This is a genomic window from Salmonella sp. SAL00672 (genome assembly GCF_046552175.1).
GTDB classification, from domain to species: domain Bacteria; phylum Pseudomonadota; class Gammaproteobacteria; order Enterobacterales; family Enterobacteriaceae; genus Salmonella; species Salmonella enterica.
The window spans coordinates 172,835-397,749 of the sequence record NZ_JBGDUQ010000003.1 but is presented as its reverse complement, the minus strand read 5'-3'; the positions used below and the strand labels follow the sequence as shown (position 1 = coordinate 397,749).

Annotated in this window: 233 protein-coding genes, 3 tRNA genes, 1 other RNA gene, 11 pseudogenes and 1 other annotated feature (2 of these 249 running past the window's edge); of the genes and pseudogenes, 139 read left to right on the top strand and 109 right to left on the bottom strand. The window is 51.7% G+C overall.

Features of this window, described 5'->3' with window-relative positions; translation table 11 throughout:
* Positions 1–301, bottom strand: partial view of a recombination-associated protein RdgC gene (gene rdgC, locus ACLJTG_RS11825; protein WP_000964301.1) — the 5' end (the start) only. The gene continues 611 nt to the left of window position 1, outside the view; the window shows 301 of its 912 coding nt (coding positions 1–301); its start codon is at positions 299–301; its stop codon lies off the left edge, out of view.
* Between the two features lie 125 nt (positions 302–426).
* Here rdgC and mak point away from each other — a divergent pair, with 125 nt between their 5' ends.
* A complete protein-coding gene (mak, locus tag ACLJTG_RS11820; protein WP_001219276.1) occupies positions 427–1,335 on the top strand; it encodes a fructokinase in 909 nt (302 codons plus the stop codon).
* A 19-nt stretch (positions 1,336–1,354) separates the two neighbouring features.
* On the opposite strand, the gene araJ is transcribed toward mak, so the two are convergent.
* The 3 genes from araJ to sbcD all read right to left on the bottom strand — a co-directional run bounded on the left by araJ (position 1,355) and on the right by sbcD (position 7,039).
* A complete protein-coding gene (araJ, locus tag ACLJTG_RS11815) occupies positions 1,355–2,527 on the bottom strand; it encodes an MFS transporter AraJ (protein ID WP_410958982.1) in 1,173 nt (390 codons plus the stop codon).
* Between the two features lie 172 nt (positions 2,528–2,699).
* On the bottom strand, positions 2,700–5,840 hold the full coding sequence (gene sbcC / locus ACLJTG_RS11810) for an exonuclease subunit SbcC (protein ID WP_001575692.1): 3,141 nt from the start codon (positions 5,838–5,840) through the stop codon (positions 2,700–2,702).
* Complete coding sequence (gene sbcD, locus ACLJTG_RS11805) at positions 5,837–7,039, bottom strand: exonuclease subunit SbcD (RefSeq protein WP_001221265.1); 1,203 nt, start codon at positions 7,037–7,039, stop codon at positions 5,837–5,839. The genes sbcC and sbcD overlap by 4 nt, the downstream gene beginning before the upstream one ends.
* 213 nt (positions 7,040–7,252) lie before the next feature.
* On the opposite strand from sbcD, the gene phoB reads away from it, so the two are divergent.
* From phoB to malZ, 5 genes are all read left to right on the top strand, one after another.
* Positions 7,253–7,942, top strand: a complete 690-nt coding sequence (phoB, locus tag ACLJTG_RS11800; RefSeq protein WP_000113921.1) for a phosphate response regulator transcription factor PhoB — start codon at positions 7,253–7,255, stop codon at positions 7,940–7,942.
* Between the two features lie 69 nt (positions 7,943–8,011).
* Positions 8,012–9,307, top strand: a complete 1,296-nt coding sequence (gene phoR / locus ACLJTG_RS11795; RefSeq protein WP_079899097.1) for a phosphate regulon sensor histidine kinase PhoR — start codon at positions 8,012–8,014, stop codon at positions 9,305–9,307.
* 408 nt (positions 9,308–9,715) lie between these two features.
* Positions 9,716–11,035 (top strand): branched-chain amino acid transporter carrier protein BrnQ, encoded by a 1,320-nt coding sequence (brnQ, locus tag ACLJTG_RS11790; RefSeq protein ID WP_000149625.1) that lies wholly within the window; start codon positions 9,716–9,718, stop codon positions 11,033–11,035.
* Between the two features lie 74 nt (positions 11,036–11,109).
* Positions 11,110–12,480, top strand: coding sequence for a proline-specific permease ProY (proY, locus tag ACLJTG_RS11785; protein WP_000445556.1), 1,371 nt, complete (start codon positions 11,110–11,112; stop codon positions 12,478–12,480).
* A 161-nt stretch (positions 12,481–12,641) separates the two neighbouring features.
* Positions 12,642–14,459, top strand: a complete 1,818-nt coding sequence (gene malZ, locus ACLJTG_RS11780; RefSeq protein ID WP_198898208.1) for a maltodextrin glucosidase — start codon at positions 12,642–12,644, stop codon at positions 14,457–14,459.
* A gap of 71 nt (positions 14,460–14,530) precedes the next feature.
* On the opposite strand, the gene ACLJTG_RS11775 is transcribed toward malZ, so the two are convergent.
* Positions 14,531–15,133 (bottom strand): peroxiredoxin, encoded by a 603-nt coding sequence (locus tag ACLJTG_RS11775; RefSeq protein WP_000244731.1) that lies wholly within the window; start codon positions 15,131–15,133, stop codon positions 14,531–14,533.
* 209 nt (positions 15,134–15,342) lie between these two features.
* Complete coding sequence (gene acpH, locus ACLJTG_RS11770) at positions 15,343–15,924, bottom strand: ACP phosphodiesterase (RefSeq protein WP_001009858.1); 582 nt, start codon at positions 15,922–15,924, stop codon at positions 15,343–15,345.
* A gap of 93 nt (positions 15,925–16,017) precedes the next feature.
* Here acpH and queA point away from each other — a divergent pair, with 93 nt between their 5' ends.
* The 9 genes from queA to ACLJTG_RS11725 all read left to right on the top strand — a co-directional run bounded on the left by queA (position 16,018) and on the right by ACLJTG_RS11725 (position 23,908).
* Positions 16,018–17,082 carry a tRNA preQ1(34) S-adenosylmethionine ribosyltransferase-isomerase QueA gene (queA, locus tag ACLJTG_RS11765; protein WP_001266522.1) on the top strand — a complete coding sequence of 355 codons (1,065 nt, stop codon included), beginning with the start codon at positions 16,018–16,020 and terminating at the stop codon, positions 17,080–17,082.
* Positions 17,083–17,278: 196 nt separating this feature from the next.
* Positions 17,279–18,406, top strand: coding sequence for a tRNA guanosine(34) transglycosylase Tgt (gene tgt, locus ACLJTG_RS11760; RefSeq protein ID WP_000667305.1), 1,128 nt, complete (start codon positions 17,279–17,281; stop codon positions 18,404–18,406).
* Between the two features lie 22 nt (positions 18,407–18,428).
* Positions 18,429–18,761 carry a preprotein translocase subunit YajC gene (gene yajC, locus ACLJTG_RS11755; protein WP_000007628.1) on the top strand — a complete coding sequence of 111 codons (333 nt, stop codon included), beginning with the start codon at positions 18,429–18,431 and terminating at the stop codon, positions 18,759–18,761.
* A gap of 27 nt (positions 18,762–18,788) precedes the next feature.
* Complete coding sequence (gene secD, locus ACLJTG_RS11750) at positions 18,789–20,636, top strand: protein translocase subunit SecD (RefSeq protein WP_000934811.1); 1,848 nt, start codon at positions 18,789–18,791, stop codon at positions 20,634–20,636.
* Between the two features lie 10 nt (positions 20,637–20,646).
* Complete coding sequence (gene secF / locus ACLJTG_RS11745) at positions 20,647–21,618, top strand: protein translocase subunit SecF (protein ID WP_000046629.1); 972 nt, start codon at positions 20,647–20,649, stop codon at positions 21,616–21,618.
* A gap of 144 nt (positions 21,619–21,762) precedes the next feature.
* Positions 21,763–22,128: a VOC family protein gene (locus ACLJTG_RS11740; protein WP_000793035.1), complete on the top strand. Its 366-nt coding sequence runs from the start codon at positions 21,763–21,765 to the stop codon at positions 22,126–22,128.
* A 25-nt stretch (positions 22,129–22,153) separates the two neighbouring features.
* On the top strand, positions 22,154–22,846 hold the full coding sequence (locus ACLJTG_RS11735; RefSeq protein WP_000198318.1) for a helix-turn-helix transcriptional regulator: 693 nt from the start codon (positions 22,154–22,156) through the stop codon (positions 22,844–22,846).
* A gap of 169 nt (positions 22,847–23,015) precedes the next feature.
* The gene (gene yajD / locus ACLJTG_RS11730) at positions 23,016–23,363 is read left to right on the top strand and encodes an HNH nuclease YajD (protein ID WP_000974818.1); all 348 of its coding nucleotides are present in this window, start codon (positions 23,016–23,018) and stop codon (positions 23,361–23,363) included.
* A gap of 437 nt (positions 23,364–23,800) precedes the next feature.
* Positions 23,801–23,908, top strand: coding sequence for a type I toxin-antitoxin system toxin Ldr family protein (locus tag ACLJTG_RS11725; RefSeq protein WP_000176312.1), 108 nt, complete (start codon positions 23,801–23,803; stop codon positions 23,906–23,908).
* Between the two features lie 83 nt (positions 23,909–23,991).
* On the opposite strand, the gene ACLJTG_RS11720 is transcribed toward ACLJTG_RS11725, so the two are convergent.
* On the bottom strand, positions 23,992–24,855 hold the full coding sequence (locus ACLJTG_RS11720; RefSeq protein WP_000752021.1) for a nucleoside-specific channel-forming protein Tsx: 864 nt from the start codon (positions 24,853–24,855) through the stop codon (positions 23,992–23,994).
* 299 nt (positions 24,856–25,154) lie between these two features.
* Positions 25,155–25,694, bottom strand: a complete 540-nt coding sequence (locus ACLJTG_RS11715) for a DUF3251 domain-containing protein (RefSeq protein ID WP_000198484.1) — start codon at positions 25,692–25,694, stop codon at positions 25,155–25,157.
* Between the two features lie 151 nt (positions 25,695–25,845).
* Between ACLJTG_RS11715 and nrdR the strand changes: the two genes are divergently transcribed.
* From nrdR to pgpA, 6 genes are all read left to right on the top strand, one after another.
* The gene (gene nrdR, locus ACLJTG_RS11710) at positions 25,846–26,295 is read left to right on the top strand and encodes a transcriptional regulator NrdR (protein WP_000543533.1); all 450 of its coding nucleotides are present in this window, start codon (positions 25,846–25,848) and stop codon (positions 26,293–26,295) included.
* A gap of 3 nt (positions 26,296–26,298) precedes the next feature.
* The gene (gene ribD / locus ACLJTG_RS11705; protein ID WP_001150216.1) at positions 26,299–27,402 is read left to right on the top strand and encodes a bifunctional diaminohydroxyphosphoribosylaminopyrimidine deaminase/5-amino-6-(5-phosphoribosylamino)uracil reductase RibD; all 1,104 of its coding nucleotides are present in this window, start codon (positions 26,299–26,301) and stop codon (positions 27,400–27,402) included.
* Positions 27,403–27,490: 88 nt separating this feature from the next.
* A complete protein-coding gene (ribE, locus tag ACLJTG_RS11700; protein WP_001021372.1) occupies positions 27,491–27,961 on the top strand; it encodes a 6,7-dimethyl-8-ribityllumazine synthase in 471 nt (156 codons plus the stop codon).
* Between the two features lie 20 nt (positions 27,962–27,981).
* Positions 27,982–28,401, top strand: coding sequence for a transcription antitermination factor NusB (gene nusB / locus ACLJTG_RS11695; RefSeq protein ID WP_000801129.1), 420 nt, complete (start codon positions 27,982–27,984; stop codon positions 28,399–28,401).
* A 78-nt stretch (positions 28,402–28,479) separates the two neighbouring features.
* The gene (thiL, locus tag ACLJTG_RS11690; RefSeq protein WP_000752133.1) at positions 28,480–29,460 is read left to right on the top strand and encodes a thiamine-phosphate kinase; all 981 of its coding nucleotides are present in this window, start codon (positions 28,480–28,482) and stop codon (positions 29,458–29,460) included.
* Positions 29,438–29,953, top strand: coding sequence for a phosphatidylglycerophosphatase A (gene pgpA / locus ACLJTG_RS11685; RefSeq protein WP_000154063.1), 516 nt, complete (start codon positions 29,438–29,440; stop codon positions 29,951–29,953). Before thiL ends, pgpA begins: the two co-directional genes overlap by 23 nt.
* A 4-nt stretch (positions 29,954–29,957) precedes the next feature.
* On the opposite strand, the pseudogene ACLJTG_RS11680 reads toward pgpA, so the two are convergent.
* From ACLJTG_RS11680 to xseB, 5 genes and pseudogenes are all read right to left on the bottom strand, one after another.
* Positions 29,958–30,049, bottom strand: a pseudogene (locus ACLJTG_RS11680) (hypothetical protein); the annotation flags it as partial.
* A gap of 7 nt (positions 30,050–30,056) precedes the next feature.
* Positions 30,057–31,031: an aldo/keto reductase gene (locus ACLJTG_RS11675; RefSeq protein WP_021000004.1), complete on the bottom strand. Its 975-nt coding sequence runs from the start codon at positions 31,029–31,031 to the stop codon at positions 30,057–30,059.
* Positions 31,032–31,087: 56 nt separating this feature from the next.
* Positions 31,088–32,950, bottom strand: coding sequence for a 1-deoxy-D-xylulose-5-phosphate synthase (dxs, locus tag ACLJTG_RS11670; RefSeq protein WP_000006777.1), 1,863 nt, complete (start codon positions 32,948–32,950; stop codon positions 31,088–31,090).
* Between the two features lie 23 nt (positions 32,951–32,973).
* Positions 32,974–33,873 carry a (2E,6E)-farnesyl diphosphate synthase gene (ispA, locus tag ACLJTG_RS11665; RefSeq protein ID WP_000348076.1) on the bottom strand — a complete coding sequence of 300 codons (900 nt, stop codon included), beginning with the start codon at positions 33,871–33,873 and terminating at the stop codon, positions 32,974–32,976.
* On the bottom strand, positions 33,874–34,116 hold the full coding sequence (gene xseB / locus ACLJTG_RS11660; RefSeq protein ID WP_001124944.1) for an exodeoxyribonuclease VII small subunit: 243 nt from the start codon (positions 34,114–34,116) through the stop codon (positions 33,874–33,876).
* A gap of 209 nt (positions 34,117–34,325) precedes the next feature.
* On the opposite strand from xseB, the gene thiI reads away from it, so the two are divergent.
* Positions 34,326–35,774, top strand: coding sequence for a tRNA uracil 4-sulfurtransferase ThiI (gene thiI / locus ACLJTG_RS11655; RefSeq protein WP_000668648.1), 1,449 nt, complete (start codon positions 34,326–34,328; stop codon positions 35,772–35,774).
* 43 nt (positions 35,775–35,817) lie between these two features.
* Here thiI and phnV read toward each other — a convergent pair whose 3' ends face one another.
* From phnV to phnR, 5 genes are all read right to left on the bottom strand, one after another.
* Entirely contained in the window at positions 35,818–36,615 is a 798-nt protein-coding gene (phnV, locus tag ACLJTG_RS11650) for a 2-aminoethylphosphonate ABC transport system, membrane component PhnV (protein WP_000909793.1), read from the bottom strand.
* Between the two features lie 2 nt (positions 36,616–36,617).
* Positions 36,618–37,478 carry a 2-aminoethylphosphonate ABC transporter permease subunit gene (phnU, locus tag ACLJTG_RS11645; protein WP_000052713.1) on the bottom strand — a complete coding sequence of 287 codons (861 nt, stop codon included), beginning with the start codon at positions 37,476–37,478 and terminating at the stop codon, positions 36,618–36,620.
* Positions 37,479–37,480: 2 nt separating this feature from the next.
* Positions 37,481–38,590: a 2-aminoethylphosphonate ABC transport system ATP-binding subunit PhnT gene (gene phnT / locus ACLJTG_RS11640; protein WP_000928801.1), complete on the bottom strand. Its 1,110-nt coding sequence runs from the start codon at positions 38,588–38,590 to the stop codon at positions 37,481–37,483.
* Positions 38,591–38,595: 5 nt separating this feature from the next.
* Positions 38,596–39,609: a 2-aminoethylphosphonate ABC transporter substrate-binding protein gene (gene phnS, locus ACLJTG_RS11635; RefSeq protein ID WP_000778008.1), complete on the bottom strand. Its 1,014-nt coding sequence runs from the start codon at positions 39,607–39,609 to the stop codon at positions 38,596–38,598.
* Between the two features lie 197 nt (positions 39,610–39,806).
* The gene (gene phnR, locus ACLJTG_RS11630; RefSeq protein WP_000836268.1) at positions 39,807–40,526 is read right to left on the bottom strand and encodes a phosphonate utilization transcriptional regulator PhnR; all 720 of its coding nucleotides are present in this window, start codon (positions 40,524–40,526) and stop codon (positions 39,807–39,809) included.
* Between the two features lie 139 nt (positions 40,527–40,665).
* Here phnR and phnW point away from each other — a divergent pair, with 139 nt between their 5' ends.
* Positions 40,666–41,769 (top strand): 2-aminoethylphosphonate--pyruvate transaminase, encoded by a 1,104-nt coding sequence (gene phnW, locus ACLJTG_RS11625; protein WP_000203969.1) that lies wholly within the window; start codon positions 40,666–40,668, stop codon positions 41,767–41,769.
* A gap of 9 nt (positions 41,770–41,778) precedes the next feature.
* A complete protein-coding gene (gene phnX, locus ACLJTG_RS11620) occupies positions 41,779–42,588 on the top strand; it encodes a phosphonoacetaldehyde hydrolase (protein WP_021000005.1) in 810 nt (269 codons plus the stop codon).
* A gap of 96 nt (positions 42,589–42,684) precedes the next feature.
* Here phnX and yajL read toward each other — a convergent pair whose 3' ends face one another.
* Both yajL and panE read right to left on the bottom strand, forming a co-directional pair.
* Entirely contained in the window at positions 42,685–43,275 is a 591-nt protein-coding gene (gene yajL / locus ACLJTG_RS11615; RefSeq protein ID WP_001275806.1) for a protein deglycase YajL, read from the bottom strand.
* Positions 43,238–44,149: a 2-dehydropantoate 2-reductase gene (gene panE / locus ACLJTG_RS11610; RefSeq protein ID WP_000705814.1), complete on the bottom strand. Its 912-nt coding sequence runs from the start codon at positions 44,147–44,149 to the stop codon at positions 43,238–43,240. Before panE ends, yajL begins: the two co-directional genes overlap by 38 nt.
* Positions 44,150–44,274: 125 nt before the next feature.
* Between panE and ACLJTG_RS11605 the strand changes: the two genes are divergently transcribed.
* A complete protein-coding gene (locus tag ACLJTG_RS11605; RefSeq protein WP_001138913.1) occupies positions 44,275–44,766 on the top strand; it encodes a YajQ family cyclic di-GMP-binding protein in 492 nt (163 codons plus the stop codon).
* A 46-nt stretch (positions 44,767–44,812) separates the two neighbouring features.
* Here ACLJTG_RS11605 and ACLJTG_RS11600 read toward each other — a convergent pair whose 3' ends face one another.
* On the bottom strand, positions 44,813–46,177 hold the full coding sequence (locus ACLJTG_RS11600; RefSeq protein WP_001000938.1) for an MFS transporter: 1,365 nt from the start codon (positions 46,175–46,177) through the stop codon (positions 44,813–44,815).
* A gap of 524 nt (positions 46,178–46,701) precedes the next feature.
* Here ACLJTG_RS11600 and ACLJTG_RS11595 point away from each other — a divergent pair.
* Positions 46,702–48,213, top strand: coding sequence for a tetratricopeptide repeat protein (locus ACLJTG_RS11595; RefSeq protein WP_020437365.1), 1,512 nt, complete (start codon positions 46,702–46,704; stop codon positions 48,211–48,213).
* Between the two features lie 11 nt (positions 48,214–48,224).
* The gene (locus ACLJTG_RS11590) at positions 48,225–49,718 is read left to right on the top strand and encodes a tetratricopeptide repeat protein (protein ID WP_410958981.1); all 1,494 of its coding nucleotides are present in this window, start codon (positions 48,225–48,227) and stop codon (positions 49,716–49,718) included.
* A gap of 81 nt (positions 49,719–49,799) precedes the next feature.
* Here the strand turns inward: ACLJTG_RS11590 and cyoE are convergent, their stop codons facing one another.
* From cyoE to ACLJTG_RS11555, 7 genes are all read right to left on the bottom strand, one after another.
* A complete protein-coding gene (cyoE, locus tag ACLJTG_RS11585; protein WP_000971352.1) occupies positions 49,800–50,690 on the bottom strand; it encodes a heme o synthase in 891 nt (296 codons plus the stop codon).
* An 11-nt stretch (positions 50,691–50,701) separates the two neighbouring features.
* Positions 50,702–51,031 carry a cytochrome o ubiquinol oxidase subunit IV gene (locus ACLJTG_RS11580; protein WP_000019878.1) on the bottom strand — a complete coding sequence of 110 codons (330 nt, stop codon included), beginning with the start codon at positions 51,029–51,031 and terminating at the stop codon, positions 50,702–50,704.
* Positions 51,031–51,645, bottom strand: a complete 615-nt coding sequence (locus ACLJTG_RS11575) for a cytochrome o ubiquinol oxidase subunit III (RefSeq protein ID WP_000179833.1) — start codon at positions 51,643–51,645, stop codon at positions 51,031–51,033. The genes ACLJTG_RS11580 and ACLJTG_RS11575 overlap by 1 nt, the downstream gene beginning before the upstream one ends.
* A complete protein-coding gene (gene cyoB, locus ACLJTG_RS11570; RefSeq protein WP_000467158.1) occupies positions 51,635–53,626 on the bottom strand; it encodes a cytochrome o ubiquinol oxidase subunit I in 1,992 nt (663 codons plus the stop codon). Before cyoB ends, ACLJTG_RS11575 begins: the two co-directional genes overlap by 11 nt.
* A 10-nt stretch (positions 53,627–53,636) precedes the next feature.
* On the bottom strand, positions 53,637–54,593 hold the full coding sequence (gene cyoA, locus ACLJTG_RS11565) for a cytochrome o ubiquinol oxidase subunit II (protein WP_001239448.1): 957 nt from the start codon (positions 54,591–54,593) through the stop codon (positions 53,637–53,639).
* Between the two features lie 452 nt (positions 54,594–55,045).
* Positions 55,046–56,521, bottom strand: coding sequence for a muropeptide MFS transporter AmpG (ampG, locus tag ACLJTG_RS11560; protein ID WP_000098473.1), 1,476 nt, complete (start codon positions 56,519–56,521; stop codon positions 55,046–55,048).
* Positions 56,522–56,564: 43 nt separating this feature from the next.
* The gene (locus ACLJTG_RS11555; RefSeq protein WP_001537832.1) at positions 56,565–57,143 is read right to left on the bottom strand and encodes a lipoprotein; all 579 of its coding nucleotides are present in this window, start codon (positions 57,141–57,143) and stop codon (positions 56,565–56,567) included.
* Between the two features lie 303 nt (positions 57,144–57,446).
* Between ACLJTG_RS11555 and bolA the strand changes: the two genes are divergently transcribed.
* The 9 genes from bolA to fadM all read left to right on the top strand — a co-directional run bounded on the left by bolA (position 57,447) and on the right by fadM (position 68,011).
* Positions 57,447–57,764 carry a transcriptional regulator BolA gene (gene bolA / locus ACLJTG_RS11550; RefSeq protein ID WP_000973433.1) on the top strand — a complete coding sequence of 106 codons (318 nt, stop codon included), beginning with the start codon at positions 57,447–57,449 and terminating at the stop codon, positions 57,762–57,764.
* 346 nt (positions 57,765–58,110) lie between these two features.
* Positions 58,111–59,409 carry a trigger factor gene (tig, locus tag ACLJTG_RS11545; protein ID WP_001198403.1) on the top strand — a complete coding sequence of 433 codons (1,299 nt, stop codon included), beginning with the start codon at positions 58,111–58,113 and terminating at the stop codon, positions 59,407–59,409.
* 246 nt (positions 59,410–59,655) lie between these two features.
* Positions 59,656–60,279: an ATP-dependent Clp endopeptidase proteolytic subunit ClpP gene (clpP, locus tag ACLJTG_RS11540; protein WP_000122257.1), complete on the top strand. Its 624-nt coding sequence runs from the start codon at positions 59,656–59,658 to the stop codon at positions 60,277–60,279.
* A gap of 251 nt (positions 60,280–60,530) precedes the next feature.
* Positions 60,531–61,802 (top strand): ATP-dependent protease ATP-binding subunit ClpX, encoded by a 1,272-nt coding sequence (gene clpX, locus ACLJTG_RS11535; protein ID WP_000130314.1) that lies wholly within the window; start codon positions 60,531–60,533, stop codon positions 61,800–61,802.
* Between the two features lie 185 nt (positions 61,803–61,987).
* Positions 61,988–64,342 carry an endopeptidase La gene (gene lon / locus ACLJTG_RS11530; RefSeq protein WP_001067723.1) on the top strand — a complete coding sequence of 785 codons (2,355 nt, stop codon included), beginning with the start codon at positions 61,988–61,990 and terminating at the stop codon, positions 64,340–64,342.
* Between the two features lie 190 nt (positions 64,343–64,532).
* Positions 64,533–64,823, top strand: a complete 291-nt coding sequence (gene hupB / locus ACLJTG_RS11525; protein ID WP_254888479.1) for a nucleoid-associated protein HU-beta — start codon at positions 64,533–64,535, stop codon at positions 64,821–64,823.
* A gap of 290 nt (positions 64,824–65,113) precedes the next feature.
* Positions 65,114–66,985: a peptidylprolyl isomerase gene (ppiD, locus tag ACLJTG_RS11520; RefSeq protein WP_000969434.1), complete on the top strand. Its 1,872-nt coding sequence runs from the start codon at positions 65,114–65,116 to the stop codon at positions 66,983–66,985.
* A gap of 149 nt (positions 66,986–67,134) precedes the next feature.
* Positions 67,135–67,509, top strand: coding sequence for a helix-hairpin-helix domain-containing protein (locus ACLJTG_RS11515; RefSeq protein ID WP_000680322.1), 375 nt, complete (start codon positions 67,135–67,137; stop codon positions 67,507–67,509).
* A 103-nt stretch (positions 67,510–67,612) separates the two neighbouring features.
* Positions 67,613–68,011: a long-chain acyl-CoA thioesterase FadM gene (gene fadM / locus ACLJTG_RS11510; protein ID WP_001194543.1), complete on the top strand. Its 399-nt coding sequence runs from the start codon at positions 67,613–67,615 to the stop codon at positions 68,009–68,011.
* A 105-nt stretch (positions 68,012–68,116) separates the two neighbouring features.
* On the opposite strand, the gene queC is transcribed toward fadM, so the two are convergent.
* Together queC and ACLJTG_RS11500 are read right to left on the bottom strand one after the other, a co-directional pair.
* A complete protein-coding gene (gene queC / locus ACLJTG_RS11505; RefSeq protein WP_000817201.1) occupies positions 68,117–68,812 on the bottom strand; it encodes a 7-cyano-7-deazaguanine synthase QueC in 696 nt (231 codons plus the stop codon).
* Between the two features lie 64 nt (positions 68,813–68,876).
* Positions 68,877–70,577 carry an SgrR family transcriptional regulator gene (locus ACLJTG_RS11500; protein WP_001238163.1) on the bottom strand — a complete coding sequence of 567 codons (1,701 nt, stop codon included), beginning with the start codon at positions 70,575–70,577 and terminating at the stop codon, positions 68,877–68,879.
* Positions 70,578–70,677: 100 nt separating this feature from the next.
* On the opposite strand from ACLJTG_RS11500, the gene cof reads away from it, so the two are divergent.
* Positions 70,678–71,496, top strand: coding sequence for an HMP-PP phosphatase (cof, locus tag ACLJTG_RS11495; protein ID WP_000113030.1), 819 nt, complete (start codon positions 70,678–70,680; stop codon positions 71,494–71,496).
* 49 nt (positions 71,497–71,545) lie between these two features.
* Here the strand turns inward: cof and cdsH are convergent, their stop codons facing one another.
* On the bottom strand, positions 71,546–72,601 hold the full coding sequence (gene cdsH / locus ACLJTG_RS11490; protein WP_000987849.1) for a cysteine desulfhydrase: 1,056 nt from the start codon (positions 72,599–72,601) through the stop codon (positions 71,546–71,548).
* Between the two features lie 112 nt (positions 72,602–72,713).
* Between cdsH and decR the strand changes: the two genes are divergently transcribed.
* The 5 genes from decR to amtB all read left to right on the top strand — a co-directional run bounded on the left by decR (position 72,714) and on the right by amtB (position 78,628).
* The gene (decR, locus tag ACLJTG_RS11485; protein WP_000884593.1) at positions 72,714–73,172 is read left to right on the top strand and encodes a DNA-binding transcriptional regulator DecR; all 459 of its coding nucleotides are present in this window, start codon (positions 72,714–72,716) and stop codon (positions 73,170–73,172) included.
* 40 nt (positions 73,173–73,212) lie between these two features.
* Positions 73,213–74,985, top strand: coding sequence for a SmdA family multidrug ABC transporter permease/ATP-binding protein (locus ACLJTG_RS11480; protein WP_001235572.1), 1,773 nt, complete (start codon positions 73,213–73,215; stop codon positions 74,983–74,985).
* Positions 74,978–76,759, top strand: a complete 1,782-nt coding sequence (locus ACLJTG_RS11475) for a SmdB family multidrug efflux ABC transporter permease/ATP-binding protein (RefSeq protein ID WP_001256078.1) — start codon at positions 74,978–74,980, stop codon at positions 76,757–76,759. The genes ACLJTG_RS11480 and ACLJTG_RS11475 overlap by 8 nt, the downstream gene beginning before the upstream one ends.
* 212 nt (positions 76,760–76,971) lie before the next feature.
* Positions 76,972–77,310: a P-II family nitrogen regulator gene (gene glnK, locus ACLJTG_RS11470; protein ID WP_000780345.1), complete on the top strand. Its 339-nt coding sequence runs from the start codon at positions 76,972–76,974 to the stop codon at positions 77,308–77,310.
* Positions 77,311–77,341: 31 nt separating this feature from the next.
* Positions 77,342–78,628 (top strand): ammonium transporter AmtB, encoded by a 1,287-nt coding sequence (gene amtB, locus ACLJTG_RS11465; RefSeq protein WP_000684917.1) that lies wholly within the window; start codon positions 77,342–77,344, stop codon positions 78,626–78,628.
* A gap of 99 nt (positions 78,629–78,727) precedes the next feature.
* Here the strand turns inward: amtB and tesB are convergent, their stop codons facing one another.
* Positions 78,728–79,588, bottom strand: coding sequence for an acyl-CoA thioesterase II (gene tesB / locus ACLJTG_RS11460; protein WP_000084180.1), 861 nt, complete (start codon positions 79,586–79,588; stop codon positions 78,728–78,730).
* Positions 79,589–79,802: 214 nt separating this feature from the next.
* On the opposite strand from tesB, the gene ACLJTG_RS11455 reads away from it, so the two are divergent.
* Positions 79,803–80,372: a YbaY family lipoprotein gene (locus tag ACLJTG_RS11455; protein ID WP_000779802.1), complete on the top strand. Its 570-nt coding sequence runs from the start codon at positions 79,803–79,805 to the stop codon at positions 80,370–80,372.
* 32 nt (positions 80,373–80,404) lie between these two features.
* Here the strand turns inward: ACLJTG_RS11455 and ACLJTG_RS11450 are convergent, their stop codons facing one another.
* Positions 80,405–80,794, bottom strand: coding sequence for an MGMT family protein (locus ACLJTG_RS11450; RefSeq protein WP_000961285.1), 390 nt, complete (start codon positions 80,792–80,794; stop codon positions 80,405–80,407).
* Between the two features lie 84 nt (positions 80,795–80,878).
* Here ACLJTG_RS11450 and ffs point away from each other — a divergent pair.
* Positions 80,879–80,975, top strand: an RNA gene (ffs, locus tag ACLJTG_RS11445) — signal recognition particle sRNA small type.
* Between the two features lie 49 nt (positions 80,976–81,024).
* On the opposite strand, the gene ACLJTG_RS11440 is transcribed toward ffs, so the two are convergent.
* Positions 81,025–82,575, bottom strand: coding sequence for an EAL domain-containing protein (locus ACLJTG_RS11440; RefSeq protein ID WP_198898210.1), 1,551 nt, complete (start codon positions 82,573–82,575; stop codon positions 81,025–81,027).
* Between the two features lie 224 nt (positions 82,576–82,799).
* Between ACLJTG_RS11440 and ACLJTG_RS11435 the strand changes: the two genes are divergently transcribed.
* Both ACLJTG_RS11435 and ykgO read left to right on the top strand, forming a co-directional pair.
* Positions 82,800–83,060, top strand: a complete 261-nt coding sequence (locus ACLJTG_RS11435) for a type B 50S ribosomal protein L31 (protein WP_000801415.1) — start codon at positions 82,800–82,802, stop codon at positions 83,058–83,060.
* A gap of 5 nt (positions 83,061–83,065) precedes the next feature.
* On the top strand, positions 83,066–83,206 hold the full coding sequence (gene ykgO, locus ACLJTG_RS11430; protein WP_001197749.1) for a type B 50S ribosomal protein L36: 141 nt from the start codon (positions 83,066–83,068) through the stop codon (positions 83,204–83,206).
* A 55-nt stretch (positions 83,207–83,261) separates the two neighbouring features.
* Here ykgO and ACLJTG_RS11425 read toward each other — a convergent pair whose 3' ends face one another.
* The 6 genes from ACLJTG_RS11425 to acrA all read right to left on the bottom strand — a co-directional run bounded on the left by ACLJTG_RS11425 (position 83,262) and on the right by acrA (position 90,061).
* Positions 83,262–83,732, bottom strand: coding sequence for a YlaC family protein (locus tag ACLJTG_RS11425; RefSeq protein ID WP_000136183.1), 471 nt, complete (start codon positions 83,730–83,732; stop codon positions 83,262–83,264).
* 117 nt (positions 83,733–83,849) lie between these two features.
* Positions 83,850–84,401, bottom strand: a complete 552-nt coding sequence (gene maa, locus ACLJTG_RS11420; RefSeq protein ID WP_001278792.1) for a maltose O-acetyltransferase — start codon at positions 84,399–84,401, stop codon at positions 83,850–83,852.
* Positions 84,402–84,579: 178 nt separating this feature from the next.
* On the bottom strand, positions 84,580–84,798 hold the full coding sequence (locus tag ACLJTG_RS11415; protein ID WP_001280991.1) for an HHA domain-containing protein: 219 nt from the start codon (positions 84,796–84,798) through the stop codon (positions 84,580–84,582).
* A 27-nt stretch (positions 84,799–84,825) separates the two neighbouring features.
* A complete protein-coding gene (gene tomB, locus ACLJTG_RS11410) occupies positions 84,826–85,200 on the bottom strand; it encodes an Hha toxicity modulator TomB (RefSeq protein ID WP_000344807.1) in 375 nt (124 codons plus the stop codon).
* A gap of 495 nt (positions 85,201–85,695) precedes the next feature.
* On the bottom strand, positions 85,696–88,845 hold the full coding sequence (acrB, locus tag ACLJTG_RS11405; protein WP_001132508.1) for an efflux RND transporter permease AcrB: 3,150 nt from the start codon (positions 88,843–88,845) through the stop codon (positions 85,696–85,698).
* A 22-nt stretch (positions 88,846–88,867) separates the two neighbouring features.
* Positions 88,868–90,061, bottom strand: coding sequence for a multidrug efflux RND transporter periplasmic adaptor subunit AcrA (acrA, locus tag ACLJTG_RS11400; RefSeq protein ID WP_001039202.1), 1,194 nt, complete (start codon positions 90,059–90,061; stop codon positions 88,868–88,870).
* Positions 90,062–90,202: 141 nt separating this feature from the next.
* Here acrA and acrR point away from each other — a divergent pair, with 141 nt between their 5' ends.
* On the top strand, positions 90,203–90,856 hold the full coding sequence (acrR, locus tag ACLJTG_RS11395) for a multidrug efflux transporter transcriptional repressor AcrR (protein ID WP_000101755.1): 654 nt from the start codon (positions 90,203–90,205) through the stop codon (positions 90,854–90,856).
* Positions 90,857–90,974: 118 nt separating this feature from the next.
* Positions 90,975–94,337 (top strand): mechanosensitive channel MscK, encoded by a 3,363-nt coding sequence (gene mscK / locus ACLJTG_RS11390; protein ID WP_000178249.1) that lies wholly within the window; start codon positions 90,975–90,977, stop codon positions 94,335–94,337.
* A 41-nt stretch (positions 94,338–94,378) separates the two neighbouring features.
* On the opposite strand, the pseudogene ACLJTG_RS11385 reads toward mscK, so the two are convergent.
* From ACLJTG_RS11385 to priC, 4 genes and pseudogenes are all read right to left on the bottom strand, one after another.
* A pseudogene (locus ACLJTG_RS11385) lies at positions 94,379–94,858 on the bottom strand (Rpn family recombination-promoting nuclease/putative transposase); the annotation flags it as partial.
* A gap of 125 nt (positions 94,859–94,983) precedes the next feature.
* Positions 94,984–95,427 (bottom strand): annotated as a pseudogene (locus ACLJTG_RS11380) (Rpn family recombination-promoting nuclease/putative transposase); the annotation flags it as partial.
* Between the two features lie 69 nt (positions 95,428–95,496).
* Complete coding sequence (gene rsmS, locus ACLJTG_RS11375) at positions 95,497–95,664, bottom strand: pleiotropic regulatory protein RsmS (RefSeq protein WP_000051158.1); 168 nt, start codon at positions 95,662–95,664, stop codon at positions 95,497–95,499.
* A gap of 13 nt (positions 95,665–95,677) precedes the next feature.
* Positions 95,678–96,205, bottom strand: coding sequence for a primosomal replication protein N'' (priC, locus tag ACLJTG_RS11370; RefSeq protein ID WP_170914551.1), 528 nt, complete (start codon positions 96,203–96,205; stop codon positions 95,678–95,680).
* Positions 96,206–96,273: 68 nt separating this feature from the next.
* On the opposite strand from priC, the gene ACLJTG_RS11365 reads away from it, so the two are divergent.
* From ACLJTG_RS11365 to hemH, 10 genes are all read left to right on the top strand, one after another.
* Positions 96,274–96,651 carry a DUF454 family protein gene (locus ACLJTG_RS11365; protein WP_001189860.1) on the top strand — a complete coding sequence of 126 codons (378 nt, stop codon included), beginning with the start codon at positions 96,274–96,276 and terminating at the stop codon, positions 96,649–96,651.
* A 152-nt stretch (positions 96,652–96,803) separates the two neighbouring features.
* Entirely contained in the window at positions 96,804–97,355 is a 552-nt protein-coding gene (gene apt / locus ACLJTG_RS11360) for an adenine phosphoribosyltransferase (RefSeq protein WP_000127350.1), read from the top strand.
* Positions 97,356–97,468: 113 nt separating this feature from the next.
* A complete protein-coding gene (gene dnaX / locus ACLJTG_RS11355; RefSeq protein WP_198898211.1) occupies positions 97,469–99,397 on the top strand; it encodes a DNA polymerase III subunit gamma/tau in 1,929 nt (642 codons plus the stop codon).
* Positions 98,730–98,794: a sequence feature (DnaX frameshifting element), on the top strand. (Overlaps the previous gene by 65 nt.)
* A 45-nt stretch (positions 99,398–99,442) precedes the next feature.
* Positions 99,443–99,772, top strand: a complete 330-nt coding sequence (locus ACLJTG_RS11350) for a YbaB/EbfC family nucleoid-associated protein (protein ID WP_000467098.1) — start codon at positions 99,443–99,445, stop codon at positions 99,770–99,772.
* Complete coding sequence (gene recR, locus ACLJTG_RS11345; protein WP_001195023.1) at positions 99,772–100,377, top strand: recombination mediator RecR; 606 nt, start codon at positions 99,772–99,774, stop codon at positions 100,375–100,377. The genes ACLJTG_RS11350 and recR overlap by 1 nt, the downstream gene beginning before the upstream one ends.
* Before the next feature lie 110 nt (positions 100,378–100,487).
* The gene (htpG, locus tag ACLJTG_RS11340) at positions 100,488–102,362 is read left to right on the top strand and encodes a molecular chaperone HtpG (protein WP_001523272.1); all 1,875 of its coding nucleotides are present in this window, start codon (positions 100,488–100,490) and stop codon (positions 102,360–102,362) included.
* A gap of 242 nt (positions 102,363–102,604) precedes the next feature.
* Complete coding sequence (locus ACLJTG_RS11335; protein WP_162803764.1) at positions 102,605–102,742, top strand: hypothetical protein; 138 nt, start codon at positions 102,605–102,607, stop codon at positions 102,740–102,742.
* Positions 102,739–102,894 (top strand): hypothetical protein, encoded by a 156-nt coding sequence (locus ACLJTG_RS11330; RefSeq protein ID WP_179110468.1) that lies wholly within the window; start codon positions 102,739–102,741, stop codon positions 102,892–102,894. Before ACLJTG_RS11335 ends, ACLJTG_RS11330 begins: the two co-directional genes overlap by 4 nt.
* Before the next feature lie 170 nt (positions 102,895–103,064).
* Entirely contained in the window at positions 103,065–103,709 is a 645-nt protein-coding gene (adk, locus tag ACLJTG_RS11325) for an adenylate kinase (RefSeq protein ID WP_001220237.1), read from the top strand.
* A 228-nt stretch (positions 103,710–103,937) separates the two neighbouring features.
* Positions 103,938–104,900 carry a ferrochelatase gene (gene hemH, locus ACLJTG_RS11320; RefSeq protein ID WP_001250074.1) on the top strand — a complete coding sequence of 321 codons (963 nt, stop codon included), beginning with the start codon at positions 103,938–103,940 and terminating at the stop codon, positions 104,898–104,900.
* On the opposite strand, the gene aes is transcribed toward hemH, so the two are convergent.
* Positions 104,897–105,868, bottom strand: a complete 972-nt coding sequence (gene aes / locus ACLJTG_RS11315; RefSeq protein WP_000801778.1) for an acetyl esterase — start codon at positions 105,866–105,868, stop codon at positions 104,897–104,899. The genes hemH and aes overlap by 4 nt on opposite strands.
* A gap of 152 nt (positions 105,869–106,020) precedes the next feature.
* Here aes and gsk point away from each other — a divergent pair, with 152 nt between their 5' ends.
* Positions 106,021–107,325: an inosine/guanosine kinase gene (gsk, locus tag ACLJTG_RS11310; protein ID WP_000671592.1), complete on the top strand. Its 1,305-nt coding sequence runs from the start codon at positions 106,021–106,023 to the stop codon at positions 107,323–107,325.
* A 48-nt stretch (positions 107,326–107,373) separates the two neighbouring features.
* Here the strand turns inward: gsk and ybaL are convergent, their stop codons facing one another.
* Positions 107,374–109,050, bottom strand: coding sequence for a YbaL family putative K(+) efflux transporter (ybaL, locus tag ACLJTG_RS11305; protein WP_000546202.1), 1,677 nt, complete (start codon positions 109,048–109,050; stop codon positions 107,374–107,376).
* A gap of 214 nt (positions 109,051–109,264) precedes the next feature.
* Entirely contained in the window at positions 109,265–110,485 is a 1,221-nt protein-coding gene (locus ACLJTG_RS11300; RefSeq protein WP_001251593.1) for an MFS transporter, read from the bottom strand.
* Between the two features lie 172 nt (positions 110,486–110,657).
* On the opposite strand from ACLJTG_RS11300, the gene ushA reads away from it, so the two are divergent.
* Positions 110,658–112,310, top strand: a complete 1,653-nt coding sequence (gene ushA, locus ACLJTG_RS11295; protein WP_000670398.1) for a bifunctional UDP-sugar hydrolase/5'-nucleotidase UshA — start codon at positions 110,658–110,660, stop codon at positions 112,308–112,310.
* Between the two features lie 116 nt (positions 112,311–112,426).
* On the opposite strand, the gene ybaK is transcribed toward ushA, so the two are convergent.
* From ybaK to copA, 4 genes are all read right to left on the bottom strand, one after another.
* The gene (gene ybaK / locus ACLJTG_RS11290; protein ID WP_000186618.1) at positions 112,427–112,906 is read right to left on the bottom strand and encodes a Cys-tRNA(Pro)/Cys-tRNA(Cys) deacylase YbaK; all 480 of its coding nucleotides are present in this window, start codon (positions 112,904–112,906) and stop codon (positions 112,427–112,429) included.
* A gap of 201 nt (positions 112,907–113,107) precedes the next feature.
* Complete coding sequence (locus ACLJTG_RS11285) at positions 113,108–113,902, bottom strand: TraB/GumN family protein (RefSeq protein WP_000421861.1); 795 nt, start codon at positions 113,900–113,902, stop codon at positions 113,108–113,110.
* An 85-nt stretch (positions 113,903–113,987) separates the two neighbouring features.
* Positions 113,988–114,815: a lysozyme inhibitor LprI family protein gene (locus ACLJTG_RS11280; RefSeq protein ID WP_023210788.1), complete on the bottom strand. Its 828-nt coding sequence runs from the start codon at positions 114,813–114,815 to the stop codon at positions 113,988–113,990.
* A gap of 153 nt (positions 114,816–114,968) precedes the next feature.
* Positions 114,969–117,470 (bottom strand): copper-exporting P-type ATPase CopA, encoded by a 2,502-nt coding sequence (gene copA / locus ACLJTG_RS11275; protein ID WP_021000016.1) that lies wholly within the window; start codon positions 117,468–117,470, stop codon positions 114,969–114,971.
* 109 nt (positions 117,471–117,579) lie between these two features.
* On the opposite strand from copA, the gene cueR reads away from it, so the two are divergent.
* Positions 117,580–117,996: a Cu(I)-responsive transcriptional regulator gene (cueR, locus tag ACLJTG_RS11270; protein ID WP_001026760.1), complete on the top strand. Its 417-nt coding sequence runs from the start codon at positions 117,580–117,582 to the stop codon at positions 117,994–117,996.
* Here cueR and ACLJTG_RS11265 read toward each other — a convergent pair whose 3' ends face one another.
* The gene (locus ACLJTG_RS11265) at positions 117,997–118,449 is read right to left on the bottom strand and encodes an NfeD family protein (protein WP_000561177.1); all 453 of its coding nucleotides are present in this window, start codon (positions 118,447–118,449) and stop codon (positions 117,997–117,999) included.
* Positions 118,446–119,363: an SPFH domain-containing protein gene (locus ACLJTG_RS11260; protein WP_000906146.1), complete on the bottom strand. Its 918-nt coding sequence runs from the start codon at positions 119,361–119,363 to the stop codon at positions 118,446–118,448. The genes ACLJTG_RS11265 and ACLJTG_RS11260 overlap by 4 nt, the downstream gene beginning before the upstream one ends.
* Before the next feature lie 146 nt (positions 119,364–119,509).
* On the opposite strand from ACLJTG_RS11260, the gene fetA reads away from it, so the two are divergent.
* Positions 119,510–120,187: an iron efflux ABC transporter ATP-binding subunit FetA gene (fetA, locus tag ACLJTG_RS11255; RefSeq protein WP_000140197.1), complete on the top strand. Its 678-nt coding sequence runs from the start codon at positions 119,510–119,512 to the stop codon at positions 120,185–120,187.
* Positions 120,174–120,953, top strand: coding sequence for an iron efflux ABC transporter permease subunit FetB (gene fetB, locus ACLJTG_RS11250; protein ID WP_001002130.1), 780 nt, complete (start codon positions 120,174–120,176; stop codon positions 120,951–120,953). Before fetA ends, fetB begins: the two co-directional genes overlap by 14 nt.
* A gap of 80 nt (positions 120,954–121,033) precedes the next feature.
* On the opposite strand, the gene cnoX is transcribed toward fetB, so the two are convergent.
* The 3 genes from cnoX to tesA form a co-directional block, all read right to left on the bottom strand.
* A complete protein-coding gene (gene cnoX / locus ACLJTG_RS11245) occupies positions 121,034–121,888 on the bottom strand; it encodes a chaperedoxin (RefSeq protein WP_000116060.1) in 855 nt (284 codons plus the stop codon).
* Positions 121,889–121,947: 59 nt separating this feature from the next.
* Positions 121,948–122,718, bottom strand: a complete 771-nt coding sequence (locus ACLJTG_RS11240; protein ID WP_001172802.1) for an SDR family oxidoreductase — start codon at positions 122,716–122,718, stop codon at positions 121,948–121,950.
* 154 nt (positions 122,719–122,872) lie between these two features.
* On the bottom strand, positions 122,873–123,487 hold the full coding sequence (gene tesA / locus ACLJTG_RS11235) for a multifunctional acyl-CoA thioesterase I/protease I/lysophospholipase L1 (RefSeq protein WP_001010574.1): 615 nt from the start codon (positions 123,485–123,487) through the stop codon (positions 122,873–122,875).
* Here tesA and ybbA point away from each other — a divergent pair.
* From ybbA to ACLJTG_RS11205, 6 genes are all read left to right on the top strand, one after another.
* A complete protein-coding gene (gene ybbA, locus ACLJTG_RS11230; protein ID WP_001110589.1) occupies positions 123,458–124,144 on the top strand; it encodes a putative ABC transporter ATP-binding protein YbbA in 687 nt (228 codons plus the stop codon). The genes tesA and ybbA overlap by 30 nt on opposite strands.
* The gene (ybbP, locus tag ACLJTG_RS11225) at positions 124,141–126,555 is read left to right on the top strand and encodes a putative ABC transporter permease subunit YbbP (protein WP_021000017.1); all 2,415 of its coding nucleotides are present in this window, start codon (positions 124,141–124,143) and stop codon (positions 126,553–126,555) included. The genes ybbA and ybbP overlap by 4 nt, the downstream gene beginning before the upstream one ends.
* A gap of 186 nt (positions 126,556–126,741) precedes the next feature.
* On the top strand, positions 126,742–127,875 hold the full coding sequence (locus tag ACLJTG_RS11220) for a porin (RefSeq protein ID WP_000152869.1): 1,134 nt from the start codon (positions 126,742–126,744) through the stop codon (positions 127,873–127,875).
* Positions 127,876–128,131: 256 nt separating this feature from the next.
* Positions 128,132–128,962, top strand: a complete 831-nt coding sequence (locus tag ACLJTG_RS11215) for a MetQ/NlpA family ABC transporter substrate-binding protein (protein ID WP_000524311.1) — start codon at positions 128,132–128,134, stop codon at positions 128,960–128,962.
* A gap of 36 nt (positions 128,963–128,998) precedes the next feature.
* Positions 128,999–130,015 carry a virulence-associated ABC transporter ATP-binding protein SfbB gene (gene sfbB, locus ACLJTG_RS11210; protein WP_000569660.1) on the top strand — a complete coding sequence of 339 codons (1,017 nt, stop codon included), beginning with the start codon at positions 128,999–129,001 and terminating at the stop codon, positions 130,013–130,015.
* Entirely contained in the window at positions 130,008–130,667 is a 660-nt protein-coding gene (locus ACLJTG_RS11205; protein ID WP_000342247.1) for a methionine ABC transporter permease, read from the top strand. Before sfbB ends, ACLJTG_RS11205 begins: the two co-directional genes overlap by 8 nt.
* 28 nt (positions 130,668–130,695) lie before the next feature.
* Here ACLJTG_RS11205 and mnmH read toward each other — a convergent pair whose 3' ends face one another.
* Both mnmH and allS read right to left on the bottom strand, forming a co-directional pair.
* Positions 130,696–131,790 (bottom strand): tRNA 2-selenouridine(34) synthase MnmH, encoded by a 1,095-nt coding sequence (gene mnmH / locus ACLJTG_RS11200; RefSeq protein ID WP_410958979.1) that lies wholly within the window; start codon positions 131,788–131,790, stop codon positions 130,696–130,698.
* Between the two features lie 69 nt (positions 131,791–131,859).
* Positions 131,860–132,786: an HTH-type transcriptional activator AllS gene (gene allS / locus ACLJTG_RS11195; RefSeq protein WP_000460169.1), complete on the bottom strand. Its 927-nt coding sequence runs from the start codon at positions 132,784–132,786 to the stop codon at positions 131,860–131,862.
* Between the two features lie 226 nt (positions 132,787–133,012).
* Between allS and allA the strand changes: the two genes are divergently transcribed.
* The 10 genes from allA (at position 133,013) to glxK (ending at position 144,857) form a co-directional block, all read left to right on the top strand.
* On the top strand, positions 133,013–133,495 hold the full coding sequence (gene allA, locus ACLJTG_RS11190; RefSeq protein WP_079951154.1) for an ureidoglycolate lyase: 483 nt from the start codon (positions 133,013–133,015) through the stop codon (positions 133,493–133,495).
* Positions 133,496–133,573: 78 nt separating this feature from the next.
* Positions 133,574–134,392 carry an HTH-type transcriptional repressor AllR gene (gene allR, locus ACLJTG_RS11185; RefSeq protein ID WP_000141265.1) on the top strand — a complete coding sequence of 273 codons (819 nt, stop codon included), beginning with the start codon at positions 133,574–133,576 and terminating at the stop codon, positions 134,390–134,392.
* A gap of 84 nt (positions 134,393–134,476) precedes the next feature.
* The gene (gcl, locus tag ACLJTG_RS11180; protein ID WP_410958978.1) at positions 134,477–136,258 is read left to right on the top strand and encodes a glyoxylate carboligase; all 1,782 of its coding nucleotides are present in this window, start codon (positions 134,477–134,479) and stop codon (positions 136,256–136,258) included.
* Between the two features lie 12 nt (positions 136,259–136,270).
* Entirely contained in the window at positions 136,271–137,047 is a 777-nt protein-coding gene (gene gip, locus ACLJTG_RS11175) for a hydroxypyruvate isomerase Gip (protein WP_000943591.1), read from the top strand.
* Positions 137,048–137,147: 100 nt separating this feature from the next.
* Entirely contained in the window at positions 137,148–138,026 is an 879-nt protein-coding gene (gene glxR / locus ACLJTG_RS11170; RefSeq protein WP_000765810.1) for a 2-hydroxy-3-oxopropionate reductase, read from the top strand.
* 65 nt (positions 138,027–138,091) lie between these two features.
* Positions 138,092–139,339 carry an MFS transporter gene (locus ACLJTG_RS11165; RefSeq protein ID WP_410958977.1) on the top strand — a complete coding sequence of 416 codons (1,248 nt, stop codon included), beginning with the start codon at positions 138,092–138,094 and terminating at the stop codon, positions 139,337–139,339.
* 95 nt (positions 139,340–139,434) lie between these two features.
* Entirely contained in the window at positions 139,435–140,889 is a 1,455-nt protein-coding gene (locus tag ACLJTG_RS11160) for an allantoin transporter (RefSeq protein WP_000401059.1), read from the top strand.
* A 78-nt stretch (positions 140,890–140,967) separates the two neighbouring features.
* Entirely contained in the window at positions 140,968–142,329 is a 1,362-nt protein-coding gene (allB, locus tag ACLJTG_RS11155; protein WP_000006865.1) for an allantoinase AllB, read from the top strand.
* Between the two features lie 58 nt (positions 142,330–142,387).
* Entirely contained in the window at positions 142,388–143,686 is a 1,299-nt protein-coding gene (locus ACLJTG_RS11150; protein ID WP_000484506.1) for a uracil/xanthine transporter, read from the top strand.
* A gap of 22 nt (positions 143,687–143,708) precedes the next feature.
* The gene (glxK, locus tag ACLJTG_RS11145; RefSeq protein ID WP_000706326.1) at positions 143,709–144,857 is read left to right on the top strand and encodes a glycerate 3-kinase; all 1,149 of its coding nucleotides are present in this window, start codon (positions 143,709–143,711) and stop codon (positions 144,855–144,857) included.
* Between the two features lie 79 nt (positions 144,858–144,936).
* Here glxK and allE read toward each other — a convergent pair whose 3' ends face one another.
* The 3 genes and pseudogenes from allE to allD form a co-directional block, all read right to left on the bottom strand.
* Positions 144,937–145,722, bottom strand: coding sequence for a (S)-ureidoglycine aminohydrolase (allE, locus tag ACLJTG_RS11140; RefSeq protein WP_000540985.1), 786 nt, complete (start codon positions 145,720–145,722; stop codon positions 144,937–144,939).
* Between the two features lie 10 nt (positions 145,723–145,732).
* A pseudogene (allC, locus tag ACLJTG_RS11135) lies at positions 145,733–146,967 on the bottom strand (allantoate deiminase).
* Between the two features lie 21 nt (positions 146,968–146,988).
* Complete coding sequence (gene allD / locus ACLJTG_RS11130; RefSeq protein WP_000703936.1) at positions 146,989–148,038, bottom strand: ureidoglycolate dehydrogenase AllD; 1,050 nt, start codon at positions 148,036–148,038, stop codon at positions 146,989–146,991.
* Positions 148,039–148,353: 315 nt separating this feature from the next.
* Here allD and ACLJTG_RS11125 point away from each other — a divergent pair, with 315 nt between their 5' ends.
* The 4 genes from ACLJTG_RS11125 to ACLJTG_RS11110 are packed head-to-tail and all read left to right on the top strand — an operon-like array spanning position 148,354 to position 153,005.
* On the top strand, positions 148,354–150,018 hold the full coding sequence (locus ACLJTG_RS11125; protein WP_021000025.1) for an acyl-CoA synthetase FdrA: 1,665 nt from the start codon (positions 148,354–148,356) through the stop codon (positions 150,016–150,018).
* Positions 150,019–150,027: 9 nt separating this feature from the next.
* Complete coding sequence (locus ACLJTG_RS11120) at positions 150,028–151,287, top strand: DUF1116 domain-containing protein (RefSeq protein ID WP_000495333.1); 1,260 nt, start codon at positions 150,028–150,030, stop codon at positions 151,285–151,287.
* 11 nt (positions 151,288–151,298) lie between these two features.
* Positions 151,299–152,108 (top strand): DUF2877 domain-containing protein, encoded by an 810-nt coding sequence (locus ACLJTG_RS11115; RefSeq protein WP_000821192.1) that lies wholly within the window; start codon positions 151,299–151,301, stop codon positions 152,106–152,108.
* A gap of 3 nt (positions 152,109–152,111) precedes the next feature.
* The gene (locus tag ACLJTG_RS11110) at positions 152,112–153,005 is read left to right on the top strand and encodes a carbamate kinase (protein WP_021000026.1); all 894 of its coding nucleotides are present in this window, start codon (positions 152,112–152,114) and stop codon (positions 153,003–153,005) included.
* A 40-nt stretch (positions 153,006–153,045) separates the two neighbouring features.
* Here the strand turns inward: ACLJTG_RS11110 and purK are convergent, their stop codons facing one another.
* The 4 genes from purK to ppiB all read right to left on the bottom strand — a co-directional run bounded on the left by purK (position 153,046) and on the right by ppiB (position 155,956).
* Positions 153,046–154,113 carry a 5-(carboxyamino)imidazole ribonucleotide synthase gene (gene purK / locus ACLJTG_RS11105; protein WP_023227359.1) on the bottom strand — a complete coding sequence of 356 codons (1,068 nt, stop codon included), beginning with the start codon at positions 154,111–154,113 and terminating at the stop codon, positions 153,046–153,048.
* Positions 154,110–154,619, bottom strand: a complete 510-nt coding sequence (gene purE, locus ACLJTG_RS11100; RefSeq protein ID WP_000098736.1) for a 5-(carboxyamino)imidazole ribonucleotide mutase — start codon at positions 154,617–154,619, stop codon at positions 154,110–154,112. The genes purK and purE overlap by 4 nt, the downstream gene beginning before the upstream one ends.
* Positions 154,620–154,736: 117 nt before the next feature.
* Entirely contained in the window at positions 154,737–155,459 is a 723-nt protein-coding gene (gene lpxH, locus ACLJTG_RS11095; protein ID WP_000212287.1) for a UDP-2,3-diacylglucosamine diphosphatase, read from the bottom strand.
* A 2-nt stretch (positions 155,460–155,461) separates the two neighbouring features.
* Positions 155,462–155,956, bottom strand: a complete 495-nt coding sequence (gene ppiB / locus ACLJTG_RS11090) for a peptidylprolyl isomerase B (protein WP_000255991.1) — start codon at positions 155,954–155,956, stop codon at positions 155,462–155,464.
* A 172-nt stretch (positions 155,957–156,128) separates the two neighbouring features.
* Between ppiB and cysS the strand changes: the two genes are divergently transcribed.
* Positions 156,129–157,514: a cysteine--tRNA ligase gene (gene cysS / locus ACLJTG_RS11085; protein WP_000912376.1), complete on the top strand. Its 1,386-nt coding sequence runs from the start codon at positions 156,129–156,131 to the stop codon at positions 157,512–157,514.
* Between the two features lie 43 nt (positions 157,515–157,557).
* Here the strand turns inward: cysS and ACLJTG_RS11080 are convergent, their stop codons facing one another.
* The 5 genes from ACLJTG_RS11080 to folD form a co-directional block, all read right to left on the bottom strand.
* Positions 157,558–158,382: a DUF2145 domain-containing protein gene (locus ACLJTG_RS11080; RefSeq protein ID WP_023193462.1), complete on the bottom strand. Its 825-nt coding sequence runs from the start codon at positions 158,380–158,382 to the stop codon at positions 157,558–157,560.
* Entirely contained in the window at positions 158,379–158,816 is a 438-nt protein-coding gene (locus ACLJTG_RS11075; protein WP_001038574.1) for an STM0539 family protein, read from the bottom strand. Before ACLJTG_RS11075 ends, ACLJTG_RS11080 begins: the two co-directional genes overlap by 4 nt.
* Positions 158,809–159,354, bottom strand: a complete 546-nt coding sequence (locus ACLJTG_RS11070; RefSeq protein ID WP_001143571.1) for a metal-dependent hydrolase — start codon at positions 159,352–159,354, stop codon at positions 158,809–158,811. Before ACLJTG_RS11070 ends, ACLJTG_RS11075 begins: the two co-directional genes overlap by 8 nt.
* 126 nt (positions 159,355–159,480) lie before the next feature.
* Positions 159,481–159,693, bottom strand: a complete 213-nt coding sequence (gene ybcJ, locus ACLJTG_RS11065) for a ribosome-associated protein YbcJ (protein ID WP_000190281.1) — start codon at positions 159,691–159,693, stop codon at positions 159,481–159,483.
* 1 nt (position 159,694) lies between these two features.
* On the bottom strand, positions 159,695–160,561 hold the full coding sequence (gene folD, locus ACLJTG_RS11060; protein ID WP_000729165.1) for a bifunctional methylenetetrahydrofolate dehydrogenase/methenyltetrahydrofolate cyclohydrolase FolD: 867 nt from the start codon (positions 160,559–160,561) through the stop codon (positions 159,695–159,697).
* A gap of 546 nt (positions 160,562–161,107) precedes the next feature.
* Between folD and fimA the strand changes: the two genes are divergently transcribed.
* The 6 genes from fimA (at position 161,108) to sfmF (ending at position 167,202) form a co-directional block, all read left to right on the top strand.
* Positions 161,108–161,665 carry a type 1 fimbrial protein subunit FimA gene (gene fimA / locus ACLJTG_RS11055; protein WP_000681026.1) on the top strand — a complete coding sequence of 186 codons (558 nt, stop codon included), beginning with the start codon at positions 161,108–161,110 and terminating at the stop codon, positions 161,663–161,665.
* 74 nt (positions 161,666–161,739) lie between these two features.
* Positions 161,740–162,273: a type 1 fimbrial protein subunit FimI gene (fimI, locus tag ACLJTG_RS11050; RefSeq protein ID WP_000619612.1), complete on the top strand. Its 534-nt coding sequence runs from the start codon at positions 161,740–161,742 to the stop codon at positions 162,271–162,273.
* Between the two features lie 43 nt (positions 162,274–162,316).
* The gene (fimC, locus tag ACLJTG_RS11045) at positions 162,317–163,009 is read left to right on the top strand and encodes a type 1 fimbria chaperone FimC (RefSeq protein ID WP_001675699.1); all 693 of its coding nucleotides are present in this window, start codon (positions 162,317–162,319) and stop codon (positions 163,007–163,009) included.
* 30 nt (positions 163,010–163,039) lie between these two features.
* The gene (locus tag ACLJTG_RS11040; protein WP_023193461.1) at positions 163,040–165,652 is read left to right on the top strand and encodes a fimbrial biogenesis usher protein; all 2,613 of its coding nucleotides are present in this window, start codon (positions 163,040–163,042) and stop codon (positions 165,650–165,652) included.
* 14 nt (positions 165,653–165,666) lie between these two features.
* Complete coding sequence (fimH, locus tag ACLJTG_RS11035) at positions 165,667–166,674, top strand: type 1 fimbria D-mannose specific adhesin FimH (protein WP_023193460.1); 1,008 nt, start codon at positions 165,667–165,669, stop codon at positions 166,672–166,674.
* 9 nt (positions 166,675–166,683) lie between these two features.
* The gene (sfmF, locus tag ACLJTG_RS11030) at positions 166,684–167,202 is read left to right on the top strand and encodes a fimbria assembly protein (protein WP_001585397.1); all 519 of its coding nucleotides are present in this window, start codon (positions 166,684–166,686) and stop codon (positions 167,200–167,202) included.
* A gap of 45 nt (positions 167,203–167,247) precedes the next feature.
* Here the strand turns inward: sfmF and fimZ are convergent, their stop codons facing one another.
* The 4 genes from fimZ to fimW form a co-directional block, all read right to left on the bottom strand.
* A complete protein-coding gene (gene fimZ / locus ACLJTG_RS11025) occupies positions 167,248–167,880 on the bottom strand; it encodes a fimbria biosynthesis transcriptional regulator FimZ (protein WP_000801272.1) in 633 nt (210 codons plus the stop codon).
* Between the two features lie 603 nt (positions 167,881–168,483).
* Positions 168,484–169,206, bottom strand: coding sequence for a fimbria biosynthesis regulator FimY (fimY, locus tag ACLJTG_RS11020; protein WP_001258125.1), 723 nt, complete (start codon positions 169,204–169,206; stop codon positions 168,484–168,486).
* An 18-nt stretch (positions 169,207–169,224) separates the two neighbouring features.
* Complete coding sequence (locus ACLJTG_RS11015; protein ID WP_000226492.1) at positions 169,225–169,536, bottom strand: hypothetical protein; 312 nt, start codon at positions 169,534–169,536, stop codon at positions 169,225–169,227.
* Between the two features lie 161 nt (positions 169,537–169,697).
* Positions 169,698–170,294 (bottom strand): fimbria biosynthesis transcriptional regulator FimW, encoded by a 597-nt coding sequence (fimW, locus tag ACLJTG_RS11010; RefSeq protein ID WP_001523348.1) that lies wholly within the window; start codon positions 170,292–170,294, stop codon positions 169,698–169,700.
* Between the two features lie 254 nt (positions 170,295–170,548).
* On the opposite strand from fimW, the gene ACLJTG_RS11005 reads away from it, so the two are divergent.
* Positions 170,549–170,625 (top strand) — tRNA-Arg (locus tag ACLJTG_RS11005).
* Between the two features lie 15 nt (positions 170,626–170,640).
* Here ACLJTG_RS11005 and ACLJTG_RS11000 read toward each other — a convergent pair.
* From ACLJTG_RS11000 to ACLJTG_RS10915, 18 genes and pseudogenes are all read right to left on the bottom strand, one after another.
* Positions 170,641–171,804 carry an integrase gene (locus tag ACLJTG_RS11000; protein WP_025711799.1) on the bottom strand — a complete coding sequence of 388 codons (1,164 nt, stop codon included), beginning with the start codon at positions 171,802–171,804 and terminating at the stop codon, positions 170,641–170,643.
* 131 nt (positions 171,805–171,935) lie between these two features.
* Positions 171,936–172,031: pseudogene (locus ACLJTG_RS10995) on the bottom strand (helix-turn-helix domain-containing protein); the annotation flags it as partial.
* Between the two features lie 2 nt (positions 172,032–172,033).
* Complete coding sequence (locus ACLJTG_RS10990; RefSeq protein WP_016049827.1) at positions 172,034–172,384, bottom strand: hypothetical protein; 351 nt, start codon at positions 172,382–172,384, stop codon at positions 172,034–172,036.
* A gap of 244 nt (positions 172,385–172,628) precedes the next feature.
* Entirely contained in the window at positions 172,629–172,895 is a 267-nt protein-coding gene (locus tag ACLJTG_RS10985) for a hypothetical protein (protein WP_046594002.1), read from the bottom strand.
* 76 nt (positions 172,896–172,971) lie between these two features.
* Complete coding sequence (locus tag ACLJTG_RS10980) at positions 172,972–173,709, bottom strand: hypothetical protein (RefSeq protein ID WP_079975549.1); 738 nt, start codon at positions 173,707–173,709, stop codon at positions 172,972–172,974.
* 3 nt (positions 173,710–173,712) lie between these two features.
* On the bottom strand, positions 173,713–174,186 hold the full coding sequence (locus ACLJTG_RS10975) for a class I SAM-dependent methyltransferase (protein ID WP_410958976.1): 474 nt from the start codon (positions 174,184–174,186) through the stop codon (positions 173,713–173,715).
* Entirely contained in the window at positions 174,186–174,800 is a 615-nt protein-coding gene (locus ACLJTG_RS10970) for an ead/Ea22-like family protein (RefSeq protein ID WP_410958993.1), read from the bottom strand. The genes ACLJTG_RS10975 and ACLJTG_RS10970 overlap by 1 nt, the downstream gene beginning before the upstream one ends.
* Positions 174,801–174,856: 56 nt before the next feature.
* Positions 174,857–175,441, bottom strand: coding sequence for a hypothetical protein (locus ACLJTG_RS10965; RefSeq protein WP_222985065.1), 585 nt, complete (start codon positions 175,439–175,441; stop codon positions 174,857–174,859).
* The gene (locus ACLJTG_RS10960; protein WP_010835871.1) at positions 175,442–175,729 is read right to left on the bottom strand and encodes a hypothetical protein; all 288 of its coding nucleotides are present in this window, start codon (positions 175,727–175,729) and stop codon (positions 175,442–175,444) included.
* Positions 175,730–175,739: 10 nt separating this feature from the next.
* The gene (locus ACLJTG_RS10955) at positions 175,740–176,033 is read right to left on the bottom strand and encodes a phage anti-RecBCD protein (RefSeq protein ID WP_368664157.1); all 294 of its coding nucleotides are present in this window, start codon (positions 176,031–176,033) and stop codon (positions 175,740–175,742) included.
* Positions 176,034–176,056: 23 nt separating this feature from the next.
* The gene (locus ACLJTG_RS10950; RefSeq protein ID WP_065348433.1) at positions 176,057–176,440 is read right to left on the bottom strand and encodes a hypothetical protein; all 384 of its coding nucleotides are present in this window, start codon (positions 176,438–176,440) and stop codon (positions 176,057–176,059) included.
* Positions 176,440–177,057, bottom strand: a complete 618-nt coding sequence (locus ACLJTG_RS10945; RefSeq protein ID WP_000031376.1) for an ERF family protein — start codon at positions 177,055–177,057, stop codon at positions 176,440–176,442. The genes ACLJTG_RS10950 and ACLJTG_RS10945 overlap by 1 nt, the downstream gene beginning before the upstream one ends.
* The gene (locus tag ACLJTG_RS10940) at positions 177,054–177,197 is read right to left on the bottom strand and encodes a hypothetical protein (RefSeq protein ID WP_016050294.1); all 144 of its coding nucleotides are present in this window, start codon (positions 177,195–177,197) and stop codon (positions 177,054–177,056) included. Before ACLJTG_RS10940 ends, ACLJTG_RS10945 begins: the two co-directional genes overlap by 4 nt.
* Complete coding sequence (locus ACLJTG_RS10935; protein WP_368664155.1) at positions 177,187–177,375, bottom strand: DUF5444 family protein; 189 nt, start codon at positions 177,373–177,375, stop codon at positions 177,187–177,189. The genes ACLJTG_RS10940 and ACLJTG_RS10935 overlap by 11 nt, the downstream gene beginning before the upstream one ends.
* The gene (locus tag ACLJTG_RS10930) at positions 177,356–177,514 is read right to left on the bottom strand and encodes a protease FtsH-inhibitory lysogeny factor CIII (RefSeq protein WP_409135704.1); all 159 of its coding nucleotides are present in this window, start codon (positions 177,512–177,514) and stop codon (positions 177,356–177,358) included. The genes ACLJTG_RS10935 and ACLJTG_RS10930 overlap by 20 nt, the downstream gene beginning before the upstream one ends.
* A 209-nt stretch (positions 177,515–177,723) precedes the next feature.
* Complete coding sequence (locus ACLJTG_RS10925) at positions 177,724–177,849, bottom strand: hypothetical protein (RefSeq protein ID WP_000405108.1); 126 nt, start codon at positions 177,847–177,849, stop codon at positions 177,724–177,726.
* On the bottom strand, positions 177,849–178,148 hold the full coding sequence (locus tag ACLJTG_RS10920) for a hypothetical protein (protein ID WP_001750236.1): 300 nt from the start codon (positions 178,146–178,148) through the stop codon (positions 177,849–177,851). The genes ACLJTG_RS10925 and ACLJTG_RS10920 overlap by 1 nt, the downstream gene beginning before the upstream one ends.
* A gap of 52 nt (positions 178,149–178,200) precedes the next feature.
* Complete coding sequence (locus ACLJTG_RS10915; protein ID WP_001750237.1) at positions 178,201–178,650, bottom strand: hypothetical protein; 450 nt, start codon at positions 178,648–178,650, stop codon at positions 178,201–178,203.
* A 139-nt stretch (positions 178,651–178,789) separates the two neighbouring features.
* On the opposite strand from ACLJTG_RS10915, the gene ACLJTG_RS10910 reads away from it, so the two are divergent.
* The gene (locus tag ACLJTG_RS10910) at positions 178,790–179,284 is read left to right on the top strand and encodes a hypothetical protein (RefSeq protein ID WP_031607268.1); all 495 of its coding nucleotides are present in this window, start codon (positions 178,790–178,792) and stop codon (positions 179,282–179,284) included.
* Here ACLJTG_RS10910 and ACLJTG_RS10905 read toward each other — a convergent pair.
* On the bottom strand, positions 179,277–179,606 hold the full coding sequence (locus tag ACLJTG_RS10905) for a hypothetical protein (protein ID WP_001750239.1): 330 nt from the start codon (positions 179,604–179,606) through the stop codon (positions 179,277–179,279). The genes ACLJTG_RS10910 and ACLJTG_RS10905 overlap by 8 nt on opposite strands.
* Positions 179,607–179,969: 363 nt before the next feature.
* On the opposite strand from ACLJTG_RS10905, the gene ACLJTG_RS10900 reads away from it, so the two are divergent.
* Positions 179,970–180,173: a hypothetical protein gene (locus tag ACLJTG_RS10900; RefSeq protein ID WP_000834175.1), complete on the top strand. Its 204-nt coding sequence runs from the start codon at positions 179,970–179,972 to the stop codon at positions 180,171–180,173.
* Between the two features lie 38 nt (positions 180,174–180,211).
* Here the strand turns inward: ACLJTG_RS10900 and ACLJTG_RS10895 are convergent, their stop codons facing one another.
* Both ACLJTG_RS10895 and ACLJTG_RS10890 read right to left on the bottom strand, forming a co-directional pair.
* Complete coding sequence (locus ACLJTG_RS10895; RefSeq protein WP_001280609.1) at positions 180,212–181,255, bottom strand: P63C domain-containing protein; 1,044 nt, start codon at positions 181,253–181,255, stop codon at positions 180,212–180,214.
* 200 nt (positions 181,256–181,455) lie between these two features.
* On the bottom strand, positions 181,456–182,145 hold the full coding sequence (locus tag ACLJTG_RS10890) for an XRE family transcriptional regulator (RefSeq protein WP_000712403.1): 690 nt from the start codon (positions 182,143–182,145) through the stop codon (positions 181,456–181,458).
* A 110-nt stretch (positions 182,146–182,255) separates the two neighbouring features.
* Here ACLJTG_RS10890 and ACLJTG_RS10885 point away from each other — a divergent pair, with 110 nt between their 5' ends.
* The 35 genes from ACLJTG_RS10885 (at position 182,256) to ACLJTG_RS10715 (ending at position 205,146) form a co-directional block, all read left to right on the top strand.
* The gene (locus ACLJTG_RS10885; protein ID WP_000182204.1) at positions 182,256–182,471 is read left to right on the top strand and encodes a transcriptional regulator; all 216 of its coding nucleotides are present in this window, start codon (positions 182,256–182,258) and stop codon (positions 182,469–182,471) included.
* A gap of 110 nt (positions 182,472–182,581) precedes the next feature.
* Positions 182,582–182,863: a CII family transcriptional regulator gene (locus ACLJTG_RS10880; protein WP_001103492.1), complete on the top strand. Its 282-nt coding sequence runs from the start codon at positions 182,582–182,584 to the stop codon at positions 182,861–182,863.
* Positions 182,864–182,897: 34 nt separating this feature from the next.
* Complete coding sequence (locus ACLJTG_RS10875) at positions 182,898–183,059, top strand: hypothetical protein (RefSeq protein ID WP_000166961.1); 162 nt, start codon at positions 182,898–182,900, stop codon at positions 183,057–183,059.
* Positions 183,046–183,867, top strand: coding sequence for a replication protein (locus tag ACLJTG_RS10870; protein ID WP_010835877.1), 822 nt, complete (start codon positions 183,046–183,048; stop codon positions 183,865–183,867). The genes ACLJTG_RS10875 and ACLJTG_RS10870 overlap by 14 nt, the downstream gene beginning before the upstream one ends.
* Entirely contained in the window at positions 183,864–185,240 is a 1,377-nt protein-coding gene (locus ACLJTG_RS10865) for a replicative DNA helicase (RefSeq protein ID WP_085429853.1), read from the top strand. The genes ACLJTG_RS10870 and ACLJTG_RS10865 overlap by 4 nt, the downstream gene beginning before the upstream one ends.
* Before the next feature lie 73 nt (positions 185,241–185,313).
* A complete protein-coding gene (locus ACLJTG_RS10860; protein WP_000736922.1) occupies positions 185,314–185,751 on the top strand; it encodes a recombination protein NinB in 438 nt (145 codons plus the stop codon).
* Entirely contained in the window at positions 185,721–185,921 is a 201-nt protein-coding gene (gene ninD / locus ACLJTG_RS10855; RefSeq protein WP_043957873.1) for a protein NinD, read from the top strand. Before ACLJTG_RS10860 ends, ninD begins: the two co-directional genes overlap by 31 nt.
* Positions 185,888–186,064: a NinE family protein gene (locus ACLJTG_RS10850; protein ID WP_000113770.1), complete on the top strand. Its 177-nt coding sequence runs from the start codon at positions 185,888–185,890 to the stop codon at positions 186,062–186,064. Before ninD ends, ACLJTG_RS10850 begins: the two co-directional genes overlap by 34 nt.
* Before the next feature lies 1 nt (position 186,065).
* Positions 186,066–186,242 (top strand): protein NinF, encoded by a 177-nt coding sequence (locus ACLJTG_RS10845; protein WP_071992662.1) that lies wholly within the window; start codon positions 186,066–186,068, stop codon positions 186,240–186,242.
* Positions 186,220–186,501 (top strand): hypothetical protein, encoded by a 282-nt coding sequence (locus ACLJTG_RS10840; protein WP_001218098.1) that lies wholly within the window; start codon positions 186,220–186,222, stop codon positions 186,499–186,501. The genes ACLJTG_RS10845 and ACLJTG_RS10840 overlap by 23 nt, the downstream gene beginning before the upstream one ends.
* Positions 186,498–186,893: a crossover junction endodeoxyribonuclease RusA gene (gene rusA, locus ACLJTG_RS10835; RefSeq protein ID WP_085425920.1), complete on the top strand. Its 396-nt coding sequence runs from the start codon at positions 186,498–186,500 to the stop codon at positions 186,891–186,893. The genes ACLJTG_RS10840 and rusA overlap by 4 nt, the downstream gene beginning before the upstream one ends.
* Positions 186,890–187,093: a phage NinH family protein gene (locus tag ACLJTG_RS10830; RefSeq protein ID WP_001749914.1), complete on the top strand. Its 204-nt coding sequence runs from the start codon at positions 186,890–186,892 to the stop codon at positions 187,091–187,093. Before rusA ends, ACLJTG_RS10830 begins: the two co-directional genes overlap by 4 nt.
* The gene (locus ACLJTG_RS10825; protein WP_001749915.1) at positions 187,074–187,253 is read left to right on the top strand and encodes a hypothetical protein; all 180 of its coding nucleotides are present in this window, start codon (positions 187,074–187,076) and stop codon (positions 187,251–187,253) included. The genes ACLJTG_RS10830 and ACLJTG_RS10825 overlap by 20 nt, the downstream gene beginning before the upstream one ends.
* Positions 187,250–187,738: an antiterminator Q family protein gene (locus ACLJTG_RS10820; protein WP_410958975.1), complete on the top strand. Its 489-nt coding sequence runs from the start codon at positions 187,250–187,252 to the stop codon at positions 187,736–187,738. The genes ACLJTG_RS10825 and ACLJTG_RS10820 overlap by 4 nt, the downstream gene beginning before the upstream one ends.
* Positions 187,739–187,829: 91 nt before the next feature.
* Positions 187,830–187,904: transfer RNA gene (locus ACLJTG_RS10815), tRNA-Asn, on the top strand.
* A 5-nt stretch (positions 187,905–187,909) separates the two neighbouring features.
* A tRNA-Thr gene (locus ACLJTG_RS10810) sits at positions 187,910–187,985 on the top strand.
* A gap of 117 nt (positions 187,986–188,102) precedes the next feature.
* Positions 188,103–188,318 carry a class II holin family protein gene (locus ACLJTG_RS10805; protein ID WP_000839574.1) on the top strand — a complete coding sequence of 72 codons (216 nt, stop codon included), beginning with the start codon at positions 188,103–188,105 and terminating at the stop codon, positions 188,316–188,318.
* Positions 188,318–188,815, top strand: coding sequence for a lysozyme RrrD (gene rrrD / locus ACLJTG_RS10800; protein WP_001135251.1), 498 nt, complete (start codon positions 188,318–188,320; stop codon positions 188,813–188,815). Before ACLJTG_RS10805 ends, rrrD begins: the two co-directional genes overlap by 1 nt.
* Positions 188,816–188,903: 88 nt before the next feature.
* Positions 188,904–189,341 (top strand): lysis protein, encoded by a 438-nt coding sequence (locus ACLJTG_RS10795; RefSeq protein ID WP_080102112.1) that lies wholly within the window; start codon positions 188,904–188,906, stop codon positions 189,339–189,341.
* A 211-nt stretch (positions 189,342–189,552) separates the two neighbouring features.
* The gene (locus tag ACLJTG_RS10790) at positions 189,553–190,074 is read left to right on the top strand and encodes a KilA-N domain-containing protein (RefSeq protein WP_410958974.1); all 522 of its coding nucleotides are present in this window, start codon (positions 189,553–189,555) and stop codon (positions 190,072–190,074) included.
* A gap of 332 nt (positions 190,075–190,406) precedes the next feature.
* On the top strand, positions 190,407–190,649 hold the full coding sequence (locus ACLJTG_RS10785) for a DUF2560 family protein (protein ID WP_374814122.1): 243 nt from the start codon (positions 190,407–190,409) through the stop codon (positions 190,647–190,649).
* 2 nt (positions 190,650–190,651) lie between these two features.
* Positions 190,652–191,056, top strand: coding sequence for a hypothetical protein (locus tag ACLJTG_RS10780; protein WP_024139164.1), 405 nt, complete (start codon positions 190,652–190,654; stop codon positions 191,054–191,056).
* A 12-nt stretch (positions 191,057–191,068) separates the two neighbouring features.
* Positions 191,069–191,527 (top strand): terminase, encoded by a 459-nt coding sequence (locus tag ACLJTG_RS10775; RefSeq protein WP_410958973.1) that lies wholly within the window; start codon positions 191,069–191,071, stop codon positions 191,525–191,527.
* Entirely contained in the window at positions 191,527–192,987 is a 1,461-nt protein-coding gene (locus ACLJTG_RS10770; protein WP_410958972.1) for a terminase, read from the top strand. Before ACLJTG_RS10775 ends, ACLJTG_RS10770 begins: the two co-directional genes overlap by 1 nt.
* Positions 192,987–195,164: a portal protein gene (locus ACLJTG_RS10765; protein WP_410958971.1), complete on the top strand. Its 2,178-nt coding sequence runs from the start codon at positions 192,987–192,989 to the stop codon at positions 195,162–195,164. Before ACLJTG_RS10770 ends, ACLJTG_RS10765 begins: the two co-directional genes overlap by 1 nt.
* A 13-nt stretch (positions 195,165–195,177) precedes the next feature.
* Positions 195,178–196,089, top strand: coding sequence for a scaffolding protein (locus ACLJTG_RS10760; RefSeq protein ID WP_058107444.1), 912 nt, complete (start codon positions 195,178–195,180; stop codon positions 196,087–196,089).
* The gene (locus ACLJTG_RS10755; protein WP_001196936.1) at positions 196,089–197,381 is read left to right on the top strand and encodes a P22 phage major capsid protein family protein; all 1,293 of its coding nucleotides are present in this window, start codon (positions 196,089–196,091) and stop codon (positions 197,379–197,381) included. Before ACLJTG_RS10760 ends, ACLJTG_RS10755 begins: the two co-directional genes overlap by 1 nt.
* 40 nt (positions 197,382–197,421) lie before the next feature.
* Entirely contained in the window at positions 197,422–197,982 is a 561-nt protein-coding gene (locus ACLJTG_RS10750) for a hypothetical protein (protein ID WP_410958969.1), read from the top strand.
* Positions 197,966–198,466, top strand: a complete 501-nt coding sequence (locus ACLJTG_RS10745) for a packaged DNA stabilization gp4 family protein (RefSeq protein WP_410958968.1) — start codon at positions 197,966–197,968, stop codon at positions 198,464–198,466. Before ACLJTG_RS10750 ends, ACLJTG_RS10745 begins: the two co-directional genes overlap by 17 nt.
* The gene (locus tag ACLJTG_RS10740; RefSeq protein ID WP_410958967.1) at positions 198,426–199,844 is read left to right on the top strand and encodes a packaged DNA stabilization protein gp10; all 1,419 of its coding nucleotides are present in this window, start codon (positions 198,426–198,428) and stop codon (positions 199,842–199,844) included. The genes ACLJTG_RS10745 and ACLJTG_RS10740 overlap by 41 nt, the downstream gene beginning before the upstream one ends.
* Before the next feature lie 3 nt (positions 199,845–199,847).
* The gene (locus ACLJTG_RS10735) at positions 199,848–200,549 is read left to right on the top strand and encodes a hypothetical protein (RefSeq protein WP_024792775.1); all 702 of its coding nucleotides are present in this window, start codon (positions 199,848–199,850) and stop codon (positions 200,547–200,549) included.
* Positions 200,549–201,004, top strand: a complete 456-nt coding sequence (locus ACLJTG_RS10730) for a DUF2824 family protein (RefSeq protein ID WP_000627703.1) — start codon at positions 200,549–200,551, stop codon at positions 201,002–201,004. Before ACLJTG_RS10735 ends, ACLJTG_RS10730 begins: the two co-directional genes overlap by 1 nt.
* A gap of 2 nt (positions 201,005–201,006) precedes the next feature.
* Positions 201,007–201,696: a DNA transfer protein gene (locus tag ACLJTG_RS10725; protein ID WP_410958966.1), complete on the top strand. Its 690-nt coding sequence runs from the start codon at positions 201,007–201,009 to the stop codon at positions 201,694–201,696.
* Between the two features lie 10 nt (positions 201,697–201,706).
* Complete coding sequence (locus tag ACLJTG_RS10720; RefSeq protein ID WP_410958965.1) at positions 201,707–202,975, top strand: DNA transfer protein; 1,269 nt, start codon at positions 201,707–201,709, stop codon at positions 202,973–202,975.
* 65 nt (positions 202,976–203,040) lie between these two features.
* Positions 203,041–205,146, top strand: a complete 2,106-nt coding sequence (locus ACLJTG_RS10715) for a hypothetical protein (protein ID WP_410958992.1) — start codon at positions 203,041–203,043, stop codon at positions 205,144–205,146.
* Positions 205,147–205,218: 72 nt separating this feature from the next.
* Here the strand turns inward: ACLJTG_RS10715 and ACLJTG_RS10710 are convergent, their stop codons facing one another.
* The 4 genes from ACLJTG_RS10710 to ACLJTG_RS10695 all read right to left on the bottom strand — a co-directional run bounded on the left by ACLJTG_RS10710 (position 205,219) and on the right by ACLJTG_RS10695 (position 206,687).
* Positions 205,219–205,641, bottom strand: coding sequence for a hypothetical protein (locus ACLJTG_RS10710; RefSeq protein WP_085438688.1), 423 nt, complete (start codon positions 205,639–205,641; stop codon positions 205,219–205,221).
* A 70-nt stretch (positions 205,642–205,711) separates the two neighbouring features.
* The gene (locus ACLJTG_RS10705; RefSeq protein ID WP_225911973.1) at positions 205,712–206,161 is read right to left on the bottom strand and encodes a hypothetical protein; all 450 of its coding nucleotides are present in this window, start codon (positions 206,159–206,161) and stop codon (positions 205,712–205,714) included.
* Between the two features lie 6 nt (positions 206,162–206,167).
* Entirely contained in the window at positions 206,168–206,437 is a 270-nt protein-coding gene (locus ACLJTG_RS10700; RefSeq protein WP_001716763.1) for a hypothetical protein, read from the bottom strand.
* Positions 206,430–206,687 carry an Arc family DNA-binding protein gene (locus ACLJTG_RS10695; RefSeq protein ID WP_369557198.1) on the bottom strand — a complete coding sequence of 86 codons (258 nt, stop codon included), beginning with the start codon at positions 206,685–206,687 and terminating at the stop codon, positions 206,430–206,432. Before ACLJTG_RS10695 ends, ACLJTG_RS10700 begins: the two co-directional genes overlap by 8 nt.
* An 88-nt stretch (positions 206,688–206,775) precedes the next feature.
* On the opposite strand from ACLJTG_RS10695, the gene ACLJTG_RS10690 reads away from it, so the two are divergent.
* From ACLJTG_RS10690 to ACLJTG_RS10675, 4 genes are all read left to right on the top strand, one after another.
* Complete coding sequence (locus ACLJTG_RS10690) at positions 206,776–206,934, top strand: Arc family DNA-binding protein (protein ID WP_079796489.1); 159 nt, start codon at positions 206,776–206,778, stop codon at positions 206,932–206,934.
* On the top strand, positions 206,931–207,122 hold the full coding sequence (locus ACLJTG_RS10685) for a hypothetical protein (protein ID WP_369557197.1): 192 nt from the start codon (positions 206,931–206,933) through the stop codon (positions 207,120–207,122). Before ACLJTG_RS10690 ends, ACLJTG_RS10685 begins: the two co-directional genes overlap by 4 nt.
* 62 nt (positions 207,123–207,184) lie before the next feature.
* Complete coding sequence (locus ACLJTG_RS10680) at positions 207,185–208,105, top strand: phage antirepressor N-terminal domain-containing protein (protein ID WP_410958963.1); 921 nt, start codon at positions 207,185–207,187, stop codon at positions 208,103–208,105.
* A gap of 178 nt (positions 208,106–208,283) precedes the next feature.
* Positions 208,284–210,140 (top strand): phage tailspike protein, encoded by a 1,857-nt coding sequence (locus tag ACLJTG_RS10675; RefSeq protein WP_252310765.1) that lies wholly within the window; start codon positions 208,284–208,286, stop codon positions 210,138–210,140.
* A gap of 62 nt (positions 210,141–210,202) precedes the next feature.
* On the opposite strand, the pseudogene ACLJTG_RS10670 reads toward ACLJTG_RS10675, so the two are convergent.
* Positions 210,203–210,316, bottom strand: a pseudogene (locus tag ACLJTG_RS10670) (hypothetical protein); the annotation flags it as partial.
* A 102-nt stretch (positions 210,317–210,418) separates the two neighbouring features.
* On the opposite strand from ACLJTG_RS10670, the pseudogene ACLJTG_RS10665 reads away from it, so the two are divergent.
* Positions 210,419–210,514 (top strand): annotated as a pseudogene (locus ACLJTG_RS10665) (tail fiber assembly protein); the annotation flags it as partial.
* Positions 210,515–210,615: 101 nt separating this feature from the next.
* Positions 210,616–212,154 carry a phage tail protein gene (locus tag ACLJTG_RS10660; protein WP_232621309.1) on the top strand — a complete coding sequence of 513 codons (1,539 nt, stop codon included), beginning with the start codon at positions 210,616–210,618 and terminating at the stop codon, positions 212,152–212,154.
* An 803-nt stretch (positions 212,155–212,957) separates the two neighbouring features.
* On the opposite strand, the pseudogene ACLJTG_RS10655 reads toward ACLJTG_RS10660, so the two are convergent.
* The 6 genes and pseudogenes from ACLJTG_RS10655 to ACLJTG_RS10630 all read right to left on the bottom strand — a co-directional run.
* Positions 212,958–213,056, bottom strand: a pseudogene (locus tag ACLJTG_RS10655) (DNA-binding protein); the annotation flags it as partial.
* 21 nt (positions 213,057–213,077) lie between these two features.
* A pseudogene (locus ACLJTG_RS10650) lies at positions 213,078–213,392 on the bottom strand (hypothetical protein).
* Positions 213,393–213,827: 435 nt separating this feature from the next.
* Positions 213,828–215,639 (bottom strand): hypothetical protein, encoded by a 1,812-nt coding sequence (locus ACLJTG_RS10645; RefSeq protein WP_000162128.1) that lies wholly within the window; start codon positions 215,637–215,639, stop codon positions 213,828–213,830.
* A complete protein-coding gene (locus ACLJTG_RS10640) occupies positions 215,636–216,556 on the bottom strand; it encodes a glycosyltransferase family 2 protein (RefSeq protein WP_000703643.1) in 921 nt (306 codons plus the stop codon). Before ACLJTG_RS10640 ends, ACLJTG_RS10645 begins: the two co-directional genes overlap by 4 nt.
* On the bottom strand, positions 216,553–216,915 hold the full coding sequence (locus tag ACLJTG_RS10635) for a GtrA family protein (protein WP_000915520.1): 363 nt from the start codon (positions 216,913–216,915) through the stop codon (positions 216,553–216,555). Before ACLJTG_RS10635 ends, ACLJTG_RS10640 begins: the two co-directional genes overlap by 4 nt.
* 869 nt (positions 216,916–217,784) lie before the next feature.
* A pseudogene (locus ACLJTG_RS10630) lies at positions 217,785–218,159 on the bottom strand (ATP-binding protein); the annotation flags it as partial.
* Positions 218,160–218,162: 3 nt separating this feature from the next.
* Here ACLJTG_RS10630 and ACLJTG_RS10625 point away from each other — a divergent pair.
* Positions 218,163–218,387 (top strand): annotated as a pseudogene (locus tag ACLJTG_RS10625) (hypothetical protein); the annotation flags it as partial.
* A 17-nt stretch (positions 218,388–218,404) separates the two neighbouring features.
* Here the strand turns inward: ACLJTG_RS10625 and rclR are convergent.
* A complete protein-coding gene (rclR, locus tag ACLJTG_RS10620) occupies positions 218,405–219,259 on the bottom strand; it encodes a reactive chlorine-specific transcriptional regulator RclR (RefSeq protein ID WP_000339621.1) in 855 nt (284 codons plus the stop codon).
* A gap of 215 nt (positions 219,260–219,474) precedes the next feature.
* Between rclR and rclA the strand changes: the two genes are divergently transcribed.
* The 3 genes from rclA to rclC all read left to right on the top strand — a co-directional run bounded on the left by rclA (position 219,475) and on the right by rclC (position 221,766).
* Positions 219,475–220,800, top strand: coding sequence for a reactive chlorine resistance oxidoreductase RclA (gene rclA, locus ACLJTG_RS10615; protein WP_000195929.1), 1,326 nt, complete (start codon positions 219,475–219,477; stop codon positions 220,798–220,800).
* A gap of 156 nt (positions 220,801–220,956) precedes the next feature.
* Complete coding sequence (gene rclB / locus ACLJTG_RS10610; RefSeq protein WP_000922170.1) at positions 220,957–221,193, top strand: reactive chlorine resistance periplasmic protein RclB; 237 nt, start codon at positions 220,957–220,959, stop codon at positions 221,191–221,193.
* Positions 221,194–221,205: 12 nt separating this feature from the next.
* Positions 221,206–221,766 carry a reactive chlorine resistance membrane protein RclC gene (rclC, locus tag ACLJTG_RS10605; RefSeq protein WP_000362181.1) on the top strand — a complete coding sequence of 187 codons (561 nt, stop codon included), beginning with the start codon at positions 221,206–221,208 and terminating at the stop codon, positions 221,764–221,766.
* Positions 221,767–221,844: 78 nt separating this feature from the next.
* On the opposite strand, the gene ACLJTG_RS10600 is transcribed toward rclC, so the two are convergent.
* Positions 221,845–223,020, bottom strand: a complete 1,176-nt coding sequence (locus ACLJTG_RS10600) for a DnaJ family molecular chaperone (protein WP_001033456.1) — start codon at positions 223,018–223,020, stop codon at positions 221,845–221,847.
* Between the two features lie 325 nt (positions 223,021–223,345).
* On the opposite strand from ACLJTG_RS10600, the gene pheP reads away from it, so the two are divergent.
* The gene (pheP, locus tag ACLJTG_RS10595; RefSeq protein WP_000786288.1) at positions 223,346–224,740 is read left to right on the top strand and encodes a phenylalanine transporter; all 1,395 of its coding nucleotides are present in this window, start codon (positions 223,346–223,348) and stop codon (positions 224,738–224,740) included.
* A gap of 41 nt (positions 224,741–224,781) precedes the next feature.
* Here the strand turns inward: pheP and ACLJTG_RS10590 are convergent, their stop codons facing one another.
* Positions 224,782–224,915, bottom strand: the 3' portion of a protein-coding gene (locus ACLJTG_RS10590; RefSeq protein WP_079951149.1) for a mechanosensitive ion channel family protein. Its footprint extends 1,114 nt past the window's final position; 134 of the gene's 1,248 nt are visible here — the last part of the coding sequence; its start codon lies off the right edge, out of view — the gene reads right to left on this strand; its stop codon occupies positions 224,782–224,784.

Below are 224,915 nucleotides of genomic sequence, written 5' to 3'. Positions count from 1 at the left end.
TCTTCAGCTTGCGTCCCTGATCGGCTTCCAGTTTCTGGATTTTCGCCTCCAGTGCCTGTTTGATCACTGGCGATGGCAGGATTTTCTCTTCTTTGCGCGCGCAAATAATAATTTGGCCATTGGCGGTGTGCGTTAACGCATCGCTGTGAGAGCCCATCGGCGGAACCCAGCCCATTTTGGCCATATCCTGGCTACCGCATGGGGTAAACGTCATTGAGGCGAGCTGTTTCTCCATCTCTTCGGCGCGTAATGTGATATCGCGGCTAAGACGGTAAACCATTAAATTTTTGAACCACAGCATGATAATTTCCACGGCCTTGTCGTTAAATCCAGGCGGTATAGTAACGAATTGTCGGCAGGCTTGCATTGCCAATCAGAACAGTGAATTCTACCCTGTTGATATTCCCAAAAAATGAGGAGCGGTATGTGCGTATTGGTATCGATTTAGGCGGCACAAAAACGGAAGTCATTGCGCTTGATGATGCAGGAGAGCAGCGGTTTCGCCATCGTCTGCCTACGCCGCGGGAGGATTATCAGCAAACGATAGAAACCATCGCTACGCTGGTCGACATGGCGGAACAGGCGACCGGCCAGACCGGTAGCGTTGGCATTGGCATTCCCGGTTCTCTCTCGCCTTACACCGGCGTGGTAAAAAACGCTAACTCTACGTGGCTTAACGGCCAGCCGTTCGATAGCGATGTGAGCCGTCGTCTGAAGCGTGAAGTGCGGTTAGCCAACGATGCCAATTGCCTGGCGGTATCAGAGGCGGTAGATGGCGCGGCGGCGGGGGCGCAAACGGTATTTGCGGTGATTATCGGTACCGGGTGCGGCGCGGGCGTAGCGCTAAATGGCCGGGCGCACATCGGCGGCAACGGTACGGCAGGCGAATGGGGCCACAATCCGTTGCCGTGGATGGATGACGATGAGTTGCGTTACCGCGAAGAAATTCCCTGTTATTGCGGTAAACAAGGCTGTATCGAAACCTTTATTTCCGGTACGGGATTTGCCACGGATTACCAGCGTTTGAGCGGTAAAACGCTAAAAGGCGATGAGATTATTCGTCTGGTCGACGCGCAGGACGCCGTGGCGGAACTGGCGTTAAGCCGTTATGAGCTACGGCTGGCGAAAGCATTATCTCATGTCGTGAATATTCTGGATCCGGATGTCATTGTGCTGGGCGGCGGTATGAGCAATGTTGAGCGCCTGTACAAGACGGTTCCGTCGCTGATGAAATCGTTTGTTTTTGGCGGCGAGTGCGAGACGCCGGTACGTAAGGCGCGGCATGGCGATTCAAGCGGCGTGCGCGGCGCGGCCTGGCTGTGGCCGCTGGCGTAACGTTTCTAGCCGGATGACGTCATCCGGCAACCGGCGTGACCGATGGCTGCTTGTGTTTTAGACGTCCGTATACCAGCAACGACGACATGGCGGAAAACGAGAGCAGGGCGGCGGGAAGCGCCACGTAGTGGTACGCAAAACCTAGCGTCAGCATCAGCCCGCCGCACCAGGCGCCAATCGCGCTACCGAGATTAAACGCGATTTGTCCTCCCGCCGCGCCCAGCAGTTCGCCGCCTTTGGCGTTTTGCAGCAGCAGGATTTGCAGCGGCGCAGAGAGCGCAAACAGACCAGCACAGCAGATAAACGCGAAAGTCAGCGATGCCGTTTTGTATCCGCTGAAGAAAAAGAGCGCCATGAGAGAGAGCACGATAACGAGGTCAGTCACTACCGCGATGCGCAGCGGCGTATATCTGCCGGAGAGTTTGCCGCTTAACAGATTGCCTAACACCATCCCCAGCCCGACCAGCATCATAATAAACGTCATGCTCGTCTCCGAAAAACCGGAGATGTACATCATAAATGGCTTGATATAGCTGAACCAGGCAAAAACGCCCGCATTGCCGAACATCGTGGCGGCGAAAATGAGCCACGGCGCGGGGCTACGCAAGAAGTGGAACTGCTCGCGCAGGCTGCCTTGGGCTTTGTCACGAATATCCGGCACCCAGAAGAAAATCGCGGTGAGCACGGCGATGTTGAAAACCGCGATCAATAAAAAGGTGTAGCGCCAGCTAAATTCCTGGCTCAGGTAAGTGCCGACCGGAATGCCCACCAGATTCGCCACCGTCATTCCTGAAACCATACCCGCGACGGCGGCGGTGACTTTCCCGGGGCGGATAATCTTTGACAGGACAATGGCGCCGACGCCAAAAAAGGCGCCGTGCGGAAAGCCGGAAACCAGTCTGCCGACGGCGAGCATCAGATATGACGAGGAAAAGGTAAATATGGCATTGCCCATCACGCACAGCGTGACCAGAAACAGCAGTATATGTTTAAGCGAAAAGCGGCTGGAAAAGAGCGCCATAACAGGCGCGTCCAGCACGACGCCGAAGGCGTAAAACGAGATCATATGCCCGGCGGCGGGAATCGTTATCCCGACATCGCGTGCCAGCTCCGTCAGCACGCCCATAATGCCAAACTCGGCCATCCCCAGTCCGAACGTACCCAGCGCCAAAGAAAAAATAACTTTTTTCATACCACCTGCCGAAAATGAAGACGCATGTCGCGCGCTGCGGCTATGAATTGTCACAGCCAATCAACGTATAGCTTGCGGATAAGCGCGAGGTAATACCATTCCTTATTCGTCTTTGTGTATTCATTATTATGCTATGTCATGACGGTATGCTGTGTGCAGGATGACATTCGCGTTACTCCACGGCAAACGCTTTGTCCAGTTTGCTATAACCAAGCCCATTGATTTTTTTCACTTTTATCTGCACAGGGATACGTTCTTTCATGGCTTCCACGTGGCTAATCACACCGATGGTCTTCCCGCTGGCATTCAGCGCGTCGAGCGCATCCAGCGCGGCGTCCAGCGTTTCGCTATCAAGCGTGCCGAAGCCTTCGTCGAGGAACAAAGAATCAATGCGCGTTTTATGGCTGACCAAATCTGATAACGCCAGCGCCAGCGCCAGGCTGACCAGGAAACTTTCGCCGCCTGATAACGTTCGCGTATCGCGCACGGCGTCGGCCTGCCAGGTATCGACAACCTCCAGTTCCAGCGCGTCGCTGGCTTTGCGCTGCAATAAATAGCGGCCATGCAGGCGGGTGAGCTGATGATTCGCCAGCCAGACCAGATTATCCAGCGTCAGTCCCTGGGCGAATTTGCGGAACTTATCACCTTCTTTAGAGCCGATCAGCGCATTGAGATAGCCCCAGTCTTCCACTTGCTGAGAGGCTTGCTTCATTTCCGCCATCAGCGCGCGTTGGCGCTGCCGATTATCTGCATCCTGTTTAATTTGCTGGCGGATTTCCCCCTGGCGTGTCGTGTTTTCGCGCAGTTGTTGCGCCAACTGCGTCAGCCGCTGCGCGAGCTGCTCCGCCGTACACGTTGGGTCCAGACCAGCGGGCGGCTGTTGCTGATGGTCAGCCAGCGCCTGCGCGGACTGCGCGCTTAACGCCTTCGCTTGTTGTAGCTGACTTTCCAGCGTTTGTTGTTGTTTTTCCAGACGGGTCACGGTCTCTTCATCCAGCAACGCCGCCAGGAACGTTGCCTGGCTGTCAAACGGGCTATTTTTTAACGCCGCATCAAAGTGCGCTATCGCCTCGGCGGCGCGCTGCTGCTCCTGCGTCGTCTGTTCCTGCAGGGTTTGCAACTGGCTTTGTAATGACACGCACTCATCATGCGCCTGCCGCCAGTTATCCAGCGGCACGTCGTCGTCGGAATCCGCGGTATCCGTTTGCGGTAGCGTCTCCAGCAACGGGGCAAGCCTGTCGATCTGCATTTGCAAATCCGCGAACTCGGTCTGACGCTGTTGCCATATTTTCGCTTCGTCGGCGCGCTCATTCAGCCACGAAGCCTCGTCTTCTGGCGCTGGAAGGGAAAGCGTATACTGCGCCAAATCAGCCGTCAGCGACGCCTGACGCTGCGCAATCTGCGCGGTAAAGCGCGCTACCTGTTCAGTATGCGCCGCGATTTGCGTTTGTAGAGCATGACGCTGGCTGAGCTGATCCAACTGTTGCTCATGCTCTTCCGCGGCGGTCAGCCAGCCCGCGAGGTCTTCTTGCGGCTGGAGCTGAACGCCCAGCGTAGCGCACAGCGTTTGCCATTCCTCAGTAAGCGCTTGCTCCTCCTGCAACAACGACTGCGCCTCGCTTTCATCCCGCTGTAATTGTTGCGTTAAGGCATCTAACTGTCCTCGCAGCGCAGCGCCTTCTTCCGCCAGCGTTTTGACCTCTTTTTCCAGCGCGTCGCGGCGGGTTTGATTCGCGCTCAGCTCCAGCGCCTGATAGGCGGCGATGGCGGGGTGTGTCGTCGAGCCGCAAAGCGGGCACGGCTGGCCGGACTGTAAGTGCGCCCGCTGGCTTTCCAGATCTTTGATGCGCGCCTCCTGCTCGCAAATAGTGCGAACGTCCGCAAGCTCCTGCGCTTTAGTCTTATAACTCAGGCGCTTATCCGCCAGACGTTGGGTGTATTGCGCCTGTTCCTGATGATGACGCGCGATAGCTGCCTGTAGCTGCGCCTGACGCTTTTGTTTCGGGAGAATTTGCCCCTGAAGCGCGGCGAGACGATGGCGTAGCGGACGCTGCCGAGTATGCAATGCCCTGGCTTCCGCCAGCGCCTGTGGCGTGAGGTCGAGCGTGAGCGGCGGTAGCGCATCACGCTGACGCGTATCGCTCAGCAACTGCTGTTGCCATTGGCTCAGTTGCGCCCGATCGTGGGATTGTTGTGTTAATAATGCTCGCCACCCCGCCAGTTCGCTGCGCCAGATGCGGATGCCGTCGTGTTCCGCCAGCCATGTCTTCAACCGCTGCCCTGTGGCGTTCAGTTGCGTGAATTGTCGATGCGCGCAGGCGCGGATACGCCGGCGCAGGCGATACGCGCTTTGTAAGCGAGCATTCACTTCATCACTGTGCTGGCGAACACGCTCAACGGCGCGGGTTTGTTCCTGAATGCGCTCCCAATGCGGGCGCAACTGGCGAGCAGGTTGCGCCAGAGTCAACGCCGCGAGCTGCGGCTGCGCTTTTTCTCGCGCCTCTTGCGCCGCGTACAGCGCCTGCTGTCGGGCGTGTAATTCAGTATGGAGCTCGTTTTTTCGGGTCAGCCAGTGAAGGTGCTGCTGCTGTACCTGCTGGTCGGCCAGCAGGCGTTTCTCTTCGTCAGTAAGCGCCTGCAAACTGGCTTCCAGTTGCTGTAACTGTTCGTCCGCCAATAGGGCGACGCCGCTGGCCTGCGCTTGTAACTTTTCCAGTTCGAGACGGGCTGATTTATGTTTTTCAAATACCTGTGCGGAGATCTGCCCGTAAATCTCAGTGCCGGTGAGCTCCTCCAGAAGCTCTGCGCGCTCTTTCGCTTTGGCGTTAAGAAAGGCGGCGAACTGCCCCTGTGATAACAACATCGAACGGGTGAAGCGCCCGTAGTCCAGCCCGGTCAACGTGGCGATCATCTCCAGTTTATCCTTTACCTTATCGGCAAAGATCTTTCCGTCTGAACACCGCGCCAGCTCCACGCGTGGGGCCTGGAGATTGCCGTCAGGCTGATTTCGGGCTCGGTTCTGGCTCCAGAACGCGCGCCAGGCTTCGCCTTTTACCTCAAACTCCACTTCGGCCAGACATTCCGCCGTATCGCGCGTCATCAAATCGTTTTGCGATTGCGATACCGTATTCAGGCGCGGCGTTTCGTGGTACAACGCCAGGCAGATGGCGTCAAGCAAGGTGGTTTTTCCCGCGCCGGTCGGGCCGGTAATGGCGAATAACCCGTTACTGGCAAACGGTTCGGCGGTAAAGTCGACCTTCCATTCTCCTTTCAGCGAGTTCAGGTTTTTCAGACGCAAACTGAGAATTTTCATGCCTCGTGCTCCTCATTCAACGCGTAGAGCGTGCTGGAAAAGAGCTGATTCAGGCGCTCGCGCTGCGGGGTATCTAACGCTTCCAGCGCCAGACGCCGCGCAAAAACCTCTTCCACGCTAAGCTCGCTTAATGTTTCCCGCCGCTCGTTCGCCAGCGAGCGCTCACGCTGTTCGCGGCTACGGCGCACCAGTAATACCTCTACGGGGAGTGACTCCGTTAATGTCTGTATTCTGCGTTGGATATCGTGCAGATAGTCATCGGTTGTGATTTCAATATCCAGCCAGACGGGGGGCGATTGCTCAACGCCGCGCCACTGCTCAAGCTGTTCGGTAATTGATGCCAGGTCGCCTTTTAAAACCGCCAACGGTTGAGTCACGGGGACAGCCAGACTTTCGGTGCTTTGCCATTTCCCCTGGTCGAAGGTCACCAGATGCACGCATTTGCTTTTGCCGCACTCATCAAAGCTGAGGGCGATGGGCGAGCCGCAATAGCGGATATGCTCCGTGCCGCCGACACATTGCGCGCGGTGAATGTGTCCTAATGCGATATAATCCGCTGGGGGGAAATGCTGCGCCGGAAAGGCATCCAGCGTACCGATATAAATGTCGCGAACCGCATCGCTTTTGCTGGCGCCGACGGTGGTTAAATGCCCCGTCGCGATAACCGGCAGCTTTCGTTCGCCGCGTAGCAGGCACGCTTCCCGATACTGCTGTTGATAATAATCGGCAATTGCATGAAGAAGTTGCTGCTGTTTCTCGCTGCCGGATAATCCCGCCTGACTGGTAAGAATGTCGCGCGGGCGCAAAAAGGGAATGGGGCACAGTACGGCGCCCGGAGAACCGTCGCGACGATGAAGTAGCCGCGGCGCATAGCCCGCGCTGGCGATCACGGTTGTATTGAGAAACGCCAGAATGTCGCGCGATTCGTTTAGCGTGGCGACGGAATCATGATTACCGGCCAGCACCACCAGATGACAGCCCGTTTGCTGTAAATTAACGACGAAACGGTTATAAAGTTCTCGGGCATAGCTTGGAGGCGAACCGGTATCAAAAATATCGCCAGCGACAATAATGGCATCCACCTGATGGGCCTGCGCGGTCTCCAGCAGCCAGTCCAGAAAAGCCTGATGCTCCGCGGCGCGGCTTTTACTGTAGAAATTTTGTCCCAGATGCCAGTCAGAGGTGTGGAGGATGCGCATAATTGTTCCATGCAAAAAAAGCGTGAACGGGATTATACACGTCATCCCTTCCATTTTTGGGCGCAATTTACCGCCGGTACACGGTAATGCACGGTTTCACCGGTGTCATAAATCATCAACATGCTGTCAATGCCGCCTTTTTTTTCATAAATCTGTCATAAATCTGACGCATAATGGCGCGGCATTGATAACTAACGACTAACAGGGCAAATTATGGCGAGACGTATTCTGGTCGTAGAAGATGAGGCGCCGATCCGTGAAATGGTGTGCTTCGTGCTCGAACAAAATGGCTTTCAGCCCGTAGAAGCCGAAGATTATGACAGTGCGGTGAATAAACTTAATGAACCCTGGCCGGATCTCATCCTTCTTGACTGGATGTTGCCCGGCGGGTCAGGGTTACAGTTTATTAAACATCTCAAACGTGAGGCCATGACCCGGGATATTCCTGTGGTTATGCTGACCGCGAGAGGTGAGGAAGAAGATCGTGTGCGCGGGCTGGAAACCGGCGCTGACGATTACATTACCAAGCCGTTTTCCCCCAAGGAGTTGGTGGCGCGCATTAAAGCCGTTATGCGGCGTATCTCGCCGATGGCGGTCGAAGAGGTGATCGAGATGCAGGGACTGAGCCTTGATCCTGGCTCTCACCGCGTGATGACCGGCGACAGCCCGCTGGATATGGGGCCGACCGAATTTAAATTACTCCATTTCTTTATGACGCACCCGGAACGGGTTTACAGCCGCGAACAGCTGCTCAATCATGTCTGGGGCACCAATGTGTACGTTGAAGACCGGACGGTCGACGTGCATATTCGCCGTTTGCGTAAGGCGCTGGAGCACAGCGGCCACGACCGGATGGTGCAAACGGTACGCGGGACAGGGTATCGTTTTTCGACCCGCTTTTAATGCCTTTTCCGCCAGTTGATCACAGGTTTCTGGCGGAGAAGGCTTTCCATTCTTGAGGGAGTATGACGCGTGCTGGAACGGCTGTCATGGAAAAGGCTGGTGCTGGAGCTGGTGCTCTGTTGCATCCCCGCGCTTATCCTTAGCGCTTTTTTTGGTTATCTGCCGTGGTTTTTACTGGCGGCGGTGACGGGACTGCTTGTCTGGCATTTCTGGAATTTGTTACGCCTCTCCTGGTGGCTTTGGGTCGACAGAAGTATGACGCCGCCGCCGGGACGGGGAAGTTGGGAACCGCTGTTATACGGTTTACACCAGATGCAGTTGCGAAATAAGAAGCGTCGCCGCGAGCTGGGGAACCTGATTAAACGTTTTCGCAGTGGCGCGGAGTCGCTGCCTGATGCCGTGGTACTGACCACAGAAGAAGGCGGCATTTTTTGGTGTAACGGTTTGGCGCAACAGATACTGGGGCTACGCTGGCCGGATGACAACGGGCAGAATATTCTCAATCTACTGCGTTATCCGGAGTTTACCCAGTATTTAAAAACGCGTGATTTCACCCGTCCGCTTCATTTGGTGCTCAATACCGGGCGGCATCTGGAGATCCGCGTCATGCCTTATACCGATAAACAACTCCTGATGGTGGCGCGCGATGTGACGCAAATGCATCAGCTTGAAGGCGCCAGACGTAACTTTTTCGCCAACGTTAGCCATGAGTTGCGTACGCCATTGACGGTATTGCAAGGCTATCTGGAAATGATGCAGGAACAGGCGCTGGAGGGGGCGACGCGAGAGAAAGCGCTGCATACGATGCGCGAGCAAACGTATCGTATGGAAGGGCTGGTAAAACAACTGCTTACGCTGTCTAAAATTGAGGCGGCCCCGGCGCTGTTATTAAATGAAAAAGTGGATGTACCAATGATGCTGCGGGTCGTGGAGCGTGAAGTGCAGACGCTCAGCCAGCAGAAACACACCTTTACGTTTGAGGTCGACGATAGTCTTAGCGTTCTGGGCAATGAAGAGCAGCTACGTAGCGCGATCTCAAACCTGGTGTATAACGCGGTAAACCATACGCCGGCGGGAACGCATATTACGGTGAGCTGGCGACGTGCCGCGCATGGCGCTGAATTTTGCATTCAAGATAACGGTCCGGGGATTGCTGCCGAGCATATTCCTCGTCTGACCGAACGCTTCTACCGCGTCGATAAAGCGCGTTCGCGGCAAACGGGCGGCAGCGGCCTGGGATTGGCGATTGTGAAACATGCGTTGAATCACCATGAAAGCCGCCTTGAAATCGACAGTTCGCCTGGCAAAGGAACGCGATTTAGCTTTGTGCTGCCGGAACGTTTAATTGCCAAAAATAGCGATTAATTGCCTTTCGTAAGTATAACTTTCCATAAGCCAGCGGATGCTGGCTTATTTTCTTTGCAGTTAAGACGGGCTCGTTGAAACATTCAACGTTTGGTGATTTTTTGTTCGCATGATTAGCCATAACTTTTTCATGAGAATGGTGTTTTATTCTGGTTGTAAATTTCATATCGCTATATTCATCTGGTTTTTAGATCCCACCTTGCTTTAAAACGTTATAAGCGTTTAAATTGCGCTTCAGGTGCTGTCATTACGACTGCATTTGCGCGGTAAATCGAAAAACAATTCTTCGCCGCATCGGTCCGGGAGCTTTTCCCGCTGAAATTGATAAAAAACGCCGCTTTATAATCCTCCGGGAAAGGCAAAAATTTTAATGTTTACAACATCACCATCCACAGGCAGTAAGACTTTATGACCCATCAGTTAAAATCGCGCGATATCATCGCCCTGGGCTTTATGACATTTGCGCTGTTCGTTGGCGCAGGCAATATTATCTTTCCTCCTATGGTCGGTTTGCAGGCGGGTGAACACGTCTGGACAGCCGCTATTGGCTTTCTGATTACCGCCGTAGGGCTACCGGTTCTTACTGTTGTGGCGCTGGCGAAAGTCGGCGGCGGCGTAGACAGCCTCAGTACGCCGATTGGTAAAGTGGCGGGACTCCTGCTGGCGACCGTTTGCTATCTGGCCGTCGGGCCGTTATTTGCGACGCCGCGTACCGCGACGGTGTCGTTTGAGGTCGGTATCGCTCCGTTGACTGGCGATTCTGCAATGCCGTTGCTGATTTACAGCGTGGTCTATTTCGCTATCGTTATTCTGGTTTCCCTCTATCCGGGTAAGCTGCTGGATACGGTAGGGAATTTCCTGGCGCCGTTGAAAATTATTGCGCTGGTCATCCTGTCCGTCGCGGCTATCGTTTGGCCTGCCGGTCCAATCAGCAACGCCCTGGACGCTTATCAGAATGCGGCCTTTTCTAACGGATTTGTGAACGGCTATCTGACGATGGATACGCTGGGCGCGATGGTGTTTGGTATCGTTATTGTGAACGCGGCGCGTTCTCGCGGCGTGACCGAAGCGCGCCTGTTGACGCGTTACACGGTCTGGGCCGGCCTGATGGCGGGCGTGGGGCTGACGCTGCTTTACCTTGCCTTGTTCCGCTTAGGTTCTGACAGCGCGACGCTGGTCGATCAGTCAGCGAACGGCGCGGCGATTCTTCATGCCTACGTTCAGCATACCTTTGGCGGCGCGGGAAGCTTCCTGCTGGCGGCGCTGATCTTTATCGCGTGTCTGGTGACGGCGGTGGGGCTGACCTGCGCCTGCGCTGAGTTTTTCGCGCAGTATATTCCGCTGTCTTACCGCACGCTGGTCTTTATTCTCGGCGGCTTCTCTATGGTGGTGTCAAACCTCGGACTGAGCCATCTGATTCAAATCTCCATTCCGGTGCTGACGGCTATCTATCCGCCGTGTATCGCACTGGTTGTATTAAGTTTTACCCGCTCATGGTGGCATAATTCCACCCGTATCATCGCGCCGGCCATGTTTATCAGTCTGCTTTTTGGTATCCTTGACGGCATCAAAGCATCTGCCTTCGGCGATATGCTGCCAGCCTGGAGTCAGCGTTTGCCGCTGGCGGAACAGGGACTGGCGTGGTTGATGCCAACGGTGGTGATGGTGATCCTGGCGATTATCTGGGATCGCGCGGCGGGTCGGCAGGTGACCTCCAGCGCTCACTAAAATCGCTGACATATGTGTACACCACGGGGCTTAACGCCCCGTGGTTTTTTATTGTGTTGATAGGTCAGAAATTGATGGAAAGCAATAATAAGCTAAAGCGTGGGCTGAGCACCCGGCACATTCGCTTTATGGCATTAGGTTCGGCAATCGGCACCGGCCTGTTTTACGGCTCGGCGGACGCCATCAAAATGGCGGGGCCGAGCGTGCTGTTGGCCTATATTATTGGCGGGGTCGCGGCATATATCATTATGCGCGCATTGGGGGAAATGTCCGTTCACAACCCTGCCGCCAGCTCATTTTCGCGCTATGCGCAGGAAAACCTCGGCCCGCTTGCGGGCTACATTACCGGCTGGACCTACTGTTTTGAGATCCTGATCGTCGCCATTGCCGACGTGACCGCGTTCGGCATTTACATGGGAGTCTGGTTCCCCGCCGTGCCGCACTGGATTTGGGTACTTAGCGTGGTGCTGATCATTTGCGCCATCAACCTGATGAGCGTCAAGGTGTTCGGCGAGCTGGAGTTTTGGTTCTCCTTCTTCAAAGTCGCCACCATTATTATCATGATTGTCGCGGGTATCGGCATCATTGTGTGGGGAATTGGCAACGGCGGGCAGCCGACCGGCATTCATAACCTGTGGAGCAACGGCGGCTTCTTCAGCAATGGCTGGCTGGGAATGATCATGTCGCTGCAAATGGTGATGTTCGCTTACGGCGGGATTGAGATTATCGGTATCACCGCCGGGGAAGCGAAAGACCCGGAGAAATCCATTCCGCGCGCCATTAACTCAGTACCAATGCGTATCCTGGTATTTTATGTCGGCACGCTGTTCGTCATTATGTCTATCTATCCGTGGAATCAGGTCGGCACAAACGGCAGCCCATTTGTGCTGACGTTCCAGCATATGGGGATTACCTTTGCCGCCAGCATTCTGAACTTTGTGGTATTGACCGCCTCGCTTTCCGCTATCAACTCCGATGTGTTTGGCGTAGGCCGTATGCTGCATGGTATGGCGGAGCAGGGGAGCGCGCCGAAAATTTTTGCCAAAACGTCACGCCGTGGTATTCCGTGGGTTACTGTGCTGGTGATGACGATTGCGCTGCTGTTTGCGGTTTACCTGAACTACATCATGCCGGAAAACGTCTTCCTGGTGATTGCTTCGCTGGCGACGTTTGCGACGGTATGGGTATGGATTATGATCCTGCTGTCGCAAATCGCCTTCCGTCGTCGTTTACCGCCGGAAGAGGTAAAAGCGCTGAAATTTAAGGTGCCGGGCGGTGTCGTAACGACGATAGCGGGTCTGATTTTCCTGGTCTTCATTATTGCGCTTATCGGCTACCATCCGGATACCCGCATCTCACTGTATGTGGGCTTCGCCTGGATAGTTCTGCTGTTGATTGGCTGGATATTTAAACGCCGTCGCGACCGTCAATTGGCGCAGGCGTAGTCGTTTTTCTCTGCCTTATCCGGTCTGCAGGCAACGGTAGACCGGATAAGCGGAGCCGCTTCTCCTCCTGGAGCCTCCTCCCCTAATAAACCCCTGGATGATGAGTTATCCTTTAAATCTCTGTGGCAAGGTGGCCCCATTTTCAGTAGAGGGGATACGAGATGTTGAATGCCTGGCACTTACCGGTTGCCCCATTTGTGAAGCAACATAACGATAAATTAACCATTACGCTGTGGCTGAGCGGAGAAAATCCGCCGTCTCGCGTGACGTTGCGCTCAGAATTCGATAATGAAGAAATCTCACTGGCGATGCGCAAACAGCGCCGCCAGCCGCAGCCGGGCGTGACGGCGTGGCGAGCGACGCTCAATATCGCGTTAGGGCAACCCCGTCGCCGTTACAGCTTTAAATTGCTTTGGCACGACCGCCAGCTTTGGTTTACGCCGCAGGGACTTAACCGCTTCCCACCGGCGCGTCTGGAACAATTTGCCGTTGATGTTCCGGACAGCGGCCCGCAGTGGGTCGCCGATCAAATTTTTTATCAGATCTTCCCGGATCGTTTTGCCCGCAGCCAGTCTCGTGAAGCCGGGCAGGATAAGGTGTATTACCACCATGCTGCCGGTCACGACATCGTGCGTAAAGAGTGGGATGAACCGCTCACCCCCCAGGCGGGCGGTTCCACCTTTTACGGCGGCTGTCTGAATGGCATTTGTGAGAAGCTGCCGTATCTGAAAAAACTGGGCGTCACAGCGCTATATCTGAATCCGGTATTTACCGCGCCGAGCGTCCATAAGTACGATACGGAAGATTATCGCCATGTCGATCCGCAATTTGGCGGCGATCGGGCGCTGCTACGCCTGCGGCGTAAAACCCAGGCGCAGGGCATGAGGCTGGTGCTGGATGGCGTGTTTAATCATAGCGGCGACTCGCATGTGTGGTTTGACAGGCATAACCGCAGCACTGGCGGCGCGTGCCATCACCCGGACTCGCCGTGGCGCGACTGGTACTCCTTTTCACCACAAGGCGTGGCGCTGGACTGGCTGGGTTATCCGAGCCTGCCGAAACTCGATTATCAATCAGAAACGCTGGTCGATGAGATCTATCGCGGTGAGGACAGTATCGTTCGTCACTGGCTAAAGGCTCCGTGGAATATGGACGGCTGGCGGCTGGATGTCGTACATATGCTGGGCGAGGCGGGCGGGGCGCGTCATAATTTGCAGCACGTCGCCGGCATTACCCGGGCGGCAAAAGAGGCGCAGCCCGAAGCCTATATTGTGGGGGAACATTTCGGCGATGCGCGGCAGTGGCTACAGGCCGATGCGGAAGATGCCGCCATGAATTATCGCGGCTTCACCTTCCCGCTGTGGGGATTTCTCGCCAATACTGATATCGCTTACGAACCACAGCATATTGATGCCCGGACCTGTATCGCGTGGATGGATAACTACCGCGCCGGATTATCGCACCAGCAGCAACTGCGCATGTTTAATCAACTCGACAGCCATGATACTGCGCGCTTTAAAACCCTGCTGGGTAAAGACGCGGCGCGCCTGCCGCTGGCGGTGGTCTGGCTGTTTACCTGGCCCGGCGTGCCATGTATTTATTACGGCGATGAAGTCGGCGTGGACGGCGCAAATGACCCCATGTGCCGCAAACCGTTCCCATGGGATGAACGCAAGCAGGACGGCAACTTGCTGGCGCTGTACCAGCGTATGGCGAAACTGCGCCAGAGCAGTCTGGCGCTGCGTCGTGGCGGATGCCAGGCGCTGTATGCCGAAGGTGACGTAGTGGTATTCGTGCGAGTTTATCAGCAGCAGCGGGCTCTGGTGGCGATTAACCGGGGCGAGGCCTGTGAAGTGGCGCTGGAAGCGTTGCCGTTGCTGAACGTGGCCGGATGGCAATGTAAAACGGGAAGCGGTGACATCCGCGAGGGAAGACTTAGTTTACCCGCGATTTCCGCGACGGTATGGATGAATCGTTGAGGCGAGGTGGTTCATAATACCTCACGCATAAAAAAGGCTCGCATTCGCGAGCCTTTTATCAATGCACTGACTTACAGGCTGGAAATATTCTCAGCCAGGTATTTAGCCACGCCGTCCGGAGAGGCGTTCATGCCTTCTTTGCCTTTTTCCCACTGCGCCGGGCAGACATCGCCGTGCTCTTCGTGGAACTGCAGCGCGTCGACCATACGCAGCATTTCGTCGATGTTACGACCCAGCGGCAGATCGTTTACGACCTGGTGGCGAACAATACCGTTTGCGTCAATCAGGAAAGAGCCGCGCAGCGCAACGCCTTCGTCCGGGTGTTCGATACCGTAAGCTTTCTGAATTTCACGCTTCACGTCGGCGACCATTGCGTATTTCACCGGGCCAATGCCGCCTTTATCGACAGGGGTGTTACGCCATGCGTTGTGAACGAACTCAGAGTCGAAAGAAACGCCGACCACTTCAACGCCGCGCTTCTGGAATTCTTCATAACGTTTATCAAAGGCGATCAGCTCAGACGGGCAAACAAAAGTGAAGTCCATCGGCCAGAAGAACAGAACGGTCGTTTTACCATTGGTGTGCTGTTTGAAGTTGAATTTATCAACAATCTCACCGCTACCCAGTACCGCCGCAGCGGTGAAATCCGGGGCCTGACGAGTAACCAGTACCATAATAATTCTCCTGCAATATTAAGGGTTTTAGAACGCAACGCGGGCAGTATAGGGAGGGCGAAGCGACAAAACAATGCGGTCTTGACAATCAATGAGACAGCTTTTGCCTATCGATCGGGTCATTATAAATCGTAATGATGACCCCTTTATGACAGCGAACGATCTTTCTGCCAACGGCGGATCTGACGCACGCCCTCGCTATCAGGCCGTCACAGCGCTTTGCGGGCGGCCTGTGCCATCATACGCGGATAAAAATGCCAGAAGCGCTCTTCTAACGCGTCGTAGTGCGCGTCCAGATCGTACCAGGAATCACGCAAGGCATCCAGCCGGGGACGGCGATTCGCCATGCCATTCAGCACGTTTTGAATGAAATCCATATCGCGATACCGCTCTAACCATTTTTCTGACCAAAGATAATCATTCAGGTTGACAAAGCGCGGCGGGGAGTCGGGCAGAATCGTCGCGACCTGCGCATGGGCGTAGCCGACAAACGCCTGAAGTGGAAAATCGGGAGAGATTTGCGTCCAGTGACGCGATAAAAAATGATCCCACATGACGTCCAGCGTAATGGGCGCCACGCGCCGCGTTTCATGGCGGAACCACTCTCGCGCCTCACGAACTTCCGGCAGGTTGTCGGTCATGACGTCAATACGCCGATGCATATAAATACCCTCTACCACGTCAGGAGGATAATGCGTTGCCGGGTTACCGCGGACAAAATCGGCCAGAAGATTACCGGAAAGCGAGCTGTCGGCAAGGTGCGCCAGATGCAGGTGAGCAAGAAAATTCATTATTGATTCTCTGTCCAAAAAGCGGGTAACGGTTGCAGCGGGAACGCCTCGGCACTAGACTACCCGCCTCTTATTTTAGTCTGAGTCAGAGTCATGCGCGTTACCGATTTTTCCTTTGAACTACCCGAATCCCTGATTGCCCACTACCCACAGCCGGAACGCAGTCGCTGCCGTTTGCTGTCATTAGAGGGGCCGACGGGCGCGCTGACGCACGGTACTTTCACCGATCTGCTCGATAAGCTCAACCCTGGCGATTTGCTGGTCTTCAATAATACCCGCGTGATCCCGGCGCGGCTCTTTGGCCGTAAAGCCAGCGGCGGCAAGATAGAAGTGCTGGTCGAACGTATGCTCGATGATAAACGCATCCTGGCGCATATTCGCGCTTCTAAAGCGCCAAAACCGGGCACGGAACTGCTACTGGGCGACGACGAAAGTATCCACGCGACCATGACCGCGCGTCACGGCGCTCTGTTTGAAGTTGAGTTTAATGACCCGCGTCCGGTGCTGGATATTCTTAACGCCATCGGCCATATGCCGTTGCCGCCGTACATCGACCGCCCGGACGAGGACGCCGACCGCGAACTGTACCAGACGGTCTACAGTGAAAAACCGGGCGCCGTCGCCGCGCCGACCGCGGGGCTGCACTTTGATGAGCCGCTGCTGGCGGCGCTTCGTGAGAAAGGTATCGAAATGGCGTTTGTTACGCTACACGTAGGCGCGGGCACTTTCCAGCCAGTGCGTGTCGATACCATTGAAGATCACATCATGCACTCCGAATATGCTGAGGTGCCGCAGGAGGTGGTCGACGCGGTGCTGGCGGCGAAAGCGCGTGGCAACCGGGTTATCGCTGTCGGCACCACCTCGGTACGCTCACTGGAGAGCGCGGCACAGGCGGCAAAAAACGATTTGATAGAGCCGTTCTTCGGCGATACGCAAATCTTTATTTATCCAGGTTATCAATACAAAGTGATTGATGCGCTGATCACCAACTTTCATCTGCCGGAATCGACGTTGATTATGCTGGTTTCCGCATTTGCCGGTTATCAACACACCATGAATGCCTATAAGACTGCGGTAGAACAAAAATATCGCTTTTTTAGCTACGGGGACGCGATGTTTATCACGTACAATCCGCAGGCTATTTCTGAGCGTCCGTAAGAAGGCTATCTCACTTGCCATTTTGACGCCGGGCAGTGCTCGCCATCCTCACGTACTGCGTGTACGCTCCGGTGGCTGTGCGCTGGCCGACCCCAAACTGGCTGCGCCGATGACGCCTTCGGGAATTTATTAGCTATGGAATCATTCCGTAGCGAGTCGTTAAACGTCGGACTGTTTTTCTGACGCAGGAGTGATAATGAAATTTGAGTTAGATACCACCGATGGTCGCGCGCGTCGCGGTCGTCTGGTGTTTGATCGTGGCGTAGTGGAAACGCCTGCTTTTATGCCTGTGGGTACTTACGGTACCGTGAAAGGCATGACGCCGGAAGAAGTGGAAGCGACCGGCGCGCAGATTATTCTCGGCAACACTTTCCACCTGTGGCTGCGCCCGGGTCAGGAAATCATGAAGCTGCATGGCGATCTGCACGATTTTATGCAGTGGAAAGGGCCGATTCTCACCGATTCCGGCGGCTTCCAGGTCTTCAGCCTCGGCGATATTCGTAAGATTACCGAGCAAGGCGTGCACTTCCGTAACCCGATCAACGGCGATCCGATTTTCCTCGATCCGGAAAAGTCGATGGAGATCCAGTACGATCTCGGTTCCGATATCGTGATGATCTTTGATGAATGTACGCCGTACCCGGCAGACTGGGACTATGCTAAACGCTCAATGGAGATGTCGTTGCGTTGGGCGAAGCGTAGCCGCGACCGTTTTGATAGCCTTGGCAATAAGAATGCGCTTTTTGGCATCATTCAGGGCAGCGTTTACGAAGATTTACGCGATATCTCGGTGAAAGGTCTGGTAGAGATTGGCTTTGATGGCTACGCTGTCGGCGGTTTGGCTGTCGGTGAGCCGAAAGCAGATATGCACCGCATTCTGGAGCACGTTTGCCCGCAGATCCCGGCTGACAAACCGCGTTACCTGATGGGCGTGGGTAAACCGGAAGATCTGGTGGAAGGGGTGCGTCGCGGTATTGATATGTTTGACTGTGTCATGCCAACGCGAAATGCCCGTAATGGTCATTTGTTTGTGACCGACGGCGTGGTGAAGATTCGTAATGCAAAGCATAAAAGCGACACCAGCCCGCTTGACGCCGAGTGCGATTGCTACACCTGTCGCAATTATTCACGCGCTTACTTGCATCATCTCGACCGTTGCAACGAAATATTAGGTGCGCGTCTCAATACCATTCATAACTTGCGTTACTACCAGCGTTTGATGGCGGGTTTACGCAAGGCTATTGAAGAGGGTAAATTAGAGAGCTTCGTAACCGAGTTTTACCAACGTCAGGGGCGACCCGTTCCACCTTTGAACGTTGATTAATTTTAATAATGAGGGAATTTGAATGAGCTTTTTTATTTCTGATGCGGTAGCGGCAACAGGTGCTCCAGCGCAGGGCAGCCCGATGTCTCTGATTTTAATGCTGGTGGTGTTTGGTCTGATTTTCTATTTCATGATCCTGCGCCCGCAGCAGAAGCGCACCAAAGAGCACAAAAAGCTGATGGACTCCATTGCGAAAGGTGATGAAGTTCTGACGAATGGCGGTCTGGTCGGTCGAGTGACCAAAGTAGCGGAAGCCGGCTACATTGCCATCGCGCTGAATGACACCACGGAAGTGGTTATCAAACGTGACTTCGTAGCTGCCGTTCTGCCGAAAGGCACCATGAAGGCGCTGTAATATTTCGTTTTCCCAAAGGGAACTGCCGTGTTAAACCGTTATCCTTTGTGGAAGTACATCATGCTGGTCGTCGTGATTATCGTCGGCCTGCTTTACGCACTTCCCAACCTGTATGGTGAGGATCCGGCTGTTCAAATCACTGGCGTGCGCGGCGTCGCCGCCAGTGAGCAAACGCTGATCCAGGTCCAGAAAACGTTACAAGAAGAAAAAATTCCCGCTAAGTCTGTGGCACTGGAAGAGGGCGCTATTCTTGCGCGCTTCGACACCACCGATACCCAGCTACGCGCCCGTGAAGCGCTGATGAGCGTGCTGGGGGATAAATATGTCGTGGCGCTTAACCTTGCGCCGGCTACGCCGCGCTGGTTGGCGGCTATTCACGCCGATCCGATGAAGCTCGGTCTTGATCTGCGCGGCGGCGTTCACTTCCTGATGGAAGTGGATATGGATACCGCGTTAGGTAAACTCCAGGAACAAAATATCGATAGCCTGCGCAGCGATCTGCGTGAAAAAGGCATTCCTTATACCACCGTTCGTAAAGAAAATAATTATGGGTTGAGCATCACGTTCCGTGACAGCAAAGCGCGTGATGAGGCGATCGCCTATCTGACGCCGCGTCATCGTGACCTGGTGATTTCCAGCCAGAGCGGCAATCAACTTCGCGCGGTAATGACCGATGCGCGCCTGAGCGAAGCGCGTGAATACGCCGTTCAGCAGAACATTAATATTCTGCGTAACCGTGTTAACCAACTGGGCGTCGCGGAGCCTGTCGTACAACGCCAGGGCGCAGACCGTATTGTGGTTGAGCTGCCGGGTATCCAGGATACCGCTCGCGCGAAAGAAATTCTCGGCGCGACCGCGACGCTGGAATTCCGTCTGGTGAATACCAACGTTGACCAAGCCGCCGCTGCTGCCGGGCGCGTACCGGGCGATTCCGAAGTGAAACAGACCCGCGAAGGTCAGCCGGTGGTATTGTACAAACGCGTGATCCTCACCGGCGACCATATCACCGACTCGACGTCCAGCCAGGATGAATATAACCAACCGCAGGTTAACATCTCGCTGGATAGCGCAGGCGGCAATATCATGTCTAACTTCACTAAGGACAATATCGGCAAACCGATGGCGACCCTGTTTGTGGAGTATAAAGACAGTGGTAAGAAAGACGCTAACGGTCGCGCCGTACTGGTGAAACAGGAAGAGGTGATTAACATTGCCAACATCCAGTCTCGGCTGGGTAACAGCTTCCGTATTACCGGTATCAGCAACCCGAACGAAGCGCGTCAGCTCTCGTTGTTGCTGCGTGCGGGTGCCCTGATTGCGCCGATTCAGATCGTTGAAGAGCGCACCATTGGCCCGACTTTGGGTATGCAAAATATTAAGCAGGGCCTGGAAGCCTGTCTGGCCGGTCTGGTGGTCTCCATCCTGTTCATGATCTTCTTCTATAAGAAGTTTGGTCTGATTGCGACCAGCGCGTTAGTGGCTAACCTGGTGTTGATTGTCGGTATCATGTCGCTGTTGCCGGGGGCAACGCTCAGTATGCCGGGGATTGCGGGTATCGTGTTAACCCTTGCGGTGGCGGTCGACGCCAACGTTCTGATTAACGAACGTATCAAAGAAGAGTTGAGTAATGGCCGCACGGTACAGCAGGCGATAAACGAAGGCTATGCCGGCGCGTTCAGTTCCATCTTCGATGCGAACATCACGACGCTGATTAAAGTCATCATTCTGTATGCCGTTGGTACCGGGGCAATTAAAGGGTTCGCGATTACGACCGGTATCGGTGTGGCGACGTCGATGTTTACCGCAATTATCGGTACGCGTGCTATCGTAAACCTGCTATATGGCGGCAAGCGCGTCACTAAGCTGTCAATCTGAGGAGTGCGATGTGGCACAGGAATACACTGTTGAACAACTAAACCACGGCCGTAAAGTCTATGACTTTATGCGCTGGGACTTCTGGGCATTCGGCATCTCCGGGCTGTTGCTGATCGCGGCCATTGTCATTATGGGTGTACGCGGGTTTAACTGGGGGCTGGATTTCACCGGTGGTACGGTAATTGAAATCACACTGGAAAAACCGGCTGAAATGGACGTGATGCGCGAAGCGCTGCAAAAAGCGGGCTATGAAGAGCCGCAGTTGCAGAACTTTGGCAGCAGTCACGACATTATGGTGCGTATGCCGCCAACCGAAGGTGAAACCGGCGGTCAGGTACTGGGTAGCAAAGTGGTGACGATCATTAATGAAGCCACCAACCAGAACGCGGCCGTGAAGCGTATTGAATTCGTGGGGCCAAGCGTGGGCGCCGATCTGGCGCAAACCGGCGCCATGGCGCTGCTGGTGGCGTTGATCTCTATCCTCGTTTATGTCGGTTTCCGCTTTGAGTGGCGACTGGCGGCAGGGGTGGTCATCGCGCTGGCGCACGACGTGATCATTACGCTGGGGATACTGTCGCTTTTCCATATCGAGATTGACCTGACCATTGTGGCATCGTTGATGTCGGTGATCGGTTACTCGCTGAACGACAGTATCGTGGTCTCCGACCGTATTCGTGAAAACTTCCGCAAAATCCGTCGCGGGACGCCTTACGAAATCTTTAACGTGTCGCTGACCCAGACGCTACACCGTACGTTGATTACCTCCGGTACGACGTTAGTGGTAATTTTGATGCTGTACCTCTTCGGCGGTCCGGTACTGGAAGGCTTCTCGCTGACGATGCTGATCGGTGTCTCTATTGGTACGGCATCTTCTATCTATGTCGCATCGGCGCTGGCGCTGAAACTCGGTATGAAGCGCGAGCATATGCTGCAGCAGAAAGTCGAAAAAGAAGGGGCGGATCAGCCGTCCATTCTGCCGTAAACACGTATTTAAGTGTTATCTGAATCCCGGTCATGCGATCGGGATTTTTTTTATGTACCATGACGATAAACATTACTGACAGTATGCTGTCAGGAGCCCTGCCATACACTCCTCATGAATTTACCCACACTCGCAGGAGGATGTATGAAAAACTTGATTAACTGGTTTGAAATTCCAGTTACTGATATGGCGCGTGCAATCGCCTTTTATGAGCAAGTGATGCAGATATCGTTACGTCGGGAAACCATGGATGGGGCGGACCTGGCCGTATTTCCGTATGCTGAACCCGGACCCGGCGGAGCGCTGATAAAGCAGGATGATGTCGCTCCAGTTGCGCAGGGAGTCGTTATTTATCTGCATACCGCCGATTTGTTAGCCTCGATTGAACGTGTCGTCCTTGCCGGTGGCAAGTGTGTTCTGGAACCCATGGTTCCCGGAGATGACATTGGAACCATCGCGTTGTTTATTGACAGCGAAGGTAACCGAATAGGTTTACATCAACCTGCGTGATATTTGCTAAATGTAGAGAGTCAATATGACCAGACGCGCTGACCGTTTGTTTCAGATCGTGCAAATTTTGCGGGGTAGACGACTGACGACGGCAGCGCTGTTGGCACAGCGGCTTGCGGTTTCTGAACGGACAATTTATCGCGATATTCGCGATCTGTCGTTATCCGGTGTGCCTGTCGAAGGTGAAGCGGGGAGCGGATACCGTTTAATGGCGGGTTTTGATCTGCCGCCCTTGATGCTTACCCATCGTGAATCGGAAGCACTGATGGTGGCTATACGGTTATTGAAAACCTGGGGCGGCGATTCGCTATCGCGCGAGCTTGAATCCGCCCAGGAAAAAGTGTTGGCTATTTTACCGGAAGAGAGCCGTCGTAAAGCGGAGCAGACACGGATTTACGCTCCGGATTTGGGTACATCTCCACATTCGCGCAGCGCGTTTGATCTTATCCATCAGGCCGTTTCGGCGCAGCAGGTGTTGGCGCTACATTATCGTGATGAAGCGGGGCATCTCTCTTCGCGGGATATACAACCGCTGGGATTGTTTTTCTGGGGAGAGCACTGGCTGCTGGTTGCCTGGTGTGAGAGACGGGAAGACTATCGGTGTTTTCGCCTCGATCGCTGTTTACAAATTACTCCGCTTAACCGGCGATTTCGTGAAACAATCGACCGTTCTTTGCGTGATTTTTTGCGTAAAGTCGAGCACGAAAAAATGCCGTAAGATGTGATAGCGATACCTCTAACGCTTGTAAAACGGGTTGATTGGTCATCAGTTTGCCTGAAATAGCCTTGCTTACCTGGATATATAAGTTGCACAGAATCATTGCTAAAAGCCCGGCTTCGCGGGAAACTGCGCATAACCCTTTGTATTATTCAGGTACCTGTTAATTATGGCTATCATCCCAAAAAACTACGCGCGCCTGGAAAGCGGCTATCGTGAAAAAGCGCTGAAGCTGTTTCCGTGGGTGTGCGGACGTTGTTCCCGTGAGTTTGTGTATTCAAATCTGCGTGAGCTGACGGTGCATCATATCGATCATGACCACACCAATAACCCGGAAGACGGCAGCAACTGGGAGCTATTGTGCCTCTACTGCCACGATCACGAGCATTCCAAATATACCGAAGCCGATCAGTACGGTTCGACGGTCATTGCCGGGGAAGATGCGCAAAAAGATGTCGGCGAGGCGACTTATAACCCGTTTGCCGATCTGAAAGCGATGATGAACAAAAAGAAATAAGCAGACTGCTGACAAAGCTGTTGGTGTTGTTGAATGTTAGGTTACGCTTCGCTCCACCCAACGGAATCCGCAATATAAATGAATTATTGGTTTTCGTAGGTCGGATGCAATCTGACATTTTTTCAGCCCCGGAGTTTGTCGCCAGCCCCAAACGTCCTGTAACGCATACATTGTCACTGGAGTCCCGATCGCAAGGTTGGGATTTTTTTGTTTTTAATTCATGCCGATACTGGCGAGCAGAGTAGAATCAGCGGTAAGCCGGGGCAACCCGGTGAGGCGCAATGTTGCGGGGGCTTGATCCCCGGTGGCCTTGTCGCTGGAAAGAGAAAACCCCCGCACATTGTTCGGTATTCACCGGCAACATTACGGGGGCTAACTTGACTCCAGACAAGTTGAGGATAGCCGCGAACCGTTGCCATTGCAACAAAGGCGGCAATATGACGCTCACAGAGTTGAGCATTACTATCTGGCACGATCTGGCGGCACCAACGCTGGTCGGGATTGCGACAGGTCTGTTTTTAGGCTGGTGGCATCGCCGGAAGTAATGTGAAGTGGGCGCGACTCGCCGCCGCATGGCAGCATGCGCCCGAAACGGGCCAGAGGACGACCTCTGGCCTTTTTTGCAGGTTTAGAAGTTGTAACCCACGACCAGGTAGCCGCCCCAGCCGGTAGATTTCGCGCTGAAATCGCCGTCGCCCCAGTTCAGTTTTGCGCCATTCTGCCACTGTCCGCCGTTATGGAAGTAACGCGCAACGACCGAGTAGTGCCAGTGATCGTAGTTCAGCGCCAGGATATGGCTGGAAGCGATGGAGTTGCTGGTACGGTTCGGATCGTCGCCTAAATCAGATCCCCAGTCAAAGTTGGTAAAGCCGATATAGCTCAGTTTACCGCCCCACAGATCGGTGATGGGGACGAAGTATTTCACTTTGAAACGGTAGCCGTCCCATTCGTTTTCATTGGACGCGCCGTAGTTTTGCCACTGATATTTCGCATACACGTTCAGCGACAGGCCCATCGGCAGGCCGGTGTCGATATCGGTCCCCAGACCCATATACCACGTGCTCTGGCGGCTGGCTTTGTTATCGCCCATATCGTAGATGTAGTTGTTGGCGAAATACCACTCTTTAAACGGGCCGAAGCTCAGGTCTGCGCCGGTCAGCTTATCAATTGAGAAACGCGGTTCGATTTCCATGAACAGCGGAGAACCGTCGGACCAGATACCTTTATCGTTGCCGTTACCCCAATCAAAGGTTTTGGGAATATCGATATAGCCGTAGAAATCAAACCAGTCTTTTTTGGCAAATGCTTCATATTCCAGATAGACGTCGTTGTTCAATTTCGGCGAGAAACGGGTATGGTAGCTGCCTACCACGTTTACGCTCTGGTGCCACCAGTCGGACAAATACTGCGGCTGATCATTTTCTGCTGCGTTAGCAGTAAAAGATGAGGTGAGCGCCAGCGCTGCGCTGACTGCGAGTAAAGTTTTTTTCATATGTATGCCACTGTTTGAAATCCCTTGCGGGAGTGAAAAGAACGCAATTTGCGTTTCTAAATATTTCGTGTTTCTGCGGAGCCTATTATAAAAATCATTGCTCACAAAAATATGTCTTGTTTCACATATCTATCATTTACGTAATCGATTGCGTTCACGTTTGCGCATTTTAGACGCGGCGACAGTACTATCTTTCATGAATATTACCAATCCATGTCATAAATGACGGAAATGTCAGTAGGGCAACAAAAGTCGCGCGGGGGATGTTGCGGAACGCACAAAACGCTCCGCCAGAACGTTTATTGATTAACAGGCTGAATATCATGGATGCGAATGAAGCCTAACTGCGCCGGTGTGATCCCCTTCAACGGTAACGAAATATTGACATCACTGGGCGCCAGCAAGCTGGCAGGGGCATTTACCAGAAGGCTCTGTGCATTCACCTCCTGATAGTTCTCCGTAGTGCCCTGAAGTTGCCCGTACTCTACGGTAGCGCTGAATGCCGGCAGCGGATCGCGGGACTCGCCCTGAATGTGTAACGTTGCGTGAGCGCCGTCTGCGACAGGCGTAATTTCCAGCAATGTCATACGTAGCGTACCGATCTGGCTCTCCAGCCGGGCAGGCGTATTGGCGCCAGGCAACAAATAGACGCCGCGGGTTGACTCCGCATTCAGCTTATTTTGTTGGGTAATTTTTACCGTTTCCTGATTCAGTTGGGTCATCTCTTTATTCAGGGTGCTAATGCTTTGATGCATCTGGCGAACTTCGCTCTGCGGCGCGCAGGCGGTCAGGCTCAAGAGACTTCCCACCAGGAGAATTCTTAGGTAACGTCTTGTCATGTCGATCATTTCCTTCATGGTTCGATAGCGTAATGGTAGTGCGCTATACGCACAAAGGCACCGATCCTTTATCTCAAAAGCGCTCCGCCTTTGTTGTCGCGCCAGTTCAGGGTAAAATAGCATTTCCTAAATCATCTGGTCAGGACGCCGTATGCATTGCCCATTTTGTTTCGCCGTAGATACCAAAGTCATTGACTCTCGTCTTGTAGGCGAGGGCTCGTCCGTGCGCCGCCGTCGGCAGTGCCTGGTGTGTAATGAACGCTTTACGACCTTCGAAGTGGCTGAACTGGTCATGCCGCGCGTGATAAAAAGCAACGATGTGCGCGAACCCTTTAATGAGGATAAGCTGCGTAGCGGCATGTTGAGAGCGCTGGAAAAAAGACCCGTCAGCGCAGATGATGTTGAAATGGCATTGAACCATATTAAGTCACAATTACGTGCCACTGGGGAGCGTGAAGTTCCCAGCAAGATGATTGGCAACCTGGTCATGGAGCAGCTGAAAAAACTCGATAAAGTCGCGTATATTCGCTTTGCCTCCGTCTATCGCAGTTTCGAAGATATCAAAGACTTTGGCGAAGAAATCGCTCGCCTACAGGACTAAGCCATGCAGGATGAGTTTTACATGGCGCGAGCGCTCAAACTGGCGCAGCGTGGACGTTTCACCACTCACCCGAACCCTAATGTCGGCTGTGTCATTGTTAACAATGGCGACATCGTCGGCGAAGGTTATCACCATCGCGCCGGAGAGCCGCACGCCGAGGTCCATGCGCTGCGGATGGCGGGCGCAAAAGCCAAAGGCGCAACCGCCTATGTCACGCTTGAACCCTGTAGCCATCATGGGCGAACGCCGCCATGTTGCGATGCGCTGATTGCGGCCGGCGTCGCGCGCGTGGTCGCCGCGATGCAGGACCCGAACCCACAGGTCGCCGGGCGCGGACTGTATCGTCTGCAACAGGCGGGTATTGCGGTCAGCCACGGGTTAATGATGAGTGAAGCGGAGGCGCTCAATAAAGGCTTCCTCAAGCGGATGCGTACCGGATTCCCTTATCTTCAGCTTAAACTGGGCGCCTCCGTCGACGGACGGACGGCGATGGCCAGCGGCGAAAGCCAGTGGATCACCTCGCCGCAGGCCCGGCGTGACGTTCAGCGCTTGCGTGCGCAAAGCCACGCTATCTTAACCAGTAGCGCGACGGTATTGGCTGACGATCCGGCCTTGACGGTGCGTTGGGCGGAGTTAGACGCCTCTACGCAGGCGTCTTACCCGCAGGAAAATCTGCGCCAGCCGGTGCGAATTGTTATCGACAGCCAAAACCGGGTAACGCCTGCGCATCGTATTGTGCAGCAGCCTGGCGAAACGTGGATCGCGCGTACCCAGGAAGATAGCCGCGCGTGGCCCGATGCGGTTCGTACTATCAGCGTGCCGGCGCACAACGGACATTTGGATCTGGTTGTGCTGATGATGCAGTTAGGCAGGCAGCAGATTAATAGCATATGGGTTGAAGCCGGACCGGGACTGGCGGGCGCGTTGCTGCAAGCCGGGCTGGTGGATGAACTGATTGTCTATGTCGCGCCTAAATTGTTGGGAACCCAAGCGCGGGGATTATGCGAATTGCCGGGGCTTGAGAAGCTCGCCGACGCGCCGCAATTTACCTTCAGCGAAATACGTCATGTCGGCCCGGATGTTTGCCTGCATATGGTGAGCGCATGAGTTCTCCCGTCGAAAGGGGAGCAGCGCTCAAATTATTATGATAAAATCCGCCCCCCTGCGGGGCCAAATGAACCCTGGAAGAGAGAATATGAACATTATTAAAGCTAACGTTGCAGCCCCTGACGCTCGTGTCGCCATCACTATTGCGCGTTTCAATCAGTTTATCAACGACAGCCTGCTGGATGGCGCGGTTGATGCCCTGACGCGTATTGGTCAGGTAAAAGATGATAATATTACCGTAGTGTGGGTGCCTGGCGCCTATGAACTGCCGCTGGCGACCGAAGCGCTGGCGAAAAGCGGTAAATACGACGCCGTGGTTGCGCTGGGAACCGTGATTCGCGGGGGGACTGCGCACTTTGAATATGTGGCAGGCGGCGCCAGCAATGGCCTGGCAAGCGTTGCCCAGGACAGCGGCGTGCCGGTAGCCTTTGGTGTTCTGACCACCGAGAGTATTGAACAAGCCATCGAACGTGCTGGTACAAAAGCCGGTAATAAAGGCGCAGAAGCTGCGCTGACCGCGCTTGAAATGATTAATGTATTGAAAGCCATTAAGGCCTGATTTTTTGTAAGGGGAATTCCGTGAAACCTGCTGCTCGTCGCCGCGCCCGTGAGTGTGCCGTTCAGGCGCTTTACTCTTGGCAGTTGTCCCAGAACGACATCGCTGATGTTGAATACCAGTTCCTGGCGGAACAGGACGTAAAAGACGTCGACGTTCTCTATTTCCGTGAACTGCTATCCGGGGTGGCGACTAACAGCGCGTACCTGGATGGTTTAATGAAACCGTATCTGTCCCGCCTGCTTGAAGAGCTGGGACAGGTTGAAAAAGCCGTGCTGCGTATTGCGTTGTTTGAGCTGTCAAAACGCAGCGATGTGCCTTATAAAGTGGCCATCAACGAAGCGATTGAACTGGCGAAAACCTTTGGCGCTGAAGACAGCCACAAATTCGTCAACGGCGTACTGGATAAAGCAGCTCCGGTGATTCGCCCCAACAAAAAGTGATTCACAGGCCGGAAAGATAGCGGGCGATCGATACCCGCCGTCTCCGGCCTTTTCTTTTTTTCTGCTGAGGCATAACGTATGGCATGTGGCGAGTTTTCCCTGATTGCCCGTTATTTTGACCGTGTAAGAAGCTCTCGTCTTGATGTTGAAACCGGTATTGGCGACGATTGCGCGCTCCTGAATATTCCTGAAAAGCAGACCCTGGCGATCAGTACCGATACGCTGGTGGCGGGCATCCATTTCTTACCCGATATCGATCCTGCCGATCTGGCGTATAAAGCGCTGGCGGTGAATTTAAGCGATCTGGCGGCGATGGGCGCCGATCCGGCATGGTTAACGCTGGCGCTCACGCTTCCTGACGTCGATGAGGCGTGGCTTGCCGCGTTCAGTGACAGCCTGTTTGAACAACTGGATTACTACGACATGCAGCTCATTGGCGGCGATACCACGCGCGGCCCGCTGTCGATGACGCTCGGTATTCATGGCCTTGTGCCAGCCGGTCGGGCGCTGAAACGTTCTGGCGCAAAACCGGGCGACTGGATTTATGTTACTGGCACGTTGGGCGATAGCGCTGCCGGGCTGGCGATTCTACGGGGTGATTTTCGCGTGGGAAGCTGGGGGGATGCCGACTATCTGGTCAAACGCCATCTGCGCCCGACGCCGCGTATTTTACAAGGGCAGGCGCTACGCGATCTCGCCAGTTCAGCGATCGATCTTTCCGACGGTTTGATTTCCGATCTTGGTCACATTCTGCAAGCCAGCAACTGTGGCGCGCGAATCGATTTGGAGGCGCTGCCTGACTCCGAAGAACTGTGGGGACATGCCAATGATCCCGAACAAAAGCTGCGCTGGATGTTATCCGGCGGCGAAGATTATGAACTGTGCTTTACCGTCCCGGAGCTGAACCGTGGCGCGCTGGATGTCGCGCTTGGTCATCTGGGCGTGCCGTTTACCTGTATCGGGCAAATGACGGCGGATATCGAAGGGATCGCCTTTGTGCGTGACGGAGAACCTGTCACTTTTGACTGGAAAGGATATGACCATTTTGCCACGCCATAAAGATGTTGCGAAAAGCCGCCTGAATTTGCGCAATCCGTGGCATCTGCTCGCTACCGGCTTTGGCAGCGGGCTGAGCCCCGTGGTGCCGGGCACGATGGGCTCGCTGGCGGCGATCCCCTTCTGGTATCTGATGACGTTTCTGCCGTGGCAGCTTTATTCGCTGGTCGTGATGTTTGGGATCTGCATTGGCGTTTATCTTTGCCATCAGACGGCGAAAGATATGGGCGTACACGACCACGGCAGTATTGTCTGGGATGAATTTATCGGTATGTGGATAACGCTAATGGCGTTGCCGACGACGGACTGGCAGTGGGTGGCTGCCGGGTTCGTTATTTTCCGCATTCTGGATATGTGGAAACCCTGGCCGATCCGTTGGTTTGATCGCAACGTGCACGGCGGCATGGGAATTATGATCGATGATATCGTCGCCGGCGTGATATCCGCTGGCATACTGTATTTTATCGGTCATCACTGGCCGCTCGGTATTATTTAAAGGGTTTGCCGGATGGCGGCGTAAACGCCTTATCCGGCCTATCCCCGAACAATATGTCGATTTCGCAGGCCCGATAAGCGCCGCGCCATCGGGCAATGGCAGATTATTTAAATCCCACCACCGGATGCTGTTTGTACGGCGTTTCGAGTTCAGCAATCTGCTCCGGTTTGAGCGTTAAATCAACGGCATTCAGCAACTCATCTAACTGCTCTTCACGCGAAGCGCCGATAATCGGCGCGGCGACGCCTCGTTTACTGAGTAGCCAGGCCAGCGCGACCTGCGCTCGCGTTGCGCCAAGCGCCTCGCTGACGCCAGCCAGCCGTTCCGCTATTTGCGCATCATTTTTATCGCTTTCAGCGTATAAATTTTTACCCACGTCATCCGAGACCAGGCGGGCCGTGGTTTCTCCCCAGGGGCGAGTTAAGCGCCCGCGCGCCAGCGGACTCCACGGAATCACGGCGACGCCTTCCTGCCAGCACAGCGGTAGCATCTCACGCTCTTCCTCGCGGTAGATCAGGTTATAGTGATCCTGCATGGTGACAAACGGCGCCCAGCCGTGTTGTTTTTGTAGCGCCAGCGCCTGGGCAAATTGTGAGGCGTGCATTGAGGAAGCGCCGATATAGCGGGCTTTACCCGCCTTTACCACGTCGTTTAGCGCTTCCAGAGTCTCTTCTATCGGCGTGGTGTAATCCCAGCGGTGGATTTGCAGGATATCGACATACTCCATTCCCAGACGGGTGAGGCTATCGTCAATAGAGCGCAGGATTTGCGCGCGGGACAATCCTTCCGGCAGATCGCCGACGCGATGGAAGACTTTCGTCGCTACCACCACCTCGTCGCGCCGGGTGAAATCACGCAGCGCGCGACCGACAATCTCTTCGCTGCTGCCGTCGGAGTAGCTGTTGGCGGTATCAAAAAAGTTAATGCCGCCCTCCAGGGCGCGCTTGATGATGGGACGGCTGCTCTCTTCGGGAAGCGTCCAGGCGTGATTGCCGCGACTCGGCTCGCCGAATGTCATACAGCCCAGACAAAGGCGGGATACCCGAAGATCTGTATTTCCTAACGTGTTGTATTGCATGACTCCGCTCCTGTTATACCCGTCACTCTTCAAGCATAGCAGGAGCAAAGAGGGGATTATGCCAGCCAGGCCTTGATTTTGGCTTCAATGCCTGCGGCGTCAAGCCCCAGTTCCGCGCGGGCTTCTTCCTGCGTTCCTTGCGGGATAAAGAAATCCGGAAGACCGATATTCAGCACAGGTACAGGTTTACGATGGGCCATTAGCACTTCGTTTACGCCGCTGCCAGCGCCGCCCATAATGGCGTTTTCTTCCAGCGTCACCAGCGCGTCATGCTGCGCGGCCATCTCCAGAATTAACGTGTCGTCCAGCGGCTTAACAAAGCGCATGTCGACCAGCGTGGCGTTCAGCGCTTCGGCGACTTTCGCCGCCTCAGGCATTAAGGTGCCAAAGTTCAGAATCGCCAGTTTTTCGCCATGACGCTTCACAAGGCCTTTACCAATAGGCAGTTTTTCCAGCGGGGTTAGCGCCACGCCCTGCGCATTACCGCGTGGATAACGTACTGCCGTCGGGCCGTCGTTATAGTGATACCCGGTAAATAACATCTGGCGACATTCGTTTTCGTCGCTTGGCGTCATGATCACCATATCCGGGATGCAGCGCAGATAGGAGAGATCGAACGCGCCCTGGTGTGTTTGCCCATCCGCGCCAACGATACCGGCGCGATCGATGGCGAACATGACCGGCAGTTTCTGGATAGCGACGTCATGGATGACCTGATCGTAGGCGCGTTGCAGGAAAGTAGAGTAGATCGCCACGACGGGCTTATAGCCGCCAATCGCCAGACCTGCGGCGAAGGTGACGGCATGCTGCTCGGCGATGGCGACGTCAAAATAGCGATCCGGGAATTTACGTGAAAATTCCACCATGCCGGAACCTTCGCGCATTGCCGGGGTGATCGCCATCAGCTTGCTGTCTTTGGCGGCAGTTTCACACAGCCAGTCACCGAAGATTTTTGAATAGCCTGGCAGACCGCCGCTGCTTTTCGGCAAACATCCGCTGGAAGGATCAAATTTAGGCACCGCATGGAAAGTGATCGGATCTTTTTCCGCGGGCTCATAGCCGCGGCCTTTCTTGGTCATGATATGCAGGAACTGCGGGCCTTTCAGGTCGCGCATGTTCTTCAATGTGCTGATAAGCCCCATGACATCGTGACCATCGACCGGCCCGATGTAGTTAAAGCCCAGCTCTTCGAACAGTGTGCCCGGCACAACCATGCCTTTAATATGTTCTTCGGTACGCTTGAGCAGTTCTTTAATTGGCGGTACGCCGGAGAAGACCTTTTTTCCGCCTTCGCGCAGAGAAGAGTAAAGTTTACCGGAAAGTAGCTGCGCCAGATGGTTGTTGAGCGCGCCGACGTTTTCCGAAATCGACATTTCATTGTCGTTCAGAATGACCAGCATGTCGGGTCGGATATCGCCTGCGTGATTCATTGCTTCAAACGCCATACCGGCGGTGATGGCGCCGTCGCCAATCACACAGACGGTGCGGCGATCTTTGCCTTCTTTCTCCGCCGCCACGGCAATACCGATACCGGCGCTGATGGAGGTGGAGGAATGCCCAACGCTCAGCACATCGTATTCGCTTTCTCCGCGCCACGGGAACGGGTGCAGACCGCCTTTCTGGCGAATGGTGCCGATTTTGTCGCGACGACCGGTAAGGATTTTATGTGGATAAGCCTGGTGTCCAACATCCCAGATTAGCTGGTCAAACGGGGTGTTGTAGACATAATGCAGCGCCACGGTAAGTTCTACCGTGCCCAGCCCGGAAGCGAAGTGCCCGCTGGAACGGCTTACGCTGTCGAGTAAGTAGCGGCGTAGCTCGTCGCAGAGTTTCGGCAGACTCTCTTTCGGTAACAGTCGTAACTCCTGGGTGGAGTCGACCAATGCCAGGGTAGGGTATTTGGCTATATCAAAACTCATCGCAAGCTCATTGGATATGGGGTTTATTTATCACGCTGGATTATGTAGTTCGCTAGCGCTTCCAGTGCCGAGGTGTCCAGTGATTGCGCGGCCAGCTGATGTAACGACTGACGGGCGTCCTCTATCAGGTCCCGGGCTTTATTCCGGGCTTGCTCAAGACCCAGAAGTGCAGGATAGGTACTTTTGCCAAGCTGCTGGTCTGCGCCCTGACGTTTACCTAACGTTGCAGTATCGCCCACCACATCCAGAATGTCATCCTGAACCTGGAAGGCAAGGCCGATACTCTCTGCATAGCGGTCAAGTATCGGCAGAGTATTCCGTCCTTTATCGCCCGCGCTCAACGCGCCAAGTCTAACGGCGGCGCGAATGAGCGCGCCGGTCTTATGGCGATGAATGCGTTCCAGCGCGTCCAGAGTGATCCGCTGGCCTTCTGCCGCCAGATCCAATGCCTGACCGCCGCACATACCGGCGATACCGCTGGCGTTTGCCAGTTCGGCGATCATCGCGATACGATCGCGATCGGTGACTTCCGGCATCGGCGCATCGCTGATAATGGCAAACGCCAGCGTCTGCAACGCGTCTCCCGCCAGGATTGCGTTGGCTTCGCCAAATTTAATATGGCAAGTCGGCAGGCCGCGACGCAAATCGTCATCGTCCATTGCTGGCAGGTCGTCATGGATCAGCGAATAGGCATGAATGCATTCGACCGCCGCAGCTGGCGCATCCAGCGTTGCCGTACTGACGCCAAACATTTGACCGGTGGCGTAAACCAGAAATGGCCGCAGGCGTTTACCGCCTAATAATGCGCCATACTGCATGGCTTCGACCACGGGAGTGTTCTGAAAGGGCAGTGGCGCGATAAAACGGCTCAGCGCCTGATTCGCTTGCGTTACGCAAGCCTGTAGCTGCTGCGTAAAGTCCATTTACTCATTATCCGCGATAAAAGGCTCAGGTGAAGCCTCTTCATTATCAGACAGCAAAATTTGCACGCGCTGTTCCGCCTGCTGCAGTTTTGCCTGCCCCTGACGCGCCAGCTGTACGCCGCGCTCGAATTCATTCAGCGCGTCTTCCAGCGGCAAATCGCCGCTTTCCAGGCGGGTAACAATATGTTCCAGCTCGCTCAGCGCAGTTTCAAAGCTGGCGGGCGCCTCATTTTTCTTCGGCATGATGACTGTTTGACTCTCTGTAATGGCAGCACAAGTCTATGGTAACGGACTCACACTGATAAGCAAATAACGCGCAATGGTAAGGGGAAATGCGCAAGATGTCCGTGATAGTGATATACTTCCGCGCCTGGATGCAGCCGTAGGTATGGGCTGCTGTACTATTTCTCCACGACAAGCCTTAGATAGCTTGCTAAAGAACCATTGCCGCCATGAAGTTTATCATTAAATTGTTCCCGGAAATCACTATCAAAAGCCAATCTGTGCGTTTGCGCTTTATAAAAATTTTAACCGGGAACATCCGTAACGTTTTAAAGCACTACGATGAGACCCTCGCGGTTGTCCGTCACTGGGATAACATTGAAGTTCGCGCCAAAGATGAAAACCAGCGTCTGGCGATTCGCGACGCGCTGACCCGCATTCCGGGGATCCACCATATTCTTGAAGTCGAAGATGTGCCGTTCACCGATATGCACGACATTTTCGAGAAAGCGTTGGCGCAGTATCGCGAGCAGCTTGAAGGCAAAACCTTCTGCGTGCGCGTAAAACGTCGCGGTAAGCATGAGTTTAGCTCCATTGAGGTGGAGCGCTATGTCGGCGGCGGATTAAATCAGCATATTGAATCGGCGCGCGTGAAGCTCACTAACCCGGATGTGACGGTGCATCTGGAAGTGGAAGATGATCGCCTGCTGTTGATCAAAGGGCGTTATGAAGGCATTGGCGGTTTCCCGATTGGCACCCAGGAAGATGTGCTGTCGCTGATCTCCGGCGGTTTTGACTCCGGCGTCTCCAGCTATATGCTGATGCGTCGCGGCTGCCGCGTACACTACTGCTTCTTTAACCTTGGCGGCGCGGCGCATGAAATTGGCGTTCGCCAGGTGGCGCATTACCTGTGGAACCGCTTTGGCAGCTCCCATCGCGTGCGTTTTGTGGCGATTAACTTCGAACCGGTGGTCGGCGAGATTCTGGAGAAAGTTGACGACGGCCAGATGGGCGTGGTGCTCAAACGTATGATGGTACGCGCGGCGTCGAAAGTGGCGGAACGTTACGGCGTACAGGCGCTGGTGACCGGCGAAGCGCTGGGCCAGGTATCCAGCCAGACGCTAACCAATTTGCGCTTGATCGATAACGTGTCTGACACGCTGATCTTGCGCCCGCTGATCTCTTACGATAAAGAGCACATTATCAACCTGGCGCGCCAGATTGGTACGGAAGATTTTGCCCGTACGATGCCGGAATACTGTGGCGTGATTTCAAAAAGTCCGACGGTGAAAGCCATTAAAGCGAAAATTGAAGCCGAAGAAGAAAATTTCGACTTCAGTATTCTCGATAAGGTGGTAGAAGAAGCGAACAACGTCGATATTCGTGAAATCGCCCAGCAGACCCAGCAGGAGGTGGTGGAAGTTGAAACCGTGAGCGGTTTTGGCGCCAACGATGTGATTCTGGATATCCGTTCTGTCGATGAGCAGGATGACAAGCCGCTGAAAGTGGAAGGCGTCGACGTCGTTTCGCTGCCTTTCTACAAGCTGAGCACTAAATTTGGCGACCTCGATCAGAGCAAAACCTGGCTGCTGTGGTGCGAACGCGGCGTAATGAGTCGCCTGCAGGCGCTCTATCTGCGCGAGCAGGGGTTTGCCAATGTGAAGGTGTATCGTCCGTAATTCCTTTGCCGGGTGGCGGCTATGTCCTACCCGGCCTACCGTTTTATTTCTGCCCCAACCGTTTTGCAATGCGCTCCAGCTTCATCATCAGCAGCAGCGTAATGGCCACCAGCACAATGGTCAGCGCCGCGCCGTCGGCGATATTTCCACGGTCGGTCAGGCTAAAGATAGCTACCGGCAGCGTCGTCCAGCCCGGTGGATAAATCATCATCGTCGCGCCCAACTCCCCCATGGAGAGCGATAAACTCAGCGCCAGCGCTGACACCATCCACGGCATCAATAACGGCAACGTCACGTGACGCAGACGATACCAGGGCGATGCCCCCAGACTCGACGCGACGTTTTCAATATCGGCGGAAATGCGCGCCAGTCCGGTCGACACGTTACTGAAGGTAAAGGCGGAAATCAGCACAAAGTGCGCTGTCAGCACAATCCATAGGGTGCCGTTCATTTGCAATGGCCCCTGGCTGAAAGCAACCAGAATGCCCAGACCCACGGACACTGACGGAATCGCACTCGGCAGATAGAACACCATACTTAACCACTTCTGCGTTTTCACCCCATATTGACGCAGCGCCAGCGCCGCCCAAACGCCGCAAAGCAGCGCAAACAGGCTGGCGCAAAAGCCAATCGTGAGGCTGGCAAGTAGGGCATCCCATGCCGCACCGTGCAGAGCGTTAACAAAGTGGTTCAGCGTGAAGCCACTCGGCAGAATACCGTTCCACTGCTGGCTAAGGCTGGACATCAGAATCACCGCCAGCGGCAGGAAAAAGAACACGATAAACAGTACGCTAGCCACAACGCCCGCCGCTGCGCGTCCTTTAGGTGACCAAATTAGCATGGCTAGCTCCTTACGCCGGTACGCGATGCCGCCAGGCGATAGAGGGAGAACAGCCCCAGCGACAAGACAATGTTAATCAACGCAATCATGCAGGCGACCGTATAGTCGGACTCCAGAATCGCTTTGCTGTAAACCATCATCGGCAGGGTGTTAACCCCTTTCGCGCCAATAAACAGTACGATGCCGAACTCGTTAGTGGTCAACAGTAGGCACAGGCTGCCACCAGCCATCAGCGCCGGTAGCGCCGCCGGGAAAATCACCTGCCCAATCACCCGTAACGGGTGCGCCCCCAGAATACTGGCTGCCTCTAGCTGGCTTTTATCAATTTGCCGCAGCGCGGCCATCAGTGGCCGCATCACCAGCGGAGTGAACACCGTGATCTCCGCCAGAATGACGCCCTGCATCGAGTAGAGAAAATCCACCGGCGGTAGCTCAAAGGCAAACAGGCTCATCAGCGCACCGTTGAGCAGACCCGCTGACCCATAAATAAAGGTGAACGCCAGCGTAATCAGGAAGGTCGGCAGCGCAATAAAAGTATCGACGACCCGACCAATCAACTCGCTGCCGGGGAAAGGAATAAACACCAGAATCAGCGACATCACGCTGCCCAGCAGCAGGCAACCGGCGGTGGCGAAAAAGGCGATTTGCAACGTGTTCAGCAACGCGCCGACAAAGCGTTTCGAGTCGACCACCTGCCGGAAGGTCTCGAGCCCGATCTCGCCATTGGCACCGCGTAGCGCCTGTTCAACGATGAGCGACAGAGGCCAGAAAAACAGCGTCGCCAGCACCAGCAACGGGAGCAGCAGCCACAGCAGTGGGCGTAGGTTAAGCGCCGGTTTTTCCAGAGGTAAAATGAGTGACATGGTTATACCTCAATCAGGACCGCATCATCCGGTTCGAACCACAGCGCCAGCTTGTCGCCCACGCGCGGCAGCGGATTGACATGCGTCAACACCATCCGCACCGTTTCGCCAGCAACGTCACACAGCAGATGGGTTAAATCGCCCTGCCAGTGCACCGATTGCAGTGTGGCGTTGAAGCGGTTGCTGTAGGCCGAACGCGGCGTCAGGCTGAGGTGCTGAGGACGAATGCACAGCAGTTTGTTGTAACCGTGGTGGCTGCCCCGGCTGAACGCGCGAATCACCGCACCGCCGCAGCTGACGTCCACCAGCCCCGGAGCCTCCGTTATCCCCAGCGCGATGGCGGAGAGAATATTGGCGCGACCTAAGAATTCGGCGGCAAAACGATTGGGCGGATGCTGATATAGCGCGCGGGTTTCGCCGTGAGCAATCAGCGAGCCATCCTTCATAATGCCGATTTTATCGGCCAGAGTGAGCGCTTCCGTTTGATCGTGGGTGACGTAGAGAATAGTGAGTTCCGGCAGCTCACGGTGAAGACGGGCGATTTCTTCCACCATATTATGACGAATCTGTGCGTCCAGCGCTGACAGTGGTTCATCCAGCAACAGCACGCGCGGGCGCACGGCAATCGCGCGGGCGATGGCCACGCGTTGCTGCTGGCCGCCGGAAAGTTGATGCGGATAACGGGCGGCGTAATCACTCATGCCAACCGTTTTCAGCGCCTGCGTTACACGCTCATTAATTAGCGCCTTTGGCTGCTTCTGCGCACGCAGGCCAAAAGCGACGTTGTCTTCCACTTTCAGATGCGGGAACAAGGCGTAGTTCTGCACCACCATCGCCAACCCGCGTTTATAGGGTGGCAGATGGGTGACGTCCGTATCGCCAATCAGAATACGACCGCCTGCAGGTTGCACAAAGCCCGCAACCGCACGCAGCACCGTCGTTTTTCCAGATCCTGATGGGCCAATCAGCGCCAGCACTTCGCCAGGTTCAATCGTCAAAGAGAGCGGTTTAAGCACCACGTTGCCGTGATACGCAACGCGCAGCGAGTCGAGGACTATCCCCGATGTCCCCTGCGATGCAGGGGCGTGAACGGTGGTCGTTTTCATCAGCATCAGGCTTACTCGCTTTCGGTCACTTTGTGCCAACGGCTAATATCTGCCGACAGCGAAACGGCTACGTCATCCCAATTTGGCTGCCAGCTCTGCACGCCTTCTAACGCGGCAGTGGCGGCCTTATAATGTTCGTCGCTCGGCGTCACGTCGCTGCGTACCGGCATTCCCCAGGAGAGTTCGCTGACGCGAGTCTGCGCTTCTTTACTCAGCAGGAAGTTAATCAGCTTTTTACCATTTTCACTCTGCGGCGCCCCCTGGACCAGGCCAATGACATAAGGGATGGCCAGCGCGCTGCGCTCGCCTTTGTCGTTGGCCGGCCAGAAGATTTTCACGTTCGGGTTACGTTCCATCTGCGCGAGGTTCATTTGCAGGTCGCCGTTAGCGACGTAGATTTCACCTTTATTAACCAGCGCGGTTAGCTTGCCGGTAGAGGCAGATGGCCCGACGTTATTGGCCTGCAGCTTGCCGAGATACGCAAAACCGGCATCTTTACTGCCGAAGCTGTGGAAAGCCTGCAGCATCACCGCCGTGCCGTCAGCGGCCTGACCTGGCGTGGAATACTGGAGTTTATTTTTGAATTTACCGTCAAGCAGATCCTGCCAGCTCGCCGGGGCAGTTTTCAGCAGCTTGCTGTTGTAGATAAAGCTCAGATAGTTCTTTACCAGCGGCGAATAAAGGTTGTTGGCATCGGGGATAGCCGATGCGGCGTCGGTGTTAAAGTTCGCCAGCAGTTTTTCGGCGGCGGCGCGCTGAATGAATGGCGGCGCGGTTACCAGCACGTCGGCCTGTGGATTCGTGCGCTCTTTTGCCAGACGTTCCACTACCACGCCACCACCGCCTTCAACATAGCGTACGGTAATGCCGGTCGCTTTGGTGAATGCGTCAAACTGTACCTGGTACCAGCTGTTATCGCCATCATGCAGCCCGTCGATGGAGTACACCGTGACCACCGATTCCGCCCATGACGGGGCGCTGGCGAGAGCGAAGACAGACAGCAGAGCAAGTCGGGAAAGTTTCATCGTAATAGCCTCATAGCGTACGTTGCATTTTCTGGCCTATACCAGGTTTGCTTTTTACGCTAAACGGCTTATATGACAAAACGATGAAAGAGAAATAAATCAGTCCACGCCGGATGATGCTGCGCTTATCCGGATAGCCGTGAGACGATACGATTGACAGGCCGGATAAGTCCCGCAGCCAACATCCGGCGCATCCGCTAGTGGGTATCTACCTCAATACGCAGGCTGTCGTGACGCCAGTATTCGATATCCAGATCCAGCACTCGCCCGTGTTGATCGTAGTTCAGACGGCGCAGCAACAGCGCCGGGCGTCCTTCCATAACTCCCAGCGCCTGTGCGGCCTGCGCAGGCATGGCGGTGGGGTAGAACGACAGATGCATGCTGGTATAGACGAGGTTGTAGTGCGACTCGTATACCTCGGTCAGGCTGCCGTTGAGATCGTACTGCAGCAGCTCAGGCACGCGGGCGGGCAAACAATGGTTTTCGCAGTAGCACACGGCGCGGCCATCGGCGTAACGCAGACGGGTCAGCAGATAGATTTGATCAAACGGCTGGAGCTGGAGGGGCTCCATGACCTCGACAGGCACGGTGGTTAACACGCCGCTCAGTAGCGCGGTTTTTGGCTCCCGCCCCTGCTCGCGGCAAAGCTTATGGAAGTTGGTGTTCTGGGTCGGATCCAGCCACAGGCGTTCCGGCGTAACGAACCAACCGCGACGATCGGCGCGCCAGATAAGCCCACTGGACTCCAGCTGCGCCAGGCTTTCGCGAATAGTAATGCGCGTGGTGTTGAAGATCGCGCACAGTTCGCGTTCAGATGGCAGTTTATCACCGCTTTTCAACGCACCGCTCTGAATACGCGCCTGAAGCTGCGCCTTGATCAACAGGTACTGCGGGATATCGCCCGGGATAGATTTCATGCTTACTCGCTTCCGTTTTGCCTGCCGCCATTATACAAGCAGAGATGAATTTTTTGTTGCAGCGCGATTTTCTCTTTGACCCGTCGTGGCAAAGATCGTCATGATAAATGCAATCTGGTATAGACCAAAGGTAAATAACATGACTTCGCGTAACTATCTGTTGCTGACTCCTGGCCCGCTCACCACCTCTCGTACCGTGAAAGAAGCGATGTTGTTCGATAGCTGTACCTGGGATGATGATTATAATATCGGCGTGGTGGAACAGATCCGCCAGCAGCTGACCGAACTGGCAACGGCCTCCGAAGGCTACACCTCCGTACTACTGCAAGGCAGCGGTAGCTATGCTGTGGAAGCCGTACTGGGCAGCGCATTGGGGCCGCAGGATAAGGTGCTGATCGTCAGCAACGGTGCATACGGCGCACGAATGGTCGAGATGGCCGGCCTTATGGGTATCGCCCATCACGCTTACGACTGCGGCGAAGTTGCGCGCCCGGACGTGCAGGCGATCGACGCGATCCTCAACGCCGACCCGACGATCAGCCATATCGCCATGGTGCATAGCGAAACGACCACCGGGATGCTCAACCCCATTGATGAGGTGGGCGCTCTGGCGCATCGCTATGGCAAAACCTACATCGTTGACGCCATGAGCAGCTTCGGCGGCATCCCCATGGATATTGCAGCATTACACATCGACTATCTGATCAGCTCCGCCAATAAATGCATTCAGGGCGTGCCGGGTTTTGCCTTCGTGATTGCCCGCGAGCAAAAACTGGCCGCGTGCAAAGGGCGTTCCCGCTCGCTGTCGTTAGATCTCTACGCCCAGTGGCGTTGCATGGAGGATAACCACGGCAAATGGCGTTTTACTTCGCCCACACATACCGTCCTGGCGTTTGCCCAGGCGCTGAAAGAGCTGGCGAAAGAAGGTGGCGTGGCGGCACGTCATCAACGCTATCAGCAAAATCAGCGCAGCCTGGTGGCCGGAATGCGGGCGCTGGGCTTTAACACGCTGCTGGATGACGAGCTTCATTCGCCCATTATCACCGCCTTTTATTCACCGGAAGACCCGCAGTATCGCTTTAGCGAATTTTATCGCCGCCTCAAAGAGCAGGGCTTTGTGATCTATCCTGGCAAAGTGTCGCAAAGCGACTGCTTTCGCATCGGCAACATTGGCGAAGTATATGCCGCCGATATCACTGCCCTGCTGACCGCCATTCGTACCGCCATGTACTGGACGAAATAAGGAACCATGATGAACCGTATTCACGCTGTTATTCTCGACTGGGCGGGCACCACCGTCGATTTTGGCTCCTTCGCGCCGACGCAAATTTTCGTCGAGGCGTTCCGTCAGGCATTTGATGTGGAGATCACCCTCGCCGAAGCACGCGTGCCAATGGGGCTGGGTAAATGGCAACACATTGAAGCGCTGGGAAAATTACCTGCTGTTGACGCGCGCTGGCAGGCAAAGTTTGGCCGCTCCATGAGCGCAGCAGATATTGATGCCATCTACGCCGCTTTCATGCCGTTACAGATTGCTAAAGTTATCGATTTTTCTTCTCCTATTGCCGGAGTTATCGACACGATCGCGGCGCTACGAGCCGAGGGTATCAAGATAGGCTCCTGCTCCGGTTACCCACGAGCGGTGATGGAGCGCCTGGTTCCCGCCGCTGCCGAGCATGGCTATCGTCCGGATCATTGGGTGGCAACGGACGACCTGGCCGCGGGTGGTCGCCCGGGGCCGTGGATGGCGCTGCAAAACGTGATTGCGCTGGGCATTGATGCGGTCGCGCACTGTGTGAAGGTAGATGATGCCGCGCCGGGCATTAGCGAGGGGCTTAACGCGGGGATGTGGACGGTGGGGCTGGCGGTATCGGGTAACGAATTCGGCGCAACATGGGACGCCTATCAGACAATGTCGAAAGAGGACGTTGCGGTCCGCCGCGAGCACGCGGCCAGCAAGCTGTACGCCGCCGGGGCGCATTACGTGGTGGATTCACTGGCGGATTTACCTGGGGTGATTGCGCATATTAATGCGCGTCTGGCGCAGGGCGAACGCCCGTAAAATAACTGCCGGATGGCGCTGTCGCTTATTCGGCCTACAGACTGTACCGTTTTGTAGGCCGGATAAGGTGTTTACGCCGCCATCCGGCAATCATTCTTATTCGTAGTAGTTATAAATCCCCGCCGCCATCACCAGTTGCGAAGCCACTTCATGCGCTTTTTCACGACCAGCCAACAGGTCGATGATTTTCAAACCAAAATCGATAGCGGTACCCGGTCCCTGGCTGGTTAATAATTTTACCCGCGCATCCCACACCACACGCTTATCCAGCCACTGTTCGGCGGGGATCTTATCTTTCAGCGCCGGAAAACCGGTCATATTGCCGATAGGGAAGATATCGTGCGGCACGAGCACTGTGGCGGCTGCGGCGCAAATGGCTGCGACAATGCGCCCGGAGCGGTGAAACTGTTTTACGGTTTCGACCAGCAGCGGGCTGTCGCGAAAGCACTCGGCGCCTTTAATTCCGCCGGGCAACACGATGATGTCATAATCGCCGTCGGCAACTTCAACCAGCGGCGCATCCGCCAGTAGCTTTACACCGCGCGAGCAGACAATCGTCAGGTTGCCATCGCTGGCGACGCTGGCGGTAGTGACGTGGATTCCGCCGCGAACCAGCAGATCGATAGTGGTGACCGCTTCGGTCTCTTCACTACCAGGGGCGAGGCATACCAGTGCCTGAGCGCTCATACTCACTCTCCTTTCGCTTTACCATTTCAAACAGGCGGCTATTTTCCGGAACGGCGAGACCGTGCACACGGGCGCGCTTGAGTAAATAACCGGTGATGTAGTCAATTTCGGTATGGCGCATGGCACGCACGTCCTGCAACATGGATGAGATGTTTTCTGCCGTACTGTCAATCACTTGCTCAACATAATAGCGTAAATCGTCTGCCGATGTGTGGTAGCCTTCACGTTCAATCACGGCGGCGACCTCTTCGCAAATTGCGTTGATTTCATCAGGATGATGGCGCAGCTCGCCGTTCGGGCAGTTCCAAAGCGCGGTGAGCGGGTTGATAACACAGTTGACCGCCAGTTTGCGCCACATCTCTGCGCGGATATTGTTATGCCAGGCGACATCGGGCAGTACCCCCTGCAGGATATCGGCGAGATAACTGTAATCGCCGTCTTGCTCGCGTGCCGGGCCAATATGCGTAGTACCGTTAGCGACATGAATAATGATATTACCGTCGCGGCGCGCAGCATGGGTGATAGTCCCCATCAACATCGGCTGTTGGATATTTTGCAGTTCTTCTATGGTTCCCATTCCATTATGAATGAGCAGGATAGGCGACGTCACCGGTAGGGTTGACGCCAGGGTTCGTACTGCGTCGGAAACCTGCCACGCTTTCAGCGTGACTAACAACAGTTCGCTCTTCGCCAAAAAATCCGGATCGTTTGCCGTCAGTGATTCGTTGAAAAAGGAACCATCGGTATCGATCAGATTTACGCTGCAATAAGGTTGTGGCACCCGTAGCCAGCCCTGTACGTCATGTCCATGTTTGCACAGTGCCGAAAGCCAAAGTTGTCCTAAGGCTCCGCATCCCAGTACAGTAATTTTCATTGTTCCTCCTCACCTGCAACAGCGCCAGGTGTTATGGCGCTAATTATAGCGTCATCAGCTAAGCTTCTCGTTAAGCCTCGTTGCAGGTATTATGCAACGCAACGAAAATGAAGGGAGAAGAAAAGATGCCATCTTTCGATATTGTTTCTGAAGTTGATCTGCAGGAAGCGCGTAACGGCGTGGATAACGCGGTTCGCGAGGTTGAGTCTCGTTTTGACTTTCGTGGCGTAGAGGCGACTATTGAACTGAACGATGCCAATAAAACCATCAAGGTGCTGAGCGAGTCCGATTTCCAGGTCAATCAGTTGCTCGATATTCTGCGCGCCAAGCTGCTTAAACGCGGTATTGAAGGCGCTTCGCTGGATGTACCGGACGAGTTCGTGCATAGCGGTAAAACCTGGTATGTGGAAGCGAAGCTGAAGCAGGGCATTGAAAGCGCCGTGCAGAAGAAAATCGTCAAGCTGATTAAAGACAGCAAACTGAAGGTGCAGGCGCAAATTCAGGGGGAAGAGATTCGCGTGACGGGCAAATCACGTGACGATCTGCAATCGGTAATGGCGCTGGTTCGCGGCGGCGATTTGGGCCAGCCGTTCCAGTTCAAAAACTTCCGCGATTAAGTTGTTATGCCGGATAGAGCCTCGCCGCCATCCGGCAATGCAGCATTCATCCTTTGCTGATAAGCTGTTCAACTTCAAAGCGATTGGTCACTTTGCTGTCGATTTTGACGTAAGCGGAATGCTCTTCCGCCACGATCAGCGCTTCGCTTACGCCTTTCATTGCCAACAGTCGCTGTTTTAGCCTGTCGTCAGCAACAATATCCGCTGGAATTTCCACGCGCAGGCTGCTGACATAGGGCGGCTCTTTCATGGTACTTGCCACTGCCAGCCATACCATCGCCAGTACGGCCCCGGCAAGGAAAACGGTTTGCCCATCAAACGTGCCGTCTATCCAGCCGCCCAGCGAGCCGCCAAGCGCCACGCCAAGAAACTGACTGGTAGAATAGACGCCCATCGCCGTTCCTTTATACCCCGCGGGCGACTCTTTGCTAATAAGCGAAGGCAGCAGCGCCTCCATCAGATTAAAGGCGAGGAAAAAGAGTTGTACGCCAATCACCAGCTCCCAGAAATGTTGGCCCGCTCCCCACAACACGATTTCTGCGACGACAATGAGCCCCACGCAGAACAGGAATACCTGCTTCATCCGCCGTTTGACTTCAGCATAGATAATAAAAGGCACGACGGCGGCAAAGGCGATCACCATGGTTGCCAGATACACCTTCCAGTGTTCGGCGGCAGGGAAACCGGCATCGGCAAGCTGGCCGGGCAGGGCGACAAAGGTGGACATCAATAAAATATGCAGACACATAATGCCGAAATTGAGCTTGAGCAGCCTCGGCTCCGCTAGCACTTTACTGAAGCTGCCTTTGACCATCCCGGATTCGCGATTCAGCACATGGTTAGTACTGTTGGGAACCACCCAGATCGTCAGAAGAATGCCCAGAGTGGCGAGGGCGGCGATCATCCAGAACAACGCGTTCAATCCCAGACTATGGGTAACGATCGGCCCTAATACCATCGCAATCGCGAAGGTGATACCAAAGCTGACGCCGATAAACGCCATCGCTTTGGTACGGTTTTGCTCGCGGGTGAGGTCAGACAGGAGCGCCATGACGGCGGCGGCAATAGCGCCGGACCCCTGTAGCGCTCGCCCCAGAATAATGCCCCAGATAGAGTGGGAGAGCGCGGCAATGACGCTGCCCGCGACAAATACCGCCAGTCCGCCGACAATCAGCGGTTTACGGCCAATGCGGTCGGACAGCAGCCCAAAGGGAATTTGAAAGATAGCCTGCGCCAGCCCGTAAATACCGATCGCAATGCCGATTAATGCTTCGCTGGCGCCCTGTAGCGCCATACCGTATGTGGTCAGTACTGGTAGAACCATAAACATGCCCAGCATACGCAACGAAAAGACGGTCCCTAAACCCCATGTGGCGCGCAGCTCCCCTGGCGTCATTTTATAATCGTTCATTGCCACCTCTGTATAAAAGCTGGGAGTAGTGTAGTGCGGGGAGTGTGCCGGGTAAATAGAGGGTTAATTAGCAAATATTATGTTTTTGAAACAGTTGAGCTAAAAAAGAGATAAATTGTTAACACGATAGGGGCGATCGGGAGAGTCAGCATAGCCTTGTGCTCATTCATATTCCGATCTCCTTGAGCTGTAGTGGCTATCTGAGCCGTATCAGTATAGTGTAGCGGTTAGCCACGGCCTTCAGGCTGTGTACGCTGTTGCTCCATGTAGCAATAGCAGACTCGTCAAGTCAGACTGTCAGCGAACCGCGCTGCTGGCCGGTGGGTGACTTTAAACTTTTGCTTTGCCATAGGAACCCGATTCTGAAACGATGGCAATGATCAGAACCGTCCATCTCCTGAAAATTTGATTTATTCAACAACGCCGAGACTGATAGCAAACTTTCTGCGTGATGGCGCGCGTTTATCAGGCAGAAGGTTCGTCATCAGTCTTATTTATTATATTATTCAAGGAGTGAATTCGTTGTGAAAATTAAATTCTTATCATTATGTATTTTAGCGGGTGTTTTATTTGTTAGCCAGGTGAATGCTTCAGCGAACAACGGTAAAGATGATGTAAAATATGCTGCGCTTACCCAGAAGGATCTTGATGCTTTGCCTGTGGAAAAAAGAGCTTCGGTTCTGGATGAACTGGGGTTTATCCATGAATACGGTATTGGTGTACCGATGAATCGCGAACGGGCGTTGCAGTATTACAAGCAGGCCTGTGAACTTGGCGGTAACTATGGTTGCTATAATGTGAAGTATGCTTATCAGTATGGCGACGGAGTGGCGAAAGATAGCGCTCAGGCCAATAAGTATGCTAAGAAAATGAATCTGGATAATTTATTGATTGAGCAAGAATATATTGATAAGTTTTCGCAAGAAATTTACATGGCAAAAGCATTGGCCGATACGGATAAATCGCAGCGGGCGGCATTTATTAGTATACTAATTCATGCTCTAAATAATAGACCCGAGAGCGATGCGCTTTTTTTTAGCCGTATTGGATTTAACCAGGAAAAAACATTTCGGCTGGCTACGTTATGGTCGCAGGATGGCGACCCGCAAATGGATTATCAGATGGGGCGACTCACCCTTAATGACTTTTCCGGTCGCTATGCGGACGAGCCTTATCAAGCCAGACCTGCGTCATTGAAGTGGTTTCGCGCCGCCGCGGAAAAAGGCGTCGTTGAGGCCCAATCTCTCTTGGGGGGTATTTATTCGGGGGGAGAGGGCGATGAGTGGGGGATTAAGCCAGACATTCAGGAAGCACAAAAATGGTATGGACAGGCGGCTAAGCAGGGGGACAGCGATGCACAGATTGCGTTAGGTAAAATCTATTATTCTGGCGCAACAGGGCGCACTGATTACGCTAAAGCGCTGGCATTATTTACGCAGGTTGAAAATGATGGTACTAATTCGCGCTCAACGATGCCGTTGAGTTGGATGTATTATAACGGTTTAGGTACTGCACCTGATTGTGATAAAGCCTGGTCGTATTACAAGAAAGCATCTCGATATGTAGGTAAGATGGTTGAGGAAAAAATATTTTTAAGTAAGTGCGCAGCGGATATTCAGAGTCGAAAAAACAACGCGGATGCTTTACCTAAAGTAACGCTAAAAAAAGAGAGTGTTTTCTCTCGCGGGATAACGGCTAAACCGAAAGAATGCGCACTAATTTTTCAGATTGGCACAGATAAAATCCGTAACATGGCGAATTTGCATATTACGCTTGAGCTGAAAAATGATGATGGAATGGCAACTGAGGAAACGTTGATGATTCCGCCATTCGGTTTGAATACTCTGGGGATAGATATGCAAAATCATGATGTTGATCCTCTCATTACCACATACGATCTCCCGCTGTATACGCAAGATTTTTGTCACGGGATCGGCGATATCCATTTTACGCTGAAATCCGCTACGGCAACGATTAACGGTAAGAATGTCGATTTACTGAAAGCTGATAGTGTGCGCTTTTTAGATAAAGAATAAGGGAATGAAAAATGATAAAACGGAAATGGAGTATTTTGTTTCTGCTTGGGCTTTCTTTCGCATCGGTATGTCAGGCAGGTGATGATATTGACGCGTTGTATAGCCGTATTGCGCAGAAAGATATTCAGGCGCTAAATGAGCTAAAAGCGTTAGCCAAAGATAATAATGCTCAAGCGCTGGCGGAGTTGGGGTTTATTTATGAGTACGGTGTTTCAGTATCTGTGGATATTCCGCAAGCAATAAAGTACTACGAGCAGGCTTGTGATTTGGACGGTGATTATGCTTGCTTTAATGCAGCTTATTTCTATGAATATGGCATCGGTACCCAAAAGGACATTACGCAAGCGAAAACATTAGCAAAACAGCTTAGAGAAAAAATTAATCTATCCAATATCAATCTCGATAAAAAGGTGAGTGAACGTATAATTGGGAGTGTTTATAGTAATAAACTTGAGGCATATAGAGACCTTTCATTTCGTCCTCATTTTATTCAAGGCTTAAGTTTCTATTTTTATGCCCCGCAATCAGATGAGCGAAAACTGCTGAGTCGAATAGGTTTTGACTCATCACATCTTGCGCGGATAGCGATACTCTGGGTGAGAGAGGGTGATCCTGAGGTCGCGTATCAGACGGCAAAACTGGTCTCTACTTTGTATTTTAATAATGAAACGAAAACGATAGATATTGCTGAAGCGCTGAAATGGCTCCGAATTTCGGCCGAGAAGGGGGATGCCGACTCACAGACGCTGTTAGGTTTTCTTTATGAACACGCTGGATTGGGATTACAACCAGATGGAGAGAAAGCCAGGAAATGGTATGAAATGGCGGCGCAGCAAGGTAATGGAGAAGCATTGTATACGTTAGGTCGTATGTACTATTCTGGCGTAATGGTTAACGTTGATTACGATAAAGCGCTGTATTTTTTTAAAAAAGCTTATGAGAAAGAATTACAGGCGGCCGCTGATTATTTAGCACAGATGTATTTTAATGGCCAGAGTGTAGATGTCGATTGCCAACAATCCTGGCACTATTACGATAACAGCTATATAAAAAAGATGACACAACGCGATTATCTTGATTATTGTGAAAAAGATCGAAAGCGCCGTAATGATTTTAGTCAGCAACTTCCTGAGCTGACATTAGAAAAATATGCGGGATTATTTGGCAGGATTGATAATATTCCTCTGTGTCAGATTGGATTTGTTGTCAATACGAATAAGTTAATTCATGTTGCGAACTTACGTGTGGAATTGATATTAAAAAATGATGCTGGAGTTAGTGACGAAAGAATGGTCGCTTTTCCTCCTTTGGGTCTCAATACTCTGGGTGCTGAACAGGGTATGGGGGATTCTTTTAAGTCGATGGGATATCTCTTGATGAAAAACGGTGACTTGTGTGATTACCATAAACTTACTTTCACCGTGAAGTCAGCGACGGCAACAATCAATGGTAAAAAAGTTGATTTACTGAAAACGGATAATTTACATATTATTCAGAATCGATAACTCGTGGGGCGTTACTGCCTGATGAAATGGATAAAAAAACCGCCGTTTGTGACACGGCGGTTTTTTCAATAGCAACGCTTGTTACCAGACGTAAGTCAGCAGATTCTGCGAATTCGGCACCATAAAATCAACGGACATCATGATACTCAGCGCGGTAATCGCAATGATAGAGAAGCCGAACAGCTTGCGCGCCCAGACCTTATCATCTTCCACTTTGTAACCGCGTAGCGCCATGCCGAGCCACCAAACGCTGACCGCCGCGGCGACCACCAGGTATTTGTAACCGGCATAACCGCCCAACGTGAGCATTAGCGTTGCAACGGCAAACGCAATGATATACAGCGTGATGTGGTTTTTAGCGACTGAGATTCCTTTTACCACCGGCAGAACCGGGATATTGGCCGCCTGATAGTCCTTAAAGCGGAAAATGGCGATGGCGTAAGAGTGCGGCATCTGCCAGAGGCTGAAAATAGCCAACAGAATCGCCGCGCCGCTGTCAAAGTCGCCCGTTACGGCGCAGTAGCCAATCACCGGCGGCGCTGCGCCGGAGAGAGAACCAATCAGCGTTCCGTAGACGGAGTGACGCTTCATGTACAAGCTGTACACGCCAACGTAGACCACGAAGCCCATCACCCCCAGCCAGCAGGCCAGAGGATTGGCGCCAAACCACAACAGCATAAAGCCAGCAATACCCAGCAGGGTGGCGTATACCAGCGAGACGCCAGGAGAAATCAGGCCTTTGACCAGCACCCGATTCTTGGTCCTTTCCATCTTCCTGTCGATATCCCTGTCGATGTAGTTGTTAAATACACAACCCGACGCCACAACCAGTGACACCCCGACCAGCGTATAGATGAACAGGGGATAGTCAATGCTGCCCTTTGAAGCCAGCAGAAATCCCCCGATCACCGAGATCAGGTTGCCAAAGATGATGCCTGGTTTCGTTACTTGCAGGTATTGCTTAAACATCATACTCGCCGCTCTTAGTGCATCATCATGTTGTAGTTGAGGTTCCACATAATCCAGATGGAGCCCACAACCAGGATGGCGATGATCAGCACGGTAAAGATGAAGGCCGTCATGTTCCAGCCTTCATCAGATTTGGTGTTCATGTGCAGGAAACACACCAGATGCACCAAAATCTGCACCACTGCCATTGCCAGGATAGATCCCAGAATAACGGCCGGAGAGGCAGCGCCGGTCATCACCATCCAGAATGGAATAACCGTCAGGATGACCGACAGGATAAAGCCGGTCATGTACGTTTTTACGCTGCCGTGGGATGCGCCGCCGCTCTCGGTAGAATGACTCATTACATCGCCCCCATCAGATAAACAACAGTGAATACGCAAATCCAAATCACATCCAGGAAGTGCCAGAACAGGCTCAGACACATGATGCGGGTACGGTTAGTGCTGGTCAGACCGCGACGGGCAACTTGCACCATCAGCACCGCCATCCAGATCAAACCGGAAGTGACGTGCAGACCGTGCGTGCCGACCAGCGCGAAGAACGCAGACAGGAAGCCGCTGCGATCCGGGCCCATACCGTTAACAATCAGGTGATGGAATTCATAGAGTTCCATCCCGATAAATCCGGCGCCAAACAAGAAGGTCAACGCCAGCCAGGAGATAACCTGGCTCTTGTTGTTCTTGTGCATGGCGATCGCCGCCATGCCGTAGGTAATGGAGCTAAATAACAGCAGGAAGGTTTCAACCAGAACGAACGGCAGTTCGAAAATGTCCTTACCTGTCGGGCCGCCAGCGGTGCCGTTCACCAGAACGGCATAGGTAGCAAACAGAATAGAGAACAGAATGCAGTCGCTCATCAGGTAGACCCAAAATCCGAAGATTTTGTTCTGGCCTGCGTCATGGTGCCCGTGTTCGTGCGCGTGGGCAGTCGCGTGCGTTAAAGTATCAGTTGCCATTTTTCAGCCCTGCCTTAGTAATCTCATCGAAATGCTGGTTTTCCAGTTTTTCGACTTCCGGGACCGGCACGTAGTAATCCACATCTTCATCAAAGCTTTTTACAATCCAGCTGATGATCATGCCTGCGAAACCCACTATCGCCAGCCACCAGATATGCCAGATCATGGCGAAGCCAAATACCGTCGCGAAGGCGGCGATAACAATACCGGCACCGCTATTTTTCGGCATATGAATCTCTTCATACTGTCCAGGCTGTTGGTACGCTTCGCCTTTTTCTTTCATTTCCCAGAAGGCGTCACGTTCGTGAACGTGCGGCACAACGGCAAAGTTATAGAACGGCGGCGGAGACGAGGTTGACCACTCCAGCGTACGGCCACCCCATGGGTCGCCGGTCAGATCGCGGTTCTGATCGCGGTCGCGAATAGAAACGAAGATCTGAATCAGTTGGCACAGGATACCCAGCGCAATCAGCGCGGCGCCGGCGGCGGCAACCATCAGCATCGTATGGAACTGCGGATCAATTTGCTGGCTGAGGCGACGGGTCATGCCCATGAAGCCCAGTACATACAGCGGCATAAAGGCTACAAAGAAACCGATAATCCAGAACCAGAAGGCGCGTTTACCCCAGGTTTCGTTCAGCTTGAAGCCAAACGCCTTCGGCCACCAGTAGGTCATACCCGCGAAGCAGCCAAACACTACGCCGCCGATGATCACGTTATGGAAGTGCGCAATCAGGAACAGACTGTTGTGCAGGACGAAGTCCGCGCCCGGTACCGCCAGCAGCACGCCGGTCATACCGCCGACCGAGAAGGTCACGATAAAGCCGATGGTCCACATCATTGCGGAATGGAAGACGATACGGCCCTGATACATGGTGAACAACCAGTTGAAGATCTTCACCCCGGTCGGGATGGCGATAATCATGGTGGTGATACCGAAGAAGGCGTTAACGTTCGCGCCTGCGCCCATCGTGAAGAAGTGGTGCAGCCAAACGATAAACGACAGTACGGTAATACAGACGGTCGCCCAAACCAGCGAGGTATAGCCGAACAGACGTTTACGCGAGAAGGTTGCTGCGATTTCGGAGAATACCCCGAAGACCGGCAGAATCAGAATGTACACCTCCGGATGGCCCCAGGCCCAAATCAGGTTGATGTACATCATCATGTTGCCGCCCATATCGTTGGTAAAGAAATGGGTGCCCAGATAGCGATCCAGGGTCAGCAACGCGACGGTAACCGTCAGAATCGGGAAAGAGGCGATGATCAGTACGTTGGCGCACAAAGAGGCCCAGGTAAAGACCGGCATCTTGAACATCGTCATACCCGGCGCACGCATCTTCAGGATCGTCACGAAGAAGTTGATACCGGTTAACGTCGTACCAATACCCGAGAGTTGCAACGCCCATATCCAGTAATCGACCCCGACGCTGGGACTGTACTCTATTCCCGATAGCGGCGGATAAGCCAGCCACCCTGTCTGCGCGAATTCACCCACGCCCAGCGAGAGGTTAACCAGAATAACGCCGACAACGGTGAACCAGAAGCTCAGGTTGTTCAGGAAAGGGAAAGCAACGTCGCGCGCGCCGATCTGCAGCGGAACCACCAGGTTCATCAGACCGATAACGAAGGGCATCGCCACGAAGAAGATCATGATTACGCCGTGAGCGGTAAAGATCTGATCGTAGTGGTGCGGCGGTAGAAAACCCGCTTCGCCTGCGGAGGCAAGCGCCTGCTGGCTACGCATCATGATGGCATCGGCGAAACCACGTAACAGCATCACAATCGCGACGATGATATACATGATGCCGAGGCGTTTATGGTCAACTGACGTTAACCACTCTTTCCATAGGTAGGTCCACTTACCGAAGTAAGTAATCGCTGCCAGTATCGCCAGTCCCCCGACGATAATTGCAGCGATCGTTACCATGACGATAGGTTCATGGAACGGTACTGCATCCAATGATAATTTTCCGAACATCTTATCTTCCTCAACCCTTGGAGTTGGCGGATTCCGCGTGGCTCATGTCCATACCTTCCATTCCTTCATGCGAGCTGTGCTCACCTTCAGGTTGGGTCATGTCCATGCTCTTACCGTGGTCCATGAATTTGTTAATAACGTCCTTGAACAAATCTGGTTTCACGCTGGAGAAATATTCCACCTTGTTGTACTCGCTTGGCATAGCCACTTTCTCGAACGCCGCCATATCATTCATGGTGTTCGGAGACTGCTTCGCTTTTGCGACCCATTGGTCGAATTCTGCGCGGTCTTTGGTGGCGATAGCTTTAAACTTCATACCAGAGAAGCCCGGGCCGCTATAGCTGGCGGAGATGCCATCGTAGGTTCCGGGTTCGTTGGCGATCAGATGCAAACGTGTTTGCATACCGGCCATGGCATAAATCTGGCTACCCAGACGCGGGATAAAGAAGGAGTTCATCACGGAGTTGGAGGTCACTTTGAAATAAACCGGCGTGTTCGCCGGGAAGGCGATCTCGTTGACGGTGGCGATACCCTGCTCCGGATAGATGAAGAACCATTTCCAGTCCATGGAAACCACTTCGATGGTGATCGGTTTTTCGTCATGCGCCAGCGGCTTGCTTGGTTCAAGCGCGTGCGTGGTTTTCCAGGTCAGTACGGCAAGGAAAATGATGATTAAGATAGGCACCGTCCAGACCACGGCTTCCACTTTATTGGAGTGTGACCAGTTCGGGCTATACTTCGCATCCTTATTACTCGCACGATACTTCCAGGCGAAACCAACAGCCATCAAGATGGCGGGAATAACGACGATCAACATCAGGCCAAATGCCGTCAGTATCAGCGAACGTTGCTCCAGTCCAATCTGTCCTTTGGGATCCAGCAGCGCAGAATTACAGCCACTGAGTAATGCAGTGCCTGCAATTAATGACAACCATCCCAAACTTTTATTGTATTTCCTGAGTCTCATTTAACGACCTCAATTCCACGGGACCTGGTGGCGTTTAAAGTGTAGGGGCATTTTACGGTAAGGTTACATTACTGTAAACATGATTGGTTCTGTGTTACCAAGTTCTGCCGCGCATGTCACATATGTTGCCAAGTATGTCGAAATAACTTTAAGACACTGTTGAAACTTTGCGTTATAACGGATGAGGTCTGTAAGTGGGATGTTGAGGGATAATTGGTATAACCAATGTAAAAATAAAACAATTACTTAACAATTTATTATCAATAAAAGGACAATCAACGGCAGAAATTTAAATTTAATCGGCTGAATCGTGTAAAGAAAATAGGTAGCGTAGAAATTACCAATAATTTCCAAAATTCTGTTGCGCACAAAAAGACAAATATATTTTTTATCAATTGATGGTTATTTAGCCGTTATAATTCCGGGTCGTTATTACAACGGCAAATAATGTTTTAGAGCAGGCGTGTTTTTCGTAGTGCCAGGTAGTCCAGCAACCCGCCAAAGACAATGCCGCACACGGCAACCGCTACCGCAGTCTCAAGCAATCCGGACAGGAATGAGAAGTTAGTGTAATCCAACGCGTTCATGGTCAGCAGGAGTACCCATACCGCCAGCAAAGCGACGCCCGCGAGCAGGATTGAAAGCGCGAAATTGTAGGCGCCACGGTATTGCGTGCGGGGAATGAAACGCTCGTTCTGCCAGCTATATTCCAGCGTTTGCCGACAGACCAGCAACAGTAACAGCCCGGGAACGGCGGCAACAACCGAGAAGAGGTAGAATGTCGGCCAGCCGTGCGCTTCAACGAACCAGCCCGCTACGGGACCAACATAAACGCGGCCTACTGCGGAGAGGGCCGACAGTAGGGCAAACTGTGTTGCGGAAAACGACTTATTACATAGCGTCATTAATAAGGCGACAAAGGCGGCAGTACCCATCCCGCCGCACAGATTTTCGAAAAAGACCGCCGCGCCCATGCTGAACATGTTTTTATCGGTAATGGAGAGCAACCAGTAACCGGCGTTGGACGCGCCTTGCAAAATGCCGAAAATCAGCAGCGCGCGAAACAGCGAAAGACGCTGCATTAATATGCCGCCGTATAACGCGCCGACGATCGTCGCCAGCAGGCCCAGCGTTTTATTGACCACACCGACTTCGCCGGCGTCAAAGCCGACGCCGCGAATCAAAAAGGTGGTGGTCAGGCTCATGGCGAAGGCGTCACCCAGTTTATAAAGCACAATGAGCAGTAAAATCAGCCAGGCGTTATTACGGCCAAAGAAATCGCGTAGCGGCGCGACGACGGCCTGTTCCAGCGATTTCGGGGACGGGATAGTATCGGTCGGTTCCGGCGCCAGTAAGGTGGCGATAATGCAGGGGATCAACAATGCCGCCATCAGCCAGTACATGCCCTGCCAGCCGAGCCAGCGATCGGCCAGCCATAGCGCCAGTCCGCCGGAAACCAGCATCCCCAACCGGTAGCCAAGCACGCTGATTGCCGCGCCAGCGCCGCGTTCTTCTGCGGGTAAAACATCGGTTTTCCAGGCGTCGAACACGATATCCTGCGAGGCGGAGCAAAAAGCAATCACCACCGCCAGCGCCGCCATCCAGCGTAGCTGCGTGCCGGGTTCAAGAAAGCCCATCGCCGCAATCGCCGCCAGTAACAACAGTTGGGTGGCGAGTAACCAACCGCGACGACGACCTAAAAAAGGCGGCGTGTAGCGGTCCATCAGCGGGGACCAGAGAAACTTAAACACATAGGCCTGACCAACCAGCGAGAAGAAGCCAATCGTTTTAAGATCGATATTCTCGACGGTCATCCACGCCTGTAGCGTACCGGAGGTGAGCGCCAGCGGGAGACCGGAGGCAAAACCCAATATCAGCAGAATGGCTGAGCGCGGTTGCTGGAAAATACGTAAATATTGACTTGACATAGGCATCTACAGACCCGGCTTCTGCCGGGTCTTGTTGTTGCTATTAACGGGCGTTTTGCTTGATAAAATCGTGAATACTGGTGTCCTGAGACATATCAGCAATGGTATCGGTCAGAACGCTGTTCACCGCGTCGGCAATATTCTGGTTAGAGGCCTGGAACGCCCCTTCAATAGAGTAGTTGGCGCGATAGTTTTTGGTCATCTTGCTGCCATTTGCCGCGGTCGCAATAATCGCGATATCCGCTTTGGTCGCGATGTTGTAGCGCACGCTGCCCTGGGAAACATCAGCATACAGTTGGTTAACAATAATCTGCAGATTAACCGCGCCGTTAGGCCCGATCATATAGCCCCGCGCCGTCATCTGTTTTTCCAGGACTTCTTGTAACAGGAAGCGTAAATCGCGGGAGGCGGTTAACGTTACCAGCTGGTTGTTACGCGTGACTTTCGCTAACGCTTGATCCTGGCGCTGGTCCGCGCCGGTAATGCTAACGGTGACGCCCATCAGGCTCGGGTCCTGCTGTGGCAAGGTGATCTTCGGCGCGACGTCAATGGTCGTCGGCGGTGTGGCGCATCCTGCCAGCATAAACAGAGCGACTAACGGAAAGAGAAGTTTTTTTAACATATTCAGGCTCTCAATGACGCTTAAAACGTGATAGGTAAAAATTCCCGCCATCATAACACCGCTAACGGCGAGGGGAAGTGGTCAACGCAGGTAAATTCGTCGTAATGTCCGATTTGGTATTGATAACGGCGCGAGCGGGGATTTTGAGCGCTAAAAGAATGATTAAGGCAGTAAACTTCATACGTTTGGCTGAAATAATCAGACGAAAGCTAAATTTTTGTTGTCATGCTGTAATGGAAACGGTAAAAGCGGCTAGTATTTAAAGGGATGGGTGACATCACAGCGTTGTCGGAGGAGATTTTCATGATGATACGTGAGCAAATAGAAGAAAAATTAAGGACAGCGTTCGACCCCGTGTTTCTCGAAGTTGTGGATGAAAGCTATCGTCACAATGTTCCAGCAGGATCGGAAAGCCATTTTAAGGTCGTGCTGGTGAGCGATCGCTTTACAGGCGAACGTTTTCTTAATCGTCATCGGATGATTTACGGTACGTTAACGGCGGAACTTTCCACAACCGTACATGCGCTGGCACTGCATACTTATACCCTCAAAGAGTGGGAAGGGTTGCAGGATACTATCTTCGCGTCGCCTCCTTGTCGCGGCGCGGGAAGCATCGCGTAGCAAAACGGATTTGCAACTACCTCCGCTTTTCCAGTATGTTGCTACAGAATTATGTGAAAACGGCCTGCGGGCCGTTTTGTTTTGTCTGAATTTTGAGCGTGTCGTACAGTATTCAGACAAAAATTAGCCGAGAATTGTGAAAACCGCCGCAGCATCGCACAATCACCGTTCTCGACTCACAAAAGTGATGCCGCTATAATGCGCCGTCTTATATATGAACGTCTTCGGGATGATTCTGACGACAGGGAATGTGATTGATTATGAGAACATCCCGGTTCCGCGAAGCAAATAGCACGTGCTTGCGGAGTAGAGTTGACCGAGCACTGTGATTTTTTGAGGTAACAAGATGCAAGTTTCAGTTGAAACCACTCAGGGCCTTGGCCGCCGTGTAACGATTACAATCGCTGCTGACAGCATCGAGACCGCTGTAAAAAGCGAGCTGGTCAACGTAGCGAAAAAAGTACGTATTGACGGCTTCCGTAAAGGCAAAGTACCGATGAATATCGTCGCTCAGCGTTATGGCGCTTCTGTTCGCCAGGACGTGCTGGGCGATCTGATGAGCCGCAACTTCGTTGACGCGATCATCAAAGAAAAAATTAACCCGGCAGGCGCGCCGAACTATGTTCCGGGCGAATACAAAGTGGGTGAAGACTTCACTTACTCCGTCGAGTTTGAAGTCTATCCGGAAGTTGAGCTGACCGGCCTCGAGTCCATCGAAGTTGAAAAACCGGTTGTTGAAGTCACCGACGCTGACGTTGATGTGATGCTGGACACCCTGCGTAAGCAGCAGGCGACCTGGAAAGAAAAAGACGGCGCTGCGGATGCGGAAGACCGCGTGACCATCGACTTCACCGGCTCTGTAGACGGCGAAGAGTTCGAAGGCGGCAAAGCGACCGATTTCGTTCTGGCGATGGGCCAGGGTCGTATGATTCCGGGCTTTGAAGACGGCGTTAAAGGCCACAAAGCTGGCGAAGAGTTCACTATCGACGTGACCTTCCCGGAAGAGTACCACGCTGAAAACCTGAAAGGTAAAGCGGCTAAGTTCGTTATCAACCTGAAGAAAGTTGAAGAACGCGAACTGCCGGAACTGACCGAAGAATTCATCAAACGTTTCGGCGTTGAAGATGGTTCCGTAGCCGGTCTGCGCGCTGAAGTACGTAAAAACATGGAACGCGAGCTGAAAGGCGCGGTGCGTAACCGCGTTAAGTCTCAGGCGATCGAAGGTCTGGTAAAAGCTAACGACATCGACGTACCGGCTGCGCTGATCGACAGCGAAATCGACGTTCTGCGTCGTCAGGCTGCGCAGCGTTTTGGTGGTAACGAGAAACAGGCTCTGGAGCTGCCGCGCGAACTGTTCGAAGAACAGGCTAAGCGTCGTGTAGTTGTCGGTCTGCTGCTCGGCGAAGTCATTCGTACCAACGAGCTGAAAGCGGACGAAGAACGCGTTAAAGGCCTGATCGAAGAGATGGCGTCTGCTTACGAAGATCCGAAAGAAGTGATTGAGTTCTACAGCAAAAATAAAGAGCTGATGGACAATATGCGTAACGTCGCTCTGGAAGAACAGGCTGTTGAAGCGGTTCTGGCAAAAGCGAAAGTGTCTGAAAAAGCCACTTCCTTCAATGAGCTGATGAACCAGCAGGCGTAATTTTTCGCGTTAAAAGCACGAAATTTGCACAAAAACCCGTCACCTTTCAGTGACGGGTTTTTTTTGTCACGCATTTTGCATGGTAAGGGTGCGAAAACCGCGTTTCAGTGTTAGCGTTAGAGCAAAAGATTGTTATGCTTGAATTATGGCGATGCCGTACCCATTACAGAGGGACTGGCTGATAATCCGTCCATCAGGTTACAATCAGTACAGCAGATTTTTTCAATTTTTATCCAGGAGACGGAAATGTCATACAGCGGAGAACGAGATAATTTGGCCCCTCATATGGCGCTGGTGCCGATGGTCATTGAACAGACCTCACGCGGTGAGCGCTCTTTTGATATCTATTCTCGTCTACTTAAGGAACGCGTCATATTTCTGACCGGCCAGGTCGAAGACCATATGGCTAACCTGATCGTGGCGCAGATGCTGTTCCTGGAAGCGGAAAACCCGGAAAAAGATATCTATCTGTACATTAATTCTCCTGGCGGCGTAATTACTGCGGGGATGTCCATCTATGACACCATGCAGTTTATTAAGCCAGACGTCAGCACCATTTGTATGGGACAGGCGGCCTCTATGGGGGCGTTTCTGCTGACTGCCGGGGCGAAAGGCAAACGTTTCTGCTTGCCGAACTCTCGCGTCATGATCCACCAGCCGCTGGGCGGCTACCAGGGCCAGGCGACGGATATTGAAATTCACGCCCGCGAAATTTTGAAAGTAAAAGGGCGCATGAATGAACTTATGGCGCATCATACGGGTCAATCTCTTGAGCAGATTGAACGTGATACTGAGCGCGATCGCTTCCTCTCCGCGCCTGAAGCGGTAGAGTACGGTTTGGTTGACTCAATTTTGACCCATCGTAATTGATGCCCTGGACGCAAGTGTGCCGCTATACACTTCATCCTTCACGCTACCTCGGTGTTGGCTGTTAGCGCGCCTCCCGGTGACTTACTTATGTAAGCGCCTGCGGAGTCGCCGAGTTGCCGCCTTGATGTAGCTCGAATGATTTTGTGTATATACTAATGAAGGGCGGCACAACGCTGATTAGCGGCTTGCGCCTGAGAATGGCATTTGCGTCGTCGTGTGCGGCACAAAGAACAAAGAAGAGGTTTTGACTCATGACAGATAAACGCAAAGATGGCTCGGGCAAATTGTTGTACTGCTCTTTTTGCGGCAAAAGCCAGCATGAAGTGCGCAAGCTGATTGCCGGTCCATCCGTGTATATCTGCGACGAATGCGTCGATTTATGTAACGACATTATTCGCGAAGAAATTAAAGAAGTTGCTCCGCACCGTGAACGTAGTGCGCTGCCGACGCCGCATGAAATTCGTACCCACCTGGACGATTACGTTATCGGCCAGGAGCAGGCGAAAAAAGTGCTGGCGGTGGCGGTCTATAACCACTACAAGCGTCTGCGTAACGGCGATACCAGCAATGGCGTCGAGTTAGGTAAAAGCAACATTCTGCTGATTGGACCGACCGGTTCCGGTAAAACGCTGCTGGCGGAAACGCTGGCGCGCTTGCTGGATGTGCCGTTCACTATGGCGGATGCGACCACGCTAACCGAAGCGGGTTACGTTGGTGAAGACGTCGAGAATATCATTCAGAAACTGTTGCAGAAATGCGACTACGACGTGCAAAAAGCGCAGCGTGGGATTGTCTACATTGATGAAATCGATAAGATTTCGCGTAAATCAGACAATCCGTCCATTACCCGCGATGTTTCCGGCGAAGGCGTACAGCAGGCGTTGCTGAAACTGATCGAAGGCACCGTCGCCGCGGTTCCACCGCAGGGCGGTCGCAAACATCCGCAGCAGGAGTTCTTACAGGTAGATACCTCTAAGATTCTGTTTATCTGCGGCGGCGCGTTTGCCGGTCTGGATAAAGTGATCGCTAACCGTGTTGAAACCGGCTCCGGCATTGGTTTTGGCGCGACGGTGAAAGCGAAGTCCGACAAAGCCAGCGAAGGCGAGCTGTTGTCGCAGGTTGAACCGGAAGATTTGATCAAATTTGGTCTGATTCCTGAGTTTATCGGTCGTCTGCCAGTGGTAGCGACGCTGAATGAACTCAGCGAAGAAGCGCTGATTCAAATCCTGAAAGAGCCGAAAAATGCGCTGACCAAGCAGTATCAGGCGCTGTTTAACCTGGAAGGCGTCGATCTGGAATTCCGTGACGAAGCGCTGGACGCTATCGCCAGGAAAGCAATGGCGCGTAAAACCGGCGCCCGTGGCCTGCGTTCTATCGTCGAAGCGGCGCTGCTGGATACCATGTACGATTTGCCATCTATGGAAGACGTCGAAAAAGTGGTGATCGACGAGTCCGTTATTGCCGGTCAGAGTAAGCCGTTGCTGATTTACGGCAAACCGGAAGCGCAGGCTTCTGGCGAATAATTAAACATTCATACAATCAGTTAGCCAAAAAAGGGGGGATTTTATCTCCCCTTTCGTTTTTCCTGTAAACACGCCGTTGAATGTGTGGGAAACATCCCCATATACTGACGTACATGTTATAGGTGGTATGGAGCACAGCTATACTATCTGATTACCTGGCGGACACTAAACTAAGAGAGAGCTCTATGAATCCTGAGCGTTCTGAACGCATTGAAATCCCCGTATTGCCCTTGCGCGATGTGGTGGTTTATCCGCACATGGTCATACCCTTATTTGTAGGGCGGGAAAAATCTATCCGTTGTCTGGAAGCGGCTATGGACCATGATAAAAAAATCATGCTGGTCGCCCAGAAGGAAGCATCGACGGATGAGCCGGGTGTAAACGATCTTTTCACCGTCGGGACCGTGGCCTCTATTTTGCAGATGCTGAAACTGCCTGACGGCACCGTAAAAGTGCTGGTCGAGGGGTTACAGCGCGCGCGTATTTCCGCGCTGTCTGACAACGGCGAACATTTCTCCGCGAAGGCGGAGTACCTTGATTCGCCAGCCATTGATGAGCGTGAACAAGAAGTGCTGGTGCGTACCGCTATCAGCCAGTTCGAAGGCTACATCAAGCTGAACAAAAAAATTCCGCCGGAAGTGCTGACGTCACTCAATAGCATTGACGACCCTGCACGTCTGGCTGACACCATCGCCGCGCATATGCCGCTGAAACTGGCGGATAAACAGTCCGTACTGGAGATGTCCGACGTTAACGAACGTCTGGAATATCTGATGGCGATGATGGAATCTGAAATCGATCTGCTGCAGGTTGAGAAACGCATTCGCAACCGCGTGAAAAAGCAGATGGAGAAATCCCAGCGCGAGTACTATCTGAACGAGCAAATGAAAGCGATTCAGAAAGAACTTGGCGAGATGGACGACGCGCCGGACGAAAACGAAGCGCTGAAGCGTAAGATCGACGCGGCGAAAATGCCGAAAGAGGCGAAAGAGAAAGCGGAAGCGGAACTGCAGAAGCTGAAAATGATGTCTCCGATGTCGGCGGAAGCGACCGTGGTGCGCGGCTACATCGACTGGATGGTGCAGGTGCCGTGGAATGCGCGTAGCAAGGTCAAAAAAGACCTGCGTCAGGCGCAGGAAATCCTCGATACTGACCATTATGGTCTGGAGCGCGTGAAAGACCGCATCCTTGAGTATCTCGCGGTTCAAAGCCGTGTAAATAAAATCAAGGGGCCGATCCTGTGTCTGGTGGGGCCGCCGGGGGTAGGTAAAACCTCGTTGGGCCAGTCCATCGCTAAAGCAACAGGGCGTAAATACATCCGTATGGCGCTGGGCGGCGTGCGTGATGAAGCGGAAATCCGCGGTCATCGCCGGACTTACATTGGCTCTATGCCGGGTAAACTGATCCAAAAAATGGCCAAAGTGGGGGTTAAAAACCCACTGTTCCTGCTCGATGAGATCGACAAAATGTCTTCTGACATGCGCGGCGATCCGGCTTCCGCACTGCTGGAAGTGCTGGATCCGGAGCAGAACGTGGCGTTCAGCGATCATTACCTGGAAGTGGATTACGATCTCAGCGATGTGATGTTCGTCGCCACTTCCAACTCCATGAACATTCCGGCGCCGCTGCTGGATCGTATGGAAGTGATCCGTCTGTCCGGTTATACCGAAGACGAGAAGCTGAATATTGCTAAACGTCACCTGCTGCCGAAGCAGATCGAGCGTAACGCGCTGAAGAAAGGCGAACTGACGGTCGACGATAGCGCGATTATCGGTATTATCCGCTATTACACGCGTGAAGCGGGCGTGCGTAGTCTGGAGCGTGAAATCTCCAAACTGTGCCGCAAAGCGGTTAAACAACTGTTGCTCGATAAGTCGTTAAAACATATCGAAATTAACGGCGATAATCTGCACGACTACCTCGGTGTGCAGCGCTTTGATTATGGCCGCGCGGATAGCGAAAACCGCGTAGGTCAGGTGACGGGGCTGGCGTGGACGGAAGTGGGCGGCGATCTGTTGACCATCGAAACCGCCTGCGTCCCGGGCAAAGGCAAGTTGACCTACACCGGCTCGCTCGGTGAAGTGATGCAGGAATCCATTCAGGCGGCGCTGACCGTGGTGCGTGCGCGCGCGGAAAAACTGGGTATTAATCCGGACTTTTACGAAAAACGCGATATCCACGTTCACGTGCCGGAAGGCGCAACGCCGAAAGACGGTCCAAGCGCCGGTATCGCGATGTGTACCGCGCTGGTTTCCTGCCTGACCGGTAATCCGGTGCGCGCAGATGTGGCAATGACCGGTGAGATCACGCTGCGTGGTCAGGTGTTGCCGATCGGCGGCCTGAAAGAAAAACTGTTGGCGGCGCATCGCGGCGGGATTAAAACGGTCTTAATTCCGTTCGAAAATAAACGTGACCTGGAGGAAATTCCGGACAACGTGATTGCCGATCTGGATATTCATCCTGTGAAGCGCATTGAGGAAGTTCTGACGCTTGCTCTGCAAAACGAACCGTCTGGAATGCAGGTTGTAACCGCAAAATAGTGACCTCGCGCAAATAGCGCTAATAAAAACAGGGCTGGCAGGCTATTTCGGACTTGCCAGCCTTTTTTTGTATAGCTAATTTAGATGGTTGATTGGGTCTGCCACCATTAACGGGTGTTGTAAGGGCGTGGCAGGCCTGATATAACTGCTGCGCGGTCGTACTTCGAAGGATTCAGGTGCGATATAAATTATAAAGAGGAAGAGAAGAGTGAATAAATCTCAACTGATCGAAAAAATTGCTGCAGGGGCTGATATCTCTAAGGCTGCGGCTGGACGTGCGTTAGATGCGATTATTGCTTCTGTTACCGAATCTCTGAAAGAAGGGGATGACGTTGCACTGGTAGGCTTTGGTACTTTTGCTGTTAAAGAGCGTGCTGCCCGTACTGGTCGCAACCCGCAAACAGGTAAAGAGATCACCATCGCCGCTGCCAAAGTGCCGAGTTTCCGTGCAGGTAAAGCGCTGAAAGACGCGGTAAACTAAGCGTGATCCCCTCGGGGGATGTGACAAAGTACAAGGGCGCATCAACTGATGTGCCTTTTTTATTGGCGATTCGGGACTTTCTGTGCGTTGCGGGCTGACAATTGCCCTCGTTTCTTGTCACAATAGGCTTTTGTGCGCCGCGTTCAGAAAATGCGATGCGCGTGAAGTCTCTATACGCAAATCATTCAGGTTGCGTCGACGCGGCGACTGAGCGAATCACTCGGTAGCCAGCGGAGAAGCCGCCTGAAAGATAAAGTGTAAAGTCACCTACAGCGGAGTGTGGTTACACCATGATGGACAGCTTACGCACGGCTGCAAACAGTCTCGTGCTCAAGATTATTTTCGTTATCATTATCGTGTCGTTCATTTTGACCGGCGTTAGTGGTTACCTGATTGGCGGAAGCAATAACTACGCCGCAAAAGTGAATGGCCAGGAAATCAGCCGGGCACAGTTTGAGAATGCGTTTAACAACGAACGTAACCGTATGCAGCAGCAGTTGGGCGACAGGTATTCTGAACTGGCGGCCAACGAAGGTTATATGAAAAGCCTGCGCCAGCAGGTGCTGAATCGTCTGATAGATGAAGCGCTGTTGGATCAATATTCCCGCGAACTGAAACTGGGCATCAGCGATGAGCAGGTAAAGCAGGCGATTTTCGCCACTCCCGCTTTTCAGGTGGACGGTAAGTTTGACAACAACCGCTATAACGCGATTGTGAATCAGATGGGAATGACCGCCGATCAGTACGCTCAGGCGCTGCGTAACCAGCTTACCACTCAGCAACTGATCAACGGCGTGGCCGGTACTGATTTTATGCTGAAAGGGGAAACCGACGAACTGGCGGCATTAGTCTCTCAACAGCGCGTGGTGCGTGAAGCCGTTATTGATGTCAACGCGCTGGCGGCGAAGCAGCAGGTGACCGATCAGGAAGTGTCCAGCTACTACGATCAGAATAAAGTCCGCTTTATGACGCCGGAACAGTTCCGCGTAAGCTATATCAAGCTGGATGCCGCGACGATGCAGGCACCGGTCAGCGATGCGGATATTCAGGCCTATTATGACCAGCATGTAGATCAGTTTACTCAGCCGGAGCGTATTCGTTACAGCATTATTCAGACCAAAACGGAAGATGATGCGAAAGCGGTACTGGATGCGCTGAACAAGGGCGAAGATTTCGCCACGCTGGCGAAAGAGAAATCTACCGATATCATCTCTGCGCGTAATGGCGGCGATATGGGCTGGCTGGAAGAGTCTGCCACGGTGCCGGAACTGAAAAACGCCGGATTAAAAGAAAAAGGCCAGATATCTGGCGTGATTAAGTCGTCTGTCGGTTTTCTGGTGGCGCGTCTGGATGATATTCAGCCTGCCAAAGTGAAACCGTTAAGCGAGGTTCGCGACGACATTGCCGCGAAAGTGAAACAAGAAAAAGCGCTGGATGCTTACTATGCGTTGCAGCAGAAAGTGAGCGATGCGGCAAGCAACGACAATGAGTCGTTAGCAGGCGCTGAACAGGTCGCTGGCGTAAAAGCCGTTGAAACCGGCTGGTTTAGCCGTGACACCTTACCGGAAGAGCTGAACTTCAAACCGGTAGCCGATGCTATCTTTAATGGCGGTCTGGTGGGCGAAAACGGTACGCCGGGGCCGAATTCAGACATTATCACCGTGGATGGTGACCGGGCTTTTGTCGTACGCGTGAGCGAACATAAACCTGAAGCCGTGAAGCCGTTGGCAGAAGTGAAAGAACAGGTCACTGCCCTGGTGAAGCATAATAAAGCGGAACAACAGGCGAAGCTGGATGCGGAAAAACTGCTGGTCGAGCTGAAAGCGGGCAAAGGCGCGGAAGCGATGAAAGCGGCGGGGCTGAGTTTTGGCGAGCCTAAAACGTTAAGTCGTACCAGTCAGGATCCGGTGAGTCAGGCGGCCTTTGCGTTAAGCCTTCCGACGAAAGATAAGCCAGTTTATGGCGTGGCGAACGATATGCAGGGTAACGTCGTTCTGCTGGCGTTTGACGAGGTGAAAGCGGGCGCCATGCCGGAAGCGCAGAAAAAAGCGATGGTGCAGGGCATCACGCAGAACAATGCGCAAATTGTCTTTGAGGCGCTGATGAGCAATCTGCGTAAAGAGGCGAAAATCAAAATCGGCGACGCTCTGGAACAGCAGTAATCGTCGAGGCGCTTCGCAAAAAATTGCAAAACGTTGTATCCCACAAAGGCCGCTTTCGCGGCCTTTTCCATTTCTGAGAATTGCCGTTTGTTCGTTTTTCTCCGCCCCGCTATCGTGGCTGCACTGTTAACAAACAAGGAGAAAACAGTATGAAACACGGAATTAAAGCACTGCTTATTACGCTTTCTTTAACCTGCGCGGGCATGGCCCATAGCGCGCTGGCGGCGACGCCTGTCGCAAAAAATGCAGCGGTGGAAACAAAAGCGGATACGCCTTCTTCATCCTCCGCCAAAGCGGCATTACCTGCTAAAGCCAGCGATGATGAAGGTACCAGGGTGAGCATTAATACCGCGTCTGCGGAGGATCTGGCGCGGGTGATGAACGGCGTTGGGCTGAAAAAAGCGCAGGCTATTGTGAGCTATCGGGAGGAGTATGGTCCTTTTAAAACGGTGGATGATTTAAAGCAGGTGCCGGGAATGGGAAGCGCGCTGGTGGAGCGTAATCTGGCAGTTTTAACATTGTAATCACTTGCACAGTGGCCAAAATTTGCCAGACTGTAGAGGTCATACCAGTTATGACCTCTGTACTTGTCGTTTACTTATAACAACAACGTAAGGTTATTGCGCTATGCAAACACAAATCAAAGTTCGTGGATATCATCTTGATGTTTATCAACATGTTAATAATGCCCGCTATCTGGAGTTTCTGGAAGAAGCCCGTTGGGATGGTCTGGAAAACAGCGACAGCTTTCAGTGGATGACGGCCCGCAATATTGCCTTTGTGGTGGTAAACATCAATATAAATTACCGTCGCCCGGCGGTATTGAGCGATCTATTGACCGTGACCAGCCAGGTACAACAGCTTAACGGTAAAAGCGGCGTATTAAGCCAGACGATTACGCTGGAGCCAGAAGGGCAGGTGGTGGCCGATGCGCTCATCACGTTTGTTTGTATTGATTTAAAAACGCAAAAAGCGCTGCCGCTGGAAGGCGAATTGCGTGAAAAGCTGGAACAGATGGTGCAATAACGCTTCGCAGTCTGATGGCGTTGAACTTGTCCGGCCTGGAGATATTGACCATGGTGAATATCGCCAGGCCGGATAAGGTGCGTGCGCCGCCATCCGGCAAAACAATCACCTTAACCCGGTTTTTTGCTTCATTGCCGCCATCACCGCCGCTTTATTCGACAGATAATGATTCAGGCCGTTAGCGCGCAGATTACAGGCTGCGCAATGACCACAGCCATCGCCTTTAATGCCGTTATAGCAGGTCAGCGTCTCTTCGCGAACCAAATCCAGTTGGCCCCAATAATCGGCCAGCGCCCAGGTTTCAGCTTTATCAATCCACATTAAGGGCGTTTCGAAACGGATATCTTTCGCCATGCCCAGATTCACCGCGTGATTCAGCGCTTTGACGAACTCATCGCGACAGTCTGGATAGCCGGAAAAATCGGTCTCGCAAACGCCAGTGATCACCGCTTCGGCTTTAACCTGATAAGCGTAAATCGCCGCCAGCGTCAGAAAGAGAATATTGCGTCCCGGTACGAAAGTATTGGGGATACCGTCAGCGTTCGGTTCATAGTCCGGCACCGGAATGCTATCCCGCGTCAGGCTGCTGACCGCCAGTTCGTTCAGCAAAGTGACATCCAGCACTTTATGCGCGCGTGCGCCAAGTTTTAACGCCAGCGCCCGCGCGACATCAATCTCTGCGCGGTGGCGCTGACCATAATCAAACGTGACACAATGCACTTCATCATACTGATGCCGCGCTTGCGCCAGACAAGTGGTGGAGTCCTGACCTCCACTAAATACAACAACGGCGCGTTTCATAGTTATCCTGATCAATGACGAAAGCCAATATGGTAACGCGTACGGATAATCCCGACCAGCTTCTTCACGGCGAAGGCGGCGGAAGCCAGGCTTCGCTAAATTCAAACCAGCCGCGAGGGGTGAGTCGAACGCCGTTAACGCCCGGTGGGGCGCTGATGCGATAGTGATAATTAAATAGTGGCGTAAGTGTGGCGTCATCCATCAGGTTAGCAAAAACTTGTTGTAGCGCGGCGCGGCGATCTTTTTCATTGGGCTGAATTTGCAGAGCGTCAAGCGTAGCCTGCAGATGGGAAAACGCAGGCGCGTCCAGGACATGTGACCAGATCTGATCGCAACGTAGCCACTGCTCCAGCGTATATTCCGGCGCTTCGCCGATCAGCCTGTCGCCCATCATCAGATCCGCTTGCGCCAACGCAGGGCAGTTATCCCAGTTTTTGGCATTATGAAAAATCAACGTTAACTCACAGCCGAGCGTCGCCAGGTAATGTCGAAGCTGTTCCGCCATCGTATGCAGCTCTACGGGAAGGTGATACGCCAGGGTAAGTTTTTTCGGCAATGGCGTTTCATCAACGTCCTGCCATTGCGGGATTGTCCAGCCGGGTAGCAGCCCCTGACTTGGCATAATCAAGTTCTCATCTACCGGCAAGGTTTTCAGCAGCGAAGTATGATGGATAATATGTATCAGACGCCGCGCCTGCTGTACGTTGAGCCGTGAGCCCTTTTTGAGGGTTAAATAACAAAAGCCCAGGCTGATACCACTACTTACCTGACTCAGCGTCGCCAGCTCTTCCGGTTTGCCGATGGCAATCTGCACCGGATGGCGGCAACTGGTGCCCAGATCCTGGGCAAACAGTTGCGGGGTGATCCAGAATTCAATCGCTTTCAGCAGCGGATGGCTGAGGTGATAATGGTCATGACTTTCCAGACGCACCAGTTCCGGCGTGAACAACGCCAGGCGAAAAGGACCGGTGCCGATAAGCGGCAGGTCAGGATGCGCCAGACCGCTACAATAGCTCGCCAGACGATGCGCCAGCCAGTAATCAGGTCGGTGAAGGAGAAAGGTCAGGCACTGAGGATGCGTTACTTCGATCCGTGCGACGCTAATAAACAATTTGCTTAGCGCCGGTAGGGTAAGCAGCCTTTCCAGGCGTTCGTGTAGCTGCGCGGTATCCACCGCATCGCCATTATGCCAGTGCAGCGTGGAGCGAATATAAAAATCCCAGCGTAAACCGTCGGCGGAAACCTCCCAGTGATGCGCCAAATCCCCGCAAGGATATTGACTGTCGCGGTCGAAGCGCGTTAACCCGGAAAAAACTTGCCCTGCGAGATGCTGTTCCGCGCGGCCTGGCAGGAAACCCGGCTGCAGCGGATCAAGCGGACGATAGTAGGGAATACGCAATGTCGGCGTATCGTTTTGCCATTGGCCGCCCATAAAAGGCTGGAGCATCGCCCGTAACTCGCCCGGCGCCAGCTGCGCCAGTTCCAGTACGTTGAGCTGCTGCCCTTTTTCCAGCGCCTGTTCCATCATGGCGGTGCGGAGCGATTCCGGCGTGACCAGAAACTGGAGCCGTCCACGTTTCCCGCGCCCGGACTGCGCCTCCCATCTTAGCCAACCCGCCTGCTGGGCCTGACGCAGCAGCGTTCGCAGATGGCGCTCGCTACAAAAACAGCGTTCGGCCAGTTCGCTAACGGTGACATGTTGCGTTTCCCCGGCGGAAGGCTGCCAGAGGCGTTGATATTGATTAAGCCGATTCAGTAGCCTCATAGAAACCCGGAACACTTCCTTTTATCTGTTCACTATTACTTCCGTATATCTCAGGTAATACTGAACAACAAGTTAACCGCGTCACAGTGTGGAGAAAGAGATGGCCCGTCTGGCAGCATTTGATATGGATGGCACGTTATTAATGCCCGATCACCATTTGGGTAGAGAAACGATCGCCACGCTGGCGCGTCTGCGCGAACGCGATATCACCCTGACATTCGCTACGGGTCGTCATGTGCTGGAAATGCGGCATATTCTGGGGACGCTTTCACTGGATGCTTATCTTATTACCGGTAACGGGACGCGAATTCACTCGCTGGAAGGCGACGTGCTGCATCGTCAGGATCTCGATCCTCAGGTTGCCGATACGGTGATGCACCATGCCTGGGATACCCGAGCCAGTATGCATGTGTTTAATGACAACGGCTGGTTTACAGGCCAGGAGATCCCCGCGCTACTCCAGGCGCACGTCTACAGCGGCTTTCGTTATCAGGTTATCGATATAAAAAGTATTCCGGCCCATCAGGTGACGAAGATCTGTTTTTGCGGCGATCATGACGATCTGATCCGTTTGCGCATTCAGCTCAATGAGGCGCTGGAAGAACGCGCGCACCTCTGTTTCTCTGCCGTCGACTGCCTGGAAGTGCTACCGCTGGGGTGCAATAAAGGATCGGCGCTGGCGGTATTGAGCAACCATTTAGGGCTTTCACTGGCAGATTGCATGGCGTTTGGCGACGCGATGAACGATCGGGAAATGCTGGGCAGCGTCGGGCGGGGGCTCATTATGGGCAATGCCATGCCGCAGCTTATCGCCGCGCTGCCACACCTTTCGGTTATCGGACATTGTGGTAATCAAGCGGTATCACACTTTTTGACGCATTGGCTGGACAATCCGCATCTACCTTATTCCCCCGAATGAGAGATCTCTTCCAGCAAGCCAGACATTCAGTCTGGCTTTTTTTTGGTTTCTAGTCGCCGGTAAGTAATTTTGCGATGGCCGCTGACCACGGCGTCAAATCGCCGATATGGTCGCTAACCCAGGCCGGATGGTAATAGGTATCCAGATAGCGATCGCCGCTATCGCACAATAACGTCACGATAGCGCCGGTTTCTCCAGCCTCGCGCATCCGGGCCGCTAGCTGCAGCGCTCCCCACATATTCGTGCCGGTAGAGGCGCCGACTTTACGGCCTAGCTGCGTTTCCAGCCAGTGTGCGGTGGCAACGCTGGCGGCGTCCGGCACGCGCAGCATCTCATCCACGACATCCGGAATAAAAGAAGGCTCTACTCGCGGACGACCAATTCCTTCAATTTTACTGCCTACCGGGCTGCGTAATGAAGCGTCGCGATCCTGCCAGTAAGGTAAAAAGACGGAATTTTCCGGATCCACCACCATGAGCTGAGTATCATAGCCCTGGCAGCGAATATAGCGCCCAATCGTCGCAGAGGTTCCGCCCGTTCCGGCGCTCATGACGATAAATCGCGGTACTGGATGGGGTTCGTTGCGCATCTGGCGGAAAATACTGTCGGCAATATTATTGTTGCCCCGCCAGTCGGTAGCTCGTTCTGCGTAGGTAAACTGGTCCATATAGTGACCGTTCAGTTCATGCGCCAGCCGCTCGGAGGCGGCATAAATTTCGCAGGCGCTCTCCACAAAATGACAGTGGCCGCCGTAAAATTGAATCTGTTCGATTTTACGTTTTGCGGTACAGGCGGGCATGACGGCGATGAACGGCAGTCCCAGTAAACGCGCGAACCAGGCTTCGGAAATCGCCGTTGAGCCTGATGACGCTTCAATAATCGGAGTGCCTTCTTTAATCCAGCCATTGCACAGCCCATAAAGGAACAGCGAGCGCGCCAGACGATGCTTGAGGCTACCGGTGGGATGCGTGCTTTCGTCTTTCAGGTAAAGCTGGATACCTGGAAATGCCGACAGGGGCAAACGAATAAGATGCGTATCCGCCGAGCGCTGGTGGTCAGCGTTAATTTCATTAATGGCATTTTTAACCCAATTGCTACTCATCATTAATATCCATTTATCATTTTGTGCCAAGAGTAGCGAAAAGTACGGAAAAAATTGTTGCTATTTGACCTTTAAATTACAATGTAAGGAGAAAAATATTCTCTATGGAGTGGGTATGTTAGATAAAATTGACCGTAAACTGCTTTGCTTATTGCAGCAGGACTGTACCCTCTCTTTGCAGGCGCTGGCGGATGCCGTTAATCTGACGACAACGCCTTGCTGGAAGCGGCTTAAACGCCTGGAAGATGACGGTATCCTGCTTGGCAGGGTCGCGCTGCTGGACCCGGAAAAACTGGGCCTGGGATTAACCGCTTTTGTGTTGATAAAAACGCAGCACCACAGCAGTGAATGGTACTGTCGGTTCGTGACCGTCGTCTCTGAGATGCCGGAAGTGCTTGGCTTCTGGCGGATGGCGGGGGAATACGACTATCTGATGCGAGTTCAGGTGGCCGACATGAAGCGGTATGACGACTTCTATAAACGTCTGGTCAATAGCGTCCCAGGACTGTCAGACGTCACCTCCAGTTTTGCGATGGAACAGATTAAGTACACCACCTCTCTGCCCATTGAATAATTCTCCCGGTATTGCCGGAAATCATATCAGGAAATAACGCGTGCGATTATTTGCTCAATTAAGCTGGTACTTTCGCCGGGAATGGCGTCGCTATCTTGGCGCGGTAGCTCTGCTTATGCTTATTGCGATGCTTCAGCTGATCCCGCCCAAAGTGGTGGGGATTGTCGTGGATGGCGTAACCGCACAGCAGTTTACTCCAGGCCGAATAGCGATGTGGATTGGCACCATTGCCCTGATCGCCGTAGTGGTCTATTTGTTGCGCTATGTCTGGCGCGTGCTGCTATTTGGCGCCTCTTATCAATTAGCCGTTGAACTGCGTGAAGATTATTATCGCCAGCTGAGTCGTCAGCATCCTGAATTTTATCAGCGCCATCGGACGGGCGATCTTATCGCGCGCGCGACGAATGATGTGGATCGCGTCGTATTTGCGGCGGGCGAGGGCGTTCTGACGCTGGTTGACTCGCTGGTAATGGGCTGCGCGGTACTGATTGTCATGTCGACGCAAATTAGCTGGCAGCTAACGCTATTAGCGCTGTTGCCAATGCCGATTATGGCGCTGATGATCAAACGTTACGGCGATCGGCTGCATGATTATTTCAAACTGGCGCAGGCCGCCTTCTCCAGCCTGAACGATCGCACGCAGGAGAGTCTGACCAGCATCCGCATGATCAAAGCGTTTGGTCTGGAGGATCGCCAGTCTTCGCTGTTTGCGGCGGATGCCGAAGATACCGGCAAGAAAAATATGCGCGTGGCGCGTATTGACGCGCGTTTTGATCCAACCATTTACATCGCCATTGGCATGGCGAACCTGCTTGCGATTAGCGGCGGAAGCTGGATGGTGGTTAACGGCAGCCTGACGCTGGGCGAACTCACCAGCTTTATGATGTATCTGGGGTTGATGATTTGGCCGATGCTGGCGCTGGCCTGGATGTTTAATATCGTGGAGCGGGGTAGCGCCGCATACAGCCGCATCCGCGCCATGCTGGCGGAAGCGCCGGTAGTTAAGGATGGCGAAGAGCCGGTCCCGGCGGGGCGCGGCGAACTGACGGCGGCCATTCGTGAGTTTTGCTATCCGCAAACGACGCATCCGGCGCTGGAGAATGTGAACTTTCGTCTTAAACCGGGTCAGATGCTGGGGATATGCGGTCCGACCGGCGCGGGGAAAAGCACAATATTGTCGCTTATCCAGCGCCATTTTGATGTGACGCAGGGAGAGATCCGATTCCATGACATGCCGTTGACGCATCTGCAACTGGATAGCTGGCGTAGCCGACTGGCGGTCGTCAGCCAGACGCCGTTTTTGTTCTCGGACTCTATTGCCAATAATATTGCGCTCGGACGCCCGGAGGCGACTCAGGAGGAGATTGAACAGGTGGCGCGTTTAGCCAGCGTACATGAGGATATTCTCCGCTTGCCTCAGGGCTACGACACGCAGGTAGGTGAACGTGGCGTCATGTTATCGGGAGGGCAAAAACAGCGTATCTCGATTGCCAGAGCGCTACTGTTGAATGCGGAAATTCTGCTTCTTGATGATGCGCTCTCAGCAGTAGATGGCCGCACGGAGCATCAGATTTTGCATAATTTGCGCCAGTGGGGCGAAGGGCGTACGGTCATCATCAGCGCGCATCGTTTATCCGCGCTGACCGACGCCAATGAAATTATCGTTATGCAACATGGTCATGTTGTTCAGCGCGGCGATCACGATCAACTGGCGCAGCAGATTGGCTGGTATCGCGATATGTATCGCTATCAGCAACTGGAGGCCGCTCTGGATGACGCGCCGGAACGCGGCGAGGAGGCGGTGAATGCGTAGTTTTGGACAGCTATGGCCGACGCTGAAACGGTTGCTGGCGTATGGCTCGCCATGGCGAAAACCGCTCTCTGTCGCGGTGATGATGCTGTGGATTGCGGCGGCGGCGGAGGTTAGCGGTCCGCTGCTGATCAGCTATTTCATTGATAACATGGTGGCCCGCCACCATTTACCGTTGGGCAAGGTCGCGGGGCTGGCGGCCGCCTATGTGGGGCTACAATTTCTGGCGGCGGGTCTGCATTACGCCCAGTCTTTATTATTTAACCGGGCGGCCGTTGGCGTGGTTCAGTCCTTGCGCACGGACGTCATGGATGCCGCCTTGCGCCAGCCGCTAAGCGCCTTCGACACACAGCCTGTCGGACAATTAATTTCACGCGTGACCAACGATACGGAAGTCATCCGCGATCTGTACGTCACGGTCGTCGCAACGGTATTACGTAGCGCGGCGTTGATCGGCGCCATGCTGGTCGCCATGTTCAGCCTTGACTGGCGGATGGCGCTGGTGGCGATTTTGATTTTTCCGGCGGTATTGACCGTGATGGTCATTTATCAGCGCTACAGCACGCCGATTGTACGCCGCGTGCGGGCATACCTGGCGGATATTAACGACGGCTTTAACGAAATCATCAACGGGATGAGCGTAATTCAGCAGTTTCGCCAGCAGGCGCGCTTCGGCGAACGCATGGGCGAGGCCAGCCGCTCGCACTACATGGCGCGGATGCAGACGCTACGCTTAGACGGCTTTTTATTGCGTCCGCTGCTTAGCCTCTTTTCCGCGCTCATTTTATGCGGTTTGTTGATGCTTTTCAGCTTTACGTCTGCCGGCACGATTGAGGTCGGGGTGCTGTATGCGTTCATTAGCTATTTGTCACGTCTGAACGAGCCGCTCATTGAACTGACCACCCAGCAATCCATGCTACAGCAGGCGGTTGTGGCGGGAGAGCGTGTTTTTGAACTGATGGATCGCCCGCGCCAGCGCTATGGCAGCGACGACAGGCCGTTACAAAGCGGGGCGATTGATATTGATCATCTGTCGTTTGCTTACCGCGACGATAATCTTGTTTTACAGGACATTACGCTATCAGTACCGTCCCGTAGCTTTGTGGCGCTGGTGGGGCACACCGGCAGCGGGAAGAGTACGCTCGCCAGCTTATTAATGGGGTATTACCCCCTGACACAAGGCGAAATTCGGCTGGATGGGCGAGAAATCGCCTCTCTTAATCATCGCGTTTTACGCCAGGGCGTGGCGATGGTTCAACAGGACCCGGTAGTGATGGCGGATACTTTTCTGGCTAATGTGACGCTGGGGCGCGATGTCTCCGAGGCGCAGGTGTGGCAGGCGCTGGAAACGGTACAACTGGCAGACCTGGCGCGCGGCCTGAGCGACGGGCTGCATACGCATCTCGGCGAGCAGGGAAATACGCTGTCCGTCGGGCAAAAACAGCTATTGGCGCTGGCGCGCGTGCTGGTTGACGCCCCGCAAATATTAATTCTTGATGAAGCGACGGCCAGCATCGATTCCGGCACTGAGCAGGCGATACAGCAGGCGCTGGCGGCGATTCGCGAGCGCACCACGCTGGTGGTTATTGCCCATCGGCTATCGACAATCGTGGAGGCGGATACCATTCTGGTTCTCCATCGCGGCCAGGCGGTGGAGCGCGGGACGCATCAACAATTGCTGGCGGCGCAAGGGCGCTACTGGCAAATGTATCAATTACAGTTAGTTGGCGAGGAGTTAGCCGCCAGCGTACACGAAGAACCCGGCCCTGCAGCGTAAGGTTTGGCGCCACAGGGCAAAGCCTCGCCCATTATGCACCGTCGTGGTGCGTTTTTCTTTCCCTGCTTCGATTTTGGGGCGCGTCAATATAAAGACGCGCCGCTAACCGCGCTTTTCCTCGCTCGCCAGCTTCTGGCACATCCTTTGCAATATCCATTCTGAAGAGTCCATGCGCGGCGGCAGCCGTTACCTAATTCTGACTGGAGGGTTCTATGAAGCTGGTTACCGTGATTATCAAACCGTTCAAGCTGGAGGACGTGCGGGAGGCGCTTTCTTCCATGGGCATTCAGGGACTGACCGTCACCGAAGTGAAAGGGTTTGGCCGTCAGAAAGGACACGCCGAACTGTATCGCGGCGCGGAGTACAGCGTGAATTTCCTGCCGAAGGTCAAAATTGATGTGGCTATCGCCGACGACCAACTGGAAGAGGTGATCGATATCATCAGTAAAGCGGCTTACACCGGAAAAATTGGCGACGGCAAAATTTTCGTCGCGGAGCTCATGCGCGTTATTCGGATTCGTACCGGCGAAGCTGACGAAGCAGCGCTGTAAGACCCGCCACACAGCAACAGGAAATGAAAAAATGAAGATAGCGATGATAAAAACCACACTGGCTTCACTGGCGCTGCTGCCTGGGCTAACGATAGCCGCGCCGGCGGTTGCCGATAAAGCGGATAGTGCTTTTATGATGATTTGCACCGCGCTGGTGCTGTTCATGACGATACCGGGTATCGCGCTGTTTTACGGCGGATTAATTCGCGCTAAGAACGTGCTGTCAATGTTAACGCAAGTGACCGTCACCTTTGCGCTGGTCTGTATTTTATGGGTGGTGTACGGCTATTCGCTGGCTTTTGGCGAAGGGAATCATTTCTTCGGTAATACCGATGGGGCGATGTTGAAGAATATTGCGTTGACGGCGGTAACGGGGACGATTTATCAGTATATTCATGTCGCGTTTCAGGGATCTTTCGCCTGTATTACCGTCGGGCTGATTGTCGGTGCGCTGGCGGAGCGTATTCGTTTTTCGGCGGTACTGATTTTTGTCGTGGTGTGGTTCACGCTCTCTTATATTCCGATTGCGCACATGGTGTGGGGCGGCGGCCTGCTGGCTGCTCACGGCGCGCTGGATTTTGCTGGTGGTACAGTGGTGCATATTAACGCCGCTATCGCTGGGCTGGTGGGGGCTTATTTAATTGGCAAACGCGTCGGCTTTGGGAAGGAAGCATTTAAACCCCATAACCTGCCGATGGTCTTTACCGGTACTGCGATTCTGTATATCGGCTGGTTTGGATTTAACGCGGGTTCTGCCGGTAGCGCAAACGAGATAGCAGCGCTGGCCTTTGTGAACACCGTGGTGGCGACCGCCGCCGCGATTCTGGGGTGGATTATCGGCGAGTGGACGCTACGCGGTAAGCCTTCCCTGCTGGGAGCGTGTTCCGGCGCGATTGCCGGTCTGGTCGGCGTGACGCCAGCCTGTGGCTATGTTGGCGTTGGCGGCGCGCTGGTTATCGGCGTTATTGCGGGTCTGGCGGGATTGTGGGGAGTCACCATGCTTAAACGTCTGTTACGGGTAGATGATCCGTGCGACGTATTTGGCGTTCACGGCGTTTGCGGAATAGTCGGCTGTATCCTGACCGGCGTTTTTGCCGCCAGTTCGCTGGGCGGCGTTGGCTTTGTCGACGGCGTTACGATGGGACATCAGGTGATGGTACAGCTGGAAAGTATTGCTATTACGGTCGTCTGGTCCGGCGTTGTCGCGTTTGTTGGTTACAAACTGGCGGATATCCTTGTTGGACTGCGTGTACCGGAAGAGCAGGAGCGCGAGGGGCTGGATGTGAACAGTCACGGCGAGAATGCGTATAACGCGTGATTGCGCAACATGCCTGATGGCGCTGCGCTTATCCAGTTTACCGTAGGCCGGATAAGCGCAGCGTCATCAGGCCATTAACGCCGCATAGCGGCATGTTTTTTAATTGTGATTACGCATTACCCCTTCCTGCACGGTTGAAGCGACCAACGCGCCATCCTGAGTATAAAACTCGCCGCGAACAAAGCCCCGGGCGCTGGAGGCGGAAGTGCTCTCCACGCTATAAAGTAGCCATTCATTAAAATTGAACGGGCGATGGAACCACATAGAGTGATCGATAGTGGCGATCTGAATGCCCTTTTCCAGAAAACCGATGCCGTGAGGCTGAAGCGCGACGGGAAGGAAATTCAGATCCGAGGCGTATCCCAGTAAATATTGATGGACGCGAATGTCATCCGGAACGGTGCCGTTGGCGCGAATCCATACCTGACGCACAGGCGCGGCGACGTGACCTTTCAACGGATTGTGAAATTCGACGGGACGAATTTCCAGCGGGCGATCGCAGAGAAACTTTTCTTTCAGAATCGGCGGCAGTAAATGCGCCAGCGATTGCGCGATTTCCGTTTCTGACGGTAGTCCTTCCGGCCCGACTACCGTCGGCATGGTTTTTTGATGTTCAAAACCCGGTTCCGGCGCCTGGAATGAGGCGGTCATGTAAAAGATGGGTTTCCCGTTCTGAATAGCGGCAACGCGGCGGGCGCTGAAGCTGTTCCCATCGCGCAGCACTTCTACGTCATAGATAATGGGTTTTTGGCTGTCGCCTGGCCGCAGAAAATAACTGTGGAATGAATGCACCAGTCGCGCTTCCGGCACCGTTTCTTTGGCGGCATAGAGCGCCTGGCCCACCACCTGACCGCCAAATACCTGGCGCAGCCCTAAGTCTTCACTTTGGCCCCGAAAGAGTCCTTCTTCAATTTTTTCCAGATTCAATAATGTCAGCAAATTATTCAGTGTCTGACTCATACATACTCTCCAGGTGACAACGATGCCGAAGCGAGGTAGGGCAGAGTATAACGCAATTTTGCAAGTGGTCCGATGGGTACAAAAGTCTGAATAACAGACCAATTCCAGGCAAAAATGAGTGACATGTGCCACACTTAATCACGTTATGTTTCTGTTAACCACTCTTCCGGCGGGGGGAAAGGCCTGCTGGTGCATTGATGATAAGGAGAATTGAATGAAACTCGTGCACATCGTAAGTGGTTTAGCGGTTGCGATATCTCTGGCGGCCTGCGCTGATAAAAGCGCTGATATCCAGACGCCTGCGCCAAACCCTAACATGTCGATTACAGCTAACCAGTCTACTATTCAGCAACCCAATGTTTCCGGTACCGTCTGGATCCGCCAGAAGGTCGCTCTGCCGCCAGATGCGGTGCTGACCGTGACGCTTTCAGATGCTTCGCTGGCTGATGCGCCTTCTAAGGTGCTGTCGCAAAAAGCGGTACGTACCGAAGGTAAACAGGCGCCTTTCAGTTTTGTGTTGCCGTTTAACCCATCAGATATTCAACCTAACGCGCGTATTCTCCTGAGCGCGGCCATCACCGTTGATAATAAGCTGGTATTTATTACCGATAGCGTGAAACCGGTGATTAATAATGGCGGCACTAAAGCGGATCTGACGCTGGTACCGGTACAGCAAACGGCGGTGCCTGTGCAGGCCAGCGGTGGTGCGACGACGACGGTTCCATCGACTTCGCCGACCCAGGTCAATCCGTCTTCTGCCGTTCCTGCGCCTACCCAGTATTAATCCTGCGCCAACCCTCTCCGTTACGGAGAGGGTTAATACACCCAGCGATAGCGTTGTAAATCGATTTGTCCGCTTCCCGACACCACCACGCCTTCCGCCAGTAATGCCTGACGTTGCCGCTGTAGATCCGGCCCGGTAAGTGATATTGCGCCGTGGCGGTTCACCACCCGATGCCATGGTAAAGTGCTGCCTTCCGGCAGACGTTTTAAAACTCCGCCGACCTGACGCGCCGCCCGAGGCGAACCGGCAAGCCGGGCGACATCGCCGTAGGTCGTGACAAACCCTTCCGGGATCGAAGCGACGATTTGCCAGACGCGTTGAGGAAAAGTGTCCTGAATATCCATAATAGAATCCTGCGTTAATGCTTCAGGATAATCTGGAATAAGGGGGGAGGAAAGCCCGGATGCGCAAGAAACCAGCATCCGATGCCTGATGGGTTGCAATTGCACGATATAGCAGTGATAATGCGCCTGCGCGTTGGTTCACAACGCTCTCAATGGGGGCTCTGTTGGTTCTCCCGCAACGCTACTCTGTTTACCAGGTCAGGTCCGGAAGGAAGCAGCCAAGGCAGATGACGTGTGTGCCGGGATGTAGCTGGCAGGGCCCCCACCCATTTGTGCCTCTCCACACTGTTCTTTTCTGCTGTGCGACGTTATAGCCGCTGTTCCGCCCAAAGAATAAATGCCGTAGCGGGTAGGGGCTTACTGTATAACCAGCCCTGACCATAATGTACGCCATGCTGGCGTAGCCACTGTTCTTGCCTGATCGTTTCGATGCCTTCTGCGACCATCTTGAGTTTGAGCGTTTTCGCCATTTCAATAATATGCGGCGTGACGTTTTTATATTCCAGCGCATCGACAAAAGATTTATCAATTTTAAGGACATCCACATCCAGATTTTGTAAGTAGCTGAGGCTGGAATAGCCGGTGCCAAAGTCATCAATATAAATGGAATGACCCGCGTTACGGTATCTGGCGACAATGGGCGCGCTGGTTTTCGGATCGGCGAACTCGCGTTCCGTTAATTCAAGCGCGATTTGCGACGGAGAAATTTGGCTACGGTTCAGCAGCGTGCTTAACAGCGTCGGCAACGTTTCCGACGCCAGATCGGATGCCTCAAGATTGATTGAAATATGTTGTTTGGGATGGGACTTTAACCAACTCCCCATGTCTTCAAAAACGGTTTCGATGATTAGCCGGGTTAGCGGCTCCGTGAGCCCGGTTTGTTCAGCCAGCGCGATAAAAATTTCCGGCGAAAGGAAGGTGCCGTCCGCCTGTTGCCAGCGAGCTAAGGCTTCGGCACCGACAATTTTTCCGCTGCTCAGGGAGACAATAGGCTGATAGTGTACGTTAATTTCGCGATTGTCTATCGCATCCTGGAGACGGTGGCGGGGCGACTGTAGTCGACGCAAAATACGCAGAATAAAGGCCGCGGCCAGCAGACCCGTTACGATGCCCGCCGGTAGCCAGATAAACGCCTGTCGATACCAGCTCCTTTCCAGCGGAGCGGTCGGTGCCCAGCTTACGATAGTAATGCCCATTTCCGGAAAGGGGTGGATAGCATACTGAATGCCTCGGTTTTCCAGCCGCAGGGGCGTCTCATGGTGAATGAGCGGAAGAATAGCGGGGTCAAGGTTACCGCTGCTGGCAACCACAGTATTGCGTTCCCGGCCAATAATAGCGACGTCAATCGGCCATGCGCCAAACGGAATCACATCGATAAAGGACGCCGGGTCGATCATCACGATATAGCTGTCGCTCCCGAGTGCCGCCATATAGCGTTTTATACCCAGATCGTTTTGCGCCGTAAACCAGGCGCGATAACCGTCGCGAGTGATTTTCATGGGCGGAGGGAACGCGGGAATATGGCTCTCTTTTTCAAGTGAGGAACAAACGGGAATCGAATTTTTAAGATACAGAACTTCCTGGACATACCGAAAGCTATAAGACACGCGGCGCATGGCGAGTAAATGGGCGCTGCTGCAGGGCTCGCCTTTAAAGGAGGCAATATGCGTTAACGCGGCTTTTGCCTGGTCACTGACCCTTTCTGTACGTAGCGCCACCCGGGACGAGAAGATATCCAGCTCTTCATTAAACCTTTTTTCAACTTGACGGTGCGCCAGCCACAGACTCAATCCTATCGGGAAAAGGACAGACAGGATAAGCACTCCCGTTACCAGGCTGACCAGATGTCGTGTTGTCACAGTGATGTCCTTATAAACACAGCGTAGAGAAAGTATATCCGATCGTAAATCGCGCCCTCGAATGATAAAGCTATTTTATCGATTTTACAGATACAGGGGCCAGACTAACGCGTTACGCCACGTTGCTTTTGCTGCCAGGAAGAGATCGTGAATGTTTACCGGTTGAAAAAGGATCGTTGATAGCGTATTTTGTTGTTATGTTATAACATAATTGAGAGGGCGCAATGAAACCTGATATTCATCCTGTATACCGCACCGTCGTATTTCACGACACCAGCGCAAATGAATATGTGAAAGTGGGATCAACTATCAAAACTGAACGTGAAATCGAACTGGACGGCGTGACATATCCGTATGTCACTATTGATGTGTCATCAAAATCGCATCCTTTTTATACCGGTAGACAGAAAACGTTTGATAGCGAAAGTAGCGCCGCACGCTTCCAGAAACGTTTTGGTCATTTTATCGGCGCTAAAAGGGGGTAAATGAAATGCAGGTGTTAAACTCACTTCGCAATGCAAAACAACGGCATCCGGATTGCCAGATAGTCAAACGCAAAGGACGCTTATACGTGATTTGTAAAACAAATCCGCGTTTTAAGGCGGTTCAGGGGCGTAAAAAAAGACGTTAAAAAACCAACAGTTCAGGGAAAGCAGTGCGTACCAGGGAGGGTGCGCACTTTTTTATTACCGGCTGGCTTCTGCGCGGGCCAACGTAAAAATATCGTAGAAGGAAAGTTCGCCCTTACGGGCAACCATTTTTTGCAGCTGGACTTTATGTTCATTATCCACCTGTGGAGACTGAAGAATCGTCTCAATGAGCGTGGGGGGAACAAAGCGGGTGTTGTACCATTCGCCGTTGTAACAGACCCGGAGGTCCAGCACATCGATGTCGTTATAGTGATAACGCGGGGCGATGTCGAAAAAGAAGAAGCCATTAAATGCGATAAATAACACCACTAACAGCCACACTGACCCCACCAGCGTTTCTGATTGCAGCATGACCGCCAGCGTCGCAAACCAGGCCGCATACATCGCGATAAATAACCCAGGATGCTTGCGGATAAAACTGATACTAAAACGCGGCCTGTTATCGCGTTTTTCACGGACGTTTAAGTCATCAATAGTTTCGCTAAGCAGGCGCTGTATCTCTGTCATCTTTTGCCTTCATGATTTCTGCGACATAGGGGGTAATAACAGCTCATTTTAAAGGGAGGTGTAACGTGAAAAAAGTAACAGATTAACCACGAATTAGCATAACAGTTATCATTTTGACTACAATTTTTTAATGATTCGCGCCGGATTTCCGCCTACCACAACGTCTGGCGGTACGTTTTTTATCACCACAGCGCCTGAAGCGACGACGACGTTATCGCCGATGGTTACGCCCGGATTAACGACGGCTCGTCCGCCTATCCAGACATTATTTCCGATAGTGACGGGTTTACCTAATTCTCTGCCGCTGTTGCGTTCGACGGCGTCCAGTGGGTGCGTGGCGGTATAGATATGTACCCCTGGCGCGAGCATACAATTATCGCCAATATGAATTGGGCAAACATCAAGCATGACGCAGTCGAAGTTAGCGTAAAAGGAGTGACCAAGAAAAATATTATAGCCGTAGTCGCAACGAAAGGAAGGTTCAATATAGGCGTCTTCGCATCGACCCAACAGGTCGCGTAAAATCGCCTGACGCTTATTTATTTCATCAGGCGTAGTATAATTGTATTGATGGATGAGTTGACGCGCCCGCAGTCGATCCTGGCATAAAGTTTCATCGGTCGGGCAATACAGTGCCCCAGCGATCATTTTTTGTTTTTCGTCACTCATCGCGCGCTCCCCTTGGTGGATATTATCGCAATAGAAGCAATAATAAAGTATTAGAGGGAACGTTCCCTGCTATTGGTATGTGATCTATATCACTGTTCTATAATAGCCCTTTGTGTTATTAGCCTGAACGAGGAGGCAGATAACACCTGTGTGTTCTCTAAAAAGTAATGTTGCGTGATTAACGAATGAATTTCCATACTGAAGAGGGGATCTTGTCGTAGAGTTTGTTCATCGTCAATTCTGCAAGACGGTGATCCGCAGCTGAGTAAAATACAGCCAGCTCATTGTCGGATAATTCATATTTATTTTTCTCAATGACGCGCTCCAGAGTGTCAATTGTCTGACAGCGCCGTAAACGCATCAAATAATCAGTTTTAGTTAATGGTTTATCAGACATAAATTCTACCTATGATTGTAATAATTTTTAACAAGACAAACTAACAGGATTAGCCCTGGTGGCGTTGACGAAACAACGGAACAGGCGGTTGCCCGATTTACGCCATTTTTGCAAATCCTGCGTATTAATACCATAGCTGCTGAACAACATAAAGGTGTCGTCCAGGTATTCATCTATCTGCGCAATCAATTTATTGTCTTCATTGTACTTAATTTTATAATTAAGCGCGAAAGTTGCAATATGCTCTATCAGCTCATTGAGCTGCAGGTTGACTGCTGAGGTCGGGTCATTAACCCAGCCATGGTTGCTTTCTTCAAGGTTTGCAAGACAGTCATGATACAGGGTTTCGCAAAGAAATTTAAGCTGTGCTATATCATGTCTTTTGGGTGAGTATTCGTCCATAATGCATCCCCTTTTTAGTGGCTTAAACTAACCGAACACCTTCGGGATGGATACAACTAACTAACCTGGTACTTCCCACGTCACCTTATGATTTAACTATAATCTACTCTAAAAAACTTTTCATCGTCATATTACGAAAAATTACAATTGCGTGAAAGCCGCGTGTTGCCATACTTTTTCGAATTTTAACAGTGATCGTCGGTCGCCTAAAAAGGAACCAGTTTTATTGTTTGTGTAATCATTGGGTTAACGTTTTTTAGCTTTTCAGGCTAAAACAATAGACTCTGACAGGAGAAAATAGCCAGGAATATTCTTAATATTTCTTAATTAATGGCTGAATTAAGAAATGGCCAACTTTCCTAAGAAAAGCCTTTAACGCAGTAAGGATTATACCTTTTATTAATATGGCAAAAAATAATCAATCTAACAATAAGCGTATTTTATGATTTTTGCGTAAAAAAGGCCGCTTGCGCGGCCTTATCAACAGTGAGCAAATCAGCGATGTTCTGTCGAATGACTATGCTCAATATCTTCGCTTTTACGGCTAAAGCGGCGGCGTACCACCACGAAGAAGACCGGTACGAAGAAAATAGCCAGTACGGTTGCCGTTACCATCCCGCCCAGTACGCCAGTACCTACCGCATTCTGTGCGCCGGAACCCGCGCCGGAACTGATAACCAGCGGCATAACCCCCAGCATGAACGCTAACGAGGTCATCAGAATCGGGCGCAAACGCATCCGGACGGCCTCCAGCGTCGCTTCTACCAGACCTTTCCCTTCTTTATCCATTAAGTCTTTGGCGAATTCGACGATAAGTATCGCGTTCTTCGCCGACAACCCAATGGTTGTGAGCAGGCCCACCTGGAAGTAAACGTCGTTAGTCAGTCCGCGGAAGGTGGCAGCCAGCAGCGCGCCGATAACCCCAAGCGGAACAACCAGCATTACGGAGAACGGGATAGACCAGCTCTCATACAATGCCGCCAGACACAGGAAGACGACGATCAGCGAGATAGCATACAGAGCAGGGGCCTGGTTGCCGGACAACCGCTCCTGGTAGGACATCCCGGTCCAGTCATATCCAATGCCTGACGGCAGCTTGCTGGCCAGTTCTTCCATCATCGCCATCGCTTCACCAGTACTCTTGCCTGGCGCCGCCTGACCCAGAATTTCCATCGAAGGCAGACCGTTATAGCGTTCCAGACGCGGCGAACCATATTCCCAGCGGGAAGAGGAGAATGCGGAGAACGGCACCATCTGACCATCGCTACCACGAACGTACCAGTCGTTAATATCATCCGGCAACATGCGGTATTTCGCTTCGGACATCACGTAAACTTTCTTCACACGACCGCGATCGATAAAGTCGTTTACATAGCTGCCGCCCCATGCTGCGCCCAGCGTGGTATTAATGTCGCTAATAGACACGCCCAGCGCCTGAGCTTTTTCCTGGTCGATATCGATTTTAAACTGCGGCGTATCTTCCAGACCGTTAGGTCGAACGCCGACCAGCAGATCAGGATATTTCGCCACCTCGCCGAACAACTGATTACGTGCCTGGGTGAGTTTTTCGTGACCAAGTCCCGCCTGGTCAATCAACTCGAAGTCAAACCCGGTTGCGGTGCCCAGTTCAACAATCGCCGGCAGGTTAAAGGCGAAGACCATCGCATCTTTAATTTGTGAAAACGCTGCGGTTGCCCGCTGGGTAATCGCTTCAACCTTGTTTTTTTCGCCTGGACGATCGGCCCAGTCTTTCAACGACACGAATGCAATACCGGTATTCTGACCGCGCCCTGCAAAACCGAAGCCGTTGACGGCGAATACCGATTCAACGTTGGCTTTCTCTTTGTTCAGATAGTAATCCGTGACCTCATCCAGCACTTTTTGCGTGCGCTCTTGCGTCGCGCCGGCGGGGAGCTGGACCATTGTCAGGAATACGCCCTGGTCTTCATCCGGCAAGAAAGAGCTTGGCAGACGAACGAACAGATAAGCCATACCGACGACGATAATGAGATAGAGCAGCAGATAACGCCCGGTGCTGCGCAGAATATTGCCTACGCTATCGGTGTAGTGATGCGTGCTCTTATCGAACAGGCGGTTAAACCAGCCGAAAAAGCCTTTTTTCCCTTCGCCATGATCGCCTTTGGCGACGGGTTTGAGCATCGTCGCGCACAGCGCAGGCGTCAGGATCAGCGCGACCAGCACCGACAGCGCCATCGCCGATACGATGGTGATAGAGAACTGACGATAAATTGCCCCAGTTGAGCCGCCAAAGAAGGCCATCGGAATAAATACCGCCGACAGTACCATCGCGATACCCACCAATGCGCCCTGAATCTGGCCCATGGATTTGCGCGTCGCTTCCTTCGGCGGAAGGCCTTCTTCCGTCATAACACGTTCGACGTTCTCGACCACCACGATGGCGTCATCCACCAGCAAGCCGATGGCGAGCACCATCCCGAACATCGTCAGCGTGTTTATCGAGAAACCGAATGCCGCAAGCACGGCAAAGGTTCCCAACAACACCACCGGAACCGCAATAGTCGGAATCAACGTCGCGCGGAAGTTCTGCAGGAACAGGTACATCACCAGGAACACGAGGATAATCGCTTCGACCAGAGTTTTTACCACTTCATGAATAGAGATCTTCACGAACGGCGTGGTGTCATACGGGTAGACGATTTTCATCCCTGGCGGGAAGAACGGTTCCATTTTTTTCAGTTCGGCGCGAATAGCGGTAGCGGTATCCAGCGCGTTGGCGCCGGTAGCCAGTTTGATGCCAAGACCTGACGCTGGCTGACCGTTAAATTTCGCGATGACGTCGTAGTTCTCGCCGCCAAGCTCAATTTTCGCTACATCCCGCAGACGAACCTGGGAGCCATCCTGATTCACTTTCAGCAGGATTTTGCCAAACTCATCCGTTGAGGTCAGACGCGTTTGGGCAATAATCGATGCGTTAAGCTGCTGGCCTTTTACCGGCGGCGTACCACCGAGCTGACCTGCCGCGACCTGGGCGTTCTGCGCTTTGATCGCGTTAATCACGTCGACCGGCGTCAGTTGGTATTTGGTCAGCTCTGTCGGATTCATCCAGATACGCATCGCATACTGCGAACCAAACAGCTGGACGTCGCCCACCCCAGAGGTACGGCTGATCGGATCTTTCATATTGGCGGCAACGTAATCCGAAATATCCTCCTGGGTCATGGTGCCGTCGGTGTTAATGACGCCCACTACCATCAGGAAGCTACTTGAGGACTTCTCAACGCTCACGCCCTGTTGCTGTACTTCCTGGGGAAGTAACGGCATTGCCAGTTGCAACTTGTTCTGAACCTGAACCTGCGCGATATCCGCATCGGTGCCGGATTCAAAGGTCAGCGTGATCTGCACGGTCCCCGTGGAGTCACTGTTGGAGGACATATACATCAGGTTATCGATACCGTTCATATTCTGTTCGATAACCTGCGTGACGGTATCCTGTACCGTTTTCGCATCAGCGCCAGGGTAGGTTGCGGAGATCGTCACTGCTGGTGGCGCAATCGTCGGATATTGCGCTACCGGCAATTTGAGGATCGCGAGCCCCCCTGCCAACATGATGATGATGGCGATCACCCACGCAAATATAGGGCGATCGATAAAGAAATTAGGCATGTCTTAACGGCTCCTGTTTAAGTTAAGACCTGGGCTGAGCAGGTTGATCACCGCTTGCGGCTTGCTGTTTGTTATCCGCGGTAATTTCCTGCACTTTAACCTGTGCGCCAGGACGTACTTTTTGCAGCCCGCTGACGACTACGCGGTCGCCCGCTTTCAACCCGTCAGTCACCAGCCACTTATCGCCGATCGCCTGGCTTGCGACGATTTGGCGGGTTTCCACTTTGTTATCAGCGCCAACCACCAGCACCGTGGCATCGCCGCGTGGAGTACGGGTAACGCCCTGTTGTGGAACCAGTAATGCCGTCGGTTTTGTCCCTTCCTGCAGACGTGCGCGAACGAACATTCCTGGCAATAAGGTGTGATCCGGGTTAGGGAAGATGGCGCGCAAAGTAATAGACCCGGTGGTTTGGTCAACGGTCACGTCGGAGAACTCAAGCGTACCGGACTGCGGGAATTTGATACCGTCGCTGGTCACCAGGTCGACCTTCGCTTTGCCGTTTTCCTGTTTCAGCGAACCATTTGCCAGCTCCTGCTTCAGGCGCAGGAAGTCATTGCTGGACTGGGTCACATCGACATAAATAGGGTCTAGCTGCTGCACTGTCGCCAGCGCCGACGCCTGACCGTTCTGTACCAGCGCGCCTTCCGTTACGGACGACTTACCAATACGACCGCTAATCGGTGAGGTGACTTTGGTATACGCCAGGTTGATACGTGCGGTTTCAACGGCGGCTTTTGCTGCGACAACGGCGGCAGTCGCTTGTTGCGCATCAGCCAGCGCCTGATCGTATTCCTGCTTACTGATGTACTGCGTACCCAGCAGCTTTTGATAACGCTTCACCGTCAGTTCAGCGATATTCGCGGCGGCCTGCGCTTTTGCCAGATCGCCCTTAGCGCTGTCGTAAGTCGCCTGGTAGGTCGCAGGATCAATCTGATAGAGAGAGACTCCCGCTTCGATATCACTTCCCTCAACGAAATTACGCTTCAGGATAATGCCGCTTACCTGTGGGCGAACTTCGGCGATACGGTAAGCAACGGTACGACCCGGAAGTTCAGTTGTGATTTGCAGTGGTTCCGTTTTTAGTGTGACAACTCCAACTTCTGGCATCTGCTGGCCGCCTTGCTGGTCCTGTTTGTCGTCACATCCTGTTAGCGCTAAGCTGCCTGAGAGCATCAGAACGACCGCCAGAGGCGTTAACCCTCTGTTTTTGTTCATATGTAAACCTCGAGTGTCCGATTTCAAATTGGTCAATGGTCAAAGGTCCTTAAACCCATTGCTGCGTTTATATTATCGTCGTGCTATGGTACATACATCCATAAATGTATGTAAATCTAACGCCTGTAAATTCACCGACATATGGCACGAAAAACCAAACAACAAGCGCTGGAGACACGACAACACATCCTGGATGTGGCCCTGCGTTTGTTCTCGCAGCAAGGCGTATCGGCAACCTCGCTGGCGGAGATTGCGAACGCTGCTGGCGTGACGCGCGGCGCAATCTATTGGCATTTCAAAAATAAGTCGGATTTATTCAGTGAGATCTGGGAGCTATCAGAATCCAATATTGGTGAGCTTGAGATTGAGTATCAGGCAAAATTCCCCGACGATCCACTATCTGTATTAAGAGAAATTTTAGTTCATATTCTTGAAGCTACTGTAACAGAAGAACGACGCCGCTTATTGATGGAGATTATATTCCATAAATGTGAGTTTGTCGGAGAAATGGTTGTGGTTCAACAGGCGCAACGTAGCCTTTGTCTGGAAAGTTACGATCGGATTGAACAAACGTTAAAACATTGTATTAATGCTAAAATGCTGCCTGAAAATCTGCTGACCCGTCGTGCGGCGATACTGATGCGCAGCTTTATTTCAGGGCTCATGGAAAACTGGTTATTTGCTCCGCAATCGTTTGATTTAAAAAAAGAAGCTCGCGCCTACGTCACGATCCTGCTGGAGATGTATCAATTGTGTCCGACGCTGCGCGCGTCGACGGTCAACGGCTCCCCCTGATAATATTCCAGGAAAACTCCTGGACATTTTCTGTGTCGCTATTCTGTTTGTTACAGGCGTGATATTCTTGCGACTCAATTATTTCCGGTCTGCTTGCCGGTTCAGACACTTCATTCTCATGACTATGTTGCAGCTTTATAAACGTTCACAGCATTTTGTTTTTATTACAATTAGCGTCCTTATTATCCTGCTGTCCTGTCAGTCTCTGGCGTTTGCCCGGGGGCAAACGAATGGCGACCTGCCGTCAAAAGCGGATGTGCAAAACCAGCTGGATACGCTGAATAAGCAAAAAGATCTCTCCGCCCAGGATAAGCTCGTCCAGCAAGACCTTATTGATACGTTAGCTACGCTGGAGAAAATCGAGCGGGTGAAAGAGGAGACCGTACAGCTACGGCAGAAGGTGGCGCAGGCGCCTGAAAAAATGCGTCAGGCGACGGCAGCGTTGAATGCGCTGAGCGATGTCGATAATGATGATGAAATGCGAAAAACGCTGAGTGCGCTTTCGCTACGTCAGCTTGAGCTGCGCGTGGCGCAGGTACTGGATGATTTGCAAAATTCGCAAAACGATCTTGCCGCTTATAACAGCCAGCTTGTTTCGCTACAGACCCAGCCTGAGCGCGTGCAAAACGCCATGTATACCGCCTCACAGCAAATACAGCAAATCCGTAACCGTCTGGACGGCAATAACGTCGGCGAAGCCGCGCTTCGCCCCAGCCAACAGGTGTTATTACAGGCACAACAGGCGCTGCTTAATGCGCAGATCGACCAGCAACGTAAGAGTCTTGAAGGGAATACCGTTTTGCAGGACACCCTGCAAAAACAGCGAGATTACGTGACGGCCAACAGTAATCGTCTTGAACATCAGCTTCAACTTTTACAGGAGGCGGTCAACAGTAAACGACTTACGCTAACGGAAAAAACGGCCCAGGAGGCTATTTCGCCGGACGAAACGGCGCGTATCCAGGCGAACCCGCTGGTAAAACAGGAACTGGATATTAACCATCAACTCAGCCAGCGTCTGATTGTCGCGACCGAAAACGGCAATATGTTGATGCAGCAAAACATTAAAGTAAAAAACTGGCTCGATCGCGCGCTGCAGTCGGAAAGAAATATCAAAGAACAGATTGCCGTCTTAAAAGGCAGCCTGTTGCTGTCGCGTATTCTTTATCAACAGCAGCAAACCCTGCCCTCCGCCGACGAACTCGAAGATATGACCAACCGCATTGCGGATTTGCGTCTGGAGCAGTTTGAAATCAACCAGCAGCGTGATGCCTTATTCCAAAGCGATGCCTTTGTCGACAAGCTGGAGGAGGGGCATACCAGCGAGGTGAATGATGAAGTTCATGATGCGTTGCTTCAGGTGGTGGAGATGCGCCGTGAGCTATTGGATCAGCTAAATAAACAGTTGGGTAACCAGCTGATGATGGCGATTAACCTGCAAGTTAACCAGCAGCAGTTGATGAGCGTCTCGAAAAATCTGAAAGCCATTCTGACGCAGCAGATTTTTTGGGTGAACAGTAACCGCCCTATGGACTGGGACTGGCTTAAAGCGTTCCCCCAAACGTTAAAAGAGCAATTCAGCGCCATGAAAATCACGGTGAACTGGCAAAAAGCCTGGCCCGCGGTATTTATTGCTTTTTTGGCCGGGTTACCGCTCTTGCTCATCGCCGGTTTAATCCGCTGGCGTCTGAAATGGTTAAAAGCGTATCAACAGAAGCTGGCCGCCGCCGTGGGATCGCTGCGTAACGATAGTCAGCTCAATACGCCAAAAGCTATTCTGATCGATCTGATCCGCGCGCTGCCGGTGTGCCTGATTATTCTCGCGCTTGGACTGATCCTGCTGACCATGCAGCTAAATATCAGCGATCTGCTCTGGGCCTTTAGTAAAAAGCTCGCAATGTTCTGGCTGGTCTTTGGGCTGTGCTGGAAGGTGCTGGAAAAAGAGGGCGTGGCGATACGCCATTTTGGTATGCCGGCGCAGTTGACCAGCCACTGGCGTCGCCAGATTGTACGCATTAGCCTCGCATTGCTGCCGCTGCACTTTTGGTCTGTGGTGGCGGAGTTGTCGCCGCTGAATCTGATGGATGACGTGCTGGGGCAGGCGGTTATTTTCCTCAATCTGCTGGTCATAACATTGCTGGTGTGGCCACTGTGCCGGGAAAGCTGGCGCGATAAAGAATCTCACGGCATTCGACTGGTGACCGTGACGATTCTTTCCATTATTCCGGTGGCGTTAATGGTATTAACGGCGACCGGCTATTTCTATACCACCCTGCGCCTGGCGGGGCGCTGGATTGAAACCGTCTATCTGGTCATTATCTGGAACCTGCTTTATCAAACGGTGCTGCGCGGGTTAAGTGTAGCGGCGCGCCGGATTGCCTGGCGACGCGCGCTGGCTCGTCGTCAGAACCTGGTAAAAGAGGGAGCGGAAGGGGCGGAGCCACAGGAAGAACCCACCATCGCGCTGGAGCAGATTAACCAGCAAACATTACGTATCACGATGCTGCTAATGCTTGCCCTGTTTGGCGTTATGTTCTGGGCGATTTGGTCCGATTTGATCACCGTATTCAGCTATCTTGATAGCATCACGCTGTGGCACTACAACGGCTCCGAAGCTGGCGCTGCGGTGGTGAAAAGCGTGACGATGGGCAGCTTGCTATTTGCCATTATTGCCGCGATGGTGGCCTGGGCGCTCATCCGCAACTTACCCGGCCTGCTGGAAGTGCTGGTGCTTTCACGCCTGAATATGCGCCAGGGGGCTTCGTATGCGATCACCACGATCCTTAACTACGTCATTATCGCTGTTGGCGCGATGACAGTATTCGGATCGCTCGGCGTCTCGTGGGATAAACTCCAGTGGCTGGCGGCGGCGTTGTCGGTAGGTCTCGGTTTTGGGCTACAGGAGATCTTCGGTAACTTTGTCTCGGGTTTAATCATCCTCTTCGAACGTCCGGTACGCATTGGCGATACGGTAACGATCGGCACCTACTCCGGCACGGTCAGTAAGATTCGTATTCGCGCCACCACTATTACCGATTTTGATCGTAAAGAAGTGATCATTCCGAACAAAGCGTTCGTGACGGAGCGGCTGATTAACTGGTCCCTCTCCGATACCACGACACGTCTGGTGATCCGGCTTGGCGTGGCCTATGGCTCGGATCTGGAGAAAGTGAAAAGAGTCCTGCTACAGGCGGCGATGGAGCATCCGAAGGTGATGCACGATCCGGAACCTGCCGTATTCTTCACCACCTTTGGCGCCAGCACTCTGGATCATGAACTGCGTCTGTACGTGCGTGAATTGCGCGATCGTAGCCATACGGTGGATGAACTGAACCGCGCGATCGATCGACTGTGCCGTGAAAATGATATCAATATCGCCTTTAACCAGCTTGAGGTGCATCTGCATAACGCGAAGGGCGACGAAGTCACTGAAGTGAAGCGCGATCTCAACGGCGGCGATCTGGCGCCTACGGCAAGCTAAAAGGCGGTGGGCTGCGCGCTTTATGAGTGCGCGCGGCGCCGCTAATGCGAAAGCGTAGAAAGCTCTTCCGGCGTAATGCCGGTGACGCTGGCGATGAGCCCAGGTTCCAGCCCGTTGGCAAGCATTTTGCGGGCAATAGCGCGCGCTTCGGCCTCACGGCCTTGTGCTAACCCTTGCTCAAGGCCTTTTTGCAACCCTTCCGTTCGGCCTTTTTCTTCCAGCCATTCCGCTATTGTCATCAGTTGTTCCTTATACTGCGGCGCGCCCTGCGCCAGTTGACGAATTAGCGCCCCGGGTTCTGCGGCGTTTCCTGCTTTCAACATATAGTTGATCAGCACACTGAGCTGCGCGTCCGTCAAATGATCCTGCGTTAAAAGCGTGATAAGGGGGTCGAGCAGTTCGCTTAAATCGCGTTGACGAATGTGTTTTTGCAGGAGCTCTAACATCGCTATCCGCCGATGCTGCAAAAGCTGATTATCCGGCATTGTCGTCAGGTCGACCAGCGCAAATTCATGACTGTATATACCCTTCATACTTCAAGTTGCTTATGTGTTGGCTACGCTCGCTCACCCCAGTCACATAGTTATCTATGCTCCTGGGGACTCACTCCCTTGCCGCCTTTAAGCAACTCGAATTATTTTGGGTATAAGGCCTTCGCCATATCCGGTTTCACAAACATATTATGCCAGTTAAGGCTATAGGGCCACGGGCTTTCCGGACCGTGATAAAAAAGGATTGGCACCACCAGCGGCAAGGTATCATGACCGGCATCCAGATGACGCTGCATGGCGGCAATGGCGTAACGCATCAGGCGAAAAGCCATCAGCCGGTCTGATTTGCTCTGATGTTCAATGAGCGCGTAAACATACCCGGGGCCGTGTTGGGTATGCAGAGAGTAGAGAATATCTGAATAGCGGCTGCGTAAATTGTCTTCAACAAAACTCCCTGACTCCAGCTTCAGTGAATCCAGATCGCAGATTGCAAGAAAGTCTTCTGGCATGTGGAGAGCCAGAAAGTCGCGGGCGACCTCTTTTTGCATCAGCATTTGTCGAAATACCGCATCGTGCGGCGTGGTGGGTAGACGTTCCATGACCCATCCCTTGTTGCCTGACTGTAGCGACCACTCTGTCAGCGACAACTAGGACAAACCAGAGGGCAATTACTCTGTTTGCGAGTCGTCTTCCGTACTTTTTAACTTGTTTTCATAATCTCGCATAACTATTTCCAGCGCGCGTAGCACCGTTCGTGCCGGTAAGCGATTCTCTTCAAGCAGCATAATTAAATCCACGGCCAGTTTGATTTCATCAGGGGCATTTTCAAGCGACATACTTTCTCCAGGGTTAGCGGGTTAAACGCGCCAGTACGTTTTCTATTTTCTCCAGCGCATGTCGACAGCGCGCCAGCCGTCCTTCATAGATCTCGACTTCCTTTTGCAGCGTTTGTTGTTCGACAAGGCCGGTCGCCTGCGCCAGACGAATTTTGCGCTCCTGTGTCATCGCCAGTAGTCGACGTTCAAACTCCTGATGCTGTATTCGTCTGCGCTGCCAACGGCCAAGCCCTGGCGCGGCGGTGTCCCACTGGCGCAGCGACCAGGCGGCGGTTTCACGCGATATTGCCTCCAGTTGCGAAGCCAGATGTTCCGCCAGCCAGGCGACTTGCGGCAGTTGCTCATGTTTTACCGCCTGACGCAACGCGGCGAGATTGGCGTCAGCCTCTTCCAGATATCCCTGCAACAGAGTACTGCGGGTACGGAAAAGGTGTCGGTCAAAGCGCGCGCTTAACGTCGCATGTTGCGCCAGCGGCGCGCTGCGTTGGCGTAGCGTCGCCAGCCTCTCTTCCAGCGTCTGTAACAGCATAGCGGTTTTCAATTCAACACCCCGATGAAAATAAGACAGGCTGTGCTACAGTAGCCTTCTGTTTGATAACGATTCGCATTATGCAACGTACTATTTTAATCATCATTGGCTGGCTGGCGGTAGTATTAGGGACATTGGGCGTGGTTTTGCCCCTGTTGCCGACTACGCCGTTCATTTTACTGGCGGCCTGGTGTTTCGCCCGCTCGTCGCCGCGTTTCCATGCCTGGTTGTTATACCGCTCATGGTTTGGCGGTTATCTCCGCCACTGGCAGCGCTATCGGGCCATGCCGCCGGGAGCGAAACCGCGAGCGATCGCGTTGATATTGCTGACCTTTGGTATATCGCTGTGGCTGGTGAATATGATGTGGGTGCGGGTGCTGCTGTTGGTTATTTTGGCCTGTCTGCTGATTTTTATGTGGCGGATACCGGTGATTGATGAAAAGCAACAAAAGCGCTGAAGCACACGAATCGCTGTTGCAATTGTCGTTCACAGCCAGTAAATTCGACCGTTTTCGAGCACAGGCGCAGGCGGTCAAAGAGTAACCGAGCGTTACCCCTGACCGAAAAGTATTGCGCCGTGAGTAACACCGTACTTAGCAGGCATATATCCATGACCGCGACTGCACAGCAGCTTGAGTTTCTCAAAAACAGCATCAAAAGCATTCAGGATTACCCGAAACCGGGCATTCTTTTCCGTGATGTCACCAGCTTACTGGAAGACCCGAAAGCCTACGCGCTCAGTATTGAACTGTTGGTTGAGCGTTATAAAAATGCGGGTATCACCAAAGTGGTCGGCACCGAAGCGCGTGGCTTCCTGTTTGGCGCGCCGGTTGCGCTTGGGCTGGGCGTTGGTTTTGTTCCGGTACGTAAACCGCGCAAATTACCGCGTGAAACTATTGCCGAGACCTATGAATTAGAGTACGGCACCGATCAGCTGGAAATTCATGTCGACGCGATTAAACCTGGCGACAACGTGCTGGTCGTGGACGATCTGCTGGCGACTGGCGGCACCATTGAGGCGACCGTGAAGCTGATCCGTCGTCTGGGCGGGAAAGTCACCGATGCGGCGTTCATCATTAATTTGTTCGATCTGGGCGGCGAGCAGCGTCTGGAAAAGCAGGGGATTACCTGTTATAGCCTGGTGCCGTTTCCAGGGCATTGATTCAGGCTATCCGCACTGCTATTTTAGCCAGAGAGACAACCTCGCTGTATCGGCGAGGTTGTGTTAGCATTACCCTTCTATGAATCCACCTTCCAGCGTTTCAGAGCCTGCCAATGAGTTATCAGGTCTTAGCCAGAAAATGGCGCCCACAAACCTTTGCTGACGTCGTCGGCCAGGAACATGTGCTGACCGCACTGGCGAACGGCTTGTCGTTAGGGCGCATTCATCACGCATATCTTTTTTCCGGCACGCGCGGCGTCGGTAAAACCTCTATCGCCCGGCTGCTGGCGAAGGGGCTGAACTGCGAAACCGGTATTACCGCGACGCCGTGCGGCGTTTGCGATAACTGTCGGGAAATTGAGCAAGGGCGTTTTGTCGATCTCATTGAGATTGACGCCGCATCGCGTACCAAAGTCGAAGACACCCGCGACCTGCTGGATAACGTCCAGTACGCGCCTGCGCGCGGTCGCTTTAAAGTCTATCTGATCGATGAAGTCCACATGCTGTCGCGCCACAGCTTTAATGCGCTACTTAAAACGCTTGAAGAGCCGCCAGCGCATGTGAAATTTTTACTGGCGACCACCGATCCGCAGAAGCTGCCGGTGACCATTTTGTCGCGCTGCCTACAGTTTCATCTCAAAGCGCTGGATGTTGAACAGATTCGCCATCAGCTTGAGCATATTCTCAATGAGGAACATATCGCTCACGAACCCCGCGCGTTGCAGTTGTTATCACGCGCGGCTGACGGCAGCCTGCGCGATGCATTAAGTCTGACTGACCAGGCGATCGCCAGCGGCGACGGGCAGGTTTCGACGCAGGCGGTAAGCGCCATGCTCGGTACGCTGGACGACGACCAGGCTTTGTCATTAGTCGAGGCGGTGGTTGACGCTAACGGCGAACGCGTCATGTCGCTTATCAACGAGGCGGCGGCGCGCGGTATTGAATGGGAAGCGCTGCTGGTCGAAATGCTTAGCCTGCTGCACCGTATTGCGATGGTGCAACTTTCGCCTGCCGCGTTAGGCAGCGATATGGCGGCTATCGAGCAACGGATGCGCGAACTTGCCCGGACGGTGCCTCCCGGCGATCTTCAGCTCTATTATCAGACGTTGTTGATTGGTCGCAAAGAATTGCCCTGGGCGCCGGACCGGCGGATGGGCGTTGAAATGACGTTACTGCGTGCGCTGGCGTTTCACCCGCGTATGCCCTTGCCGGAGCCTGAAACGCCGCGGCAGTCTTTTGCGCCCGTGGCCCCAACGGCGGTAATGACGCCGCCGCAGGTGCAGCAGCCGTCGGTGCCCGCGCCGCAGACATCGCCAGCGCCGCTGCCGGCGTCTACCAGTCAGGTGCTGGCGGCGCGCAATCAGCTACAGCGCGCGCAGGGAGTAACCAAAACAAAAAAGAGTGAACCGGCAGCCGCATCCCGCGCGCGGCCGGTGAATAACTCTGCGCTGGAGCGGCTGGCCTCGGTTTCGGAGCGCGTACAGGCGCGCCCGGCGCCGTCTGCGCTGGAAACGGCGCCAGTAAAGAAAGAGGCTTATCGCTGGAAGGCCACCACGCCGGTAGTACAAACCAAAGAAGTGGTGGCTACGCCAAAAGCGCTTAAGAAAGCTCTGGAGCATGAAAAAACGCCGGAGCTGGCGGCTAAACTGGCGGCGGAAGCGATTGAGCGCGATCCGTGGGCGGCGCAGGTAAGCCAGCTTTCTTTGCCTAAGCTGGTGGAGCAGGTGGCGCTCAATGCCTGGAAGGAGCAGAACGGCAACGCGGTTTGTCTGCATCTGCGCTCGACGCAGCGGCACCTCAATTCCAGCGGCGCGCAGCAAAAGCTGGCGCAAGCGCTCAGCGATCTGACGGGAACGACGGTTGAACTGACCATCGTTGAAGATGATAATCCCGCGGTGCGTACGCCGCTGGAATGGCGTCAGGCCATTTATGAAGAGAAACTCGCGCAAGCGCGTGAGTCAATTATTGCGGATAATAACATTCAGACGCTGCGTCGATTCTTCGACGCCGAGCTGGATGAAGAGAGTATCCGCCCCATTTGATCGTAAGCCCGGCTTGCGATTGTGAACCATCAAGAGAGAGAGCTTATGTTTGGAAAAGGCGGTCTGGGCAATCTGATGAAGCAGGCCCAGCAGATGCAGGAAAAAATGCAGAAAATGCAGGAAGAGATTGCGCAGCTGGAAGTGACCGGCGAATCCGGCGCGGGTCTGGTGAAGGTTACCATCAACGGCGCGCATAACTGCCGCCGCGTGGAAATTGACCCAAGCCTGCTGGAAGATGACAAAGAGATGCTGGAAGATCTGGTCGCTGCGGCCTTCAACGATGCGGCGCGCCGCATTGAAGAGACGCAAAAAGAGAAGATGGCCTCCGTCTCTTCCGGTATGCAACTGCCGCCAGGCTTTAAGATGCCATTCTGATGCAAACCAGTCCGCTGTTAACTCAGCTTATGGAAGCGTTGCGCTGCCTTCCGGGCGTCGGCCCTAAGTCGGCGCAGCGGATGGCGTTTACCCTGTTGCAGCGCGATCGCAGCGGCGGAATGCGCCTGGCGCAGGCGCTGACCCGGGCGATGTCGGAAATCGGCCACTGCGCCGACTGCCGCACCTTTACCGAGCAGGATGTTTGTAATATCTGTTCGAACCCGCGGCGTCAGGAAAACGGCCAGATTTGCGTGGTGGAGAGTCCTGCGGATATCTACGCCATTGAGCAGACCGGGCAATTTTCCGGGCGGTATTTCGTGCTGATGGGCCACCTGTCGCCGCTGGACGGCATCGGGCCGGATGATATCGGTCTCGATCGTCTGGAACAGCGGTTGGCGTCAGAAAAAATCAGTGAGCTGATCCTCGCGACCAACCCGACGGTTGAAGGAGAGGCTACCGCAAACTATATTGCCGAGCTGTGCGCGGAGGCCGGCGTCGAAGCCAGTCGTATCGCCCACGGCGTGCCGGTTGGCGGCGAACTGGAGATGGTCGACGGTACGACGCTGTCCCACTCGCTGGCGGGACGCCATAAGATTATTTTCTGAACAAACGGAGGCGGCATTCGCGGCCTCCGCTTGAAATCACACCCGCTTGTCCCCATCTCACCCTCAACGTATTTTTACCATTAAAAATGGCATTGTTGAGGTCTATCCACATGAAAGGACAAGAAACGCGTGGTTTTCAGTCAGAAGTTAAACAGCTTCTGCACCTGATGATCCATTCTCTTTATTCCAATAAAGAAATCTTCCTGCGTGAACTCATCTCTAACGCCTCAGATGCGGCGGACAAGCTGCGTTTCCGCGCTCTGTCAAACCCGGACCTGTATGAAGGAGATGGCGAGCTGCGTGTGCGCGTCTCTTTCGATAAAGATAAGCGTACGTTGACCATTGCCGATAACGGCGTGGGGATGAATCGTGATGAGGTGATTGACCACTTAGGCACCATTGCCAAGTCCGGCACCAAATCTTTCCTCGAATCAATGGGGTCCGATCAGGCGAAAGATAGCCAGCTCATCGGTCAGTTTGGCGTAGGCTTCTACTCCGCGTTTATTGTGGCCGATAAAGTGACCGTACGTACTCGTGCGGCAGGCGACAAGCCGGAAAATGGCGTGTTCTGGGAATCGGCAGGCGAAGGCGAATACACCGTTGCCGATATCACCAAAAATGACCGTGGTACGGAAATCACCTTACACCTGCGTGAAGGCGAAGATGAATTCCTCGATGACTGGCGCGTACGCTCGATTATCAGTAAATATTCCGATCACATCGCATTGCCGGTAGAGATTGAAAAACGGGAAGAAAAAGACGGCGAAACCGTGATTTCCTGGGAGAAAATCAACAAGGCTCAGGCGTTGTGGACCCGCAACAAGTCGGAAATTAAAGACGACGAGTACAACGAGTTTTACAAGCACATCGCGCATGATTTCACCGATCCGCTGACCTGGAGCCACAACCGCGTGGAAGGTAAGCAGGAGTACACCAGCCTGCTGTATATCCCGTCGCAGGCGCCGTGGGATCTGTGGAACCGCGATCACAAACATGGTCTGAAGCTGTACGTACAGCGCGTGTTCATTATGGACGATGCCGAGCAGTTCATGCCGAACTATCTGCGTTTCGTGCGCGGCCTGATTGATTCTAACGACCTGCCGTTGAACGTCTCCCGTGAAATCCTGCAGGACAGCACGGTAACGCGTAATCTGCGTAGCGCTCTGACCAAACGCGTCCTGCAAATGCTGGAAAAACTGGCGAAAGACGACGCGGAAAAATACCAAACCTTCTGGAAACAGTTCGGTCTGGTGTTGAAAGAAGGCCCGGCGGAAGATCACGCCAACCAGGAAGCGATCGCTAAACTGTTGCGCTTTGCCTCCACCCATACCGACTCTTCCGCCCAGACCGTGTCGCTGGAAGATTACGTCTCCCGGATGAAAGAAGGGCAGGAAAAAATCTACTACATCACCGCAGACAGCTATGCGGCGGCGAAAAACAGCCCGCACCTGGAGCTGCTGCGTAAGAAAGGCATCGAAGTGCTGCTGCTCTCCGATCGCATCGACGAGTGGATGATGAACTACCTGACCGAGTTTGACGGTAAAGCATTCCAGTCGGTCGCTAAAGCCGATGAATCCATCGAAAAACTGGCGGATGAAGTCGACGAAAACGCGAAAGAAGCGGAAAAGGCGCTTGAGCCGTTCGTGGAGCGTGTCAAAACCCTGCTGGGCGATCGCGTGAAAGAGGTGCGTCTGACGCATCGTTTAACCGACACGCCGGCGATTGTCACCACCGATGCGGATGAAATGAGCACCCAGATGGCGAAACTGTTCGCCGCGGCCGGTCAGTCCGTGCCGGAAGTGAAATACATCTTTGAGCTCAATCCGGATCATGTGCTGGTTAAACGCACTGCCGATACCGAGGATGAAGCGCAGTTTAAAGAGTGGGTCGAGCTGCTGCTGGATCAGGCGCTGTTCGCTGAACGCGGTACGCTGGAAGATCCGAACCAGTTTATCCGCCGTATGAACCAGTTGCTGGTGTCCTGATAACGCTCATCTGATTGCCGGATAGCGACGCGAAGCATCTTATCCGGCCTACGGACGGGTACTGTTTTGTGACTGCCGGATGGCGACGTGAAACGTCTTATCCGGCCTACGGACGGGTACTGTTTTGTGACTGCCGGATGGCGACGCGAAGCGTCTTATCCGGCCTACGGACGGGTACTGTTTTGTGACTGCCGGATGGCGACGCGAAGCGTCTTATCCGGCCTACGGGCGGGTACTGTTTTGTGACTGCCGGATGGCGACGCGAAGCGTCTTATCCGGCCTACGGCGGGTACTGTTTTGTGACTGCCGGATGGCGACGCGAAGCATCTTATCCGACCTACGGGCGGGTACTGTTTTGTGACTGCCGGATGGCGACGTGAAACGTCTTATCCGGCCTACGGACGGGTACTGTTTTGTGACTGCCGGATGGCGACGCGAAGCGCCTTATCCGGCCTACGGCGGGTACTGTTTTGTGACTGCCGGATGGCGACGCGAAGCGTCTTATCCGGCCTACGGCGAGTACTGTTTGTAGGCCGGATAAGCGCCAGCGCCATCCGGCATTTTTTATAATGCCTTCTCTTTTCTGGATTTCTCTTCGTTAACCGTTTCAGCATCAGGCGGCTTCCTTGAGCGAAATGCGTGATGGTGGTATCGTTTAGCGCTTTTTAAAAAATATCGACAACCTTTGAGGGGATTTTCGTAATGCGTATTATTCTGCTTGGCGCTCCGGGCGCGGGTAAAGGAACTCAGGCTCAGTTCATCATGGAGAAATATGGTATTCCGCAAATCTCCACTGGCGATATGCTGCGCGCCGCAGTGAAATCAGGCTCCGAGTTGGGCAAACAGGCGAAAGATATCATGGACGCCGGTAAACTGGTGACCGATGAACTGGTGATTGCGCTGGTTAAAGAGCGTATCGCCCAGGAAGACTGCCGTAACGGTTTTCTGCTGGACGGTTTCCCGCGCACGATCCCGCAGGCTGACGCGATGAAAGAAGCGGGTATTGTGGTGGATTACGTGCTGGAATTCGACGTACCGGACGAACTGATCGTTGACCGTATTGTGGGTCGTCGCGTACACGCCGCCTCTGGCCGCGTTTACCACGTTAAGTTTAATCCGCCGAAAGTAGAAGGCAAAGATGACGTCACCGGCGAAGATCTGACCACCCGTAAAGACGATCAGGAAGAGACCGTTCGCAAACGTCTGGTGGAATATCATCAGATGACCGCGCCGCTGATTGGCTACTACCAGAAAGAAGCGGAAGCGGGCAACACCAAATACGCTAAAGTTGACGGTACGCAGGCCGTTGCCGACGTGCGCGCAGCGCTGGAAAAAATCCTCGGTTAATTTTTTCGCGTAGTGAACCGCTTATCAGGCCTGCCATTATCCCGCAAGCCTGATAAGCGTAACGCCATCAGGCAATCGGTGCCGGATGGCGGCCTGAACGCCTTATCCGGCCTGCTGGTATCGTTAGCGCCATTCGGCAAATTCTCGTCTTACCTCTCGCAGCAATTAGTTCTTCTTTATCGCTTTTCCGCTACAATTATCAACAATTTGAATAGATAAGAGGCGGCAATGCGTCAGACGAAAACCGGTATCCTGCTGGCTAACCTTGGCACGCCAGATGCCCCAACTCCTGAAGCGGTAAAGCGCTACCTGAAACAATTTTTAAGCGACAGACGCGTGGTGGATACTCCTCGTCTGCTGTGGTGGCCGCTGCTGCGTGGCGTTATTTTACCGCTGCGTTCGCCGCGCGTCGCGAAACTCTATCAATCTATCTGGATGGATGGCGGTTCGCCGCTCATGGTATATAGCCGCGAACAGCAACAGGCGCTGGCCGCGCGGTTGCCAGATACGCCCGTCGCGCTGGGGATGAGCTACGGCTCGCCCTCGCTGGAAAGCGCTGTCGATGAACTGTTAGCAAGCGACGTTGACCATATCGTCGTGCTGCCATTGTACCCGCAATACTCTTGCTCAACGGTGGGCGCAGTCTGGGACGAACTGGGGCGGATACTGGCGCGTAAACGTCGTATTCCCGGGATCTCATTTATTCGCGATTACGCGGATGACGGCGCTTATATCGATGCGTTGGCGAAAAGCGCGCGTGAGTCGTTCGCCATGCACGGCGAGCCGGATGTGCTTCTGCTCTCCTATCACGGCATTCCACAACGTTATGCGGATGAAGGCGATGACTACCCGCAGCGCTGTCGCGATACCACGCGCGAACTGGTTTCCGCATTGGGGCTGCCGCCGGAAAAGGTAATGATGACGTTCCAGTCGCGCTTTGGCCGTGAACCGTGGCTGACGCCGTACACCGATGAAACGCTAAAAATGTTGGGTGAAAAGGGGACTGGCCATATTCAGGTTATGTGTCCGGGATTTGCCGCGGATTGTCTGGAGACGCTGGAAGAGATAGCGGAACAGAACCGCGAGATTTTCCTTGAAGCGGGCGGTAAAAAATATGCGTACATTCCGGCGCTGAACGCGACGCCGGAACATATTGATATGATGCTGAAACTCACGGCGCCGTACCGTTAACGCGGCGTCTTCATCCTCGCCATAAAGAATCGCGCGCCGTCCTGCAAGGCATCGTCGGCGATTGTCATCATTCGCGAATAGTGCAGAAAGGCGTGCAGCGTGCCGGGATACATTTTGTATTCGCAGGGCTGCTGGTGCGCCTGTAATGTCTGGTGCAGCAAGCGGCTGTCATCAATGAGCGGATCAAACTCCGCGCTGGCAATAAAGCAGGGCGGCACATCGCGCGTGAGATCGTTATTAAACAGACAATACCAGGGCGATTCCCGATCTTCATCGTTACGCAGATAGGCCTTTTCGTACATGTCCAGATCTTCACGCGTCAGGCCGTCCCACGCGCCGCCGAACAGACGGCGGCTTACCGAATCTTGCAACCCATACAGCCCATACCACAACAGAATCGCGATAACGTTACCGCAGCGAATGTGCTTATCACGTAGCCAGAGCGCGCTGGCAAGCGCCAGCATGGCGCCTGCGGAATCTCCGGCGAAACCGATTTTCTCCACGTTGAGCGAGTATTCATCGGCATGTTGAGAGAAGTAGCTGCATACCGCGACGGTTTCTTCAATGGCCTGTGGATAACGCGCTTGCGGCGACAGCGAATAATCAATGCCGATCACGGTGCAGCCGGTATAACGCGCCAGCAGACGCATTATCCGGTCATGCGTATCCAGGTTACCGAGGATAAATCCGCCGCCGTGCAGATAGTATAAGGTGGCCTGGCTGGTCGGCTGCGGCGAGTAGAGCCGGGTTGTTACATCGCCATAAGGCGTAGGGACGGCGCAGGTGCGGGTGGTCATGGACGGCGCGTCGGCATTCCAGAAACGGCGCTCAAGAAGATAATACTGACGCTGGGTCTCAATATCGCCATCGGCAGGCCAGGGGGGAAGGCCTGGTTGCTGGAAGTTTACGACGGCTTTCATTTCGTCTGACAGTCGGGTGAGTACGGGAATTTTATTTTCCGGCTTCATAAAACGCTCCTTGTGAAAGTGAACCATTGTAAAAAACGCGGCTGGAGAAACTGCGATCTCGTCGTCCGATATTGAAACGCCATCGTCCGTCGCGCGCAGCAGGGGGAATGTGCTACCATGCAGCGCTCCGTTATTCATCCGTAAGCACAATCATGAAATTTCCCGGTAAACGTAAATCCAAACACTATTTTCCCGTCAATGCGCGTGACCCGTTGTTGCAACAAATTCAGCCAGAACAGGAAACCAATGCCTCTTGGGTCGTCGGTATCGACCAGACGTTGGTGGATATTGAGGCGAAAGTGGATGACGATTTTATTACACGCTATGGATTAAGCGCCGGGCATTCTCTGGTGATAGAAGACGAGGTGGCGGAGAAGCTGTATCAGGAACTGACGCGGGAAAATTTGATCACCCATCAGTTTGCTGGCGGCACTATAGGCAATACGATGCATAATTACTCGGTACTGGCGGATGACCGTTCGGTGTTACTGGGCGTGATGTGCAGCAACATTGAGATTGGCAGCTACGCTTATCGCTACCTGTGTAATACTTCCAGCCGTACCGACCTGAATTATCTGCAAGCGGTAGATGGCCCGATTGGCCGCTGTTTCACGCTGATTGGCGAATCCGGCGAGCGTACCTTCGCTATCAGCCCCGGCCATATGAATCAGTTACGGGCGGAAAGTATTCCGGAAGCGGTGATCGCTGGCGCTTCCGCGCTGGTGTTGACCTCATATCTGGTGCGCTGTAAGCCTGGCGAACCGATGCCTGACGCGACGATGAAAGCGATCGAATACGCGAAAAAGCATAACGTGCCGGTTGTCATGACGCTGGGCACCAAATTTGTGATCGCCGATAATCCGCAGTGGTGGCAGGCGTTTCTCAAAGAGAATGTCTCGATTCTGGCAATGAATGAAGAAGAAGCGGAAGCGCTGACCGGCGAAAACGACCCGCTGCTGGCGGCGGATAAGGCGCTGGACTGGGTCGACCTGGTGTTATGCACCGCCGGGCCGATAGGGTTATATATGGCGGGCTTCACCGAAGAGGAAGCAAAACGTAAAACCCAGCATCCGCTGCTACCGGGAGCTATTGCTGAATTTAACCAGTATGAATTTAGCCGGGCAATGCGCCATAAAGATTGTATTAATCCGCTGCGCGTTTATTCGCATATTGCGCCGTATATGGGCGGGCCGGAAAAAATCATGAACACCAACGGCGCGGGCGATGGCGCGCTGGCGGCGCTGCTGCACGATATTACGGCGAACAGTTACCATCGTAGCAACGTACCGAACTCCAGTAAGCACAAATTTACCTGGCTGACCTATTCGTCGCTGGCGCAGGTGTGTAAATATGCTAACCGTGTCAGTTATCAGGTACTGAACCAGCATTCTCCGCGTCTGACACGCGGGCTGCCGGAACGTGAGGACAGCCTGGAAGAGTCGTACTGGGATCGCTAATCTGGCTTGCCCGATGGCGCTGCGCGCATCGGGCCGTCCGGAAAACCCTTAACTGGCGACGACTTCACCCGCGGGCGGCGTTTCAAGCAGTTCCAACATCGCCCGGGCAATTTCTCGCTCGCCCATCACTACCTGATTGGCTCCCCGCTCGGTAATATATTTCACTTCATCATCATAGTGTGCGCGGGCGATTATCTCGATATCAGGACTTTTTTCCCGCGCTGAGGCGACAATCTCACCGGCTTCGTAACCGTTGGGGATGGTCAATAACAGCCAGCGGGCGCAGTCCAGATGCGCCAGATTCATGATTTCTTCGTTAGCGGCGTTGCCCAGCACGGCGCGAATCCCGCGTTCGCGCAGTTCATCCACGCGGGTACGGGACGTTTCGATAACCACCAGCGGAATCCCCGCCGCCAGTAATTTTTCTCCCAGCAGACTGCCTACGCGGCCAAAACCCACCAGCAGGGCATGATTACAGATATCCACCGGAATTTGCTTCTCTTCTTCGATAGCCTCTTCCAGAGTTTGCTCTTCCAGCGTTTCGGTTTTCGCCAGATACTTCTCCAGCAGGGTAAACAGTACGGGATTAAGCATAATCGACAAAATAGCGCCTGCCAGCACCAGGTTCTGTCCCGCTTGCGGCAGCAGGTTGAGCGCCATGCCGAGTCCGGCGAGAATAAAGGCGAACTCGCCGATTTGCGCCAGGCTGGCGGCAATGGTCAGCGCGGTTCGCGGCGAGTGGCCGAACATACGCACCAGGAAAAACGCAGCGATCGATTTACCAAAGACGATAATGGCAAGCGTCGCCAACACCGCCAGCGGCTGTTGGATCAAGACTAACGGATCGAACAACATGCCGACGGAAACAAAAAACAGGACGGCAAAGGCGTCGCGCAGCGGCAACGTATCGTGCGCCGCCCGGTGACTCAGCTCCGACTCATTAAGCACCATTCCAGCGAAGAACGCGCCCAGCGCAAAAGAGACGTCAAACAGTTCTACCGCGCCAAACGCAATGCCTAACGCCAGCGCCAGTACGGAAAGGGTAAACAATTCGCGCGAGCCGGTGGCGGCGCTGCGAGCCATAATCCACGGCACCAGGCGGCGTCCGACCAGCATCATGATGGCGATAAACGCCACCACTTTACCAATGGTTATCCCCATATCGACTGCCAGCGAGGCTATGCCGACATCGCCTTTTTCCACCATGCCGGCAACGGCGGGCAGCAAGACCAGCGTCAGTACCATCACCAGATCTTCGACAATCAGCCAGCCGATGGCGATTTGCCCGCGCTGGCTATCAAGGAGTTGCCGCTCCTCAAGCGCGCGCAGCAGGACGACGGTACTGGCGGTAGACAGACAGAGCCCAAAAACGATGCCGGTCATTAATGACCATCCCAGCACGGCGGAAAGCGCCATACCCAGCAGCGTCGCCACCGCTATCTGAGCGACAGCGCCGGGAATGGCGATAGACTTTACCGCCATCAAATCCTTCAGCGAAAAATGCAGCCCGACGCCGAACATCAATAGAATCACGCCGAGCTCCGCCAGCTCCGGCGCCAGTTTGGTATCCGCAACAAAACCAGGGGTAAAAGGTCCCGCCAGAACGCCCGCTAACAGATATCCCACCAGTGGAGAAATACGCAATTTGTTGGCAATCATGCCGAGAATAAAAGCGAGCACAAGGCCGCCGACAATGGTGGTGATAAGCGGGGTAGCGTGATGCATTCCGTCTCCTTTGGTTGCTGGACTCCAAAACTCCGGGTAATAGTTTATGACAATTTCAATCAGGATGTTTATAAAAAATGGTTGTGTTTTATAAAAAAATACAATCTGACGGTAAAAAGAGCACGGAACGGAAAAGTGATAAGTATGGGATGGGCAAAGCATGATGGCATCGGGATGTACAGGCGGTTAAAGCGTACCTTTAACCGCCATAAAATCACGCTTTATGTCGATTATCAGGTAAGAATATGGTCAGTATCCCCAGAAGCGGCAGGAAAGCACAGATTTTATAAACTAAATAGATACTGGTATGGTCGGCAATCAGCCCCAGCACCGCTGCGCCCAGGCCTCCCATCCCGAAGGCAAACCCGAAAAACAGGCCGGAAACCATACCGATGCGTCCTGGCAGCAGCTCCTGGGCATACACCAGAATGGCGGAAAACGCCGACGCGAGAATAAAGCCGATAATCACCGTTAAAATCCCCGTCCAGTACAGCGTGGCGTAGGGTAAAACAAGGGTAAACGGCGCGACGCCGAGAATAGAGCCCCAAATCACATATTTCCTGCCGATTTTATCGCCCACCGGCCCGCCGATTACCGTCCCGGCAGCCACCGCAAACAGGAAGGCAAACAGATGGAGCTGCGCGTTTTGTATTGATAATCCGAATTTTTGCATCAGATAAAAGGTGTAATAGCTACTGATGCTCGCCATATAGAAATATTTCGAGAAAATGAGTAGCAATAATACGCTGACCGCCAGCACGACTTTATTGCGCGGCAGCGGGTTAGCGATTATCGCTTTTGGCTTGCCTTTCGCTATCCGGTGCTGGGCTGCATACCAGCGGCTGATCTGCGCCAGCACCACGATCGCCAGCAGCGCGGCCAGCACAAACCAGGCGACATTCCCTTTGCCATAGGGCGCGATAATCACGGCGGCCAGCAGCGGACCCAACGAACTGCCGAAGTTACCGCCGACCTGGAAGATAGACTGCGCCAGACCATGACGTCCGCCGGAGGCCATGCGCGCCACGCGGGACGATTCCGGGTGAAAAACGGACGAGCCGGTACCCACCAGCGCCGCAGCGAGCAATACGCCGCCAAAACTTCCCGCCATTGCCAGCAGTACCAGCCCGCTCAGGGTAAAACACATGCCGACAGGCAGCGACCACGGCATGGGATATTTATCCGTCCAGTAGCCGACGACCGGTTGCAGTAGCGATGAGGCGAGCTGGAACGTCAGGGTGATCAAACCTATCTGGACGAAAGTCAGCGAAAACTCCGCCTGCAACAGGGGATAAATGGCTAAGATTAGCGACTGGATCATATCGTTCAGCAGATGGGAAAGACTGATCGCGCCCAAAATACCAAACGAAGTACGTGCTTTAGCGGCCGCTGCGGGCGCGCCGGCTAACGGCTGGGTTGGTTCACTCATGGCCATAGAAAGTCACTTAAATTTTATGCGATGTTGGAGATAGTAGGATGTGTAATTATTACCTGCCTAACATACCTGTGAAATGTGTTTGAAGGAAGTCTCAATTCTGAAAACATATTTGTCTATTATTGCAAGGAAAGGTAATTTCTGCGGTTGATATTGAGTCAGGGAGAGAAAGATGAAATTTTTGAAACGGGGTGTGGCGCTGGCGTTACTGGCGGCGTTCGCGCTGACGACTCAGCCTGCACAGGCTTACGAAAAAGATAAAACCTATAAAATTACTATCCTGCATACCAACGATCACCACGGTCACTTCTGGCGCAGCGAATATGGCGAATATGGTCTGGCAGCGCAAAAAACGCTGGTGGACAGTATCCGTAAAGAGGTGGCGCAAGAGGGGGGAAGCGTCCTGTTGTTATCCGGCGGCGACATTAATACCGGAGTGCCGGAATCCGATCTCCAGGATGCGGAGCCCGATTTCCGCGGGATGAATCTGATTGGCTACGACGCTATGGCCGTCGGTAATCATGAATTTGATAACCCGCTCACCGTATTGCGCCAGCAGGAAAAGTGGGCGAAGTTTCCCTTTCTTTCCGCCAATATTTATCAAAAAAGTACCGGCGAGCGTCTGTTTAAGCCGTGGGCTATTTTTACACGCCAGGATATAAAAATCGCGGTAATCGGCTTAACCACCGATGACACGGCGAAAATAGGCAACCCGGAATATTTCACCGATATTGAGTTTCGTAAACCTGCTGAAGAAGCAAAGGTGGTGATTCAGGAACTTAATATGAATGAAAAACCGGACGTGATTATCGCGACCACGCATATGGGACATTATGACAACGGCGATCACGGTTCGAACGCGCCGGGCGACGTTGAGATGGCGCGTAGCCTGCCTGCCGGTTCGTTGGCGATGATTGTGGGCGGTCACTCACAAGACCCGGTATGCATGGCGTCGGAAAATAAAAAACAGGTGAATTACGTACCGGGAACGCCCTGCGCGCCGGATAAGCAAAATGGTATCTGGATCGTGCAGGCGCATGAGTGGGGTAAATATGTGGGCCGCGCGGATTTCGAATTCCGTAACGGCGAGATGAAAATGGTTAACTACCAGCTTATTCCGGTAAATCTCAAGAAAAAAGTGACCTGGGATAACGGGAAAAGCGAGCGTGTACTTTACACGCCGGAAATCGCCGAAAATCCGCAAATGCTCTCGTTATTAACGCCGTTCCAGAATAAAGGTAAAGCGCAACTGGAGGTGAAAATTGGTAGCGTGAATGGCCTTCTTGAAGGCGATCGCAGTAAGGTCAGATTTGTCCAGACCAATATGGGACGGGTGATTCTGGCTGCGCAGATCGCGCGCACCGGCGCCGATTTTGGCGTGATGAGCGGCGGCGGTATTCGCGACTCGATTGAGGCGGGAGATATTACCTATAAAAGCGTGCTCAAGGTACAGCCATTCGGCAACATTGTGGTGTATGCCGATATGAGCGGTAAAGAGGTGGTTGATTATCTCACCGCCGTAGCGCAGATGAAACCGGATTCCGGCGCCTATCCACAGTTCGCCAATGTGAGCTTTGTCGCCAAAGAGGGCAAGCTCACCGATCTGAAAATCAAAGGCGAGCCTGTTGATCCGGCCAAAACCTACCGCATGGCGACGCTGAGTTTCAACGCCACGGGCGGCGATGGTTATCCGCGCATCGATAACAAACCGGGATACGTGAATACCGGGTTTATTGATGCGGAAGTGCTGAAAGAGTTTATTCAGCAGAATTCACCGCTGGATGCGGCGGCGTTTACGCCAAAAGGCGAGGTGAGCTGGCTGTAGCGGTACGGATAGCCATCACTGCCTGATGGCGCGCAGCCTTAAGGCCTACGGATTATGTCTGCTGTAGGCCGGATAAGGCGTTTGCGCCGCTATCCGGCAATGTATTTTACGCAGGCTTAATCCCGACGCGCGATATCAGCGAATTTAGCACCCAGGATGGCGGCCAAATCGTCAGCCGCCAGTTCAATATCCAGCCCGCGTTTACCACCGGAAACATAAATAGTGGCAAACGTGCGGGCTGGCGCGTCAATCAGCGTGGGCAGCCGTTTCTTCTGTCCCAGCGGACTGATCCCGCCGACCAGATATCCCGTGGTGCGTTGCGCCACCATCGGGTCGGCCATATCGACCTTTTTCGCGCCCAGAGCTTTGGCGACTTTTTTCAAATCCAGCTGTCCGGCTACAGGCGTCACGGCGACGGCCAGTTGCTTCATATCGCCATTCACGGCGACCAAAAGCGTTTTATACACCTGATCGGCGTTTAGCCCGAGCTTACGCACCACTTCATCGCCAAAGTTAGTTTCATTCGGATCGTGATCGTAGGTGTGAATGTTAAACGGAATCTTGTTTTTTTCGAGTAACTTAACTGCGGGTGTCATAACGTTCCTTCTTACTACAGACGTGATTTGCCATCAGCATACGCCCGAAAGCGGACTAAAAAATAGTATAATCTTGTGCATTAGGTCTTGGCAGTTGCGGCAACTTTGAGCGACAATCTGAAGATCCGAAGCGAAAGCGTCGGGATAATAATAACGATGAAATTCCTCTTTGACGGGCCAATAGCGATATTGGCCATTTTTTTATTTCAATATTTGCGGTAGGTTGCCTTCGCCGTACAGATGTAGCGCCCCTACGGCTACCACGTAGCGTCCCGGCGGCAGTGCCAGCAGCGCGTCGCGCCAGGCTTCATTGCGTTTCACCATCAGTACATCATACAGCGGCTGGCTAAACGTTCTGGGGAGCGAAGCGCCGACGCTGGTCGGCGGCTGCTCAAGCCACCAGCCGATCATCACCTGCAAAAGCCGTGCGTTGGTGTGCCAGTGCGTCAGCGTGTCGTCGAGCAGCGCCATCCCGCCATCGGGCAGATCGCAGAGTAGTTCGAGCTGGTGTTTCGCCCCTTCCAGCTCTTGCACCGGCAGCGACATTTCGCGGGCAGCCTGTAATAGCTGATAATCAATGCCATAGTCCGGACGCAATCCCAGCCGTTGCGCCTGCGTGGCCTGTAGCACCATAGCTATCTGCCATAAAGGTTGATTATCAAAATGGATCAGCGGCATACCCAACTCGCTGACCCGTTTTTCCAGTGCGCTTAACTGCCCGGCGCTGAGACGTTCGACCAACGGCGGGCATTTGGGGAGATTGCTGAATGGCGTTTCGTTACCAGAAATATCCGCTTCAACGACCAGCGCGTCGGCCTGGCGTAGCTTTTTCACCAGCTTTGCTGGAAGAGGAGCCATATCGCGCGTCCCCATATGAATACTGCCAACCAGATGCAGATGACGACCGCCGGGCAGGGAGAGATCGATAGCAGGCCAACTATTTGGGGTACCACGCAGCGCGCGCCATAAACGTTTAAGTTGATTTAATAACTCCATACGCGCTCCCTTTGAAAAAGCTCATGCTAGCGCGTTGGAGAAAAGGGCGCAATGCGCCCTGACGGGACGTCAACGATCGGTCGGGTTATTCGCTGCCGTCGAGATAGGCCGTTCTGGCGATGGTCATTTCAAGCTGGCATTTATAAATACTGATGCGCTTTTCAGCAGGTATGGCCTCGGATTTTGCATCGCTAAGTTTGCCGCACTGCTGCTCTTTTTTGGTCACCCAGACTCGCTGCTCTTGTTTTAATGCCGTTCGGGCAGAGGCGGGTAGCGATTTCCAGACCTGATTAAGCTCGCGATCTCTACTCTCAAATTTCTTTGCTGCGATTTCAATCAGTGAGTTATTTTTTTTCTTTATAATGCTATCACCAGATACCGTCATTCTTGCCATTACATAAATAGATCGCGCCAATTTATCGGTTTTTTGCACAGAGGTGACAACAATATCTTTGTTGTTGTCTGCTAGCTGAATATTGTAGTTAACCTGTTTCCAGGTCACCGTATTGTTTATTACCTGTCCATCCCCTTGTGAAATATAGAATAGAGTATTTGGTAAGTCTTTCATTAATTTAAATAATGGCTGAGGAATACCCATGGCGACGGTAGCCGAGCAAGTTCGTAGGTTGGCATTTTCTGGTTGAGGGTTCTGCGTTATTACATCACTGAATTGAACAGGAATAGCCCGGAGTTGCTGCTCGTATTGAGTCTGGGGGATATCGAAGAAAAGCGTGGAGGGCTCTTTAATATAGTCTTGCTGTAAACGACCTAATGCTTCATTGTAAATCCATTCTTTTGCCGCCGTGACTGCATTATCGTTGCCACATTTTAACTCTGGAGTGGAATCAAATAACCCTGCATAACTGACGGCGGGAGAAAGCAGGAAAAGAAGCGCAACTGCTTTTCTAAACATAAATAACACATCCTTATGATTCAAAAAAACATTATAAAATGTTGTTTTTTATTTTTCTATAGGATGTGCGGTTAAATTTTTATATATTGATACGGTAAATTACTGATGACTTAATAATATATCAGGCAGCTGATGCTGCCTGATATAGACTTTTTACGCTTTCGGTTTAAAACGCAATAGCCGGTTGGCATTGCTGACGACGGTAATGGAAGACAGCGCCATTGCCGCGCCCGCTACTACCGGGTTTAACAAGGTACCGGTAAACGGCCACAGAATACCGGCGGCCACCGGGATACCAATGCTGTTGTAGATAAATGCGCCAAGCAGGTTTTGCTTCATATTGCGCAACGTCGCGCGCGAAATGGCCAGCGCATCCGCCACGCCCATCAGACTATGGCGCATCAGCGTAATCGCCGCGGTTTCAATCGCCACATCACTGCCGCCGCCCATCGCGATACCGACGTCCGCCTGCGCCAGCGCGGGCGCATCGTTGATACCATCGCCGACCATCGCAACCTGACGACCCTGGCTTTGCAGACGTTTAATCGCATCGGCTTTGCCATCCGGCAGAACGCCCGCAATCACTTCATCAATGCCCGCTTCTTTGGCAATCGCGTTAGCCGTCGTTGGGTTATCCCCGGTGAGCATTACCAGACGGTATCCGGCGTTGTGCAGGCGTTCAAGCGCGGCAATACTATCGCTGCGCAATGGATCGCGTACCGCCAGTAACGCCGCCGCTTTACCGTCAATCGCCAGCAGGACCGGAGTCGAGCCTTGCGAGGCCTGCGCGGTGATTTCCGCCGTCATGTCATCCGTGGCGACGTGCTGTTCGTTCAGCAACGCCTGGTTCCCCAGAAGCAGTTGATGACCTTCCGCTTCACCGCTGACGCCCAGTCCGCGCAGCGTTCTGAAACCGTTCACCTGCGGCAGTTTATCATCGCCGGCTTTTTCCAGAATCGCATGGGCCAGCGGGTGGCTGGAGCCTTGTTCGAGCGCGGCAGCCAGACGTAATGCCTGAGCTTCCTCAACGCCGTTAAAGGTTTTTATCGCCACCACTTGCGGCTTGCCTTCCGTCAGCGTCCCGGTTTTATCAAAAACGAGGGTATCCAACGTACTGGCGCGTTGCAGGGCATCGGCGTCGCGTACCAGCACGCCGAATTCGGCAGCGCGGCCTACGCCGGAAATAATCGACATTGGCGTCGCCAGGCCTAATGCGCAAGGGCAGGCGATAATCAGTACGGTGGTGGCGATGACCAGCGTATAAACAATTTGCGGCGCCGGCCCGAAGAAATACCAGATAGCGGCGCTGAACAGCGCAATGGCCACGACGACGGGAACGAATACCGCGGAGATTTTATCGGCCAGTTGGCCAATTTCCGGTTTACTGCTCTGCGCCTGGCGTACCATGCGAATAATGCGTGACAGCGTGGTATGACTGCCCACCGCGCTGGCGCGGAACAGGACGCTGCCGTCCTGGACGACGGTGCCGGCATGAACGCTGTCGCCTTCGCCTTTTTGCTGCGGAATGGGTTCGCCGGTCAGCATGGCTTCATCAAGCCACGCTTCGCCCTGGGTAATTTCGCCATCCACCGGCACGCGATCGCCGGTAGTGAGCCGCAGCAGCATCCTGGGCTGAACGTCCGCCAGCGGGACGCTTTTTTCGCCGTCTTCTGTCACTACGCGTGCGGTGGGCGGGGTGAGATCGAGTAATTTTTCCAGCGCTTTTGAGGAACGCTGACGGGCGCGCGCTTCCAGCATGTGTCCGAGATTAATCAGACCGATAATCATCGCGCTGGCTTCGTAATAGAGGTGCCGTGCTTCCATCGGGAACCACTGCGGCCACAGGTTGACACTCATGGAGTAGAGCCAGGCGACCCCGGTGCCGAGCGCCACCAGCGTATCCATCGTCGCCGTGCCGTTCAGCAGGCTTTTCCACGCGTTACGGTAAAAGTGACCGCCCGCAAAGACCATCACCGCAAGCGTGATCAGGCCAATAGCCAGCCACAGGCTGCGGTTGTCGCCGGTCACCATCATGTTATCGCCGATCATCCCCCAGACCATGACCGGTATACCGACCGCCAGGGCGACGATGGCCTGCCAGCGAAAACGTTTCATGGTGGCGATGGCGGTTTCCTGCTGGCGCTCGCGGCGTTTGATGTCATCTTCAATCGCCTCTGCGCCGTAGCCGGCTTTTTCCACCGCCTGCACTAAATCAGCGGCGGACGCGCTGCCCATCACCAGCGCAGTGCGTTCCGCCAGGTTTACCCGTGCCTGCGTGACGCCCGGTACGCTTTGTAGCGCATGTTGTACGCGGGTGACACAACTGGCGCAGCTCATGCCGCTTAACAGCAACTGTTGGCTTTCTTCATCGGCCGTCGCTACCGGAAGCTCATGAGGAACCGCTGCCAGTGCTTCCGACGGGATTGATGACTCCGTCAGCGGTTTAGCCTTTGGGTGGCTTAACGTCGCGCCATACCCGGCTTGTTTGATGGTTTCAATTAACGCGTCCGCACTGGCGGTACCGGTAACGTGCGCTTCGGTTACGGTGACGTCCGCCAGCTCAACATCCGGACGTTGTTCAAGACTTTCTTTCACGCGTTTAACGCAATGACCGCAGGACAAACCGTCCAGGGTCAGGTCGATAGTTTGAGACATAGTAAAAACTCCTTTATGATTGGTCATCAATTCATTGACCTTAGTAATCGTAGTGACTCACTGTGATAAAGGTTAAACCTTCCAGCAAGGTTAAGGTCAAGGGGGAAATATGAATATTAGCGATGTGGCGAAAAAAACCGGTTTAACCAGCAAAGCCATTCGGTTTTATGAAGAGAAAGGGCTGGTGACGCCGCCATTACGTAGCGAAAATGGTTATCGCACCTACACGCAGAAGCATTTAAACGAGCTGACGTTGCTGCGACAGGCGAGGCAGGTGGGGTTTAATCTGGAAGAGTGTGGCGAACTGGTCAATCTGTTTAACGATCCGCGACGCCATAGCGCAGATGTGAAAAAGCGGACGCTGGAAAAGGTCGCGGAGATCGAGCGCCATATCAGCGAGCTGCAATCAATGCGCGATCAACTGTTGGCGCTGGCGGAGAGTTGTCCCGGCGATGACAGCGCCGACTGCCCGATTATTGATAATCTTTCCGGCTGCTGTCATCACAAGGCGCAAAAGCCACGTTGATTAAACGGCACGAATGCGTAAGGTGATGCCTTCCACGGCGATCACTTCGACATGCGTACCTGCGCGCAGGTCTTCGTCAGCGCATACCGGCCACGAGCTGTCGCCGACACGCATATGACCCCGTCCGTTCACTAACGCGGCATCAAGCATAAACCGGCGGCCTACCAGTTGTTGTCCGCGTTGGTTAAGGCGGCTGTCGGTCGGCTTCTGTTCCCGCACGCGACGCGCCAGCCAGCGCCACCAAAGCCAGGCCGCCAGCAACGTTAAGGCCGCAAACAGCACGCCCTGCCATTCCCAGCCGAGCGGTAAGAGCCAGACGGTTAAGCCGGTAATCACTGCCGCCACGCCGCTCCACAGCAAATAGCCGTTACCGCCGAGCATTTCCGCAGCCAACAACAGGCCGCCGAGGCTAAGCCAGAAGATATGCGGATGTACCAGAATCATCGCTATCATGCTTTTTTCCGTTCGCTGGCGCTGTCCTTAACCAGCTCGCTGATCCCGGCGATAGCGCCCATCAGACTGCTGGCATCCAGCGGCATCATGACCACTTTGCTGTTATTCGCCGAGCCGATTTGCTGTAACGCTTCGGTGTATTTTTGCGCCACGAAGTAGTTTATCGCCTGAATATCCCCGGCGGCGATGGCTTCAGATACCATCTGCGTAGCGCGGGCTTCCGCTTCGGCGGAGCGTTCGCGCGCTTCCGCCTGCAGGAAAGCGGACTGACGTTCGCCTTCTGCTTTCAGAATCTGCGACTGTTTTTCCCCCTCGGCTTTCAGGATTTCCGCCTGACGTACCCCTTCGGCCTCAAGGATATAGGCGCGTTTGGTACGTTCCGCTTTCATCTGGGCGTTCATAGAGGAGATCAATTCCGCGGGCGGGCGGACATCGCGAATTTCGATACGGGTAACTTTAATTCCCCACGGATTGGTGGCTTCATCGACAATATGCAGCAGCCGCGTGTTGATGCTGTCGCGCTGGGAGAGCATTTCATCCAGCTCCATCGAGCCGAGCACCGTACGGATATTGGTCATGGTCAGGTTAATGATTGCCAGTTCCAGGTTACTGACTTCATAGGCGGCGCGCGGCGCATCGATAACCTGAATAAAACAGACCGCATCGATAGTGACGTTGGCGTTATCTTTTGAGATCACCTCCTGCGACGGAATATCCAGCACTTGCTCCATCATATTGATCTTGCGGCCAATTCTGTCCATAAACGGTACAACAAGGCTTAATCCCGGCTGCAGGGTTTTGGTGTAACGTCCAAAGCGCTCCACCGTCCACTGGTACCCCTGCGGAACGATTTTGACGCCCGCGCCGACGATCACCAGCGCGACGAAAATGAGAATAGGGATAAGAATGAGCATAGCTAAACCTCCTGTTGCGTTGTCCATAAACCGATTTTGCTGACGAATTAAGCGAATTATACCTGATTCAGTAAAGCATGTTCCCCCCTTATTAATTACAGGGATACACTATCGCTATAAAAATATGAACAACGGATGCGCAATAAATGACAGAACGTAGCATGTTGCTTGAGTTAAAGCAGGTCGGTTACCGGACTGCGACGACAAAAATAGTGAATAACATCAGTTTTACGCTGCAACGCGGCGAATTTAAGTTAATTACCGGTCCTTCTGGCTGCGGAAAAAGTACGTTGTTGAAAATGGTGGCCTCGTTAATAAGCCCTGATATCGGCGTGATTCTTTTTGAGGGGCAGGATATTACTACTCTGAGTCCGGAAGACTATCGCCAGCAGGTTTCTTATTGCGCTCAGACGCCAGCGCTATTTGGCGATACGGTTTACGATAACCTGATTTTTCCCTGGCAAATTCGCCATCAGCGCCCGCAGCCGACAGCCTTCGCAGACGATCTGGCGCGTTTTGAACTGCCGGAGACGATTCTGCAAAAACCGATTGCCGCGCTTTCCGGCGGGGAAAAACAGCGTATTGCTCTAATTCGTAATCTACAGTTTCTGCCGAAAATACTGTTACTCGACGAAATAACCAGCGCGCTGGATGAACATAACAAACGGAATGTGAATGATATTATTCATCGCTATGTTCGCGATAAGCAGGTCGCTGTCTTGTGGGTAACGCATGATAAAGATGAAATTCAACACGCGGATAAGGTGATAACGTTAACGCCATCTGCCGGAGAGATGCAGGAGGCGCGTTATGAACGAGCATAATATTACCAATACCTCGCTGGCGTTATCGATGCTGCTGGTGGTGGTCGCGATGCTCATCAGTCACAAGGAAAAGCTGGCGCTGGAAAAAGATATTCTGTGGAGCGTATGCCGGGCGGTGATACAGCTCATTATTGTCGGCTATGTACTGAAATACATCTTTGGCGTTAATCATGCCGCCCTGACGCTGCTGATGGTGCTGTTCATCTGTTTTAACGCCGCCTGGAACGCGCAAAAGCGCAGTAAATATATCGATAAGGCATTTCTCTCCTCGTTTATCGCCATCACCGTCGGCGCCGGACTAACGCTGACGGTACTGGTGCTTACCGGTTCGATTGAATTTGCGCCGATGCAGGTGATTCCCATCGCTGGCATGGTCGCCGGCAATGCGATGGTGGCGGTAGGGCTGTGCTACAACCAACTGGGGCTGCGTTTTCACAGCGAGCAGCAGCAAATCCAGGAAAAATTAAGTTTGGGCGCAACGCCGAAAATGGCCTCCGCCGGGCTTATCCGCGATAGTATCCGCGCATCGCTTATCCCGACGATCGACTCGGCAAAGACCGTTGGGCTGGTGAGCCTGCCGGGGATGATGTCCGGGCTGATTTTTGCCGGGATCGATCCGGTAAAAGCGATTAAATATCAAATTATGGTAACGTTTATGCTGTTGTCGACAGCCAGCCTGTCTACCATCATTGCCTGCTATTTAACCTACCGGAAGTTCTATAATTCGCGTCATCAGTTGGTAGTGATGCCGCTCAAGAAATCATGATAGTTGCCGGATGATGGCGCGCTTATCCGGCCTGAGGACGACAGGTAGGCCAGATAAGCGCGCCATCAGGCAAGAGAGGATTAATACAGTAGCGCGTACAACTGGCGGCGGTATTTCGACGCCAGCGCGTCGCCGGTGCCGAGCGCGGCAAGGATCTCCTGGAAGGTTTTGCGCGTTTGTCCCTCGGCGGCGGCAAGATCTTTTCTCAGATGGCTGAACAGCAATTCCAGCGCTTCTTCATTACGTCCGACCTGGTGCAACTGCAACGCCAGTTGCGTTGCCAAAGCCGCATCCTGCGGATTCTCCGCGACTTGCTGCTGAAGTTGCTGAATTTCCGGCGTATCCGCCGCCTGTTTAAGCAGTTCGATCTGCGCAACCAGCCCCTGGTAACGGGTATCCTGATCCTGTAGCGGTATAGTTTTTAATACCGCTTCGGCCTCTTCAGAGCGGTTTAGAGCAATTTGCGCTTCCGCCAGTAACAGGCCAATCTCACTGTTCTGCGAAGAGAGCTGCCAGGCGTCTTTGAGCAACGGCAGCGCGTCAATGTAGTTGCCCTCCTGCATTAACTGCATCGCTTGTTGCGCTTTTAGCTCTTCTTCGCGCGGCAGTACTTTATCCAGCAGAGCGCGGATCGCCTCTTCCGGCTGCGGCCCCTGGAAACCATCGACCGGTTGGCCATTCTGGAACAGATAGACTGTCGGGATGGCGCGCAGCCCAAACTGAGCGGCGATCATCTGTTCGGCGTCGCAGTCCAGCTTTGCCAGAATAAACTGACCGTGGTACTGGGCAGCCAGACTTTCCAGCACTGGCGTTAATTGCAGACAGTGTTGGCTGCGTTCAGACCAGAAATAGAACAGTACCGGCGTGGTCATGGACTGCTCTAAGGTCTGCTGCAGGTTGGATTCATTAATATTGACAATGTTCTGTACGGACATGGCGTCGCTCTCTTTTGTCTGTGTCACGTTTACATGGGGGCTGACGGGCGCGCTTCAACTCAGCTTTGTAAAATTTTATCCAGCATCCGGCCCGGCAATATGCGTTTCAGCGCCATCACCGCCCAGGTGACCAGCGTAACGGGATAGCGCAGCCTGGGTTTATCGCTTGCAAAAGCATGACGTACTTTCGCTACTACCGCGTCAGGATCGCGGGTGAAACGTGCGGCGATGCCGGGATTTTCTACCGGTTTATCACGCTGCGTCTGGTTAACGTTATCCGTAAAACGGGTACGAATCGGCCCCGGTTCTATCAGGCTCACTTTAATGCCTGTGTGCCGTAGCTCCATACGTAGCGCGTCAGACCAGGCTTCGAGCGCATACTTGCTGGCGGCATAAGCGCCGCGCCCTGGGGTGGAAATCAGCCCCATCACCGATGAGGTCATCACAATGCGTCCTTCGCCATGCGGCAACATGGCGGGAAGTAAGCGCATGGTAAGCTGATGCGCGCCGAAAAAATTACTGGAAAACTGTTGCTCCATCTGCTCACGGCTGATGGTAGAAAGGGGGCCATACACGCCGTAGCCGGCATTGTTAAAGATCCCATACAGACGATTATCGGTCAGGGCGATCACTTCATCGGCGGCACGATCCACGCTTTCAGGGGAGTCGAGATCGATCAACACGCCGGTAAATCCCATACTGTTCATCCGGGCGACATCATCAGGTTTGCGGCAGCCCGCCAGGATTTGAAAGCCCTGGCGTTTAAGTTCAAGCGCGCTGTCCAGACCGATTCCGCTGGAACATCCTGTTATTAAGACCGATTTTTGCATAACTTTACCTGTCAGGATCTCCGTTGATTTAAGAGTCGTGGTTAACTATATCCGTCATACTTCAAGTTGCCTGTGCGTTCGTTTACTCCAGTCACATAGGTATCTATGCTCCTGGAAATTCTCTTACGTGCCGCCTTCATGCAACTCGAATTATTCAGGAGAGAAAAGGGGTCAACTGCTTCGCCATCCAGTCGGCAATAAACGGCTGGGCGTCGCGGTTGGGATGAATGCCGTCATCCTGCATCCACTGCGGTTTCAGATATACCTCTTCCATAAAAAACGGTAACAGAGGAATATCGAACTCTTTGGCGAGCTTAGGATAAATGGCGCTAAAGGATTCATTATAACGGCGACCGTAGTTAGCGGGCAGATGAATTTGCATCAGTAACGGTTGGGCATCGGCGGCTTTCACCGTCTGAATGATTTTACGTAGCGTCTGTTCGGTTTGCGCAGGCGCAAAACCGCGTAGGCCATCGTTGCCGCCAAGTTCCACCACTACCCAGCGCGGGTGATGCTGTTGCAACAGCGCCGGCAAACGCGCCAGTCCCTGCTGCGAGGTATCTCCGCTTATACTGGCATTAACGACCGACGTTTTGTTTTGCCATTTATCATTAAGGAGCGACGGCCATGCCGCGCTGGCGGCCATACGGTAACCGGCGCTGAGGCTATCGCCCAGAATTAATAAGGTGTCTGCGGCGGCGGCACGGAAAGTTAACAGGATCAAAAACAGGAAGGGCAAATGCCAGCGGAAAACAGTGTTGAAGTTCATCGTCTCAGGAAGTCCGTCGGTCAGGGTGAGCATGAGCTTTCCATCCTTACCGGAGTTGAACTGGTTGTCAAACGCGGCGAAACCATTGCGCTGATTGGCGAATCAGGATCGGGAAAATCTACGCTGCTGGCGATTCTCGCCGGACTGGATGACGGCAGTAGCGGAGAGGTCAGACTGGTCGGGAAACCGCTTCACCAGATGGACGAAGAGGCGCGGGCGCAGCTTCGCGCTCAGCATGTCGGTTTTGTTTTTCAATCCTTCATGCTTATTCCTACGCTTAACGCGCTGGAAAACGTTGAGCTACCGGCCCTGCTACGCGGTGAAAACAGCGGTCAGAGTAAGGCGGGGGCGAAAGCGCTGCTCGAACAACTGGGACTGGGAAAACGGCTTGACCACCTTCCGGCACAGCTTTCCGGCGGCGAACAGCAGCGCGTAGCGCTGGCGCGCGCGTTTAACGGGCGTCCTGATGTGCTGTTTGCCGATGAGCCGACGGGCAACCTTGACCGTCAGACCGGAGATAAAATCGCTGACCTGCTATTTTCGCTTAACCGCGAACACGGCACCACGCTGATTCTGGTGACGCACGACCCGGCGCTGGCGGCGCGCTGCGACCGGCGGCTGCGGTTGGTCAACGGTCAGTTACAGGAGGAGGCATGATAGCTCGCTGGTTCTGGCGCGAATGGCGCTCGCCGTCGCTGATTATTGTCTGGCTGGCGTTGAGTCTGGCGGTGGCCTGCGTACTGGCGCTCGGCAGTATCAGCGACCGGATGGAAAAAGGGTTAAGTCAGCAAAGCCGCGAGTTTATGGCAGGCGATCGGACGCTGCAAAGTTCGCGAGAGGTACCGAAGGCCTGGCTTGAAGAGGCGCGTAAACGCGGCCTTAACGTGGGCGAGCAGTTAACCTTTGCGACCATGACGTTTGCCGGCGATACGCCGCAACTGGCCAGCGTGAAGGCAGTGGATAGCGTTTATCCGATGTACGGCGAATTGCAAACCCGTCCAGGCGGAGTGAAACCGCAGCCGGGTAGCGTACTGCTGGCGCCGCGTCTGATGGCGCTGCTTAATTTGAAAACGGGCGATACCATTGATGTCGGCGACGTGACCTTGCGTATTGCCGGTGAAGTGGTGCAGGAGCCGGATTCCGGGTTTAACCCTTTTCAGATGGCGCCGCGTCTGATGATGAATATGGCCGATGTGGCAAAAACCGGTGCGATACAGCCGGGGAGTCGCGTGATGTGGAGGTATAAATTCGGCGGAACGCCGCAACAGCTTGCTGGCTATGAAAGCTGGCTGTTACCGCAGCTTAAACCGGAACATCGCTGGTACGGACTGGAGCAGGATGACGGGGCATTGGGGAAATCGCTCGAACGTTCGCAGCAGTTTTTGCTGCTTTCGGCGTTATTAACGCTACTGCTGGCGGTAGCTGCCGTCGCGGTGGCGATGAGCCATTACTGCCGTAGCCGCTACGATCTGGTGGCGATTTTAAAAACGTTGGGCGCGGGCCGGGCCCAGTTGCGTAAACTTATCATCGGACAGTGGTTGATGGTGCTGGGGCTTTCCGCCGTCACGGGAGGCGCGATTGGGTTACTGTTTGAAAACATATTGCTGGTGCTGCTAAAACCGGTATTGCCCGCCGATTTGCCGCCCGCCAGCCTGTGGCCCTGGCTGTGGGCGCTGGGCGCGATGACGGTCATCTCTCTGCTGGTCGGTTTACGGCCTTATCGATTGTTGCTGGCGACCCAGCCGCTACGGGTGCTGCGCCGCGATGTTGTCGCTCGCGTCTGGCCGTTAAAAATTTATTTGCCTGTCGCCTGCGCCGTCGTGGTGGCGCTGCTCGCCGGATTGATGGGCGGAAGTATGCTGTTGTGGGCGGTTCTGGCGGGCGCCGTGATACTGGCGCTGCTGTGCGGTCTGGTGGGCTGGATGCTGCTTAACGTGCTGCGCGGCATGACGTTGACGTCGCTACCGCTGCGTCTGGCCGTCAGCCGACTTCTGCGTCAGCCGTGGTCAACGTTGAGTCAGCTTTCGGCGTTTTCGCTTTCGTTTATGCTGCTGGCGCTCTTGCTGGTGCTGCGCGGCGACCTCCTTGATCGCTGGCAACAGCAGCTCCCGCCGGAAAGCCCGAACTATTTCCTTATCAATATTGCTTCAGAGCAGGTCGCGCCGTTGAAAGCCTTTTTGGCGGAACATCAGGTGATCTCGCAGACGTTTTATCCGATTGTGCGGGCGCGGTTAACGAAGATAAACGGTAATCCGACGGAAGGTCAGCAGGATGAGTCACTCAACCGTGAACTGAATTTGACCTGGCAGGATACGCGCCCGGCGCATAATCCGCTGGTCGCCGGTCACTGGCCGCCAAAACCGGGCGAAGTCTCCATGGAAGAGGGGCTGGCGAAGCGGCTGAACGTCAAACTCGGCGATAGCGTAACCTTTATGGGCGATACCCAGGCGTTTAGCGCTAAAGTCACCAGCCTGCGTCAAGTGGACTGGGAAAGCCTGCGGCCCAACTTTTTCTTCATTTTTCCTTCCGGGGCGCTGGACGGGCAACCACAAAGTTGGTTGACCAGTTTTCGCTGGGAGAATGGCAACGGCATGTTAACGCAGCTTAACCGCGAGTTTCCTACCGTCAGCCTGTTAGATATCGGGGCGATCCTGAAACAGGTGGGACAGGTGCTGGAGCAGGTCAGTCGGGCGCTGGAGGTGATGGTTGTGCTAGTCACCCTCTGCGGCATGTTGCTATTACTGGCCCAGGTACAGGTCGGGATGCGTCAGCGCCATCAGGAGCTGGTGGTGTGGCGCACATTAGGAGCCGGAAAGAAACTGTTGCGTACCACACTCTGGTGCGAATTCGCCATGCTGGGGTTAGTTGCCGGGCTGGTCGCCGCGATTGGCGCGGAGACGGCGCTGGCGATCTTACAAATCAACGTTTTTGATTTCCCCTGGGAGCCGGACTGGCGTTTATGGGTCGCACTGCCGTTTTGCGGCGCGCTGCTGCTTTCCGTATGCGGCGGCTGGCTTGGCGTTCGTTTGCTGAAAGGCAAAGCGCTATTCCGACAGTTTAACGGATGATTCATGATGTGAATAATTTCGCGCCGGTTTTTAAAACGGCGCGTACTTTATTTAGTCGCACAAATTGCTAACTCCTTGATTTTTAGTAGCACAAATCATTAAAAAATACACAACACGTAAGGTTTTATAACAGTTATTATTTGCCTGCTAAATGATTTGGATTGGCTATCTATCAAGGAAAATATAATGACAATTAAAATAACAGCGTTGGCGGCATCGATCGGCGCGGCAGTGGCTTTCATGCCTTTCGCCACTCAGGCGGAAATCACCGTTTTAAAACAAGATCCCCAGGCGGGTAATCCACTCAGCCGACTCAATTTCACCGTCGGCGGGAGTATTCGTCCGCAGTTCCAGAATATGACCGGCAATGACGGCGCGAACGGTTATAAACGTAATGGTTTTGATGGCGGGACGCGTTTCCGCTTCGCCGCGGATTATTATCTGTTTGATGATATCAGTTGGATTAGCTATTACGAGCTGGGCGTCAATATCCCTGCGGTATTTGACTGGGATAACCATTATGCGAAGGGCGCGACTGATACCACTCGCCGTATGCTGTATACCGGCTTCAAGAGCGCGACGTGGGGAACGCTGACCTTCGGTCAACAGAACAGCATTTATTACGATGTGGTGGGCGTAAAAACCGATATCTGGGATTACGACATGATAGGTCAGGCGCCGGGCAACGGGATTAACGGCGACTACGATGGTTCTTATCGCACGCGTAAGTCATTGAAGTATAAGAAAAGCATTGGCAATGTCGATCTCTACGCATCTTATCTGTTCAGCGACGATTATAATGCCAATAACGGCCTGAATTACAAGCGTAAAGGCGGCGGTTCTTTAGGCGCGGATTACCATCTCACCGACGATCTGACCTGGGGGACGGCATGGAACTATACCCGTGCGGAGATGCGCGGCAACGGCAATAAAACTTACGATCAAAATATTGTCGGTACCGCGTTAAGCTGGACGCCGGAAAACTGGACTATCGCCGCAGGCGGCGGTTGGTATCAGAACTTTATGACGACCAAAAAAGTATCTGTGAATGATTACTTTGCCGGCGATGCGTGGGGTCTGGAATATTTTGTCGGTTACGCTTTCCCGATTGGTCAGTATGCCGTGAAAGCTATTCAACCGTACTTTATGGGCGACCGCATTGAATATGTGAATGGCCGCGACTATCTGCGTACCGATAACGGCGTGGGGATCACCTTCCAACTGGATTATGGTTTCCGCGTTGATTATGAACATGTTTTCACCTCCAGCACTGACAATCTGGGCGATATGAACCTGGTGCGTCTGCGTTACGATTTCTAAAGCGTTTTCCTGTGCCGGATGTTGGCGTTAAAACGTCTTATCCGGCATTTCCCTTTACGCCATTCCCGCCTGACACACGCCTGAGCGCCTGCCTCGTACATTTAACGACACACCAGGAAACATCATGAAATAATTTCAAGGACAGCAGGCTGTGATCTGTGTCATGTTAAGAAATAGCCTTTCGTTTGGGCCAAAACAGACGATGCCGCATGAACGGCATCCGGCACAGCATCACACTATTTAAAATGGAGAAATTATGGGATTGCGTCAGAGTTTACGCATTGCGGCCAGCACGCTATTACTGGCCTGCGGATTACAGTTTGCCCATGCCGATGGTTCCCCGCAAACGATCGTATTTGGCGTCGCGCCAGGGCCGTATGGCGACATGGTGAAGCAGGCGATTGCGCCGACATTAAAAGAAAAAGGGTATAAGGTCGTGGTGCGCGAGTTTAGCGACTATGTCCAGCCCAATATGGCGTTAGCTAACGGCAGCATCGACGCCAACCTCTTTCAACATACCCTCTATTTTGACAAATTCACCGCTGACAAAGGGCTGAAGCTCAGCAAACTTATTGTGGTACCGACCGCCGGGATGGGCTTCTATTCACGTAAAATCAACAGTCTGGATGCGCTTAAAAAAGGGGACATTATTACCCTCTCCAACGATCCGACCAACCTGGCGCGCGGCCTTCGCTTCCTGCAATCGTTGGGGCTTATCACGATTAAGGACAATATCGATCCGACCAAAGCCTCTGAACGAGATATCGCCAGCAATCCAAAAGGACTGGTTTTCAAACCGCTGGAAGCCGCACAGCTACCGCGCACGCTGGATGGCGTGACCGGCGCGCTGGTTAACGGGAACTTTGCGGTGGCGGCAGGACTCGATCTCTCCAGCGCGATTAAGCAGGAACACCTGGATGAGAATCTGAAAAATATCATTGCGGTACGCAGTGAAGATGCCGATAAGCCGTTTGCCAAAGATATTGTCGAGGCGGTGAAATCGCCGGCTTATCGCGCGGTCATCGACGATCCAAAGAATATTTATAGCGCCTTCCAGAAACCGGAATGGATGACCGCGACACCCTGATCGCAGCGGTGGCCATCCCCAATTTCTGAGGTGAATATGATTGAAATAGAAAAAGTCTGCGTCGATTTTACCGCCGGTCGCGGTACCCCCACGCGCGCGGTGGATGATGTGAGCCTGCATATCGCCGCGGGCGAGATTTTTGGCATTGTCGGTACCAGCGGCGCAGGAAAAAGCACTCTGCTGCGTACCCTGAACGCCTTAACGCGTCCCAGCCAGGGGCGCGTCAACGTCAACGGCGTGGAAATTTCGGCGCTGGACGGAAAAGCGTTACGCCAGGCGCGGCAGCGTATTGGTATGATTTTCCAGCATTTTAACTTAATGCATACCCGGACAGTGGCGCAAAACGTGGCGTTTAGCCTGAAAGCGGCTGGCTGGGAACGCAGCAAAATCGCGCCACGGGTGGCGGAAATTTTAACGCTGGTGGGCCTTGCCGATAAAGCGAACCGTTTTCCGGTACAGCTCAGCGGCGGGCAAAAACAGCGGGTGGGGATAGCGCGCGCCATCGCTAACCATCCGGATGTGTTGTTGTGTGACGAACCAACTTCCGCTCTGGATCTGGAAACTTCCGCCACGATTCTGGCTCTGCTCAGACAGATCAACGCACAGCTCGGGATTACTATTGTGCTGATCACCCATGAAATGAACGTGATCAAATCTATTTGCGATCGCGTGGCGGTGATGTCGGGCGGTAAGGTTGTGGAATCGGGCGAGGTGTTTGATGTGTTTGCCCACCCGCAACACGCTTTCACACAGCAACTGGTGTCTCATACCCTTAATTTGACCCTGCCGGAACGTTTACGGGAACACCTGCCCGGGCAGTTGCTGAAAATTTTGTTTATCGGCGATTCGGCGGAGCAGCCGGTACTGTCGGAGGTGGCGATCAAGTTTGGCGTCGCGGTCAATATCCTGCATGGCAAGATTGAATATATCGGCGAACGCGCGTTGGGCATTCTGGTGGTGCAATTAACCGCGCCGCATAATCCAACGGCGGTGGCCGCCGCCGTGGAGCATATCCGTCAACGTACCGCACAGGTGGAGGTGATCCGTGGATGATTTATTGCCAGATTTAACGCTGGCGTTCAATGAAACTTTCCAGATGTTGAGTATTTCAACGGTGCTGGCGATTCTTGGCGGTCTACCGCTCGGTTTTCTGATTTTTGTCACCGATCGTCATCTGTTCTGGCAGAACCGTTTTATTTATCTCGTCGCCTCGGTTCTGGTGAATATTATCCGCTCGGTGCCATTTGTTATTTTACTGGTGCTGTTACTGCCGCTAACGCAGCTTTTGCTGGGCAATACGATTGGCCCGATTGCAGCCTCCGTCCCGCTGTCGGTGGCCGCAATCGCGTTTTATGCACGCCTGGTAGATAGCGCGCTCCGTGAAGTCGATAAAGGGATTATTGAGGCGGCGCTGGCATTCGGCGCTAGTCCGATGCGTATTATCTGTACCGTACTGTTGCCGGAAGCCAGCGCAGGGCTGCTGCGCGGCCTGACGATTACGCTGGTAAGCTTAATCGGCTACTCGGCGATGGCCGGGATTGTCGGCGGCGGCGGGGTAGGCGACCTGGCGATTCGCTATGGCTACTACCGTTACGAAACCGAAGTGATGGTTGTTACCGTGGTGGCGTTGATTGTGCTGGTTCAGGTCGTTCAGATGCTGGGCGACTGGCTGGCAAAACGTGCCGACAAGCGCGACAGACACTAAGCCGGCGTCAGCCGGCAATAAAAGTAAGCTATTGCGCTTTTAGCCAGTTGGCAACGTCTTGCCATGGGCCGCGAAAAACGATATTCGCGGCTTTTTTCTCCAGTTGATAGCGATACATTGGGTCGTAATATTCGTTAAGTAGCGGAACCAGCCATGCCATATGGCCGTCGATGCTGCCGCTGGATAATTGCTCTGCCAGCGCCCTATCCAGCGTGTCCGTCAGTTCGGCAAAGCGTTGCAACCCCAGACGGCGGCGAATAGCGAACAGTCCATGATGAAGATATTCACTATACGCCTGCCAACCGGCTTCATCGCCGTAGGCGTGGGTGAAGTCGTGATGCATACGGATGAAATACTCTTCACGCAGTCGTTCCAGACGAAGCGCAAACGGATCTTCCACTACCGCAATGGGGGCCTGCGCCATTCTTTCGCGTAAACACTCAGGCAGATGGTTGGCGCCGATCGTTCGCCCTTCATCTTCCAGTACCCACCTTTTTAGCGTCTGACGCGCGTTAATTTTCAGCAATTCAACGGCAAGTTTGTTTTCAAAACTGGCCTGACTGAGCTGGGGTTTCAGCGTGCGGCCAAAAGAGGAGCCGCGATGACGCGCGAGACCTTCCAGATCCACGCCGTTGGGCTGTTGTCGCACCAGCTGCGTTTTGCCGCTGCCCGTACAGCCGCCAATTAAAAGTATCGGTTTTTGCGCCAGTTGCCAGGTCGCCTGAATTGCTGTCTGGCGCAGCGCTTTATAGCCGCCTTCAATAAGCGGGCAGTCAATCCCTGTTTCTTGCAGCCAACGTTGTACGATATGTGACCGCTGACCGCCGCGCGCGCAGCACAGATACCCGTTGGGGAAACGTTGATACGCGGCTTTCCAGGCCTCAAGCCGCTGCTGGCGAATGTCGCCGCAAACCAACCGATGCCCCAACGCTAACGCCGCATCCGCGCCCTGACGTTTGTAGCAGGTGCCGACGGCGGCCCGCTCGTCATCCATCATCAATGGCAGGTTGATAGCGCCCGGCATGGCGCCCTGTTCAAACTCAATCGGCGCGCGTACATCAATTAAAGGCGTATCGGCAAGGAGGAGCGCGCGATAGTCCTGTGCTTTTTGTCTGTCTTGCATAACGTAAAACGTAACCTTAAATCATCCCTTGCGTTATTTTACGCGCCAATTCGCAAAGTGGCTTGATTTTTAACAGCGTACCGTGTTGAAAATGGATAAAAAACCGGCTATTTCGGGTTGTCGTTGGGTAAATAATTTCACAATGTCTTCTACCGCTTTGCCTCCGCCAAATTTATGCCAGGCGAGGCTTAACGGTGAGGGCGGACGCATCGTAGGGATGGTACAGCTTACCAGTTCGTTTTTGTCGATCAGCGTTTGACAAAGCGGCTGCGGGACAAAACCGATACCGACGCCTGCCAGATGAGCGGCGATTTTGGTTTCCATATCAGGCACGATAATTTCCTTCTGCCCCGGAAGGCGCCAGGCTACCCGCTTGGTCAGCGTACGCGCGCTGTCTTCGATATTAATTGCCGGGAAACGGCGCAACTGCGCTTCTGTTAGAGGCCCGCTGACGTGAGCTAAAGGATGATCCGCGGACATCACAAAACGCCATTGTACGGAACCTAAAGGGTCGAGCATAAAGGTATTAGCCAACGGCTCGGTGCCAGTTACGCCAATCGCCAGCGAAAAACCTTCATACAGGAGCGAATCCCAGACGCCCATATAAATTTGCCGGGAAAAGTGAAACTGAGTGAAGGGGTAACGCGCATTAAGCCACGATAAGAGACTGGCGACCGCTTGCGGGCTATAGAGCAGGTTATTCACCACAATATTGACCTGACGCTCTACGCCGTCGTTAACCTGGCGTAGCTCGTCAGGCATGCTGTCCAGCCACGCAAGCCAGTCTTTTGCCTGAGAGAGAAGGTGAGAGCCCGCCGCCGTCAACGAGACGCTTCGCGTTGTGCGAAAGAACAGCCCTACGCCGGTATTTTCCTCCAGCAGTTTGATGCGGTAGCTAATGGTTGCCGTGGTTTTACACAGGCGCTCCGCCGCTTTGGAGAAACTCCCCGTTTCGGCAACGCTGATAAAGGTACGCAGTGTTTCCGGGTCAAACATCGTCAGACGCCTCCTTACGATCCTGATAAAACCAGAATTGTTTTCCTATGATTTTTAAGTAGTTTTACATAATAGCCATGTTTGATTTGTGGTCTAAATCTACTTTTGGAAAAATATTCCAACTTTTATGTTGATGTTAAATCCCGAAGGTTTTAGATTGCATGGTATTGAAACCGGACAGAGTCCAAACCGCGGTTAAACGGAATCGAGCTACAAGGGAAAAATAATGAAACTTGAGGTATTACCGTTAGATCAGAAGACGTTCAGCGCTTATGGCGATGTTATTGAGACGCAGGAACGTGACTTTTTTCATATAAACAACGGGTTAGTTGAGCGATATCACGACCTGGCGAAGGTTGAAGTTCTGGAGCAGGATCGCACGCTGATCAGTATTAACAGGGCGCAACCGGCCGCGATGCCCATTGTGGTACATGAACTGGAACGTCATCCTTTAGGTACGCAGGCGTTTGTGCCGATGAACGGCGAGGCTTTTGTCGTTATTGTCGCGCTCGGCGATGATAAACCCGATATCTCCACGCTGCGGGCGTTTATTAGCAATGGACGGCAGGGCGTCAATTATCACCGTAATGTATGGCATCACCCGCTGTTTGCGTGGCAGACGGTTACCGATTTTCTGACGGTGGATCGCGGTGGCAGCGATAACTGTGATGTTGAAAGTATCCCGACACATGAACTCTGTTTTGCGTGACGCTATTGGCCTTCTTGCATAAGATGAACATATTGTTCATTGTTTATGCTCATATTTTGGGCCGGAGTTAACGTAAATATGACGGAAGTAAGACGACGCGGCAGGCCAGGACAGGCAGAGCCGACTGCGCAGAAAGGCGCTCAGGCGCTGGAGAGGGGCATAGCGATATTGCAATATCTCGAAAGAAGCGGCGGCAGTTCATCAGTTAGCGATATTTCCGGCAGCCTGGATTTACCGCTTTCTACGACGTTTCGCCTGTTAAAGGTACTGCAAGCGGCTGATTTTGTGTACCAGGATAGCCAGCTTGGCTGGTGGCATATTGGTTTAGGCGTATTTAATGTGGGCTCTGCGTATATTCATAATCGCGATGTCCTCTCGGTGGCCGGGCCCTTTATGCACCGACTTATGCTGCTTTCTGGCGAGACGGTCAACGTAGCGATTCGCAACGGTAATGAAGCGGTGTTAATCGGTCAAAAGGAGTGCAAATCGATGGTCAGAATGTGCGCGCCCTTAGGGAGTCGTCTGCCGTTACATGCTTCCGGCGCCGGAAAAGCGCTGCTTTACCCGCTCACCGAAGAAGAGCTGGTGGGGATCGTCGTCAATACCGGTTTGCGGCGGTTTACGCCGACCACTCTGGTGGATTTACCTATCCTGCTTAAAAATCTGGAGCAGGCGCGTGAACAGGGCTACACCGTCGACCAGGAAGAACATGTTGTCGGGCTGAATTGTATCGCCTCCGCTATCTATGACGATGCGGGCAGCGTGGTCGCCGCTATCTCAATATCGGGACCGGCTTCCCGGCTGACGGAAGATCGCTTTATCAGCCAGGGGGAACTGGTACGGGATACCGCGAAAGACATCAGTACGGCGCTTGGGCTAAAACCCCCTGTAGCCTGAGCCGCATCCCGCTCGCTGGAGCGGGACTTTTTTAAAATTTTTAAAAGTTGGAAACTTTTTCCAATAAAAAGAGGTAGCAATAAAATGGCAAAAATGAGAGCCGTGGATGCGGCAATGTATGTGCTGGAAAAAGAAGGTATCACCACAGCATTCGGCGTTCCTGGGGCTGCAATCAACCCCTTCTATTCTGCAATGCGTAAGCATGGAGGCATTCGCCATATACTGGCGCGTCATGTGGAAGGCGCTTCGCATATGGCTGAGGGCTACACACGTGCGGCGGCAGGTAATATTGGGGTTTGCCTGGGCACTTCCGGCCCGGCGGGAACCGACATGATCACCGCGCTCTATTCCGCTTCTGCCGACTCTATCCCGATTTTATGCATTACTGGTCAGGCGCCACGAGCGCGTCTGCACAAGGAAGATTTCCAGGCAGTCGATATTGAAGCGATTGCAAAACCAGTCAGCAAGATGGCAGTGACGGTTCGTGAGGCGGCGCTGGTGCCGCGCGTATTACAACAGGCTTTTCATCTGATGCGCTCAGGCCGCCCAGGTCCTGTGCTGGTTGATTTACCGTTTGATGTCCAGGTTGCGGAGATCGAATTCGATCCGGATATGTATGAGCCGCTGCCGGTATATAAGCCAGCCGCCAGCCGCGTACAGATTGAAAAGGCGCTGGAGATGCTGATTCAGTCCGAGCGTCCGGTAATTGTCGCGGGCGGCGGGGTTATTAACGCCGACGCCGCGCCACTGCTGCAGCAGTTTGCCGAACTGACCAACGTACCGGTGATCCCTACCCTGATGGGCTGGGGCTGTATCCCGGACGATCACCCCTTAATGGCGGGGATGGTCGGCCTGCAAACGGCGCACCGCTACGGCAACGCCACTCTGCTGGCATCCGATATGGTTTTTGGCATCGGTAACCGTTTCGCCAACCGTCATACGGGGTCCGTTGAGAAATATACTCAGGGGCGAAAAATCATCCATATCGATATTGAACCGACGCAAATTGGCCGCGTGTTGTGCCCGGATCTGGGCATCGTTTCTGACGCCAAAGCGGCGCTAACGTTGCTGATCGATGTCGCGCAGGAGATGCAAAAAGCGGGGCGTTTGCCATGCCGGAAGACCTGGGTGGACGAATGCCAGCAGCGTAAACGGACTTTGCTGCGTAAAACCCACTTTGACAACGTGCCAGTGAAGCCGCAGCGCGTCTATGAAGAGATGAACAAAGCCTTTGGTCGCGATGTGTGCTATGTCACCACCATTGGATTGTCGCAAATCGTGGCAGCGCAGATGCTGCATGTGTTTAAAGACAGACACTGGATCAACTGCGGCCAGGCGGGGCCTCTTGGCTGGACAATCCCGGCGGCATTAGGGGTTTGTGCTGCCGATCCGCAACGCAATGTGGTGGCGATTTCCGGCGATTTCGACTTCCAGTTCCTGATTGAAGAGTTAGCCGTCGGCGCGCAGTTTAACATCCCGTATATCCATGTGCTGGTTAACAACGCTTATCTTGGTCTGATTCGCCAGTCGCAACGCGCATTTGACATGGACTACTGCGTACAGCTCGCCTTTGAAAATATCAACTCCAGCGAAGTGAATGGCTATGGCGTTGACCATGTAAAAGTGGCAGAAGGGTTAGGCTGTAAAGCAATTCGTGTCTTTAAACCGGAAGGTATTGCGCCTGCATTTGAACAAGCTAAAGCGCTGATGGCGCAATATCGCGTTCCGGTGGTGGTGGAAGTCATTCTGGAACGCGTAACCAATATTTCCATGGGCAGCGAACTGGATAACGTAACCGAGTTTGAAGAAGTTGCGGATAGTGCGAAAGATGCGCCAACAGAAACCTGTTTTATGAAATATGAGTAAGGGAGGTAATCGATGTTACGTTTCTCTGCCAATCTTTCTATGCTGTTTACGGAATATGATTTCCTGGAACGCTTTGATAAAGCGGCGTTGTCGGGATTTCGCGGCGTGGAATTCATGTTTCCCTACGATAACGACATCGAAGTGTTAAAACGTAAACTCAGGGATAATAATCTGGAACATACGTTACATAATTTACCGGCTGGCGACTGGGCGGCTGGCGAACGTGGAATTGCCTGTATTCCTGGGCGCGAAGAAGAGTTTCGCGATGGTGTAGCGGCCGCAATCCGCTATGCACGTGCGTTAGGCAATAAGAAAATAAATTGTCTGGTGGGTAAAACGCCGTCAGGATTCTCCGCAACGGAGATCCACGACACGTTGGTCGAAAACCTGCGCTATGCGGCAAATATGCTGGCGAAAGAAGACATTTTATTACTTATCGAACCTATTAATCACTTTGATATGCCGGGGTTCCATCTCACCGGAACTCAACAGGCGTTAGCATTAATTAAAGATATCGGCAGCGATAATATCAAAATTCAGTATGATATTTATCACATGCAACGCATGGAAGGGGAATTAACGCAAACCATGACGGCATGGGCCGATAAAATAGGCCATTTACAGATTGCTGATAACCCGCGTCGCGGCGAGCCGGGGACTGGGGAAATCAATTATGACTTTATTTTTAATGTCATTAAACAGTCTGGTTATGATGGCTGGGTTGGCTGTGAATATAAACCACTGACTACCACGGAAGCGGGATTATCGTGGATTAATCAGTACCGTTAAAACGCAGAATAATTCGGGCAGCGCTTTTTTTTCCACTGTGTTGGAAGGGGATTGTGTTGCCTGAATCTGGAAACACCGAAAGCAATAAAAGAGGTTGTATATGAAACTGGGATTTATTGGCCTGGGAATTATGGGCTCGCCAATGGCTATCAATTTGGCACGCGCCGGTCATCAATTACACGTTACGACTATTGGTCCGGTCGCGGACGAACTGCTCTCGCTGGGGGCGGTAAATGTTGAGACTGCACGTCAGGTAACTGAATTTGCAGACATCATCTTCATAATGGTGCCGGATACGCCGCAGGTTGAAGACGTGTTATTTGGCGAACACGGTTGCGCTAAAACATCGCTTCAGGGAAAAACCATCGTCGATATGAGTTCTATTTCTCCTATCGAAACCAAACGTTTTGCCCAGCGCGTTAATGAAATGGGCGCTGATTACCTGGATGCCCCGGTTTCCGGGGGCGAAATCGGGGCGCGTGAAGGCACTCTGTCGATTATGGTCGGCGGCGAGCAGAAAGTCTTTGACCGCGTTAAACCGCTCTTTGACATCCTGGGAAAAAATATCACCCTGGTGGGCGGCAATGGGGATGGGCAAACCTGTAAGGTGGCTAACCAAATTATTGTTGCGCTGAATATTGAAGCGGTTTCTGAAGCCTTAGTGTTTGCTTCAAAAGCAGGTGCCGATCCGGTACGCGTGCGCCAGGCGTTAATGGGCGGGTTCGCCTCTTCACGCATTCTGGAAGTTCACGGCGAGCGGATGATCAACCGGACGTTCGAGCCTGGTTTCAAAATCGCGCTTCATCAGAAAGACCTTAATCTTGCATTGCAAAGCGCAAAAGCGCTGGCGCTGAATTTACCGAATACGGCGACCTGCCAGGAATTATTCAATACCTGTGCGGCAAATGGCGGGAGCCAGCTTGATCATTCGGCAATGGTACAGGCGCTGGAATTAATGGCCAATCATAAATTGTCCTAATTATGTGTATCGCTGCGGCTGCAGCGATACCTGTTCACAAGGAACACTCTGTAAAGGTGAAGAACATGAGTGAAACTAAAAAATCCGGGATTGATTACTGGAAGCAAATTGTTGTCGTAATGAGTCTGGGCTGGGTAGCGATTTGGATCTATCGCACCGTGCTTACGCCAATTTATCCAGAAATTCAGGCATCTTTAGACAATGTAAGTAATGCAGAAATAGGCGCCATTGCAAGTTTTTACTTTTTTGCTTACTGCAGTATGCAAATCCCTTGCGGAATATTGGTCGATAAATTCGGTCAAAAAATCATGCTGATGGCCGGATTTACGCTTTTTATTATTGGTACACTCTGTATCGCGAAAGCCAATGGCCTGGCCATGATCTATACAGGGTCGCTAATGGCAGGCGGAGGATGCGCTTCTTTCTTTAGCTCGGCTTATTCACTCTCTTCGGCAAACGTGCCGCAGGCCCGTCGGGCATTAGCCAATGCGATTATCAACAGCGGGTCGGCTATAGGGATGGGGATTGGCTTAATCGGTTCCAGCGTATTAGTAAAAAACATGAGCATGGCCTGGCAGAATGTACTGTATATCGTGGCCGCGATATTAGTAATCATGCTGTGCGTTTTTACGCTGGTCATTCGTGGTAAAGCCAAAAGCGACTCTGCGCAAGCGGAAAAGCAAACCCAAACCGTTACGGAAGATGAGAAACGCGCGCCTTTATTCTCTGGTTTATTGTGTAGCGTTTACTTCCTCTATTTCTGTACCTGCTACGGTTATTATTTGATAGTGACCTGGCTGCCCTCTTATCTACAGACTGAAAGAGGATTTGATGGCGGAGCTATCGGGCTGGCATCAGCGCTGGTGGCGGTAGTTGGCGTACCGGGGGCGTTATTTTTTAGCCATCTGTCAGATAAATTTCGTAACAGTAAAGTTAAGGTTATTCTCGGTCTGGAAATTGGGGCGGCAGCAATGTTGGCGTTTACGGTTTTGTCCCCGAATACCACGATGCTGATGGTCAGCCTGACGCTATACGGCTTGCTGGGGAAAATGGCGGTAGACCCGATCCTGATCTCCTTTGTATCTGAACAGGCTTCGGCAAAAAGTCTGGGAAGAGCTTTCAGCCTTTTTAATTTCTTTGGCATGAGCTCGGCGGTTGTCGCCCCAACGTTGACCGGATTTATTTCGGATGTAACGGGGTCGAAAGAGATCAGTTTTGTGATTTCAGCATGTTTAGTGGTCACCGGAACGCTGATCTTTGCTGTCGTCACTTTATATAAAAAGAAAGCAACGCAACGTATTGCTTCAGCTTAAAAATAATTATATCTACTAATTCTTTATTTTATATTTATTTGTTCCTCATAGCTAAACCCATAACAACGTTATCCGATGCGTGAAAAGAGGGATTTATGGAACATCAAAGAGAGCTATACCAGCAGCGCGGTTATAGCGAAGACTTATTACCTAAAACAGAAACCCAACGAAACTGGAAGGCATTTAACTATTTCACCTTATGGATGGGATCTGTACATAACGTGCCAAATTACGTTATGGTCGGCGGTTTTTTTATACTGGGGCTATCAACATTTAATATCATGTTGGCCATTATTATCAGCGCATTATTTATTGCGGCGGCGATGGTAATGAATGGCGCGGCAGGCAGCAAATATGGCGTTCCTTTTGCTATGATATTGCGAGGTTCTTACGGCGTCCGCGGCGCGCTATTCCCTGGATTATTGCGAGGGGGAATCGCGGCAATTATGTGGTTCGGCTTACAGTGTTACGCGGGATCGCTGGCATTTCTTATTTTGATTGGGAAGATCTGGCCAGGATTTCTGACATTAGGCGGAGATTTCAAGCTGCTGGGTCTTTCACTGCCAGGACTAATTACTTTTCTAATTTTTTGGATTATTAACGTTGGCATCGGTTTTGGCGGTGGTAAAGTATTAAATAAATTTACCGCTATCCTCAATCCATGTATTTACATTGTCTTTGGCGGCATGGCTATTTGGGCAATATCGCTGGTTGGCATTGGCCCGATTCTGGACTATCTGCCTTCAGGCGTGCAAAAAGCAGAGCACAGCGGCTTTCTGTTCCTGGTGGTGATTAACGCCGTAGTCGCCGTCTGGGCTGCGCCAGCGGTGAGCGCGTCCGATTTCACGCAAAACGCGCATTCATTTCGCGCTCAGGCATTGGGACAAACGCTGGGGCTTATCGTAGCGTATATATTATTCGCCGTAGCCAGCGTGTGCATTATTGCCGGAGCCAGTATTCATTATGGTATGGATACCTGGAACGTGCTGGATATTGTGCAGCGCTGGGACAGCCTGTTTGCTTCATTCTTTGCGGTGTTGGTGATTCTGATGACGACAATTTCAACCAACGCCACCGGTAATATTATACCTGCGGGGTATCAAATTGCGGCGCTTGCCCCGACAAAGCTTAACTATAAAAATGGCGTAATGATTGCCAGTATTATCAGTCTACTGATTTGCCCATGGAAATTAATGGAGAATCAGGACAGTATTTATCTGTTCCTCGATATTATCGGCGGTATGCTTGGCCCGGTAATCGGCGTAATGTTAGCTCATTATTTTGTGGTAATGCGTGGAAAAATTAATCTTGATGAGCTGTACACCGCCAGCGGTGATTACAAATATTATGATAATGGATTTAACCTGACTGCATTTTCAGTCACCCTGGTCGCAGTTATTCTGTCATTAGGCGGCAAGTTTATACCATTTTTGGAGCCTTTATCCCGCGTGTCCTGGTTTGTAGGCGTAATAGTTGCGTTCGTTGCTTATGCGCTATTGAAGAAACGCACGGGTTTTGAAAATACAGGAGAGAAAAAACTCGCAGGTTAAATATTGAAAAAGCATTAAGCGTATTTAATGAAGCGTGCGCTATTTAAAAACTATCTGTATCCATACAAGGAGTTTGTTATGTCTTTTGATTTAATTATTAAGAACGGTACTGTCATCTTAGAAAACGAAGCGAGAGTTATCGATATCGCCGTCCAGGGCGGAAAAATCGCCGCGATTGGCGAGAACCTGGGGGAAGCGAAAAATGTGCTGGATGCGACGGGATTGATCGTTTCGCCGGGCATGGTTGACGCGCATACCCACATTTCTGAACCGGGCCGTACCCACTGGGAAGGCTATGAAACCGGTACCCGCGCGGCGGCGAAAGGCGGTATTACCACGATGATTGAGATGCCGCTCAATCAGCTGCCGGCGACGGTCGATCGTGAGACGATTGAACTCAAGTTTGACGCGGCAAAAGGTAAATTGACCATCGACGCCGCGCAGTTGGGCGGTTTGGTTTCTTATAACCTGGATCGGCTGCATGAGCTGGACGAAGTGGGCGTTGTCGGCTTCAAGTGCTTTGTCGCCACCTGCGGCGATCGTGGCATCGATAATGATTTTCGCGACGTTAATGACTGGCAGTTTTACAAAGGCGCGCAAAAACTGGGGGAAATGGACCAGACGGTACTGGTACATTGCGAAAATGCTCTGATTTGCGATGAGCTGGGCGAGGAAGCTAAACGCGAAGGACGCGTAACGGCGCATGATTATGTCGCCTCACGTCCGGTATTTACTGAAGTGGAAGCCATTCGTCGCGTGCTGTATCTGGCGAAAGCGGCAGGTTGCCGTCTGCACGTTTGCCATATCAGCAGCCCGGAGGGGGTAGAGGAAGTAACGCGCGCGCGTCAGGAAGGTCAGGATGTCACCTGTGAATCGTGCCCGCACTATTTTGTCCTCGATACCGATCAGTTCGAAGAGATTGGCACCCTGGCAAAATGTTCTCCGCCAATTCGCGACCAGGAAAACCAGAAAGGGATGTGGGAAAAACTGTTTAACGGCGAAATCGACTGCCTGGTATCCGACCACTCTCCATGCCCTCCGGAAATGAAAGCAGGCAATATCATGCAAGCATGGGGCGGAATTGCCGGACTGCAAAACTGCATGGACGTCATGTTTGATGAAGCGGTGCAAAAACGCGGTATGTCGTTGCCGATGTTTGGCAAATTAATGGCGACCAACGCCGCCGATATTTTTGGTCTGAAACATAAAGGACGTATTGCCCCCGGCAAAGATGCTGACCTGGTCTTTATTCAGCCTGACAGCAGCTATGTTCTGAAAAATGAAGATCTGGAATATCGCCATAAAGTCAGTCCGTATGTTGGCCGTACTATTGGCGCGCGTATTACCAAAACGATTTTGCGCGGCGATGTTATTTATGACATCGAGCATGGCTTCCCTGTGCCGCCAAAAGGTCAGTTTATCCTTAAACATCAGCAGTAATCCGGTGTGATTTAATGCCCGTCGTCACGACGGGCATTCTCTATTTTAAGGTGTGGATATGTTCCCTGTTATTAACCGCGAAAGTGTGTTGTCCGGCTTTCAGTGGTTTTTCTTTATTTTCTGTAACACGGTTGTGGTTCCCCCTACCTTGCTGTCCGCTTTTCATCTTCCCGCTGATAACCTGTTAATGCTCACACAATACGCTTTTTTGACCACCGCGTTGGCCTGCCTGGTTCAGGCATTTTGCGGCCATCGCCGGGCCATTATGGAAGGGCCGACAGGGCTGTGGTGGGGCGCTATTCTTACGATTACGCTTGGCGAGGCGTCTCGCGGCACGCCGCTGAACGATATCGCCTCCAGCCTGTCGGTCGGGATCGCGATCTCCGCAATGGTGACGATATTTATCGGCATTAGCGGGTTAGGACACCGTCTGGCTCGCCTGTTTACGCCGGCGGTAATGGTTTTTTTCATGCTGCTTTTGGGCGCGCAGCTGACCTCAATATTTTTTAAAGGCATGCTGGGGCTGCCTTTTGGCATTGCCGATACCAGCGCCAGAATCAAATTGGCCCCCTTTGGGCTGGCGGTCGCGGTAATGTGTTTTATCCTCGCGATGATTATTTTCCTGCAGCAGCGTATCTCCCGTTACGCGTTACTGGTAGGGACCGTGGTCGGGTGGGGGCTATGGCGGTTATGCTTTCCTTCGTCACACTTACCGCCAGGTGAATTAAGCTGGCGATGGTTTCCGCTGGGCAGCCACGGCACGCTGATGCCGGGTATTATTGTGACGGCGGTGATGACGGGGTTAGTCAACATCAGCAACACTTACGGCGCCATCCGCGGTACCGATATCTTTTATCCGCATCAAGGGTCGGGCAGTTCTCGTTATCGCCGAAGCTTTATGATTTCCGGACTGATGACGTTAGTGACGGTGCCTTTCGCGGTCGTGCCTTTTTCGCCTTTTGTGTCTTCCATTGGTTTATTAACGCAAACCGGCGATAGTTCTCGCAAATCCTTTATCTGCGGTAGCGCGCTGTGTCTGCTGGTTGCCATTATAACGCCGTTAACCCGCTTATTTTGCGCTATTCCACTGGCGATCAGCAGCGCCGTTATGCTGGTCTCTTATTTACCTTTACTTTATTCCGGTTTGGTTTTTAGCCAGCAAATTACGTTTACCGCGCGGAATATTTATCGCCTGGCATTACCGCTTTTTGTCGGCATTTTTTTGATGGGGCTTCCTCCGGTCTATTTACAGGATCTTCCACTGATGATTCGTCCTCTGCTTAGTAACGGATTACTGGTGGGAATCTTACTGGCAGTGCTTATGGAAAATCTTATTCCGTGGGAACGCATTAAATAACGTGAGAAAACAAGGAGACATGATGAAGATTGTAATTGCGCCAGATTCATTTAAAGAGAGCTTAAGCGCTGATAAATGCTGTCAGGCTATTAAAGCGGGATTTTCAACCGTATTTCCTGATGCGCGCTATGTTTGTTTACCGATCGCCGATGGCGGAGAAGGAACCGTGGACGCGATGGTGGCTGCGACCGGCGGGAAACGGGTTTCTGTGGACGTTAGCGGGCCGATGGGGGAAAAAGTAAACGGATTTTATGGCCTGACCGGCGACGGCAAAACGGCGATTATTGAAATGGCGGCGGCGAGCGGATTGATGCTGGTGGCGCCCGAGGCGCGTAATCCGCTGCTGGCATCCAGTTTCGGCACCGGCGAATTGATTCGTCACGCCCTGGACGCGGGGATTCGCCATATTATTCTGGGTATCGGCGGCAGCGCCACGGTGGATGGCGGAATGGGAGTAGCGCAGGCGCTCGGTGTGCGTTTTCTGGACGCGCAGGGAGCGCCGCTTGGCGCCGGAGGGGGCAATTTATCGCGCCTGGCGAGCATTGACCTGCAGGGGTGCGATCCGCGAATTTCAGAGTGTCGTATTGAGGTCGCCTGTGATGTTGATAACCCGTTGGTGGGGCCACGCGGCGCGGCGGCGGTATTTGGTCCGCAGAAAGGGGCGACGCCTGAAATGGTCGAGACGCTGGAAAATGGATTGCGTAATTATGCCCGTGTCTTACATGCCCTGACCGGACGCGACATGTCTCAAATACCGGGCGGTGGAGCGGCCGGAGGAATGGGGATTGCCGCTATCGTCTTTCTGGAAGCGGAAATGAAGCCCGGTATTGAGATTGTTATGCAGGCGGTGAAGCTGGAGGAGGCGGTAAAAGAGGCCTCGCTGGTGATTACCGGAGAAGGGCGAATCGACTCGCAAACGGCGGGAGGAAAAGCGCCGATAGGCGTCGCGTCAGTGGCGAAACGGCATCACGTCCCGGTTATCGGCATTGCCGGCGTACTGGGCGATGGCGTGGAAGTGGTCCATCGCCACGGTATTGATGCGGTATTCAGTATTTTGCCGCGGCTGGCGCCTTTGCCGGAAGTTCTGGCGAACGGTGAACAAAATCTCTACCACAGCGCCTGTAATATTGCCCGCGTCATCAAACTTGGCCAGGACATCGGGACTCGTTAAGCATAAAAAAAGCCACGGTTCTCACCGTGGCAAAATCCAACATAGCTAAATAAAAAATAATCAGGAGGGCTGCCCGCCGTTAAATCATAACGTCGCGGTTACAGTCTTTGGAGTAGATGTAGCTGAATGCTTCGCCACGACCTACACCGTATCCGGCCTGCAGGGAATAAGCGCCCATGAAGATGTAGTCGCCTTTTTTCACCGGCACCCAGTTGTTGTCGAGGTTATAAACTCCCTGGCCGGAAAGGATATAAGCGCCATGTTCCTGGACGTGGGTTTCAATATAGCCGTGGCTGGCGCCCGGTTCGAACGACAGAATATGCATATTCATATCGAAGCCCAGCTCTTTAGGCAGGAAATCCAGCAGAATAACATCTTCCATGCCTTCATAATGAATACGCTCCAGCTGGCTGGCATTGCCGGAAACCAACCACGGGGCATGCCCCTCGACAGGAGTATAGCGGCGTTTATATAAAAATAGCTGGCTGTCTTCCGTTTGAGCGTTGCTAAAGGTCATCATCTCGCCCGGTGGACAATAGAGGTATCCGCCCTGGGTTAAAGAGAATGTTTTTCCTTCTGCTTTAGCTTCAATATTTCCCGTAATGACATAGAGAAAAGTTTCAATCCCCTCGCCGCCAAAGCCCTGCTGGTTGCCGCCATTCTGATGTAAGGTGACCAGATAATCGACGAAAGAAGCACCCAGCTTCGGCGTCGAAAGGATTGTGACGTCACAGTTTTCAAAGCCGGGAATAATATTTTTCACCAGACCGTCCGGCGTTAAGAGCGCATAGTTACCGTGTTTCACAATGGCGCGGTTCGCCAGTAAATCATCGCGGTAACCCGTGACGTTATTCAGATATCCCATTGATGGCTCCTTATTTTTGCCAGGCAAGTTGATGCAGCATTAATGCCAGAGTTTTGACCCCTTCAGCAAGGTCATTAATGTTGGTACGTTCCGCCGGGTTATGGCTGATACCATTAATGCTGGGGACGAAAATCATACAGGTAGGGACGCGCGGCGCGAAAATTTGCGCGTCATGACCTGCGCCGCTATGCATTATGCGATAGTTCAGTTGTTCGGTTTCACACAGCCTGGTGAGGGCTGCGACCAGTTCGGCGTTCATCGGCACCGGCGCTTCGTCCATCCACAAATCGATATCGATGCTGATATCCATTTCATCGCAGATGGCGCGCATATCGTTTTCCAACTGTTCGGTAAATTCGCGAAGTACCGCGGCGTCCGTATGCCGGCAATCGATTGTAAATGTGGTTTTTCCAGGGACAACATTGACCGTATTCGGCTGCGGCTCAACTTTGCCGAACGTTAATACCAGGGGATCGCCATGCTGTTTGGCTTTTTCAATGGACTGACTGCAAATACGACTGAAGGCATGCACCGTATCGCGACGATAGCCCATTGGCGTTGTGCCTGCATGGTTGGACTCGCCGTTGAGCGTCACCGTGTAGCGACGTTGCCCGACGATGGCGTTGACGACGCCAATCGACTGTCCGTTGCTCTCCAGAACACAGCCTTGCTCAATATGCAATTCAACAAAGGCGCGGATATCGGTTCGCGCGGCGAGCGGCGCGGCGGGAAGGGTAAATCCGCACGCCTGCATAGCGTCGACAAAGCCTGTGCCTTTGGCGTCCTGGATATGGCGTACCTCTTCAGGATTCGCCAGGCCAAAAATGTTCTTGCTGCCCAAAAAACGTAAGGGAAACGGCTGCCTTCTTCCTCAGCCATTGATACTACCTCGACGGTGCGCAGCGGCGCGCCGTAGTTCGCTTTTAGCCAGTCGAGCGCCAGCCAGGCGGCAAGCGCGCCAAATTGCCCGTCCAGATTGCCGCCGTTGACGACCGTATCAATATGCGAACCGCTTAAAATCACCTGCTCCGGAAATTGTGTGCCGCAAAGGCGGCCATATAAATTTCCGACGTCATCAAAGCGTGTTTCCAGACCGCTTTCTGCCATTCGCTTTTTAAACTGCTGCTGTGTTTCCAGCCACTCAGGCGAATAAAGTAAACGCGTCATTCCACCCGTTGGATCGGCTCCAATGGAAGAGAGCCAGGGCAATGTTTCTTCTATCGCGTGGCGAAAATGCTTTATCATAGAAAATTCCTGTTTCAATAATTATTGGGCAAAGGGATTTTTTGTTTCGTATGACTTGAGATAGAGGGCATCGGAAATCAGATATTGATAAATATCATCAACAATATCGATACCATTCATATCGGCATTTTTCTGTTTAATATCCTGATCCTGTCCAGGATAATAAACCTGTTTAAAACCGGGGGCGGGCTTCACGGAATTGAGTTCCTGCATGGTCTGACTAATATGTTTGCGGAATAATTCACAGGAAGAGAAGAACGCCGGATTAATGACCAGATGAAGTTGTCCTAAATTGCGTCCGGCGTGTAAATCTTCATACATCGAACTGACCTGGCGGCCAAACGGCAGCCCCAGCAGAATACCGGACAGAATATCGATCATCATCATCAGGCCGTAACCTTTCGGGCCTGCGGCGGGTAATAACGCATTGACGGCAAAAGGATCATGTGTCGGCGCGCCATTTTTATCAACGGCCCAACTCTCCGGAATGGACTCATTGCGGGACCGTGCATCGAGGACTTTTCCCCAGGCCTGCACGGTGGTGGCCATATCAAAGGTAATGATGTCATCGCCTTCGCCCGGCGCGGCAAAGGCCAGCGGATTAGTGCCATAGTAAATATCCGCCCCGCCAAACGGTACGACCATAGGATCGGACTGACAGATAGACAGACCAATCAGGCCTTCGCGAGCAGCCTGGCGGACGAAATAAGAGATGGCGCCGCTATGGCCCATTCTGCTAATGCCGACAACCGCGACGCCATTTTTTTTGGCTATTTCAATAGCATGCTCCATTCCCATTTTGGCTGCGACCTGTCCGGCAGCATTATCGGCATGCAGTATCGCCGTACAGGGACCGGTATTCTCAATGCGGAACGTCGGCTCCCGGTTGGTGCCGCCTTTTGAAATTCGTTCGGCATAATATTCAACGCGTACGGCGCCATGTGAGTGAATACCTCTGGCATCTGCATAAACCAGTACGTCGGCGACGATGGCGGCGTGCTCACGTTTTAGTCCGGCTTTATAAAGCTTATTTTCGATAAGCTGATGGAGTGTTTCCCGACTGATTTTCATCTGTCTTCCTTTTTAACGACGGTGTGAAGCATGACTGCGATTAACATACCGGGAAAATAAAATGATTATGTGATCCAGACAGGCAAAAAAATATAATTAGAATTTATTTGATAATCAGGCGGGTTTTATCTTTTTGCTTAAATAAAAAGCTTTTTTAGAAAATCATAACTAATCCTTTAGCCGTTGTTTGAATTCTTTTGTTAATAAATTTGATGTGACGTTAATCACTCTATTTACCCTCCCGGATATATACCGTGAAGCGCACATTAACACTGCTCGTGCAATTGCAATGGGTGCAATTATTAAGGAGTTGTTATGATCCACGCCTTTATTAAAAAAGGGTGTTTTCAGGACTCTGTCAGCTTAATGATTATTTCTCGAAAGCTGAGTGAGTCCGAAAATGTTGATGATGTATCGGTAATGATGGGAACGCCTGCGAATAAGTCGCTGCTGGAAACTACCGGTTTCTGGCATGACGATTTTCATGGCGCTACGCCCAATGACATTTGCGTGGCGATTCGTACCGAAGCGGTAGATGACGGCATTACGCAGGTGATTGTGCAACAGCTCGAAGAAGCATTGCAGCAGTTGGCGCAGGGAAGCAGCGGCAGCCAGTCGTTAATCCAGGTCAGACGCTGGGAAAGCGCCTGTCAGAAACTGCCAGAGGCGAATCTGGCGCTGGTATCGGTGGCCGGCGAATATGCGGCGGAACTGGCAGAGCAGGCGCTGGATCGTTCGTTGAACGTGATGATCTTCTCCGATAATGTCACGCTGGACGATGAAATCAGACTAAAACGCCGGGCGCGTGATAAAGGACTGCTGGTCATGGGGCCGGATTGCGGCACCGCTATGATCGCCAATACGCCGCTGGCTTTCGCTAACGTCATGCCAGAGGGCAACATCGGGGTGATTGGCGCTTCCGGCACCGGTATTCAGGAGCTCTGTTCACAGATTGCGCTGGCGGGGGAAGGGATTACCCATGCCATCGGGCTTGGCGGACGCGATTTGAGCGCCGAGGTCGGCGGGATCAGCGCGCTAACGGCACTGGACATACTCAGCGCGGATGAAAAGAGCCAGGTGCTGGCCTTTGTCTCCAAACCGCCTGCCGATGCGGTTCGTCAGCATATTATCGCGGCGATGAAAGCCACCGGCAAACCCGTTGTAGCGCTGTTCTTAGGGTTTTCCTCCCCCGTTGCGCGTGAGGAAAACGTCTGGTTTGCCTCGACGCTGGATGAAGCCGCCCGGCTGGCATGTTTATTGTCTCGCGTGACGTCGCAGCGTAAAGAAATGGTTTCAACAGGCGGCGTGATTCGTGGTCTCTATACCGGCGGAACGCTGGCGGCGGAAGCGGCGGGACTGCTGGCCGGCTATCTGGGCGTCGCGACGGATACGGAACATCACCATGGCATGATGCTTGACGCTGACGGCCACCAGATTATCGATCTGGGCGATGACTTTTATACCGTTGGGCGACCACATCCGATGATCGACCCGGCGTTACGTAATCAGCTTATCGCCGGGCTTGGCGCGCAGCCGCAGGTACGCGTGTTATTAGTGGACGTCGTTATTGGTTTTGGCGCGACCGCCGATCCCGCCGCATCGCTGATTCAGGCCTGGCAGAAGGCATGCGACGCACGCGCCAGCGATCAGCCGCTGTTCGCCATCGCAACCGTCACCGGAACGGAACGCGATCCTCAGTGCCGCTCGCAACAAATCGCCGCGCTCGAAGATGCCGGCATCACGGTAGTGGATTCCCTTCCCGAAGCCACTCTGTTGGCCGCGGAACTGATTCGACCCACTCTCTCTTCTACTCATCCATCAGCCCCCCGGTTACTGGAAGCGGTGGCGGTGATTAATGCCGGGTTACGTAGCTTCGCGCTGGATTTACAGGCTGCCGGTATGCCCGTGGTGCACTACCAGTGGGCGCCTGTCGCTGGCGGTAATAAAAAACTGGCTCGTCTGTTAGAACGTTTGCAATAAGGGGTTCCCATGTTTACATCAGTGGCGCAAGCCAACGCTGCAGTCATCGAACAAATTCGTCGCGCACGTCCGCACTGGCTGGATGTGAAGCCAGCTTCTTCATTAATTAGCGTGCTCAATCAAGGGAAAACGCTTCTTCATGCCGGCCCGCCGATGCGCTGGCAAGAGATGACCGGCCCGATGAAAGGCGCCTGTATCGGCGCATGCCTGTTTGAAGGATGGGCCAAAGATGAAATGAGCGCGCTCGCGCTGTTAGAGCAGGGAAAGGTCAACTTTATTCCCTGCCATCACGTTAACGCCGTGGGGCCGATGGGCGGTATTACGTCAGCCAGTATGCCGATGCTGGTCGTGGAAAATATCACCGACGGCAATCGCGCGTACTGCAATCTCAACGAAGGGATCGGCAAAGTGATGCGTTTCGGCGCCTATGGCGAGGATGTTCAGCAACGTTTGCGCTGGATGCGCGATGTGCTGATGCCGGTATTAAGCGCGGCGCTGGGACGTCTGGAGCGGGGGCTCGACCTGACCGCAATGATGGCGCAGGGCATTACGATGGGAGATGAATTCCACCAGCGCAATATCGCCTCTTCCGCATTGCTGATGCGCACGTTGGCGCCGCATATCGTCCGTCTGGAACACGATAAGCAGCAGATAGCGGAAGTGATGGATTTTCTGAGCGTCACCGATCAATTCTTCCTTAATCTGGCGATGGCCTACTGTAAAGCCGCCATGGACGCGGGCGCGCAGATTCGCGCCGGCAGTATTGTGACGGCGATGACCCGCAATGGCGATATGTTTGGCATTCGGGTTAGCGGTCTGGGCGACCGTTGGTTCACCGCGCCTGTTAATACGCCACAGGGGCTATTTTTTACCGGTTTTTCGCAGGATCAGGCCAACCCGGACATGGGCGACAGCGCCATTACTGAAACGTTTGGTATTGGCGGCGCTGCGATGATTGCCGCGCCTGGCGTAACGCGTTTTGTCGGTGCCGGGGGAATGGAAGCGGCGAAATCTGTTTCTGAAGAGATGGCTGAAATTTATCTCGAACGCAACATGCAGCTACAAATCCCCGGCTGGGATTTTCAGGGGGCCTGTCTGGGACTGGATATCCGCCGCGTGGTCGAGACCGGAATTACGCCGCTGATTAACACGGGTATCGCGCATAAAGAGGCGGGGATTGGCCAGATTGGCGCGGGAACCGTCCGTGCGCCGCTGGCCTGTTTCGAGCAGGCGCTGGAAGCGCTGGCGGAAAGCATGGGCGTAAGTTAAGAGAGCGTCTCATGAAACGTATCCATCCTCTTATGGCAAGCCGACAATCGGCGGATTATCGGCAACCCTGGCAGATGTCAGGGGTATGGCGTCGCTCTATTAATTTTGTGGCGAAAAGCGGTGAGTTATTAACGCTTCACCGTCGGGGGAGCGGCTTCAGTCCGGGAGGGTGGATACTGCGCGGCGGCGATTTTGACGCATTGCGCGATGTGCTCACCGATGGCGAAAAACCGCAGTCAACCGCTGCCGGTATTCAGATTGGCGAGTTTCTTTTATGCGAGCCGGAGAGGCGCTGTTCGCTGCGGGTTCCACGCTATCTTGCGTCGCCGCGTCTTAACGCGACGTACATGCAGCGTAGTGAGGAGACGGGACTGTTTGGGCCGTTAACCGTCGCCGCAGCTCAGCCTCTATGTCCGGAACTTCGCCAGTTTTGTCACTGCTTTCAGTCGGCGCTTGCAGGTGCTGCGACTGACTGGCGGCTATGGCTGGGTAAAGGGCCGGGCTTAACGCCCAGTCATGACGACACGCTGACAGGAATGTTGCTGGCGGCCTGGTATTTTGGCGCCATAGATGAACGCGCCGGGCGTAATTTTTTTGCCCAATCCGGCAGCCTTGATCGGGCGACGACGCTCGTGAGCGTTAGCTATTTACGCTATGCGGCTATGGGTTATTTCGCGTCGCCTTTACTCCACTTTATTCATGCGCTGCGACGAGATGTTCGCACAGAAACGGCGATTGACGGACTGCTGGCGCTGGGGCACACCTCTGGCGCGGATACGCTGCTGGGGTTCTGGCTTGGACAACAAATAGTAAAAGGATAGGGAATGAAAACGTTGGTAGTTGCTCTTGGCGGCAACGCATTATTGCAGCGCGGAGAAGCGCTAACGGCAGAGAATCAATATCGCAATATTGCTGACGCGGTGCCCGCGCTGGCGCGACTTGCCCGCTCGTATCGGCTGGCGATAGTACATGGCAACGGCCCTCAGGTCGGCCTGTTGGCTTTACAGAACCTTGCCTGGAAAGCCGTTGAGCCTTATCCGCTGGATGTGCTGGTAGCGGAGAGTCAGGGCATGATCGGCTATATGCTGGCGCAGCGTCTGGCGCTTGAACCCGATATGCCGCCGGTGACTACAGTATTAACGCGGATAAAGGTATCGGCGGACGATCCTGCTTTTCTTGAACCGGAAAAGTTTATTGGTCCCGTTTATTCGCCAGAAGAGCAAATGTCGCTGGAAGCGACTTATGGCTGGCATATGAAACGTGATGGAAAATATCTGCGCCGTGTCGTTGCTTCCCCGGCACCGCGTCAGATTATCGAAAGCGCCGCTATTGAGTTATTGCTAAAAGAGGGCCATGTGGTGATTTGCAGCGGCGGTGGCGGGGTACCTGTTGCCGGCGAGGGCGAAGGGGTCGAGGCGGTGATAGATAAAGACCTGGCGGCGGCATTGCTGGCGGAGCAGATAGCGGCCGATGGTCTGATCATTTTGACGGATGCGGATGCGGTGTATGAACATTGGGGGACGCCGCAGCAGCGCGCTATTCGTCAGGCTTCGCCCGATGAGCTGGCGCCGTTTGCCAAAGCCGATGGCGCGATGGGGCCGAAGGTGACCGCGGTAAGCGGGTATGTGAAGCGGTGCGGAAAGCCGGCATGGATTGGCGCATTGTCGCGTATTGACGATACCCTGGCGGGCAGAGCGGGAACCTGCATCTGTCTGTGATCGCGACGGGCGGCGACAGAGAATGCGCCGCCCACGCTGTTTATTTAAGCTTACTTTGCGCCCAGATAATGCCGCTGGCGTATTCGCCTGGCAGGAGCGGAGAGAGCGCTTCCAGGGTGGCGCTAAGACGTGACGTATCGCTGTCGGTCAGATTCAGATGGCCGACTTTTCGCCCCGGACGTACCGCTTTATCATACCAGTGCAGATGTACCAGCGGCAGCTTCAGCCAGTCGTAATTCAGCTCGCTGCCGATCAGGTTGATCATCACCGACGGGGCGTTAATCACCGGCGCGGGCAACGGCAGGCCGGTAATCGCGCGCAAATGCAATTCAAACTGACTGATGCTGGCGCCATTTTGCGTCCAGTGTCCGCTGTTATGCACGCGCGGCGCCAGTTCATTGATTAACAGGCCTTCCGACGTGATAAAACATTCCATCGCCATTACGCCGACGTAGTTCAGCGCCTGCATAATTGCTGACAGCATCGATTCCGCCTGCTCCTGCTGTTCGGCGTTCGCCTGTGGGAACGCGACGCTGGTCCGCAAGATGCCGTCCTGATGCAAATTGTGCGTTAGCGGGTAAAACACGGTACTGCCGTCATGAGCGCGCGCGCCGACTAACGACACTTCGCCGGAAAAATGGATACCGCGCTCAACAATACATTCGCCATAGCAGTCATCCGGCAGTTGCCCGGTTTCGTCCGCGCGTAGACGCCACTGCCCGCGACCGTCGTAGCCGCCAACGCGACGCTTAATAATCGCCAGTTCGCCCAGGCGGTCAAAGATGCCGGACCACTCGTCGGCGCTGGTCAGCAGCTGCCACGGCGCGGTCGCGAGTCCCAGTTTATCGAAAAGCTGTTTTTGTGTCAGACGGTCGGCGATGATCGGAAATACATCGCGATTGACGAAGGCCGGGTGGCGCGCCAGCTCGCGGGTAAGCGCGGTTTCCGGCCAGCGCTCAATCTCTGCGGTAATGACGCTCTGCTGTACCGGCACGGCGGTAGGCTCTGCATCCAGACCAACCGGCCAGACGGCGATACCCAGCGGTTCGCCCGCCTGGCGCAGCATTCGGCCCAGTTGCCCGTTGCCGAGAACGCAAACTTGCTTCATAGCGTCCCCCGCGGATCGGGATTTTCCAGAACTTCATCGGTTTGCGCTTTGCGCCAGTCGGCAATGCGCTGATGCAGTTCCGCGTCGTGTTGCGCCAGAATCTGCGCGGCGAGCAGGGCGGCGTTAGCGGCACCGGCTTTACCGATCGCCAGCGTACCCACCGGAATGCCGCGCGGCATCTGCACGATGGAGTAGAGGCTATCCACGCCGCTTAGCGCAGCGCTTTGTACCGGCACGCCGAGTACCGGGACCAGCGTTTTTGCCGCAATCATTCCCGGCAGGTGTGCCGCGCCGCCCGCCCCGGCAATAATCACTTGATATCCGTTCTCTTCCGCCGTTTCGGCGAAACTGAACAGTTTATCGGGGGTGCGATGGGCGGAAACCACTTCTACATGGTGCGGGACATCCAGAATTTCAAAAATTTCGGCGGCGAATTGCATGGTAGCCCAGTCGCTTTTGGACCCCATCACGATGGCGACACGCGCCGGATTATTGCGGGAAGACATGCGTCTTAAAACTCCTGTGGTGCGGGACACGCTGCTTTTGAGGTGTCAGAGAATAGCATGATAATCAGGCAAGGAAAACGGTTGCGTGTACGCCGTAACGGACGATTCGACGAACATTTACAGGGGGAAGGCGATTAACTCCACGTTATCCGGCGTGACTTTTACCATTGAACCTTCATGATGCCATGCGCCTAACACCACGCGGAACGCGGGCTGGTCGTTGACGGAAAGTTCATGCACTGCCGGGCGGTGGGTGTGACCGTGAACCAGCCACTGTACGCGGTGTTTTTCCATTTCGGCGACGACGGTCTGCGCATTGACGTCCATAATATCCAGCGATTTGCTGCTGTTGGCGGCTTTACTGCCGGCGCGCATTCTGGCGGCGATACGGCGGCGGATAAACAGCGGCAGGGTAAGGAACAGTCGTTGAACCCACGGATTATGGACTTTGGCGCGAAACGCCTGATATCCGGCATCATCGGTACAGAGCGTATCGCCGTGCATAATCAACACATTGCGGCCATACAGGTCGAGCACTTTTTCCTGCGGCAGTAGAATCATGCCGCTTTCGCGGGCAAATCGCTTGCCAATCAGGAAATCACGGTTACCGTGAATAAAGAAGCAGGGGACGCCGGAATCAACCAGCGATTTAATGGCAACGGCCATTTCACGATGTAGCGGGTTGGGGTCGTCGTCGCCAATCCAGGCCTCGAAGAGATCGCCAAGAATATACAGCGCGTCGGCCTGACGGGCTTCTACGGCTAAAAAACGCAGAAAACCGGCGACGATCGCCGGTTCTTCCGTTTGCAGATGCAAGTCTGCAATAAACAGTGTCGCCACGATTACTCGCTGACGGTCACGTTTTCAATGATGACGTCTTCTTTTGGTACGTCCTGGTGCATACCACTACGGCCAGTGGCGACGCCTTTGATTTTATCTACCACGTCCATACCTTCTACGACTTCCGCAAAGACGCAGTAGCCCCAGCCCTGCAAACTTTCGCCGGAGAAGTTCAGGAAGTCGTTGTCTGCCACGTTGATGAAGAATTGCGCGGTAGCCGAGTGTGGCGCCTGAGTACGCGCCATTGCCAGCGTACCACGGGTATTTTTCAGACCATTGTTGGCTTCGTTTTTGATAGCCTCTTTGGTGGCTTTCTGTTTCATGCCCGGCTCAAAGCCGCCGCCCTGAATCATAAAACCGTTAATCACACGGTGGAAAATGGTGTTGTTGTAAAAACCTTCGCGGCAGTAGTCCAGGAAGTTTTTAACTGTTTCAGGCGCTTTATCATCAAAGGTTTTGATTACGATATCGCCGTGATTAGTGTGGAAAGTAACCATTTTTGCATCCTGTTCCAAGAGAGTGGTGCTTTAGCCCGCAATGGGGCACATATAGGGGCTTGTTATAGCATAACCGTAAGCTGCGATCACCTTGCAAAGTGTGCTGCTTCAAGGTTGAATTATGAGTATTATACACACCTAATTACCCACACACGTCTATACGGAATCTTCGATGTTAAAAATTTTTAATACACTGACGCGCCAAAAAGAGGAATTCAAACCCATTCATGCCGGGGAAGTCGGCATGTACGTGTGTGGTATCACCGTTTACGATCTCTGCCACATTGGTCACGGACGCACGTTTGTCGCTTTTGACGTTGTCGCGCGCTATTTGCGTTTTCTCGGTTATAAGCTGAAGTATGTGCGTAACATTACCGATATCGACGATAAAATTATTAAACGCGCCAATGAAAACGGCGAAAGTTTTGTCGCGCTGGTCGACAGAATGATTGCGGAAATGCATCAGGACTTCGACGCGCTGAATATTCTGCGTCCGGACAGCGAGCCGCGTGCGACGCACCATATTCAGGAAATTATCGAGCTCACCCGCACCTTAATCGAGAAAGGGCACGCCTATGTGGCGGATAACGGCGATGTGATGTTTGATGTACCGACCGATCCGACTTATGGGCAGCTTTCCCGTCAGGATCTTGAGCAGCTTCAGGCGGGCGCGCGCGTGGATGTCGTTGACGTGAAGCGTAACCCGATGGACTTCGTGCTGTGGAAAATGTCGAAAGAGGGCGAGCCGAGCTGGCCGTCGCCGTGGGGCGAAGGGCGTCCGGGCTGGCACATTGAATGTTCGGCGATGAACTGCAAGCAGTTGGGCAACCATTTTGATATTCACGGCGGCGGTTCCGATCTGATGTTCCCGCACCATGAAAACGAGATTGCCCAGTCTACCTGCGCGCATGACGGCGAATACGTCAACTACTGGATGCACTCCGGTATGGTGATGGTGGATCGCGAGAAGATGTCCAAATCGCTGGGCAACTTCTTTACCGTGCGCGACGTGCTGAAATACTACGATGCGGAAACCGTGCGCTACTTCCTGATGTCCGGGCATTACCGTAGCCAACTGAACTACAGCGAAGAGAACCTCAAGCAGGCGCGCGCTTCGCTGGAGCGGCTATACACCGCATTGCGTGGAACGGATAAATCAGCGGCCCCGGCGGGCGGCGAGGCGTTTGAAGCGCGTTTCGTGGAGGCGATGAATGACGATTTCAATACCCCGGAAGCCTACTCCGTCCTGTTTGATATGGCGCGTGAAGTCAACCGTCTGAAGGGCGAGGATATGACCGCCGCGAATGCGATGGCGTCTCATCTGCGGAAGATTTCTGGCGTGCTGGGACTGCTGGAGCAGGAGCCGGATGTTTTCCTGCAAAGCGGCGCGCAGGCGGATGACGGTGAAGTTGCGGAAATTGAAGCCTTGATTCAACAGCGTCTGGATGCCCGTAAAGCGAAAGACTGGGCGGCGGCGGACGCGGCGCGCGATCGTCTCGCTGAAATGGGTATTATTCTGGAAGATGGCCCGCAGGGCACCACCTGGCGGCGTAAGTAAGCGCTTTTACAGGCCGCTCTATTTGCATAGAACGGCCTGTTTTTTATTTTTTCGCACCGGGCGAAAGATAAACACACACCGGCTCCCCCAGATTCTGATGTTCACACCCGGGTATTGCCCGGCTGTAATGGGCAATAAAGCGGATGACGCTGTCGCCGCTGTTTAGCCCCACATTTCCTTTTCGCAGCAATTCTGCTGGCTGATCGTCGGTGAAAACGTTAGGGGTGAACAGTTTTGCGCCTAATCGTTCAAAAGTGCCAGCACTAACGATAGAGGGTTGATAACCCTGAAGCTGCAACCAGCGGCGGGCATCATTACGTGACCAAATCTGCGCATCGTTTGCTCGCGCAAACACTTCGAGAAGCCAGCCATTCGAATTCTGATAAGGGCCGGAAAAAGGCCACGCAATTAGGTTATAGCGGGGACTGTGGAAGAGATTGAGTTTGATAGCGCTATGTAAGAGCGTTTGTAATGCCGTCGCGATATCTGAACGCGGGCGCAAAACGGCAATGCTCTGATTCACCAGGTCATCAGCCAGAAACTCATACAGACCTTGTATATAGAGCGCTGATTCAGCGGTTCCGCAAGTATTCAGATTATGGTAAACCCGCCAGTCTCCGTTTGGCTGGCGCATGGCATAGCCAGCATGTGACCAGGTTAAATGTCGGCTCGACATATCTTGCCCCTGGCGAACCAGAATGACGACCGGATCGGGTTGACTGTTAAGCTGCTGTTTGAGTTGTAACGCCTGATCCATTGTCGCTGCGATGCTCTCCGGCGTGTTTGCTTTTTGGTGACAGTTAGCACTGTCTGCATAAGCGTTGAGCGAGATTGCGCTGAGCCACAGGGCAAACGCGAACCGCTTCATTTGGCCGGTACCGTCTGGTTGCTGGAAAGTCCTGCGTCGTCCTGATTTACCATATGGGCAAGGACCTTGCCCTCTTTTTTCAAATAAGCGCCGGTGCCTTCCTGCGTTTTTTCCAGAGTGACTTTATCACCTGCTTTGAGGTTGCCTTCTTTGACGACATTTAGAGGAACTTGCATTTTAATGTCTTTGTTATCGGGGGACTTAGTGGTTAACAGCGCGGTTTTTTGCTTTTTATTTTCGACAACAGATCCAATGCTCAGGTTGAGCGGCAGCAGTACGGGGGAGAGTATAATTCCGCTAACCAGTGCGGAACTGCCCACGCTGACAACCGCAGACGATGCCGCATACCAGCCAGTGGCAGACATTTCTTCGCTATAGCTGGCGTGGGAAAATGAGAAACAGATGACCGCGGCGGCGAATGTCATTTTATTCATATTGATTCCTTTTAATATGCGTTTTAAGTACCCATAGAAATAACACTAAAATACTTCCCGGCAACCACACCCACAGCAATTCTGAGAGAATGACCTGGTGTCCATACGGCGTGATGTAGCTTGAAAGCGCAAACGGCGCGACTTTAATCACCTGCCAGGGCGCAAAGAAACGTTCATCCGACCACGGCCACAGCCAGCCGACGCCTTTCCCACCCGTGGTTATCGAATCCAGCAGGCTGTGCGACAGCAATGAAACGGTTAAAAACAGCCAGCAGCGCACCTGCCCCGCTCGAAACCATCGTCGTCCCGCGAGTACGCACAACAGGGGGAGGACGAATGCGAAAAGTAAAGAATGGGTAAATCCACGATGGCCGAACACGTTGCCGTAGGCGACGCCAAATTTAAAGGCCAGCACGTCGGCATCGGGGAGCATCGCCAGCACAACACCGGCAAACAGCAGGCGAGGAGGGATAACTTTCAGGCCTAAGCCTGCGCCAAGACACAGAGGAACGGCGGCGTGGGTGATAACGGTAGGCATAGCGATGGTTCACAGGGAAATAGCCATGCTAGCAGTTGGAACGCAGAGGATTAAGTGGATGATTATCTGAAAAGACAGCGTAATCAGGCCGGATAAGACGCTTTGCGTCGCTATCCGGCACTTGTATCAGGCCACGACGTTCACACTTTGGCCTTCAAAGCTAACGGTTTGCCCGGCGACAATTTTGCAGCGTTTACGCGTTTCAACCACGCCATCAACCTTCACCAACCCGTCGGCAATGGCGATTTTCGCCTGCGCGCCGCTTTCGCTCCAGCCTTCCAGCTTGAGCAGATCGCACAGCTCGACGTGCGGGTGCTTGCCTAAAGAGAATGTCGCCATGTTATTTTCCTTGTGGATCGTGATATTCAATGCACGCCTGCAGCGTGTTTTCGATAAGCGTGGCGACCGTCATCGGGCCGACGCCGCCCGGTACTGGCGTGATGTATGACGCGCGCGCCGCGGCTTCGTCAAACACGACGTCGCCAACGACCTTGCCATTTTCCAGACGGTTAATACCGACATCAATCACAATTGCGCCTTCTTTAATCCATTCGCCGGGAATAAAGCCCGGTTTACCTACGGCGACAATGAGCAAATCAGCATGCTCGACATGGTGACGCAGATCTTTGGTAAAGCGGTGCGTAACGGTAGTCGTACAGCCAGCCAGCAGCAGCTCCATGCTCATTGGGCGTCCAACGATATTGGACGCGCCAATGACCACCGCATTCAGGCCGTAGGTATCAATATTGTAACGCTCAAGCAGGGTCACAATACCGCGGGGCGTACAGGGACGCAGGCGCGGCGCACGCTGGCACAGACGACCGACATTATAAGGATGAAAACCGTCTACGTCTTTATCTGGCGCGATACGCTCCAGCACTTTAACGTTGTCGATGCCTGCCGGTAAAGGCAACTGCACCAGAATACCGTCGATCGTGTTATCTGCATTCAGAGTATCGATAAGCGCCAGCAGTTCGGCTTCGCTGGTGGTTTCTGGCAGGTCATAGGAGCGGGAGACGAATCCCACTTCGTCGCACGCTTTACGTTTGCTTGCGACATAAATCTGTGAGGCCGGATTGCTGCCGACCAACACCACAGCCAGGCCGGGAGCGCGAAGACCTGCTGCGACGCGTGCCTGAACTTTTTGAGCAACCTCAGATCGCACCTGCTGCGCAATCGTTTTACCGTCAATAATCTTTGCTGCCATCAGAGAGAAGATTCCATCTGTTACTTCAAGTCAAAGGGGATGACGCTATTTTGTCAGAAGCGGGCCTCGCTGTCAGTTAACGTTTGTGTTTCCGATGCAAACGCGACGTCTCCCCCGTCTGTTGACGATACTGAGACGTGGCCCGTAAGCGCGCCATGATTAACCAAAAAGAAACAATTCATCACCCTGGCTATGGTTACCGTAATCCCTCGTCGTTAATAGCATCGGGCGGCATAATGCGACATTTTATACAAAATAAGATTAGACCCTTCTTATATCCCAATAAGAATTAGCTTAGGTCATTAAAAGAGTTTGCGGCTATTTTTTATTTAGCGAAATGTTTAATTTATTACCGTGACGAAATGTCATATTCGCAAAGATTAATTACTGCGTCTGATACTCAGGGGAGAAACAGAAAACTAATTAATCTGCGATATCTATCTTTACAGGATGCAGAGATAACTTTTCTGACATGCTATGTCGATAATAATTCAAACGGAGCCGACAGGATGCCGAAACCGGGTGTGTGTAATTCAAGGGAAATCCATGAAACATAAATTAATGACCTCTACTATTGCGAGTCTGATGTTTGTCGCTGGCGCAGCGGTTGCGGCTGATCCTACTCCGGTGAGCGTGAGTGGCGGTACTATTCATTTCGAAGGTAAACTGGTTAATGCAGCCTGTGCCGTTAGCACTAAATCCGCCGATCAAACGGTGACGCTGGGTCAATACCGTACCGCCAGCTTTACGGCGATTGATGATACGACCGCGCAGGTGCCTTTCTCCATCGTCCTGAATGACTGCGATCCGAAAGTGGCGGCTACCGCTGCCGTGGCTTTCTCTGGTCAGGCAGATAACACCAACCCTAATTTGCTGGCTGTCTCCTCTGCGGACAATAGCACTACCGCAACCGGCGTCGGGATTGAGATTCTTGATAACACCTCCTCACCGTTGAAACCGGACGGCGCGACCTTCTCGGCGAAGCAGGCGCTGGTTGAAGGCACCAATACGCTGCGTTTTACCGCACGCTATAAGGCAACCGCCACCGCCACGACGCCAGGCCAGGCTAATGCCGACGCCACCTTTATCATGAAATACGAATAATCCCGTCTGGGAACGCCAGGGAAGGGAGGCGCCTCAACGGAAGAGGCTATCGGGGATAAAAGAGAACATAGCAGATGATAAGGAAAGGCGCGGCGCTAGTGGGGCTTGTTTTGATGTCGCCCGTTATTGCGCAGCCGGTAATGGTGGAGAGCGGGCGTATTCACCTGCGCGGACAACTGGTCAATGGCGGCTGCGCTGTCGCCACAGAAAGCCAGGATTTGCGCGTACTGATGGGACAGTACCGCACGAATGCGTTTACCGGTCCTGGCAGCTTCGCTCCCGTCAGCGTTCCATTTTCGTTACGGTTAATCTCCTGTAGCGCGGAGGTCTGGCGTCATGTCGGCATTGCGTTTGCCGGCGTTACGCCTGCGGAAGATCCCCACGTTTTTCTGGCCAGCGGCGAAGGTATCGGTAATGCCGGAATCGGCCTGGCATTATTTGATGACCAGCAGCGGCAAATCATCCCTAACACATTACCGCTTCATTACGCGCCCATTTTAACGTCAGAAATGACTTTGCATTTTACCGCCCGCTATCGGGCAATTTCAGAAAATATGACGCCGGGACGAATTCATTCAGAAGTGTGGTTTACGCTAGTTTACCCATGAATTTTCTTGCCGACGTGACTCAATGCAAAAGGTATTTTTTACCATGCTGAATAGTATAAAAGTAGGCTTTATTGTTCTTCTCACGTTATTTACTTCGTTGAACGTACAGGCGGCGGGGGGGATTGCATTAGGCGCCACGCGAGTTATTTATCCCTCGGCGGCGAAACAGACTTCTCTGGCAATCAGTAATAGCGATACTCAAGAACGTTACCTCGTCAATTCATGGATCGAAAATAGCGCCGGGCAGAAAGAAAAAACGTTTATCGTTACGCCGCCTTTATTCGTCAGCGAACCCAAAAGCGAAAACACGCTGCGTATTATCTACGCCGGGCAACCGCTACCCGGGGATCGGGAGTCGTTATTCTGGATGAACGTGAAAGCCATCCCGTCGGTCGATAAAAGTCATATTGAAGGAAAAAACGTTCTGCAACTGGCGATTCTGTCGCGCATCAAACTGTTCGTGCGTCCGGCGAATTTGCCACAGACGCCGGAAGACGCGCCGACCTTGCTGAAATTTTCCCGTGTCGGCAACCATCTCAAGATAACCAACCCATCTGCTTATTACCTCACGCTGGTCAATATCAGCGTGGGCGCGAAAAAGATTGATAACGTGATGATCGCGCCAAAAAGCGACATGCAAATTCCCTTACCGACTGGCGCGCAGGGCAGCGTGACATTTCAGACCGTCAATGATTACGGCGCATTGACGTCGGCGACAACGGCCAGTCTCGGTTAAGCAGAGAGCGTGAAGCCACACGAGAACACGATGAAGAAGACAACCTGGTTTGCAGGGCGATTTCCCGGCTATGTATCACCGTTAAGCGGCGTGGCGCTGTCGGTGCTGGCGGCGCTGTGTCCGCTGACGAGCCGCGGCGAAAGTTATTTCAACCCTGCGTTTTTGTCGGCGGATACCGCGTCCGTGGCGGATTTATCTCGCTTTGAAAAAGGTAATCATCAGCCGCCTGGTATTTACCGGGTGGATATCTGGCGTAACGACGAATTCGTAGCGACGCAGGATATTCGTTTTGAGGCGGGCGCCGTGGGCGCCGGCGATAAATCCGGCGGCCTGATGCCTTGTTTTACACCGGAGTGGATTAAACGGCTGGGCGTGAATACCGCGGTGTTCCCTGTCTCAGATAAAGGCGTCGATACCACGTGTATTCACCTTCCTGAGAAAATCCCGGGCGCGGAGGTCGCGTTCGATTTCGCGTCGATGCGCTTAAATATTAGCTTGCCGCAGGCGTCATTGCTCAACAGCGCGCGTGGCTATATCCCGCCGGAAGAGTGGGATGAAGGGATACCCGCCGCACTCATTAATTACAGTTTTACCGGTAGCCGCGGAACAGACAGCGATAGCTATTTTTTGAGTCTGCTGAGCGGGTTGAACTATGGCCCCTGGCGGCTGCGTAATAACGGAGCCTGGAATTATTCGAAAGGGGATGGCTATCATTCGCAACGCTGGAACAACATTGGCACCTGGGTACAGCGCGCCATCATTCCGCTAAAAAGCGAACTGGTCATGGGGGACAGCAATACCGGGAACGATGTTTTCGACAGCGTCGGCTTTCGCGGAGCGCGGCTGTACTCTTCTGACAATATGTATCCCGATAGCCTGCAGGGCTACGCCCCCACGGTCAGAGGGATCGCCCGGACGGCGGCAAAGCTGACGATACGACAGAACGGGTATGTTATCTACCAAAGCTATGTGTCGCCGGGTGCGTTTGCGATTACCGATCTTAATCCTACCTCTTCCAGCGGCGACCTTGAGGTGACGGTAGATGAAAAAGACGGTAGCCAACAACGTTACACGGTGCCTTACTCTACCGTTCCGCTATTGCAGCGTGAGGGCAGGGTGAAGTATGACCTGGTGGCCGGGGATTTTCGCAGCGGCAATAGTCAGCAGTCTTCGCCATTCTTTTTCCAGGGAACGGTGATTGCCGGCCTGCCTGCGGGGCTGACGGCTTACGGTGGTACGCAACTTGCCGATCGTTACCGTGCCGTGGTGGTCGGGGCGGGGCGAAATTTGGGCGACTGGGGTGCCGTGTCGGTCGATGTCACACATGCGCGTAGCCAACTGGCAGATGACAGCACCCATCAGGGGCAATCGTTGCGTTTTCTGTACGCCAAATCGCTGAATAATTACGGGACTAATTTTCAATTGCTGGGTTACCGCTATTCCACGCGCGGATTTTACACCCTGGATGATGTGGCATACCGCAGTATGGAAGGGTACGACTACGAATACGATAGCGACGGACGCCGCCATAAAGTGCCGGTGGCGCAGAGCTACCACAATCTCCGCTACAGCAAAAAAGGCCGTTTTCAGGTCAATATTTCGCAAAACCTGGGGGATTACGGGTCACTGTATCTTTCCGGCAGTCAACAAAATTACTGGAATACGCCGGATACCAATACCTGGTATCAACTGGGATACGCCAGTGGATGGCAAGGCATAAGTTATTCGCTGTCATGGTCGTGGAACGAGTCGGTGGGGATCTCAGGCGCCGACCGCATTCTGGCATTCAATATGTCCGTTCCGTTTAGCGTTCTGACCGGACGGCGTTATGCGCGCGACACTCTTCTTGATCGTACTTATGCCACGTTTAACGCCAACCGCAACCGCGACGGCGACAATAGCTGGCAGACCGGAGTAGGCGGCACGCTTCTGGAAGGACGTAATCTGAGCTACAGCGTGACGCAGGGTCGTAGCAGTACCAATGGTTATAGCGGCAGCGCCAGCGCTAGCTGGCAGGCGACGTATGGCACGCTGGGCGTGGGATATAACTACGATCGCGATCAGCATGACTATAACTGGCAACTTTCCGGCGGCGTGGTCGGTCATGCGGATGGTATTACGTTTAGCCAACCGTTGGGCGATACCAATGTCTTGATTAAAGCGCCGGGAGCGAAAGGCGTGCGCATCGAAAACCAGACCGGCGTGAAAACGGACTGGCGGGGCTATGCGGTAATGCCCTACGCCACGGTATATCGCTATAACCGCGTCGCGTTAGATACCAACACGATGGACAACCATACCGATGTCGAAAATAACGTCAGCAGCGTAGTGCCGACAGAGGGCGCGCTGGTGCGGGCTGCTTTTGATACGCGGATAGGCGTAAGGGCAATCATTACCGCGAGGCTTGGCGGACGTCCGTTACCGTTTGGCGCGATAGTACGAGAAACCGCCAGCGGCATTACCAGTATGGTCGGCGATGACGGGCAAATTTATCTGAGCGGCTTGCCGCTAAAAGGTGAACTGTTCATCCAGTGGGGAGAGGGGAAAAACGCGCGTTGTATCGCCCCTTACGCCCTGGCGGAGGATAGCCTGAAGCAGGCGATTACGATAGCCAGCGCAACCTGTATCCGTCCGGCGTCATAAAAGGAACAATAGAGATGAAAATATACTCAGCGCTATTGCTGGCGGGGACCGCGCTCTTTTTCACACATCCCGCGCTGGCGACGGTTTGCCGTAATTCAAACGGGACGGTGACCGATATCTTTTACGACCTGTCAGATGTTTTCACCAGCGGCAATAATCAGCCGGGACAGGTGGTTACGCTGCCGGAAAAATCTGGTTGGGTCGGCGTAAACGCGACGTGCCCGGCGGGGACAACGGTAAATTATACCTACCGAAGCTATGTATCAGAATTACCGGTACGAAGCACCGAAGGAAATTTTAAATACCTCAAGCTGAATGACTACCTTCTGGGCGCGATGAGCATCACCGATAGTGTCGCTGGCGTATTTTATCCGCCCCGTAACTATATTCGCATGGGCGTCGACTCTAACGTGTCGCAGCAAATGCCGTTTGGCGTGCAGGACTCAAAGCTGGTTTTTAAATTAAAAGTGATACGGCCTTTTATTAATATGGTGACGATCCCTCGCCAGACAATGTTTACTGTCTATGTGACGACCTCTACCGGCGACGCGTTGAGCACGCCGGTATATACCATTAGCTACAGCGGCAAAGTGGAAGTGCCGCAAAACTGCGAAGTGAATGCCGGACAGGTCGTGGAGTTTGATTTCGGCGATATCGGCGCGTCGTTATTTAGTCAGGCGGGAGCGGGTAATCGTCCGCAAGGCGTCACGCCGCAAACGAAAACCATTGCTATCAAATGTACCAACGTCGCGGCGCAGGCCTATTTATCGATGCGGCTTGAAGCCGAAAAGGCCTCAGGGCAGGCGATGGTGTCCGATAATCCGGATTTAGGCTTTGTGGTTGCTAATAGCAACGGTACGCCGCTCACACCCAATAATTTGTCGAGTAAAATTCCGTTTCATCTTAATGATAACGCCGCCGCTCGCGTAGGTATTCGCGCCTGGCCGATCAGCGTGACGGGGAATAAACCGGCGGAAGGGCCGTTTACTGCGCGCGGCTATCTACGAGTCGATTATGATTAAGGAGGCATAATGATCTTTCGGCGCGTTTTCATCGCTATCGGTTGTGTTTTGTTCAGCCCGCTGAGTCAGGCCAACTCATCTCTGGGCGAAGTGAATATTGAACTGCGCGGTAACGTGGTGGATTTTACCTGCGCCGTGGTTGCGGGCGACAGTAACAAGTCGGTTAACCTCGGCACCTGGCCGACAAAACAGTTTCACGCCGTCGGTGACGCCACGCAACCGGTAGCCTTTAGCCTAAAACTTGAAGGCTGCCCGCCGGGGTCGGCGTCTATAACGTTTTCCGGGACGCCAGCGCCCGGCACGGCATTACTGGCGCTTGCTGATACGGCAATGGCGCAAAAACTGGCGATTGAAATTCGCGATGGCGATCAACGTCGATTGCCACTTGAACAGGCCAGCAAGGCCGTCGATATTGACAACAACGGCAATGCTACCCTGAAATTCTATGCGAACTATATCGCCTTAGCCGATGGCGTGCAGCCCGGTCTTGCTAACGCGGATGCGACCTTCCTGATCAATTACAATTAGTGTCCGTTATTGTGGCTCCCGAACGATAATTCGCCGGGAGTACATTTACAATAATTCGTGTGATTTGGCGTAATCGATAAGCTCAACGATAGAGTGAAGGCCAAGTTTAGAAAATATATTGGCCTTATGCGCGCTGATAGTCTTGTTACTCAATAAAAGTTGCTCGGCAATTTCTTTGTTAGACATTCCATTGGCCAGATAGCGCAGCACGGTAACTTCGCGGTTAGAAAGTGGCATATCATGGTGCCCGCCTTTGGGGGGACGGGTATTACTGATAAAGTTAAGCGTCTCAGATGGAAAAAAAGAATAGCCGGATAAAATCATTTTTACCGCATTATAAATATCATTGAGGTCTTTGCGTTTACTTACAAATCCGTTTGCGCCCGCTCTTATTGCTCTTCCGGCATAAAAAGCCTCTGATTTCGACGATAAAAAAAGTATCCGGGTATGTTCCTGGATAGATTTGATTCGTTTAAGTAAGGTAAAGCCGTCGGTGCCCGGTAATTCAATATCCAGAATGACAAGGTCAACAGGATAAGTGCGCAGATACTCTATCGCTGTTCGGCTATCATCCGTTTTCAGGACAACCTGAATATTGCTATTTTTACCGAGTAAAACTTCGATCGACATTCTTACAATAGGGTGTTCGTCCATAATGATAACAGATGCAGGTTTCATTGTTGTATGCCTCAGACTGTTATGCGTCCTTCGTTTTAGAATAAGCGTCAGACACCTTAAAGATTGTGAAATAGCCAGATCTACACACCACACAGTGGAGCAATAATAAAGAATGAGACCTCCCTGTTGACTGGCTATTTTTCGTAAGAGTAATAAATATGTGGAATATCCATTTCGCACCAACAAAAAAGAAATTTCTGATTAAGTAAAAACAATATGGATTATACCTAGTCTGATTTCTCGGAAAAGTCTTGCGAAATGCGAATTATGGATAGCGGGTAGGATATTCTGTGACGTTATAGAAAATTTGTTCGTGGTGGAGCTATTTTCTTTAGAGTTGACATTGAGTAGTTTAAACTGTTGTTTTTAAGTATAAAAATAATATGAAAGACTAATTGTTTAGTATTTGTTATGTAATAACAGAAAGATGTTGACGCTGGAGACCTCGAAAAACGAGGAGGAACAGGGGACGATGTAAGAAAAAATTTTTTATCGCTTACCAGGACGAGTTGTAAATATTAATTTTATGTGAAATATTTACATTTAATGGAAGTGAAAATAAGTAATTTCTTAAAAAATCTTATTCACCAAAACGTTACTCCGTTAAAAAATATCGTGGAAAGTAACGTTTAGCTGCTGGAGCAGCCGAAGAAAGCTTTGCCTGTGGGGAAGGTTAAGGAGGGTGATAAGTTGTTTAAGCCGGTAAACTACACGATGATAAGGTACGCTTTGCTGACGTGCTATTTCTTTTAAAGAGGCACCTTGCGCTAAAGTTTCAATCATCAACCAGTCAGTACGGCTAAAGCTTTCCGATAAGCGAGGTTCGGCGGCTGATAACAAGGCTTCGCGTACAGAGGCCAGATTTTGTCGTCGCGACAGGACAAAAAAACGCCCAGCCATACGGATAAACTGAGCTATAGCGGGGGTTTTATCTGATACCAGCAGGTAAATCTGGATATCGCTTTGTTGCCAACTGAGCGCGCGTAGCTGGTTAAGCGCCTCAATACAGGAGACAGGTAGCGTCTCCATATCTACAATCAGTTGTCTGAGCGACCCCTTTTCAATCCACAAAGAAATGTCATCTAATGAGCGGAATGCAGCGGTACGTTTTCCGGAAAATAAGTAGTGACTCAGCGAATAGCCGAGGTAGTTGTCAGTTGTAATTATTGCCTGAGAAATGATACCAACCGGCAAGGCATAATTGAGCTGTTGGTTCAGTAACTCAAGGCGATCAAATATCTGCGGCGTTGGAGAGTGATAACGGCAGGCGCAGTCTTTAGCATTTCTTAAACGGCGGTGTCTTTCCCTGCGTGGTACGCTGCGCATCCTGCTTTTTCCATTGCTCTAATATATATCTGGTAATATGGCTGGCCATAAATAACCTTGTTCCATCGTTGCACCAGCGTAAAAAGCAATGCTTCGTTGCTCTGATGTTTCAATGCCTTCCATCAGCATTAACTGCTGAAAAAAAACTTCGCTATCATGTTCTGACGGAAGTTGCGTCAGGACCTCATAGCCGATTAATTGCGCAGTTGAGAGATTAACGATTGGCTCAGATTTTAACAATTCGCTGTTGAGATATGAATGACGTGTGGGCGAAGACGCCAGGTGTGGGGGATTTATCCTTTCCTTTAATAAAGTACCCTGTGCCACCAAACACTCCTCCTGGCATTTATGATGCAGCCATATATTTTCGACCCCTGAATCTATCAGGATATTATGGGCATCATTGTGGCAGCGTTAAAAAAATGCCTGTAGGTATCGTTACTTAATTATTGGTGAGATATTTCGTAAGCCTTGTAAAAAGTTAAGTGAGTTTACTTACTGAGTAAGAAATGAAGGTTAACTCTAATATATTTTAAAAACTGCTGCTCCGTTTTAACATGTAATTTTCGCATAATGCTCCGGCGGAGTGACTTTGTCTGCTCTTCAGAAAGTGAAAGTAAAGCGGCCGTTTCGCTTAAATGATAACCGCTGGCGATCAGTTTTAACAGGTGACGTTCTGTTACTGAAAAATGACGAGTCGTGCAGTAGTGGCAAATGCCAGAAGGGACGCTATGTCGAAGCGCTCGCTTATGTAAGATCAATATCATTTTCCGGGTAATTTCTTCAACATCATCTTCCCGATAAATATGCGGCAGCATATACAGACATGGTCTGAACATGAGCTTTTCTTTATCGCATTTATTACAAATAATCACCCGTAGCTGATGTTGGGTATGCATAGGTATCTGATAACAGCCAGCGCTGAACCAATCATCATCCAGGGCCAGGAAAGCGATATCGGCATTATCTATCTCTTCTGGCGGCAGAAAGTCAATTTTCTGCTGCCATTGATTCGCCAGACGCGTCATGATGATTTTCAACCCATGCTCAAAGTGACTGTTTTGTTCCTTAATAGCGATACGCAGCATAAAAAATATCCTACACGGCAGGTGAATCATGGTGAAATATTAAAGAAACTGATTGATTTTCTAAATACTGGCGGCCTTAATTCCCACTTTATGCGTGCTGAGATGTGTCCAGGCGATTTCCTGGAACCTGGCATTGCGCCAGAAAAGACGATATTCGTACACTTAGTCAGCAACCAGAACAAAAGCCATTGACTCAGGAGTGCCTGACCGTATAATTCTCGCGTTTCGTCTACACGAAGTCTTCACTTCACAAGGCGCCCTTAGCTCAGTTGGATAGAGCAACGGCCTTCTAAGCCGTGGGTCGCAGGTTCGAATCCTGCAGGGCGCGCCATTATATATCAACTGGTTACGCCTCTTTAATTCCCTCCTTATTTTCCATATGGGACATATTTGGGACATCATCACTGAAAATCGAGTCAATTTGCTTCGCATGTTCCGTTAAATGATTAGGCGCAAGGTGAGCATATCGGCGCACCATCTCGATGCTCTCCCATCCTCCCATTTCCTGTAGAACAGAAAGCGGCACTCCGGACTGAATTAGCCAACTGGCCCACGTGTGCCTCAGATCGTGGAAACGGAAATCCTCAATTCCAGCCCGGCGGCAAGCTGCATTCCATGCTCGCTGGTCATCGACGCGCATCTTTCTCACGGTTGGCGTCTTTGAACCATCAGGCCGGATGCCTTCTTTAGTATGCACGAACACCCATTTATGATGCTTACCAATCTGGTCACGCAATACCTTACAGGCAGTGTCATTTAGCGCTACGCCAATAGCGCGGTTTGACTTGCTGTCTTCAGGGTTCACCCAGGCAACACGACGCTGCATGTCGATCTGTTGCCATTCCATATTGATGATGTTAGACCGCCTAAGTCCCGTTGCCAGCGCAAATTTAACAACAGATTTCAACGGTTCCGGACATTCTTCAATAAGTCTTTTTGCCTCATCACGCTCAAGCCATCTGACGCGCTTGTTTCTGACAGAAGGAACCTTGATTACAGGCGCTTTCTCCAGCCATTTCCAGTCACGTTCTGCCGCCCGGAGAATGGCCTTCATCAGTGCGAGGTGCTTTGCCTTTGTCGATGTAGTGACCGGTTTAGCTGAATAAACTGGCACTGGCTCTCCATTCTTTTGCGCCGCGGCAGCTTTTATTTTCCATATCTCAAGCTGCTTGCGGTTGCTCATCTTGTTTACTGCTAAGTAAATCTTTTGCTCGGTTACATCCTTTAACCGTATTCCCTCAAAATGCGCCAGCCAGAAAGCCATACGGCTGCGGTCATCTTTCAGTGATTTCTTCTCTGCCTTTTCCTCCAGCCAGCGCATGCAGGCATCATCAAACGTTACGTCAGGAAAATCGCCAAGCCTGTCTACTCGCCACAATTCAGCCTTGCGCTTGTCATGTAGCTCAGTAGCGAGCCGCTTGTCGGAAGTCCCAAGGCTTTCCTTAATTCGCTTCCCGCCCGGCGTCGAGTAGGACGCGTACCATATTTCACCTCTGCGGAAGATGGACATTTTCTTTCCTCTTTTATGTCATCACCCGCGCTCACCTGGACAGTATGCAGCGGAGACTGAAGCGCCGCAATGCAGGCTTGTCGTGTGGTGAGGTAAGGGGATTTCGGTTTGGTGGGGTCTTTACGTGTTGCCTGTAGTCGGCCTGTGCGAATCCAGTTGGTGGCGGTAGGTCTGGATATCTTGAGAAATGCACAGGCCTCATCGAGTGTGAGACTGTGTGATTCCATGGTTACTCCTGGTCAGAAAGAAGCTCTTTTATCCATTTATATGTTTTTGGTGCTCGCTTATCTGGCCTCTTAAGCTCAAGCTTAAGCAGAGCAATAAGTGAATCCCACTCACGTAAAATCGGAGAAAACCGCTTTACCTTTTTCGCTATGAGCGGAAAGCTATCTTTAATTTCAGGTATTTCATCTACGAGCATCATGCATCTTCGCAAATCGGCAGGATCGCTTGGTGCGTCAAACCGTCCGTGGTAGAAGCTCTTTTCCAGCCCAAGAGCAATAGAAGCCATAGTTGCGCTACTTATGCCAACGTGGCCTTTCGTTTGCCACTTCAATACCTTCATTGCTAAATCAGACATCATTCACTCCATAAAACAAAACCCGCCGTAGCGAGTTCAGATAAAAAAATCCCCGCGAGTGCGAGGATTGTTATTTTTGCGGTGCTGAGAGCCGAGCTGCTGCGCTTCAGCATCTGTGGACTCTCCCCATAAGCAAACAAGCACCCCGAAGAGCGCTTGTTTTATCTTTCAGCATAAGATAGCTACGTGCTGAATGACATACGAACGTACAATCTTCTCATGAGATATGTTAAAAGCTATCGCATCATTGGAGCTTGAAGTTGTCGATATCATCTACAAATTCCAGATACCCATCTTCAACGTATTTTAAAACAAGTAAATGCTTAATTCCCTCACTTAATGAGGTTGGCCTTTCAAGCACAAACTCGAATCCATCCTCGTAAATTTTGCCTAACCAATAACCACCGCCATATTCTTTAAGCCTTTGAAAGAAAACATATCCTCCAGGCTTGAAATAATTGAGCGTCTCGTCTCTATAAACGATTTGGTAGTTAGGTACTTTGCCACCCATTTTAGCCACCATGAATACTGTATTTTCATACAGTATAAATTAAAGCAAATGTTGGTCAATTTTGAAGGGTGAAATATCACTTCACCTCCCGCCGTGGTGCTGCTGCCAGCGCAGCCTTGTAACCGGCTGCATGACCGCGAAAGTTAGCAACCTTTGATAGCCACGCTTTAATCATGGCGTGAGTTGGCTCTTTTGGCACCATAACCCAATCATCCGGAATTTCCGGAGAGTTGCCATCAAGAATATTTTCCGGAATATTTTGTCGTGCGTTTTGTGGTTGCTCGACCCCCTGAAGCATGGCGGCGCGGCAGGCGTTCCAGATTTTCTGAGCTAGGAACTTATCGCCGATGTTATGCGCTAGCAGACTGACAATTTGACCCGCCAGACCTTTTGGTATTTCCTCCGGCACTACCGGCGCTGGCTGCTCTTTACTAACCAAACGCGTTATTTCTGATTCCAGGAGTGAGCCTAAAACTGTACTCGTGCAGTGTTCAGCCCATTCGTTTTTTTCCAGCAGGCCGATGATATTGAGCATATCCTTGTAAACGCCTGTTTCCTGCACTGGTTGGGCGGCGTAGACCGGCATAACATCGTTTTGGCCTTTATTGCTTTCGTCAGTAAGCGACCAAAATAATTCTCCTGCTGGATGCTTGAAAATGTACGCTACAGGCTCCGCTTCGAGCGATGCCAGCGCACGCTTCAGCACAATCAGAATTTTGGCGTCGTCATCGCTCAGGCCAAACGGAATATCGTCGCGAGTGTTTTCAAATTCAGCGATAGTCTGCTGTAGCCATTCTTTGGTAATAGTGGTCATGGGTTAGTCCTTCACAAAAATAATCCAGTGGGTTTTATCGTTCTTGCCGGTGCGCTGGCCAATAATTGGTTTTACGTCCGTCAGCGCCAGAATCTGGCTTACCGGAATCTGCGTTTCGTTCCACTTGAAAATGAGAACACCGTGTGGCCGCAATACGCGGAATGCCTCTTTGAATCCGGCGCGGAGGTCAGAACGCCATGTTTTTTTATTCAGGCGTCCGTATTTTTTACCCATCCAGGCGTTATCACCAACTCGCTCAAGATGCGGAGGGTCAAACACCACAACCGGAAAAGAAGAATCAGCGAACGGCAGTGAACGAAAGTCGGCAATGAGGTCAGGACTGATAACCAGGCTGCGACCGTCGCACAATATATGCTCCTCGGCGCGGATATCGGCGAATACGGCGCGTTCATCGCGCTTATTAAACCAGAACATGCGCGAGCCGCAGCACATATCCAGAATAGATTGCGATTCCATCACGACTCCTTAACCTTGATGCCAGCGCGGGTGCTATATGCAGACATGCACTGCGCAAACCCGGACTGGTCATCTGTCTGCCCATAGCTGAACCCGGCTTTCAGGCCTTCACGGAATGCGCTATCCTGCAATTTGTCGGCAGTTTCAAGCTTCGCCTCCAGTTCTGCTATGCGCTCCTTGAGTTCACAGACTCGGCATTGTTCGTCATCATCAATCAGATAAAGGCCGATGAACTCACCATCCACCCAACCGCCGATATCATGGTCGTAACGCTCGCAAGAAAACTCACCGCTGCTGTCTCTGGTCGGTATAGTGTAACTGTCGAACGGCCCGCCATATGTCGGCACATAACCAAGCGTTTCATGTTCAATCCACATGAAGAACTTGCGTCCGGTAACCGGGCAAACATCCGGTTTCCACTGGCTGTTAACACTTGCCGCTCTGGACAGCTCAACTATCTGCTTTTCTGCTTCCTCCAGTTGCTCTCGCGCCTGTCGCATATCATCACGCAGCGCCAGCGCTACGGCCTCTATTGCGTCTTTTTCCCGCTGGAGTTGAATATTCTCATCCAGCAGCGCCAGCACATCGCGAGTGGGAGCCCTAAAGTTCGGAATGAAGCTGTCTTTCGCCCTCTCTGCCGATTCCCGCAGCGCCTGTTTGTCGATGTTGCTCATAGCGCGGCTCCTTTGCGAAGTTGGTCCGCCCATTCTTCTATCGCCTTCTCCGCGTATTCACCTGACAAACCGTCATCCGCGGGTAGTTGGTCATTGGCTAAATCCTCTTTCGCCGATAAAATCATGCGTGTCACGTCGAGAACTTCTGATACAGGTTTATCGAGGAATCCGTGATTGAATGCGGCGGCGAGGCGGCTGGCGGCATAGTTGATGCCCTCGTTACGAGCACTTGCTCGCACTCCAGCCAGAAAGGCGTCTGTCGCCGGGGTCTCGGTGAAATCGTCCACCCACGTATCGCCAACGTCCTCGCACTCGCGACGACAATATTCGTTGAATTCGACCTCTGATTTTTTCAGTGCCGTGTTCTCCGCAGCCAACGCATTACGCTCCTGAACCAGATTTTCCGTTGCTTCCTGCGCCAGTTTGTTTGCTTGTTCGGCGGCTTTCACAAGGTAGTTAATCATGCTCAGCTTTGCAGACAGCGCCGCGCATCTGGATTCCAGTGCCGCTATGGTAGTTACGTGTTCAGCATTACGTTCTGCAAGCTGATTCATGGTTAAACCATCGGTATTCGCTTTCATTCAGGCATTCTCCCCTACAAAGCTATTAACAGCCTTGCTTAATGTCAGACCAAGACTTTCAATATGCTTCTGTAGTTCCTGAAATGATTGTGCTTCTGACGCCAGAATTTCGCGATGGCATAACTCTTTAACCAGATGCTCAAACTTGCTGTAGTAACCGCAACGTACAAGAACTTCATTGCCGAAATTTTTGCTTTTTTCATCGGTAACTTTCCTCTTCTCGTTTAGAATAAGGTCGTGCTTGGTTCCGGTAATAACGTATTTACCGAGGTCGATGTTTAGCTTCATTATTAATTCCTCAGTTATTGCTGATAGCGCCGTAACGCGAACGGTAATCACGAAGGCGCGGGTCGATTTCAATGAAGTGGGTATATGTTGCTTTGCGGAATGGTCGGATGGATGTCTGGTAAATTCGCTCGCGTTCCTCTTTCTCTGCAAGCCATATACAGTGTCGAAATTCCTTTTCTACTTTCGTTTCCTGCGGTAGCGACATTATCAGGTCGTAGTTCTTTCTGAATTTATCCAGCACCTCCGAGACGGAATTGCCGGAACAGCGGCACGGGTTATCCGCACCATATAGAGGCGCTGGCATAATTAAATCCTTATTTTTCTAAATCAGAAGGGGATGGAATCGTCGTATACAGGCGTGTTCTGCTGGTTACTACTTTGCTGCTGCGGTCCATTTCCTGAAGCTGCAAATCCAATTTTTGCGTTCAGCAATTCAAGAGTGATTGATTGACCATTTTGGCCCTGATAAACATCAACCTTGATGTTTTCGCCGGTAATTTCCACAATACCGCCTTCAACCAGGACACTGCGATAGTAATCAGCCTGCGGACCCGGTTTGGCAAATACAGCGGCACTGTAGTTTGTCCATTCTTTCTTTTTTGTCTGGCGGTCGTAATACTGGACGCCAGCACGAATGTTGAATCCGATATTTTCTCCAGCCTGAAACTCTCTTGCTGGCTTGTTTAGTCGTACAGTGATTGAATGTGCCATTATGCGATCGCTCCTTCTAATTCGTCTCGTCTGATGTTGTAAATGTCCTTAGCCTTCGCTTGCTCTTCTGTTCCCTCAAGCATCTTCCACGCTTTAGCGAAAGCCTGTTTAAGCTCTTCCACCGTGTTTTTCTGCATTGCGGCCTCAGTGAATGCCTTAAGAACCTGTTCAGGAGCATGGGAGGAAGGCGATGATTTAGTTTGCTTCGCAGGTGCTGCATTCTGCTGCTGTTTGTGCTCGTCAGTATCCGCGTCTTTGGAGTCGTCGATACCAAACAAACCGTTCAGGCAATATTTGCGAGCGTAAGAGCTTGTAGCGCCAGTTACCTGAGCTGCGTCCATTCCCTTCTTGTTTTCTTCTTCTCGCGCTATAGCGCTTGCTGAATGGCTATTTTCACCATCTGTAATGGTCGCGGTGGCCTTGACGTAATAACGGTCGCCAATCAGCACGATTTCATCACTGATAGACAGGAACAGGCCTTTCAGTAGTGGCTTAACACCCTCCAGAATGTCTTCACAGCTTCTGTATTTGTATTTACCAAACGAGTTGTACTGATTCTTTGGTGCGTTCAGGTGCTCCTGAATTTCAGCAAGTCTTGCGTAAAACTCTTTGCTCATGAGTAATACCCCGCAAATTCATCCCAGCTAATAACCGGATTCTGCCGTTCTGCTGCTAAGTTAATTTTCTGCTCCACTTCTTCCTCAATTTCAGGAGAAATAAGAGCAATAAATTCTTCATCATCAAAATCATGCAACATGACGCGCCTCCCATTCTTCGTCCTGCCACTTATCCCAACCAAGAGCTATTCCGGCAGCCCATGTATACGCGTCAGATATTCCCTGTTTTGTATCCGGAAATACTTTCTCATATAGCTTGTTGAACTCCCTGTTTCCTTGCTGAACAAGAATTGTTCCGTTAACAGGCGTAATGGTCATGGCGTGGTACTCCTGGCTGATTAAGAATTTCACCGAGACGTTTCCATCCGGCCCGTAATTTTCTGGTGATACGCTCTAAAAGTGATTCATTAAGTTGGGAGATACCCATGACGGCACCGCCCGCGATAGCAAATGTCATCGTGGGATTCTCCATTTTTATTTATTGGCATAGCGAAAACGCCTCGATATGAAGCGCTATTGATATACTGGTAAAAAAAGCCGCCCTGACTGCGAGCGGCAAATAACATCAAGGGATGATTTTTCGATTAACCAGAACGAGTCGTCGTCCTCGTTTGGTTACGAGCGATATTGCTCACAATGACCACTATTAAAATGGTCATTAGGTGCTTATTCGCTGACAAATTTGGTAAGACTTTCGTGTAGCGAAACCAGAATTTCATCATCAAACCCATCAAGTAATGCTTGTTCGATAAGTTTTATAATTTCTGATGCCTGCTCTTTATTTATTTCCATCACTCCTCCCCAAGAGCCTTGCTGATGACTGCGCGAGCTTTATTGATTACCCCGCACCACTCCGGATAGGTCACATTGCGTCCTTCTGCCATCGCTTTTTCAGCCAATTGAAGAGCCTCGAGCAAATCAGGTGCTGCTGCTATCAGATTCATATCTTCTTTGCTAACGATTAGTGATGAGTGACCATCCTTCATGACATAAGAGTCGATGACGCCACCATCTTTACCTGTAGCTTGACTGCTTAATCGCAGAAAGCTGTTACTTGTCCACCATTGCCATGGTCCGGGTGTGTAATTCATCTTCGCCTCTATTGTTTATGCCAAAAATAAAGGCCGACTATGCGGCCTGAAATTACTTAACCAATGATGCTGCATATTCGATAAGGTAAAGCTTTGGAGCCAGCCAAATTTTTAACCAAGTCATATTGGTTACTGCACCAATAATGAAAATACCCCACAGAGTCAAAACTCCAACCAATGGCATGATAAGAAGATTAATATCACCTTTGCTATCCCAAACCATTGTCGGCCTGTATTTGGGATTTCCCTTCTCCCATGAATATCCTTCATCACCGATTTTACCTGTCTCAACTCTTTGGCACTGCTTCTTCATAAACCAGAAAACCAGGGGGATTGTTAGAATGGCTATTAATGTTTTAATCAGACTGTCAACCATATTCCATAGCAGCAACTGATGAACAACATCAGGAATCTGTGCCTGGATAAATGAAACAGACGCATCTATTCCATTACTGGCTTTTTGCAGTAGTTCTACGAGAATATTGTTTGCTTGTTCTTCCATATCTCACCTCAAATAGTGGATTGCGGTAGTAAAGATTGTGCCTGTCTTTTAGCCACGTCAGGCTCGGTGGTTCTCGTGTACCCCTACAGCGAGAAAAATAGTAAAATCCTCTTACCCCTACAGTAAGAGAGTGATTTATATGTCTGATGAAAAAGGAATAATTAGTAGGATTACAGATGCAGTTTCTGGTGCCGGAGGAGCTCTGATGAGTGCTGTTGGCGCAGTAAAGGAAATCCAGAAAATGCAAATAGACTACTCAGTAAAAGAAAAAACATACGAACTTGTCGATAAGCTCATGGATGCTCAACAGCAGCAAATGTCACTTAATGAGCTTTTGATGATTTCTAAGGACAAGATTATTGAGCTTGAAGAAAAGATAAATCGAGCCTCTAAGTGGGAAGAGGAAAAGAAAAACTATGAGATGTATACACCTACTGTTGCTACGGTAGTTTATCGCCTCAAGAAATCGGCCAATACCGGTCAGCCAATGCACTATCTTTGCGCTCAATGCTATGAATCTTCGGTGAAATCCATACTTCAATACGAAGGATTTGCACCACCTTCTAACCATAAAATGAGATGCCATAGGTGTAACGCCTCCTACCTTTTCCCTAAATCTGCATTTTCTAAATAAGTGGTATAGATTTACCTTTAATTTTCTGGCGTCCGCTGCATGTTATTCCGCGTTCGCCAGGCTTGCTGTAGTAAATGCGGTTCTGCTTGCGCTCAACTTCTTGCTGCTTAACTTTGTTCCCGGCACGTGAAACGGCTTTTGTTACCCTGTCAACACGATGTGACTTGACCTCCTGAGAAGCATCAGGAACATCGCAGCCAAAAATTGAATCGATGATATTGCAGATGGTGTCGCGCTCTATGGCTAGCTTTCTGCGCCGCTCATGACGGCGAGTTTTAGCATTGCCTGCAAACGTTGACTTCCCGTAGGTGATAACCGTCATGATTTAATCCTCATGTGAAATAGCTTTGGTGTTGCAGATAGCCAGGCGACTAACCCTGACCGCGTACTCATTGCCGAGCGCCTCCGCCGAAGAGGTTGGCTTCTACCTGCAACCCAAACCCATCTCGTTTGGTATTTGTTCGCGCTTTGTCAGCGCATCATCGAAGTTAAAGAGCGTTGCCTTTCCGTTTGGCTACCAGCGTCCTGCTGATGGCTAAACAATAGCATTGAGTATTATCCATATCAATACGTTTTGCTATTAATTAGTGGTTTTTGGTATTATGTTGTTGATAGCAAAATGAATTTATTTTTATAAATCCTCTATGCCATACTGTTCTGAACAAAAAACGAGCGAGGAATCAGTGTGAAAAGTGAGGAAGAGTTCTTTGCGGAGCTTCACCCGCAGGTGGTTGAGGTTCTCGGTACAGCGCTGATGCAGGTACTGGTAGAGCAGCGCGAACCTTCGCGTGAAGCTTTGATAGAAATGATTCAGGTACTGTGGCAGGAAGAGGATGTGGACTTGGCTGTAGAACTGGCTATTGATGTTCTGACGCTGCCGAAAGAGTAGGGCAAAGAAAACCCGGCGCGGTGGCCGGGCGTGATCGCTTACTCATCTTCATCTAGCAACTCAAATTGAGTCCCGGGCGATGGAAAGGCTCTTTTGAATGCTCTGTCAAACTCAGCTTTATTTCTTGAGCTTGAAAGGATGCCAACTACCTGCCAAAGGTGCGCCCTAAACATCGGAACTCCGATGCTATCGGTTAGGAACTGAAACATCTTATATCTTCTACCGCCATTCGCATAAACGACAGGGTTTTTTTCATCTAGCATCTCAAGGATGGCGCCTTTACTTGATGCTAATGGTTCGTAGATATACTTCCTCGTAAACTTACCGAAAAACTGAGGGTGCCGACCTGCTTTTTTCTGCGTAAGTCCGTAAAGTCGATAAAGGCCATCCGTGAACTGCTTCGGAAATTCCTTCTCATATTCTCTGACCTGCTCTTTGATGAACTCTTGAAAGAGAATTCGATATTCATCTTGTCTCTTTTCATCGATATGCCCAGTAGCTTCGTCTACCAGCGCTACAATACCAACCTCTGCAAGACCGCGCATGATAATGTCTGCCTGAACAGAAATAGGTATCTGAGATGACTGAAGGGCATCACCCTGATCTCTCATCTTCAAATAAACATTGCATATCTTTGGGAGCAAAGATGCTTCAATGCCGTAAGCTGGCGCCGCTCCTTTATTTATTTTGAAAAGACGGCGCCGGGATAGGCCTTCTGATAATTCATTATTAATGAATGGCTTAATGTTTTTAGCTGACAAGAAAACAGGAAGATAGGCGCCATCTGGATTCTCTTTCATTCTCTTCCAGTGGGAGCCTCCACGCTTCCCGCCGAAGGCTTTAGTGATAGCTCTCTCTGACAGAACCCTCGTCCCATCCTCAAGCACGGCACATTGTATCTTTAAGTCTCCAATGACAATGTCGCCAGATCTTTTGGCAATTTCCACCTCACCATCGCCGCCCCACCTAGCTGCTGCGGCTTTTCTTGCAATAGCCGACCTTTCTTCTGCAGAAAGAGCATTAGCCCTTGCCACACCACCTTTGGACTTTCCCGTTGGTTCTTTGCTTTCTTTATCAGACATTATGCAAGCACTCTTTGTTGTGAAATGTGCTTGCATAATATCAAGTATATAAATTAATAAGCAAGCATATATTCTATCTTGAGTGCTTGCATTTTTTTGTAAAAAGGCCGCATTTCTGCGACCTGTTTCACACAATCACTATCACCCAAACATCCCTTCGGTCCATCATCACCCGAATATCTCATCAGGCCATTGGCTGGCTAACCGTGCTTCCTATAGGTCTGCGGCATGCTTCCAATTACCTTTCCAAAGACAAAAACCCTATTCATTTCATCTCTTTCAATTGGGTCCCAAGCTGAATAACTCTTATTATCAGATATGACCAATAGTTTATCTTTCATCTTCTGGAGCCGCTTAACATGTGCAGTATCGTCATAGAGGAAGGCGTATATCCCATCCCCATCGAAGTTTTTGATGCTTACGTCTACAAACAACAGATCTCCTGGTTCAATAGTTCCTGACATGCTATCTCCGCGCACATTTATGATGCGGATATTTTCAGCCTTTCTACCATCGAACATGTGTCTGGCATCGTCCTGCGAATACTCAACCGAGCGGAGTATTTCCACGAATTCTCGATTGATAACGCCAGGACCCGCGCTAACTTCAAGATCTAGGATATCGATTTTAAATGTGTTTGAAGATGGAGATGCGTTTATCGGAGTAGTTCCATCTTTTTTCATAGGACCAATTCCGGTAGACAACCATTCCGAATTAACACCTAACGCGTTTGCTATTTCAACAATCTTTGTTGACCCACGAGCGTTTCCACTTGTCAAACGCCAGATCGTTGGCTGAGCAACGCCTGACGCTTTAGCAAGAGCACCTTGAGACATACCAGCCAGTTCCATTGCCTTGTTGAGACGGTCAGAGAGAGTTTCTTTTTTCATAATATTCAATTTATACGCTTGCGTATTAATGGTCAAAACACGTTTTGCTATTGCTTTGATTAATACTCATTGCTATTATTTGTTGTGTGTTATACGAAAGGGAATAAGCAATGACTAACAAAGCAATACAAAAAGCTGTTGCCATTGCAGGAAGCCAGCAAAAACTCGCCTCTTTGTGTGGAGTTAAGCAGCCAACTGTATGGCGTTGGTTACATGGTGGCGGCATTGACGCTAAGTATGTGGCAGCAATCGTAAAAGCTACAGGAGGAAGAATTAAAGCCAGAGAACTTCGTCCTGATTTAGCCGACTTACTGGCAGCAAGTTAAGTATCAACGCTCTTTACCAATCTGAACCGCCGACAACGCGGTAAATCTATTAAACGGATTTGCGTGTATTTGCGAATCCAACTCTATCTAATTTCTAAGGAATATTTTGAATGAACGTAGTTGCAACTAAAAGCAAGAAGGCGGCTCGCATCGAGTCCACCTTACTCAACAAGTTAGCCATGATGGGCCAGAAGACATTCGCTAAAGCTATGGGTGTTCCTGAATACCAGGTAAGCCGATGGAAGAACGGTTTCTTCTCTCAGGTCAGCATGATGCTTGCGGTTCTGGAGTATGGAATCGAAGACGAGGAAATGGCAGAGCTCACCAGGCGACTTGCTACCTACCTGACAAAAGAAAAAGCCCCGAAGAACGGCGAATTCTTCGAGGCCTGATGTAGAAAGACTGGATCAATCCACAGGAGTCATTATGACAAAACGTCGTAAGAAATACCAGGAAAAAGAAGAGATTCGACACCCTGATTCACCTGAGGGATTAGTAGTAGCCGCAGCAAATAACAGGGCGTTCGCAGAGCGCCTTGTTGGTGTTTACAGACTAGCCAAAGCAGGAGTGAAACATGGGCGTCGTTAAGTTAGCTGATTACAGGCCTCATCTGGAGGTCGTGGAGCATCGCGTGGCAGATACCGAAGATGGTTTCATGCGCGTTGCTAACGAGATTACCGACAGTCTGCTGATGGCTGATTTAACCGTCCGGCAGTTGAAGGTGATGCTCGCTATCATGCGCAAGACATACGGATTCAATAAGCCGATGGATCGACTCACAAACACGCAGATAGCAGCCATGACAGGTATTCATCACACTCATGTTTGCGCTGCTAAGCGCCAGCTTATTGAGCGTAAATTCCTCATTGCTGATGGCGTGAAAATCGGAGTGAACAAGGTGGTTTCGCAGTGGATTAGCCAGGACAGCTTAACATTAGCTAAAACAGCTAATAAAACATTAGCCAAGTCGGCTAATGGGTATAAGCCAAGTCAGCTAAACACAAAAGACAATATACAAAAGACAATAAATACAAATACCCCCTTACCCCCTAACGGGGGCGGCGATGGGCAGGTTAAACCTGAACGTCGCAAGGCAGAACGAATCGACTACGAATCCTTCCTGAACGCCTACAACACCGAAGTCGGTGACAGACTTCCACATGCTGTTGCGGTCAACGAGAAACGTAAACGCCGCCTGAAGAAAATCATCCCGCAACTGAAAACGCCAAACGTGGACGGTTTCAGAGCGTATGTCAGGGCGTTTGTGCATCAGGCCAAGCCGTTTTACTTCGGAGACAACGACACTGGCTGGACGGCAGATTTTGATTACCTGCTGAGGGAAGATTCGTTAACGGGAGTTCGGGAAGGGAAGTTTGCAGACAGGGGGATTGCATGAGACAGGATATCGAAGCGAGCGTTATCGGTGGCCTGCTGATTGGTGGATTAACACCAACCGCCAGTGACGTTCTGGCAACGCTGGAGCCTGAAGCATTCTCAATTCCGCTTTACCGGAAAGCTTTTGAAGTTATTCGAAAGCAGGCCAGAAACAGGAACCTGATTGATGGACTGATGGTGGCCGAGGAGTGCGGGGATGAATATGCAACGGCGGTGATGATGACTGCGCGGTCATGCCCCAGCGCTGCAAACCTGAAAGGTTATGCCGGAATGGTTGCAGACAGTTATCAACGGCGTCAGGTTTTACAGCTACTGGATGAGATGCGAGAGCCAATCAGTAACGGCACGCTGGATGCTTCAGGTAGAGCGATGGACGATCTTGTTAAGCGTCTTTCAGCCATCAGGAAGCCACGTGACGAGGTTAAACCTGTGCGACTGGGGGAAATTATCAATGATTACACCGACACGCTTGACAGGCGTCTGAGGAACGGAGAAGAGTCCGATACCCTGAAGACCGGAATCGAAGAACTTGACGCTATCACCGGAGGGATGAACGCAGAAGACCTGGTTATTATCGCCGCTCGTCCTGGTATGGGGAAAACCGAACTGGCGCTGAAGATTGCCGAAGGTGTTGCAAGCCGCGTTATTCCTGGTTCTGACGTCCGGCGCGGAGTATTGATTTTCTCAATGGAAATGAGCGCATTGCAGATTGCAGAGCGGAGCATTGCCAACGCCGGGAGGATGTCGGTTAGCGTGCTGCGAAATCCTGCATCGATGGATGACGAAGGCTGGGCGCGTGTTGCTAACGGCATGAGTCAGCTTGCAGATTTGGATGTATGGGTAGTCGATGCCTCGCGGTTATCTGTCGAAGAAATACGCTCAATCGCAGAACGGCACAAACAGGAAAATCCAAACCTGTCACTCATCATGGCAGATTATCTTGGCCTGATTGAGAAGCCGAAAGCAGATCGCAACGACCTCGCAATTGCTCACATCTCCGGAAGCCTGAAGGCGATGGCGAAAGACCTGAAAACTCCAGTTATCTCCCTAAGCCAGCTTTCACGCGATGTTGAGAAGCGACCAAACAAACGCCCGACAAACGCAGATTTGCGTGATTCAGGAAGCATTGAACAGGACGCAGACTCAATCATCATGCTCTATCGGGAGGCGGTATATGACGAGAACAGTAGCGCCGCGCCATTTGCTGAAATCATCGTGACGAAAAACCGTTTTGGCTCGCTTGGTACAGTTTACCAGCGGTTCTGCAACGGACACTTTGTTGCCTGTGACCAGGATGAAGCCAGACAGATTTGCACATCATCAAATGCACCTGCTGCGCGTGGCAGACGATATGCACAAGGGGCTGACGTATGACCATCTACATCACTGAGCTAATAACAGGCCTGCTGGTAATCGCAGGCCTTTTTATTTGGGGGAGAGGGAAGACATGAAAAAACTAACCTTTGAAATTCGATCTCCAGCACATCAGCAAAATGCCATTCACGCAGTACAGCAAATCCTTCCAGACCCAACCAAACCAATCGTAGTAACCATTCAGGAACGCAACCGCAGCTTAGACCAAAATCGGAAGCTTTGGGCTTGCCTTGGTGATGTCTCACGTCAGGTTAACTGGCATGGACGATGGCTTGACGCTGAAAGCTGGAAGTGTGTGTTTACCGCAGCCTTAAAGCAGCAGGATGTTGTCCCTAACCTTGCCGGGAATGGCTTTGTAGTAATAGGCCAGTCAACCAGCAGGATGCGTGTAAGCGAGTTTGCGGAGCTATTAGAGCTTATACAGGCATTCGGTACAGAGCGCGGCGTTAAGTGGTCAGACGAAGCCCGGTTAGCACTGGAATGGAAAGCGAGGTTTGGAGACGCCGCATGAAACACTGCTACCGCTGCGGAGAAAGCAAAGACGATTATCGATTCCGGCCAAATCAACCTTATTGGCACCAATGGTGTATCAGATGTGAGCGGTCGCCAGTGGGTAATTTCCCGCTGCCAGAGACGAAGGAGGACGTATGGCACGACAGCGACGAAGTATCACCGACATAATCTGCGAAAACTGCAAATACCTTCCAACGAAACGCTCCAGAAATAAACGCAAGCCAATCCCAAAAGAATCTGACGTAAAAACCTTCAATTACACGGCTCACCTGTGGGATATCCGGTGGCTTAGAGAACGTGCGAGGAAATAAGGTGATTGACCAAAATCGAAGTTACGAACAGGAAAGTATAGCGAGAGCCTTATGCGCCGGATGTAACAAGCAACTGGCACAAGATGAAATTTACGCCTGTGCAGAATGCATTAACGAATGGCTGGTATATCGCGATCCGAATGGAGATATGTCTAATGAGGATATTCAGGAGCAATAAATGGCTTCAGGCAGTAAGGGAGATAGATTGCTGCGTTCTGTGTGGTCGATATGGAGTTCAGGCTGCGCATCGCAACGAAGGAAAGGGAATAGGGCTAAAGGTTGACGACAGCCTAACGGCGGCGCTTTGCCCGTCATGCCATGAGCGAATCGACAACGGAAAAGATTTAAGCCGGGAAGAGCGACGCTCAGAAATGGACCGCGCCATTGTCTTAACGTTGCAAAAGTTAACACGCGAAGGGAGGGTAACAGTGCGATGAACGAATACCGTATAGCGTTGCCGTGGCCTCCATCCAATAATCGCTACTGGCGTCACTCTCGAGGAATCCACTACATCAGCGATTGGGGAAAGCGATACCGGCGAGAAGTAATCGAAATAATTCAGCAACAACAGCTAGACCTTAAAATCACACACCGCATCAGAATCACCATTCTCGCAGCACCTCCCGATAACCGCAAACGCGACCTGGACAATCTACCAAAGGCCGTTTTTGACGCACTCACCAGTGCGGGATTCTGGCTGGATGACGGCCAGATAGACGATATGCGCATCAAGCGCTGTCAGGCGGTTAAAGGCGGAATGCTTGTACTGGTTGTGACTGAAACCTGTGGGCGTTTGCCAATGATTACAGAGCTACTGGAGGCCGCATGACGTTCTCAGTAAAAACCATTCCAGACATGCTCATAGAGACATATGGAAACCAGACAGAAGTAGCACGGCGCTTATCGTGCCACCGCAACACAGTCAGGCGTTATCTGTACGACAAAGAAGCCAGGCATCACGCCATCGTTAACGGCGTTTTAATGATTCATCAGGGCGGGAGAGGTATCTATGACCGTAACCAGCATTAACCAGGCGAAACAGCAGCGTGAACGTGACGAAGCTGAATTGCGCAGCATCAGAGAGATGACAGAGCAACACCAGAAGGCAATGAATTATCTGCATGATCGAGAGCGCGAACTGGTGAACCGGCTTGGATTGAACAAGCCGTCGGGAGGCAATGCTGCATGAGTATACGAGAATTGAACCTCACTAAAGAGCAGCATGACTGGCTTAATGGGTGGCTTGAGCTATGGGGAGCATGGGTTTATTCAGGAAGACTCGAAAAACGCATGAGCAGCGTTATAGCGCAGTTCATGGAGAGCGTAGAGCCGGGGAGAGTTATGACAAGACCAATGTGCAATGATGATGATGGAATGTTGATTTCTCAGGTCGTAGATTCCGTTATGCGCATCGACACAAAGGCCTTTGGCATTCTGCTTAGCTATTACGCACATGGTTCCTCTAAGTACGCCATATCATCCTACTATCACAAGACTGCAAGCCCCCGCAAAATGTCAGGCCGCGGCGGAGAAAGGATGCGCAAGCCATCTCTTATTACCTGTCGGAGAGAAGTAGATGACGTACTCAAGGCATCCCTGTTCATGCTTTATCAACCGATGCTAAATGCCTTCAATAGTCGTAAACGTGTGGATAAAATTAAACATGTTGCATAGATTGTGTTGACATCTATGAGCAAATGAGCAATCATAAGTGAATAAGCTGCCGTTAGTGACTCTTAAGTTGCAACGGTGGCTTTTTTTATTTGGGTCAGTCGTATAAAGGTCATTACGGAAGGCTGTTAACCTTCTTATCGTGGTTCGAGTCCACGCTGTCCCGCCAAACATGCTGGTTTAGCTCCAATGGTAGAGCAGTCGCCTTGTAAGCGAATGGGTAGCGGTTCAAGTCCGTTAACCAGCACCATAACTGAGCCGTAGCCACTGGCTATCCTGAATTCATCAGTGATAGTTACGCTGCGGCCTTCTTTCCTCCCTTCCCAATATAAGAACTACGCAATCCGTTACTGGCGGAGGCGTTGCTATGAAATCAATGGACAAAATCTCAACTGGCATTGCCTACGGAACATCTGCTGGTAGTGCGGGATACTGGTTTTTGCAGTGGTTGGATCAGGTCAGTCCGTCACAGTGGGCTGCGATTGGAGTGCTTGGAAGCCTTGTGTTGGGTTTTCTCACTTATCTGACAAATCTGTACTTCAAAATCAGAGAAGACAGAAGAAAGGCTGCGAGAGGTGAATAATGCCTCCATCATTACGAAAAGCCGTTGCTGCTGCTATTGGTGGCGGGGCTATTGCTATAGCATCTGTGTTAATCACTGGTCCGAGTGGTGACGATGGTCTGGAAGGTGTCAGTTACATACCATACAAAGATATTGTTGGTGTATGGACTGTATGCCACGGACACACCGGAAAAGACATCATGCTCGGTAAAACGTATACCGAAGCAGAATGCAAAGCCCTCCTGAATAAAGACCTCGCCACGGTCGCCAGACAAATTAACCCGTACATCAAAGTCGATATACCTGAAACAACGCGCGGCGCTCTTTACTCGTTCGTTTACAACGTGGGTGCAGGCAATTTCAGAACATCGACGCTTCTTCGCAAAATAAACCAGGGCGATATCAAAGGCGCATGTGACCAGCTACGTCGCTGGACATACGCTGGCGGTAAGCAATGGAAAGGGCTGATGACTCGTCGTGAGATTGAGCGAGAAGTCTGTTTGTGGGGGCAGCAATGAGCATGATTTGCTTTTTCATGGCAACGTTGCTCGCATTTAATGGCAACGATGCGTGGCCGTGGTTTCTGGCCGTTGGGGTGTTGATGTCATGAGTCGGTTAACCGCAATCATCTGCGCTGTGGTTATTTGCCTGCTGGTTTCAATGGGGTGGGCTGTTAATCATTACCGTGATAACGCCATGACTTACAAAGATCAGCTCGACAAAGCCGCATCCGTTATCGCTGACATGCAGAAGCGTCAACGTGATGTAGCAGAACTCGACGCCAGATACACAAAGGAGCTTGCTGATGCTAACGCGACTATCGAAAGTCTCCGTGCTGATGTTTCTGCTGGGCGTAAGCGCCTGCAAGTCGCCGCCACCTGTGCAAAGTCAACGTCCGGAGCCAGCGGCATGGGCAATGGAGAAAGCCCAAGACTTACAGCAGATGCTGAACTCAATTATTACCGTCTCCGAAGTGGAATCGACAGGATAACCGCGCAGGTTAACTACCTGCAGGAGTACATCAGGAGTCAGTGCTTAAAATAATTTTAATTTCACTGAAATTTAACAAGTGACTTTCAGGAAAATGCCTCGCAGATGCGGGGCTTTTTTACATCTGCAGTAAACCGCGCATCGCAGCGCGTAACAATCCCGAGTCTTTCAGAAAGCTGAGCCTGAGAACTGCCGTATATGGTGGCGACCATCTCGGGGCGGCTTTTCTGTGCGAACAGGCTCATCTTTCTAAAAGGTAAACGCTATGAATATCGTCCCACTCAATTACAAAGGCGAAGCCATCCGCTTCAATACTGATGGCTGGATTAATGCCACTGATATTGCAAAACGTTTCGGTAAGCGTCTGGATCACTGGTTGTCCAACGCTGAAACTCTCGAATACGTTAGAGCATTGGATGAGGTTTATTCAGGTGAACCATCGAAAATTCTACATACCCGTGATTCCGGGTATGTAAAAACAAGCAAGGCACGAAAGGACAGGGGCGGCGGAACATGGCTGCATCCAAAGTTATCAGTTGCCTTTGCAAGATGGTGCGATCCGAAATTCTCCGTCTGGTGCGACCTGCACATTGATAGCCTGCTTCGTGGTGAACTGACTGAGCAGCAGAAATATGAGCAAGCGTGTCGCATTCGTGATGACCGGAAATCAAAAGCCAGCAATGGAGCAAGAGATATGGCTCGCTGGCGATGGGATAAGCCGGTCATTGAAGCCAATGTTGAGTTCTGGCGCGAGCAACTACAGTTGACTCTCGATATCGCGTGCTGATGGTAAACGCAAAACTGCGTTATCGGAAAAATCAAAGAATTACGAGAACTGCTAAACGGCTATCCATTACAAAGCCTATCTACGGGTGGGCTTGATAATGAAACCTGAGTTTATTTCCTGTCAAACAATATTCAATTAGCAGCAGTACAGCTAAACAACCCAAGCCAGTAAGTGGGGAAATAACACTGGCAGCCACTGAAAGATGAACCTCCTGCCTTATGGCAAAAAAGATTCTTTGTGGTGGCGGACTGATGGAAAGACATCGGTTATTGCAGAGGCCATTCAATGAGTGGCCTCGACAATGGCTTACCCCAACAACCGGAGCCAACACAATGGCAGGAATTATTCCCATGACTGAAGAACAGAAATTCCAGTTAGAGATTTACAAACTGGTCATGAACCAGAACGCAGCAGCAGAGGAAGCATTTCAATTCATCGGCACTGATGAGCTGAAGCTTGAGTTATTCAAAATTCACTTCCAGTCAGGCGGCGCTAATTCAGATATCACGATCCGCACATTCGAAGCGGTGCGTAAATCGAAGGAAGCGTTAGACCTGTTCACTGCCGGAGCATAAGCATGGCAAACCCAAATTTCACGCCATCATGGCCTCTCTACAAAGATGCTGACGGTGCATATGTGTCTGCGCTTCCGATTAAAGCTATCAAATACGCTAATGACGGAAGTGCAAACGCAGAATTCGACGGTCCGTATACTGACCAGTACATGTCAGCGCAAACAGTAGCCGTATTCAAGCCGGAGGTCGGTGGATATCTGTTCCGAAGCCAGTACGGCGAGCTCCTCTATATGAGCAAGACAGCATTTGAAGCTAAGTACACTTCCGCAAGCGGTTCAGTAACGAATGCAGAGACAGCGGATAAGTTATCTACTGCTCGCACTATCACACTAACCGGCGCTGTCACAGGTTCAACTTCATTCGATGGTTCTGCTAACGTGACTATTGCAACTACCCAAGGAAGTTAACAAGGAAATGATATGGCGGCTGAAGATAAGAAAATTGGTCGCCCATCGGCTTACAAACCAGAGTATGCCGAGCAGGCGAGAAAACTTTGTCTGTTAGGGCATACAGATGCGGAACTGGCTTCTTTCTTTGATGTTAGCGAGCAAACAATCAATGCGTGGAAGCACGCGCATCCTGATTTTCTTGAGTCCATAAAAAAGGGTAAGGCTGTTGCGGACAGTGAAGTCGCCGCAAAGTTATTCCACCGCGCCACCGGGTACGAACACCCAGAAGATGATATTCGCGCTGTCGATGGTTCGATCGTCATAACTCCTACTGTGAAACATTATCCACCCGATACGACTGCTGCCATTTTCTGGCTTAAGAACAGGCAGCGAGATAAATGGCGTGACAAACAGGAAATGGAGCACACCGGAGAGGTTAGCCTGATTCAGCGCATTCAGGAGGCCCGCAAACGCGCAAGGGGTGAGTGATGTCATCAGAATTTGAGGCAATGCTTGCCGACGATATGGGGCGATTCTTCTATGACCCACTCGGATTTGTGATGTATGCATTTGAGTGGGGAGTTGGAGAGCTTGATGGCTTTGACGGTCCAGATGAGTGGCAGAAAGAGTTTCTCACTGACTGGGGTGAGGCGATTCGCACTAACAACTTTGATGGTGTAAAACCAGTAGAAGTATACCGCTGCGCAACAAGCTCAGGTCACGGCATCGGGAAAAGTGCACTCACTGCATGGGTAATTCTCTACATCATGAGCACCCGCCCGTTCTGTAAGGGTGTTGTAACAGCTAACACCTCAGAGCAGCTTCGAACCAAAACATGGGGCGAGCTTGGCAAATGGAAGAAGCGCTGTATTACCGGGCACTGGTTCGAGTACAACAACGGCAAAGGCAACATGAACATCTACCATGTAGATCACATGGAGTCATGGCGTTGCGACGGGCAAACCTGCCGCGAAGAAAACAGCGAATCATTTGCTGGTCTTCATGCTGCAAACTCGAGCCCATTCTACATCTTCGATGAAGCCTCGGCGGTGCCTGACAAGATTTGGGAGGTGGCAGAGGGAGGCCTGACAGACGGAGAGCCTTTCTGGTTCGCGTTCGGCAACCCGACACGTAACACCGGGCGCTTCCGTGAATGTTTCCGTAAATTCAAGCATCGCTGGAGACGCAAGCAAATTGATAGCCGCCTGGCGAAGATGACGAACAAAGAGCTTATTGAAGAATGGCGAAACGATTACGGTGAGGATAGCGACTTCTTTAAAGTACGCGTTCGTGGCCTCTTCCCATCTGCATCTGACCTGCAATTTATTCCCCAAAGCTATGCTGATGCCGGTATGTCCAGAAAGCTGGAGCACAGTCAATATGGATTCGCTCCAAAGATTATCGGCGTTGACCCGGCATACTCAGGCAGTGATGAGGCGTGTATCTATCTGCGGCAGGGACTTTATTCAAGGCTTTTAGGTTCTTACCCTAAAACAGACGACGATGTGAAGTTTGCTCAGGTAGTGGCTGCTATCGAAGATGAACACAAAGCTGACGCGGTGTTCATTGATTTCGGTTACGGCACGGGTATTCATTCTGTTGGTAAGTCGTGGGGCAGAAAGTGGCAACTCGTGAGCTTCGCGGGAGAATCGAAAGACCCGGCAATGCTCAATAAGCGCGGCGAGATGTGGAACGCAATGAAATCCTGGCTGAATGAAGGCGGGAGCATTGATGACCAGCAGACCGCTGATGAGATTGTTGCCCCTGAATACAAAGTGAAACTCGATGGTAAGATTGTTCTGGAGTCGAAGGACGACATGAAACGCCGTGGTGTTCCATCGCCAAACAGGGCCGATGCGCTGGCGCTGACATTTGCATTCCCGGTAGTCAAAAACAAACCATCAAAAGCAATCCCCGCACCGATTAGACCAGTACGCAGAGGACGATAATGGCCGACAATGAAAACAGGCTGGAGAGCATCCTGTCGCGCTTTGATGCGGACTGGACAGCCAGCGATGAAGCCAGAAGGGAGGCCAAGAATGATCTCTTCTTCTCCCGCGTATCTCAGTGGGATGACTGGCTATCACAATACACAACCCTGCAGTATCGCGGGCAGTTCGATGTTGTACGTCCAGTGGTGCGCAAGCTCGTTTCTGAGATGCGTCAGAACCCTATTGATGTTCTGTATCGTCCAAAGGATGGAGCAAGTCCTGACGCTGCTGATGTGCTGATGGGCATGTATCGCACCGACATGCGGCACAATACGGCGAAAATTGCTGTCAACATAGCCGTTCGTGAGCAGATTGAAGCAGGCGTGGGTGCGTGGCGTCTGGTCACTGACTACGAAGACCAAAGTCCAACTAGCAACAATCAGGTTATCCGTCGAGAGCCTATCCATAGTGCCTGCTCCCATGTTATCTGGGACAGCAACAGCAAACTGATGGACAAGTCTGACGCCCGTCACTGCACAGTTATCCACTCAATGAGCCAGAATGGTTGGGAGGATTTCGCAGAAAAATACGACCTCGATGCTGATGATATTCCATCATTCCAGAACCCCAACGATTGGGTATTTCCATGGCTGACGCAGGACACAATTCAGATCGCTGAGTTTTACGAAGTGGTCGAGAAGAAAGAGACGGCGTTTATCTACCAAGACCCGGTTACGGGTAAGCCGGTAAGCTACTTTAAGCGCGATATTAAAGACGTCATCGACGACCTGGCTGATAGTGGATTTATCAAAATTGCAGAGCGCCAGATTAAGCGTCGCCGGGTATACAAATCGATTATCACCTGCACCGCTGTACTCAAAGACAAGCAGCTCATTGCTGGCGAGCATATCCCCATTGTTCCGGTATTCGGAGAGTGGGGCTTCGTTGAAGATAAAGAAGTGTATGAGGGTGTCGTCCGCCTGACAAAAGACGGTCAGCGTCTGCGCAACATGATTATGTCGTTCAACGCCGACATCGTGGCCCGCACCCCGAAGAAGAAGCCTTTCTTCTGGCCTGAGCAGATTGCAGGCTTTGAGCATATGTATGACGGCAACGACGATTACCCGTACTACCTGCTCAACCGCACTGATGAGAGCAACGGAGACCTGCCAACTCAGCCGCTGGCATACTATGAAAATCCGGAAGTTCCACAGGCCAATGCCTATATGCTGGAAGCTGCAACCAGCGCAGTAAAAGAGGTTGCCACTCTTGGTGTAGATGCTGGGTCGGTTAATGGTAATCAGGTTGCATTCGATACCGTAAATCAACTCAATATGCGGGCTGACCTTGAGACATACGTGTTTCAGGATAATCTTGCTACCGCTATGCGCCGTGATGGAGAGATTTACCAGTCGATAGTTAACGACATCTATGATGTCCCTCGCAACGTGACAATCACCCTTGAGGATGGCAGCGAAAAAGAGGTTCAGCTAATGGCTGAGGTTGTTGACCTTGCTACTGGTGAACGACAGGTACTGAACGATATCAGGGGGCGCTATGAATGCTACACGGATGTTGGACCATCATTCCAGTCCATGAAGCAGCAAAACCGCGCAGAAATTCTTGAGTTGCTCGGCAAGACGCCACAGGGAACGCCAGAATATCAACTGCTGTTGCTTCAGTACTTTACCCTGCTTGATGGTAAAGGTGTCGAGATGATGCGTGACTATGCCAATAAGCAGCTTATTCAGATGGGCGTTAAGAAGCCAGAAACGCCTGAAGAGCAGCAATGGTTAGTAGAGGCGCAACAAGCCAAACAAGGTCAACAAGACCCGGCAATGGTTCAGGCTCAGGGCGTACTCCTGCAGGGGCAGGCTGAACTGGCTAAAGCTCAGAACCAGACACTGTCCCTGCAAATCGATGCAGCTAAAGTCGAAGCGCAGAACCAGCTTAACGCTGCCAGAATTGCAGAAATCTTCAACAACATGGACCTCAATAAACAATCTGAGTTTAGGGAGTTCCTTAAAACTGTTGCTTCATTCCAGCAGGACCGCAGCGAAGACGCTCGCGCAAATGCTGAGTTACTCCTTAAAGGCGATGAACAGACGCACAAGCAGCGAATGGACATTGCCAACATCCTGCAATCGCAGAGACAAAATCAACCTTCCGGCAGTGTAGCCGAGACACCTCAATAAGAGAGAGTTAATCATGGAACCAACCACCGAAATTCAGGCAACTGAAGACTTAACCCTGTCCGGCGATTATGCAGCGGCATCTGCTGATAGCTTAGTTGTCGATAATGCCAACGACAATGCAGGTCAGGAAGAGGGCTTTGAGATTGTCCTGAAGAACGATGAGACAGCACCAAAACAAGACCCGGCAAAGAACGCAGAATTCGCCCGCCGCCGCATCGAGCGCAAACGACAGCGCGAGCTTGAGCAGCAGATGGAAGCAGTTAAACGCGGAGAATTGCCGGAGAGTTTACGGGTAAACCCTGACCTTCCACCTCAGCCGGATATTAATGCCTATCTGTCAGAAGAAGGCCTGGCCAAATATGACTATGACAACAGCCGTGCGCTTGCCGCTTTCAATGCTGCTAATACCGAATGGCTAATGAAAGCGCAGGACGCCCGCAGCAATGCCGTAGCAGAACAGGGCCGCAAGACTCAGGAGTTTACCCAGCAATCAGCGCAATACGTCGAAGCTGCCCGCAAACACTATGACGCGGCGGAAAAGCTCAATATCCCTGACTATCAGGAGAAAGAAGACGCATTTATGCAACTGGTTCCGCCTGCGGTTGGGGCCGACATTATGCGCCTGTTCCCGGAGAAGTCCGCCGCGCTCATGTATCACCTGGGTGCAAACCCGGAGAAAGCCCGCCAGTTACTGGCGATGGATGGGCAGTCCGCGCTGATTGAACTCACTCGACTATCCGAACGCTTAACTCTCAAGCCTCGCGGTAAACAAATATCTTCCGCTCCCCCTGCTGACCAGCCGATTACCGGTGATGTCAGCGCAGCAAATAAAGATGCCATTCGTAAACAGATGGATGCAGCTGCGAGCAAGGGCGATGTGGAAACCTACCGCAAGCTAAAGGCAAAACTTAAAGGAATCCGATAATGGCTTTGAACGAAGGTCAAATTGTTACACTGGCGGTGGATGAGATTATTGAAACCATCTCCGCAATCACTCCAATGGCGCAGAAAGCCAAGAAATATACCCCGCCTGCGGCTTCTATGCAGCGCTCCAGCAATACCATCTGGATGCCTGTAGAGCAGGAGTCCCCCACTCAGGAGGGTTGGGATTTAACTGATAAAGCGACAGGGTTACTGGAGCTTAACGTCGCGGTAAACATGGGAGAGCCGGATAACGACTTCTTCCAGTTACGCGCAGATGACTTGCGAGACGAGACTGCGTATCGTCACCGAATCCAGTCAGCAGCTCGCAAACTGGCTAACAACGTTGAGCTGAAAGTCGCAAACATGGCCGCCGAGATGGGGTCATTGGTTATCACTTCGCCGGATGCAATCGGCACCAATACCGCAGACGCATGGAACTTTGTGGCCGATGCAGAAGAACTGATGTTCTCCCGCGAACTTAACCGCGACATGGGCACATCGTACTTCTTCAACCCGCAGGACTACAAAAAGGCGGGTTATGACCTGACCAAGCGTGATATCTTCGGGCGCATCCCTGAAGAAGCATACCGCGATGGCACCATTCAGCGTCAGGTTGCTGGCTTCGATGATGTCCTGCGCTCTCCTAAACTTCCTGTGCTGACCAAATCCACCGCAACTGGCATCACTGTATCCGGTGCGCAGTCCTTCAAGCCTGTCGCATGGCAACTGGATAACGATGGCAACAAAGTTAACGTTGATAACCGTTTTGCTACCGTCACCCTGTCTGCAACCACCGGCCTGAAACGCGGCGACAAAATTTCGTTTGCTGGCGTGAAGTTCCTTGGTCAGATGGCTAAGAACGTACTGGCGCAGGACGCGACTTTCTCCGTAGTTCGCGTTGTTGATGGTACTCACGTTGAAATCACGCCGAAGCCTGTAGCACTGGATGATGTTTCTCTTTCTCCTGAGCAACGGGCATACGCCAACGTTAACACCTCGCTGGCTGATGCGATGGCGGTGAACATCCTGAACGTTAAGGATGCTCGCACCAACGTGTTCTGGGCTGATGACGCCATCCGTATTGTGTCTCAGCCCATTCCTGCTAACCACGAATTGTTTGCAGGTATGAAAACTACCTCATTTAGCATCCCTGACGTTGGACTTAACGGTATCTTCGCTACGCAGGGTGATATTTCCACCCTGTCCGGCCTGTGCCGTATTGCGCTGTGGTACGGCGTAAACGCGACACGACCGGAAGCAATCGGTGTTGGCCTGCCTGGTCAGACTGCGTAACTAACAGGGGCTTAGGCCCCTTTTTTATTTTAGGTGACATATGGGCGTAATGCTATATAAGCAGGGTCGTGGAACGAAGGTATGGGGCAAGGAAGTTCAGGCTAAAGTTGTCGATGAAGGCGACGTAGAAGATCACCTTGCCGATGGTTGGGTTAAGCATCCAAATGAGGTGCCGGAGACTAATGACGAGCCAATCGGCGATTCAGGCGTGGTCAAGAAAGACATGGGTGAAGTATCTGATGGATACCACAACTTTAACGAACTATATGCACATCGAGTGCGCCTGTTTTCAACACTAATGAATGCCTTCCGCGAAAGCGCATGGTGGAGCTTCCAGCATCATGACGGCGAGCAATGGGATGGATGGGTGTTAGCTGGCATCGACACCCCAGAAGGCGCGGTAACATACCACCTTCCAGAGAGTGAAATTGAACATCTGCCTAAAGGCACGGAAATTGAGTTTGGCAAGGAATGGTACGGCCACACGGCAGATGATGTGTTGAATCGTCTGCTAAGCCTGCGACCGAAAGAACCGGCAACCAAAGAACGCAAAAAGCCAGGACCAAAGCCTAAGGCGGAAAGCGATGCAGATAAAGACTAAAGGCGATCTGGTCAGGGCGGCGCTGCGTAAGCTGGGCGTAGCATCAGATGCAACTCTCACTGATGTTGAGCCACAGTCTATGCAGGATGCTGTTGACGACCTTGAAGCGATGATGGCTGAGTGGTATCAGGACGGGAAGGGCATCATCACCGGCTATGTATTCTCAGATGATGATAATCCTCCCGCTGAAGGTGACGACCACGGCCTTCGCTCTAGTGCAGTCAGCGCTGTATTCCACAATCTGGCTTGCCGGATTGCCCCGGATTATGCGCTTGAAGCTACTGCCAAAATTATCGCCACTGCTAAATATGGGAAGGAACTTCTCTATAAGCAGACCGCCATCGCCAGAGCTAAACGAGCGCCTTACCCGTCACGTATGCCAACTGGCAGTGGAAACAGTTTCGCCAATCTGAACGAATGGCATTATTTCCCCGGAGAGCAGAATGCCGATTCAACAACTCCCCATGATGAAGGGCATGGGTAAGGACTTCAAGAATGCCGACTACATTGATTACCTACCAATCAACATGTTGGCCACACCGAAAGAAGTCCTCGACTCATCGGGTTATTTACGCTCATTCCCGGGCATAGCGAAGCGCAACGATGTAAATGGTGTATCGCGTGGCGTTGAATACAATACCGCTCAGAACGCTGTATATCGCGTCTGCGGTGGTAAGCTCTACAAAGGTGAAACCGTAGTAGGTGATGTATCCGGAAGCGGTCGCGTATCAATGGCGCATGGTCGGACATCACAGGCGGTAGGCGTTAATGGCCAACTGGTCGAGTATCGCTATGATGGCACGGTTAAAACCGTCTCAAACTGGCCTACAGACAGCGGATACACGCAGTATGAGTTAGGCTCAGTCCGTGACATTACTCGCTTACGTGGGCGTTATGCGTGGTCAAAAGACGGCACTGATTCATGGTTTATCACTGACCTTGAAGACGAATCGCATCCTGACCGATACAGCGCACAATATCGCGCAGAATCGCAGCCGGACGGCATCATCGGTATCGGCACATGGCGAGACTTCATTGTCTGCTTTGGTTCATCGACGATTGAATATTTTTCCCTGACTGGTGCAACCACCGCTGGCGCTGCGTTGTATGTCGCACAGCCATCGCTGATGGTACAGAAGGGCATTGCCGGAACATACTGTAAAACGCCATTCGCTGATTCATATGCATTCATCAGTCACCCGGCTACTGGCGCACCTTCCGTCTACATCATCGGGTCAGGGCAGGCTTCACCAATTGCGACGGCCAGTATTGAGAAAATTATCCGCTCATACACGGCTGATGAACTGGCAACCGGGGTGATGGAAGCGTTGAGGTTTGATTCGCATGAACTGCTGATTATCCATCTCCCGCGTCATGTGCTGGTTTACGATGCCTCATCAAGCCAGAACGGGCCGCAATGGTGCGTACTGAAAACAGGTTTATACGACGATGTTTATCGTGCCATCGATTTCATGTACGAAGGAAACCAGATTGCGTGTGGCGACAAGTCAGAAGCGGTGATAGGGCAGTTGCAATTCGACATTAGTAGCCAGTACGACAAGCAGCAAGAACACCTGTTGTTTACACCCCTATTCAAAGCGGACAATGCCAGATGCTTCGACCTCGAAGTTGAATCATCCACTGGTGTTGCTCAATACGCTGACCGCCTGTTCCTGTCTGCAACCACAGACGGAATCAATTACGGTCGCGAACAGATGATTGAGCAGAATGAGCCGTTTGTGTACGACAAGAGAGTTTTATGGAAGCGTGTAGGTCGTATTCGTCGATTAATCGGATTCAAACTGCGTGTAATCACCAAATCACCAGTAACACTATCCGGGTGTCAAATTCGTCTGGAGTAAAATATGGCAGACCCGTCACTTAATAAGCCTGTCGTGGTTCAGGCTACTCGTCTTGATGCCTCAATCCTCCCACGCAACGTCTTCAGCCGGTCCTATCTGCTCTACGTAATCGCGCAGGGTACTGACGTTGGCGCTATTGCGGGAAAGGCAAACGAAGCAGGGCAAGGCGCCTATGACGCGCAGGTAAAGAACGATGAGCAGGATGTTGAGCTTGCAGACCACGAAGAGAGAATTCAACAGTTACGCATTGACGTAGACGACCATGAAATACGTATTACTGCAAATGCCAATGCAATTGCGGTACTGGATGTCAGACTAACCACGGCTGAAGGCAAAATAGTCACCTTGCAGGCTGATATCAGTGCTCTTGATGGTAGGGTTACGGCTGCTGAAAGCACTATTTCTTCATTGCAGGCTGATTACGTATCGAAGTCAGCAACTGCTTCTCAATCGCTGGCGTCACCTCTCAACGTGACAACGTCCTATTCAGTTGGCGGCACTAAAGTTATCGGTGCGCGACAGACAGGATGGACAGCAGCAACAGGTGCTGCGCTTCTCGGTGCATTCAACGCTAACCAGGCATACACGGTCAGTGCCACATATACGCAGTTTGAGGTATCAGCTATGGCTACCGGATTGCAGCAGGCGCGGCAGCGTATCAAAGCTCTCGAAGATGCAATACGAACTCATGGATTGATCAACTGATGATTACATTCACTCCCACCCGAAACATCGACCTGATAGAAACGGTCGGCAACCATCCCGACATCATCGCCGGGAGTAACAACGGTGACGGATACGATTACAAGCCTGAGTGCCGCTATTTCGAAGTGAACGTACATGGTCAGTTCGGTGGCATCGTGTATTACAACGAGATTCAGCCGCTAACCTTTGACTGCCACGCCATGTACCTGCCTGAGATTCGCGGATTCAGTAAGGAAATCGGACTGACGTTCTGGCGATACATTCTCGCCAACACCACCGTTCAGTGCGTTACATCATTTGCTGCACGCAAATTTCGCCACGGTCAGATGTACTGCGCAATGATTGGCCTTAAGCGTGTAGGAACCATCAAGAAATACTTCAAAGGCGTGGATGACGTGACGTTTTACAGCGCCACACGCGAAGAACTAATCGACTTCCTGAATCACGGGAGATAAACATGTTATATGCATTTACGCTGGGCAGGAAACTGCGCGGTGAGGAACCTCTTTTCCCTGGGAAAGGCGGAAAAGGTGGCGCAGATAAAAGCGCAAAGTATGCAGCAGAAGCGCAAAAGTATGCCGCAGACCTGCAAAATCAGCAGTTCAACACCATCATGAACAACCTGAAGCCGTTTACTCCTCTGGCAGATAAGTATATCGGCAGTCTTGAAGGTTTATCGTCTCTCGAAGGTCAGGGGCAGGCGCTTAATAATTACTATAACTCCCAACAATACCAGGACTTTGCGGGGCAGGCTCGCTATCAGAATCTGGCAGCGGCAGAAGCAACAGGTGGCCTTGGTTCTACAGCGACCAGTAACCAGCTTTCAGCAATCGCCCCAACACTTGGTCAGCAATGGCTGTCAGGTCAGATGAATAACTATCAGAACCTTGCAAATATTGGTCTTGGTGCGCTTCAGGGGCAGGCAAACGCCGGACAGACATATGCCAACAATATGAGCCAGATTTCACAGCAAAGCGCGGCTCTTGCAGCGGCAAATGCCAACAGACCATCAGCTATGCAATCTGCTGTTGGTGGTGCTGCCTCCGGTGCATTGTTAGGCGGTGGAATAGCCAATGCTTTGTCAATGTCAACCCCATGGGGAGCGGCTATCGGTGGTGGTATTGGTCTGCTTGGTTCTTTGTTTTAAGGGGTAATCAATGGCTACGTGGCAGCAGGGCATTAATTCAGGTGGTTTTCTGGCTGGCATTGGTGCGCAAAATGAGAATGCGCCAAAGGCAAGCGACATTAACGCAACGCTTGGCCTGATTCGCGAAAACAATGATTTGGCTCGCTCAGGCGCTAATAATGTGGTTTTAACAGGGCTGCGTGGTCTGGCTGGCGTTGCTGATATTTATAAGCAGGAACAGCAACAGAAAGCGCTAAACGCATTCAACCAGGTTCATGCCAACGCATGGGCTACTGGCGACCCGTCTGGCCTGTTTAAGTTTGCTCAGGAAAACCCGGCGTTTGTTGCGCAGGCACAGCAGGCGTTTTCCGGTCTTAATGAGCAGCAGCGTAACGATATGGGCGATTTGGCTATGAAGGCTAACGTCGCTCTTTCTCAGGGGCCGGAATCCTACAGTAAATTCATTACTGATAACAAGGACAGGTTAAACCGTGTTGGCGCTAATCCAGACTGGATGATACAGACTGGAGTACAGAATCCAGAGCAGCTATCACACATGTTGACTACGATGTCTCTCGGTGCGCTTGGGCCAGAAAAGGCGTTTGCTGTTCAGGATAAGATGGTTGGACGCCAGCAGGAGCAGCAAAGGATTAATGAAACAATTCGTAATAATGACATGACGAATGCGAGAGGAATTAGAGGGCAGAATATTAGCGCTTCCAACTCAGCAGCAGATCGCCAGATTAGATTGATGCAACTCAAACAGGATGCGCTGGTTAAACAAGCCACTAGCGAAACCAATGACCTAAAGAAGCAGGAGCTTCAACTTAAGATTGAAGCTAACCAGCAGGCATTACAAGAGAAGCAGCAGCAGGTACAAAAAGGGAAAGATATGTCATATGAGGCGGCGAAACTCGCAAGGAGTATTGCCAACAATCCTCAACTAGATGTTGTCACCGGCTCTATCCAGTCGAGACTTCCAAAATTTGAGGGGGAAAGCCTAGACATTATCAACCAGGCCCAGCAGTTACAATCAATGTTAACGGCAGGAAACCTTGGGCTGCTTAAAGGGGCAATGAGTGACAAAGATATCGCCTTTTTGCAGTCGATGTCTTCAGGATTAAATGTGGGGGACAACGGCATTAAGGGATCGTATGAAGCCACAAAGAAAAAGCTAAATATCATTGCAGATAAGCTTGAGCGTAATCTTGGCGGATATGTTCCAGATGGTGAGCAAGTATCCGCGGGTACTCAATCTCCACAAACAGTCACCACAAAATCATGGAGTGACCTACCGTGAATGTAACCCTTCCTAATGGTAACGTTATTACTGATGTTCCGGATACTGCCACTAAAGCAGAAGTTATGCAGAAAGCCATCGTGGGAGGATTGGCAACACAAGAAGACTTTGGAGCGGCGTTGACCGCTACCCAGCCAGCAATCTCAGCAGATGAAAATGCAAGGCAAGAGGAAGTGGTTAATAACTCCAACGGGTTTGATCGGTTTATGTTTGGTGCCATTAATGGCCTGATGGATGTTGGAAAGGGCGTGGGCCTTTTTAAGGATTTAACACCGGAAGAGCAGGCAGCAATTAAATCACTTCAGCAAAAGTTCGCAGCAAAACCGTCAACATCGCAAGACATCGGTGAGTTTGTAGGGCAGGCCGCGCCGTTCATTAGCGGTGGCGGGCTGATAGCTCAAGTGCCAAAAGGAGTTGCAAGACTTGGGGTTGCTGCTGGTCTTGGGGCTGCAGAGGGTGGGATCGTCGCAAAAGGGACTGGTAACGATGTGGGGGCTGGTGCGGCAGTTGGCGCTGTCGCTGGTCCTATTGCTGAATTGGTTGGCCCAGCGGTTGGAAAGCTTGCTGGAAAGATTAAAGATAGCGCAGGCGATTTATATCGCGCGGCAACAGGAATCGGTGGCGATACATCGGAGGCAACATTAAAAAAGGCTTCTGACGCAATGGATAACAAAATCATTGGCGGTCAAAAAGCTTATCAGGATTTTGCCTCAGAAGTAAATCCTGATGCCGATGCCGTGAATGCCATTCGTGAGTTAGGCTTGGAGAATTACGCAACCCCAGGAATGGTTTCTAAAAACCCAACTGTGCGGGCGCTTGATAACGCAGTAGCAACGCTTCCAGGTACTGAGATCAGCGAGGCCCACAAAAGATTCATTTCCGAACTTGGTCGCAAGGCCGATGAAATGATCACATCGTTCGGTGGGGATTTGGATAAACAGGCGGTATCCGATCGAGTAGCATCAAGATTCGACAGCACCATATCATCTCTACAGAGTCAGTCTGATGATATCTATGACAAAATATCCAAGAAAGTGCCTGTCAGGGAGCGAATCGAAGCCAATAATGCCATTAACTTCCTGGAAGATTTTGCAGATGATATTGGCGGTTTAGATGAGCTTTCCCCAATCATGAAAAGAACGCTAACCCGCCTAGATCCCAATACAATGCCTACCTATGGCAGGCTTGACCTTGCAAGAAAGCAAATAGGGCAGGCGATTGGCAAGAATGCTGGGCCCTTCAAAGATGAAGAGACTGGCGTACTAAAGCAACTTTATGCGGCTATAACTAATGACCAGCAAGCTGTGGCTGAGAAGCATGGAGCTGGTGAGCTTTGGGGGCTTGGAAAAGAGTTAATCAAGAAACGCAAATCTGTTGAGGATGATGCTGCATTTATCCTTGGGAAAAAGCTTCAGCAATCAGCAATCCCAAAAGTTGAGAGTGCCGTTGTGAATATGTCCAAAGGAAACGGCAGCGACTTTAGGCAGCTAATGAAATCAATCCCAAAGGATATGCGAAAGGAGGTTGCTCTCACTTCGATGAATAAAGCATTTACTAGCTATGCAAAATCACCTGGTCAGCAACTAGGGGTTGATGGATTTGTTAAATGGTATAACGGGATGGCACGAAACGGGGCTAATATGAAGGCTCTCCGTGAAGCCATAGGTCCTGACGCATCAAAACGTTTGGATACCATTTATCAGGCTGCCAAGACAATGAATAGACTAAACTCTGGAAAACAGTATGCTAGTAGTCTCGTGGATCAGCAAGTTAATAACTTTCTGAAAGAAAAGGGAAGTCTTGCTAAAATTTATGGAATAGCCTCAAAAGCTGCGGCGGCGGAGGGAATAACTACACTTTCTGGTTTTCCTGGCACTGGAGCTGTAGGAGTAATATCTGGAGCTCTTGCAGCAGGGAAAAAAAGCAGAATACAAGCTGCTGATGCTCTTCTTTCTTCCCCGGAGTTTAAGTCGATGCTATTCCAGGCGCAAAAGGCACCGATTGATCGCGTAGAAGTTAGGCGCTTGATAGAGAAGAAGGTAGCACAGTCTAAGTCTTTCAAGCGATGGGAAAAGACCCTATCCGCCGACGAAAGCAAATCTCTTGGGAGGGTTGGGTTAATTACGTGGCTTTCCCAGCAGGATGCCACAGCAAGAGACGACCAATCCTAAACTCAATCAGGAACACGATAATTTAGCCAATTGTCGCCATGTTAATCTCCAGATAGCCAAGGATGGCTTTGTCTAACCATCGGATAGGCGCTCTTTTGCCTCTTCGATTAAATCAGCACAAATAAGAGGTAGTTCTGATGAAACAACTTCCCATCCAGATTTTTTAACAACTTCATTTAGCCACTCTTCTCTATCGTGAGTTCCTCTCCTTTTTTCCAAGAGGAAAATTTGCGAGTAAATCTGAATGGCTTTCTCGTTTAGATAAAACGCATATTGCCGGTTTAAAACAACATCTGCAAGTATATCAATGCCTTGTTGGGTTTTTGCCGCTGCATCTGGCTCTACTCCCATACGAATAGAGAGGTCGCATAACTCAACGAATGCACGCTCTTCAGCATCTTGTTTCATTTTGTAAAAATGTGAAGCTAACTTTTGTGTTTCAGCAAGTTCTGCCCTTAATTTTTTTATCCTGTTTCTCTTTAATATGCCAAGCACACCAACCTCCTTAGTTTTCCTTGCGGTGGCACTGAGTGAATGGAACAAGAAGATAGCTAATACAAGTGAGCTAAAATATATATTTAGCTATCCCTAAAAGAGCAAATCCAGTTCCTATGGTCCAAAGTATTTGCTTGTTTACTGCAGAAGAGATTAATGTCTGGACTTCGCTCTTACTCGGTTTTTTTGATAATTTTTCGTCTACATCTACTATTTTTTGCAGGACTACCGCAACATCCCTGGATGTATCTGCTGAGATATCACGCAAACGAGAGATGTCAGACCTTGCCTCAGATAGGTTGGTCTTAATGTTTTCAACATCTGCCTCTAACCGTGCAACCCTAGCTTCAAGCATGTTATTACTCCCAGCTCCACCACTACCGCTTGATTGTAGCATACCCATACTCATGCCAGACATTCCTGATGACTGAGAAATTGGATTTGCGTACAAAGATGATGATTTTTCCGCTTGTTTAAGCTTTTCAGTTAGATTTGGAACTTCGTAATAATCGTGTTTCATTATTGATTACGACTCGTTTGTTTTAGCTTTATAATGTTGATCGCGAATGAAGTCAGCCAATTTAAGCATCAATTCTTCAGGCATTCTAATGGTGGCAATATTGTACTTTATGTTTTCAACATCACCGCTTTCATCAACAGGCCATTCAGTTACATTATGAAAAAAAGAAATTGAACCTAATCGCTGAGAGCCGTCACCAAACGAAGAGTATCCAAATGAGTCAGCATATGCATCGACACAGTTATTTGATTTTTTAACAAGTTCTTTATTACTCATTTTTTTCTTTTCCGTAAAGTTTTTTTAAAGTTTCGAATACCATATTTTTTACGATATCCGAATGTTCATCAGCTAGGCGCTCAGCTTCGTCGCGATAACCTGATACTGGTGAGGGTGCAGAAACAGCAGCCTGAACAATCTGCACTAGCTCAGCATTGATTGACCTTCCGTTCATCTTGGCTCTTTGATCTAACTTTGCTTTTAAATCAGCAGGAAGGCGCAACTTAAATTGTGGGTCTTCTCTGGACATTTTATCACCATTGTTTTTCTTGACAGTCTATAACGGTGATAGTACATTCTCAATTGAACCACCGTGGTTCATTTTTTGTGGAGGTAGCATGCAAGGTGCAAGAAAACTGCCGCAGTTCAACCTGAGATGGCCTAAAGAGGCATTGGATATGGTACGGAAAGTAGCCGAAGAGAATGGCCGATCTGTTAACTCTGAGATTTACAAGCGAGTGATGGATAGCCTGAAGCGTGAAGGGGTAGCGGTGTGAAAAATTACAGATGTTGCTTCTGTGGACGCAGCAGAGAAAAGGTGGGCGAGGGCTTTGTTATTTCAAAATATACAGATGAAGCCCTTTGCGACTCATGCATTACAGATATTGTAATTCTCTTGCATGACGAGAGGAAAGTAGCTGAAAAGCTTAAGAGCATTCAAAGTGAAGACATTATTAAAAGTTGAAGCCCCAACTGCTGCAACAGTCAGGGCTTCAGTTGTCAGAAAATCCTTGGAGATAAACTAACATGACAAGTATAGCAATTCTTGAAGCAGTTAACACCTCTTACGTGCCGTTTAATGGTCAACAGATCATCACTGCGATAGCAGCCGGTGTAGCTTATGTAGCGATGAAGCCCATCGTTGAAAATCTCGGAATGAGTTGGTCAACGCAGCAAACAAAACTCATGAAGCAATTACAGAAATTCAACTGTGTTCATATGAACATGGTTGCCGCTGACGGTAAGCTGCGCAAGCTTCTCTGCTTACCACTGAAGAAACTTAACGGCTGGCTGTTCAGTATCAACCCCGAGAAAGTCCGCGCCGATATCCGCGATAAACTGATTCAGTACCAGGAAGAATGCTTCACCGTTCTGCACGACTACTGGACGAAAGGTGAGGCTGAAAACCCGCGCAAAAAGACATCCGTTGACGAGCGCACCCCGCTACGTGATGCCGTAAATATGCTTGTAAGCAAAAAGCATCTGATGTACCCAGAAGCTTATGCAATGATTCATCAGCGTTTCAATGTGGAAAGTATTGAAGAGCTTGATGCATCTCAGATACCGCAAGCCGTAGAGTACATCCACAGGGTAGTGCTTGAAGGTGAATTCATCGGTAAGCAGGAAGAGTTGCCATCCAAGAAATTGAATATCCCGGACATCACAATGGAATGGTGGTACAGCAATAATTTTCCAATGCGAGTTGGAAATCTTGAGCGCTATCCCGGGCATAAGGTATGGCATGATCTGACCTTGACTCCGCCGATGATGTACGGTGAAGACACAAAATCACCCGCTCTTTTCCTGATTGAGATATTGGAGTGCATGGGGTTTGACATGGTGGCCCCGCGCATCGAGGTGGAAACCATGCGTATCATGCTTGGAAAAGGAAAGCGACAGATAAGAGTAGTGGGAGACGGACGGGTTAAGTACCTTCTCTCGCTTTAGCGACAACATACAACACCACACCTCGCTTCGGCGGGGTTTTTTTATGCCAAAAACTCACCGCAGCCACACTGCGGCGACTCCTTGATGGATAGCACTACGAAATTTTCGTAGTTCAAAAACCAAACAAAAATTCACCGTAGCCACGCTGCGGCGATTCCTTGCATCTGGAGCAAATTAAATGACAGATATCACTGCCAACGTAGTTGTTTCTAATCCTCGCCCCATCTTCACTGAATCCCGTTCGTTTAAAGCTGTTGCGAATGGGAAAATTTACATTGGTCAGATTGATACAGATCCGGTTAATCCTGCCAATCAGATACCCGTATACATTGAAAATGAGGATGGCTCTCACGTCCAGATTACTCAGCCGCTAATTATCAACGCAGCCGGTAAAATCGTATACAACGGCCAACTGGTGAAAGTTGTCACCGTTAAGGGTCATAGCATGGCTATCTATGATGCCTATGGTTATCAGGTTGACTATATTGCTAACGTATTGAAGTATGACCCAGATCAGCTTGAATACAGGCTGAGCCAACCAGACGGTTATCTTTTGGTTGGTGGACTGGCCGAGCATTATAACCTTCCGGCTAAATTTGTCGTCGTCGACAACGAGCCATATAACGGAGATCTAAAATCAGCACTTTCTGAGGCTGAAGCCGGTACTGTGTTTTGGCTTGGTAAAAAAACATACAACATTACCGGCCTGTACGGAACTGGCAGGAACACAGTTGAAAATATCTCTATTGTTGGCACTGGGATGCCTCAGTTATCTGATGATAAAACCAGATTTATCGATGGAACTGGGACAGTTATTCAAGGGGCGGTAAAGAATCAAGCGAGAGGGTTTAAAACCTTCAACCTTGGGATCGATGTTGGTGCTTATGTATCTCAGAATGTGTATACAACGGAAACTTACGAGGACGCTCTTGCGCACCATGGTGTTGGTTCCAACGCCAATATAGAAATTGACAATGTCAAGACGCTGAGCTCAGTTAACGTTGCCAGTAAGCCAGGAACTCACAGCATTCTGCTTGAACAATTATCCGGTGTAACTTTGGGTTATGTTGAGTGTATTGGTGGGTTCCACGGTCTGACAATAAAATGCCAAAACCTGCAAGGTGGTCGCGCTCACTGCTATGGTCAGTACGGTGATGCTTTCATCATTAAATCAGATTCTGGTGGCGCATGTGCAGACATACACATGGAGAGAATTACTGTAGGTCTTTATGATAACTCCAGATGGCCAGATGTAACGCTTGGTGGCATTTATGATGCTCACGATAACGTAACAATAGACAAAATTACTATTGGTGAGTTAATTGTGCAGAACGCGTCATGGGGATTTATACCATCTGATGCCAATACCGGTTTCATAACAAACGTCAGCATTGGTAGATACTCTGCATTCAATGTCTATGGGAACTATTATTCATTAACCATTGATAATAAATGTGTTGGTTGGACTATTGGTGAGCACAGAATTAGCAATGCATCTGGCGGCATTCGTGTTCACCCGGACTCTGCAGAAATCAATATTGGAACCGGATCCTCAAAGGCGAATACTGAGAGTGGTTATGCGTTGGGAGGCAACAGTTTAAGTCACGGCGTGCTCTTTGCTAATGAGAATGGGAAGGCTGGAGTTGATTACCTCGGTGGTATTGGTTTTGATGCCTCTCTTGTCCGTGGTTATGTTAACGGAACGGTTCTTGTTTCAGGATATCCAGGCGTAAAAGATGGTAATCCTGTAAATGGGTGGGCTGATACTGGTGATTTTGACATGATGCTAACCGGCAAGACTGTGCAGATCACAGGTTCACTGACTCGCGGAACAGCTGCGGTTGCGTATAACACTATCGCTGCGTGCAGGCCTTTGAAGCGAGTGCCTGTCCCGGCATGGGGTGTTAGCGCGACAAGCGCTATGATCCCAGTTGAGTGTTATATTGAAACTAACGGTCAATTAAACGTAGCTGGGTTCGCCTCGATACCAGATGGTGGAACTGTATATTTTTCTGGACAATACCTAACAAAGTAAAGTTAGACATAATTGAGGCACACAAAGCTTTGCATCGGATTGCAAGGTTTTGTGCTGCTTTCCTATGATACCTTCTCATCGAGCCAGTCCGCCCACCACTGCATCATTTCCCGGCGTGTATCTAGATAAGCTGCGTGGTTGTAAACTGAGCACGTCCCGCCGCTTACGTGTGCCAACTACATATCTAACGCGTCTTTGTTACAATTCTTCTAGTTGAGTATGGTACTTCCTTCCAACGTCATGAGATGCTGGTATTTTGATGATGGAGTGATGATGATAAAACATCATTAACTGAGTGGATTGAGTATATCAAGAAGCTACATAACATAGACCCAACTTCATCATCTGTATCCTGGCCCGATGCCCCACAATAAATTGACACTTCGTCCATTTTAAGGTGATTATCTGTAATTATTTGCTTGTTGAGTGGTTACGGATGAACAGAAGAGATTTCCTAAGTCTTTCGGCATTTTCCATGAGTGGTTTACTGGGGTCAAAAATGGCGTTTGCAAATGATATCCTTGTTGCTCCTTCTTTAACCATAGTAGATAACCCTCCTTACAACGGGGATCTCAGGCAAGCGCTACAGGAAACTACGCCTGGAAGCGTCCTGGTTCTTGGCAAATCGAAGCCTTATGACCTTACTGGATACTTTGTTTCTCCCACGCATACAGATGGGGAGCCCGTAACCAACACAATAGAAAACCTGACCATTATAGGGATGGGGATGCCAAGGCTTGCAGATGATAAATCGCACTTCATTCCTGGGTCAGGAACTATAATACTTGGTCTTATTATGAATAAGGCCAAAGGATTTCATATAGAAAACCTTGGAATTGATTGCGGTAATTATGTCTCTCAGAATGTATTCCCCAATGTCACCTATGAAGATTGCCTTCATATTTATGAAGCTGGTGACAATTCCAATATCTTCGTTAACAATATCAAGACGCTTAATTCTCTTGGGGTTTCTTCAAAGCCAGGGACTCATAGCATTCTGATTGAAAGAACCGGTGACGTTTACAAAGGATATGTAGAGTGCATAGGCGGGTTTCATGGCCTAACTCTAAAAGGGTGGAATATCACTGGGGGATGGTCTCACTGCTATGCTCAATATGGTGATGGGTTTATTCTTAAATCTGATTCAGGGACTAAATGCAGGGATATTCATCTTGATGGAATCAAAGTTGGTCTTATTGATAACACAGGATGGCCTGACATATCTATGGGGGGGATTTACGACCCGCATGACGGGCAGACTATTGACAGGGTGACCATAGGAGAACTCGCAATTCAGGGTGCCGCTTGGGGTCTGGTGGCAGCATCATCTAGTGATGGATATACTACTAACATCAACATCGGCATATTCTCTGCCATTGAGGTTTATGGGAATTACTACGCACTTGAAATAAATGATAAGTGCGTAGGGTGGAGTCTTGGACAGCATGCGATTTCCGCAGCATCTGGAGGTATAAGAGTTAATAAAAATGCAGCTTATATTGATATAGGTCACGGATACTCAAAGAACAATACAAGAAGCGGATATTCTCTTGGTGGCAACACTTTAAGTCATGGAAGGCTTTTAACTAATGAAAATGGTGAATATGGCGTTGAATATACTGGCGGTTATGGCTTTAACAAAGATGAAGTTATAGCATATGTCAATGGACTAGGAAGCTTTAATGATTTGCCATCAGCTATTCAGGGCAATCCAATAAATGGGTGGGCTAAAGACAAAAACTTTAAAGCTATAGTTTGCGGTCATCGCGTATTCATTAGCGGACGATTGAGAAAAGGAACGGCTTCACCTGCATTTTCTATTCCTGCTGCATTACTACCCAAAGAGGATGTGCCTGTGCATGGTGTAGGGGTAAATCTAGGTGTTAATGCTATCCCCGTGCAGGCTTGGGTTAGATCTTCAAACTCACCAACTAACCCAGGTATGTTCGATGTTTGGGGGTTTGCATCAACGGATTCATACGTAGATTTCAACAGTTCATATGACATTGCCTGAACATACATTTTAGCCCGGACCTGTTCCGGCCCCCCCTCATTACTGCAACACTCAACTTCCATCCTAAAATTTACAATCAAAGCAACCTATTAACTGTTAAGGTTAATCGATGGCCTGGATGGCGCGCCCATGACATCGGTACTTTATCATTTCCCTGCTTAAAAAAACTGTATGCATAAGCAGTAATTGAGGTGTTCATTATGGGATTCCCGAGTCCAGCGCAAGATTACGTTTAGCTGCGCATATCTCTCGAGCAGTGCATCATATCGAGGCCAGCGGCTACATACTTCATGAGATCCGGAGCGACACACTACCGCGAGGCATCATTAGCGGTGCTCTGCCTGTCGTTGATGCCTCACTGAAGGCATGTGATTGTTCGTTGCTGGTTTGCAGAATGGATGGAGAAATGAGGACAAGCGATACTGCAATCATCACTGAGAGGTCTGGTGAGTTTTATGATTTCTCGGTGACGTGAGACAAAAATGGGACGTAAAGGCTTTTATATGCCTTTCGACCAATTTCTATCTTTTTCGAAGATGGGACGTGTGAGCGCAGGTGTGACGTGGTATGTTGTTGACTTAAAAGGTGGTTCTAGGAACTTCTAAGCCGTGGGTCGCAGGTTCGAATCCTGCAGGGCGCGCCATCTAAAAATCAACAAATTACATTTCTTTTATTTTCTCTGCTCTTTCATTGTGGGGAAGCTGGGACACAATCGTTCAATATTACGCCTATTTGCTTAGCGTGTTCGGTTAAATTTATGCATACCTATTGACTGACTTGGCGGAATCTTTACATGATGTTTACAGACAGCCTGTGTGAATCCAGTTAGTAGCGATAGGTTTGGTAACTTGAAGAAATACACAGGCATCATCAAGTGTGAGGCTGTGTGATTCCGGGGGCATCTGGCTCAGCTTTTTGATTCTCTAGCGAGTTGTTGGTGCTACATTCCTGCGTGTCTCCATTTCAGACTTTAACAGCGCAACGAGGGAGTCCGATTTACTGAGGGCATCTTTGAATTCCGGAACTCATTTTGACGTTTTTCGGATGTATCCCTGATTCTGGAGACTGCTGAACAAGCCAGACACATCTGCGGAAGCCTGCTGGATCATATGGCGTGTCAAAGCCGTCACCATTAATATTCTTTTTCAGATCACACGCAATAGAAGTAAGAGTAGCACTGGTGATGCTGACATTTCCTGCGATTAGCATTTCAAAACCTTCATTGCCAAAGCCGACATTTATTGCCTCTAATAAAAAACGCCATCAAGTGGCTTGGTGTTTTTTCGCCTCTTCTATTGAGAACGACTACGTGTCGAAAACAGATGCAATATCGTAATCGCTGGTCTCCTCTCTTAATGTGGTAACATCTTGTTCAGTAGGCGGCATGAAAGTTATCGGCGCTCGCCAGACATAATCGACGGCAACTACTGGTACGGTACTTCTCGGGGCGTTCGACGCCAGGCAATTATATAAGATTGGTACCATGTATGTTCAATCTGAAGGTGCTACTATAGTAGGGGTTACAGCATGCTCTTCGCCATCTAATTCATAGCGCTGGTGTGGAATAACTATTCCGATTTTCGGAACATTTCAACCAAAACCCGCTTAACAGCATGAGTTTTCTATAGACAAAAAGCGCCTGTATTAGTTACTGACGCTTTTCCATGACTTTATTATTTTATATGCTGAAGTGAGTATGACTCAAAACATACATTTGAATCTTTTTGAGCGAATAACTGTATTTCTGCAGATGGCATATCTTCGTTTATTTCGAAAATATAAGAACCATTTTTATATTTATTCTCAGACATCTTGATTTTTTTTCCTGTTATATAAGAAAAAATTAATGCTTCATACTGATCGCCATGTGCATTAATTTTTAAAGAATACCACCCACGACCAAGAGTCTTATAGGGCCCATATGCAACCATGCCTTGTACGCCAGCATTGCATATTTGATTATTGTCCCCAACCTTGAAGTCACTTTTTACTACATTGGCACTTCCTTCTATATCGCCATCATAAATATTAATAGAATGACTGTAAACCAGGATGGGGGAATCCCACACCATATATGTTAATTCTGGTTTGCCATATAATTCTTCTATGACTTTTTTTTGTTGGTCATTATCAACAATGAAAAAGTTATTTCCATTGTTAAAATATGATATTTTTGTTAACCAAAAAGATGGCAAAACTTTTTTATTTTCTATGTCGATGTTAACAGGGGCTATATTGAATTTCTTTTCCACACTCACCGCTGCCGCATTCCAGAATGTTGCATATCCATTAGATAAGTTGTGTTGAGTCAAAAAATTAGATATAAGCCTATATTTTGATGTGGTTCTGTCATTGCGAAATAAGAAATCAGGCTGATTTACATATATTAATGAATAAGCAGAAATTGAAATTGAAAAAAACCATAAAACTATATTTGATATCTTTGGTACATTCGCATTTCGACATAAGAAAATTGAACCAAAAATAATGACAGGAATTAAATATCTTGTTGTACCCTCATCCACTGGTTTATCGCTTAAGGCATATGCAGGAATCATAATAAGAGATGCTATCAATAGCGCGGCGTCAACGAGACTAAACTTTCTTATTTTTATAAGCGAAGAAATTAAAAGTATAAAAAATATAACTAATGATGTGAATTTTAAAGAAGAGAATATTCCTTCAGGTGAACTGATTATTTTACTAAAAAAATCAGCGTTGAATAATATCAAAAGCCCTTTAAAAAGTAGCGAGATGTTAAAAGTTAACTTGTCATAACTAACAAATGTAGGCGAACCAACCCCTGGCAAATAAAAAAAATCAGCCGAGTTAGTAAAATGTAAGATTAACTTGAATAAAAAATACGAAAAAACCAAAGACGAAAATATTACAAATTTATCTTTTGCATTTTCATTGGCTATAAAACAGCTCAATGCAATTGGCAAAAAAAATAAATATATTGTTATATCATCGCTAAATATCGTTAAAGATGCGATTATTGATGATAGAAATAAATATAATCTATTTCTTCTGCGACAATAAAAATCAATTAATATATATGAAACAACGATATAAGTATATGTAGGGACATGGATTATCGCTACAGAAAGCATGTAACTGACAGCAGCACCAGGGAAAGCAAGGAACAGTAGCAAAGCCCATGCTTTTTTGTAGCCAGAAATTGTTCCCAGTGCATAGCATGAAGCGAACAGGCTACCAGCCATTAATCCAGGTATAACGTATGTTATCCATTCAGAATAACCAAAAAGCTTTATAGCAAGAGCAAACCAGACTAAGTCAGTAAAATAGAAAGTTACTGTAGATAAGTACCATCCTTTTAGTGTTATGTTTCCGTTTGCAATGTCAGCAGCCTCTAAAATACCACTCATGCTGTCAGAGCTTGGGATAAATTTATAGCTTAATGCGGTAAAAATATATGAAAATATCAAAAAAACTAATATTACCGAAAGCCCCTTTTTGGTCATTTTTTAATATCCTTAAGTAAATATTTTGGACGTTTTTTGGTTTCAATATAAATTCTGCCAATATATTCTCCCAGCACGCCTATCCCTATCAACTGCACCCCTCCAAGGAAAAGTATGGAGACGAGTAATGAAGGATATCCTCTTACTGGGTTTCCGAAGGCGAGCGTATCCAAAATCATCCACGCCCCGTAAATAAAAGCCATTCCTGCGACAACCAGACCGATATAGGTCCACATACGCAGAGGAAAAGTTGAGAAGCTAGTTATACCTTCTATCGCCAGATTCCATAGCTTCCATCCGTTGAATTTAGTGTTGCCAGCCACACGTTGCGCGCGCGCATACTCCACAACATCACTGTGTCCCCCAACCCAACTCAGCACACCCTTCATGAACAAGTTGCGTTCGGGCATTAATTTAATATTTTCGACAACTTCACGACTCATTAACCGAAAATCGCCAACGTTCTCTTCGATTTTCGGATTGCTGATTTTGTTGTGCAGCTTATAAAACCACTCAGCTGTCTTACGCTTCATGCGCCCGTCAGTTGAGCGGTCTGAGCGCTTAGCCAGCACCATATCTGCGCCAGCCTGCCACTTCTCAATGAGATGGGGGATAACTTCTATCGGATCCTGTAAATCGACATCAATAGGAATGACCGCATCCCCGGTTGCGTGGTCGAGCCCCGCGAAAAGAGCAGGTTCTTTACCGAAGTTTCGCGTAAACGAAAGCGGAATAACGAGCGGATCAGATGCAGCTATTTTGTTAATTATTGATTCAGTTGCATCTTTGCTTCCGTCATTAATAAAAACGATCTCCACTTCATATTCTTTTAGTTCATTAAACTCACGTACCGTTTTATAGAAAATCGGTATCGTGTCTTCTTCATTAAAAACTGGAACGACAAGAGAGATTTTCATTTCGCATCCCTAAAGACAATGAACTTTGAATAAATGAATCCGCATATCAGGCTGATAGCTGAAAAGGTGATAAGAGTAAGGAGTGGTGGCAAGGAGCATTTGTCAGCCATCCAGCCAACAACAGCGCTCAGTGTTCCCATAAATCCCACGTACATCATGTAGCGAAGCGTGGTGGTGCTGGCGTTAAAGGTGAAGCGCGCATTGGCATAGAAGCTGAACGATACGGCGATAACAAAACCGGAAAAGTTCGCCAACGCCTGATGCGTATGCATCCCATACACACAAAAAGCAAATACGCCCCAATGAATAAGCGTGTTAAGAACACCGATCGATGTGTACTTAGCGAATAACTTCAACATTATGAAAATCAGCGGATTCGGAAAGGTCTGGAGTGTAGCACTACAAATTGATTTGATCGATATAAACGATCAATAATGTGATATTTGATAGTTTAAACTTATTGTTATATTATTAATTGATCGTTGTTACCGATCAATAGGTATTGCTGATTGCTAAGTAGTTTGGGACAAAAACGGGACACACAAAGCTTTGCATTGGTTTGCAAGGCTTTGCATGTTTTTCGAGGATGGGGCGAGTGTGAGCGCCGTAGTAATGGGATAACTTGTTGTTAGCTCAGGTAGTTCCAGGAACATCTAAGCCGTGGGTCGCAGGTTCGAATCCTGCAGGGCGCGCCATTTAACCTCTCAAAATTATGTTAATCCGTAAGCTTCTGCGGGGGCGACGTTGTGCCATCCGCAGTACGTGACGCTAATATGCAAATAACTAATTGTGTTTAATCTGTTTATGGTGCTCCTCAGCCTGGATCTCATGGGCGAAAGAATGGGCATTATTCATCGATTGATGGATGACCATTGCTTTTTCATAGTCGTCCATTTCAGAAAAGGGTGTCGCATTTTCCACAGGAGTCGGGGCGCTGGTTTTCTGTGTCTAAGCCATTTGCTGGTGCGCGAAGGCGTCACCGTTATTCATCATCTCATGCGCGGTGGCGGATAATTGGCGGGATTCCATTTTCTCTGCGACTTTTACGCCAGCTGAAATAAAAAAACGACAGCTAAAAGGGATGTAAACTTATTCATCTTATTTCTCCGGTGTGGGTTAATAAGAGAAATAATAAAACAGTCGTTGAGTCTGGCGCGTGACGGGATAATGACGATGATGTCAGATTATTTTGCTGGTTAGCGATAGCGCCTTTCACTATCGCTACAGTTCAACGGAGGTGTTTGGGTAATGTCAAAATAAAACGAGTAGCGCGCGTATCGGAGGTGACAGAAACTTTTCCCTGATGCGCAATGACGATGGATTTTACAATTGCCAGGCCTATACCGCTGCCTTCCCCTTTACGCTGGCGGGAGGGATCAACCCGATAAAAACGATCGAAAAGGCGCGGCAAATGTTCCGGCGCGATTGGCGTACCGGGGTTTTCAACAATAATATGTATCTGGTCGTCCGCTTCTTTTATCCGAAGAGTAATGGTTTTACCTGGCGGCGTATAGCGCATCGCATTAGAGAGTAAATTACTGATCGCTCTGCGCAGCATGATGGGATCGCCGGTGATTCAGCAGGCGCGGCCTTCAAAGCGCAAGCTCCCAACACCTTTTCGGCAGAAACACTCAATGAGGCGCTCTACCACGGGGCGGTGCTCCGGGGGCGGCCAAAAGCCATGACGGTAGCGGTGATTATCGCCGGTTTGCTACCTGTTTTATGGGGGACCGGCGCGGGTTCTGAGGTGATGAGCCGTATTACCGCGCCGTTGCTGTCGCTGTTCATCATTCCGGCAGCCTACAAGCTGATGTGGCTGCGCAGGCATCGTCGCCTTGCGGCACACGTTTATCGTCCGAGCGCGTTGACCCGTTTGCGGTACTCGCCTGGTGTACAACCGAATTCACGGACAAAAGCTTTGTGAAAAGAAGATTCGCTCGCATAACCTACCGACTCGGCAATCACCATCACCGGCAGCGCTTCACGCGACAGGGTCTGGGCGGCGATTTGCAGGCGCAGCGTTGTTAACACGGCTAAGGGCGTTGTAGCGGACACGTCGCGAAATAGCTGGGCGAAACTCGCCCGCGACATGTGTACCCGTTGCGCCAGCGTTTCGACCGTCCAGGGATGCGCCGGTGTTTCCAGCATGTGAAGGATCACGCGGCCCAGCCGGGGATGCAGCAATAAATTGAGCACGCTTTTCGCCGTGCCAGCCTGCGATAGCCAGTCGCGAACGGCGAGGGTAAACAGCGTGGCGCACTGCTGACTGTATAAGACATCAGCGCCGGGTAAATGGTGTTCTGACTCCTGCTGTAACAGCAAAATGGCGGCGTTAAGCCAGATACTGGCGGGGCTATGCGGCGGCGGGGCAAGACATAACACTTCCGGCAACGCGGTAAGGAAATAACGTGACGTCGTGTGCAGACGTAGACTACCGCACACGATATGTGTCGGTGCTTCGCCAGACTGGCGCAAACGGTGGGCGGAGTTTTGCGGCAGAATCACCACCTTTCCCGGCGTAAGCGTCATGGCGTCGCCGGTAGGCATTTCCAGTTGCGCTTCGCCCTGCGTAACGGTATGCCAGCGAATCACCGATAGTTCGCCAGCGGCGTGCGGCAACTGCCAGTCGCCGCCTAACGGGCAATTCTTGTCGATTGAGCCCTGAGGGGCGTTAAGCGTCAATAGCCGACTAAGCGCATCCATATAGACTCCAGAACAGATTTATTTTCAAAAATAGGGATCACCATTTCTGTCTCTGTTCACTATATTTCTGACTCAATGTCATTTCTACTCTTGTTTTTGCTAACCGCTAATTTAGACGATAAGACAAAAATTGGCGCGTTACGGATAACCCTGTCTTTTTTGACGTTATTTATACTTGTCCTGACAAACAGATGGTGATTTGGCGGAGAAAGAAGATGACACAGTATCAGGCGCTCATTATTGGTTTTGGCAAGGCAGGAAAAACGTTGGCGGCAACTCTGGCGAAGACGGGATGGCGCGTGGCGATTATCGAACAGTCCGCCAGTATGTTCGGCGGAACCTGCATCAACATTGGCTGTATTCCAACGAAAACGCTGGTGCATGACGCGGAACGTGAGGGCGATTTTTCAGTCGCCATGCAACGCAAAGCGGCGGTCGTAAATTTTTTACGCGACAAAAATTTTCATAATCTTGCCGACCTGGACAATGTCGATGTGATTGAGGGAAGGGCGGAGTTTATTGATAACCATACCTTACGGGTATTTCAGGCGGACGGCGAGCGGGTGTTACGGGGAGAAAAGATCTTTATTAATACTGGCGCAGAGTCGGTGATCCCGGCTATTACGGGCTTAACAACGACGGCAGGGGTGTTCGATAGCACCGGGCTACTCAGCCTGAGCCAGCGTCCGGCGCGGCTGGGGATTTTAGGCGGTGGTTATATTGGCCTTGAATTTGCCTCAATGTTCGCCAACTTTGGTACGAAGGTCACTATCTTTGAAGCAGCGCCGCAATTCCTGCCTCGTGAAGATCGGGATATCGCGCAGGCAATTACCCGTATTTTACAGGAAAAGGGCGTCGAGCTGATTTTAAACGCCAACGTACAGGCCGTATCCTCAAAGGAGGGCGCGGTACAAGTAGAAACGCCGGAAGGCGCGCATCTTGTGGATGCCCTGCTGGTGGCGTCGGGGCGAAAACCGGCGACGGCTGGCTTACAGTTGCAGAACGCCGGTGTGGCGGTGAACGAACGCGGCGGGATCATCGTGGATGATTACCTGCGTACCACGGCGGACAATATCTGGGCGATGGGCGATGTTACCGGTGGGTTGCAGTTTACCTATATTTCACTGGATGATTTTCGTATTGTACGCGACGGGTTATTGGGAGATGGCAAACGCAGTACCCGCGATCGCCAGAACGTTCCGTATTCCGTCTTTATGACGCCGCCGCTCTCTCGTGTCGGGCTGACGGAAGAACAAGCGCGGGCAAGCGGCGCAACGGTGCAGGTGGTGACATTACCGGTGGCGGCGATCCCTCGCGCCCGTGTTATGAACGATACTCGTGGCGTACTAAAAGCGGTAGTGGACGTGAATACGCAGCGTATTGTAGGGGTGTCATTGTTATGCGTCGATTCTCATGAAATGATTAATATCGTTAAAACCGTTATGGATGCAGATTTACCTTATACGGTGTTACGCGACCAGATATTTACCCATCCTACAATGAGTGAGTCTTTAAACGATCTCTTCTCTCTCATTAAGTAAAACATAAATAATGTAGCCCTGTTAATCAGGGCTTTTTTTTGCCTGTCAGACCATAAAAATACGCCAGGACAAATATGCTGGCGTCTGAAAGAAAAGGCTTTAGCCAGGCATAACGTATTATAACACCATTGAAATAACCCACGACTGGAAATCTCGATGTTAAAAGTTACCACGCTTATTGCTTCATTATTGGCTGCGCCGCTGGCGTTTTCCGCCTCCGCCCAGCCGCTAACTGACGTTGAATATATCAGCGTTTCTGCGGTGTCAGCAACGCCGTCAATGCTTGAAGACGCTATTGCCAGACTGGCGCAAAGTAAACAGGCGTCGTCATGGAAAATTACGTCAATGCGTATTGATAATACGGGTTACGCCACTGCGATATTATATAAATAAGGAGAGCCTGAGATGGATAAATATCTTCGTCTGTTAAGTCAGGGGGATCGGCTTGGATTAACATTAATTCGCCTGAGTATCGCCATCGTTTTTATCTGGATTGGACTACTAAAATTTGTGCCCTATGAGGCAGACAGTATTACCCCGTTTGTGGCGAACAGCCCGTTTATGTCTTTTTTCTATGAACATCCTGAAGAATATCGTCAGCATCTGACGCATGAGGGCGAACTAAAACCGGAGGAGCGCGCCTGGCAAACGGCCAATAATACGTATGCGTTTTCGGATGGTCTGGGCGTGGTGGAATTGATTATCGCGGTGCTGGTACTGGCTAACCCTGTCAGCCGCTGGTTAGGGCTGGCGGGCGGCGTGCTGGCATTCCTGACGCCATTTGTCACGCTGTCGTTTTTAATCACCACGCCGGAGGCCTGGGTTATGCCGCTGGGCGATGCGCATTATGGTTTCCCGTATTTATCGGGCGCCGGGCGGCTGGTATTAAAAGATACGTTAATGCTGGCAGGGGCGGTGATGATCATGGCGGACTCCGCCCGTTCGTTACTTTTACAGCGCCAGTAGCGACCCTCTTACCCTCTTTATGCCGCGATTCGTCGGGTGGCGCTTGCGCCATCCGACAATGTGTTGATGAATGATGGACTACCCTGCCAGAAGTTCCTGTTCCACCTGTTGAACCTGCGCCTCCAGCGTATTGCGAATTTCGGTTAGCGCCCGTTCCTGCTCGGAGAAATAGGCTTCCTTATCCGCAACGGAAGAGGCGAGCCGCCAGGCGTTTTCCGTTTCCAGCTGCGTTATCTCTTTCAACAGCGCGTCGATTTGCGTGCGGAGCTGGCGTATTTTATGGCGCAGATGTTCCAGGTTATTGAGCCTGTCGCTTGCCATCATCGGTTCCAGACCGCTTTGCAGCTGCGTCAATAACGCGCGAATTGCCGCCAGATCGGCATTCTGCCGCGCCTGATTAAGTTGTACCATCATCTGGTGCGCTTTTTCTTTTAATTCATCGGCGACCACATCCGGGTGACACAGGCGGCTGGCCTGACGCCACAAACGTTTTAATTCACTGCGTTCGTCAGCCGACAAACGTTGATCGCGGGCGTAGCGGAATTGCGCTTCCTGCTGCTGCTCCCGGTACTGGTGATAGTCCTGTTCCGCATTTTCCTGCGCCTGGCGGAATGCGCTGTCGTCCTGATGGGAAAAATCTGCTTCCAGCTCGCGAATTTCCGCCAGCAACGCGGTGATTAACTCCGTCTGCTGCTGGATTCGCTGACGGATGCCCACCGCTTCGCGCGAGGCGGCATTCAATCCTGTCCACTGCTGTTTTAGCGTTGCCAGTTGATCCACGGCCTGGGAAATAAATTGCAGGCAGGATTGATAATCCTTTTCCCGGCGTTTTATTTCGGCTTCTTGCTTACGCTGCATACTCACCGCGAGCTGTTTACGCAACTCCAGAATACGGCTCATCAACGGCCCGAGACGCAGATGATAGAGGTCGTTGAAATCGTCGAGGATTTGTACCCGCGCATTTCGTTTGTCAATCAGATCGCGAAGTTGGGCTTCAAGCGCTTTCAGCTCCAGCTTACTGGCGGCAATAGAGGGATCTTGCCACGTCGAGAGCGCCCGTTGAGCCTGTAGCCAGGCGGCGATCTCTTGCATGGCGTCACTGAATCGACGAGCTTCAATCGCCTGGGCAATCGCGCTGATTACGGCATCCTGCGGCTCATTTTTCAGGTAGATGAGCTGCTGACGGATAATCTCTTCGTCCTCAAGTTCGATGGCGCTTTTGATGATCTCTAAACGTTTGATGATCTTATTCATGACGTTGATGCCTGGCGTGGCTCAAAAACGGATAACAGATACCAGGTCTGATTCACCTTTTTGAAAATACTGAAAAAATACTAAATGTATTCTGTAGGGTGTCGTACTTTTCGTCCAGAGTTATTCACATATTTTATACTCGGCGTCTGTCACCCGTAACGTTCTATATCGGCGCGCACTCTTTTCTTTTTACTCCCCGCGACATCTTTTTTTACACGATAACGTTAACGTCCGGAGTTGAGCCTTGACAAACGATTGCGCCTTGCGGCAGCGAGAGCGAAATGTTAAAAGGTGCCCCTCAATAAAAACGATACAGGGGTAGGACGTGAAAAACGCGTCAACTGCATCCGGCGCCAGCGTGTCGGATGCCGCGTCGAAGAATGAACCGACGCTTCAGCGGGGGTTGCAAAACCGCCATATTCAGCTAATTGCGCTGGGCGGCGCCATTGGCACCGGACTGTTTCTGGGCATCGGCCCGGCGATTCAAATGGCGGGGCCGGCTGTTTTGTTGGGCTATGGCGTTGCCGGGATTATCGCTTTTCTCATTATGCGCCAGTTGGGTGAAATGGTCGTGGAAGAGCCGGTTTCCGGATCGTTTGCCCACTTCGCCTGGAAATATTGGGGGCCGTTTGCGGGCTTTTTGTCGGGCTGGAACTATTGGGTCATGTTTGTGCTGGTCGGGATGGCGGAGTTGACCGCGGCGGGCATCTATATGCAGTACTGGCTGCCTGACGTACCAACATGGGTATGGGCGGCGGCGTTTTTTATTATCATTAATGCCGTGAATCTGGTGAACGTTCGTCTGTATGGCGAAACGGAATTCTGGTTCGCGCTGATTAAAGTGCTGGCGATTATCGGCATGATAGGTTTTGGTCTGTGGCTGCTGTTCTCCGGCCACGGCGGCGAACATGCCAGCATTGATAACCTCTGGCGTTATAACGGTTTCTTCGCTACCGGTTGGCATGGTTTGCTTCTGTCGCTGGCGGTGATTATGTTTTCTTTTGGCGGACTGGAGCTGATCGGCATTACTGCGGCGGAAGCGCGCGATCCGCAAAAAAGCATCCCGAAAGCGGTGAATCAGGTGGTATACCGTATTTTGCTGTTCTACATCGGTTCGCTGGTGGTGTTGCTGGCGCTCTATCCGTGGGTAGAGGTGAAATCCAATAGCAGCCCTTTTGTGATGATCTTCCATAACCTGGACAGTAATGTGGTGGCTTCGGCGCTGAATTTCGTTATTCTGGTCGCGTCGCTTTCGGTATATAACAGCGGCGTTTATTCGAATAGCCGAATGCTGTTCGGCCTGTCCGTACAAGGCAACGCGCCGAAATTTTTAACCCGCGTCAGCCATCGCGGCGTACCGGTGAACTCGCTGATACTTTCCGGAGCGATTACCTCGCTGGTGGTGCTGATCAACTATCTGTTGCCGCAAAAAGCGTTTAGCCTGTTGATGGCGCTGGTTGTCGCGACGCTATTGCTAAACTGGATAATGATCTGTCTCGCGCATTTACGTTTTCGCGCGGCGATGCGTCGTAAAGGGCGCGAGACGCAATTTAAGGCGCTGTTCTATCCCGCCGGAAACTATTTGTGCATTGCGTTTCTGGCGCTGATCCTGGTGTTAATGTGTACGATGGACGATATGCGATTGTCGGCGATTTTGCTGCCGGTATGGATTGTATTCCTGTTTATCGCGTTTACAGTTTTGCGCCGTAAGGCTCATTAACTTTTTTGCCCGATCCCATGCTCATGCGATCGGGCAATCCATTAATGGCGCAATGTCCCTGACAGCGCGCGAATATCGCTGCCGGTCGGCGTCTGATGAATACGCAAGCCGAACTCTTCCACCACGGCAAAAATATGGTCGAAAATATCGGCCTGGATGCTCTCATATTCCAGCC

Excerpts from the sequence above, each read along its gene's own strand:
- araJ (WP_410958982.1), bottom strand. The coding sequence starts at position 2,527 with ATGAAAAAAGTTATTTTTTCTTTGGCGCTGGGTACGTTCGGACTGGGG.
- sbcC (WP_001575692.1), bottom strand. The coding sequence starts at position 5,840 with ATGAAAATTCTCAGTTTGCGTCTGAAAAACCTGAACTCGCTGAAAGGA.
- sbcD (WP_001221265.1), bottom strand. The coding sequence starts at position 7,039 with ATGCGCATCCTCCACACCTCTGACTGGCATCTGGGACAAAATTTCTAC.
- phoB (WP_000113921.1), top strand. The coding sequence starts at position 7,253 with ATGGCGAGACGTATTCTGGTCGTAGAAGATGAGGCGCCGATCCGTGAA.
- brnQ (WP_000149625.1), top strand. The coding sequence starts at position 9,716 with ATGACCCATCAGTTAAAATCGCGCGATATCATCGCCCTGGGCTTTATG.
- proY (WP_000445556.1), top strand. The coding sequence starts at position 11,110 with ATGGAAAGCAATAATAAGCTAAAGCGTGGGCTGAGCACCCGGCACATT.
- malZ (WP_198898208.1), top strand. The coding sequence starts at position 12,642 with ATGTTGAATGCCTGGCACTTACCGGTTGCCCCATTTGTGAAGCAACAT.
- ACLJTG_RS11775 (WP_000244731.1), bottom strand. The coding sequence starts at position 15,133 with ATGGTACTGGTTACTCGTCAGGCCCCGGATTTCACCGCTGCGGCGGTA.
- acpH (WP_001009858.1), bottom strand. The coding sequence starts at position 15,924 with ATGAATTTTCTTGCTCACCTGCATCTGGCGCACCTTGCCGACAGCTCG.
- queA (WP_001266522.1), top strand. The coding sequence starts at position 16,018 with ATGCGCGTTACCGATTTTTCCTTTGAACTACCCGAATCCCTGATTGCC.
- tgt (WP_000667305.1), top strand. The coding sequence starts at position 17,279 with ATGAAATTTGAGTTAGATACCACCGATGGTCGCGCGCGTCGCGGTCGT.
- yajC (WP_000007628.1), top strand. The coding sequence starts at position 18,429 with ATGAGCTTTTTTATTTCTGATGCGGTAGCGGCAACAGGTGCTCCAGCG.
- ACLJTG_RS11740 (WP_000793035.1), top strand. The coding sequence starts at position 21,763 with ATGAAAAACTTGATTAACTGGTTTGAAATTCCAGTTACTGATATGGCG.
- ACLJTG_RS11735 (WP_000198318.1), top strand. The coding sequence starts at position 22,154 with ATGACCAGACGCGCTGACCGTTTGTTTCAGATCGTGCAAATTTTGCGG.
- yajD (WP_000974818.1), top strand. The coding sequence starts at position 23,016 with ATGGCTATCATCCCAAAAAACTACGCGCGCCTGGAAAGCGGCTATCGT.
- ACLJTG_RS11725 (WP_000176312.1), top strand. The coding sequence starts at position 23,801 with ATGACGCTCACAGAGTTGAGCATTACTATCTGGCACGATCTGGCGGCA.
- ACLJTG_RS11720 (WP_000752021.1), bottom strand. The coding sequence starts at position 24,855 with ATGAAAAAAACTTTACTCGCAGTCAGCGCAGCGCTGGCGCTCACCTCA.
- ACLJTG_RS11715 (WP_000198484.1), bottom strand. The coding sequence starts at position 25,694 with ATGACAAGACGTTACCTAAGAATTCTCCTGGTGGGAAGTCTCTTGAGC.
- nrdR (WP_000543533.1), top strand. The coding sequence starts at position 25,846 with ATGCATTGCCCATTTTGTTTCGCCGTAGATACCAAAGTCATTGACTCT.
- ribD (WP_001150216.1), top strand. The coding sequence starts at position 26,299 with ATGCAGGATGAGTTTTACATGGCGCGAGCGCTCAAACTGGCGCAGCGT.
- ribE (WP_001021372.1), top strand. The coding sequence starts at position 27,491 with ATGAACATTATTAAAGCTAACGTTGCAGCCCCTGACGCTCGTGTCGCC.
- thiL (WP_000752133.1), top strand. The coding sequence starts at position 28,480 with ATGGCATGTGGCGAGTTTTCCCTGATTGCCCGTTATTTTGACCGTGTA.
- pgpA (WP_000154063.1), top strand. The coding sequence starts at position 29,438 with ATGACCATTTTGCCACGCCATAAAGATGTTGCGAAAAGCCGCCTGAAT.
- ACLJTG_RS11675 (WP_021000004.1), bottom strand. The coding sequence starts at position 31,031 with ATGCAATACAACACGTTAGGAAATACAGATCTTCGGGTATCCCGCCTT.
- dxs (WP_000006777.1), bottom strand. The coding sequence starts at position 32,950 with ATGAGTTTTGATATAGCCAAATACCCTACCCTGGCATTGGTCGACTCC.
- ispA (WP_000348076.1), bottom strand. The coding sequence starts at position 33,873 with ATGGACTTTACGCAGCAGCTACAGGCTTGCGTAACGCAAGCGAATCAG.
- xseB (WP_001124944.1), bottom strand. The coding sequence starts at position 34,116 with ATGCCGAAGAAAAATGAGGCGCCCGCCAGCTTTGAAACTGCGCTGAGC.
- thiI (WP_000668648.1), top strand. The coding sequence starts at position 34,326 with ATGAAGTTTATCATTAAATTGTTCCCGGAAATCACTATCAAAAGCCAA.
- phnV (WP_000909793.1), bottom strand. The coding sequence starts at position 36,615 with ATGCTAATTTGGTCACCTAAAGGACGCGCAGCGGCGGGCGTTGTGGCT.
- phnU (WP_000052713.1), bottom strand. The coding sequence starts at position 37,478 with ATGTCACTCATTTTACCTCTGGAAAAACCGGCGCTTAACCTACGCCCA.
- phnT (WP_000928801.1), bottom strand. The coding sequence starts at position 38,590 with ATGCTGATGAAAACGACCACCGTTCACGCCCCTGCATCGCAGGGGACA.
- phnS (WP_000778008.1), bottom strand. The coding sequence starts at position 39,609 with ATGAAACTTTCCCGACTTGCTCTGCTGTCTGTCTTCGCTCTCGCCAGC.
- phnR (WP_000836268.1), bottom strand. The coding sequence starts at position 40,526 with ATGAAATCTATCCCGGGCGATATCCCGCAGTACCTGTTGATCAAGGCG.
- phnW (WP_000203969.1), top strand. The coding sequence starts at position 40,666 with ATGACTTCGCGTAACTATCTGTTGCTGACTCCTGGCCCGCTCACCACC.
- phnX (WP_021000005.1), top strand. The coding sequence starts at position 41,779 with ATGAACCGTATTCACGCTGTTATTCTCGACTGGGCGGGCACCACCGTC.
- yajL (WP_001275806.1), bottom strand. The coding sequence starts at position 43,275 with ATGAGCGCTCAGGCACTGGTATGCCTCGCCCCTGGTAGTGAAGAGACC.
- panE (WP_000705814.1), bottom strand. The coding sequence starts at position 44,149 with ATGAAAATTACTGTACTGGGATGCGGAGCCTTAGGACAACTTTGGCTT.
- ACLJTG_RS11605 (WP_001138913.1), top strand. The coding sequence starts at position 44,275 with ATGCCATCTTTCGATATTGTTTCTGAAGTTGATCTGCAGGAAGCGCGT.
- ACLJTG_RS11600 (WP_001000938.1), bottom strand. The coding sequence starts at position 46,177 with ATGAACGATTATAAAATGACGCCAGGGGAGCTGCGCGCCACATGGGGT.
- ACLJTG_RS11590 (WP_410958981.1), top strand. The coding sequence starts at position 48,225 with ATGATAAAACGGAAATGGAGTATTTTGTTTCTGCTTGGGCTTTCTTTC.
- cyoE (WP_000971352.1), bottom strand. The coding sequence starts at position 50,690 with ATGATGTTTAAGCAATACCTGCAAGTAACGAAACCAGGCATCATCTTT.
- ACLJTG_RS11580 (WP_000019878.1), bottom strand. The coding sequence starts at position 51,031 with ATGAGTCATTCTACCGAGAGCGGCGGCGCATCCCACGGCAGCGTAAAA.
- ACLJTG_RS11575 (WP_000179833.1), bottom strand. The coding sequence starts at position 51,645 with ATGGCAACTGATACTTTAACGCACGCGACTGCCCACGCGCACGAACAC.
- cyoB (WP_000467158.1), bottom strand. The coding sequence starts at position 53,626 with ATGTTCGGAAAATTATCATTGGATGCAGTACCGTTCCATGAACCTATC.
- cyoA (WP_001239448.1), bottom strand. The coding sequence starts at position 54,593 with ATGAGACTCAGGAAATACAATAAAAGTTTGGGATGGTTGTCATTAATT.
- ampG (WP_000098473.1), bottom strand. The coding sequence starts at position 56,521 with ATGTCAAGTCAATATTTACGTATTTTCCAGCAACCGCGCTCAGCCATT.
- ACLJTG_RS11555 (WP_001537832.1), bottom strand. The coding sequence starts at position 57,143 with ATGTTAAAAAAACTTCTCTTTCCGTTAGTCGCTCTGTTTATGCTGGCA.
- bolA (WP_000973433.1), top strand. The coding sequence starts at position 57,447 with ATGATGATACGTGAGCAAATAGAAGAAAAATTAAGGACAGCGTTCGAC.
- tig (WP_001198403.1), top strand. The coding sequence starts at position 58,111 with ATGCAAGTTTCAGTTGAAACCACTCAGGGCCTTGGCCGCCGTGTAACG.
- clpP (WP_000122257.1), top strand. The coding sequence starts at position 59,656 with ATGTCATACAGCGGAGAACGAGATAATTTGGCCCCTCATATGGCGCTG.
- clpX (WP_000130314.1), top strand. The coding sequence starts at position 60,531 with ATGACAGATAAACGCAAAGATGGCTCGGGCAAATTGTTGTACTGCTCT.
- lon (WP_001067723.1), top strand. The coding sequence starts at position 61,988 with ATGAATCCTGAGCGTTCTGAACGCATTGAAATCCCCGTATTGCCCTTG.
- ppiD (WP_000969434.1), top strand. The coding sequence starts at position 65,114 with ATGATGGACAGCTTACGCACGGCTGCAAACAGTCTCGTGCTCAAGATT.
- ACLJTG_RS11515 (WP_000680322.1), top strand. The coding sequence starts at position 67,135 with ATGAAACACGGAATTAAAGCACTGCTTATTACGCTTTCTTTAACCTGC.
- fadM (WP_001194543.1), top strand. The coding sequence starts at position 67,613 with ATGCAAACACAAATCAAAGTTCGTGGATATCATCTTGATGTTTATCAA.
- queC (WP_000817201.1), bottom strand. The coding sequence starts at position 68,812 with ATGAAACGCGCCGTTGTTGTATTTAGTGGAGGTCAGGACTCCACCACT.
- ACLJTG_RS11500 (WP_001238163.1), bottom strand. The coding sequence starts at position 70,577 with ATGAGGCTACTGAATCGGCTTAATCAATATCAACGCCTCTGGCAGCCT.
- cof (WP_000113030.1), top strand. The coding sequence starts at position 70,678 with ATGGCCCGTCTGGCAGCATTTGATATGGATGGCACGTTATTAATGCCC.
- cdsH (WP_000987849.1), bottom strand. The coding sequence starts at position 72,601 with ATGATGAGTAGCAATTGGGTTAAAAATGCCATTAATGAAATTAACGCT.
- decR (WP_000884593.1), top strand. The coding sequence starts at position 72,714 with ATGTTAGATAAAATTGACCGTAAACTGCTTTGCTTATTGCAGCAGGAC.
- ACLJTG_RS11475 (WP_001256078.1), top strand. The coding sequence starts at position 74,978 with ATGCGTAGTTTTGGACAGCTATGGCCGACGCTGAAACGGTTGCTGGCG.
- glnK (WP_000780345.1), top strand. The coding sequence starts at position 76,972 with ATGAAGCTGGTTACCGTGATTATCAAACCGTTCAAGCTGGAGGACGTG.
- amtB (WP_000684917.1), top strand. The coding sequence starts at position 77,342 with ATGAAGATAGCGATGATAAAAACCACACTGGCTTCACTGGCGCTGCTG.
- tesB (WP_000084180.1), bottom strand. The coding sequence starts at position 79,588 with ATGAGTCAGACACTGAATAATTTGCTGACATTATTGAATCTGGAAAAA.
- ACLJTG_RS11455 (WP_000779802.1), top strand. The coding sequence starts at position 79,803 with ATGAAACTCGTGCACATCGTAAGTGGTTTAGCGGTTGCGATATCTCTG.
- ACLJTG_RS11450 (WP_000961285.1), bottom strand. The coding sequence starts at position 80,794 with ATGCTGGTTTCTTGCGCATCCGGGCTTTCCTCCCCCCTTATTCCAGAT.
- ACLJTG_RS11435 (WP_000801415.1), top strand. The coding sequence starts at position 82,800 with ATGAAACCTGATATTCATCCTGTATACCGCACCGTCGTATTTCACGAC.
- ykgO (WP_001197749.1), top strand. The coding sequence starts at position 83,066 with ATGCAGGTGTTAAACTCACTTCGCAATGCAAAACAACGGCATCCGGAT.
- ACLJTG_RS11425 (WP_000136183.1), bottom strand. The coding sequence starts at position 83,732 with ATGACAGAGATACAGCGCCTGCTTAGCGAAACTATTGATGACTTAAAC.
- maa (WP_001278792.1), bottom strand. The coding sequence starts at position 84,401 with ATGAGTGACGAAAAACAAAAAATGATCGCTGGGGCACTGTATTGCCCG.
- ACLJTG_RS11415 (WP_001280991.1), bottom strand. The coding sequence starts at position 84,798 with ATGTCTGATAAACCATTAACTAAAACTGATTATTTGATGCGTTTACGG.
- tomB (WP_000344807.1), bottom strand. The coding sequence starts at position 85,200 with ATGGACGAATACTCACCCAAAAGACATGATATAGCACAGCTTAAATTT.
- acrB (WP_001132508.1), bottom strand. The coding sequence starts at position 88,845 with ATGCCTAATTTCTTTATCGATCGCCCTATATTTGCGTGGGTGATCGCC.
- acrA (WP_001039202.1), bottom strand. The coding sequence starts at position 90,061 with ATGAACAAAAACAGAGGGTTAACGCCTCTGGCGGTCGTTCTGATGCTC.
- acrR (WP_000101755.1), top strand. The coding sequence starts at position 90,203 with ATGGCACGAAAAACCAAACAACAAGCGCTGGAGACACGACAACACATC.
- mscK (WP_000178249.1), top strand. The coding sequence starts at position 90,975 with ATGACTATGTTGCAGCTTTATAAACGTTCACAGCATTTTGTTTTTATT.
- rsmS (WP_000051158.1), bottom strand. The coding sequence starts at position 95,664 with ATGTCGCTTGAAAATGCCCCTGATGAAATCAAACTGGCCGTGGATTTA.
- ACLJTG_RS11365 (WP_001189860.1), top strand. The coding sequence starts at position 96,274 with ATGCAACGTACTATTTTAATCATCATTGGCTGGCTGGCGGTAGTATTA.
- apt (WP_000127350.1), top strand. The coding sequence starts at position 96,804 with ATGACCGCGACTGCACAGCAGCTTGAGTTTCTCAAAAACAGCATCAAA.
- dnaX (WP_198898211.1), top strand. The coding sequence starts at position 97,469 with ATGAGTTATCAGGTCTTAGCCAGAAAATGGCGCCCACAAACCTTTGCT.
- ACLJTG_RS11350 (WP_000467098.1), top strand. The coding sequence starts at position 99,443 with ATGTTTGGAAAAGGCGGTCTGGGCAATCTGATGAAGCAGGCCCAGCAG.
- recR (WP_001195023.1), top strand. The coding sequence starts at position 99,772 with ATGCAAACCAGTCCGCTGTTAACTCAGCTTATGGAAGCGTTGCGCTGC.
- htpG (WP_001523272.1), top strand. The coding sequence starts at position 100,488 with ATGAAAGGACAAGAAACGCGTGGTTTTCAGTCAGAAGTTAAACAGCTT.
- adk (WP_001220237.1), top strand. The coding sequence starts at position 103,065 with ATGCGTATTATTCTGCTTGGCGCTCCGGGCGCGGGTAAAGGAACTCAG.
- hemH (WP_001250074.1), top strand. The coding sequence starts at position 103,938 with ATGCGTCAGACGAAAACCGGTATCCTGCTGGCTAACCTTGGCACGCCA.
- aes (WP_000801778.1), bottom strand. The coding sequence starts at position 105,868 with ATGAAGCCGGAAAATAAAATTCCCGTACTCACCCGACTGTCAGACGAA.
- gsk (WP_000671592.1), top strand. The coding sequence starts at position 106,021 with ATGAAATTTCCCGGTAAACGTAAATCCAAACACTATTTTCCCGTCAAT.
- ybaL (WP_000546202.1), bottom strand. The coding sequence starts at position 109,050 with ATGCATCACGCTACCCCGCTTATCACCACCATTGTCGGCGGCCTTGTG.
- ACLJTG_RS11300 (WP_001251593.1), bottom strand. The coding sequence starts at position 110,485 with ATGGCCATGAGTGAACCAACCCAGCCGTTAGCCGGCGCGCCCGCAGCG.
- ushA (WP_000670398.1), top strand. The coding sequence starts at position 110,658 with ATGAAATTTTTGAAACGGGGTGTGGCGCTGGCGTTACTGGCGGCGTTC.
- ybaK (WP_000186618.1), bottom strand. The coding sequence starts at position 112,906 with ATGACACCCGCAGTTAAGTTACTCGAAAAAAACAAGATTCCGTTTAAC.
- ACLJTG_RS11285 (WP_000421861.1), bottom strand. The coding sequence starts at position 113,902 with ATGGAGTTATTAAATCAACTTAAACGTTTATGGCGCGCGCTGCGTGGT.
- ACLJTG_RS11280 (WP_023210788.1), bottom strand. The coding sequence starts at position 114,815 with ATGTTTAGAAAAGCAGTTGCGCTTCTTTTCCTGCTTTCTCCCGCCGTC.
- copA (WP_021000016.1), bottom strand. The coding sequence starts at position 117,470 with ATGTCTCAAACTATCGACCTGACCCTGGACGGTTTGTCCTGCGGTCAT.
- cueR (WP_001026760.1), top strand. The coding sequence starts at position 117,580 with ATGAATATTAGCGATGTGGCGAAAAAAACCGGTTTAACCAGCAAAGCC.
- ACLJTG_RS11265 (WP_000561177.1), bottom strand. The coding sequence starts at position 118,449 with ATGATAGCGATGATTCTGGTACATCCGCATATCTTCTGGCTTAGCCTC.
- ACLJTG_RS11260 (WP_000906146.1), bottom strand. The coding sequence starts at position 119,363 with ATGCTCATTCTTATCCCTATTCTCATTTTCGTCGCGCTGGTGATCGTC.
- fetA (WP_000140197.1), top strand. The coding sequence starts at position 119,510 with ATGACAGAACGTAGCATGTTGCTTGAGTTAAAGCAGGTCGGTTACCGG.
- fetB (WP_001002130.1), top strand. The coding sequence starts at position 120,174 with ATGAACGAGCATAATATTACCAATACCTCGCTGGCGTTATCGATGCTG.
- cnoX (WP_000116060.1), bottom strand. The coding sequence starts at position 121,888 with ATGTCCGTACAGAACATTGTCAATATTAATGAATCCAACCTGCAGCAG.
- ACLJTG_RS11240 (WP_001172802.1), bottom strand. The coding sequence starts at position 122,718 with ATGCAAAAATCGGTCTTAATAACAGGATGTTCCAGCGGAATCGGTCTG.
- ybbA (WP_001110589.1), top strand. The coding sequence starts at position 123,458 with ATGCCAGCGGAAAACAGTGTTGAAGTTCATCGTCTCAGGAAGTCCGTC.
- tesA (WP_001010574.1), bottom strand. The coding sequence starts at position 123,487 with ATGAACTTCAACACTGTTTTCCGCTGGCATTTGCCCTTCCTGTTTTTG.
- ybbP (WP_021000017.1), top strand. The coding sequence starts at position 124,141 with ATGATAGCTCGCTGGTTCTGGCGCGAATGGCGCTCGCCGTCGCTGATT.
- ACLJTG_RS11220 (WP_000152869.1), top strand. The coding sequence starts at position 126,742 with ATGACAATTAAAATAACAGCGTTGGCGGCATCGATCGGCGCGGCAGTG.
- ACLJTG_RS11215 (WP_000524311.1), top strand. The coding sequence starts at position 128,132 with ATGGGATTGCGTCAGAGTTTACGCATTGCGGCCAGCACGCTATTACTG.
- sfbB (WP_000569660.1), top strand. The coding sequence starts at position 128,999 with ATGATTGAAATAGAAAAAGTCTGCGTCGATTTTACCGCCGGTCGCGGT.
- mnmH (WP_410958979.1), bottom strand. The coding sequence starts at position 131,790 with ATGCAAGACAGACAAAAAGCACAGGACTATCGCGCGCTCCTCCTTGCC.
- allS (WP_000460169.1), bottom strand. The coding sequence starts at position 132,786 with ATGTTTGACCCGGAAACACTGCGTACCTTTATCAGCGTTGCCGAAACG.
- allA (WP_079951154.1), top strand. The coding sequence starts at position 133,013 with ATGAAACTTGAGGTATTACCGTTAGATCAGAAGACGTTCAGCGCTTAT.
- allR (WP_000141265.1), top strand. The coding sequence starts at position 133,574 with ATGACGGAAGTAAGACGACGCGGCAGGCCAGGACAGGCAGAGCCGACT.
- gcl (WP_410958978.1), top strand. The coding sequence starts at position 134,477 with ATGGCAAAAATGAGAGCCGTGGATGCGGCAATGTATGTGCTGGAAAAA.
- gip (WP_000943591.1), top strand. The coding sequence starts at position 136,271 with ATGTTACGTTTCTCTGCCAATCTTTCTATGCTGTTTACGGAATATGAT.
- glxR (WP_000765810.1), top strand. The coding sequence starts at position 137,148 with ATGAAACTGGGATTTATTGGCCTGGGAATTATGGGCTCGCCAATGGCT.
- ACLJTG_RS11165 (WP_410958977.1), top strand. The coding sequence starts at position 138,092 with ATGAGTGAAACTAAAAAATCCGGGATTGATTACTGGAAGCAAATTGTT.
- ACLJTG_RS11160 (WP_000401059.1), top strand. The coding sequence starts at position 139,435 with ATGGAACATCAAAGAGAGCTATACCAGCAGCGCGGTTATAGCGAAGAC.
- allB (WP_000006865.1), top strand. The coding sequence starts at position 140,968 with ATGTCTTTTGATTTAATTATTAAGAACGGTACTGTCATCTTAGAAAAC.
- ACLJTG_RS11150 (WP_000484506.1), top strand. The coding sequence starts at position 142,388 with ATGTTCCCTGTTATTAACCGCGAAAGTGTGTTGTCCGGCTTTCAGTGG.
- glxK (WP_000706326.1), top strand. The coding sequence starts at position 143,709 with ATGAAGATTGTAATTGCGCCAGATTCATTTAAAGAGAGCTTAAGCGCT.
- allE (WP_000540985.1), bottom strand. The coding sequence starts at position 145,722 with ATGGGATATCTGAATAACGTCACGGGTTACCGCGATGATTTACTGGCG.
- allD (WP_000703936.1), bottom strand. The coding sequence starts at position 148,038 with ATGAAAATCAGTCGGGAAACACTCCATCAGCTTATCGAAAATAAGCTT.
- ACLJTG_RS11125 (WP_021000025.1), top strand. The coding sequence starts at position 148,354 with ATGATCCACGCCTTTATTAAAAAAGGGTGTTTTCAGGACTCTGTCAGC.
- ACLJTG_RS11120 (WP_000495333.1), top strand. The coding sequence starts at position 150,028 with ATGTTTACATCAGTGGCGCAAGCCAACGCTGCAGTCATCGAACAAATT.
- ACLJTG_RS11115 (WP_000821192.1), top strand. The coding sequence starts at position 151,299 with ATGAAACGTATCCATCCTCTTATGGCAAGCCGACAATCGGCGGATTAT.
- ACLJTG_RS11110 (WP_021000026.1), top strand. The coding sequence starts at position 152,112 with ATGAAAACGTTGGTAGTTGCTCTTGGCGGCAACGCATTATTGCAGCGC.
- purK (WP_023227359.1), bottom strand. The coding sequence starts at position 154,113 with ATGAAGCAAGTTTGCGTTCTCGGCAACGGGCAACTGGGCCGAATGCTG.
- purE (WP_000098736.1), bottom strand. The coding sequence starts at position 154,619 with ATGTCTTCCCGCAATAATCCGGCGCGTGTCGCCATCGTGATGGGGTCC.
- ppiB (WP_000255991.1), bottom strand. The coding sequence starts at position 155,956 with ATGGTTACTTTCCACACTAATCACGGCGATATCGTAATCAAAACCTTT.
- cysS (WP_000912376.1), top strand. The coding sequence starts at position 156,129 with ATGTTAAAAATTTTTAATACACTGACGCGCCAAAAAGAGGAATTCAAA.
- ACLJTG_RS11080 (WP_023193462.1), bottom strand. The coding sequence starts at position 158,382 with ATGAAGCGGTTCGCGTTTGCCCTGTGGCTCAGCGCAATCTCGCTCAAC.
- ACLJTG_RS11075 (WP_001038574.1), bottom strand. The coding sequence starts at position 158,816 with ATGAATAAAATGACATTCGCCGCCGCGGTCATCTGTTTCTCATTTTCC.
- ACLJTG_RS11070 (WP_001143571.1), bottom strand. The coding sequence starts at position 159,354 with ATGCCTACCGTTATCACCCACGCCGCCGTTCCTCTGTGTCTTGGCGCA.
- ybcJ (WP_000190281.1), bottom strand. The coding sequence starts at position 159,693 with ATGGCGACATTCTCTTTAGGCAAGCACCCGCACGTCGAGCTGTGCGAT.
- folD (WP_000729165.1), bottom strand. The coding sequence starts at position 160,561 with ATGGCAGCAAAGATTATTGACGGTAAAACGATTGCGCAGCAGGTGCGA.
- fimA (WP_000681026.1), top strand. The coding sequence starts at position 161,108 with ATGAAACATAAATTAATGACCTCTACTATTGCGAGTCTGATGTTTGTC.
- fimI (WP_000619612.1), top strand. The coding sequence starts at position 161,740 with ATGATAAGGAAAGGCGCGGCGCTAGTGGGGCTTGTTTTGATGTCGCCC.
- fimC (WP_001675699.1), top strand. The coding sequence starts at position 162,317 with ATGCTGAATAGTATAAAAGTAGGCTTTATTGTTCTTCTCACGTTATTT.
- ACLJTG_RS11040 (WP_023193461.1), top strand. The coding sequence starts at position 163,040 with ATGAAGAAGACAACCTGGTTTGCAGGGCGATTTCCCGGCTATGTATCA.
- fimH (WP_023193460.1), top strand. The coding sequence starts at position 165,667 with ATGAAAATATACTCAGCGCTATTGCTGGCGGGGACCGCGCTCTTTTTC.
- sfmF (WP_001585397.1), top strand. The coding sequence starts at position 166,684 with ATGATCTTTCGGCGCGTTTTCATCGCTATCGGTTGTGTTTTGTTCAGC.
- fimZ (WP_000801272.1), bottom strand. The coding sequence starts at position 167,880 with ATGAAACCTGCATCTGTTATCATTATGGACGAACACCCTATTGTAAGA.
- fimY (WP_001258125.1), bottom strand. The coding sequence starts at position 169,206 with ATGCGCAGCGTACCACGCAGGGAAAGACACCGCCGTTTAAGAAATGCT.
- fimW (WP_001523348.1), bottom strand. The coding sequence starts at position 170,294 with ATGCTGCGTATCGCTATTAAGGAACAAAACAGTCACTTTGAGCATGGG.
- ACLJTG_RS11000 (WP_025711799.1), bottom strand. The coding sequence starts at position 171,804 with ATGTCCATCTTCCGCAGAGGTGAAATATGGTACGCGTCCTACTCGACG.
- ACLJTG_RS10990 (WP_016049827.1), bottom strand. The coding sequence starts at position 172,384 with ATGTCTGATTTAGCAATGAAGGTATTGAAGTGGCAAACGAAAGGCCAC.
- ACLJTG_RS10985 (WP_046594002.1), bottom strand. The coding sequence starts at position 172,895 with ATGGGTGGCAAAGTACCTAACTACCAAATCGTTTATAGAGACGAGACG.
- ACLJTG_RS10980 (WP_079975549.1), bottom strand. The coding sequence starts at position 173,709 with ATGACCACTATTACCAAAGAATGGCTACAGCAGACTATCGCTGAATTT.
- ACLJTG_RS10975 (WP_410958976.1), bottom strand. The coding sequence starts at position 174,186 with ATGGAATCGCAATCTATTCTGGATATGTGCTGCGGCTCGCGCATGTTC.
- ACLJTG_RS10965 (WP_222985065.1), bottom strand. The coding sequence starts at position 175,441 with ATGAAAGCGAATACCGATGGTTTAACCATGAATCAGCTTGCAGAACGT.
- ACLJTG_RS10960 (WP_010835871.1), bottom strand. The coding sequence starts at position 175,729 with ATGAAGCTAAACATCGACCTCGGTAAATACGTTATTACCGGAACCAAG.
- ACLJTG_RS10955 (WP_368664157.1), bottom strand. The coding sequence starts at position 176,033 with ATGCCAGCGCCTCTATATGGTGCGGATAACCCGTGCCGCTGTTCCGGC.
- ACLJTG_RS10950 (WP_065348433.1), bottom strand. The coding sequence starts at position 176,440 with ATGGCACATTCAATCACTGTACGACTAAACAAGCCAGCAAGAGAGTTT.
- ACLJTG_RS10945 (WP_000031376.1), bottom strand. The coding sequence starts at position 177,057 with ATGAGCAAAGAGTTTTACGCAAGACTTGCTGAAATTCAGGAGCACCTG.
- ACLJTG_RS10940 (WP_016050294.1), bottom strand. The coding sequence starts at position 177,197 with ATGTTGCATGATTTTGATGATGAAGAATTTATTGCTCTTATTTCTCCT.
- ACLJTG_RS10935 (WP_368664155.1), bottom strand. The coding sequence starts at position 177,375 with ATGACCATTACGCCTGTTAACGGAACAATTCTTGTTCAGCAAGGAAAC.
- ACLJTG_RS10930 (WP_409135704.1), bottom strand. The coding sequence starts at position 177,514 with ATGACATTTGCTATCGCGGGCGGTGCCGTCATGGGTATCTCCCAACTT.
- ACLJTG_RS10925 (WP_000405108.1), bottom strand. The coding sequence starts at position 177,849 with ATGGAAATAAATAAAGAGCAGGCATCAGAAATTATAAAACTTATCGAA.
- ACLJTG_RS10920 (WP_001750236.1), bottom strand. The coding sequence starts at position 178,148 with ATGAATTACACACCCGGACCATGGCAATGGTGGACAAGTAACAGCTTT.
- ACLJTG_RS10915 (WP_001750237.1), bottom strand. The coding sequence starts at position 178,650 with ATGGAAGAACAAGCAAACAATATTCTCGTAGAACTACTGCAAAAAGCC.
- ACLJTG_RS10910 (WP_031607268.1), top strand. The coding sequence starts at position 178,790 with ATGTCTGATGAAAAAGGAATAATTAGTAGGATTACAGATGCAGTTTCT.
- ACLJTG_RS10905 (WP_001750239.1), bottom strand. The coding sequence starts at position 179,606 with ATGACGGTTATCACCTACGGGAAGTCAACGTTTGCAGGCAATGCTAAA.
- ACLJTG_RS10895 (WP_001280609.1), bottom strand. The coding sequence starts at position 181,255 with ATGTCTGATAAAGAAAGCAAAGAACCAACGGGAAAGTCCAAAGGTGGT.
- ACLJTG_RS10890 (WP_000712403.1), bottom strand. The coding sequence starts at position 182,145 with ATGAAAAAAGAAACTCTCTCTGACCGTCTCAACAAGGCAATGGAACTG.
- ACLJTG_RS10885 (WP_000182204.1), top strand. The coding sequence starts at position 182,256 with ATGACTAACAAAGCAATACAAAAAGCTGTTGCCATTGCAGGAAGCCAG.
- ACLJTG_RS10880 (WP_001103492.1), top strand. The coding sequence starts at position 182,582 with ATGAACGTAGTTGCAACTAAAAGCAAGAAGGCGGCTCGCATCGAGTCC.
- ACLJTG_RS10875 (WP_000166961.1), top strand. The coding sequence starts at position 182,898 with ATGACAAAACGTCGTAAGAAATACCAGGAAAAAGAAGAGATTCGACAC.
- ACLJTG_RS10870 (WP_010835877.1), top strand. The coding sequence starts at position 183,046 with ATGGGCGTCGTTAAGTTAGCTGATTACAGGCCTCATCTGGAGGTCGTG.
- ACLJTG_RS10865 (WP_085429853.1), top strand. The coding sequence starts at position 183,864 with ATGAGACAGGATATCGAAGCGAGCGTTATCGGTGGCCTGCTGATTGGT.
- ACLJTG_RS10860 (WP_000736922.1), top strand. The coding sequence starts at position 185,314 with ATGAAAAAACTAACCTTTGAAATTCGATCTCCAGCACATCAGCAAAAT.
- ninD (WP_043957873.1), top strand. The coding sequence starts at position 185,721 with ATGGAAAGCGAGGTTTGGAGACGCCGCATGAAACACTGCTACCGCTGC.
- ACLJTG_RS10850 (WP_000113770.1), top strand. The coding sequence starts at position 185,888 with ATGGCACGACAGCGACGAAGTATCACCGACATAATCTGCGAAAACTGC.
- ACLJTG_RS10840 (WP_001218098.1), top strand. The coding sequence starts at position 186,220 with ATGAGGATATTCAGGAGCAATAAATGGCTTCAGGCAGTAAGGGAGATA.
- rusA (WP_085425920.1), top strand. The coding sequence starts at position 186,498 with ATGAACGAATACCGTATAGCGTTGCCGTGGCCTCCATCCAATAATCGC.
- ACLJTG_RS10830 (WP_001749914.1), top strand. The coding sequence starts at position 186,890 with ATGACGTTCTCAGTAAAAACCATTCCAGACATGCTCATAGAGACATAT.
- ACLJTG_RS10825 (WP_001749915.1), top strand. The coding sequence starts at position 187,074 with ATGACCGTAACCAGCATTAACCAGGCGAAACAGCAGCGTGAACGTGAC.
- ACLJTG_RS10820 (WP_410958975.1), top strand. The coding sequence starts at position 187,250 with ATGAGTATACGAGAATTGAACCTCACTAAAGAGCAGCATGACTGGCTT.
- ACLJTG_RS10805 (WP_000839574.1), top strand. The coding sequence starts at position 188,103 with ATGAAATCAATGGACAAAATCTCAACTGGCATTGCCTACGGAACATCT.
- rrrD (WP_001135251.1), top strand. The coding sequence starts at position 188,318 with ATGCCTCCATCATTACGAAAAGCCGTTGCTGCTGCTATTGGTGGCGGG.
- ACLJTG_RS10795 (WP_080102112.1), top strand. The coding sequence starts at position 188,904 with ATGAGTCGGTTAACCGCAATCATCTGCGCTGTGGTTATTTGCCTGCTG.
- ACLJTG_RS10790 (WP_410958974.1), top strand. The coding sequence starts at position 189,553 with ATGAATATCGTCCCACTCAATTACAAAGGCGAAGCCATCCGCTTCAAT.
- ACLJTG_RS10785 (WP_374814122.1), top strand. The coding sequence starts at position 190,407 with ATGGCAGGAATTATTCCCATGACTGAAGAACAGAAATTCCAGTTAGAG.
- ACLJTG_RS10780 (WP_024139164.1), top strand. The coding sequence starts at position 190,652 with ATGGCAAACCCAAATTTCACGCCATCATGGCCTCTCTACAAAGATGCT.
- ACLJTG_RS10775 (WP_410958973.1), top strand. The coding sequence starts at position 191,069 with ATGGCGGCTGAAGATAAGAAAATTGGTCGCCCATCGGCTTACAAACCA.
- ACLJTG_RS10770 (WP_410958972.1), top strand. The coding sequence starts at position 191,527 with ATGTCATCAGAATTTGAGGCAATGCTTGCCGACGATATGGGGCGATTC.
- ACLJTG_RS10765 (WP_410958971.1), top strand. The coding sequence starts at position 192,987 with ATGGCCGACAATGAAAACAGGCTGGAGAGCATCCTGTCGCGCTTTGAT.
- ACLJTG_RS10760 (WP_058107444.1), top strand. The coding sequence starts at position 195,178 with ATGGAACCAACCACCGAAATTCAGGCAACTGAAGACTTAACCCTGTCC.
- ACLJTG_RS10755 (WP_001196936.1), top strand. The coding sequence starts at position 196,089 with ATGGCTTTGAACGAAGGTCAAATTGTTACACTGGCGGTGGATGAGATT.
- ACLJTG_RS10750 (WP_410958969.1), top strand. The coding sequence starts at position 197,422 with ATGGGCGTAATGCTATATAAGCAGGGTCGTGGAACGAAGGTATGGGGC.
- ACLJTG_RS10745 (WP_410958968.1), top strand. The coding sequence starts at position 197,966 with ATGCAGATAAAGACTAAAGGCGATCTGGTCAGGGCGGCGCTGCGTAAG.
- ACLJTG_RS10740 (WP_410958967.1), top strand. The coding sequence starts at position 198,426 with ATGCCGATTCAACAACTCCCCATGATGAAGGGCATGGGTAAGGACTTC.
- ACLJTG_RS10735 (WP_024792775.1), top strand. The coding sequence starts at position 199,848 with ATGGCAGACCCGTCACTTAATAAGCCTGTCGTGGTTCAGGCTACTCGT.
- ACLJTG_RS10730 (WP_000627703.1), top strand. The coding sequence starts at position 200,549 with ATGATTACATTCACTCCCACCCGAAACATCGACCTGATAGAAACGGTC.
- ACLJTG_RS10725 (WP_410958966.1), top strand. The coding sequence starts at position 201,007 with ATGTTATATGCATTTACGCTGGGCAGGAAACTGCGCGGTGAGGAACCT.
- ACLJTG_RS10720 (WP_410958965.1), top strand. The coding sequence starts at position 201,707 with ATGGCTACGTGGCAGCAGGGCATTAATTCAGGTGGTTTTCTGGCTGGC.
- ACLJTG_RS10715 (WP_410958992.1), top strand. The coding sequence starts at position 203,041 with ATGCAGAAAGCCATCGTGGGAGGATTGGCAACACAAGAAGACTTTGGA.
- ACLJTG_RS10705 (WP_225911973.1), bottom strand. The coding sequence starts at position 206,161 with ATGAAACACGATTATTACGAAGTTCCAAATCTAACTGAAAAGCTTAAA.
- ACLJTG_RS10700 (WP_001716763.1), bottom strand. The coding sequence starts at position 206,437 with ATGAGTAATAAAGAACTTGTTAAAAAATCAAATAACTGTGTCGATGCA.
- ACLJTG_RS10695 (WP_369557198.1), bottom strand. The coding sequence starts at position 206,687 with ATGTCCAGAGAAGACCCACAATTTAAGTTGCGCCTTCCTGCTGATTTA.
- ACLJTG_RS10690 (WP_079796489.1), top strand. The coding sequence starts at position 206,776 with ATGCAAGGTGCAAGAAAACTGCCGCAGTTCAACCTGAGATGGCCTAAA.
- ACLJTG_RS10680 (WP_410958963.1), top strand. The coding sequence starts at position 207,185 with ATGACAAGTATAGCAATTCTTGAAGCAGTTAACACCTCTTACGTGCCG.
- ACLJTG_RS10675 (WP_252310765.1), top strand. The coding sequence starts at position 208,284 with ATGACAGATATCACTGCCAACGTAGTTGTTTCTAATCCTCGCCCCATC.
- ACLJTG_RS10660 (WP_232621309.1), top strand. The coding sequence starts at position 210,616 with ATGAGTGGTTTACTGGGGTCAAAAATGGCGTTTGCAAATGATATCCTT.
- ACLJTG_RS10645 (WP_000162128.1), bottom strand. The coding sequence starts at position 215,639 with ATGACCAAAAAGGGGCTTTCGGTAATATTAGTTTTTTTGATATTTTCA.
- ACLJTG_RS10640 (WP_000703643.1), bottom strand. The coding sequence starts at position 216,556 with ATGAAAATCTCTCTTGTCGTTCCAGTTTTTAATGAAGAAGACACGATA.
- ACLJTG_RS10635 (WP_000915520.1), bottom strand. The coding sequence starts at position 216,915 with ATGTTGAAGTTATTCGCTAAGTACACATCGATCGGTGTTCTTAACACG.
- rclR (WP_000339621.1), bottom strand. The coding sequence starts at position 219,259 with ATGGATGCGCTTAGTCGGCTATTGACGCTTAACGCCCCTCAGGGCTCA.
- rclA (WP_000195929.1), top strand. The coding sequence starts at position 219,475 with ATGACACAGTATCAGGCGCTCATTATTGGTTTTGGCAAGGCAGGAAAA.
- rclB (WP_000922170.1), top strand. The coding sequence starts at position 220,957 with ATGTTAAAAGTTACCACGCTTATTGCTTCATTATTGGCTGCGCCGCTG.
- rclC (WP_000362181.1), top strand. The coding sequence starts at position 221,206 with ATGGATAAATATCTTCGTCTGTTAAGTCAGGGGGATCGGCTTGGATTA.
- ACLJTG_RS10600 (WP_001033456.1), bottom strand. The coding sequence starts at position 223,020 with ATGAATAAGATCATCAAACGTTTAGAGATCATCAAAAGCGCCATCGAA.